General features: G+C 61.8%; 198 protein-coding genes, 6 tRNA genes, 3 rRNA genes and 2 pseudogenes (1 of these 209 running past the window's edge). 119 read left to right on the top strand and 90 right to left on the bottom strand.

From position 1 onward, the window contains the following. Window positions 1-329 precede the first annotated feature (329 nt). The 6 genes from V9T28_RS20095 (at window position 330) to V9T28_RS20070 (ending at window position 7,004) form a co-directional block, all read left to right on the top strand. Window positions 330-644 (top strand): hypothetical protein, encoded by a 315-nt coding sequence (locus V9T28_RS20095; RefSeq protein WP_245424154.1) that lies wholly within the window; start codon window positions 330-332, stop codon window positions 642-644. Window positions 645-730: 86 nt separating this feature from the next. Continuing rightward, a complete protein-coding gene (locus V9T28_RS20090; RefSeq protein ID WP_116401727.1) occupies window positions 731-2,446 on the top strand; it encodes a mucoidy inhibitor MuiA family protein in 1,716 nt (571 codons plus the stop codon). Window positions 2,447-2,526: 80 nt separating this feature from the next. After that, a complete protein-coding gene (gene yddG, locus V9T28_RS20085) occupies window positions 2,527-3,447 on the top strand; it encodes an aromatic amino acid exporter YddG (RefSeq protein WP_116401726.1) in 921 nt (306 codons plus the stop codon). Between the two features lie 152 nt (window positions 3,448-3,599). Further along, window positions 3,600-4,892 (top strand): adenylosuccinate synthase, encoded by a 1,293-nt coding sequence (locus tag V9T28_RS20080; protein WP_116401725.1) that lies wholly within the window; start codon window positions 3,600-3,602, stop codon window positions 4,890-4,892. A 32-nt stretch (window positions 4,893-4,924) separates the two neighbouring features. Further along, on the top strand, window positions 4,925-6,379 hold the full coding sequence (locus V9T28_RS20075; protein ID WP_116401724.1) for a hypothetical protein: 1,455 nt from the start codon (window positions 4,925-4,927) through the stop codon (window positions 6,377-6,379). Window positions 6,380-6,386: 7 nt separating this feature from the next. Further along, a complete protein-coding gene (locus V9T28_RS20070; protein WP_210210420.1) occupies window positions 6,387-7,004 on the top strand; it encodes a GNAT family N-acetyltransferase in 618 nt (205 codons plus the stop codon). Window positions 7,005-7,012: 8 nt separating this feature from the next. Here V9T28_RS20070 and V9T28_RS20065 read toward each other — a convergent pair whose 3' ends face one another. Continuing rightward, the gene (locus V9T28_RS20065; protein ID WP_116401722.1) at window positions 7,013-7,408 is read right to left on the bottom strand and encodes a flagellar export protein FliJ; all 396 of its coding nucleotides are present in this window, start codon (window positions 7,406-7,408) and stop codon (window positions 7,013-7,015) included. A 518-nt stretch (window positions 7,409-7,926) separates the two neighbouring features. Between V9T28_RS20065 and ctrA the strand changes: the two genes are divergently transcribed. After that, window positions 7,927-8,631, top strand: a complete 705-nt coding sequence (ctrA, locus tag V9T28_RS20060) for a response regulator transcription factor CtrA (protein WP_116401721.1) — start codon at window positions 7,927-7,929, stop codon at window positions 8,629-8,631. 63 nt (window positions 8,632-8,694) lie between these two features. On the opposite strand, the gene V9T28_RS20055 is transcribed toward ctrA, so the two are convergent. Together V9T28_RS20055 and V9T28_RS20050 are read right to left on the bottom strand one after the other, a co-directional pair. Next, the gene (locus tag V9T28_RS20055) at window positions 8,695-9,168 is read right to left on the bottom strand and encodes a hypothetical protein (protein ID WP_147306473.1); all 474 of its coding nucleotides are present in this window, start codon (window positions 9,166-9,168) and stop codon (window positions 8,695-8,697) included. Between the two features lie 93 nt (window positions 9,169-9,261). Continuing rightward, window positions 9,262-9,729, bottom strand: coding sequence for an Hsp20 family protein (locus tag V9T28_RS20050; RefSeq protein WP_116401719.1), 468 nt, complete (start codon window positions 9,727-9,729; stop codon window positions 9,262-9,264). 216 nt (window positions 9,730-9,945) lie between these two features. Here V9T28_RS20050 and V9T28_RS20045 point away from each other — a divergent pair, with 216 nt between their 5' ends. Then, window positions 9,946-10,953, top strand: a complete 1,008-nt coding sequence (locus V9T28_RS20045) for an alpha/beta fold hydrolase (RefSeq protein WP_245424153.1) — start codon at window positions 9,946-9,948, stop codon at window positions 10,951-10,953. Window positions 10,954-10,975: 22 nt separating this feature from the next. Here V9T28_RS20045 and hisN read toward each other — a convergent pair whose 3' ends face one another. Then, window positions 10,976-11,770: a histidinol-phosphatase gene (gene hisN, locus V9T28_RS20040; protein ID WP_116401718.1), complete on the bottom strand. Its 795-nt coding sequence runs from the start codon at window positions 11,768-11,770 to the stop codon at window positions 10,976-10,978. 83 nt (window positions 11,771-11,853) lie between these two features. Here hisN and V9T28_RS20035 point away from each other — a divergent pair, with 83 nt between their 5' ends. The 3 genes from V9T28_RS20035 (at window position 11,854) to V9T28_RS20025 (ending at window position 14,056) form a co-directional block, all read left to right on the top strand. Then, window positions 11,854-12,093 (top strand): hypothetical protein, encoded by a 240-nt coding sequence (locus tag V9T28_RS20035; protein WP_210210419.1) that lies wholly within the window; start codon window positions 11,854-11,856, stop codon window positions 12,091-12,093. 389 nt (window positions 12,094-12,482) lie between these two features. Continuing rightward, window positions 12,483-13,382 (top strand): metallophosphoesterase family protein, encoded by a 900-nt coding sequence (locus V9T28_RS20030; RefSeq protein WP_116401717.1) that lies wholly within the window; start codon window positions 12,483-12,485, stop codon window positions 13,380-13,382. 179 nt (window positions 13,383-13,561) lie between these two features. After that, window positions 13,562-14,056, top strand: a complete 495-nt coding sequence (locus V9T28_RS20025; protein ID WP_158554843.1) for a Spy/CpxP family protein refolding chaperone — start codon at window positions 13,562-13,564, stop codon at window positions 14,054-14,056. Between the two features lie 39 nt (window positions 14,057-14,095). On the opposite strand, the gene V9T28_RS20020 is transcribed toward V9T28_RS20025, so the two are convergent. Then, window positions 14,096-14,920 (bottom strand): DUF2189 domain-containing protein, encoded by an 825-nt coding sequence (locus tag V9T28_RS20020; RefSeq protein WP_116401715.1) that lies wholly within the window; start codon window positions 14,918-14,920, stop codon window positions 14,096-14,098. 175 nt (window positions 14,921-15,095) lie between these two features. Here V9T28_RS20020 and V9T28_RS20015 point away from each other — a divergent pair, with 175 nt between their 5' ends. The 10 genes from V9T28_RS20015 to V9T28_RS19970 all read left to right on the top strand — a co-directional run bounded on the left by V9T28_RS20015 (window position 15,096) and on the right by V9T28_RS19970 (window position 26,424). Beyond that, entirely contained in the window at window positions 15,096-15,725 is a 630-nt protein-coding gene (locus tag V9T28_RS20015; protein WP_116401714.1) for a TetR/AcrR family transcriptional regulator, read from the top strand. A 326-nt stretch (window positions 15,726-16,051) separates the two neighbouring features. Beyond that, window positions 16,052-17,014, top strand: coding sequence for a malate dehydrogenase (gene mdh, locus V9T28_RS20010; RefSeq protein ID WP_116401713.1), 963 nt, complete (start codon window positions 16,052-16,054; stop codon window positions 17,012-17,014). Window positions 17,015-17,184: 170 nt separating this feature from the next. Beyond that, window positions 17,185-18,384, top strand: a complete 1,200-nt coding sequence (sucC, locus tag V9T28_RS20005; protein WP_116401712.1) for an ADP-forming succinate--CoA ligase subunit beta — start codon at window positions 17,185-17,187, stop codon at window positions 18,382-18,384. After that, complete coding sequence (gene sucD, locus V9T28_RS20000) at window positions 18,384-19,268, top strand: succinate--CoA ligase subunit alpha (protein WP_116401711.1); 885 nt, start codon at window positions 18,384-18,386, stop codon at window positions 19,266-19,268. The genes sucC and sucD overlap by 1 nt, the downstream gene beginning before the upstream one ends. Window positions 19,269-19,272: 4 nt before the next feature. Next, window positions 19,273-19,614 carry a DHCW motif cupin fold protein gene (locus tag V9T28_RS19995; RefSeq protein ID WP_116401710.1) on the top strand — a complete coding sequence of 114 codons (342 nt, stop codon included), beginning with the start codon at window positions 19,273-19,275 and terminating at the stop codon, window positions 19,612-19,614. Between the two features lie 44 nt (window positions 19,615-19,658). Continuing rightward, entirely contained in the window at window positions 19,659-22,619 is a 2,961-nt protein-coding gene (locus V9T28_RS19990; protein ID WP_116401709.1) for a 2-oxoglutarate dehydrogenase E1 component, read from the top strand. Window positions 22,620-22,682: 63 nt separating this feature from the next. Beyond that, window positions 22,683-23,936, top strand: a complete 1,254-nt coding sequence (gene odhB, locus V9T28_RS19985; protein ID WP_199500188.1) for a 2-oxoglutarate dehydrogenase complex dihydrolipoyllysine-residue succinyltransferase — start codon at window positions 22,683-22,685, stop codon at window positions 23,934-23,936. A 109-nt stretch (window positions 23,937-24,045) separates the two neighbouring features. Continuing rightward, window positions 24,046-24,321, top strand: a complete 276-nt coding sequence (locus tag V9T28_RS19980) for a hypothetical protein (RefSeq protein ID WP_116401707.1) — start codon at window positions 24,046-24,048, stop codon at window positions 24,319-24,321. Window positions 24,322-24,368: 47 nt separating this feature from the next. Next, a complete protein-coding gene (lpdA, locus tag V9T28_RS19975; RefSeq protein ID WP_116401755.1) occupies window positions 24,369-25,784 on the top strand; it encodes a dihydrolipoyl dehydrogenase in 1,416 nt (471 codons plus the stop codon). Between the two features lie 103 nt (window positions 25,785-25,887). Beyond that, window positions 25,888-26,424, top strand: coding sequence for a hypothetical protein (locus tag V9T28_RS19970; RefSeq protein ID WP_116401706.1), 537 nt, complete (start codon window positions 25,888-25,890; stop codon window positions 26,422-26,424). Between the two features lie 7 nt (window positions 26,425-26,431). Here the strand turns inward: V9T28_RS19970 and V9T28_RS19965 are convergent, their stop codons facing one another. Then, window positions 26,432-27,379, bottom strand: coding sequence for a tyrosine recombinase XerC (locus V9T28_RS19965; protein ID WP_339071789.1), 948 nt, complete (start codon window positions 27,377-27,379; stop codon window positions 26,432-26,434). Between the two features lie 196 nt (window positions 27,380-27,575). Between V9T28_RS19965 and V9T28_RS19960 the strand changes: the two genes are divergently transcribed. The 6 genes from V9T28_RS19960 to V9T28_RS19935 all read left to right on the top strand — a co-directional run bounded on the left by V9T28_RS19960 (window position 27,576) and on the right by V9T28_RS19935 (window position 35,082). Continuing rightward, window positions 27,576-29,780 (top strand): primosomal protein N', encoded by a 2,205-nt coding sequence (locus tag V9T28_RS19960; protein WP_116401754.1) that lies wholly within the window; start codon window positions 27,576-27,578, stop codon window positions 29,778-29,780. A gap of 316 nt (window positions 29,781-30,096) precedes the next feature. Then, window positions 30,097-30,660 (top strand): F0F1 ATP synthase subunit delta, encoded by a 564-nt coding sequence (locus tag V9T28_RS19955; protein ID WP_116401704.1) that lies wholly within the window; start codon window positions 30,097-30,099, stop codon window positions 30,658-30,660. A gap of 1 nt (window position 30,661) precedes the next feature. Continuing rightward, complete coding sequence (atpA, locus tag V9T28_RS19950; RefSeq protein ID WP_116401703.1) at window positions 30,662-32,191, top strand: F0F1 ATP synthase subunit alpha; 1,530 nt, start codon at window positions 30,662-30,664, stop codon at window positions 32,189-32,191. A 38-nt stretch (window positions 32,192-32,229) separates the two neighbouring features. Continuing rightward, complete coding sequence (locus V9T28_RS19945; RefSeq protein WP_116401702.1) at window positions 32,230-33,114, top strand: F0F1 ATP synthase subunit gamma; 885 nt, start codon at window positions 32,230-32,232, stop codon at window positions 33,112-33,114. Window positions 33,115-33,137: 23 nt separating this feature from the next. Further along, on the top strand, window positions 33,138-34,580 hold the full coding sequence (atpD, locus tag V9T28_RS19940) for a F0F1 ATP synthase subunit beta (RefSeq protein WP_116401701.1): 1,443 nt from the start codon (window positions 33,138-33,140) through the stop codon (window positions 34,578-34,580). 70 nt (window positions 34,581-34,650) lie between these two features. After that, window positions 34,651-35,082 (top strand): F0F1 ATP synthase subunit epsilon, encoded by a 432-nt coding sequence (locus V9T28_RS19935; protein ID WP_116401700.1) that lies wholly within the window; start codon window positions 34,651-34,653, stop codon window positions 35,080-35,082. A 220-nt stretch (window positions 35,083-35,302) separates the two neighbouring features. Here the strand turns inward: V9T28_RS19935 and V9T28_RS19930 are convergent, their stop codons facing one another. Continuing rightward, window positions 35,303-35,836 carry an RNA pyrophosphohydrolase gene (locus tag V9T28_RS19930; protein WP_116401699.1) on the bottom strand — a complete coding sequence of 178 codons (534 nt, stop codon included), beginning with the start codon at window positions 35,834-35,836 and terminating at the stop codon, window positions 35,303-35,305. 282 nt (window positions 35,837-36,118) lie between these two features. On the opposite strand from V9T28_RS19930, the gene V9T28_RS19925 reads away from it, so the two are divergent. From V9T28_RS19925 to V9T28_RS19895, 7 genes are all read left to right on the top strand, one after another. Then, window positions 36,119-36,466, top strand: coding sequence for a hypothetical protein (locus tag V9T28_RS19925; protein WP_116401698.1), 348 nt, complete (start codon window positions 36,119-36,121; stop codon window positions 36,464-36,466). Window positions 36,467-36,581: 115 nt separating this feature from the next. Continuing rightward, complete coding sequence (locus V9T28_RS19920; protein WP_116401697.1) at window positions 36,582-37,022, top strand: DUF2946 family protein; 441 nt, start codon at window positions 36,582-36,584, stop codon at window positions 37,020-37,022. A gap of 63 nt (window positions 37,023-37,085) precedes the next feature. Then, on the top strand, window positions 37,086-37,358 hold the full coding sequence (locus V9T28_RS19915) for a hypothetical protein (protein ID WP_147306472.1): 273 nt from the start codon (window positions 37,086-37,088) through the stop codon (window positions 37,356-37,358). A gap of 10 nt (window positions 37,359-37,368) precedes the next feature. Continuing rightward, the gene (locus V9T28_RS19910; RefSeq protein WP_245424152.1) at window positions 37,369-37,857 is read left to right on the top strand and encodes a copper chaperone PCu(A)C; all 489 of its coding nucleotides are present in this window, start codon (window positions 37,369-37,371) and stop codon (window positions 37,855-37,857) included. Window positions 37,858-37,934: 77 nt separating this feature from the next. Then, the gene (copC, locus tag V9T28_RS19905) at window positions 37,935-38,303 is read left to right on the top strand and encodes a copper homeostasis periplasmic binding protein CopC (RefSeq protein ID WP_116401695.1); all 369 of its coding nucleotides are present in this window, start codon (window positions 37,935-37,937) and stop codon (window positions 38,301-38,303) included. An 18-nt stretch (window positions 38,304-38,321) separates the two neighbouring features. Then, entirely contained in the window at window positions 38,322-39,197 is an 876-nt protein-coding gene (gene copD / locus V9T28_RS19900; protein WP_116401694.1) for a copper homeostasis membrane protein CopD, read from the top strand. A gap of 36 nt (window positions 39,198-39,233) precedes the next feature. Further along, window positions 39,234-40,850, top strand: coding sequence for an acyl-CoA synthetase (locus V9T28_RS19895; protein ID WP_116401693.1), 1,617 nt, complete (start codon window positions 39,234-39,236; stop codon window positions 40,848-40,850). A gap of 41 nt (window positions 40,851-40,891) precedes the next feature. Here V9T28_RS19895 and purH read toward each other — a convergent pair whose 3' ends face one another. From purH to V9T28_RS19875, 4 genes are all read right to left on the bottom strand, one after another. Beyond that, window positions 40,892-42,484, bottom strand: a complete 1,593-nt coding sequence (purH, locus tag V9T28_RS19890) for a bifunctional phosphoribosylaminoimidazolecarboxamide formyltransferase/IMP cyclohydrolase (protein ID WP_116401692.1) — start codon at window positions 42,482-42,484, stop codon at window positions 40,892-40,894. Window positions 42,485-42,611: 127 nt separating this feature from the next. Beyond that, window positions 42,612-42,998 carry a type II toxin-antitoxin system VapC family toxin gene (locus V9T28_RS19885; protein ID WP_116401691.1) on the bottom strand — a complete coding sequence of 129 codons (387 nt, stop codon included), beginning with the start codon at window positions 42,996-42,998 and terminating at the stop codon, window positions 42,612-42,614. A 12-nt stretch (window positions 42,999-43,010) separates the two neighbouring features. Beyond that, window positions 43,011-43,265, bottom strand: coding sequence for a type II toxin-antitoxin system VapB family antitoxin (locus tag V9T28_RS19880; protein ID WP_116401690.1), 255 nt, complete (start codon window positions 43,263-43,265; stop codon window positions 43,011-43,013). A gap of 81 nt (window positions 43,266-43,346) precedes the next feature. After that, window positions 43,347-45,014, bottom strand: a complete 1,668-nt coding sequence (locus tag V9T28_RS19875) for a heparinase II/III family protein (protein WP_158554842.1) — start codon at window positions 45,012-45,014, stop codon at window positions 43,347-43,349. 216 nt (window positions 45,015-45,230) lie between these two features. Here V9T28_RS19875 and V9T28_RS19870 point away from each other — a divergent pair, with 216 nt between their 5' ends. Then, window positions 45,231-45,722 (top strand): GNAT family N-acetyltransferase, encoded by a 492-nt coding sequence (locus V9T28_RS19870; RefSeq protein WP_116401688.1) that lies wholly within the window; start codon window positions 45,231-45,233, stop codon window positions 45,720-45,722. Between the two features lie 16 nt (window positions 45,723-45,738). Here V9T28_RS19870 and V9T28_RS19865 read toward each other — a convergent pair whose 3' ends face one another. Beyond that, window positions 45,739-47,103 carry an RsmB/NOP family class I SAM-dependent RNA methyltransferase gene (locus V9T28_RS19865; RefSeq protein ID WP_116401687.1) on the bottom strand — a complete coding sequence of 455 codons (1,365 nt, stop codon included), beginning with the start codon at window positions 47,101-47,103 and terminating at the stop codon, window positions 45,739-45,741. Between the two features lie 63 nt (window positions 47,104-47,166). Between V9T28_RS19865 and V9T28_RS19860 the strand changes: the two genes are divergently transcribed. Beyond that, a complete protein-coding gene (locus tag V9T28_RS19860) occupies window positions 47,167-47,376 on the top strand; it encodes a DUF1674 domain-containing protein (RefSeq protein WP_116401753.1) in 210 nt (69 codons plus the stop codon). A gap of 19 nt (window positions 47,377-47,395) precedes the next feature. Here V9T28_RS19860 and V9T28_RS19855 read toward each other — a convergent pair whose 3' ends face one another. The 5 genes from V9T28_RS19855 to V9T28_RS19835 all read right to left on the bottom strand — a co-directional run bounded on the left by V9T28_RS19855 (window position 47,396) and on the right by V9T28_RS19835 (window position 51,083). Then, window positions 47,396-47,581 (bottom strand): hypothetical protein, encoded by a 186-nt coding sequence (locus V9T28_RS19855; RefSeq protein ID WP_116401686.1) that lies wholly within the window; start codon window positions 47,579-47,581, stop codon window positions 47,396-47,398. A 209-nt stretch (window positions 47,582-47,790) separates the two neighbouring features. After that, window positions 47,791-49,728, bottom strand: coding sequence for an acetate--CoA ligase (acs, locus tag V9T28_RS19850; protein ID WP_116401685.1), 1,938 nt, complete (start codon window positions 49,726-49,728; stop codon window positions 47,791-47,793). 128 nt (window positions 49,729-49,856) lie between these two features. Then, a complete protein-coding gene (locus tag V9T28_RS19845) occupies window positions 49,857-50,279 on the bottom strand; it encodes a DUF1761 domain-containing protein (RefSeq protein WP_158554841.1) in 423 nt (140 codons plus the stop codon). Between the two features lie 86 nt (window positions 50,280-50,365). Further along, a complete protein-coding gene (locus V9T28_RS19840; RefSeq protein WP_116401683.1) occupies window positions 50,366-50,782 on the bottom strand; it encodes an EVE domain-containing protein in 417 nt (138 codons plus the stop codon). 10 nt (window positions 50,783-50,792) lie between these two features. After that, complete coding sequence (locus tag V9T28_RS19835) at window positions 50,793-51,083, bottom strand: YciI family protein (protein WP_116401682.1); 291 nt, start codon at window positions 51,081-51,083, stop codon at window positions 50,793-50,795. A 282-nt stretch (window positions 51,084-51,365) separates the two neighbouring features. Here V9T28_RS19835 and V9T28_RS19830 point away from each other — a divergent pair, with 282 nt between their 5' ends. From V9T28_RS19830 to V9T28_RS19815, 4 genes are read left to right on the top strand one after another with little or no spacing between them, the layout of a single operon-like run. Continuing rightward, on the top strand, window positions 51,366-51,809 hold the full coding sequence (locus V9T28_RS19830; RefSeq protein WP_116401681.1) for a MarR family winged helix-turn-helix transcriptional regulator: 444 nt from the start codon (window positions 51,366-51,368) through the stop codon (window positions 51,807-51,809). 48 nt (window positions 51,810-51,857) lie between these two features. Next, window positions 51,858-52,421, top strand: a complete 564-nt coding sequence (locus V9T28_RS19825; protein ID WP_116401680.1) for an isochorismatase family protein — start codon at window positions 51,858-51,860, stop codon at window positions 52,419-52,421. Between the two features lie 2 nt (window positions 52,422-52,423). Continuing rightward, window positions 52,424-52,747 (top strand): hypothetical protein, encoded by a 324-nt coding sequence (locus V9T28_RS19820; protein ID WP_116401752.1) that lies wholly within the window; start codon window positions 52,424-52,426, stop codon window positions 52,745-52,747. Beyond that, on the top strand, window positions 52,744-54,051 hold the full coding sequence (locus V9T28_RS19815) for an MFS transporter (protein WP_116401679.1): 1,308 nt from the start codon (window positions 52,744-52,746) through the stop codon (window positions 54,049-54,051). The genes V9T28_RS19820 and V9T28_RS19815 overlap by 4 nt, the downstream gene beginning before the upstream one ends. Before the next feature lie 52 nt (window positions 54,052-54,103). Here the strand turns inward: V9T28_RS19815 and V9T28_RS19810 are convergent, their stop codons facing one another. Next, the gene (locus V9T28_RS19810; RefSeq protein ID WP_116401678.1) at window positions 54,104-55,120 is read right to left on the bottom strand and encodes a zinc-binding alcohol dehydrogenase family protein; all 1,017 of its coding nucleotides are present in this window, start codon (window positions 55,118-55,120) and stop codon (window positions 54,104-54,106) included. A gap of 111 nt (window positions 55,121-55,231) precedes the next feature. Between V9T28_RS19810 and V9T28_RS19805 the strand changes: the two genes are divergently transcribed. Further along, the gene (locus V9T28_RS19805) at window positions 55,232-55,612 is read left to right on the top strand and encodes a winged helix-turn-helix transcriptional regulator (protein ID WP_116401677.1); all 381 of its coding nucleotides are present in this window, start codon (window positions 55,232-55,234) and stop codon (window positions 55,610-55,612) included. 72 nt (window positions 55,613-55,684) lie between these two features. Here V9T28_RS19805 and V9T28_RS19800 read toward each other — a convergent pair whose 3' ends face one another. The 4 genes from V9T28_RS19800 to tsaD form a co-directional block, all read right to left on the bottom strand. Next, window positions 55,685-56,683 (bottom strand): NAD(P)H-dependent glycerol-3-phosphate dehydrogenase, encoded by a 999-nt coding sequence (locus V9T28_RS19800; RefSeq protein ID WP_116401676.1) that lies wholly within the window; start codon window positions 56,681-56,683, stop codon window positions 55,685-55,687. 50 nt (window positions 56,684-56,733) lie between these two features. Beyond that, on the bottom strand, window positions 56,734-57,291 hold the full coding sequence (locus V9T28_RS19795; protein WP_116401675.1) for a phospholipase D-like domain-containing protein: 558 nt from the start codon (window positions 57,289-57,291) through the stop codon (window positions 56,734-56,736). Window positions 57,292-57,501: 210 nt separating this feature from the next. Further along, window positions 57,502-59,532, bottom strand: coding sequence for a DUF4139 domain-containing protein (locus tag V9T28_RS19790; RefSeq protein ID WP_116401674.1), 2,031 nt, complete (start codon window positions 59,530-59,532; stop codon window positions 57,502-57,504). A gap of 114 nt (window positions 59,533-59,646) precedes the next feature. After that, window positions 59,647-60,705, bottom strand: a complete 1,059-nt coding sequence (gene tsaD, locus V9T28_RS19785; protein ID WP_116401751.1) for a tRNA (adenosine(37)-N6)-threonylcarbamoyltransferase complex transferase subunit TsaD — start codon at window positions 60,703-60,705, stop codon at window positions 59,647-59,649. 107 nt (window positions 60,706-60,812) lie between these two features. Here tsaD and hemC point away from each other — a divergent pair, with 107 nt between their 5' ends. From hemC to V9T28_RS19760, 5 genes are all read left to right on the top strand, one after another. Continuing rightward, on the top strand, window positions 60,813-61,730 hold the full coding sequence (hemC, locus tag V9T28_RS19780; RefSeq protein ID WP_116401673.1) for a hydroxymethylbilane synthase: 918 nt from the start codon (window positions 60,813-60,815) through the stop codon (window positions 61,728-61,730). After that, a complete protein-coding gene (locus V9T28_RS19775; RefSeq protein ID WP_116401672.1) occupies window positions 61,730-62,425 on the top strand; it encodes a uroporphyrinogen-III synthase in 696 nt (231 codons plus the stop codon). The genes hemC and V9T28_RS19775 overlap by 1 nt, the downstream gene beginning before the upstream one ends. A gap of 53 nt (window positions 62,426-62,478) precedes the next feature. Continuing rightward, a complete protein-coding gene (locus tag V9T28_RS19770; RefSeq protein ID WP_147306470.1) occupies window positions 62,479-63,603 on the top strand; it encodes a COG4223 family protein in 1,125 nt (374 codons plus the stop codon). Window positions 63,604-63,645: 42 nt separating this feature from the next. Continuing rightward, on the top strand, window positions 63,646-65,268 hold the full coding sequence (locus V9T28_RS19765) for a heme biosynthesis protein HemY (protein WP_116401670.1): 1,623 nt from the start codon (window positions 63,646-63,648) through the stop codon (window positions 65,266-65,268). A gap of 91 nt (window positions 65,269-65,359) precedes the next feature. Next, window positions 65,360-65,435, top strand: a tRNA-Thr gene (locus tag V9T28_RS19760). Window positions 65,436-65,612: 177 nt separating this feature from the next. On the opposite strand, the gene V9T28_RS19755 is transcribed toward V9T28_RS19760, so the two are convergent. Next, complete coding sequence (locus V9T28_RS19755; protein WP_116401669.1) at window positions 65,613-65,810, bottom strand: hypothetical protein; 198 nt, start codon at window positions 65,808-65,810, stop codon at window positions 65,613-65,615. A gap of 613 nt (window positions 65,811-66,423) precedes the next feature. Here V9T28_RS19755 and V9T28_RS23415 point away from each other — a divergent pair. Beyond that, window positions 66,424-66,720: a helix-turn-helix transcriptional regulator gene (locus tag V9T28_RS23415; RefSeq protein WP_116401668.1), complete on the top strand. Its 297-nt coding sequence runs from the start codon at window positions 66,424-66,426 to the stop codon at window positions 66,718-66,720. Here the strand turns inward: V9T28_RS23415 and V9T28_RS19750 are convergent. Genes V9T28_RS19750 through glnH form a run of 5 tightly spaced genes read right to left on the bottom strand, consistent with a single transcriptional unit; the run spans window position 66,623 to window position 70,782 of the window. Continuing rightward, window positions 66,623-67,552 (bottom strand): MurR/RpiR family transcriptional regulator, encoded by a 930-nt coding sequence (locus tag V9T28_RS19750; RefSeq protein ID WP_116401667.1) that lies wholly within the window; start codon window positions 67,550-67,552, stop codon window positions 66,623-66,625. The genes V9T28_RS23415 and V9T28_RS19750 overlap by 98 nt on opposite strands. 10 nt (window positions 67,553-67,562) lie before the next feature. Beyond that, complete coding sequence (locus tag V9T28_RS19745; protein ID WP_116401666.1) at window positions 67,563-68,606, bottom strand: C45 family autoproteolytic acyltransferase/hydolase; 1,044 nt, start codon at window positions 68,604-68,606, stop codon at window positions 67,563-67,565. Further along, complete coding sequence (gene glnQ / locus V9T28_RS19740; protein WP_116401665.1) at window positions 68,596-69,324, bottom strand: glutamine ABC transporter ATP-binding protein GlnQ; 729 nt, start codon at window positions 69,322-69,324, stop codon at window positions 68,596-68,598. Before glnQ ends, V9T28_RS19745 begins: the two co-directional genes overlap by 11 nt. Next, window positions 69,321-69,977: a glutamine ABC transporter permease GlnP gene (glnP, locus tag V9T28_RS19735; RefSeq protein ID WP_116401664.1), complete on the bottom strand. Its 657-nt coding sequence runs from the start codon at window positions 69,975-69,977 to the stop codon at window positions 69,321-69,323. The genes glnQ and glnP overlap by 4 nt, the downstream gene beginning before the upstream one ends. Before the next feature lie 58 nt (window positions 69,978-70,035). After that, window positions 70,036-70,782: a glutamine ABC transporter substrate-binding protein GlnH gene (glnH, locus tag V9T28_RS19730; protein ID WP_116401663.1), complete on the bottom strand. Its 747-nt coding sequence runs from the start codon at window positions 70,780-70,782 to the stop codon at window positions 70,036-70,038. 226 nt (window positions 70,783-71,008) lie between these two features. Here glnH and V9T28_RS19725 point away from each other — a divergent pair. After that, a pseudogene (locus V9T28_RS19725) lies at window positions 71,009-71,119 on the top strand (4-hydroxyproline epimerase); the annotation flags it as partial. A gap of 232 nt (window positions 71,120-71,351) precedes the next feature. Here V9T28_RS19725 and V9T28_RS19720 read toward each other — a convergent pair. Genes V9T28_RS19720 through V9T28_RS19710 form a run of 3 tightly spaced genes read right to left on the bottom strand, consistent with a single transcriptional unit; the run spans window position 71,352 to window position 74,915 of the window. After that, window positions 71,352-72,590, bottom strand: coding sequence for a D-arabinono-1,4-lactone oxidase (locus V9T28_RS19720; protein ID WP_116401662.1), 1,239 nt, complete (start codon window positions 72,588-72,590; stop codon window positions 71,352-71,354). A gap of 12 nt (window positions 72,591-72,602) precedes the next feature. Continuing rightward, window positions 72,603-73,370 (bottom strand): SDR family NAD(P)-dependent oxidoreductase, encoded by a 768-nt coding sequence (locus V9T28_RS19715; protein WP_116401661.1) that lies wholly within the window; start codon window positions 73,368-73,370, stop codon window positions 72,603-72,605. Continuing rightward, the gene (locus V9T28_RS19710; RefSeq protein ID WP_116401660.1) at window positions 73,371-74,915 is read right to left on the bottom strand and encodes an amino acid permease; all 1,545 of its coding nucleotides are present in this window, start codon (window positions 74,913-74,915) and stop codon (window positions 73,371-73,373) included. It lies immediately after the preceding gene. A gap of 225 nt (window positions 74,916-75,140) precedes the next feature. Between V9T28_RS19710 and V9T28_RS19705 the strand changes: the two genes are divergently transcribed. After that, a complete protein-coding gene (locus V9T28_RS19705) occupies window positions 75,141-75,941 on the top strand; it encodes a helix-turn-helix transcriptional regulator (protein WP_245424151.1) in 801 nt (266 codons plus the stop codon). Between the two features lie 186 nt (window positions 75,942-76,127). Here the strand turns inward: V9T28_RS19705 and V9T28_RS19700 are convergent, their stop codons facing one another. After that, the gene (locus V9T28_RS19700) at window positions 76,128-76,280 is read right to left on the bottom strand and encodes a hypothetical protein (protein ID WP_158554840.1); all 153 of its coding nucleotides are present in this window, start codon (window positions 76,278-76,280) and stop codon (window positions 76,128-76,130) included. A 122-nt stretch (window positions 76,281-76,402) separates the two neighbouring features. Between V9T28_RS19700 and V9T28_RS19695 the strand changes: the two genes are divergently transcribed. From V9T28_RS19695 to V9T28_RS19680, 4 genes are all read left to right on the top strand, one after another. Further along, a complete protein-coding gene (locus tag V9T28_RS19695; RefSeq protein WP_116401659.1) occupies window positions 76,403-76,747 on the top strand; it encodes a putative quinol monooxygenase in 345 nt (114 codons plus the stop codon). A gap of 168 nt (window positions 76,748-76,915) precedes the next feature. Then, on the top strand, window positions 76,916-78,385 hold the full coding sequence (locus tag V9T28_RS19690) for a hypothetical protein (protein WP_147306469.1): 1,470 nt from the start codon (window positions 76,916-76,918) through the stop codon (window positions 78,383-78,385). An 11-nt stretch (window positions 78,386-78,396) separates the two neighbouring features. Continuing rightward, window positions 78,397-79,959 carry a hypothetical protein gene (locus V9T28_RS19685; protein ID WP_147306468.1) on the top strand — a complete coding sequence of 521 codons (1,563 nt, stop codon included), beginning with the start codon at window positions 78,397-78,399 and terminating at the stop codon, window positions 79,957-79,959. A 478-nt stretch (window positions 79,960-80,437) separates the two neighbouring features. Further along, entirely contained in the window at window positions 80,438-82,240 is a 1,803-nt protein-coding gene (locus V9T28_RS19680; protein ID WP_147306467.1) for a hypothetical protein, read from the top strand. Between the two features lie 247 nt (window positions 82,241-82,487). On the opposite strand, the gene V9T28_RS19675 is transcribed toward V9T28_RS19680, so the two are convergent. From V9T28_RS19675 to V9T28_RS19660, 4 genes are all read right to left on the bottom strand, one after another. Next, complete coding sequence (locus V9T28_RS19675) at window positions 82,488-83,270, bottom strand: YoaK family protein (protein WP_116401655.1); 783 nt, start codon at window positions 83,268-83,270, stop codon at window positions 82,488-82,490. A 126-nt stretch (window positions 83,271-83,396) separates the two neighbouring features. After that, window positions 83,397-84,116 carry a carbonic anhydrase gene (locus V9T28_RS19670; RefSeq protein ID WP_245424150.1) on the bottom strand — a complete coding sequence of 240 codons (720 nt, stop codon included), beginning with the start codon at window positions 84,114-84,116 and terminating at the stop codon, window positions 83,397-83,399. A 227-nt stretch (window positions 84,117-84,343) separates the two neighbouring features. Continuing rightward, window positions 84,344-88,144 carry an autotransporter outer membrane beta-barrel domain-containing protein gene (locus tag V9T28_RS19665; protein ID WP_339071788.1) on the bottom strand — a complete coding sequence of 1,267 codons (3,801 nt, stop codon included), beginning with the start codon at window positions 88,142-88,144 and terminating at the stop codon, window positions 84,344-84,346. A gap of 405 nt (window positions 88,145-88,549) precedes the next feature. Further along, on the bottom strand, window positions 88,550-92,332 hold the full coding sequence (locus V9T28_RS19660) for an autotransporter outer membrane beta-barrel domain-containing protein (RefSeq protein WP_158554838.1): 3,783 nt from the start codon (window positions 92,330-92,332) through the stop codon (window positions 88,550-88,552). Window positions 92,333-92,590: 258 nt separating this feature from the next. Here V9T28_RS19660 and V9T28_RS19655 point away from each other — a divergent pair, with 258 nt between their 5' ends. Continuing rightward, window positions 92,591-92,785 carry a response regulator transcription factor gene (locus V9T28_RS19655; protein WP_116401653.1) on the top strand — a complete coding sequence of 65 codons (195 nt, stop codon included), beginning with the start codon at window positions 92,591-92,593 and terminating at the stop codon, window positions 92,783-92,785. A gap of 54 nt (window positions 92,786-92,839) precedes the next feature. Here V9T28_RS19655 and V9T28_RS19650 read toward each other — a convergent pair whose 3' ends face one another. From V9T28_RS19650 to minC, 4 genes are all read right to left on the bottom strand, one after another. Further along, on the bottom strand, window positions 92,840-93,046 hold the full coding sequence (locus V9T28_RS19650) for a hypothetical protein (RefSeq protein WP_116401652.1): 207 nt from the start codon (window positions 93,044-93,046) through the stop codon (window positions 92,840-92,842). 94 nt (window positions 93,047-93,140) lie between these two features. Next, complete coding sequence (minE, locus tag V9T28_RS19645; RefSeq protein ID WP_116401651.1) at window positions 93,141-93,479, bottom strand: cell division topological specificity factor MinE; 339 nt, start codon at window positions 93,477-93,479, stop codon at window positions 93,141-93,143. Continuing rightward, complete coding sequence (gene minD / locus V9T28_RS19640; protein ID WP_116401650.1) at window positions 93,476-94,291, bottom strand: septum site-determining protein MinD; 816 nt, start codon at window positions 94,289-94,291, stop codon at window positions 93,476-93,478. The genes minE and minD overlap by 4 nt, the downstream gene beginning before the upstream one ends. 34 nt (window positions 94,292-94,325) lie before the next feature. After that, complete coding sequence (gene minC, locus V9T28_RS19635) at window positions 94,326-95,114, bottom strand: septum site-determining protein MinC (RefSeq protein WP_116401649.1); 789 nt, start codon at window positions 95,112-95,114, stop codon at window positions 94,326-94,328. Window positions 95,115-95,645: 531 nt separating this feature from the next. On the opposite strand from minC, the gene V9T28_RS19630 reads away from it, so the two are divergent. The 3 genes from V9T28_RS19630 to V9T28_RS19620 all read left to right on the top strand — a co-directional run bounded on the left by V9T28_RS19630 (window position 95,646) and on the right by V9T28_RS19620 (window position 101,119). Further along, entirely contained in the window at window positions 95,646-98,102 is a 2,457-nt protein-coding gene (locus tag V9T28_RS19630) for a bifunctional diguanylate cyclase/phosphodiesterase (RefSeq protein ID WP_116401648.1), read from the top strand. Window positions 98,103-98,381: 279 nt separating this feature from the next. Continuing rightward, entirely contained in the window at window positions 98,382-100,031 is a 1,650-nt protein-coding gene (locus tag V9T28_RS19625; RefSeq protein ID WP_116401647.1) for an FAD-binding dehydrogenase, read from the top strand. Between the two features lie 32 nt (window positions 100,032-100,063). After that, window positions 100,064-101,119, top strand: coding sequence for an Ldh family oxidoreductase (locus V9T28_RS19620; protein WP_116401646.1), 1,056 nt, complete (start codon window positions 100,064-100,066; stop codon window positions 101,117-101,119). A gap of 47 nt (window positions 101,120-101,166) precedes the next feature. Here V9T28_RS19620 and V9T28_RS19615 read toward each other — a convergent pair. Further along, a pseudogene (locus V9T28_RS19615) lies at window positions 101,167-101,292 on the bottom strand (IS5/IS1182 family transposase); the annotation flags it as partial. Continuing rightward, window positions 101,277-101,861 carry a TetR/AcrR family transcriptional regulator gene (locus V9T28_RS19610; RefSeq protein WP_116401645.1) on the bottom strand — a complete coding sequence of 195 codons (585 nt, stop codon included), beginning with the start codon at window positions 101,859-101,861 and terminating at the stop codon, window positions 101,277-101,279. The gene V9T28_RS19610 and the pseudogene V9T28_RS19615, both read right to left, overlap by 16 nt. Window positions 101,862-101,989: 128 nt before the next feature. Between V9T28_RS19610 and V9T28_RS19605 the strand changes: the two genes are divergently transcribed. Continuing rightward, a complete protein-coding gene (locus V9T28_RS19605; protein WP_116401748.1) occupies window positions 101,990-102,370 on the top strand; it encodes a DUF4267 domain-containing protein in 381 nt (126 codons plus the stop codon). A gap of 1 nt (window position 102,371) precedes the next feature. Then, a complete protein-coding gene (locus tag V9T28_RS19600; protein ID WP_116401644.1) occupies window positions 102,372-102,692 on the top strand; it encodes a DoxX family protein in 321 nt (106 codons plus the stop codon). Window positions 102,693-102,803: 111 nt separating this feature from the next. Here V9T28_RS19600 and V9T28_RS19595 read toward each other — a convergent pair whose 3' ends face one another. After that, window positions 102,804-103,748, bottom strand: coding sequence for a GlxA family transcriptional regulator (locus V9T28_RS19595; protein WP_445242174.1), 945 nt, complete (start codon window positions 103,746-103,748; stop codon window positions 102,804-102,806). A gap of 242 nt (window positions 103,749-103,990) precedes the next feature. Continuing rightward, complete coding sequence (locus tag V9T28_RS19590; RefSeq protein ID WP_116401642.1) at window positions 103,991-104,662, bottom strand: alpha/beta hydrolase; 672 nt, start codon at window positions 104,660-104,662, stop codon at window positions 103,991-103,993. A gap of 298 nt (window positions 104,663-104,960) precedes the next feature. Here V9T28_RS19590 and V9T28_RS19585 point away from each other — a divergent pair, with 298 nt between their 5' ends. The 3 genes from V9T28_RS19585 to V9T28_RS19575 are packed head-to-tail and all read left to right on the top strand — an operon-like array spanning window position 104,961 to window position 107,462. After that, on the top strand, window positions 104,961-105,794 hold the full coding sequence (locus tag V9T28_RS19585) for an enoyl-CoA hydratase/isomerase family protein (protein WP_116401641.1): 834 nt from the start codon (window positions 104,961-104,963) through the stop codon (window positions 105,792-105,794). Window positions 105,795-105,822: 28 nt separating this feature from the next. After that, the gene (locus V9T28_RS19580; protein WP_116401640.1) at window positions 105,823-106,272 is read left to right on the top strand and encodes a MaoC family dehydratase; all 450 of its coding nucleotides are present in this window, start codon (window positions 105,823-105,825) and stop codon (window positions 106,270-106,272) included. A 47-nt stretch (window positions 106,273-106,319) separates the two neighbouring features. After that, window positions 106,320-107,462, top strand: coding sequence for a zinc-binding dehydrogenase (locus V9T28_RS19575; protein ID WP_199500185.1), 1,143 nt, complete (start codon window positions 106,320-106,322; stop codon window positions 107,460-107,462). Window positions 107,463-107,480: 18 nt separating this feature from the next. Here V9T28_RS19575 and V9T28_RS19570 read toward each other — a convergent pair whose 3' ends face one another. Then, window positions 107,481-108,089 (bottom strand): NADPH-dependent F420 reductase, encoded by a 609-nt coding sequence (locus V9T28_RS19570; protein WP_116401638.1) that lies wholly within the window; start codon window positions 108,087-108,089, stop codon window positions 107,481-107,483. A gap of 308 nt (window positions 108,090-108,397) precedes the next feature. On the opposite strand from V9T28_RS19570, the gene V9T28_RS19565 reads away from it, so the two are divergent. After that, entirely contained in the window at window positions 108,398-109,219 is an 822-nt protein-coding gene (locus tag V9T28_RS19565) for an enoyl-CoA hydratase/isomerase family protein (RefSeq protein WP_116401637.1), read from the top strand. A gap of 59 nt (window positions 109,220-109,278) precedes the next feature. Here the strand turns inward: V9T28_RS19565 and V9T28_RS19560 are convergent, their stop codons facing one another. The 3 genes from V9T28_RS19560 to V9T28_RS19550 all read right to left on the bottom strand — a co-directional run bounded on the left by V9T28_RS19560 (window position 109,279) and on the right by V9T28_RS19550 (window position 111,935). Then, window positions 109,279-110,457 carry a thiolase family protein gene (locus V9T28_RS19560; RefSeq protein WP_116401636.1) on the bottom strand — a complete coding sequence of 393 codons (1,179 nt, stop codon included), beginning with the start codon at window positions 110,455-110,457 and terminating at the stop codon, window positions 109,279-109,281. 1,089 nt (window positions 110,458-111,546) lie between these two features. Beyond that, complete coding sequence (locus V9T28_RS19555) at window positions 111,547-111,702, bottom strand: hypothetical protein (protein WP_210210418.1); 156 nt, start codon at window positions 111,700-111,702, stop codon at window positions 111,547-111,549. A 146-nt stretch (window positions 111,703-111,848) separates the two neighbouring features. Continuing rightward, window positions 111,849-111,935 (bottom strand) — tRNA-Leu (locus tag V9T28_RS19550). 158 nt (window positions 111,936-112,093) lie between these two features. Here V9T28_RS19550 and V9T28_RS19545 point away from each other — a divergent pair. Together V9T28_RS19545 and V9T28_RS19540 are read left to right on the top strand one after the other, a co-directional pair. Further along, window positions 112,094-112,621, top strand: coding sequence for a DUF1993 domain-containing protein (locus tag V9T28_RS19545; RefSeq protein WP_116401634.1), 528 nt, complete (start codon window positions 112,094-112,096; stop codon window positions 112,619-112,621). A 42-nt stretch (window positions 112,622-112,663) separates the two neighbouring features. Further along, window positions 112,664-113,014, top strand: a complete 351-nt coding sequence (locus V9T28_RS19540; protein ID WP_116401747.1) for a RidA family protein — start codon at window positions 112,664-112,666, stop codon at window positions 113,012-113,014. Window positions 113,015-113,144: 130 nt separating this feature from the next. Here V9T28_RS19540 and V9T28_RS19535 read toward each other — a convergent pair whose 3' ends face one another. Together V9T28_RS19535 and V9T28_RS19530 are read right to left on the bottom strand one after the other, a co-directional pair. Then, window positions 113,145-114,329, bottom strand: coding sequence for an extracellular solute-binding protein (locus V9T28_RS19535; RefSeq protein WP_158554836.1), 1,185 nt, complete (start codon window positions 114,327-114,329; stop codon window positions 113,145-113,147). 35 nt (window positions 114,330-114,364) lie between these two features. Continuing rightward, complete coding sequence (locus tag V9T28_RS19530; protein WP_116401632.1) at window positions 114,365-115,519, bottom strand: aminotransferase; 1,155 nt, start codon at window positions 115,517-115,519, stop codon at window positions 114,365-114,367. Between the two features lie 209 nt (window positions 115,520-115,728). Between V9T28_RS19530 and V9T28_RS19525 the strand changes: the two genes are divergently transcribed. Then, complete coding sequence (locus V9T28_RS19525) at window positions 115,729-116,505, top strand: class I SAM-dependent methyltransferase (protein WP_116401631.1); 777 nt, start codon at window positions 115,729-115,731, stop codon at window positions 116,503-116,505. Window positions 116,506-116,652: 147 nt separating this feature from the next. Further along, a complete protein-coding gene (pyrF, locus tag V9T28_RS19520) occupies window positions 116,653-117,372 on the top strand; it encodes an orotidine-5'-phosphate decarboxylase (protein ID WP_116401630.1) in 720 nt (239 codons plus the stop codon). 33 nt (window positions 117,373-117,405) lie between these two features. Here the strand turns inward: pyrF and V9T28_RS19515 are convergent, their stop codons facing one another. Together V9T28_RS19515 and V9T28_RS19510 are read right to left on the bottom strand one after the other, a co-directional pair. Then, complete coding sequence (locus tag V9T28_RS19515) at window positions 117,406-118,389, bottom strand: complex I NDUFA9 subunit family protein (protein WP_245424149.1); 984 nt, start codon at window positions 118,387-118,389, stop codon at window positions 117,406-117,408. A gap of 411 nt (window positions 118,390-118,800) precedes the next feature. Then, window positions 118,801-119,577, bottom strand: coding sequence for a DUF1499 domain-containing protein (locus V9T28_RS19510; RefSeq protein ID WP_116401628.1), 777 nt, complete (start codon window positions 119,575-119,577; stop codon window positions 118,801-118,803). Between the two features lie 214 nt (window positions 119,578-119,791). Between V9T28_RS19510 and V9T28_RS19505 the strand changes: the two genes are divergently transcribed. Beyond that, complete coding sequence (locus V9T28_RS19505) at window positions 119,792-120,316, top strand: MarR family winged helix-turn-helix transcriptional regulator (protein ID WP_116401627.1); 525 nt, start codon at window positions 119,792-119,794, stop codon at window positions 120,314-120,316. Here the strand turns inward: V9T28_RS19505 and V9T28_RS19500 are convergent. Next, the gene (locus tag V9T28_RS19500; RefSeq protein ID WP_116401626.1) at window positions 120,256-120,963 is read right to left on the bottom strand and encodes an HAD family hydrolase; all 708 of its coding nucleotides are present in this window, start codon (window positions 120,961-120,963) and stop codon (window positions 120,256-120,258) included. The two genes, V9T28_RS19505 and V9T28_RS19500, sit on opposite strands and share 61 nt — an antisense overlap. A gap of 145 nt (window positions 120,964-121,108) precedes the next feature. On the opposite strand from V9T28_RS19500, the gene V9T28_RS19495 reads away from it, so the two are divergent. Further along, window positions 121,109-122,566 (top strand): amidase, encoded by a 1,458-nt coding sequence (locus V9T28_RS19495; protein WP_116401625.1) that lies wholly within the window; start codon window positions 121,109-121,111, stop codon window positions 122,564-122,566. After that, the gene (locus V9T28_RS19490) at window positions 122,566-123,792 is read left to right on the top strand and encodes a cytochrome P450 (RefSeq protein WP_116401624.1); all 1,227 of its coding nucleotides are present in this window, start codon (window positions 122,566-122,568) and stop codon (window positions 123,790-123,792) included. The genes V9T28_RS19495 and V9T28_RS19490 overlap by 1 nt, the downstream gene beginning before the upstream one ends. Before the next feature lie 66 nt (window positions 123,793-123,858). Here the strand turns inward: V9T28_RS19490 and V9T28_RS19485 are convergent, their stop codons facing one another. From V9T28_RS19485 to V9T28_RS19455, 7 genes are all read right to left on the bottom strand, one after another. Then, window positions 123,859-124,641 (bottom strand): L-iditol 2-dehydrogenase, encoded by a 783-nt coding sequence (locus V9T28_RS19485; RefSeq protein ID WP_116401746.1) that lies wholly within the window; start codon window positions 124,639-124,641, stop codon window positions 123,859-123,861. Between the two features lie 62 nt (window positions 124,642-124,703). Further along, window positions 124,704-125,432: a hypothetical protein gene (locus tag V9T28_RS19480; protein ID WP_147306466.1), complete on the bottom strand. Its 729-nt coding sequence runs from the start codon at window positions 125,430-125,432 to the stop codon at window positions 124,704-124,706. 159 nt (window positions 125,433-125,591) lie between these two features. Next, complete coding sequence (locus V9T28_RS19475; RefSeq protein WP_116401622.1) at window positions 125,592-126,494, bottom strand: helix-turn-helix domain-containing protein; 903 nt, start codon at window positions 126,492-126,494, stop codon at window positions 125,592-125,594. A 93-nt stretch (window positions 126,495-126,587) separates the two neighbouring features. Further along, window positions 126,588-127,754 (bottom strand): WD40 repeat domain-containing protein, encoded by a 1,167-nt coding sequence (locus V9T28_RS19470; protein WP_158554835.1) that lies wholly within the window; start codon window positions 127,752-127,754, stop codon window positions 126,588-126,590. A gap of 121 nt (window positions 127,755-127,875) precedes the next feature. Next, complete coding sequence (locus V9T28_RS19465; protein ID WP_116401620.1) at window positions 127,876-128,823, bottom strand: Tim44 domain-containing protein; 948 nt, start codon at window positions 128,821-128,823, stop codon at window positions 127,876-127,878. Window positions 128,824-129,181: 358 nt separating this feature from the next. Continuing rightward, window positions 129,182-129,658, bottom strand: a complete 477-nt coding sequence (locus V9T28_RS19460) for a DUF2852 domain-containing protein (RefSeq protein ID WP_158554834.1) — start codon at window positions 129,656-129,658, stop codon at window positions 129,182-129,184. 252 nt (window positions 129,659-129,910) lie between these two features. Next, a complete protein-coding gene (locus V9T28_RS19455) occupies window positions 129,911-131,140 on the bottom strand; it encodes an MFS transporter (RefSeq protein WP_158554833.1) in 1,230 nt (409 codons plus the stop codon). Window positions 131,141-131,357: 217 nt separating this feature from the next. Between V9T28_RS19455 and V9T28_RS19450 the strand changes: the two genes are divergently transcribed. Continuing rightward, complete coding sequence (locus tag V9T28_RS19450) at window positions 131,358-132,227, top strand: helix-turn-helix transcriptional regulator (protein ID WP_245424148.1); 870 nt, start codon at window positions 131,358-131,360, stop codon at window positions 132,225-132,227. Window positions 132,228-132,347: 120 nt separating this feature from the next. On the opposite strand, the gene mmsB is transcribed toward V9T28_RS19450, so the two are convergent. The 5 genes from mmsB to V9T28_RS19425 form a co-directional block, all read right to left on the bottom strand. Further along, window positions 132,348-133,229 carry a 3-hydroxyisobutyrate dehydrogenase gene (gene mmsB / locus V9T28_RS19445; protein ID WP_116401616.1) on the bottom strand — a complete coding sequence of 294 codons (882 nt, stop codon included), beginning with the start codon at window positions 133,227-133,229 and terminating at the stop codon, window positions 132,348-132,350. 65 nt (window positions 133,230-133,294) lie between these two features. Continuing rightward, the gene (locus V9T28_RS19440) at window positions 133,295-133,720 is read right to left on the bottom strand and encodes a type II toxin-antitoxin system VapC family toxin (RefSeq protein ID WP_116401615.1); all 426 of its coding nucleotides are present in this window, start codon (window positions 133,718-133,720) and stop codon (window positions 133,295-133,297) included. Continuing rightward, window positions 133,717-133,947 carry a FitA-like ribbon-helix-helix domain-containing protein gene (locus V9T28_RS19435; protein ID WP_147306465.1) on the bottom strand — a complete coding sequence of 77 codons (231 nt, stop codon included), beginning with the start codon at window positions 133,945-133,947 and terminating at the stop codon, window positions 133,717-133,719. The genes V9T28_RS19440 and V9T28_RS19435 overlap by 4 nt, the downstream gene beginning before the upstream one ends. A gap of 111 nt (window positions 133,948-134,058) precedes the next feature. Then, complete coding sequence (locus V9T28_RS19430) at window positions 134,059-135,555, bottom strand: CoA-acylating methylmalonate-semialdehyde dehydrogenase (protein ID WP_116401613.1); 1,497 nt, start codon at window positions 135,553-135,555, stop codon at window positions 134,059-134,061. Between the two features lie 32 nt (window positions 135,556-135,587). After that, window positions 135,588-136,649: an NAD(P)H-dependent flavin oxidoreductase gene (locus tag V9T28_RS19425; protein WP_116401612.1), complete on the bottom strand. Its 1,062-nt coding sequence runs from the start codon at window positions 136,647-136,649 to the stop codon at window positions 135,588-135,590. A 123-nt stretch (window positions 136,650-136,772) separates the two neighbouring features. On the opposite strand from V9T28_RS19425, the gene V9T28_RS19420 reads away from it, so the two are divergent. The 3 genes from V9T28_RS19420 (at window position 136,773) to V9T28_RS19410 (ending at window position 138,954) form a co-directional block, all read left to right on the top strand. After that, window positions 136,773-137,660: a LysR family transcriptional regulator gene (locus tag V9T28_RS19420; RefSeq protein ID WP_116401611.1), complete on the top strand. Its 888-nt coding sequence runs from the start codon at window positions 136,773-136,775 to the stop codon at window positions 137,658-137,660. A 128-nt stretch (window positions 137,661-137,788) separates the two neighbouring features. Beyond that, complete coding sequence (locus tag V9T28_RS19415) at window positions 137,789-138,376, top strand: YceI family protein (protein ID WP_116401610.1); 588 nt, start codon at window positions 137,789-137,791, stop codon at window positions 138,374-138,376. Beyond that, window positions 138,373-138,954 carry a cytochrome b gene (locus V9T28_RS19410; protein WP_116401609.1) on the top strand — a complete coding sequence of 194 codons (582 nt, stop codon included), beginning with the start codon at window positions 138,373-138,375 and terminating at the stop codon, window positions 138,952-138,954. The genes V9T28_RS19415 and V9T28_RS19410 overlap by 4 nt, the downstream gene beginning before the upstream one ends. A gap of 11 nt (window positions 138,955-138,965) precedes the next feature. Here the strand turns inward: V9T28_RS19410 and V9T28_RS19405 are convergent, their stop codons facing one another. Continuing rightward, entirely contained in the window at window positions 138,966-139,406 is a 441-nt protein-coding gene (locus V9T28_RS19405; protein ID WP_116401608.1) for an RbsD/FucU family protein, read from the bottom strand. A gap of 18 nt (window positions 139,407-139,424) precedes the next feature. Beyond that, on the bottom strand, window positions 139,425-140,450 hold the full coding sequence (locus V9T28_RS19400; RefSeq protein WP_116401745.1) for an aldo/keto reductase: 1,026 nt from the start codon (window positions 140,448-140,450) through the stop codon (window positions 139,425-139,427). Window positions 140,451-141,042: 592 nt separating this feature from the next. On the opposite strand from V9T28_RS19400, the gene V9T28_RS19395 reads away from it, so the two are divergent. Continuing rightward, window positions 141,043-142,203 carry a serine hydrolase domain-containing protein gene (locus V9T28_RS19395; protein WP_116401606.1) on the top strand — a complete coding sequence of 387 codons (1,161 nt, stop codon included), beginning with the start codon at window positions 141,043-141,045 and terminating at the stop codon, window positions 142,201-142,203. Between the two features lie 2 nt (window positions 142,204-142,205). Here the strand turns inward: V9T28_RS19395 and V9T28_RS19390 are convergent, their stop codons facing one another. Then, window positions 142,206-142,976 (bottom strand): MBL fold metallo-hydrolase, encoded by a 771-nt coding sequence (locus tag V9T28_RS19390; protein ID WP_116401605.1) that lies wholly within the window; start codon window positions 142,974-142,976, stop codon window positions 142,206-142,208. Window positions 142,977-143,055: 79 nt separating this feature from the next. Beyond that, window positions 143,056-143,436, bottom strand: a complete 381-nt coding sequence (locus V9T28_RS19385; RefSeq protein ID WP_116401604.1) for a RidA family protein — start codon at window positions 143,434-143,436, stop codon at window positions 143,056-143,058. 150 nt (window positions 143,437-143,586) lie between these two features. Here V9T28_RS19385 and V9T28_RS19380 point away from each other — a divergent pair, with 150 nt between their 5' ends. The 6 genes from V9T28_RS19380 (at window position 143,587) to V9T28_RS19355 (ending at window position 150,103) form a co-directional block, all read left to right on the top strand. Next, window positions 143,587-144,537: a phosphoribosylaminoimidazolesuccinocarboxamide synthase gene (locus V9T28_RS19380; RefSeq protein WP_116401603.1), complete on the top strand. Its 951-nt coding sequence runs from the start codon at window positions 143,587-143,589 to the stop codon at window positions 144,535-144,537. Between the two features lie 156 nt (window positions 144,538-144,693). After that, window positions 144,694-145,218: a TIGR00645 family protein gene (locus tag V9T28_RS19375; RefSeq protein WP_116401602.1), complete on the top strand. Its 525-nt coding sequence runs from the start codon at window positions 144,694-144,696 to the stop codon at window positions 145,216-145,218. Window positions 145,219-145,283: 65 nt separating this feature from the next. Next, window positions 145,284-146,231, top strand: a complete 948-nt coding sequence (gene tal / locus V9T28_RS19370) for a transaldolase (RefSeq protein WP_116401601.1) — start codon at window positions 145,284-145,286, stop codon at window positions 146,229-146,231. 408 nt (window positions 146,232-146,639) lie between these two features. Further along, window positions 146,640-148,463, top strand: coding sequence for a monovalent cation:proton antiporter-2 (CPA2) family protein (locus V9T28_RS19365; RefSeq protein WP_116401600.1), 1,824 nt, complete (start codon window positions 146,640-146,642; stop codon window positions 148,461-148,463). 163 nt (window positions 148,464-148,626) lie between these two features. Beyond that, window positions 148,627-149,142 (top strand): hypothetical protein, encoded by a 516-nt coding sequence (locus tag V9T28_RS19360; protein ID WP_116401599.1) that lies wholly within the window; start codon window positions 148,627-148,629, stop codon window positions 149,140-149,142. Window positions 149,143-149,224: 82 nt separating this feature from the next. After that, the gene (locus tag V9T28_RS19355) at window positions 149,225-150,103 is read left to right on the top strand and encodes a DMT family transporter (RefSeq protein ID WP_116401598.1); all 879 of its coding nucleotides are present in this window, start codon (window positions 149,225-149,227) and stop codon (window positions 150,101-150,103) included. Between the two features lie 99 nt (window positions 150,104-150,202). On the opposite strand, the gene V9T28_RS19350 is transcribed toward V9T28_RS19355, so the two are convergent. Both V9T28_RS19350 and V9T28_RS19345 read right to left on the bottom strand, forming a co-directional pair. After that, window positions 150,203-151,885 carry a thiamine pyrophosphate-binding protein gene (locus V9T28_RS19350; protein WP_116401597.1) on the bottom strand — a complete coding sequence of 561 codons (1,683 nt, stop codon included), beginning with the start codon at window positions 151,883-151,885 and terminating at the stop codon, window positions 150,203-150,205. A 15-nt stretch (window positions 151,886-151,900) separates the two neighbouring features. Continuing rightward, a complete protein-coding gene (locus V9T28_RS19345) occupies window positions 151,901-153,091 on the bottom strand; it encodes a CaiB/BaiF CoA transferase family protein (RefSeq protein ID WP_116401596.1) in 1,191 nt (396 codons plus the stop codon). Window positions 153,092-153,413: 322 nt separating this feature from the next. Here V9T28_RS19345 and V9T28_RS19340 point away from each other — a divergent pair, with 322 nt between their 5' ends. Then, window positions 153,414-153,596: a Flp family type IVb pilin gene (locus V9T28_RS19340; protein WP_245424147.1), complete on the top strand. Its 183-nt coding sequence runs from the start codon at window positions 153,414-153,416 to the stop codon at window positions 153,594-153,596. A gap of 189 nt (window positions 153,597-153,785) precedes the next feature. Continuing rightward, a complete protein-coding gene (locus V9T28_RS19335) occupies window positions 153,786-154,793 on the top strand; it encodes a C39 family peptidase (RefSeq protein WP_158554832.1) in 1,008 nt (335 codons plus the stop codon). Here the strand turns inward: V9T28_RS19335 and V9T28_RS19330 are convergent. Then, window positions 154,783-155,022, bottom strand: a complete 240-nt coding sequence (locus tag V9T28_RS19330) for a hypothetical protein (protein WP_116401594.1) — start codon at window positions 155,020-155,022, stop codon at window positions 154,783-154,785. The two genes, V9T28_RS19335 and V9T28_RS19330, sit on opposite strands and share 11 nt — an antisense overlap. A gap of 224 nt (window positions 155,023-155,246) precedes the next feature. On the opposite strand from V9T28_RS19330, the gene V9T28_RS19325 reads away from it, so the two are divergent. Continuing rightward, window positions 155,247-155,693 (top strand): hypothetical protein, encoded by a 447-nt coding sequence (locus V9T28_RS19325; protein WP_147306463.1) that lies wholly within the window; start codon window positions 155,247-155,249, stop codon window positions 155,691-155,693. 1,423 nt (window positions 155,694-157,116) lie between these two features. Here V9T28_RS19325 and V9T28_RS19320 read toward each other — a convergent pair. Further along, entirely contained in the window at window positions 157,117-157,548 is a 432-nt protein-coding gene (locus V9T28_RS19320) for a winged helix-turn-helix transcriptional regulator (protein WP_116401590.1), read from the bottom strand. A gap of 89 nt (window positions 157,549-157,637) precedes the next feature. Here V9T28_RS19320 and V9T28_RS19315 point away from each other — a divergent pair, with 89 nt between their 5' ends. The 3 genes from V9T28_RS19315 (at window position 157,638) to V9T28_RS19305 (ending at window position 160,450) form a co-directional block, all read left to right on the top strand. Next, window positions 157,638-158,453 carry an oxidoreductase gene (locus V9T28_RS19315; protein ID WP_116401589.1) on the top strand — a complete coding sequence of 272 codons (816 nt, stop codon included), beginning with the start codon at window positions 157,638-157,640 and terminating at the stop codon, window positions 158,451-158,453. A gap of 97 nt (window positions 158,454-158,550) precedes the next feature. Further along, on the top strand, window positions 158,551-159,465 hold the full coding sequence (locus V9T28_RS19310; RefSeq protein WP_116401588.1) for an alpha/beta fold hydrolase: 915 nt from the start codon (window positions 158,551-158,553) through the stop codon (window positions 159,463-159,465). Continuing rightward, window positions 159,446-160,450 (top strand): NADP-dependent oxidoreductase, encoded by a 1,005-nt coding sequence (locus V9T28_RS19305; RefSeq protein WP_116401587.1) that lies wholly within the window; start codon window positions 159,446-159,448, stop codon window positions 160,448-160,450. The genes V9T28_RS19310 and V9T28_RS19305 overlap by 20 nt, the downstream gene beginning before the upstream one ends. Window positions 160,451-160,561: 111 nt before the next feature. Here the strand turns inward: V9T28_RS19305 and V9T28_RS19300 are convergent, their stop codons facing one another. After that, complete coding sequence (locus V9T28_RS19300; RefSeq protein WP_281024277.1) at window positions 160,562-160,690, bottom strand: hypothetical protein; 129 nt, start codon at window positions 160,688-160,690, stop codon at window positions 160,562-160,564. A gap of 177 nt (window positions 160,691-160,867) precedes the next feature. Between V9T28_RS19300 and V9T28_RS19295 the strand changes: the two genes are divergently transcribed. Both V9T28_RS19295 and V9T28_RS19290 read left to right on the top strand, forming a co-directional pair. Further along, window positions 160,868-161,335 carry a hypothetical protein gene (locus V9T28_RS19295; protein ID WP_147306462.1) on the top strand — a complete coding sequence of 156 codons (468 nt, stop codon included), beginning with the start codon at window positions 160,868-160,870 and terminating at the stop codon, window positions 161,333-161,335. Beyond that, window positions 161,319-161,540 carry a hypothetical protein gene (locus tag V9T28_RS19290; RefSeq protein ID WP_116401585.1) on the top strand — a complete coding sequence of 74 codons (222 nt, stop codon included), beginning with the start codon at window positions 161,319-161,321 and terminating at the stop codon, window positions 161,538-161,540. Before V9T28_RS19295 ends, V9T28_RS19290 begins: the two co-directional genes overlap by 17 nt. Window positions 161,541-161,649: 109 nt before the next feature. Here the strand turns inward: V9T28_RS19290 and V9T28_RS19285 are convergent, their stop codons facing one another. After that, the gene (locus tag V9T28_RS19285; RefSeq protein ID WP_116401584.1) at window positions 161,650-162,408 is read right to left on the bottom strand and encodes an SDR family oxidoreductase; all 759 of its coding nucleotides are present in this window, start codon (window positions 162,406-162,408) and stop codon (window positions 161,650-161,652) included. A 43-nt stretch (window positions 162,409-162,451) separates the two neighbouring features. Further along, window positions 162,452-163,258 carry a DNA-3-methyladenine glycosylase family protein gene (locus V9T28_RS19280; protein ID WP_245424146.1) on the bottom strand — a complete coding sequence of 269 codons (807 nt, stop codon included), beginning with the start codon at window positions 163,256-163,258 and terminating at the stop codon, window positions 162,452-162,454. A gap of 28 nt (window positions 163,259-163,286) precedes the next feature. On the opposite strand from V9T28_RS19280, the gene gluQRS reads away from it, so the two are divergent. Together gluQRS and V9T28_RS19270 are read left to right on the top strand one after the other, a co-directional pair. After that, window positions 163,287-164,147 carry a tRNA glutamyl-Q(34) synthetase GluQRS gene (gluQRS, locus tag V9T28_RS19275; RefSeq protein WP_116401583.1) on the top strand — a complete coding sequence of 287 codons (861 nt, stop codon included), beginning with the start codon at window positions 163,287-163,289 and terminating at the stop codon, window positions 164,145-164,147. A 118-nt stretch (window positions 164,148-164,265) separates the two neighbouring features. Next, on the top strand, window positions 164,266-166,062 hold the full coding sequence (locus V9T28_RS19270) for a chloride channel protein (RefSeq protein ID WP_116401582.1): 1,797 nt from the start codon (window positions 164,266-164,268) through the stop codon (window positions 166,060-166,062). A gap of 104 nt (window positions 166,063-166,166) precedes the next feature. On the opposite strand, the gene V9T28_RS19265 is transcribed toward V9T28_RS19270, so the two are convergent. After that, a complete protein-coding gene (locus V9T28_RS19265; protein WP_245424145.1) occupies window positions 166,167-168,302 on the bottom strand; it encodes a M23 family metallopeptidase in 2,136 nt (711 codons plus the stop codon). 716 nt (window positions 168,303-169,018) lie between these two features. Between V9T28_RS19265 and V9T28_RS19260 the strand changes: the two genes are divergently transcribed. The 13 genes from V9T28_RS19260 (at window position 169,019) to V9T28_RS19200 (ending at window position 187,762) form a co-directional block, all read left to right on the top strand. Then, window positions 169,019-170,505, top strand: a 16S ribosomal RNA gene (locus V9T28_RS19260). A 196-nt stretch (window positions 170,506-170,701) separates the two neighbouring features. Then, window positions 170,702-170,778 (top strand) — tRNA-Ile (locus V9T28_RS19255). 10 nt (window positions 170,779-170,788) lie between these two features. Next, window positions 170,789-170,864 (top strand) — tRNA-Ala (locus V9T28_RS19250). 41 nt (window positions 170,865-170,905) lie between these two features. Next, window positions 170,906-170,981 (top strand) — tRNA-Ala (locus V9T28_RS19245). A 338-nt stretch (window positions 170,982-171,319) separates the two neighbouring features. Continuing rightward, window positions 171,320-174,167 (top strand): 23S ribosomal RNA (locus V9T28_RS19240). A gap of 148 nt (window positions 174,168-174,315) precedes the next feature. After that, window positions 174,316-174,431, top strand: a 5S ribosomal RNA gene (gene rrf / locus V9T28_RS19235). The 16S, 23S and 5S rRNA genes sit together here with 4 tRNA genes alongside, the layout of an rRNA operon. Window positions 174,432-174,505: 74 nt before the next feature. Then, a tRNA-Met gene (locus tag V9T28_RS19230) sits at window positions 174,506-174,582 on the top strand. A gap of 590 nt (window positions 174,583-175,172) precedes the next feature. After that, window positions 175,173-176,198 (top strand): AraC family transcriptional regulator, encoded by a 1,026-nt coding sequence (locus tag V9T28_RS19225; RefSeq protein WP_116402821.1) that lies wholly within the window; start codon window positions 175,173-175,175, stop codon window positions 176,196-176,198. A 424-nt stretch (window positions 176,199-176,622) separates the two neighbouring features. After that, entirely contained in the window at window positions 176,623-184,980 is an 8,358-nt protein-coding gene (locus V9T28_RS19220; protein ID WP_339071786.1) for a beta strand repeat-containing protein, read from the top strand. 12 nt (window positions 184,981-184,992) lie between these two features. Further along, complete coding sequence (locus tag V9T28_RS19215; RefSeq protein ID WP_116402632.1) at window positions 184,993-185,556, top strand: invasion associated locus B family protein; 564 nt, start codon at window positions 184,993-184,995, stop codon at window positions 185,554-185,556. Between the two features lie 81 nt (window positions 185,557-185,637). Beyond that, window positions 185,638-186,333, top strand: coding sequence for a hypothetical protein (locus tag V9T28_RS19210; protein ID WP_116402631.1), 696 nt, complete (start codon window positions 185,638-185,640; stop codon window positions 186,331-186,333). A 153-nt stretch (window positions 186,334-186,486) separates the two neighbouring features. Further along, window positions 186,487-186,837, top strand: a complete 351-nt coding sequence (locus V9T28_RS19205) for a DUF4189 domain-containing protein (protein WP_245424232.1) — start codon at window positions 186,487-186,489, stop codon at window positions 186,835-186,837. 139 nt (window positions 186,838-186,976) lie between these two features. Beyond that, window positions 186,977-187,762 (top strand): hypothetical protein, encoded by a 786-nt coding sequence (locus V9T28_RS19200; protein ID WP_116402629.1) that lies wholly within the window; start codon window positions 186,977-186,979, stop codon window positions 187,760-187,762. A gap of 545 nt (window positions 187,763-188,307) precedes the next feature. Here V9T28_RS19200 and V9T28_RS19195 read toward each other — a convergent pair. Continuing rightward, window positions 188,308-189,258, bottom strand: a complete 951-nt coding sequence (locus V9T28_RS19195; RefSeq protein ID WP_116402627.1) for a LysR family transcriptional regulator — start codon at window positions 189,256-189,258, stop codon at window positions 188,308-188,310. 92 nt (window positions 189,259-189,350) lie between these two features. Here V9T28_RS19195 and V9T28_RS19190 point away from each other — a divergent pair, with 92 nt between their 5' ends. From V9T28_RS19190 to V9T28_RS19165, 6 genes are all read left to right on the top strand, one after another. Next, the gene (locus tag V9T28_RS19190) at window positions 189,351-190,226 is read left to right on the top strand and encodes a dioxygenase family protein (protein ID WP_116402626.1); all 876 of its coding nucleotides are present in this window, start codon (window positions 189,351-189,353) and stop codon (window positions 190,224-190,226) included. Between the two features lies 1 nt (window position 190,227). After that, complete coding sequence (locus tag V9T28_RS19185; RefSeq protein WP_245424231.1) at window positions 190,228-191,295, top strand: maleylacetate reductase; 1,068 nt, start codon at window positions 190,228-190,230, stop codon at window positions 191,293-191,295. A gap of 75 nt (window positions 191,296-191,370) precedes the next feature. Further along, a complete protein-coding gene (locus V9T28_RS19180) occupies window positions 191,371-193,125 on the top strand; it encodes an FAD-dependent oxidoreductase (protein WP_116402625.1) in 1,755 nt (584 codons plus the stop codon). An 8-nt stretch (window positions 193,126-193,133) separates the two neighbouring features. Then, a complete protein-coding gene (locus V9T28_RS19175; protein WP_116402624.1) occupies window positions 193,134-194,033 on the top strand; it encodes an intradiol ring-cleavage dioxygenase in 900 nt (299 codons plus the stop codon). A 315-nt stretch (window positions 194,034-194,348) separates the two neighbouring features. Continuing rightward, window positions 194,349-194,921, top strand: a complete 573-nt coding sequence (locus V9T28_RS19170) for an invasion associated locus B family protein (protein WP_158554897.1) — start codon at window positions 194,349-194,351, stop codon at window positions 194,919-194,921. Between the two features lie 278 nt (window positions 194,922-195,199). Then, window positions 195,200-211,966 carry a hypothetical protein gene (locus tag V9T28_RS19165; RefSeq protein ID WP_147306518.1) on the top strand — a complete coding sequence of 5,589 codons (16,767 nt, stop codon included), beginning with the start codon at window positions 195,200-195,202 and terminating at the stop codon, window positions 211,964-211,966. Between the two features lie 198 nt (window positions 211,967-212,164). Here the strand turns inward: V9T28_RS19165 and V9T28_RS19160 are convergent, their stop codons facing one another. Genes V9T28_RS19160 through V9T28_RS19145 form a run of 4 tightly spaced genes read right to left on the bottom strand, consistent with a single transcriptional unit; the run spans window position 212,165 to window position 214,756 of the window. Then, a complete protein-coding gene (locus tag V9T28_RS19160) occupies window positions 212,165-212,689 on the bottom strand; it encodes a DoxX family protein (protein ID WP_116402620.1) in 525 nt (174 codons plus the stop codon). Beyond that, window positions 212,686-213,462, bottom strand: a complete 777-nt coding sequence (locus tag V9T28_RS19155; RefSeq protein ID WP_116402619.1) for an HvfC/BufC N-terminal domain-containing protein — start codon at window positions 213,460-213,462, stop codon at window positions 212,686-212,688. Before V9T28_RS19155 ends, V9T28_RS19160 begins: the two co-directional genes overlap by 4 nt. A gap of 19 nt (window positions 213,463-213,481) precedes the next feature. Further along, complete coding sequence (bufB, locus tag V9T28_RS19150; protein WP_116402618.1) at window positions 213,482-214,402, bottom strand: MNIO family bufferin maturase; 921 nt, start codon at window positions 214,400-214,402, stop codon at window positions 213,482-213,484. Window positions 214,403-214,450: 48 nt separating this feature from the next. Next, window positions 214,451-214,756 (bottom strand): BufA1 family periplasmic bufferin-type metallophore, encoded by a 306-nt coding sequence (locus tag V9T28_RS19145; protein ID WP_116402617.1) that lies wholly within the window; start codon window positions 214,754-214,756, stop codon window positions 214,451-214,453. Between the two features lie 356 nt (window positions 214,757-215,112). On the opposite strand from V9T28_RS19145, the gene V9T28_RS19140 reads away from it, so the two are divergent. From V9T28_RS19140 to V9T28_RS19130, 3 genes are all read left to right on the top strand, one after another. Beyond that, complete coding sequence (locus V9T28_RS19140) at window positions 215,113-215,637, top strand: sigma-70 family RNA polymerase sigma factor (protein WP_245424230.1); 525 nt, start codon at window positions 215,113-215,115, stop codon at window positions 215,635-215,637. Next, window positions 215,627-216,262 (top strand): NrsF family protein, encoded by a 636-nt coding sequence (locus V9T28_RS19135; protein ID WP_116402615.1) that lies wholly within the window; start codon window positions 215,627-215,629, stop codon window positions 216,260-216,262. The genes V9T28_RS19140 and V9T28_RS19135 overlap by 11 nt, the downstream gene beginning before the upstream one ends. A 508-nt stretch (window positions 216,263-216,770) precedes the next feature. After that, on the top strand, window positions 216,771-217,793 hold the full coding sequence (locus tag V9T28_RS19130; protein WP_158554896.1) for an AraC family transcriptional regulator: 1,023 nt from the start codon (window positions 216,771-216,773) through the stop codon (window positions 217,791-217,793). Here V9T28_RS19130 and V9T28_RS19125 read toward each other — a convergent pair. Further along, window positions 217,758-219,296 (bottom strand): winged helix-turn-helix domain-containing tetratricopeptide repeat protein, encoded by a 1,539-nt coding sequence (locus V9T28_RS19125; RefSeq protein ID WP_158554895.1) that lies wholly within the window; start codon window positions 219,294-219,296, stop codon window positions 217,758-217,760. The genes V9T28_RS19130 and V9T28_RS19125 overlap by 36 nt on opposite strands. Before the next feature lie 368 nt (window positions 219,297-219,664). Here V9T28_RS19125 and V9T28_RS19120 point away from each other — a divergent pair, with 368 nt between their 5' ends. The 4 genes from V9T28_RS19120 to V9T28_RS19105 all read left to right on the top strand — a co-directional run bounded on the left by V9T28_RS19120 (window position 219,665) and on the right by V9T28_RS19105 (window position 222,888). Continuing rightward, window positions 219,665-220,327 carry a peroxiredoxin gene (locus V9T28_RS19120; protein ID WP_116402612.1) on the top strand — a complete coding sequence of 221 codons (663 nt, stop codon included), beginning with the start codon at window positions 219,665-219,667 and terminating at the stop codon, window positions 220,325-220,327. Window positions 220,328-220,402: 75 nt separating this feature from the next. Continuing rightward, the gene (locus V9T28_RS19115; RefSeq protein WP_116402611.1) at window positions 220,403-220,972 is read left to right on the top strand and encodes a cysteine dioxygenase family protein; all 570 of its coding nucleotides are present in this window, start codon (window positions 220,403-220,405) and stop codon (window positions 220,970-220,972) included. 181 nt (window positions 220,973-221,153) lie between these two features. Further along, window positions 221,154-221,813: a peroxiredoxin gene (locus tag V9T28_RS19110; RefSeq protein WP_116402610.1), complete on the top strand. Its 660-nt coding sequence runs from the start codon at window positions 221,154-221,156 to the stop codon at window positions 221,811-221,813. A gap of 37 nt (window positions 221,814-221,850) precedes the next feature. Further along, on the top strand, window positions 221,851-222,888 hold the full coding sequence (locus tag V9T28_RS19105) for an MBL fold metallo-hydrolase (protein WP_116402609.1): 1,038 nt from the start codon (window positions 221,851-221,853) through the stop codon (window positions 222,886-222,888). Window positions 222,889-222,903: 15 nt separating this feature from the next. On the opposite strand, the gene ctlX is transcribed toward V9T28_RS19105, so the two are convergent. Both ctlX and V9T28_RS19095 read right to left on the bottom strand, forming a co-directional pair. Continuing rightward, complete coding sequence (gene ctlX / locus V9T28_RS19100; protein WP_116402608.1) at window positions 222,904-223,830, bottom strand: citrulline utilization hydrolase CtlX; 927 nt, start codon at window positions 223,828-223,830, stop codon at window positions 222,904-222,906. Window positions 223,831-223,842: 12 nt separating this feature from the next. Then, window positions 223,843-224,892: an ornithine cyclodeaminase gene (locus V9T28_RS19095; protein WP_116402607.1), complete on the bottom strand. Its 1,050-nt coding sequence runs from the start codon at window positions 224,890-224,892 to the stop codon at window positions 223,843-223,845. Between the two features lie 128 nt (window positions 224,893-225,020). On the opposite strand from V9T28_RS19095, the gene V9T28_RS19090 reads away from it, so the two are divergent. Beyond that, window positions 225,021-225,458 (top strand): Lrp/AsnC family transcriptional regulator, encoded by a 438-nt coding sequence (locus V9T28_RS19090; RefSeq protein WP_116402606.1) that lies wholly within the window; start codon window positions 225,021-225,023, stop codon window positions 225,456-225,458. A gap of 121 nt (window positions 225,459-225,579) precedes the next feature. Here V9T28_RS19090 and V9T28_RS19085 read toward each other — a convergent pair whose 3' ends face one another. The 3 genes from V9T28_RS19085 to V9T28_RS19075 form a co-directional block, all read right to left on the bottom strand. Continuing rightward, window positions 225,580-226,563 carry a substrate-binding domain-containing protein gene (locus V9T28_RS19085; RefSeq protein ID WP_116402605.1) on the bottom strand — a complete coding sequence of 328 codons (984 nt, stop codon included), beginning with the start codon at window positions 226,561-226,563 and terminating at the stop codon, window positions 225,580-225,582. Between the two features lie 354 nt (window positions 226,564-226,917). Then, window positions 226,918-227,715 carry a molybdate ABC transporter substrate-binding protein gene (gene modA, locus V9T28_RS19080; RefSeq protein ID WP_116402604.1) on the bottom strand — a complete coding sequence of 266 codons (798 nt, stop codon included), beginning with the start codon at window positions 227,713-227,715 and terminating at the stop codon, window positions 226,918-226,920. Between the two features lie 183 nt (window positions 227,716-227,898). Next, window positions 227,899-228,804: a LysR family transcriptional regulator gene (locus V9T28_RS19075; protein WP_116402603.1), complete on the bottom strand. Its 906-nt coding sequence runs from the start codon at window positions 228,802-228,804 to the stop codon at window positions 227,899-227,901. Window positions 228,805-228,918: 114 nt separating this feature from the next. Here V9T28_RS19075 and V9T28_RS19070 point away from each other — a divergent pair, with 114 nt between their 5' ends. Then, complete coding sequence (locus V9T28_RS19070; protein ID WP_116402602.1) at window positions 228,919-229,944, top strand: zinc-dependent alcohol dehydrogenase family protein; 1,026 nt, start codon at window positions 228,919-228,921, stop codon at window positions 229,942-229,944. 12 nt (window positions 229,945-229,956) lie between these two features. On the opposite strand, the gene V9T28_RS19065 is transcribed toward V9T28_RS19070, so the two are convergent. Together V9T28_RS19065 and V9T28_RS19060 are read right to left on the bottom strand one after the other, a co-directional pair. Beyond that, window positions 229,957-230,355, bottom strand: coding sequence for a DUF302 domain-containing protein (locus V9T28_RS19065; RefSeq protein ID WP_199500278.1), 399 nt, complete (start codon window positions 230,353-230,355; stop codon window positions 229,957-229,959). Between the two features lie 11 nt (window positions 230,356-230,366). Beyond that, a protein-coding gene (locus tag V9T28_RS19060) for a carboxymuconolactone decarboxylase family protein (protein ID WP_199500276.1) crosses the window boundary here: on the bottom strand, window positions 230,367-230,686 show its 3' portion. 28 nt of this gene lie beyond the right edge of the window; 320 of the gene's 348 nt are visible here — the last part of the coding sequence; its start codon lies beyond the right edge, outside the window; its stop codon occupies window positions 230,367-230,369.

Below are 230,686 nucleotides of genomic sequence, written 5' to 3'. Positions count from 1 at the left end.
GCAGCATGTGCGCGGTAGGGCATTATGCGGCGCACAAGCTTTAATCACTTTGTCTTAATTATGCAAAATTCGCATAAAATTGTTACAGTATGAACGATATAAATGCATGATTTAGGGTGATTTTCGCCAATTTCCCAGAAGTTCACTCAAGATCGCTCAAAAAGTTAATTTAAAATGACTCATGCTATGCGTCAAACGCATATCACAAGCGCGGCAGTATGCTTGCATAACGTTCGAGTGAGTCCTATCTTTTGTGCGTTGCAACAGAGCGGAGGAGAAAACGTCCCCAAGCCAATGAGGCTGGGGCAAGTGAACTGAAGGAGACTATGATGATGGCTACTATCCAATACCTTTTCGACAAGGCGACCAAGAAGGACGCCAAGACCGTTAACACCAACGCAAGCGAGCCGACGATGCTGCTCTTCAATCTGTTCCACCTGATCGAACGCAAGATCGTTGCCCGTGCAGCCGCAGCTCGCGTGGTCCGTGAGCTGAACACGTATAACGATCGCGAGCTGGCCGATCTCGGTATCGATTACCTCGACATCAAGCGGATCGCCGCAGAAACCGCCGCTGAGACCGAGCAGACGATGCTCGCCGACATGAAGCGTCGTCGGGATCTGATCCTCACGCTCGCGTCGTAAAGAAGCCTTAAACTTCCGCGCAAGGTAATGGGGCAGGGCGGGGCTTTAAAGCCCCACCCCCAGTCCTGATCGTGCGGGGATGAAAAATGCGATCGTTTTTTTGCTGCGTTTCCGTTTCGTGCTTTTCTGTTGTTGCCGCACCTGTTTTCGCGGCCGATCTGCAAGTCCAATCCAAGATCGATGCGGTCACCGTGTCGCCCGACGCGGCACAGGTGACGCGCCTTGCCGACATCGATGTTCCGGCCGGCGCGACCACCCTCGTCTTCAAGGGGCTGCCGGCCATGATCGATCCAACTTCGCTGCGGGTGAGCGGCGTTTCCGGCGCCAAGATCCTGATCGGGGCGGTCGACAGCAGATTGGCCATTCCCGAGGTCAAGCCCGCCGACGCCTCGTTTGACGTGAAGCTCAAGACCCTGCGCTCCGAGCGCGAATCGGTGCAGGTGACGCTGGATGCGCTCGAAACCAAACGGGCGATGATCGCCAAGTTCGCGCAATCCGATTCGGCGAAATCGCCCGCCGACATCAATAGTTTCGACGCGGACAAATGGAACGAGGCCTGGGACGCGGTCGGCGTCGCCATGGCGAAAGTCGGCGAAGACCTGCACAATGCGAAAGTCAAGGCGCGCGACCTCGACGAAGAGATCGGCACTGTCGAATTCAACCGGCAAAAGCCCACTCAACAGGGCGAACCGGCCCGCGACGTGAGCGTCGCCATCGAAGCGGACGCGCCCACCAAAGGCCAAATCACCCTGTCCTATCGGATCGCCAGTGCCGGCTGGCGGCCGGTCTACGATGCGCGGCTCGACACCGGCGACCAGACAAAGCCGCCGGCGCTCGAACTCGTGCGCCGCGCCGCGGTCAACCAAAGCACCCATGAGGATTGGACCGACGTGGCCCTCACGGTTTCGACGGTGCGGACCAATCGCGGTACGGACGCGCCGGACGTGCAGCCGACGAAGCTCGATTTCCTGGCTGTGCCGGAGGTTATGTCCGATACGGCAGCGGCGAAGGCTGCGCCGTCCGCCGCGCAGGCTCCAGCACCGATGCCCGGCGTCCCAGCCCGTGTGCCGGGCGCCGGGGCCGTCAATGCGGGTGCGCGCGTGCAATTGCCCATGGTCGAAGTCGGCTCTTCGCTCGATTCGAACGCCTATCAAGCCGTCTTCCACATTCCAGGCCGCGTGACGGTTCCCGCCGATGGCACGCTGAAGAGTTTCATGACTGGCACGCTGACGCTGTCGCCGGGGCTCATGCTGGTCACCTCGCCGGCGTTCGATCAAACCGCGTATCTGCAAGCGCAATTCAAGAACGACGAGAGCGTGCCGCTGCTGGCCGGGCCAGTCGCGATTTACCGCGACAACGGCTTTGTCGGCACCGGGCAATTCACCGCGACCGCGCCGGGCGACGATGTGACATTGGGCTTTGGCGCCGACGACCGGGTGAAGATCGTGCGCATCACGCTCAAGCGTAAGGAAAACGACGCGGGCTGGTCGTCGAACGCGCAGAACAAAGTCGATTCGCGCGAGTTCAAGACTACGTTGAAGAACCTGCACGAATTCCCGGTGCGCGTACTGGTGACCGATCAAATGCCCTTTGCCGAAAACGCCGCGATCAAGATCGAGCAGGTCGCGACGACGCCGCCGCCCAACGCCAAGGACGTGAACGACAAGCGCGGCGTGATGAATTGGCAGATCGATCTTGCGCCCGGCGAGCAAAAGGAGATTCACCTCGCCTATCGCATGAAATGGCCGGCCGACCGGGACGTCGTTTTTGAGCCAGTGCCGCAGGCCGGATCAGTGCAATGATGCGATATGACTCGCGCTCCCGCAGGTGCGCCTGCGGGTGAGGCGATCGTGCATCGGAACGGTTTATCTGCAGGTCTTCTTTGAAACCCTCGGCGCATTTTGCCACGCTTCTCGGGCTTACCAGCATTCTGCAATGGAGTGCGCAGGTGCTGCTGTCGACCTATGTGCTCATCTTTCCGCCGTTCCAAATCATCGCGATGACCTTCTTCATCGCGTTCGGCCTCATGGCAGCCAAATGGCTCTGGCGCGGCGAGAATGGCTGGCGCTATGCGCGACTTCCTCCCGTCGTCTGGATCTTCGCGCTGCTCGGCCTGTTCGGCTATTCTTTTCTCCTCTATCTCGCGCTCGATTACGCGCCTGCGGTCGAAGTGTCGTTGCTCGTCAATCTCTGGCCTTTGCTGATGGTGCTGTTCTGCGGTCTGCTGCCGGGCGAGCATCTGCGCTGGTATCACGTGCTTGGCTGCTGCATCGGTTTTGCCGGTTCGCTCGTTCTCGTCGGACCGGCGGTCATGGGTCTCTTCGACACGGGCCATTTGACCGGCCAATTGCTGGCTTTGGCGTCGGGTGCGATCTGGGCGGCCTTCTGCGTCTCGTGCCGCGCGGCCGGCGACGTGCCGACGGATTCCGTCGGCTGGTTCTGCCTGGCGACGGCGTTGCTTGGTCTGCTTTGTCATTTTGCCGGCGAAAGTTCGGTGCTGAGCGCGCCGCCTTCGGCCTGGTGGGCCATCGTCATCCTCGGCCTCGGACCGATCGGCCTTGCTTTCTTTGCCTGGGATGTCGGCCTGAAGCACGGCCATATTCGCCTGCTCGGCGTGATGGCGTTTTTCATTCCGATGCTGTCGGCCGTGTTGCTGATTCTCGCTGGCGAGGGCGATTGGACATGGCAGATCGTTTTCGCGACTCTGTTGATCACCGGTGGCGCCTGCGTCGCCGCACAAGATGAACTGCTTACGCTGGTCCGCGGCAGGGCGCTCGTCGCAGTCGAGGATGAGCCCTCCTGATCCTTGCCGGCGCGGCAAACACACAAATTCCCTCGCCTTTTTGACTTCGCTCGCGGTTTTGGCTAAAGCATCGGGGCAACGAACCCTGGTCGGGATCTTTGCGTGCAAAGGTCGGCCGGGGTTTTGTTTTTATAGCTTTCGCGGAGTCCGTTATGGCCAATGTGGTGGTCGTCGGCGCCCAATGGGGCGACGAAGGGAAGGGCAAGATCGTCGACTGGATGTCGATCGAAGCCGATGTCGTGGTTCGGTTTCAGGGCGGCCACAATGCCGGCCACACACTGGTCATCGGCGGCAAGGTCTACAAATTGTCGCTGCTGCCTTCGGGCATCGTGCGGCCGGGCAAATTGTCGGTCATCGGCAATGGCGTCGTGATCGATCCGCACCATCTCGTGAACGAAATCGCCAAATTGCGCGGGCAGGGCGTCGAGATCTCGCGCGAGAATCTGCGCATCGCCGAAAACGCTCCGCTCATTCTGTCGTTGCACCGCGAGCTCGACGCCTTGCGCGAGAATGCCTCCGAGGGCACGAAAATCGGCACCACCAAGCGCGGCATTGGCCCGGCTTATGAGGACAAGGTCGGCCGCCGCGCCATCCGCGTCATGGACCTTGCCGACCTGCCGGCGCTCGGCGACAAGATCGACCGCTTGCTCAACCATCACAATGCGCTGCGGCGCGGCTTCGGCCTGACGGAATTTACCCGCGACGAAGTCTATGGCGAACTTGCTTCGGTGGCCGATCAGGTCCTGCCCTATATGGACAATACCTGGATGCTACTCGACGATTTGCGCCGCGCCGGCAAGCGCATCCTGTTCGAAGGCGCGCAGGGCGCGCTGCTCGATATCGATCACGGCACCTACCCGTACGTGACCTCCTCCAACACGGTGGCGTCGAATGCGGCGACGGGGTCCGGGCTTGGTCCGAAAGCGGTCGGCTATGTGCTCGGCATCGTCAAGGCCTACACGACCCGTGTCGGCGAAGGACCTTTCCCGTGCGAACTGCATGACGAGACCGGCCGCCTGATCGGCGAGCGCGGCCATGAATTCGGCACCGTGACGGGGCGTCCGCGCCGCTGCGGCTGGTTCGACGCCGTGTTGGTGCGCCAGACAGTGAAAAACTCCGGCATCGATGGCATTGCGCTCACCAAGCTCGATATCCTCGACGGTTTCAGCGAGATCAAAGTCTGCACCGCCTATGAACTCGACGGCGAAAAGATCGACTATCTGCCGGCCTCTCAAGCGGCGCAGGCACGGGTCAAGCCGATCTACGAGGTGATCGAGGGTTGGTCCGGCGCGACGGGCGGCGCACGGTCCTGGGCGGCGCTGCCGGCGCAGGCGATCAAATACGTTCGACGGATCGAGGAGCTGATCGGTGCGCCCGTTGCCTTACTTTCGACAAGTCCTGAGCGCGATGACACTATTTTGGTCCATAATCCGTTCCAGGATTGACGGACGCATCGAGCAATGGTCTTAAACATCGTATGGCTGACTATTATCCGCTGCTAGCCCGGGCGATCGCCGGGCTGCCCAATCAGACGCCTGAGGCACGTCGCGCTGTGTTTGAGCGGGCGCGAAAAGCGCTGCTCGGCCAACTGGAAAATATGCAGCCGCCGATTCCAAAAGAGGATATCGATCGGGAAGCGGAGGCGCTCGATCAAGCGATTGCGCGGTTGGAGGCCGAATACGATCCGCTGATCAAGGAAATCGAAGAGGCGATTGCTCCATCGCCGCCGCCGGCCGAAACCGAAGCGCCATCGCCGTCGATCGAGGGGCCGCCTGCTGCTGCAGCGCCGCCGGATGTCGTCGCAAGCCGGCATGCGCCGGAGCCGGCCGGCAGTTCCGCGCCGCAGATTCAGATTCTCGCAGGCGGCGAGTCGGCGGCATCGAGTGCGCCGCCGATCGTGGTCGAAGCGCCGCGCCCGCCGTTGCGTCCCGTCGATGCGCCGGAAGAGGAAGTCCTTCGCAAAACGCCCCCCGAAGCACCCACGCGCCCCGCTGCGCCGGTGCCGCGCCAGGAGAAGAAGAGCCGCGTCGGCTATTGGGTGACGGCCGCCGTCCTGGCCGCGGTTCTGGTTGGCGCAGGCATTCTCGCCATGCGCTGGCGGGACAATCCGGATGAACTCGCCGCAGCGCATAAAGCCGCAATGCCCGCGCCGCCGGCGGACACCGGCAGCGGCAAGGTGCCGGCCCGAATCAGTGCTGCGCCGCTGAGCCCGCCGGTTTCGACCGTGACGGCACCGAGCGTCGCCATTCATTCCGATACGCCGCCAGAGACGGACACCGCGCCACAAGCTCCGGCCGCCGATACGAGCCAGCCGAACCAGAATCAGGCAAGCCAGACGCCGACGAGTCCGGCGGGTCAGGCGAGCCAGACTGGCGGGCCGACGGTTGCGGCCGCCGCGCCGCAGCGGGCAGAGTTTACGATTCCGACCAACGAGCATCCGGATGGGCAGGCCTTTCCGGGCACCGTTCAATGGCGCGTTGAGAATACCGTCCAGGTGAACGGCCAGACGCTTCCCGATATCGTGGCGGATGCGGATATTCCGGATCTGAAATTCCACGTCACGCTGCGCATGAAAAAGAACGTCGATCCGACGCCCATCGCCAATCAGATCGAACTCTATTTCCAGCCTCAGTCCACCAGTCCGATCACCAGTGTTTCGGGCATCGGCTCCGTCTCGGCCTTCAACGACAATGCGTCGCCGGACAATGTCAATATAGCTGGTGTGATGGCCTTGCCGCGTGTGCCGAACGTGTTCCTGGTCTTCCTGCCGGCGGCGGACGCGGAGCGGGACCAGAACACCCAATTGCTTGAAAAGCGCGATTGGCTCCGCTTGACCATGACCATCAACGGCAATATCCGCGCCACGCTCAACCTGCTGAAAGGCCCATCCGGCACGCAGGCGATCAATGACGCCTTTGCAGCCTGGAAATAGCCGCAAGATGATCGAGAGCCAGACCGTCGCGCCCATCGCGAACGGCTACACCGTCCTGCCGCCCGGCAAATTGGCCAATGCGGTGACGTGGCTCGAAATGCGTGGCAAGCCGGAGGGTCATACCGTGCCGGCGCGCCCCGATCTCGCCTTGCAGCCATTGCGCGGCGGCGATGTCGACCGCTATTTGCGTATCTTCCGCGCCGTGGGCGATGCGTGGCTGTGGTCGGGCCGTTTGGCGCTGCAACACAGTGAAATCGCCGCCGTTCTCGACGCGCCGCAGACCCGCGCTTTCGCGCTGGTCGAGCGGAATGCCGATGTCGGCTTGCTGGAAATCTCGTTCAAGGAGAATGCGGCGGAACTCGATTATTTCGGCGTGGTCGAACAGGCCATCGGCCGTGGGATCGGCCGTTGGCTGATGGCGCAGGCGATCGCGCTGGCCTGGTCGCAGCCGATCGAACGCTTCTGGCTGCACACCTGCAGTTTCGATTCGCCGGCCGCCATCGGCTTCTACCGGCAAAGCGGCTTCACGCCGTATCAGGTTGGATTCGAGATCATGGACGACCCGCGTTTGAACGGTCAGCTCCCCCGCACCGCAGGGGCGCATGTGCCAATGATTGAAGGCTGAGTTTTAATTTAGAGGCGCATGGCGCTGTTGGACATGCCGAGGGCGCCGCTCAAGTCGATCACCCGCTCGCTGCCCTTTTCGCGGCCGTCCAAGGCTTCGGCTTTCTTCATTTCATCCATCGCCAACGCGTGGGCGGTGCGCGCGTCCGCGAGCTGGGCTTTCAAATCCTCCGCCGATTGCAGCAGATTGTCGCGCCGGGTCTTAGCGGCGCGGGCGTAGGTCGGATAGGCGAAATGACTCGGATCGGAGATCCCCGCGCGTTTCTCCTCCCCCACGATTTCGCGGTCGAGATCGCCGGCCATCCGGTCAAAATCGGCGATCATCGCCTCGATCTGCAGGACGCGGCGGCGCTTTTCCTCGGCCTGGAAACGCTTCAGACGGATCAATGTGTCCCGTGATTTCATCACGTGAGAACTCCAACGCAAATGACAAAAGACGCACCCGCCGATCGAAGGAACGGAGGATGGCCGCGAGACTGCGTGAGTATTGCGTAAGGAAGTTGCTCGTTCCTTACCAAATGTGATTTTTTTGTGATGCGGGGAAGCTGGAGGCGGTTCGAATTTGTGGCGGCGGATACGAAGCGGCGGCGCTGCTGCGCCGCCATTAACGATTGGCCATGGCTGCCGCGCCGCCGGCCTGGACTCAGCGTCAAATCAGCCTGCCCACAAACACACTTGCAAGATTTTTTTAAGTTTCTAGTTTAACGGAGTTAATAAAAATATTCTGATAAATCAAAGGGCTGCCGAATTTTGCTGTTAACATTGGCTTATTTCTTGCCAGATTGAATCATATTTTGTTAACCATTCCTTGTTTACCTTTGAGTCGAAGAGTTGGGCGCGAGCCTTAGTTTAGCCGGGTGGGCCTGATCGGCTGCACCTGACCACGAATTTTTTGAGGCCTTCGGGCACGGCGGGGATATCAAATGCGCGTACTTCTCATCGAAGACGATAGCGCAACGGCGCAGAGCATCGAACTGATGCTCAAATCGGAAGCCTTCAACGTGTATACGACCGATCTTGGCGAAGAAGGTATCGATCTCGGCAAGCTCTACGACTACGATATTATTTTGCTTGATTTGAACCTGCCGGACATGTCCGGCTACGAAGTGCTGCGCACCTTGCGGGTCGCGAAAGTCAAGACGCCGATTCTGATTCTCTCCGGCCTTGCCGGCATCGAGGACAAGGTGAAAGGGCTCGGCTTCGGCGCCGACGATTATCTCACCAAGCCCTTCCACAAGGACGAATTGGTGGCACGCATTCACGCGATCGTGCGCCGCTCGAAGGGCCATGCGCAATCGGTCATCGTCACCGGCGATCTCACCGTCAACCTCGATCAGAAGACTGTCGAAGTGAACGACGCGCGCGTGCATCTGACCGGCAAGGAATATCAGATGCTGGAGCTCCTGTCCTTGCGCAAGGGCACGACGCTGACCAAGGAGATGTTCCTCAACCATCTCTATGGTGGCATGGACGAACCTGAATTGAAGATCATCGACGTCTTCATCTGCAAGTTGCGCAAGAAGCTCGCGAATGCGTCGGAAGGCAAAAACTACATCGAGACCGTCTGGGGTCGCGGCTACGTGCTGCGCGAGCCGACCGAGAACGACGAACGCATTCCGGCGGAATAGAATCACGAATTTCAGATTGCGCAAAACCCCGCTCTGGCGGGGTTTTTTGTGCCTCGGTCAATTCTATTGCGTTGGCTTGATGAGCTGAGCGGGACAAGAAGATAAGAGCGCTCGTCCCGGCGCGCCGGTCAGATCGATCCGTCCCAGATCATTGGCGAGCATAATGCTCGCAAAATTCTTCCACAGAAAACGTTCCGAGCGGATCGAGTCCACGGCCGACCACGGAATGAAGATGGGACGCATGAAAATCGAAAACGGAAAGAAGACGCCCAGTCCGAAACCCCTGCCGTTCAGCGTCACCTTGAGAATGTTGTTGAAGCCGATGCCACCAGCAGGAAACCACAACGAAGCATTTTTCCAACGCGATATGCGGCCGGATGAAAAGCGAAAGCGCCGACCATCAATTTCGTCAAAAGCGCGAAACTGGTCGGCCAATCGGAACCATCCGGAAAGGATCGCAACAAGGATGCTGCTCACCAGCAATATGCCGACAAAGAAAATCGGAAAGGCTGACCATCGCAACATATCGGGAGACATCAATCGCTCGTTTTGGAAGCTGCCATCGCTAAAAAATAATCCCCTTTTCCGAGGTGGAAAAGGGGATCGAAGATCGCTTCAAAACTTCAGGATTTAAGCAGCCTGCTTCGCTTCGATCGTCTTGGCGCTGCCGGACGCAATTTCAATGCGGCGGGGCTTTTGCGCTTCGGGGATCTCGCGCACGAGGTCGACATGGAGCAAGCCGTTCACGAGGCTCGCGCCCGACACGTGGACGTGGTCGGCAAGCTGGAAGCGGCGTTCGAAGGCGCGGGCGGCAATGCCCTGATAGAGGACTTCGCTCTTCGGCTCGGCCTCGCCCGCAACCTCTTTGGTGCCCTTGATGGTGAGGGTGTTTTCCTTGGTCTCGAGGGTGAGTTCGTTCTCGGCGAAGCCGGCGACGGCGACGGTGATGCGGTAGGCATTTTCACCGGTGCGCTCGATATTGTAGGGCGGGTAGGTCGGCGCCGATTGATCGGCAGCGCTCACTTGGCCGAGCAGCGAAAACAAACGGTCGAAGCCGACGGTGGAGCGATAAAGCGGAGCAAAATCAGTGTGACGCATGGAACATATCCTTCATTAAGCGACATGATCGATGAGGCTCTCGCCTCACCTCGCACCGGTCGCAGTGACCCGGTGCCTTGGGGTTTGCACGTCCGATTGGCCCGTGCAGAGAATTAATTGGGGAGCGGTTCCGGCCTTTGCAAGGCCCCCCGCCGCCGGTTTTTCGGCTGTGCGAAATCCGATGCGGGAACCCGTCAAAATGCGTATAAGGCGCTCATGAGCTTAACCCGCACCGTTCTCAAACTCTTCGAGATGCCGGACAATCCTGCCCCGCCGGGCGGCGAGATCTGCGTGATCGAGGCAAGTGACGGCGTCATCCTGCGCGGCGCCCGCTGGCAGCCGTCCGAGGGCAAGGCAGCGCGCGGAACGGTCGTCATCTGTCCCGGTCGCAGCGAATGGATCGAGAAATATTTCGAAGTGGTCGGCGACTTGCGCGACCGCGGCTTTCATGTCGTCGCCTTCGATTGGCGCGGGCAGGGCGGCTCGGTGCGGCAGCTCAAGAATCCGCGCAAAGGCCATGTGGAGGATTTCGCTGAATATGGCCTCGACATGGATGCGGTCGTGCAGCAGGTACTGATCCCGCATTGTCCGAAGCCCTGGTTCGGCCTCGCGCATTCCATGGGCGGCGCAATTCTCTTGATGCTGGCACGGCGCGGCCACGACGCCTTCGAGCGCGTGGTCCTGAGCGCGCCGATGCTGGATATTCACGGCCTGAAATATCCGCGCTTCCTGCGCCTCCTCGCGCGCGGTCTCAACGCTATCGGCCTCGGCCGCGCCTTCGTGCCGGGGGGGAGTTCAAGCAACGGCCATCTGCATCCCTTTGCTGGCAATGTCCTGACCTCGGACGAGCGGCGCTACAAGCGGTCGCTGAATATGATGGCGCACCATCCGCAGCTCGGCCTCGGTTCGCCGACCGTCGCCTGGATCCATGCCGCGTTCCGGCGGATGGATGGGCTGATGGATCCGGAGGTGCCGCGCCACATTATCACGCCCATTCTCATCATCGCCTGCGGCGCCGACAAAGTCGTCGACACGCCGACCACCGAACGCTTCGCCGCCCGCCTGAAAGCCGGCCGCTTCATCACCATTCCCTATGCGCAGCACGAGATCATGATGGAGCGCGATGCTTTGCGCGATCAGTTCTGGGCGGCGTTCGACGCCTTCATTCCGGGCAAGCGGCAGGAGCTCGAGCAATTCCGCACGGAACACGCCGACAAGGTGTGACACCCGAAAGTTCGGGAGGCCCTTATCCCGCCAGCAATTTGAGCGCGGCCTTATGGATGCGGCGGTCACCGGCGGCGATGATCGTACCGCCGTGCGACGCATCGCCGCCATCCCAGGTTGTCACGATTCCGCCGGCGCCTTCGATCACCGGAATGAGCGCGACGATGTCATAGGGCTTGAGGCCAGCCTCGATGACAAGATCGACATGGCCGCTGGCGAGCAGGCAATAGGCGTAACAATCCGCGCCATAGCGCGCGAGGCGCACCTGCGCCTCGACCCGGTCATAGGCCGCGAGCCGCTCCGGCGTAAAAATCCGCGGGCTGGTGGTCATCAGCGTCGCCTGCGCCAGCGTGGCGCAACCGCGCGCGCGCAGGTTGCGCTCGGTTCTGCGGCCCGCGACCTCATGGCTCCACGTCGCCGCGCTGCCATCGCCGACGAAGCGCTCGCGGGTGAAAGGCTGATGCATCATGCCATAGACCGGCTTGCCCTTATGAGTGAGGCCGATCAGCGTGCCCCATAGCGGCACGCCGGAGATGAAGCTGCGGGTTCCGTCGATCGGATCGAGCACCCAGCAATATTCCGCATCCGGATTGATGATGCCGAACTCCTCGCCCAAAATGCCGTGATGCGGAAACGTCTTCTGGATGAGATGACGCATGGCGAGTTCGGAGGCTTTGTCCGCCTCCGTCACCGGATCGAAGGCTCCGCCGACATTCTTGTCCTCGGCGCCGATGGCGGTGCGGAAAAACGGCATGATCGCCTCGCCGGAGACACGGGCGAGCTCTTGCACGAAGGCGGAAAAATCGACGGCGGTCATGGAGCCCCTGCGCTTTGGGAACGGAAGAGTGTCGCCTCTGATGTAGCCGAAACGCTGGCCGAAGGGAATCCGGATACAGGCGTGTGGCAGGGCAATCGCATTTGGATGCATTGACCATGCGGGCAAGCAACCGGAAGGCAAAGTGGGCGAAATCGGGAAATTCAGCTGCTTTCGACGCCGTTCCGTTCGTGGTCTCGTTTCGTCCGAGAAATCCCGATCTTCACGGCTTTGCCGCTCTGGAACCGAAGCTGCGAAAATTTGACAAATCCAAAAAAGGAACATATAATGAACAAGCGTTTTATCCAGGGATTACAAACGCATGAGTCAGGGAACGGACAGGCGAGGGAGCAAAAAACTCTCCTCGGCTTCAATTTCAAAACCATCGAATGCCGGCTGGTGACGGGGAACGATGGGGAGGCATATGAAAATTTTTTGGGATCAAACTAGTAGAGCGAATATTCTATATTGTTCAATATGTTAGATGCGTATCTGGACAAAAATTGAGCGATTCGACGTGGTTTTGGACCGCCGGCAGACCGTCTTTGATCATAAGAATACTCAACGATCGCCTCGTTTCAATTGACCTTCGGTGGCCTAGCGCCGACTGCCAACTTTGGACCGCACCATTTTCAAATGCGATTGCCTTGGGGCGCGTGGGAGGCAAGATTGCATCCCGCTTGACGCCTGCCGTGTGGTGCGCAACACAAATCGCATGGCTTTTGTTCTCGCCCATCTTTCGGATGCCCATATCGGCCCGTTGCCGCGGCCGCGCCTGCATGAATTGTTCAGCAAGCGTCTGACCGGCTACATGAATTGGCAGCGCGGCCGCCGCCGGGCACACAATATGGATGTGCTGGCGCGGATCGTCGCCGATCTGAAAGCGCAGAATCCCGACCATATCGCCATGACCGGCGACATTCTGAACATCGGCCTGCCGGCGGAATTCCCGCTGGCCCGTGCCTGGATCGAAACGCTCGGGTCCCCGCACGACGTGAGCTTCGTGCCGGGCAATCACGATGCCTATGTCCGCGGCGCGGTGCCGCATCTCATCAGCACGTTCGCGCCTTACGCCTCGAGCGACGGCAGGAACAATACCGCCTTTCCCTATCTGCGCCTGCGCGGCGAGGTGGCGTTGATCGGCCTGTGCTCGGGCGTGCCGACGGCGCCGTTCCTCGCGTCGGGACATTTGGGCGATATGCAAATGCGGAAGTTCGCCGAGGTGCTGGCCGAGACCGGCGCCAAGGGGTTGGCACGCGTCGTCATGATCCATCATCCGCCGCACCGGGTCGGCGCCGCGCGCGGGCGCGGGCTCGACGATGCGCCGGCTTTCGAACGCGTGATCGCGCAACATGGCGCGGAACTGGTGCTCTACGGCCACAATCATCGCGCCGCCGTGGCATGGCTGGGGTCCGCGCGCCGGCCGGTGCCGGTCGTCGGCGTGCCGTCGGCAAGCGCCGTCTCGAGCAATCATCATCATCGCGCCGCCTATCATCTCTTTCGCCTCGAGCACACTGGCGCGGGCTGGTCGGTGAGCGGCGAAGCGCGCGGCATCGGCGGCGATCTGCGCTCGGTCGAGCCGCTCGGGGCGCTCGCGCTCAACGCGCCGAAGTAGCGGCGGAACGCGCAACCTAAAATTTTTGTCACGTTCGGCTGCGGCAAGATTGCATAAATTTAATGAGCAATTGCAAGGCGTTGGCCACTTCATTCATCCATCGTTCACCGGTCCGGCGCGAATTTTCTTGCCTCACCTGGCGCCGGTGTACGGCGACCGATCATGTGTTGGAGATTGATGTGTTGAAATTCAAAACCGTTGCACTCACCGGCGCCGCTCTCGCGCTTTCCCTTGGGCTCGCCTATGCGGAGGCTCCCAAAGATCATCAGCAGAAGGGTGCGGCGATGATCGAGCGCCTGTGCAGCGATCAGTCGCAGATGCGCCATGACGGGGCGAAGGAAGGATCCTTCATTGACAAGCTCTCGCTCACCGATGCGCAGAAGTCGCTGTGGAAGGACCTGACCGACGCCCGTCAGCAGACGCGCGCCGATCTGAAGACCAGCTTGTGCTCGCAGAAGCCGGACCTCAGCACCTTGACCGGCCGTCTCGACCTTCGCGAGAAGATGATGGAAGCGCGTCTCGCGGCGTTCAAGTCGACCCGTCCGAAGCTGGAGGCTTTCTACAACAGCCTCGACGACAAGCAGAAGACGGCGTTCGACGCGATGCGCGACCATGGGCATGAGCACCATGGCGAGCCTCGTCACGATCATAACGGCGATCAGCAGGAAGAGTAATGCTGATGCGGCCGGAGCCTTGACCGGCTCCGGCTGCGGTCACGGACGGACCGGATGTTCTTCCGCCTGATTGCGCGGCACCAGCTTGCGATAGAGGTGCCAGGTGGCATGGCCGAGCACCGGCAGCGCGACGGCGAGGCCGATGAAGAACGGGATCGAGCCGAGGAACAGCAGGACCGCGACCAGGAGGCCCCAGAAAGCGACCATCACCGGATTGGCTCTCGTCGCCCGCAGCGATGTCATGACCGCCGTTGCGGCGCCGACATCGCGGTCGAGCAGCATCGGGAACGAGATCACGCTGATGCAGAGCGTTACGAGGGCGAAACAGAAGCCGATGAAGCAGCCCCAAAACAGCAGCATCATGCCGTTATAGGTCGAGAAAATCTCGCTCAGGAAGACCGGATAGGACTCCGGTGCGAAGGGGCCGTAATAATGTTCATAGAGGGATTGGGCGACGCCCAGCCAAAGCAGAAAGATCGCAAAGAGCCCGATGCCCAAGGCGATGATGGCGGGCAGGGACGGCGAGTGGATGATATTGATCGCATGTTTCCACGACGTCTCGAGGCCGAGTTCGCGGCGGCGGCTCATCTCATAGAGGCCAATTGCCGCCAAAGGCCCGATCAGGGCAAAGCCGGATGCGAGCGGAAACAGCAGTTGCAGGGCGTTTTCCTGCGACGTCAATATGGCGAGAACAATGCCGCAGAACGGGTAGATGAGGATCAGAAACGCGAGATGGGACGGCATGGTGCGAAAATCGTCCACGCCTTGGTCGAACGCGTCCTTGAGATCCTGCGCGCTGATTTTGTTGACGCTCGGCGTCTCGCTGAGGGACTCGGTACCGGTAAAGACATGGAATTTGGCCATAGGCTCCCCCTCCTGTCTCAACAATTGAGCGAACCTGCGGTCAGGCTGTCAGAAAGGGTCGGTCTGGCGGCGCAGGGCGCGATGGTTGCGACAATACGCCTCTCCTAACGCTTTGTCATGGGCCATTTCCCGTGGCGGCGGTGACTTTCGCGCGAGCTTTCGCCATGATGCCATCATGGTCTTGCCCGCCCGCGCCGCGCCGTCCTCTCCCCCGCTCGACTCGACCGATGCCCGCATCCTCGACATGGCGGCGGCCCACTTGCGGCGCTTCGGCCTGAGCCGCACCACGGTTTCGGCGATTGCCGAGGAAGCGGGCATGACCCATGCCAATGTCTACCGCTATTTTCCCTCCAAGCAGGCTCTGATCGATGCGGTGACGGCCGCTTGGCTGAAAGTGCTGGAAGCGGATTTGCATGCGGTGATGGAGAGTTCCGACCCGCCGCAGGACAAGCTGGAGCGTATTCTCGCCGCCACCCACCGCGCCTACCGCGACAAGCTCGACACCGACCCCAATCTCTTCGATCTGTTCGCCGATGCCATGGAGGCGGGGCGCGGGGTCGGACGCAAACATCGCAACCGCCTGCAGGCCGACGTGCAGACGGTCGTGGACGAGGGTATCGCCGTCGGGACCTTCCCCAAGGCCGACGTGCGGCGCTCGATGGCGCTGATTTTCGACACCACGCACCGTTTCCTGCATCCGGTCGCCTTGAGACTCGACCGCGACGTGCCGGCCAGCACTATGACGGCGCGTTTCGACCGGGTGGTGAAAATTCTGATTCTCGGTCTCGTCACCGGCCGCGGCTGACCTTCGTCGGGTTCGGCACGGTAATCCTATCGAAAAATTTAGTTACAAATTACATCATCTGAAATTTGTAATATTCAATATCGGCCATATATGAAATTTGATCGCCCGCCGATATTTTAAGTCAAACTATTGTTTCACATATATAATCAACTTTATCCCGATTTCACATTTCCTGCTGTGTATCCCAAAATTACCAAACTCAGCGGCCTTTCAACACCCTTGCTTCGTGCTCCATATGGAGTCATGGAGGTTTGGGTTTGCGTGATCGCACGGCGAAATCGCCCTGCGGCGCGTGTGTTAGAACTTCAATTCGAGGACGTCACCCAATGGCGCGTAAGAAGATTGCACTGATCGGAGCCGGCCAGATCGGCGGAACTTTGGCCCATCTCGCCGGCCTGAAAGAGCTTGGCGATATCGTTCTTTTCGATATTGCCGAAGGCACGCCCCAGGGAAAAGCGCTTGATCTTGCCGAATCTTCGCCCGTTGAGGGCTTCGACGCCAAATTGAGCGGCGCCAATACTTATGCCGATATCGCCGGCGCCGACGTCATCATCGTGACCGCGGGCGTGCCGCGTAAGCCGGGCATGAGCCGCGACGATCTGCTTGGCATCAATTTGAAGGTCATGGAATCGGTCGGCGCGGGTATCAAGCAGCACGCGCCGAATGCTTTTGTGATCTGCATCACAAATCCGCTCGATGCGATGGTCTGGGCGCTGCAAAAGGCCTCCGGCCTGCCGACCAACAAAGTCATCGGCATGGCGGGCGTGCTCGATTCGGCCCGCTTCCGCTATTTCCTCGCCGAGGAGCTGAACGTGTCGGTGCAGGACGTGCATGCGATGACGCTCGGCGGCCATGGCGACGACATGGTGCCGCTGATCCGCCATTCGACGGTCGGCGGCGTGCCGCTGCCCGATCTCGTGGAGATGGGTTGGCTCACCCAAGACAAACTCGACTCCATCGTCGAGCGCACCCGCAAGGGCGGCGGCGAAATCGTCGCGCTGCTCAAGACCGGCTCGGCCTTCTACGCGCCCGCATCGTCCGCCATCGCAATGGCCGAAAGCTATCTCAAGGATCAAAAGCGCATCCTGCCCTGCGCCGCCCATCTCACCGGTCAATACGGCGTCAATGACATGTATGTCGGTGTGCCGGCGGTGATCGGCGCGAACGGCATCGAGCGCGTGGTCGAAATTGCCTTCAACGATGCCGAAAAGGCGATGTTCGCGAAATCGATCGCCGCGGTGAAGACCCTGGTCGACGCCTGCAAGACGATCAATCCGGCGTTTGCGTAACTAAGTTGCCGCAAAGCGCCGGGTGAGGGGCAGCGCCAGCGGCCCCAAAGCTGGCGCCAATCATTTCATTGCTCATCTTTAACGAGAATTTTGCTGCCTCTCATCCACCCTTCAGGCCCTTCTCTTCCGCAAGCGGGAAGAAGTGCAGCCTCCAAAGTCAGAGGAACCGCATGAACATCCACGAATATCAGGCGAAAGCCGTGCTCAAGGAATTTGGCGTGCCCGTCTCGCGCGGCGTGCCGATCTTCAAGGCCAGCGAGGCGGAAGCTGCCGCCAAGGAGCTTGGCGGCCCGCTTTGGGTGGTGAAAAGCCAGATCCACGCCGGCGGCCGCGGCAAGGGCAAGTTCAAGGAAGCGTCGGCCGGCGACAAAGGCGGCGTGCGCCTCGCGAAAAGCGTCGATGAGGTCAAGACTTTCGCCAGCGAGATGCTCGGCTCCACGCTCGTGACCGTGCAGACGGGTCCGGCGGGCAAGCAGGTCAACCGCCTTTATATCGAAGACGGCTCCGACATCGAGAAGGAATTCTATCTCTCCATTCTCGTCGACCGCGCCACCTCGCGCGTCGCGTTCGTCGTCTCCACCGAAGGCGGCATGGATATCGAGGAAGTTGCCCATCACCATCCGGAAAAGATCGTGACCTTCTCGGTCGATCCCGCGACCGGCATCATGCCTCATCACGGCCGTCTGGCCGCCAAGGCGCTCGGCCTCTCCGGTGATCTTGCCAAGCAGGCCGACAAGCTCGTGGCGCAACTCTATACCGCCTTCGTCGCCAAGGATATGGCGATGCTCGAGATCAACCCGCTGATCATCACCAAGCAGGGGCAATTGCGCTGCCTCGACGCGAAAGTGTCGTTCGACTCCAACGCGCTCTACCGGCACCCCGACGTCGTCGCGCTGCGCGACGAGACGGAGGAAGATGCCAAAGAGATCGAAGCCTCCAAGCACGACCTGAATTACATCACCCTCGACGGCACGATCGGCTGCATGGTCAACGGCGCCGGCCTTGCCATGGCGACCATGGACATCATCAAGCTCTATGGCGAAGCGCCGGCCAACTTCCTCGACGTCGGCGGCGGCGCCAGCAAGGAGAAAGTGACGGCGGCCTTCAAGATCATCACCGCCGATCCGAATGTGCAGGGCATTCTGATCAACATCTTCGGCGGCATCATGCGCTGCGACGTGATCGCGGAAGGCGTGATTGCGGCGGTCAAGGAAGTCGGCCTGCAAGTGCCGCTGGTCGTGCGGCTCGAGGGCACGAATGTCGAATTGGGTAAGAAAATCATTGCGGACTCCGGCCTCAATGTCATTCCGGCAGACGATCTCGACGATGCCGCGCAGAAGATTGTGAAAGCCGTGAAGGAGGTTCGCTAATGTCCGTTCTGATCGACGCAAATACCAAAGTCATCACCCAAGGTTTCACCGGCAAGAACGGCACGTTCCATTCCGAACAGGCGATTGCATACGGCACCAAGATCGTTGGCGGCACGTCGCCCGGCAAGGGTGGTTCGCGGCATCTCGGCCTGCCGGTGTTCGACACGGTGATGGAAGCCAAAGACGCGACTGGCGCCGATGCGTCCGTCATCTACGTACCGCCGCCGGGGGCGGCGGATGCGATCTGCGAAGCGATCCAGGCGGAAATTCCGCTCATCGTCTGCATCACCGAAGGCATCCCGGTCGAGGACATGGTGAAGGTGAAGCGGGCGCTGTCCGGCTCCAAGTCGCGGCTGATCGGCCCGAATTGCCCTGGCGTCATGACGGCCGGCGAATGCAAGATCGGCATCATGCCGGGCAATATTTTCAAGCCCGGCAATGTCGGCATCGTCTCGCGCTCCGGCACGCTGACCTACGAAGCCGTGTTCCAGACGACGCAGGAAGGCCTCGGCCAGACGACGGCGGTGGGCATCGGCGGCGACCCGGTCAAGGGCACCGAATTCATCGACGTGCTGGAGATGTTCCTCGCCGACGAAAAGACCGATTCGATCATCATGATCGGTGAAATCGGCGGCTCCGCCGAAGAGGACGCGGCGCAGTTCCTCGCCGACGAGGCGAAGCGCGGCCGGAAGAAACCGGTCGTCGGCTTCATCGCCGGCCGCACCGCGCCTCCCGGACGCCGTATGGGCCATGCCGGGGCGATCATCGCCGGCGGCAAAGGCGGCGCCGAGGACAAGATCGCGGCGATGGAAGCCGCCGGCATCCGCGTCTCGCCGTCGCCCGCAAGGCTCGGCAAGACCTTGGTGGATGTGTTGAAGGGATAATGAGATGCGAATGACCGACATCGCCTTCAACGTGGTCGACTGGGAGCAAGTTGGTGCAACCCGGCACGCGGGCGATGCCGGTCATGCTGTGTGGCGTACGCGGGTGTTTGGTCCGGAAGGCAACCAGATCCGCGTGCGGATGGTCGAATATACGGCAGGGTATGAAGCCGATCACTGGTGTTCGAAAGGTCACGTCCTGTTCTGCCTCGAGGGCGAATTGGACACGGTGCTGGCTGACGGGCGCACATTCAAGCTGCTCCCCGGCATGTCTTACCAAGTGGCTGATGATGCTGAACCGCATCGTTCAAGCACGGCGATCGGCGCCAAGCTGTTTATCGTTGACTAAAACATATTTGCAGGTGGAAGAGCCTGCGAACAAAGGGTGTAACCATGGCACGCCAGGATCAAAACGAAGCGCTGCTTTCGACATCATTTCTTTACGGTGCCAACGCGGCTTATATTGAAAATTTGCAGGCCCGCTATGAGGCCGACCCGAATGCGGTCGAGCCGGCGTGGCGCGAATTTTTCGACGCACTGAACGATGACCGCACCGCGGTCGAGAAATCCGCCAAGGGCGCGTCGTGGACGAAGCCCAACTGGCCGATTCATGCCAATGGCGAATTGGTGTCCGCGCTCGACGGCAATTGGCCGCAGGTCGAGAAGATGCTGACCGACAAGGTCAAGGCGAAAGCGGCTGCGAAGGGCGCGGACATATCCGCCGCCGATGTGCTGCAGGCAACGCGCGATTCGGTACGCGCCGTGATGATGGTGCGCGCCTATCGTATGCGCGGCCATCTCTACGCGAACCTCGATCCTTTGGGCCTCGAGCCACAGAAGGATCATGAGGAATTGCATCCCTCGTCTTATGGCTTCTCCGAGGCCGATTGGGACCGCAAGATCTTCATCGATAACGTGCTCGGTCTGGAATATGCGACGATCCGCGAAATGCTCGGCATTTTGCGCCGCACCTATTGCAGCACGATCGGCTTCGAGTTCATGCACATCAGCGACCCTGCGGCCAAGGACTGGCTGCAGCGCCGCATCGAGGGGCCGGATAAGGAGATCTCCTTCACCCGCGAGGGCAAGCGTGCGATTCTCTCGAAGCTCGTCGAGGCCGAAGGCTTCGAGAAATATCTCGACGTGAAATTCACCGGGACCAAGCGCTTTGGCCTCGACGGCGCGGAATCGCTGATTCCGGCGCTGGAGCAGATCATCAAGCGCGGCGGCCAATTGGGCGTGCGCGATATGGTGCTCGGCATGGCGCATCGTGGCCGGCTCAACGTGCTCACCCAGGTCATGAACAAGCCGCATCGCGCGCTGTTCCATGAGTTCCGCGGCGGTTCGTTCGCGCCCGACGATGTGGAAGGCTCGGGCGACGTGAAATATCACCTCGGCGCCTCGTCGGACCGCGAGTTCGACGGCAACAAGGTGCATCTGTCGCTCACCGCCAATCCCTCGCATCTCGAAATCGTCAATCCGGTCGTGCTCGGCAAAGTGCGTGCCAAGCAGGATCAGTTGAGCGACATCTCCGAGCGCTCGAAAGTGCTGCCGCTGCTGCTGCACGGCGATGCGGCCTTCGCCGGCCAGGGCGTCGTGGCGGAATGTTTCGGCATGTCGGCCATCAAGGGCCATCGCACCGGTGGCTCGCTGCATTTCATCATCAACAACCAGATCGGCTTCACGACCTATCCGCGCTACTCGCGCTCGACGCCCTATCCGTCGGATGTGGCCAAGATGATCGAGGCGCCGATCTTCCACGTGAACGGCGACGATCCGGAAGCGGTGGTGTTCGCGGCAAAAGTCGCGATCGAATTCCGCCAGCAGTTCCACAAGCCCGTCGTCATCGACATGTTCTGCTATCGCCGCTATGGCCATAACGAGGGCGACGAGCCGGGCTTCACCCAGCCGCTGATGTATCGCAAGATCCGCAGCCTGAAGTCGACGCTGGAGCTTTATTCCGAAAAGCTGGTTGCGGAAGGCGTGGTCACCGCCGGTGAAGTCGACAAGTTGCGCGCCGATTGGCGGCAGCGGTTGGAGGCCGAGTTCGAAGCGGGGCAAGCCTATAGGCCCAACAAGGCCGATTGGCTCGACGGCCGCTGGGTCGGCTTGAAATCGGCGAACGAACTCGTCGAAGACGACCGGCGCGGCCAGACCGGCCTCGACATCAGCAAGCTCAAGGAACTCGCGCAGAAGATCACCGAAGTTCCCCCGACCTTCCGCGTGCACAAGACCATCGGCCGCTTCCTGGAGAACCGCCGCAAGATGGTGGAGACCGGCGAGGGCATCGATTGGGCGATGGCCGAGGCCTTGGCTTTCGGGTCGCTCGTCGACGAAGGGCACCGCGTGCGCCTGTCCGGTCAGGATTGCGAGCGCGGCACGTTCTCGCAACGCCATTCGGTGCTGATCGATCAGGAGACGGAAGCGCGCTACGTGCCGCTCAACCACATCCGCGACGGCCAGGCGCGTTACGAGGTCATCAATTCGATGCTCTCGGAAGAGGCGGTGCTCGGGTTCGAATACGGCTATTCGCTGTCCGAGCCGAACGCCCTGACCTTGTGGGAAGCGCAGTTCGGCGATTTCGCCAATGGCGCGCAGGTCCTGTTCGATCAGTTCGTGTCGTCGGGCGAACGCAAATGGCTGCGCATGTCCGGTCTCGTGTGCCTGCTGCCGCACGGCTATGAGGGCCAGGGGCCGGAACATTCCTCGGCTCGGCTCGAGCGCTATCTGCAGATGTGCGCGGAAGACAATATGCAGGTGGCGAATTGCTCGACGCCGGCCAATTACTTCCACATCCTGCGCCGGCAGCTCAAGCGCGAGATCCGCAAGCCGCTGATCCTGATGACGCCGAAGAGCCTGCTGCGCCACAAGCGCGCCGTCTCGACCCTCGACGACATGACGGTCGGTTCGTCCTTCCACCGCCTGCTGTGGGATGACGCCGAATCGCACAAGGGCGAGAAGATCAAGCTCGTGAAGGACGAGAAGATCCGCCGCGTCATCCTGTGCTCGGGCAAGGTCTATTACGATCTTTACGAGGAGCGCGAGAAGCGCGGCATCGACGACGTTTATATCCTGCGCGTCGAACAGCTCTATCCGTTCCCGGCGAAAGCCCTGGTCAATGAATTGTCGCGCTTCAAGAAGGCCGAGTTCATCTGGTGCCAGGAAGAGCCCAAGAACATGGGAGCCTGGAGCTTTGTCGAACCGCTGCTCGAATGGGTGCTCAATCAGATCGGCAGCAAGGTCAAGCGCGCGCGCTATGTCGGACGTCCGGCCTCCGCCGCGACCGCGACCGGCCTGATGTCGAAGCATCTCGCCCAGCTCAAGGACTTCCTCGATCAAGCCTATGCCGAATAAAACGGCCGGCGCGCAACCCGCGCCGGTTTTTCTTCAAAGATAGACATATCGAAAGTTATCATCATGACCGAAATCCGTGTTCCAACTCTGGGCGAATCCGTCACCGAGGCGACCATCGGCCGCTGGTTCAAGAAGATCGGCGAAGCCGTGAAGGCCGACGAGCCCGTGCTCGAACTCGAGACCGACAAGGTGACGTTGGAAGTCAACGCGCCCGCCTCGGGAACGCTGGCCGAGATCGTCGCCAAGGAAGGCGAGACGGTCGGCGTCGGCGCGCTGCTCGGCCAGATCGGCGCAGGCGGCGCTGCAGCGGCCGCGGCCCCCGCCGCAAAGGCTGAGGCTCCGGCGCCGAAGGCGGAAGCCCCGGCCCCTGCCGCGAAAGCCGAAGCTGCCGTGGCCGCAACTTCGATGCCGCCCGCGCCGTCCGCGGCCAAGCTCGCCGCTGAGAGCAATATTGCGGTTGCCGATGTCGCCGGCTCCGGCAAGCGCGGCCAGGTGCTGAAGGGCGATGTGCTCGCCGCCATTGCGAGCCCAAGCGCGCCGGTCATCGGCCAAGTGACTTTGCCGCCGGCCGCTCCTGCGCCGGTGAGCGTCCGCGCGCCCTCCGCGCCCGACGATGCCTCCCGCGAAGAGCGCGTGCGCATGACGAAATTGCGCCAGACTATCGCCCGCCGCCTCAAGGACGCACAGAACACCGCCGCGATGCTGACGACCTTCAACGAGGTCGACATGACCGAAGTGATGGCCCTGCGCACCAAATACAAGGACGTGTTCGAGAAGAAGCACGGCGTGAAGCTCGGCTTCATGAGCTTCTTCGCCAAGGCCTGCACCCAGGCGCTCAAGGAAATCCCGGCGGTGAACGCCGAGATCGACGGCACGGATCTCGTCTATAAGAACTATTATCACGTCGGCATCGCGGTCGGCACCGACAAGGGCCTTGTCGTGCCGGTGGTGCGTGATGCGGATCGGCTCAGCCTGGCGCAGATCGAGAAGACGATCGGCGATTTCGGCAAGCGCGCCCGTGACGGCCAGCTCAAGCTCGAAGAGATGCAGGGCGGCACGTTCACGATCACCAATGGCGGCATCTACGGCTCGCTGATGTCGACGCCGATTCTGAACGCGCCGCAATCGGGCATTCTTGGCATGCACAAGATCCAGGAGCGGCCGATGGTGATCGGCGGCAAGCTCGAAATCCGCCCGATGATGTATCTGGCGCTCTCCTACGACCACCGCATCGTCGACGGCAAGGAAGCGGTCACCTTCCTGGTGCGCGTCAAGGAAGCATTGGAAGATCCGGCGCGGCTTGTCTTGGATCTGTGATTGTACTTTAGTCGACTGCGGGTCGTTTCGGCGCGCAGTCGACATGTGCTGTGCTGCGCGCGGATCGGCGCATTGGCCTGTCGCGAAAGAACACCCTGGGGAGACTTCCATGCGTTCGTCTTTTCTCGCTCTTGCGCTTCTGGGTCTTGGTCTCGGTCTGTCGGGGTGCGTCGCCACTGTGGAGGTGCCGCCCAATTCGGACGCCAACGATGATGCCATCTGCCGCAGCTACGGCGAGACCCCGAAGACGAAAGAATACAAGCAGTGCCGCTACGATCTGCGCCATGCGCGCATGGGCGGCGCGCCCTATTATTACGAGCCGGCCTATTTCTACCCCGGCCCCGCCTATTGCCGCGAAACCTATTGGGGCGTGCGCTGCTACTGACCCCCCGCGCCTTTCGCGCGCAGCCTTCTCGCGTTTGGAGTTGAATGATGTCTGCCTATGATCTTGTGGTAATCGGTTCCGGCCCCGGCGGCTATGTCTGCGCCATTCGCGCGGCGCAACTCGGGCTCAAAGTGGCCGTGGTCGAGAAGCGCAAGACCTTCGGCGGCACCTGCCTCAATATCGGCTGCATTCCGTCGAAAGCGTTGCTGCACGCATCCGAATTGTTCGATGAAGCGGCGCACGGCTTTGCGCCGCTCGGCATCGTCGTCGATACGCCGAAGCTCGATCTTATCGCGATGATGAAGCACAAGACCGATACGGTGAATGCGAACGTGCAGGGCGTCGCCTTCCTGTTCAAGAAGAACAAGATCGAGAGCTATATCGGCACGGGCGCCATCGCGGGCGCCGGCAAGGTGAATGTCACCGGCGAGGACGGTAAGGTGAGGGAACTCGAGACCAAGAACATCGTGATCGCGACCGGTTCCGATGTCGCCAAATTGCGCGACAGGGACGGCAATTTCATCCCGATCGACGAGAAGATCGTGATTTCATCGACCGGCGCGCTCGAACTCGACAAGGTCCCGGCCCATATCGTCGTCGTCGGTGCGGGCGTCATCGGCCTGGAGCTCGGCTCGGTCTGGCGCCGGCTTGGCGCCGAGGTGACGGTGATCGAATTCCTCGATCGCATTTTGCCCGGCATGGACGGCGAAGTCGTCAAACAGGTCCAGCGCATGCTGGAAAAGCAGGGCATCAAATTCCGCCTTGCCTCGAAAGTGACCGGGGTCACCACCTCTGCCTCCGGCGCGGATGTGACGTTCGAACCGGTCGCCGGCGGCGCGGCGGAAACGTTGCAGGCCGAGCGCGTGCTGATCGCGACCGGCCGCACTCCCTATATCGAGGGTCTCGGCCTTGAGGCGGCCGGGGTCGCCACCGAGCGCGGGCGCGTCGTGATCGACGAGCATTTCGCCACCAACGTGCCTGGCATCTATGCCATCGGCGACGTGGTGCGTGGACCGATGCTGGCCCATAAGGCCGAGGACGAGGGCGTCGCGATCGCGGAGATGCTCGCGGGCCAGCATGGCCATGTGAATTACAACGTCATTCCGGCGGTCGTTTATACCTCGCCGGAGATCGCGTCCGTCGGCAAGACCGAAGAGGACCTCAAGGCGGCGGGCATTGCCTACAAAGTCGGTAAATTCCCCTTCACGGCCAATGGCCGCGCCCGCGCGATGCGCCACACGGACGGCTTCGTGAAGATCTTGGCCGATGCTGCGACCGACGCAGTGCTCGGCGCGCATATCGTGGGCTTCGGCGCCGGCGAAATGATCCACGAGGCGGCGGTGCTGATGGAATTCGGCGGTTCGTCCGAGGACCTTGCTCGCACCTGCCACGCCCATCCGACCATGTCGGAGGCGGTGAAGGAAGCAGCCATGGGGGTCGAGAAGCGCTCGATCCATATTTGAGCGGAATGGACCGCGGCCCGCAAGGCCGCAGTCTGTTCAGACCGCCCCGTCAATCTCGCCACAATTCCTGCTATAGTGCGGGCGACCAAAATTGGGGCGATTGATGCGTGCGATTAAAAAAGCGCTGTGGCTGGCAACGGCTCTTATCTTTCTCGGCCTCTCCTGGCTGTGGGACCACCTGCATCCGATCATTGGCTGGTTCATCGCCATCCTGCCGCTGGAGGGGCTGAAGCGGCGGGTCGCCGCCTTCATGGAGACCCTGCCGCCTTATCCGACCCTGCTGATCTTTCTCATCCCGCTGCTGTTGCCGGAGATTTTCAAGATCGCTGCCATTTGGCTCGCGGCGCATCACCATTGGCTTTTTGCCGGCGGCGTTTACCTTTTTGCCGAGATCGTGCGCTACGGCCTGATCGCTTATCTGTTCACCATGTGCCGCGACAAGCTCTTGTCGATCGGGTGGTTCAAGACGCTCTACGAATGGGTCATGAAGGCCCACGCATGGGCGCATGAGCAGACCGCGCCGATCAAGGCGTGGATCAAGACCGCGCTGCAATACGAGGGGCTCACCAATAGCCACCATCATTCGCTCTGGCGGCGGCTCGTCGCGCTGTGGCGCTACACACGGACGCGCCGGGCGTGAGGCTGGATCATCGGCCGCGCGGATGGGCGGCGCGATAGGCCGCCAGCAGCCGGGCCGAATCCACCGCCGTGTAGATCTGCGTCGTCGAGAGCGACGCGTGGCCAAGCAATTCCTGAATTGTGCGCAAATCGCCGCCGTTCCCTAAGAGATGGGTCGCGAAGGAATGGCGCAGGGCGTGCGGGGTTGCGGTATCGGGCAGGCCGAGCGCACCGCGCAGCCGCTGCATGGCAAGCTGAATGATGCGCGAGCTGAGCGGTCCGCCCTTTTGCCCGACGAACAATGGCCCATCCGGCTTCAACACATAGGGGCAGAGCGCAAGATAATCCTCGACCGCCCGGCGCACCGGCGCGATGACGGGCGCTGCGCGCTGCTTGCCGCCCTTGCCGAGCACGGTGACGGCATCGATCTCCCCGACCGGCGCCGCCGCCCGCGTGATCCCCAGGGCTTCGGAAATGCGCAAGCCCGCGCCATAGAGCAGGGCGAGCACGGCGGCGTCGCGCGCCAGCACCCAGGGTTCGCGCTCTTCCCCGGCGCGCGTGTCGGTCTGCGTCACGCGCCGGGCGGCTTCGGCGGCCAGCGGCTTTGGCAGGCTGCGGGCGATTTTTGGTGTGCGGACGGCGGAGAAGGCGGACACTTTTGCCTTGCCTTCCCGCTCCAGATGCCGGGCGAAAGACCGGATGCCGGACAATATACGCATCAGCGAGCGGCTCTCGATGCCCTCATTACGGCGGCGAGCCATGAAGGCGCGGATGTCGGTCGGTTTCAGAGAGGTGAAACTGGCGCAGCCCGGCAGCGCGCCGTTATGCTCGGTCAGGAATGTCAGGAACTGCCGCAGGTCGCGTCCATAGGCTTCCACCGTCTTGGGCGACATGCGCCGCTCGACGCCGATATGCGCGAACCAGGCGCGTGCCTCGGCGGCGAGATCCGGCGCGGCGGGGAAGGCGATGGCGTCCATATCGTTCATGCCGTCAAGATGACGGGGTTTCGTGAAGGATTGGTTGCTTTGCCCGTCTTCCGAAGCACCGCTTCCTTTTCCCGCGTTTAGCCGGTACGGAGACGGCGCGATCCGTCGCTTTTTTCGGGACTATATCAGCGAATCGGTCGAAATTTATCTCAACCGCGGTTTGCCGCTCCTTACCCAGGCTGGTGCCTTGAGCTTTGTCGCCGACATTCTCGTCCCCGTCGCCGTCGATCAGGTCTATTCCTACCGCGTCCCTGCGGACATGGCTCTGCAGCCCGGCGATTTTGTGCTCGTCCCGCTTGGCACGCGCGAGGCGACGGGCATTGTCTGGGCGGTGCGGGCAGAATCAGGCGGCAATCTGCGCGAGATCAAGCAGCGCCGCGACATCGCGCCGCTGCGGCCGGCCATGCGCAAGTTGGTCGATTGGATCGCCCGCTGGACCCTGGCGCCACGCGGCATGGTGCTGCGCATGGCGGTGCGCGCGCCCGAGCATGTCGGGCCGGAGCCGCTGCGCATCGGCGTGCGTCGCGGGCTGGCGGTGCCGGAGCGCCTCACGCCGGCGCGGCGGCGGGTGCTGGAGGCGGCCGCGGAAGGATTTGCCCTGTCCAAATCGGCGCTGGCCCATGCGGCGGGCTGCTCGACCGCGGTGATCGATGCGCTCATCGATGCCGGTGCATTGGAGGCGGTTCACCTGCCGCCCGAGCCGGTTGCGGAAACGCCAAACCCTGATTTTGCCGTAACTCCGCTCGAACCCAGCCAGCGCGCCGTCGCTGACGCGCTCGGCGCGGCGGTCGGCGAGGGTAAATTTTCGGCCATTCTCCTGGAAGGCGTGACGGGGTCCGGCAAGACGGAGGTCTATTTCGAGGCGATTGCCGCGAGTTTGCGCGCGGGCGGGCAGGCGCTGATCATGCTGCCCGAAATCGCGTTGACCGCGCAATTTCTCGACCGTTTCGCTGCCCGCTTCGGCGTGCGCCCGGCCGAATGGCATTCGGGCGTCACCGCCCGCAAGCGCGCCCGCATTTGGGAGGGCGCCGCGAGCGGGGAGGTGAAAGTCGTCGCCGGCGCGCGGTCGGCGCTGTTTCTGCCTTTCTCGGCGCTCTCGTTGATCGTGGTCGATGAGGAGCACGAAGCTGCCTACAAGCAGGAGGACGGCGTCGCCTACCATGCCCGCGATATGGCGGTGGTGCGGGCGCAGCTCGAACAGGCGGCGATCGTTCTCGCGTCCGCGACGCCCTCGATCGAGACGCGGGTCAATGCCGCGCAAGGCCGCTACCAACACCTGCGCCTCGCCGCGCGCTTCGGCGGCCGGCAAATGCCCGAGCTTGCCGCGATCGACATGCGGGCCGAGGCCGGCGCGCGCGGCACGTGGATCTCGCCGCGCCTCGCCGAGGCTGTGCGTGGCGCGTTGGCCGAGGGTGCGCAATCGCTCTTGTTCCTCAACCGGCGCGGCTATGCGCCGCTCACTCTGTGCCGCCATTGCGGCCACCGCTTTCAGTGCCCGAATTGCTCGACCTGGCTGGTAGAGCACCGCTTCCGCCGCGCGCTGATGTGCCATCAATGCGGCCATGTGGAGCGCCGCCCCGAGATTTGTCCTGAATGCCAGACGCCCGACGCGCTGCAGGCGTGCGGGCCGGGCGTCGAACGGCTGGCCGAGGAAGTGGCCGAGCTCTTTCCCGGCGCGCGCGCCCTCGTGCTCTCGTCGGATTTCCCCGGCGGCACGATGCGGTTGCGGCGTGAGCTCGATGCGATCGCGAGCGGCGAATTCGATATCATCATCGGCACGCAACTCGTCGCCAAGGGCCACAATTTTCCGAAACTGGCGGTGGCGGGGGTCATCGATGCGGATGTCGGTCTCGCCAACGGCGATCCGCGCGCTGCCGAGCGCACCTTCCAGCTCCTGGCGCAGGTCACGGGCCGCGCGGGGCGGGGTGATTTTGCCGGCCGCGGCTTTGTCCAGACCTATCAGCCCGATCACCCGGTGATCCGCGCCATCCTGTCGGGCGATGCGGAGCGCTTCTATGCGGAGGAGATCGCAATGCGCGAGCGCGCCGGCCTGCCGCCCTTCGGCCGGCTCGCCGCGCTGATCGTCTCAGGTAATGACCGGGCGTCCGCCGAGGCGCATGCCCGCGCGCTGGTGCGGGCTGCCCATGGCCTGCCCCATTCCGACCGCTGGCGCCTGGCGCACGGCCTTCCCGGGCGCGACGACCTCGCGATCCTCGGCCCGGCGGAGGCGCCCATTGCCGTCGTGCGCGGCCGGCACCGCTTCCGCCTGCTCGTCAAGGCGCCGCGGCAAGCCGATCTGCAGGGCTTCCTGCGCGCCATGCTGGCGGCGGGGCCGAAGGAACGCGGCGGCGTGCGGGTGGCGGTGGATGTCGATCCGCAAAGCTTCTTATAGCGCAGGCGGAACGGTTCGCGCCTGTCTCGCCAGTAAGGGGCGGTTTTCGCGCGATGGGGCCGCAAAATCCGTTTCATTCGTACGCAGGCAAGGCATTTTTTGCGCGCACGCGACCTGTCGCCGCAATTTGGTCATTTTGGTGTCGCCGGCGGTCACAATGGGTTGCGTGCCAAAAATCCATGTGTTAGGTCCAAACCGCTTATCGCGGGGGGCGTTCGGTTTATTGAGCTTTCTTTCCGCGTGCTCACCTTGGTCGGTGTTGCAACGGGGGCGCTTCTCCGTTCTGGCGCCGCCCTTTAACCGACCGGATCTTTAAGTGACTGGCCAAGAGACGATCGTATCAGGAATGACAGGGCGCTACGCCTCTGCTTTGTTCGCCCTTGCGCAAGACCAAACGGCACTCTCGAAAGTTGCCGACGATTTGAAGGCCTTCGACAGCCTCATCGACCAATCCGCCGATTTGCAACGCCTCGTCCGCAGCCCGGTTTTCACCGCCGAGGCGCAGATCAAGGTGCTCGGCGAAATTTTGAATCGCGCCGGCATTTCCGGTCTTGCCGCCAATTTCATCAAGCTCGTCGCGTCGAAGCGCCGACTGTTCGCCATCCGCGACATGATCAAGGGCTATTGCGCGCTGACCGATCATGCCAATGGCGTGACCCGGGCGGACGTTACCGTGGCGCAGCCCCTGAATGACCAGCATCTCGCGGACATCAAGTCCGCGCTCCAGAACGTAACCGGCGGCAAATCCGTCGATGTTGCTGTTAAAGTGGACCCATCCATCATCGGAGGCCTCATCGTGAAGGTCGGCTCCCGCATGGTCGATGGTTCGCTCAAGACCAAGCTCACCGCAATCCGCACCCGTATGAAAGAGGTCGGCTGATATGGATATCCGCGCCGCAGAAATTTCTGCAATCCTGAAGAATGAGATCGCCAATTTCGGCACCGAGGCTCAAGTCACCGAAGTCGGACAGGTTCTGTCCGTCGGCGACGGTATCGCCCGCGTCTACGGCCTCGACAATGTCCAGGCCGGTGAGATGGTCGAGTTCGAAAACGGCATCCGCGGCATGGCGCTCAACCTCGAGAGCGACAACGTCGGTATCGTGATCTTCGGCTCGGACCGCGACATCAAGGAAGGCCAGACGGTCAAGCGCACCGGCGCCATCGTCGACGTGCCGGTCGGTAAAGAATTGCTGGGCCGCGTCGTCGACGCGCTCGGCAACCCGATCGACGGTAAGGGCCCGATCCATGCGGCTCGGCGCGCCCGCGTCGACGTGAAGGCGCCCGGCATCATTCCGCGTAAGTCGGTGCATGAGCCGATGGCGACCGGCCTCAAGGCCATCGACGCCCTCATCCCGGTTGGCCGCGGCCAGCGCGAGCTGATCATCGGCGACCGCCAGACCGGCAAGACCGCTGTCGCGCTCGACGCCATCCTGAACCAGAAGCCGCTGAACCAGGGCGATAACGAAAGCCAGAAGCTTTACTGCATCTATGTCGCCGTCGGCCAGAAGCGCTCGACCGTCGCGCAATTCGTGAAGGTGCTCGAAGAGCAGGGAGCCTTGGAATATTCGATCGTCATCGCGGCGACCGCGTCCGATCCGGCCCCGATGCAGTTCCTGGCGCCCTTCTCCGGCTGCGCCATGGGCGAATTCTTCCGCGACAACGGCATGCACGGCCTGATGATCTATGACGATCTCTCGAAGCAGGCTGTGGCTTACCGCCAGATGTCGCTGCTGCTGCGCCGTCCGCCGGGCCGCGAAGCCTATCCGGGTGACGTGTTCTATCTGCACTCCCGCCTGCTTGAGCGCGCTGCGAAGCTGAACGACGCCAATGGCGCTGGCTCGCTGACGGCGCTGCCGGTCATTGAGACCCAGGCCAACGACGTGTCGGCCTATATTCCGACCAACGTGATTTCGATCACCGACGGCCAGATCTTCCTCGAAACCGACCTGTTCTATCAGGGCATCCGTCCGGCGGTGAACGTCGGCCTCTCGGTGTCGCGCGTCGGCTCCTCGGCCCAGACCAAGGCGATGAAGAAGGTCGCCGGTAAGATCAAGGGCGAGCTCGCGCAGTACCGCGAAATGGCGGCCTTCGCGCAGTTCGGTTCGGACCTCGATTCTACGACCCAGGCCCTGCTGAACCGCGGCTCGCGCCTGACCGAACTCCTGAAGCAGCCGCAATTCTCGCCGCTGAAGATGGAAGAGCAGGTCTGCGTGATCTACGCCGGCGTGAACGGTTATCTCGACAAGCTGCCGCTCAACCGCGTGCGTGCCTTCGAGGACGGCCTGCTCGCGATCCTGCGCACGCAGCACGGGGCCTTGCTGACCAGCATCGCCAATTCGAAGGACCTTTCGAACGACGATGGCGCGACGCTGAAGTCGGTGGTCGACAATTTCGCCAAGTCCTTCGCTTAAAGACGCGGCCCCCTAAGACCTTAAGGGACTAAACGCTCATGGCATCCTTAAAGGATATGCGAAACCGGATCGCCTCGGTGAAGGCGACGCAGAAGATCACCAAGGCCATGCAGATGGTCGCGGCGGCGAAACTGCGTCGCGCCCAGAGCGCGGCCGAAGCCGCTCGGCCTTATGCCGCGCGGATGGAGGCGGTGCTGGCGAATCTGACCGCCGGTCTTGGCGCGATGACGCAAGGGCCGAAATTGCTGACCGGCACGGGCAAGGACGACGTGCACCTGCTCGTCGTCTGCACGGCGGAGCGCGGCCTGTGCGGCGCGTTCAATTCGTCGATCGCCCGCCTCGCACGCGACAAGGCCAATTCGCTGATGGCGCAGGGCAAGGTCGTCAAGATCCTTTGCGTCGGCAAGAAGGGCTATGACGTTCTACGCCGCCAGTTCGAAAAGCAGATCATCGACGTGATCGACCTCCGCGCGGCGCGCCAGATCGGCTATCAGCACGCTGATCCGATCGGCAAGCGTCTGCTCGCCATGTACGACAAAGGCGAGTTCGACGTCTGCACCCTGTTCTTCTCGCGATTCAAATCGGTGATCGCCCAGATCCCGACGGCGCAACAGCTGATTCCGGCGGAAATTCCCGCAGCGAAAGCGTCCGACAACGGCGGCACCAACACGCCTTACGAATATGAGCCGGATGAGGCAGGCATTTTGAATGTGCTGCTGCCGCGCAACATTTCGGTGCAGGTGTTCCGCGCGTTGCTCGAAAACGCCGCGTCCGAACAGGGCGCGCGCATGAGCGCGATGGACAACGCGACCCGCAATGCCGGTGAGATGATTCGCAAGCAGACGACGCTGTACAACCGCACCCGTCAGGCGATGATCACCAAAGAACTCATTGAAATTATTTCGGGCGCGGAAGCGCTCTGATAGATCGAGGAAAAGGGCCAGTCATGACTCAGACCGCCAACAACATCGGCCGCATCACGCAGGTCATCGGCGCCGTGGTTGACGTGCAATTCGACGGCAATCTGCCGGAAATTCTCAATGCGCTCGAAACCAAGAACCAGGGCAATCGTCTGGTTCTCGAAGTCGCGCAGCATTTGGGCGAAAATTCCGTGCGCTGCATCGCGATGGACACGTCGGAAGGTCTGGTCCGCGGTCAGGAAGTCGAAGACACCGGCGGACCGATCATGGTGCCGGTGGGCGACGAATGCCTGGGCCGCATCATCAACGTCATCGGCGAGCCGGTGGACGAAGCCGGCCCGGTGGTAACCAGCGGCAAGCGCGCCATTCATCAGCCCGCGCCGTCCTACGCAGAGCAATCGACGGAAGCGCAAATTCTCGAGACCGGCATCAAGGTCGTCGATCTGCTCGCGCCTTACGCCAAGGGCGGTAAGATCGGCCTGTTCGGCGGCGCTGGCGTCGGCAAGACCGTGCTGATCATGGAGCTGATCAACAATATCGCCAAGGCCCACGGTGGTTATTCGGTGTTCGCGGGCGTCGGCGAGCGCACCCGCGAAGGCAATGACCTCTATCACGAAATGATCGAAGGCGGCGTCAACAAGGACCCCAAGGAAACTGGCGGCTCGACCGCAGGTTCCAAATGCGCTCTCGTTTACGGCCAGATGAACGAGCCGCCGGGCGCCCGCATGCGCGTCGCACTCTCGGGTCTGACCATCGCGGAAGACTTCCGTGACAAGGGCCAGGACGTGCTGTTCTTCGTCGACAACATCTTCCGCTTCACACAGGCCGGCTCGGAAGTCTCGGCGCTCCTGGGCCGCATTCCTTCGGCCGTGGGTTACCAGCCGACGCTCGCGACCGACATGGGCGCGCTGCAGGAACGCATCACCACCACCAACAAAGGGTCGATCACCTCGGTGCAGGCGATTTACGTGCCGGCCGACGACTTGACCGACCCGGCGCCGGCGACCTCCTTCGCCCACTTGGACGCGACCACCGTGCTGTCGCGCTCGATCGCGGAAAAGGGCATCTATCCGGCCGTGGACCCGCTCGACTCGACCTCGCGCATGCTCTCGCCGCTCGTCGTCGGTGACGAACATTACGGCGTCGCCCGTCAGGTGCAGCAGGTGCTGCAGCGTTACAAGGCCCTGCAGGACATCATCGCCATTCTCGGTATGGACGAGCTCTCGGAAGAGGACAAGCTCAGCGTCGCTCGCGCCCGCAAGATCGAGCGCTTCCTGAGCCAGCCGTTCCATGTGGCCGAAGTCTTCACCGGTTCGCCGGGCAAGCTCGTGTCGCTCGCCGACACGATCAAGGGCTTCAAGGGCCTCGTCGAAGGCAAATACGACCACCTGCCGGAAGCTGCTTTCTATATGGTCGGCACGATCGAGGAAGCGGTCGAAAAGGCCCAGAAGCTCGCCGCAGCCGCCTAATATTGGAGCGCGGGCATTTCGCCCGCTGTTCCTTTGCGGGCGGAAGCCGGCAATTGCACGGATGATCTAGATGGCAACTTTTCATTTTGAACTCGTTTCGCCCGAGAAGCAGCTGTTCATCGGCGAAGTCGAGGACGTGATCGTGCCGGGCTCGGAAGGCCAGTTCACGGTTCTGGCGAACCATGCTCCGGTGATGACGACCCTGCGCCCGGGCCTCGTGATCATGAAGGGCGGCAGCAGTGGCGCAGCGAAAAGCATGTTCGTGCGCGGCGGTTTTGCCGAAGTCGCGCCGACCGGCCTGACCATTCTGGCCGAATATGCAATTCCGCTCGAAGAGCTGAACGAGCTGCATCTGGCCGCTGAGATCAAGCACCTTGAAGAAGAAGCCGCCTCGGCTTCGGAAGGCGAGGCCAAGCGCATCGCAACTGAGCGCCTGAACCAGCTCAACGAGGTCAAGGCGACGTTACGGCTCGGGTCGAGCGGCGGCGCCGAACGGCACTGAAGAAAAGACTGAAAAAAGGTCGCTCCGGCGGCCTTTTTTAGTGGGACGAATGCCGGGTCGTGCGGGGAGGCGGTCCGTGGCTTAAAGGACCGCGACCGTCCCCGTCGCACTGCAATCTTCTTTGGTGCGGCCACATGCGACCGGGACGGTCGCGATCCTTTGCGATTCCGCCAAAAAACAACATGTTCTAAGGTCAGCACGCATCAAGAGGCCGCAGGCTTTAAACTCTTCTCGTCACCGAATACCGCGACACCGCCGCGAAATGCGCGAAGGTGGCGTGCACCTTTTCGTAGACCGGCCGCTTGAATGGCACGACGCGGTGAATCAATTCGCCGAGCGGGAACCAATCCCAGGCGGAGAATTCGGCCGGCTCGCCGCCGCCCGGATTGAGCACGTTGATCTCGCCGTCATCGCCCTCGAAGCGGAGCGCCACCCAGCGTTGCGATTGGCCGCGAAATTTGTCGAGCTTGTGCGGCGGGCCGGAATAGGGGGGAAAATCGTAGGTCCAGGTGTCCGGCGCGATCGCCAGCAGCGCGACGGACGTTACGTTCGTCTCTTCGAACAATTCGCGCCGCGCCGCGGCGACGATCTCCTCGTCGGGATCGATCCCGCCTTGCGGCATCTGCCATTCATGCCCCGGCGTCACGATCTCAGGGCCGGAATTGCGCGCGCGTCCTGCCAGAACCAGTCCGGCGCGATTGAACAGAACGATTCCAACATTCGGGCGATAAGGTAAAGCTGCTGTATCAGTCATATATTCATACTTTGTGGAGCGTAACTTTGCGCTTTATGCGTGTGCAAGCAAGTCAGAAATCGACGAAACGAATGTTTCAATCTGATGCACATGTCCTAACGTGCGCCGATGGGGCAGAGCGAGGCAAGCTGCCTAAACGGATACGTTAGGGGCCTCATGCCGGTATCGCCTCTAGATCTAGCGGGAACAAATTGGCACATAGGGTCAGTCAGCGATTCGTCGCGTCTTTGTTCCCGGTCGGTCCGAAAGATTAACGGGTCCAAGCGTTCCTTCGAGGGTTCCATGCTTCGCTTGTTCTTTGTCCTTTGCGCCGCAGTGTTTTCCACGCACGCGTTCGCAGCATCTTTTGACGGCACGTGGCACGTGATCGGCAAGACGACGGTGGGGGATTGCACAAAATCGGTGTCGGGCGACGTCAGCATCCGCGACAACCGCATCTATCGCACGGATGAGAATCCCGACGACATGATCGGCGCGGTCAATGACGACGGTACGGCCTGGGCTCATCTCGAGCAGGATGGCCATGTCGTCCGCGCCTCCGGCCATCTGCATCCGCGCAATGCGACGGGCGCGTGGGCGTCGAATTCCGACGAATGCGGCGGCACCTGGACCGCCGTCAAACAGAAGTGAGTCTGCGGCGAACGCGTCCGCCATGCCGTATTTCACGAAGCCGTAGCCGCATGCTATAGGATCGGGCGAAGCTGGAGAGAGGCGAGGTTCAGGGGCTTTGTTGAGGCGCTCCACCATGCAGCGGATGCGAAGCGATTGGCGTGCGCAGATGCGCTGTGCGCCGCGGTCGATCGCCCTCGCGCTCGCGGCGCTTGCCCTGCTCGCGCAAGTCTTGCTGCCCGTCCATATCGTCACGCCGGCGCGGGCGGACGGCGTGCCGCGCGAAATCTTGGCGCTGAGCGCCGCGCTCGGTCAGGACGTGCCGCTGTGCCTGCATGTATCCGACGCGGCGCCCGATCAGCCGGGCCAGGCGCCGGGCCCCGTGCATCGTCACGACGACTGCCCGTTCTGCCAGTCGCTGACCCATCTCGCCGGAACGGTTCCGCCGGCCGGTCACATTGCCCCGCCGCGGGAGTTTGTGCGCGCCGCAGCGCCCATGCCGCCGGCCTACGATCTGCCCCGTCCGGCGCCGATCCAGCGCTCCGCTCGCTCCCGCGCGCCGCCGATCCTGATCTGAACCATAGCCCGGCCGACTCTAAGGACGGCGGCCGATCACAGTTCTCATCAAGGATCTTTTCTCATGTCGATCAGACTATCGCTCGCCGGCGCGTTCGCGCTAGGCGTGACTGTTACCGTGCAACAAGCAGACGCGCATTCAGTCGCTGGGGACCGTATTTTCCCAGCCACGCTCGGGATCGATGATCCCGGCGTTTCCGACGAGTTGGCGCTCCCGACCTTCACCTACTTGCCGTTGAGTTCCGACGGCACGCACGAATATGACTTCAGCTTCAACTATGCCAAGCGCATTACCGACAATCTTGCCCTGTCCATCGGCAAGCCGATCTTTCAGTGAGGGCAGTCCCATGCACAAACGCATTTTCCTACGCCTTCTTGCCGCCACCGCAACGTCGGCTTGCTTTTTGGCCGAACCGGCGCTCGCGGATATGTCGTCCGTCTACATGGCGGGCAAAATCAAGCTTGCCATGCCGTGGACCCGTGCGACGCCCAAGGGCGCCGACGCGGCGGTCGGCTATATCACCATCACCAATACAGGTGCCGAGCCCGACCGCTTGATCGGCGGTTCGACACCCATTGCCGATCATTTCGAGATCCACGAAATGTCGACCGCTGGCGGCGTGATGAAGATGCGCGAGCTCGAAACCGGCGTCGAGATCAAGCCCGGCCAGACGCTCGTGCTCAAGCCGAATGGCATTCACATCATGATGGTCGGCCTGAAAAACCAGGTCAAAAAGGGCGACAAGATCAGGGCGACTTTGACCTTCGAAAAGGCGGGTTCTGTCGATGTCGAATTCGACGCAGCCGGCATCGGCGGCGGCATGCCGGGCATGTAACGGCCGAGAACCCCCTTCCAAAACCAAGACCATGACGTGCCCGTTAGCGCATCCAAACAGATGAAAGGATATTCCCCATGTTCCGTAAAATTCTAATCACCAGCCTGTCCCTACTCGCGCTTATCTGGACGGCAGGCCTCGCCTGGGCCCATGCGCAACTACGAACAGCAGTTCCTGGCGCCGGTAGCAGCGTTTCGGCGCCCAGTGAAATCAAGCTCACCTACAGCGAGGGCGTCGAACCAAAATTTTCGCAAGTCACGCTGGCTACGGAGGCGGGCGATGCCGTTGCGCTCGGCAAGCCAGAGGTCGATCCGGGCAATAACAAAATCCTGATCGTCAAAGTGCCTTCGGCCCTGAAAGCGGGCACATACAAGGTAACCTGGCATGTCGTGTCGGTTGACACGCACAAGACACAAGGCAGCTTCAGCTTCACCGTCGCGCCATAAGAGAACGAGGTTCCGGCCATGGAGTTCGACCCCGAAATCTGGGCGCGCTGGATTCAGTTCGCCAGCGTCGTCGGCATGTTCGGAACCTCCCTGTTTCCCTTCTACGCGGCACCGGCGGAGCGGTTCGCCCCGTCTTTCTGGCGCATCGTGCAGGGGGCAGCCCTGTTGGCGATCGCCTCCGGCTGCGCATGGCTCACGTTCTCGGTCGCCGATGTCGGGGACACGCTCGGCGATCCGTCGCTGTGGCGGACCTATTTGCTTGAGACGTCCTTCGGTCACGCCTGGCTCGTTCGCTTAGCGCTTTATCCAGCCTTGCTGATCGTCTTGGTCTTCCAGCCGCGCCAATATAGGTTTGTTGTTGCCGCCGCTCTCGGCGGAGCGCTGCTCGTCAGCCAGGCCTTGCTCGGCCATGCTGCCGCCGCATCGGGCGGCCTCGCCTTCGTCGCGATTCTCTCCTATGCGGTCCATGTGCTCGCGGCGGGCCTGTGGCTTGGCGGCCTGTTGCCTTTGCTGCTCGTCTTGCGCGCGCCGACGGACGGTCTCTCCGCCGAACAGCATGTGCCGGTGCTGCAGCGCTTTTCGCGCGCCGGCTATTTTGCCGTGGTCGCCATCGCGCTCAGCGCGGCGGTGAATGTGTGGCTGCATGTCGGCGATTGGCAGAACCTGCGTGGAAACGCTTATGGCTGGCTGCTTCTCGACAAGCTGATCCTGTTCGCGGTGCTCATCGTGCTCGCCTCGCTCAACCGCTTCGCGTTGCTGCCGCGCTTGATGGCGCACGGGTCCGACACGGCGCAGGTGACGCGGCTTCTCGCCAGCAATGTCCTGTTCGAAATTCTGCTCGGCCTCGGCATTCTGGCCGTCGCCGCGCTGCTCGGCACGACGGCGCCGCCATGATTGGCTTTCCCCACGCGAGTCCGTAAGAACGAAATCATGCTTCAGTTTCACTCCGATTACGCGCAGCTCTACGCGTCGTTCCGCTGGGCGATTCCGCCGCGCTACAATATGGGCGTCGATGTCTGCGACCGTTGGGCTGCTGCCGCGCCCGAGCGGCCGGCGATTCTCGACGTGTCCGCCGCCGGCGCGGTAAAGGCGCTCACCTTTGGCGTCTTTCGCGACCAATCCAACCGGCTCGCCAACGCTTTGCGACATTTCGGCGTGTGGCGCGGCGACCGGGTGGCGATTCTGCTGCCGCAGATGGCGGAGGTGGCGATCGGTCATGTCGCCACCTACAAGCTTGGCGCCATCGCGCTGCCCCTGGCGGTGGTGTTCGGGCCGGATGCGCTGCTCTACCGTCTGCAGGACGCGGGCGTGAGCGCGCTGATCACCAATGCCGCGAGCCTCGCCAAGATCGCGCAGATCCGCGCGCAATTGCCCGAGCTGAAACTGGTCGTGTCGGTCGATGGCGCCGGTGAGTCCGCGCTTGGCTGGCAGGACCTCTTAAGCAAGGCGAGCGCCAATTTCATAGCGGAAGACACGAGCGCCGACGATCCGGCCTTGATGATCTACACGTCCGGCACGACGGGGCCGCCGAAAGGCGCGCTGCATGCGCATCGTGTGCTGCTCGGTCATTTGCCTGGGGTGCAATTCAGCCACGAGTTTCTGCCGCAACCTGGCGATCTTGCCTGGACGCCGGCCGATTGGGCCTGGGCCGGCGGGCTTTTGAACATGCTGCTGCCGAGTCTGCATTTTGGCCTGACGGTTGTTGCGCGCAAATTCGAGAAATTCGATCCGGAGGCTGCATTGCGCCTGATGGCTGATCACGCCATCCGCAACATTTTCGTGCCGCCGACTGCGCTGCGGATGATGCGCGCCGTGCCGGACATTCGGCAGCGCTATGATCTCAAATTGCGCACGCTCGCGGCGGCGGGCGAGTCCTTGGGCGCGGAGACCTACGCCTGGGGCCGCACGGCATTCGGCCTGACCATCAACGAGGCTTACGGCCAGACCGAGTGCAATCTCGTGCTTGGCTCCTGCGCCGTGATCGGCGTCAGCAAGCCAGGCGCGATCGGCAAGCCGGTGCCGGGCCATGACGCGGCTGTCATCCGCAAGGATGGAACGCGCTGCGCGCCGGGCGAAGCCGGCGAAATCGCGATCCGCGCGCCCAATCCTGTGATGTTCCTCTCCTATTGGAACAATCCGCAAGCGACGCACGCGAAGTATCGTGGCGATTGGCTCCTAACCGGCGACCAGGGCGTGATGGACGAGGAGGGCTATGTGACCTTCTTTGGCCGCGACGACGATGTCATCACCTCGTCGGGCTATCGCATCGGCCCGGGCGAGATCGAGGATTGCCTGCTGCGCCATCCGGCCGTTGCCCTAGCGGCGGCGGTCGGCAAGCCAGATCCATTGCGCGGCGAATTGGTGAAGGCCTTCGTGGTGCTGAAGCCGAATGTTCCGGAATCGGCCGAGCTTGCCGCCGAGATCCAATCCTTCGTGCGGAAGCATCTCTCGGCGCACGAATATCCGCGTGAGATCGCCTTCGTGACCGAACTGCCGTTGACGACGACGGGGAAGATCATCCGCAGGTTGCTGCGGGAGCAAGTGTGAATGGAGCGCAGCCCCGAAGGCCACGCTCCGTTCATGCACGATCAGTGCCGGAAGTGCCTGACCCCGGTGAACACCATCGCTAGTCCGGCGTCATCCGCGGCCTTGATCACGTCCTCGTCGCGCATGGAGCCGCCGGGCTGAATGACCGCGGTTGCGCCGGCTTCGGCGGCGGCGAGCAGGCCGTCCGCGAATGGGAAGAAGGCGTCGGACGCGACCACCGCGCCTTTCGCGAGAGTCTCGGCGAGGCCGGCGGCCTTCGCCGCTTCCTGCGCTTTCCACGCCGCGATGCGCGATGAATCGACACGGCTCATCTGGCCGGCGCCGATGCCGACCGTTGCGAGATTTTTCGCATAGACGATCGCATTCGATTTCACGTGCTTGGCGACCCGGAAGGCGAATTTCATATCCGTCCATTCCTGCTCGCTCGGTGCGCGCTTGGTGACGATGCGCAATTGCATGTCGTCGACGACCGCATTGTCGCGCGACTGTACGAGCAGACCGCCAGCGACATTGCGCACCGCGAGCCCCTTGGCGCGCGGATCGGGGAGGCCGCCGGTCACGAGCAGACGTAGGTTCTTCTTGGCTGCGATCAGGGCGATGGCGTCCTCATCCGCGTCCGGCGCGATGATCACTTCGGTGAAGATTTTCACGATCTCCTGCGCCGCAGCGGCATCGAGCTTGCGGTTGAGTGCGACGATGCCGCCGAAGGCCGAGACCGGATCGCAGGCGAGCGCTTTCTGGTAGGCTTCCGCCAAGGTCGATGCCGCTGCAACGCCGCACGGGTTGGAGTGCTTGATGATGGCGACGGCCGCGGTCTCGTGCGCATCGAATTCGGCGACGCATTCGAAAGCTGCATCCGTATCGTTCACATTGTTGAACGAGAGCTGCTTGCCCTGCAATTGTTTCGCCGTGGCCACGCCGAAACGGGTCTCCGCCGTCCGGTAGAAGCCCGCGCTCTGATGCGGGTTTTCGCCGTAGCGCATTTGCTCAGCGAGTTTGCCGCCGATGGCGCGGAACGCCGGCACGGGTTCGTCGACCACTTCCGCGAGCCAGTTGGAAATGGCGGCATCGTACGCGGCGGTGCGCGCATAGGCCTTCTGGGCGAGGCGCTTGCGCAGTTTCAGCGTCGTCGCGCCGGCATTCTGTTCGAGTTCGGCGAGGATCGCGGCGTAGTCGGCGGTATCGACGATCACCGCCACATCATTGTGGTTCTTGGCCGCGCCGCGGATCATTGCCGGGCCGCCGATATCGATATTCTCGACGCAATCCTCTTCGGAGGCGCCTTTCGCCAGCGTCGCCTCGAACGGGTAGAGGTTGACGACGAGCAGGTCGATGGCCGGAATATTATGGGCCAGCATCGCCGCTTCGTGCTCGGGGTTCTCGCGGATGGCCAGGAGGCCGCCATGCACTTTCGGATGCAGCGTCTTCACTCTGCCGTCCATCATTTCGGGAAAGCCCGTGAGATCGGCCACATCGCGCACCGGCAGACCGGCGTCGCTGATCGCCTTGCTCGTGCCCCCTGTCGAGACCAGTTCGATGCCACGCGCATGCAGGGCGTGGGCAAAATCGATAAGACCGGTCTTGTCGGACACGGAGAGAAGGGCGCGGGTGACGTGGCGCAAATCGCTGGCCATGGGGGCTCCAGTTGGTTGAATGGAGCGCGGCCCTCCAGGCCACTGCGGGCTGGAAGCCCGCGGTCCATTCGACAGAGGTTAAAGACTGGAGCGGCGGATAGCACAGATCAACGCGCCCGTGCACCCCTCATGCCGCCACGATATCAGTTTGCGCAAAATCATTGCCCTTGAACAGCAAAGGCTCACCCGTAAGCGATGCAAGCGCGTAGGAAAAACAATCGCCAAAGTTCAGCGCAGCGGCGTGGCGTCCTTTGCCATACCGGCGCCAAGCGCGGCGGGCCTGATCAGCATGGTCAGCAGTCACGGCAACAATCTCAACCTTCGCCTTATGCAGCCAAAGATCGAGTTCCCCACCGCCAGCTTCGCCCTGCCGCGTCTCAATCACCATCGCCGCTTCCAAAATTGTTGCTGCCGAGATGAGCCGAACGGGATCGTCTGCAATCCGTTCGCGGAAACTCTTTGCCTCAGGTTCATTGAAGGCAATCGCAACGATTGCGGATGTGTCGATGACCATGAGGTCCTGACCCTAGTTTGGAATGCCGTTTTCGTCGTAGCTGACAATCTCGTCGGGCGGGCGGTTATCCAGCACCGGCAGCGCATTCCAACGGCGCTGGATCGCTTCCAGATCCTCCAGAAGGGCCGCCTTGCGCGTGTCGGACCCCATTCGCCGCAGCCGCTCTTCGAGGGCTCGCCGCGTCGCCGTGGTAATCGATTCGCCCGTGCGCGCGGCAAGGGTGCGGGCGAGCTGCTCCGTTTTCGGGTCTTTGATGCTCAGCGCCATGTTCCAAGGTTCCTATTTGTCTATATTCTACCTCCATAGCACAAACCACGTCCCATTGCACGATATGGCCGGGGGTACCGATTACGCTCCCTGGCCCTTGGCATCGGCGACGAGGTGCAGCATCCATTTCAGCACCGGGCGGGGGCCGGATTGGCCTTGCACGACCAGTTGGTGGGTGCGTTTCAGCCCGTCAGCGGCGCCGACGTAAATGCTTTCCTCGAACGTAATCGGGGCATCCATCGTCATGAAGCGCCAGGTCTCACCGCCCGGTAGCACCAGCAGCACCTGATCTTCGGAGGCAGCGCGCCGCACCTGGACTGACGGATGCAGATGGAACCGCACGGCATAAGGCCGATCGACCTTGCCGCCGCGCCGGCGGGGTGCAGGCAGCAGCTTATCCTCCCCGGTCAGCGTCTTGCCGTCGGCACTGAGCTTGACCTTGCGCTGGTGGATGAGCCCCATCGGCCGGGTGTAGCCGTCATGCGCAGCGGTCACTTCGGTCGCCTGCAGCGCATCCTGGCGGGCAACCGGCACGTGCCGCGGCCCGGCCAGAATTTGCCCACCGAGCCACTCGGCTTGCCCGGCAGCGGGGGCGATGCGGCAGGAGGACGTGTCGTTGACCACCAAAGTCGAATGCGCCGCCGTGGCGCGTGTCAGTTCGCGCAGCGCCTGGCGTCCCTTTTCCGGCGCGCCGCAATTGACGATGATCTGCCTTTGCCGGCTGGAGAATTCGAAGGAAAGGGCACCGGCATGGGCATCGAGCGAAAAGACCGGCGGCGGCGCACGGCCGGTATCCATGATCACGATGCTGCCGCCCGATTCGATGCGTTGGTAGCCCGAATAGCGCGCATTGGTGATCGCGACCCCTTGCGCGTCGTCATAGGCAAGGATCGTCGCGAGAATGTCCGGCGCCGTGACGCCCATGCCGTTGAACAGCGCGAGCGACCCGTCGCCGTGGCGGAACATGCGCAGCATGGGGATGATCCGGTCGATCGTGTTGAGCAGTTCGACGGGCGCCTGCTGGCCGCGCGCGCCATAGGCCTGGCGCAGGGGCAGAAGGTCGAGCATCAGGTCAATCAAAATGCGCGGGTTGCGGCTGATATGGCCGCCGTCGGGCAAGATCTGGCGCTGCAATTCCTGGGCGAGAAGCTGCGTGCCGAGTCGGGCGAGCGAGGCGAGGCCCTCGGCGCAGAGACCGAGTTCCGCAAGCGCGATGGCGCCGAACAATACGCGCTCGTCCTGGGCTTCGCTCTGCATGCGCCGGCGCAAAACGGTCGCTTGGCGCGCGAGGCTTTTCAGGAATTGCTGGTAGAAGCTGCGGTCCGCACCCTCCAGCAGCAGCGGCGATTGGCTGAGCCAGGAGAGAATGCGCCGCGCGATCACGCGCGCCTCCCAAGCATGGCCGCGCCGCGCCTTGCCGCAGATCGCGATCCAGTCGGTGACGAGCGCGCGCGCATTTTCGCGCGACAGCGCGCTGCCGGCGCCGCGCTGATGGCGCAGCCAGCCGAATTCATTGAGGCGCCGCGCCCAATCGGCCGAAGGCGGCTCGATCGCGAAGGGCGATTGGCCATGGGTGTTAACGACCCGGCCTTCGAACGAGAAATATCCGGCGTAAATGTCGCTGGCGATGGTCGGATCGCTGGTCCGAATGTCGGGCGGCGCAATGATCAGCCGGCTCGGGACGGCAGTGCTGAAACGGCCGAACGTGCGCCAGGGCGAGACAAGGCCGATGCGTTGCAGGGCATTCATAGGCTCACGCATCTCCGTTGAAGCGGTGGAATTGCTCAAAACGGCAGCCTCCTCAAGGTCGCGCCGATGTCGGCGGGCGCGGAAACGAGTCAATGGCCTGAACCCTCAAGATTCCTGACCAGGACTTATACAGTGCCGCGAGGGAGTTTAGAAATTGTTAACCGTAATGGAACGGGGATTGGACCCCCAAAGATAGCGAAGGGTAAAGGAGCTCTGATGACGCAAGAATTCACCATCAGGGCCGCGACGGCGCAGGATTTGCCCGGTCTGTTGCGGCTCTATGGGCAATTGCACCCCGGGGTGCCGGCCCCGGCGCTGGAGGACGCGGCCCGAATCATCGCTGATTTTTTCCGTTATCGCGGCAGCGCAATCTTCATCGGATATTTGGCAAACGAGCCGGTCAGCACCTGCGCGCTGATCGTGGTGCCCAATCTCACCCGAGGCGGCACGCCCTATGCCCTAATCGAAAATGTCGTCACCGACACCGCGCATCGCGGCCGCGGCTATGCCCGTCAGGTGCTGCTGCATGCCATTGCCGCTGCCTGGCGGCACGATTGCTACAAAGTGATGCTGATGACCGGCTCGAAAGATCCCGCGACCCTGCGCTTTTACGCCCAGGCCGGGTTCGAGCAGAGCAAGACCGGATTCCAGATTCGGCGTGTGCCCGCGCGAGCGCTCGAAGCCGTTGGAAACGCGGACGCGAATTGATGGTGATCGCGTCGCTCTACCCTTTCCGCCGCAGGCGGCTGGCGAAGAAACCGTCGAGGCCCGCGAAGCGCGGCTCGGGGTCGGGTAGATGGCAAGGGAGGGTGCGCAGGTCGCCGTCCGGGGTCAGGCATTGGGCCCAGCCGCCGATTTCGGCGGGGTCGATCGGCTCGCGGACCACGTCCGGATTGCGGCGCAGCAGGGCGGCGATCTGGTTTTCGCCTTCCTCGGGCTCGAGCGAGCAGGTGCAATAGACGAGCCGTCCGTTCGGCTTGAGCAGGCTGACCGCTTTGTCGAGCAGGCGACTTTGCAGGGCCGCGAGCTTGGTGATGTCGCCGATCGTGCGCACCCAGGCGACGTCGGGATGGCGGCGGATCGTGCCTGTGGCCGAACAGGGCGCGTCGAGCAGCACCGCATCGAATGGGTCCGCCTGCAGGTTTTGGGCGTCATCGACCACCACATGGGTGGTAAGGCCGAGACGTTCCAGATTGGTGGCAAGGCGTTTCAGCCGCTGGGCCGAGCGGTCGACGGCGGTGACGTCGGCGCCAAGCGCCGCCAATTGCGCCGTCTTGCCGCCCGGCGCGGCGCAAAGATCCGCCACCCGCTCGTCCGGCTGCACGTGCAGGAGCCGTGCGGGCAGGCTGGCGGCGGCATCTTGCACCCACCATTCGCCCTGGTCATAGCCGTCGAGCTCGGGGATCGGCGCATGGGTTTCGAGCCGCACCGAACCATTGGGGAGGGCGCGTCCGCTGAGGCGCTGCGCCCAAAGGTCAGGATCGGCCTTGACGGTGAGATCGATCGATGGCTCATGCCGATGGGCACTGGCGATGGCGCTGGCCCGGTCCAGGCCATAGGCTTGCGCCCAGCGCGCGGCGAGCCAGCCTGGGGTTTCGTCGCGCAAGGCATCGGCCTGGGCGAGAATATCGTCGCGGTCGCGGGCGATGCCGCGCAGCACCGCATTGGTCAGCCCGGCGAAACTCGCGGCATTCTTGTCGAGCCGCACCGCCCGCACGGCGAGATCGACCGCCGCGCGGTCCGGCACGTCAAGAAACAGGATTTGCGCCGCGCCGACGATCAAGATCCATTCGAGCATGCCGGCCCGTTTGGGCAGGCCGCGCTCCAGCCTTTGCGCGAGGGCGAGGCGGATGAGACCGAAGCGCCGCAATGCGGCGGTGGTAATCGAGCGCACCAGGGCGCGGTCGCGCGCGTCGAGGTCCTTCAAGGCGGGGTTGGGGCTCGCGCCGGTAAAGGAATCATCTAGCGACCGGCCGCCCCCGAGCACGTCGGCAAGAATGGCAGCCGCAGCCTGCCGCGCGGCAAGTCCGGGCGCGGGGGCGTTGTCTGGCGCGTGGGCGCTTGTTTTGGAACGGAAATGGGGTGTCACGGATCGCTTTGCTGGAAAAGTCGCGGGAAGAGATCTATGTGGGAAGGCATAAAGGACCGAGCGATGAACGACAATCCCCAAGCTGAGCCCGTGCCGGGCGCCGCGCCCGACAAAATGTTGAGCCCCGCCGCGCGACGGGCGCTGGCCGAAGCCGAAGAGCGTCGCGCCGCGCAAGTTGCCGCGCCGCGTCCCAAGGAAATCAACGGCCGCGAGGGTCCCGAGCCGGTGCGCTACGGTGACTGGGAGAACAAGGGCATCGCTAGCGATTTTTAAAAAGCTGCGCCAGCGCGCCTTAACGCAAGTCGATCGGCTCCATATGGGCCTTTGCTTGTATCGCGTCGGCGTTCCCCGAGACGGCGCGGGCCGGGATGCTGGCGACAATGGCGGTGACGATGAGTGTCGAGGCGAAGAGGACGAGCAGCGCGCGGTCGAGCCAGAAAATCGCTCCGCGATGGATCGCATGAAAGCCCGAAGCCATTGGCACCCCCGTCTGTCACATTGATTTTTTTCGCGAGGATGCGGTGCGGAGGTGAATGCTTGGTTAGTTTGCCGCGATGGCGCGGCAAAACTGCTATGTTACGGTAAATGCGGATTTAAGCTGCGCGATACGCCGGTCCTTCTCCAAGCACGGAACGCGGGCTTGGCCGGTCCGTGCGGGGAGAAGGGGGCTTAACGCTTTTCTTACAGCTATTTATGGGTTTGCCGGGTCTTGATCAGGTCGTCGACAACGGTTGGATCGGCGAGCGTCGAGGTATCGCCGAGCGCACCGAATTCGTTTTCCGCGATCTTGCGCAGGATGCGGCGCATGATCTTGCCCGAGCGGGTTTTCGGCAGGCCGGGCGCGAAATGGACCACGTCCGGCGAGGCGATCGGCCCGATCTCCTTGCGCACATGGGCGATCAATTCCTTGCGCAGCCCGTCGGTCGCAATGATACCGGTCATCAGCGTCACATAGGCGTAAATGCCCTGGCCCTTGATGTCGTGCGGATAGCCGACCACGGCGGCTTCCGAGACGGTTTCATGGGCGACGAGCGCACTCTCGACCTCGGCCGTCCCCATGCGGTGGCCCGAGACGTTGATCACGTCGTCGACGCGGCCGGTAATCCAATAATAGCCGTCCGCGTCGCGGCGGCAGCCGTCGCCGGTGAAATACTTGCCGGGGAAGGTCTGAAAATAAGTTTGCACGAAGCGCTCGTGATCGCCGTAAACCGTGCGCATTTGCCCCGGCCAGCTGTCGGCGATGACGAGATTGCCCTCGCAAACGCCCTCGAGCACGTGGCCTTCGCCATCGACGATCTGCGGCTCAACGCCAAAGAAGGGCTGCGTCGCCGAGCCAGGCTTCAGCTTGGTCGCGCCCGGCAGGGGCGTGATCAGGATGCCGCCGGTCTCCGTCTGCCACCACGTATCGACGATCGGGCAGCGGTGATCGCCGACGACGCGGTGATACCATTCCCAGGCCTCCGGATTGATCGGTTCGCCGACGGAGCCGAGCAGGCGTAAGGAAGCACGGGAGGTCTTCTTCACCGGCTCTTCGCCGGCGCCCATCAGGGCGCGGATGGCGGTCGGCGCGGTGTAGAAAATATTCACCTTGTGCTTGTCGACGACGTCCCAGAAGCGCGACACGGTGGGGTAATTCGGCACGCCTTCAAACATCAGGGTGGTCGCGCCATTGGCGAGCGGGCCATAGACGATATAGCTATGCCCGGTGACCCAGCCGACGTCCGCCGTGCACCAGTAAATATCGCCGTCGTGATAATCGAAGACATATTGATGGGTCATCGCGGCATAGACGAGATAGCCGCCAGTCGTGTGCACCACGCCTTTCGGCGCGCCGGTCGAGCCGGACGTGTAGAGAATGAACAGCGGGTCCTCGGCATTCATCTCTTCGACCGCGCAATCAGCGGAAGCCTGCGCCATCGCCTCGTCATAGGCGACGTCGCGCGCGTTCCAGGCCACTTGGCCGCCGGTGCGCTTCACCACGATCATATGTTTGACGCAGCCCGCCTTCTCGGCGGCAATATCGGCATTGGCCTTCAGCGGCACTTTCCTGCCGCCGCGCAGGCCTTCGTCCGCCGTGATCAACACCGCAGATTTCGCGCCTTCAATGCGGCCCGCCAAAGCGTCGGGCGAGAAGCCGCCAAAAACGACCGAATGAATCGCACCGATGCGGGCGCAGGCGAGCATCGCGTAAGCCGCTTCCGGAATCATCGGCAGGTAGATCGTGACCGGGTCACCCTTCTTCACGCCGTGCTGTTTCAGCACGTTGGCGAGCCTGTTCACTTGCTCGTAGACTTCGCGATAGGTGATGTGCCTCGATTCGCTTGGGTCGTCGCCTTCCCAGATGATGGCGGTTTGCTCGCCGCGCTTGGCGAGATGCCGATCGAGGCAATTGTAGGCGATGTTGGTGGTGCCATCCTCGAACCATTTGATCGAAACGTTCGGCGCCTCGAAGGAGACGTTTTTGACCTTCGTGTAAGGTTTGATCCAATCGATGCGCCGGCCTTCGCGGGCCCAGAACCCTTCCGCGTCGTTGATTGATTCGGCATACATCGCCTGATATTTGGCATCGTCCGCATAGGCGCGCGCCGCCCACTCGGCAGGTACGTCGTAGATCTTGTCGTGCATTCTCTCCTCCCGAATTGCGCGCGCAGCCGGCGCCGCAGCGATTTTACGAAACATTATGCGCTGCCGAAGCGTCGGCACAAGCCCTGGCGCCCATCGACACCAGCTATGAGTGTCGCAAATCTGAGACGCTATGCGCCGCCAAAGCCGCCGAGCACGGCGCCGGCGACGAGAAAGGCAAGCAGCCAATGGCCGGAGTCGATCACGGTCAAGGCAAAGCTGCGCTGGCCGAAAGCGTTGTTGGTCGCCATGGTGGTGACGGCAAAGCCGAACCACAAAATGGCAGCGGAGATCAGGCCGTTCTTCAATGTCACATTGCCGGGGCCAAGATGGCCGATGGCGCCCGCCATGACGAAGGCGATGATCAGATCGGCAACAAACGAGATGAGCATGGGCAGAATCGGCATCTTGCCGCCCGGGCGTAATTCGTCCTTGGTCTTGCCGAGCGCCGCCATCCAGGGCTTGCCGAGCACGCCATAGTAGATGCCGCCAACGAGCCAGGCGGCGATGCCGGCGGCAAGGATGATCAGATGGGAGATGGGAGCAAAGGCCATGCAGGATCTCTTAATACCAATGATCGGAGGCTTTGAATGAAGCGTGGCCTTTCGGGCCGCAGGTGGGCGGGAAGCCCACGTTCCATTCACAATCCGCCCATCTTTAAGACGATCTTCCATTCCTTTTCGGTGACCGGCTGCACCGAGAGGCGCGACAGGGTGACGAGCGCCATGTTCGACAGGTCGGGGGTTGCCTTCACGTCCGCGAGCGTCACCGGCTTTGGCAGGGGCTTCACCGCCTTCACGTCGACCAGCACCCAGGGTTCGCCCGGGTTGGCGGCCGGATCGGGATAGGCCTCCTTGATCACTTCGGTGATGCCGACGATCTCCTTGCCCTCGTTGGAATGGTAGAAGAAGAGTTGGTCGCCCTTTTTCATCTTCATCATGTTGAGCTTGGCGGCGTGGTTGCGCACCCCGTCCCAATGAGTGCCCTTGGCGCCGGCTTTGACCTGCATGTCCCAGGACCATTTATCGGGTTCGCTCTTGATCAACCAATGGGCCATCAATGCCTCCTCACACTGCCGGCACGCCGATCGTCCAGCGCCAGGGCTTCACCTCCACCGAGGCGAAGAGACCGGCCTGCGCATAAGGATCCTGCGCGAGCAGCGCCTTGGCGGCCTCCGCATCGGCGCATTCGAGCACAAGCATCGATCCGTTGGGCGTTTCGCCGTCCGCCGCCAGCAGCGGCCCGGCGATCTTGATCGCGGCGCTGTGGCTTTTCAGGAAGTCGAGATGGGCGGGGCGGGTGTCGAGGCGGGTTTGCAGATGGTCCGGCTTGTCGGTGCACAGGGCGACGAAATACATAGAGTGGCTCCAATTTGCCGTGACGCTAGCGGAATTTGCGGGAAAGGCAAACGAAGTTGGGAGAAATTATATAAGAGTTTGATATTATTGAATAATGCGCTCTATCAGTTCGTTCCCAAAATTCGTATCGCTCTTAACTATTCGTGGGGCATGCCAAATTGTCATTTTTGCCCGCGAGACCCTATTGTTCACTATACGTTCTTTTCGCCGACAGGTCAATCCTTGCTGAAATTTTAGAAAGCAAAACTTGCAAGTTTAACTGTCTATACCTATAAAGATCACATGACCGACACAGCCATCTCTCCCGAGCACCGCGACGCCGCGGTGGATGAACTTTTGCGCTCGATGGGGCAGCTCATCCGCCGCTTGCGCGCCGAGGCCAATGCCACCGAACTCAACCTGTCGCAAATGAGCGCCCTGGGGCGGCTCTCCCAGCACGGCCCGCTGACGACGGCGGAACTCGCCCGCTATGAGGCGATGAAGCCGCAATCCATGGGCGCGATCGTCACCAGCCTGGAGGACGAAGGCCTGGTGCAGCGCCAGCCACATCCGACCGATGGGCGGCAAATGCTGCTCTCGGTGACTGAAGCGGGCGAGGCGATGCGTCAGACCAGCCGGTTACGCAAGCGCGAATGGCTCAATGCCGCGCTCAGCCGGCTCGATCCGGAGGATCAGCGCGTCGTCATCGCGGCCGCCTCCGTCCTCAAACGCTTGAGCGAAGCGTGACCCGCTGCGCCCCATCTTTTTCGCCTTCCCAACCAAAGGAAAATATCCATGCCTGTGACCACGCTTGACCCCAAAGCCGCGCTTGTCGTCGTCGATCTGCAAAAAGGCATCGTCGCGCTGCCGACCGCTCATCCGGCCGAGGGCGTGGTGCAACAGGCGCGTCTGCTGCTCGATGCGTTCCGCCGTCACGGCCTGCCGGTGGTGCTGGTCAATGTCGCGGGCGGCGCGCCCGGGCGCGTCGAGCAATCGCGGAGCCTTGCCAGTCTGCCCGCCGATTGGACGGAACTCGTGCCGGCGCTCGACCGGCAACCGCAGGACCATGTCGTCACCAAGCGCACCTGGGGCGCTTTCACCAACACCGATCTCAAAGATCATCTGACGCGCCTGGGTGTGACGCAGATCGTTCTGACCGGCGTCGCGACCAGCATCGGCGTCGAATCGACGGCGCGTTTTGCCTATGAGCTTGGGTTCAATGTCACGCTCGCCGTCGATGCGATGACCGACATGAATGCCGACGCGCATCACAACAGCATCACACGAATCTTTCCGCGCCTGGGCGAGACCGGCACGGTCGCCGAGATCATCGCGAAGCTCGATCAACGGAGTGCATGATCATGGACTGGCTCTCTCTCGTCGCGCATTTTTTCGGCGGCGCGTTTCTCGCCAATGCTGTGCCGCATGGCGTGAGCGGCGTGATGGGGCGCTCCTTTCAATCGCCTTTCGCCGATCCGCCGGGGCAGGGCCATTCGTCTTCGGTGGTCAACGTGCTGTGGGGCTTCTTGAACGCGGCCATCGGCTACATGCTCATTTGCCGCGTCGGCGATTTTGATCTGCACGCGACCGCTGATGTCGCCGTCGCGGGGACTGGCGCATTGCTTTTAAGCCTTGCGATGGCCCGTCACTTCGGACGCTTCAACGGCGGGAATTTATCGTCATGAGCGACAAGGCTTCAGGCACGTTCCGCGCGTTCTCCAACCGCAATTATCGCATCTGGCAGGCGGGCGCAGCGGTCTCCAATATCGGCACGTGGATGCAGCGCACCGCGCAGGATTGGATCGTCCTCACCGAACTCAGCCATCACAATGCGACCGCCGTCGGCATCGTGATGGGCTTGCAGTTCGGTCCGCAGCTCGTGCTGCTGCCCTTCACCGGTTTTGCCGCCGACCGTTGCAACCGCCGCACGTTGCTTTTCGTCACCCAGAGCGTGATGGGGCTGCTGGCGCTGGGGCTCAGCGTGCTGACGCTCACCGGGCTTGTGCAGCTTTGGCACGTCTATGTGTTCGCCTTGCTGCTCGGTTGCGCCGCCGCGTTCGACGCGCCGGTGCGGCAGACCTTCGTCGGCGATCTTGTCGAGAAGGCCGATCTTGCGAATGCGGTGGCGCTGAATTCGACGTCGTTCAACGCCGCGCGGATGATCGGGCCGGCCATCGCCGGCGCTCTCATCGCGGCGGTGGGTTCGGGCTGGGTTTTTCTGATCAATGCCGCATCCTATGTCGCGGTTCTCACTTCCATTGCGGCGCTGCGCATCGATCGCCCGGCCGCGGTGGGCGCAAAGCGGGAGCGCGTGCGGCTGGCGGATGGGTTTCGCTATATAAGGCAGCGCCCCGATCTCATGCATGTGTTGCTCATGATGTTCCTGATCGGGACGTTCGGCATCAATTTCCCGATTTTCATTTCGACGATGGCGGTCGGCGTGTTTCACGTGGGCGCCGGCCAATTTGGCGCGCTGACCTCGATGATGGCCGCAGGATCGGTGACGGGCGCTTTGCTCGCCGCACGGCGTGAGAGACCGCGCATCCGCCTGCTGTTCGTCGCCGTCGCCATTTTCGGCGCCACCTGCGCCTTGGCCGCGCTGATGCCGGACTATTGGCTCTTTGCCGCGTCGCTCGTGCCGATCGGCATTGCGGCGCAGACCTTTACGACATCGACCAATGGCTGGATCCAGCTCACGACGGAAGCTTCCATGCGCGGCCGCGTCATGGCGATCTTCCTGGCGCTGGCGCTGGGCGGTACGCCCATCGGCGCGCCGATCGTCGGCTGGGTCGCCGACACGTTCGGCCCACGCTGGGGTTTGGGTGTCGGCGCGGCTTCCGGCTTTGCGGCCGTTCTGGTCGCGGCGCATTATCTGATGCGGCATCGCCGCTTGCACATGTCCTTCGACAGATGGCGGCCGCGCTTCACCTTCGATGCGGCGGTCGCTGCGAGCGACGCGAGCGTTCCCGCGCCGCATGCTGTGGAGTAGATTGCTTCGTATTTGTTTGTGTTTGCCGCAAAGAGATTTGCGCTGTGAATCGTTAGAACCCCTCCAACGCAATCTTGCCGCGCGCCCGTCCGCTTTCGATCAGCGCATGCGCGCGCCGGATATTCGCCGCATTGATCGCGCCGAAATTGTCGGCGAGAGTCGTGCGGATCGTGCCCGCGTCCACAAGGCGGGAAACATGGTTCAGCAAGCGGCCCTGTTCCTCGATGTCGGCCGTGGCGAACATGGTCCGTGTGAACATGAATTCCCAATGCACCGACACGCTCTTGCGCTTGAACGGGTTGATGTCGAGCGTGGCGGGATCGTCGATCAGCGCGAAGCGACCTTGCGGTGCAATCAGTTCGGCGATCTCGGCAAGGTGCTGGCTCGTGTTCGTGGTGGAGAAAACAAAGGTCGGGTCTCCGATGTTGAGAGCAGCGATCTCGCGCGCCAGCGGTTTGGAATGATCGACGACATGATGCGCGCCGAGATCCGAGACCCAGGCCTTCGTCTCTGGTCGCGAGGCTGTGGCGATGACCGTCAGGTTGGTCAATTTGCGGGCAAGCTGGACAGCGATCGAACCGACGCCTCCGGCCCCGCCAACGATGAGGATCGCGGGAGCCGCGCCCGGCACGGGTCGTCCTTTGACGTCCAGCCGATCGAACAGCGCCTCCCAAGCGGTGATGGCGGTGAGCGGCATTGCCGCAGCTTCCGCCCAGCCAAGCGTGCGCGGCTTTCTACCGACAATGCGCTCGTCCACCAGATGCAATTGCGCATTGGCGCCAGGTCGCGTGATCGAGCCGGCGTAGAACACCTCGTCGCCGGGCTTAAAGAGGCTTGCATGCGGACCCGTCTTTACGACGGTGCCGGCGGCATCCCACCCTAACACCTTCCACGCATCCTCTTCGGGGCGCACATTGGCGCGGACTTTGGTGTCGACTGGATTGACTGAGATCGCCTTGACCTCGACCAGCAGATCGCGGTTCGAGGGCACCGGATCCGGCAAGTGGATATCGACCAGCGAATGATCGTCTTCGATCGGAAGCGGGGTCTTGTAGCCAATGGCACGCATCAATGTCTCCTGCCTATGCGGCGTTTCGTATCTGGCACCAAGTGGCGCGCTGGCGTATTTTGCGCAAGAATGCACATAAATTGCACATAGTGTCGAAAAGGATACTGTCTGATGCCGCGTCCGCGTCATGATCGTTTCGATTGCAGTCCAGGGTGCCCGGTGGAAGCCACGCTTGCTCTCATCGGCGGCAAGTGGAAGGGCGTTGTGCTTTGGCATCTGCTTCAGGGCACGCTGCGCTTCAATGAAATCCGCCGCCGCTTGCCCGACGTCACCCAACGGATGCTGACCAATCAGCTTCGGGAACTGGAGCGCGATGGCTTCGTGATCCGTACCGTCTATCCGGAAGTTCCACCGAAGGTGGAATATCGGTTGTCCGAGCGCGGACGCAGTCTTGAGCCGGTCATTCTGGCTCTCAGGGCATGGGGCGAGGCCAATGTTCTAGGCCTCAGTGGCACGTCGACGCATCGGGTCTTATCCGGTGCCCATTGCTAACTCAAAGGGTTCGCGGACTGCAGGTATCCGACGGTCTCTGTCTTGCCGCTCGAGCAGGAGGGCGACGGACGCTCACGCTTCCGCCCGCTGCGGCCGCGCGAGCAGCGCTTCCATCGCCGCATCGATGCTCAAGCGTCCGGCGAGTACCGCATCGACGCTGGCCGCGATCGGCATTTCGATCTTATGCGCATGCGCAAGTTCAACGAGCACCGAGGCGGTATAGGCGCCCTCCGCCAATTTCGCGCCGGCCGCCTGCGCCACGTCGGCGCCGCGCCCAAGCGCGAGGCCGAGGGAATAATTGCGCGATTGTGCCGTGCCGCAGGTGAGAATGAGATCGCCGAGGCCGGACAGGCCCATCAAGGTTTCGGTCCGGCCGCCGAGCGCCCGGCCAAGGCGCGCAAGTTCGGCAAAGCCGCGGGTGATCAGCGCGGCTTTCGCGCTTTCGCCAAGCTGCCGCCCGGCGACGATGCCGGCGGCGATTGCCAGCACGTTTTTGGCCGCACCGCCGATTTCGACGCCGATGACGTCAACGGAATGATAGAGGCGAAAGCCTGGCGCGGAGAGGGTTGCGGCGAGCGCCTTGGCGCGCCCTGCATCCTTTGCGGCGAGCGTCACGGCGGTCGGCAGACCGCGCGCCACGTCGTTGGCAAAGCTGGGGCCGGACAGGACGGCGGGCGGATTGGCGCCGAGGCATTGCGCCAGCACTTCGTTCATCATCAGGCCGGAGCCGCGCTCGATGCCCTTGGCGCAGGAGACGACAGGGACGCCGGCACGCAGCACCGGCGCGAGCTTGAGCGCGACCTCGCGCAAATTCTGCGCTGGAACGACGATCAGCACCGTGCCGGCTTCAGCCAGCGCGCCAAGCTCTGGCGTCGGCGTCACGGTCTCGTGCAGGATCACGCCGGGTAAATGAGCGCTCGCGCGTGTCTTCTGCATCGCCGCGATAGCTTGCGGATCGCGTCCCCACAACAGCACGCGCCGTCCGCCACGCGCCAGCGCATTGGCCAGCGCGATCCCCCAGGCTCCCGGGCCGGCGATGGCGATACAATTGGAATCGGCGGTTGCGGCCATGCGGTAAGGCTCTTTCGAAATGACAGGCCCTAACGCGGCCAAGTCCCCAGTCACGGCGAGGCATATATCGCATTATCGGAGCGCGCCCAAAGGGTTTCGAACTGCTGCAGGAAGGCGAGGGCGGCTTGCGGATTTTCGATGATCACGAGGTCGTTGTCCTGAAATTTCTCGCCCGAACTTGAGAAATTGGCCGAGCCGGTGCGCAAAAGCCGCCCGTCGATCGCGTAGGATTTCAAATGCATCAGATCCCGCCGCGGCGATTTGAAGCGTGCCTCGACGCCGGGCGCCTCGATCAGCGACCAGATCGGACTGCCCGCCGCCGGGCGGCGGCCGGAGGCGCCCGGATCGAGATAAAGCCGCACATGGACCCCGCGCCGTGCCGCCATGATCAGCGCTTCGATCACCCGCCGCTCGGTCAGCACATAGGCGGTCATGTCGATGCGGCTGCGCGCGCTGGCGATCAGCGCCGGATCGATCGGGGTGAGATCGGTCTGCGGCCCGTAAAAGATCCGCACCCCCGCGACCATCGGTTCGCCCGTCGCCGGCAAAAGACCGGGATGCGGCACGAGGCCGAGGAAAAAGAGGATCAGTAGCAGGCGCTTGAGCATGAAGGCGGCGGCACGAGAGGAACACTGCCATTGTGGTTTGTTCTTGTTATGTTTTCAAGTGAAATGAACGGACCGCGGCCTTTCAGGCCGCATCGAGCCGTGCATCTACATGCGGCCTGGAAGGCCGCGCTGCCAAATGACGGCAGGGTCGCTGGGGCGTCTTCGCGTCGAGCCGGCGGGTATGTCCCCCGCCGCCCGTACTCCATTATTTCAGTTTAGCGCCGAAATGTAATCGTTCAGCGCCTGCTTGGCATTGACATCCATCTGCAGCGCCTGCTTGCGTTGCTCGCTCAGATCGTCGAGCAATGTCTCCTGATCGTTGAGCTTGGCAAGGTAGCGCTTCTGCAAATCGGAGCCGGCGGGCGTGCTTTGCAGGTTTTGACGAATCCGCGCTTGTTCCTGACCAATGCCGTTCACGCTTGCTTCGATATCCCGCACGCGCTGGTCCGCCTTCGCAACATCCGTGCGCAGGTCGACGATATGTCTCAATTCCTCGCGAGTCTTGTTATCGAATTCTTGATTCTCGGCATAGGCCAAGAGATCGGAATCCATCGTTTGCGTGAGCGCCTCCCGCTGTGTGACAACGAGCTCTTGAGTGATGGAAAATTGCTGCCCATCCTCCGCCTTCAGGTTGAACGGCAGGCGATATTTGCCCTGGATTTCGCTTGCGTCGCTGGTTTTCGGATCTGTGAGCGTCCAGCCAGGAAATTTCGGTGTCTCGACGAGCAGCAAGCGCGGCTCGGTTGATTTGACTTTGTAAACTACGCTCTTCCTATTGATGAGATTGTAACGCATCACGCCATTGGCAATCGCTGCGCGTACGGATTTGCTCGACGCTTCATCGTTCTGCGCGATCGTCACTGTCTGATCGAGCGCGTAGCTCAACAGGCGATAATCGTTGACGGGTAGATCGGACAAGCGCGAGTCGCCGACATAGGCGATACCATTATCGCCATTTTCGTAAATCGTGACGATACCTGGCGGCAGGCCGGTTTTGCCATCATTGGTCAATTTGACCGTGCTCAGCGGGTGAATCGCGTTGACGTCCGGTTGATAGAGCGCCAGGCGTTCGACCGGCATTTGGTTGTTGATGATCGGCGCGGACAATGTGCGGCCGTTCTCGACGCTTACACTTGCCGGCAGATGAAAGACGACTTGCGTCAGACCCTCCTGCGCGGTGATCGTGCCTTCGGGGCCGGCCAGAGCGCTTGATCGGTACAGTTTCGCGATGTCGGCGCCGCCGTACGCTTGGTTGACGGCGAGAGCGGGGACTGTCGGTAGTGCAGCGCGAACGCCCCCGTTCACACCCCAGCCAGCGTCTGCCTTGTGTTGCGCCACCGCGCCTTGGTCGATGCCAGGCAGCAGCCGCCCGACGACCTCCACCGGCGCTTCGGGGCGATCGACCAAATAGGTGCGATACAATCCCTGCCGGAACGTCACCGGCTGGCCGGAAATCAGCGTCAGGTCGACACCCTTCCAATCCTGGCCCGACAGGTTTTCCACCGTCGCCCAGCCCTGTACCGTGGCCTGTTTGGCCGAAGGGTCGGCTGGCAAGACGATGCGATAGGAGGCCTTCCACAAAGGCGTCTGCACAATGTAAGCCACGCGCACTTTGCGCTTCTCATGCCCTGTCGTCGTCAAGTCCAGCGTGCGCGAATCGCGCATATGATTGGCGGCGAGGGCCCCGAGCGCGTGATCGATTTGCGACTGCAATGCCGGATCGGAAAATTGGATATTCTCGGCATCTTCGAGAATGAAGCTCTGAAGGCCCTTATCGCTCATCACAGAGACGCGATGGCGATCCTTCGTCACTTGGCCGTCGGCACCTGTTTCCTGCTCCTGCACGACGCCAATAATGCGTCCGTTCAGAGTGTGTGGGCCGCCGACACTGATCTCAGCCCCACGCAGCGCGAGCAGCAGACCTTCGCTTGATCCCAAATCGCTTTCGACGAAAGGCAGGTTCCGAAAAGTCTGGGCAAGCGGCTCGCGGCTTGGCAGGTCGAGACCGCCAACCCCGCCCTTGTCGTCGTAAACGACAATGCTCTTCAACACATCGTCGACTTGATCGAGGACAACGGTGAGTTTCAGATGGGCGTCACCCTCCACGTCGGCTTCATATTCGAAATAGCCCATGCCGCCGGAGGAGAGCATCACTCGTTTGAGCGCGAGGTCCTGAGCATAGAGGGAGGTGGAGGAAAGTAGGGTAACGGCGAAAACAACGAGAGAAAATCGTTTGGGCATCGGCAGACCTCGAAGACGCGGATACGGCGATGAGCCGCCGCCGAAACATCCCGGGACATTGCGACTTTATTTCGATCCGATTCCGCCGCGGCGAACTGCGCGGCTCGCCTTTTCTTACGCCTTCCCGGTCGGCGAAGGTGCCGCGTTGGCGTCGAGCGGCCAGCGGGGACGGGCGGCGAAGGTCATGTCGTCGGTCAGGCCGAGGCCGAGGCGTTCGATGCCGGCCCAGGCGATCATCGCACCATTGTCGGTGCAGAGCGCCGGCGGCGGGACGACCAATTTCAAGCCCATTTCATTGGCGGTGCGGGTCAGGGTGCGCCGGATCGCGCCATTCGCCGCGACGCCGCCGGCGACCACCAGGGCGGTCGGCGTGCCGCAGGTGGCGCGGAACAATTTGAGCGCGGCCCGGATGCGGTCGGCGATCGTGTCGACCACCGCCGCCTGGAACGAGGCGCACAGGTCGGAAATGTCGGTCGCCGTGAGGGGTGCGATGCGCTCCGCCTCGAGCCGCACGGCGGTCTTGAGGCCGGAGAGCGAGAAATCGGCGCCCGGCCGGCCGGCCATCGGCCGCGGGAAGGAAAACCGCATCGGGTCGCCCTTCAGCGCCTCCTTTTCCACATGCGGGCCGCCGGGATAGGGCAGGCCGAGCATTTTCGCCGTTTTGTCAAAGGCTTCTCCGACCGCGTCGTCGATCGTCGTGCCAAGGCGGACATAATCGCCGATGCCGCGCACCGCGATGAGCTGGGTGTGGCCGCCCGACACCAGCAGGAGCAGGTAGGGGAAGGAAATATTGTCGGTCATCCGCGCCGTGAGCGCGTGGGCTTCGAGATGGTTGATCGCGATGAAGGGCTTGCGCGAGGCGAGCGCCAGGGCTTTGCCGGTGGTCAGGCCGACGATCACGCCGCCGATCAGGCCCGGGCCGGCCGCGGCGGCCACGCCATCGATGTCCTTGAGCGTGACGCCGGCGTCTTTCAGCGCGCGCACCACCAGCCGGTCGAGCACGTCCACATGGGCGCGGGCGGCGATTTCCGGCACGACGCCGCCGAAAGCGGCATGTTCCGCGATCTGGCTCATCACTTCATTGGAAAGGATCGTTCCGCCGCCGCCGACCTTCAGCTTGACGACTGAGGCCGCCGTTTCGTCACAGGTCGTTTCAATTCCAAGCACACGCATCAAATAATCCGTTGGGAAATTGCTCATTTCCCGCTATGAGGCCGCCAAAGATGAGCGCGACACTACATTTATGTGTCTCAATGAACAACAATCGAGGTTAACTTTCCATGTCGGCATGGCTGAGGATCGGAACGCGCGGATCGGCGCTGGCTTTGGCGCAGGCGAGCGAGACGCGCCGGCTCATCGCCGTCGCGCACGGCCGGTCCGAGGACGAGATCGAGCTTGTCGTCATCAAGACCACCGGCGATCTGATCCAGGACCGCGCCCTGGCCGAGGCTGGCGGCAAGGGCCTTTTCACCAAGGAACTCGACAGCGCGCTGCTCGAGGGCAAGATCGATCTGGCCGTTCATTCCGCCAAGGATCTGCCGACGGAATTGCCCGATGGGCTGACGATTTCCGGCTATCTGCCGCGCGAGGACGTGCGCGACGCCTTCATCTCGGCCAAGGCCAAGACCCTCGCCGATCTGCCGCCGGGCGCGAGCGTCGGCACCGCGTCCTTGCGCCGCCAGGCGCAATTGAAGCGGCTGCGCCCGGATCTGAACGTCACCCTGCTGCGCGGCAATGTCGATACGCGCCTGCGCCGGGTCGAAGCGGGCGAGATTGACGCGACCTTGCTTGCGCTCGCTGGCTTGAAACGCCTCGGCTTCGACCATCGCGCAACCGCCGTGCTCGATCTGGCCTATTTCCTGCCCGCCGTCGGCCAGGGCGCCATCGCCCTTGTGACGCGCGAGGCCCAGGCGATCCAAGACACGCTCCAGCCGGTCACCGACCGCGGCACCGGCCTCGCGGTCACCGCCGAGCGAGCCTTTTTGCGCGTCCTCGACGGCTCGTGCCGCACGCCGATCGCCGGCTATGCGCAACTGAGCCAGGGCCGTATCCAGATGCGCGGCCAGCTCTTGAAACCTGACGGTTCCGACCTCCTGGAAGCGAGCTTCATCGGCCGGGAGGCGGATGCCGAGCGCATCGGCACCGATACCGGCCTTGAGATCCGCCGCCGCATGCCGGCCGATTACCTGACCGCCTGATGCGCATCCTCGTGACCCGAGCGCAGGAAGACGCCGCCCGCACCGCGGAGCGGCTCAACGCTCTGGGGCAAGAAGTTTTGCTGGCCCCCGTCCTTGATATCGTGCCGACCGGGGAGGCTTGTCCGCGCGGCGCGTTCGACGCGCTGGCGCTCACGAGCGCGCATGCGCTGGGCGCGGTCGATCCGGCGGATGTGCACGATTTTTTCGCCGCCGACCTGTTCGTCGTCGGCGATCGCGGCGCTCAAATGGCGCGCAAGATCGGGTTTACGGGTCCGATCGAGGTGGCGGTCGACGCGGCGGCTTTGGCGGCGGATATCTTGCGCGCTGCACCGCGCCGGGTGCTTTATCTCGCCGGGCGGGAGCGCAAGCCGGGGTTTGAGGCCGCTTTGGCGCAGGCCGGCATATCCCTGCAGGTCTGGGAGACCTACGACGCCCGCGCGGCGCTGATGGTGCCACCCGCCGTTCTCAACGCCCTGGCGCAGGGACAGATTGACGCGGTGCTGCACTATTCGCGCCGCAGCGCCGAGATTTTCCGGGACCTGATTCTGGCGGCCAACCTGCGCGCGCCGCTGAACGAATTGCACCATCATTGCCTTTCCGCCGATGTGGCTGATGCCTTGGCGCAGGTTCCGGCGATTCGCATGCATATTGCCGCTGCGGCGACCGAAGAGGCGCTGTTCGCCACACTCTTGTGAAAATCTTCCGAACAGGAGATGGTGTGGCCGGCAAAGCCAAAGAGGGATGATCGATGACCGATGACACAAGCACCAATTCCCGCCGCGACGAGCGGCGCGAACCGCCTGTGATCGACGGGACCGCTCCAGCCTCCGAGGCTGCCGCGCCTGAAGAGTCTGCCGTCGAATCCGCCGCCGAAGTCGAAAAGTCAGTCGCCGGCGAACCGGATGTGCCGGTGCATGCGAGCGAGGCTTCGGCCCCGGTGAGCGAGATTGAAGCGCCGGCCGCGCAAAGTGAGCCAGCTTCCGCCGCACCGGAGCCGCAAGCCCCGCCGCCCCCGCCACAGCGCTCGTCTTTCACTGGCCATCTTGTCAGCGGCGTCATCGGTGGCGTCATCGTGGCGGGAGCAGCCTGGTTCCTGCTGCCGAAGGGGGCGAATCTCGACGATCTCAACACCCGCATCGTATCGCTCGAACAGCAGTCCAGCGATTTGGCGGCGGCCACCAAAAACGCCGCCGGCGTCGCGCAGGCGGCGAAGGACGATTCGGCCAAGGCGCTGGCCGCGCCAAAGCAGGTGGTGCAGCAAGCGCCGCCGCTTGATCTGCGCCCGATGGTCGACCGGATCAGCAAATTGGAAACGGCGGTGGCCGCGCCCCACCCCGAACTCGTTCAAGGCAATGCCGCCGCCACCGCCGTGGTCGCGCAGTCGCTCGCCCAGGCGATCGCCGGCGGGCACAGCTTCGCCACCGAGCTGAGCGCGTTGCAGGGCCTTGGCGCCGATACGGCGGCGATCGCCAAGCTCAAGCCCTATGCCGACCGCGGCGCGCCGACGCTGAGCGACCTGTCGGAGCAATTCGCCGGCCTTGAAAGCACGATGCTCGATGCCGCCAACGGCATCACGCCGGAGGACGGTTTCTTCGACCGGATCCGGAAGACCGCCGCCAATCTCGTGCAGATCCGGCCCATCGGCGCGACCCAGGGCGACGATCCCGCCGCGCTCGTCTCGCGGATCGAAGCGGCGCTGCAACATGGCGACGCGGCCGAAGCGCTCGACGCCTACGGCAAATTGCCGGATGCGGCCAAAGCCCCCGCGCACGCCTGGAGCGAGTTGCTCAAGGCCCATGTGGAGTGCGATCAGGCCGGCCGGACCATTCTGACAACCGCCATTTCGACCCTCGCCCAGAGCAAACAGCCATAAACGGTCAGCATCGCCGCCATAAGATGACGTTCAGGGGAAGTTATGATTAGAATATTGTTCTATCTCGTCATTCTCGGCCTCCTGGCCTGGTGCGGCGCGTGGCTTTTCGCCCATGATGGCCGCGTCCATATCGAATGGCTCGGCCTTCAGGCCGATCCGAAAATGACGACGGTGATCGGCTTCCTCATCGTTCTCTTCGTGGCGCTGATGCTGGTGTGGCGCCTGCTGCGGCTGATTTTGAGCCTGCCGGCCTTCGTCGGCCTGTGGTCGAAGAAGCGCCGCCACGCCAAGGGTCAGACGGCGCTGGCGCGCGGCATGATCGCGGTTGGCGCGGGCGACGCCAAGGCGGCGCAGCGCCACGCGGCGGAGGCCGAAAAACATCTCGGCAAGCAGCCGCTGCCGCTCTTGCTGAAGGCGCAAGCCGCCCAGCTCACCGGCAACCGCGACGCGGCCGAAGCGGCCTTTGCCGACATGCTGAACCAGCACGAAACCCGCGTGCTCGGGCTGCGCGGCCTGCATGTGGAGGCACGGCGGCGCGGCGATCTGGTGGCCGCCCATACCCATGCGGCCGAAGCGCACCGGATTGCGAACCTGCCCTGGGCTGGCCAGGCGGTGTTGGAGCATCACACCAATTCCAGCAATTGGGAGGCGGCGCTCAAGGCGGTGGATGCCAATGTCGCCGCGCGCCATTTGGATAAGGCGACGGCGGCGCGGCAGAAGGCCGTGCTGCAGACCGCGCTGGCGCTCGAGACCGAGGAGCGCGACCCCGCCGGCGCGTTGCGTCTGGCGCGCGAGGCGCTGAAGAGCGAGCCCGGCCTCGTGCCGGCCGCCGCGCTCGCGGGCAAGCTGCTCGCCCGCCAGGGCGACCTGCGCCGCGCCTCCAAAGTGCTGGAGGCGGCCTGGAAAATGGGTCCGCATCCCGATCTTGCCGAGGCCTATCTGCGGGTGCGGCACGGCGATTCCGCTAGCGACCGGTTGAAGCGCGCCGAAACCCTCTCACGGCTCCTGCCCAACGATCCGGAAGGCCGCCTGACAGTGGCCCACGCGGCGCTCGATGCGCGCGATCTGAACAAGGCGCGCCTGGTCATGGCGCCGCTGCTGGCCGATCGGCCGACGGTGCGCGCCTGCCTGATGATGGCCGACCTGGAAGAAATCGACGGCACCGGACCCGGCAAGGTGCGCGAATGGCTCGCCCGTGCCGCCCGCGCGCCGCGCGACCCGGCCTGGATCGCCGATGGCGTCGCCTATGATGCCTGGGCGCCGGTCTCGCCGACGACGGGGACCCTCGATGCGTTCGTCTGGCGCGCGCCGATCGAGCAGCTGGCCGGCCCGACGGAGGGCCTCATCGCCATGAAAGGCCACAAGGCGCCGGAAGTCGACGACCGGCCCCTGTTCGCCAAGCCGGCGGAAGAGCCGAAATTGATCGAAGCCGGGCCGCCCGAACCGGCCGCGCCCGCCGAGCCGGAACCTGCGCCGGAGCCCGCTCCGCCCCCGCCGCCCGCGCCCGAACCCGAGCCGGCGGCTGTGGCCGTGGCCGTCGCGGAAGCCCCGGCGCCCAAACCGGCGCCGGTGATTTTCTCGCGCCCCGCCCCGGACGATCCGGGCCCGCAGCCCGAGGAGGCAGTGGAAGGCCGCGGGAAAAAGAGCCGCGGATTTCTCTACTGAAATTTCGCGTCGGCGCTTGCAATGCACGCCCGATGTGATTAAGAGAACCCCACTTCGCGGGGACACCCCCGCAAGCGACGGTTCACGTCACGCCGCAGTAGCTCAGTTGGTAGAGCACGTCATTCGTAATGATGGGGTCGGGAGTTCGATTCTCTTCTGCGGCACCAATAATTTCAAAGACTTAGATGCAAAAAGCCGGGCCTGTTGGTTCGGCTTTTGCGTTTCGGTCAGCGCTCGGTAAGCAGCCGGAGTTGCGTCGAAAGCTCGCAGATCTGGTGGTAGCGCTTAGGTGATAAAGCCGTGAAGAAGAGGCGCAGGTTGCCCCGCGCCTCCCTGATTTGCCACTAGGCGGCGGCGGGAATTTCAGGGAATGCCTTCCCCGTGTTGATCTCGCTGATCCGGCCAGGATTTACATCGTAATCCGCGGCGATCCGGTTCTGATGCTCACCTCTTAAAAGGCGCTTCTTGATTTCCGGAACGTCTTTGCGTTGGATGCGATATGATGGACGGCGAACGCCGCCGGGCGGCTGTGTGTCTGCCATGGTGTTCTCCATTTATTGGCAGATGGATACGAGGCCGCCTTGACGAGGAGGGCAAATCAGCACATGGTGCCCTTGTTCTCCCGGGAGGTGCGACGGCCTCAATCGGTGCAGTTCTCGTCCAACAATGGCGACTCAGATTGCAGTCTGAGTCGCCATATCTTTATGAACGATCAACAGAGAGAATTCGTGGATTCGTCGCAAAGAGTCAATGGTTAGATTGACGCTTGTAGGACACCTACAAAATGTAGTGTCCGTCAATTTCGGTCGACGCCGGGTCGGAAAGCAATTCATACGCGATAACAACACATTAGATGCCCGCTTTTGGTGTGTCGGAACTAAGGGGCTTCGTGAATGTCTTGCTCGATCCGTTGAAGGCGAGGAGGATATTCCCGTTATCCCCAGCGGCCTCGCCCAAAACATGAAGCCCTAGCCCCCTAAAACACAGTCGAGGGCGTGCGGCAAAACGACTCGCTCCGGCATATGGCCCGGCGTTGGTGATCAGGCGTCGACGCGACGATGCAAAAGGGGAAATCACCTCCTTTATTTCCCCTCTCGAACGGATGTTTCCTGCGCATATCGGACGCGTCGTCCGGTTTTCACAGGAGTTCCGGATATGCATGACCCACTTTTGACGCCGGAAGACGCGGCGGAAGCTCTCAAAATCGGCCGATCGACCTTGGCTAAGTTGCGCATTTACGGCGGCGGTCCAGCCTACGTGAAGCTAGGCGCAAGCATCCGCTACCGGCGCCAGGATCTCGACGCCTTCCTGCAAGAGAATTCGCGCCGCAGCACGAGTGAAGGAATCGCGACCGTTACGTGGCGGTTTCGATGTCCATATCGCCAATCAATTTTTCGCGCCGCGCCAGCGCCTCGATCGCGTGCGGGCCGAGCTCTCGGGCCACGAGATTGAGGAGACCCTCGCCGAAGACCGTGTAGGCGCCCATGCTATTGCTAAAAAAACTGCTGGCATGCGGAACGAGGAAGGCGTGGCGCGATGGCGGCACGAGGGGCGAAGACCGTGTATCGGTGATGGCGATCACGTGTAGTCCCGCCCGTGCGGCGGTGGCCGCAACCTCCGCGACATTGCGCGTATAAGGCGCGCAACTCGCCACAATCAGGACGTCGCCGCGCGCTAGCTGGGCCAATGCCTCCGCTTCTCCCAGCCGCAGCGGATCGAGGAGCGCAGCATCTCCCCGGATCATGGTCAGTCCGTAAATGAAAAAACTGACGAAGGAATGGAACTGCCGAACCCCGTAGGCGCGCACGCGCTTGGCCGTGGCTATGGTCGAGGCCGCCTCGCGCAGCGCCTGCCCATTCAATTGCGCCAAAAACCGATCCACATTCGCTTGCGTCTCTGCCGCCAATCGTTCGAAAATATGGATCTCGGCATCATTCTCGTCCTTGACCGACATGAGCCGGCCCGCTTGGCGGCTGTAAAAATAGAGCCCGTCGTCGGCAATCGCCTGGCGGAAAATACCTTGAAAATGGCCGAAGCCATCATAACCGAGCCCTTTGGCAAGCCGCGTGAGCGTCGAGGCATTGACCCCGAATCCATCGGCCAATTCGGAAATGGTGCGAACCGCGCTCAGTTCAGGGCTATCGACAAGTCGCGAAAGAACATCGAGAGCCTTGCCGCCGAGCGATATATCGCTTTCTCCGCGGCCAATCCTGATCGCCAGCTCCCGCAATTCCTCAAGGCTCTGCGGGGGCATGACACTTATAAGCGGGCTGTCGGAGCCCATGGAGAAACCCTCACGAGACGCCCACCTGCTGAACGAAGCTCAACCGTGGCTCAATACTGCTGCCATCATAGATCGAACACGCTACGCTATCTTGCCGTATTTGAAAATGCGCCGTGGCCAAGGTGTTCTCGTTGTCGGGATCGTCAGGTTGCTGCCGGTAGATTGGCAGAACCTGATTCGTTTCGTCGCGCAATATTGCAAGCGGATCGGCGGTGCCGCTGGACGCGCGTAGCACCGCGTCGCCGCGCTCTTGCCGCGCGCGCGACGAGCCAGTGACAATCTGCGGTTCGTTGCGCATCCCGGCGTGAATCAAATGGTTCGCATGACTGGATTGTTGCTCGATGGGCAGGATCGAACAATTTTCATGCGTGAATTCCACGCTCACGATATCCTTTTTGCCGGCCTGTCCCAGCGTCAAATGAAAAGCGCCCCCACGCGGCGCTTTTGACACAAAGCCCTGCGCGTCTTCCAGGCTGATGCAATCCAGAATGCCCCTTGTGACGATCATGCGCGGCAGGCCCGGACCGACCTTCCGCGAGCGAATGTTGTTAACCGTCATGACCAGCCCGCGATCGCTGACTGCAAAGGTGTGCCCCGGCAGGGATGCGGGATAGACGAAGCTGGCGAACGCGCGGCCGGAGCTTGGCCGCACACGCGCAATGGCGCATCCGGCACGAAGACCGGGATCGCCATCCTCGTTATGCGAGATCGTTGGCGTTACGCCGGGAGATTGCACGGTGGTGCATCCATCCGGGCTCATCGCCCAAATATCGCCACGGCAATTCCAAGCAAAAACATCGTCGAAAGCAAGGTCAAGCCCTTTCGCCAAGCCTTGCAATTCGGCGAAATAATGAGGAAACCGCTCGGCCACCAACGTCTTCGCGGCGGTCACGTAAGGCGCATCCCGCGCCGCAACGACGGTGGCCCAGGCATGAGTTCGTATCAGATGCGCATGTGCGGTCTCAGCGCCTTGCCTGCCCAGCGCAACGCCAACCTCGAAGGGCGTTCCTTGAATGTCGATAATGGCAAGCGGATCGCGAATATTAGTGGACATGTTTGAGAAACTCGCGCAGACGCGGATTTTCGGAATTGTTGATGAGCGACGTGGGATCGCCATCCACGGTGATTTTCCCGCCCTCCATGAAGATCAGCCTTGAGCCGACCTGCCGTGCAAAGCCAATTTCGTGCGTGACCACGATCATCGTCATGCCTTCTTCCGCCAGCGATTGCATCACGCGCAGAACCTCTTGCCGCAGCTCGGGATCGAGCGCGGACGTCGGCTCATCAAAGAGCATGAGTTTGGGCTTTACCGCAAGCGCCCGAGCAATCGCCACGCGCTGCTGCTGACCTCCCGATAGTTCAGATGGGTAGTGATCACTGCGATCCGCGAGCCCCACCTTTCGCAGCAATTCCGTTGCGAGAGCATTCGCCTCGGCCCGGCCTAAGCCGCGAACCCGGCGCGGTCCGAAAGCAACATTTTCGAGTGCAGTCATCTGCGGAAAAAGGTTGAACTGCTGGAAGACCATGCCCGCCTCCTGACGGATCATGCGCACTTTCGAGCGGCCATCCCGGACGCTGATCCCGTCGACCACGAGATCGCCGCTATCGATGGCCTCGAGCGCATTGATACAGCGCAACAGGGTTGATTTGCCAGAGCCGGACGGCCCGATCAACACAACCACCTGGCCCGCTTCAATATTGAGGTCCACATCCTTCAGCACAGTGATCTTGCCGAAGGTTTTCGTGACGTTCCTGAATTCCACGATGCTCATAGGATGCGCATCCTCTTTTCGATAAGGCGGAGGACGATGGTGAGAATACTGGTCATCCCAAGATAAATGATCGCAACCGCCGACCAGATCTCGACCGCATGGAAGTTCGCGGCCATGATTTCCTGTCCCTGCCGCGTCAACTCGCCGACACCGATGACGATGAACAGCGACGTGTCTTTCAAACTCACGATGAACTGATTGCCAAGCGGAGGAATCATCCGGCGGAATGCGATCGGGCCGATGACGTAAAGCAGGACTTTCCACATCGGCAGCCCGAGCGCCAAGCCAGCCTCCTTCAACCCTTTATTGACGGAGAGAAGCGTGCCGCGCACGACTTCGGCGATGTAGGCGCCGGCATTGACGACAATTGCCGTGATCGCTGCCGTCATGGGATTGACGCGTATATCCGCCAGCAATGGCAGGGCGAAATAGATGAACATGACTTGCACGACGATCGGCGTGCCGCGGATGATTTCGATGTAACAAAATGCAATGGCGTTCAGGATCGCATGCCCGTAAGCCCGCATGAAGCCGGCGATCGTCCCGACGATAACCCCGCCGATCAAGCCGACAACGGCAATGAAGACGGTGAGCCGCGCACCACCAAGTAGGTCGGGCACTGCCGCCGCGACCACCGACCAATCGAACTGCATGGCAATAGCTCCCCCAAGACGCGCCGGATGTCCGGCGCGTGGGTGATGACGATCAAGCTTAGAGTTTGGGCTCGGTTCCAAACCATTTCTTGTAAATGGCCGTGTAAGTCCCGTTCTGCTTGAGCTTGGCGAGCGACGCATTCACCTTGGCAACAAGCGGGCTACCCTTCGGGAAGCCGATGCCATATTGCTGCGCCATCATTTGCGCGCCGACGGCTTTCACTTTGCCGTCGCCAGCCGTGGCAATGTAATACAGAACATTCGGCGTATCGTGCATCGCGGCATCGACACGGCCCGCACGCAACTCAAGATAGGCATTGTCGACATTCGGGAACTCGCGCAGCTCGGTGCCCTTGAAGTGTTCCTTGGCATAGTCGGTGGCTGACGTGCCTGTCTTCACCGCGAGGGTCTTGCCCTTGAGATCGTCGGGACCGGTAATTTTGCTGTCGACGGGAACCATAAGCGTGAAACCGCTGTCGTAATACCCGTCCGAAAAATCGATAACTTTCTTGCGCTCATCCTTGATGGTAATTCCCGCGAGGGCCACGTCGATCTGCTTGGTCTGGAGCGCGGGCAGGATGCCGCTAAAATCCATCGGCTGCAGTTTGTAGGTTATGCCGATGTCCTTGGCGACGGCGTCCCAAAGGTCGATGTCGAAACCGACATATTTGTCGCCTTGCTTGAATTCGAACGGAACAAAGGCAGTGTCGGTGGCAACGACCAGGTCCTCGGCCCGAGCGACACCCAATAGCGCGGCACCAGCGACAATGGCGCCAATAAGGGCGCGGTGAAGTTTGAATCTCATGTGAACCCTCCCGGATATGATACACTGGAATTTTGCATTCTAGCACAAGATGCAAATATACAATGCATTTTCTAATCTGTCGCCAATTTTTTTGCGAGGGAGCGTTCGTAGGGCGTTCGTGGGGCGCGCGCGTCAATGACGCTCAACGACCTCAAAGGGTCGTTTCATGCTAATATATTGATATAGAATAGATTTTTTCCGTTTTGCAGTTTTCTTCAATCATTTTGCGGCTTTGACTGATGTATGCAATCCGATCCATCCTGAGGACAGGCGAATTCGCGGCGTCCATCACGCAATCTGGTGCGATGGCCCATTGAATGCCACAACGGACCGGCGCGGCTACATGGCAAGGCCGCCTGACGCTGAGGGACAGTTTTCGAAAACGTTTCAAAGAGACCTTTGGCATGTCGCCAACGGAATATCGCGCTATGCATCGGCAGAGTGTCGAACTGGGCGCTGGAAAACCTCGGTGCCGTCACACCAAAGGGACTGCGCTCATTCCGACCTGCGAAATCGGGCCGAAACCTTTCACTCCCAGTGCCCCAGCTCCGAGGAAGCAGACCCGTCCCTTAGCCCAACAGCATTCGTATATGGTCGTTTAGAAAACGCCCCTTCGGATCGAGTTCCCTGCGTAGTTTGCGAAAATCATTCGCACGCGGGTAGAGGTCCGTCACATCCTGGGTGTCGAGGAAGTGCATCTTGCCCCAATGCGGTCGCGAATTGTAGCGCCGAAGGATCTCGTCGGTGTCTTTCAGGAATGGCCAATAGTCGATACCCGGACCGCCTGAAACGGAAAGTGTGATACTATCTTGATGATAGAAAGGGCTCATCCACGCGGGGTCACCCGCGGTAAAGCGATACTCGATCGGGTAGATGCAGTTCGTGTGCTTCGTGAGCATCAATTCGCGCACCGCCCGAACGGCTTCCTTGCCATGCTCGAGCGGCACTGCGTATTCCAGCTCGACGAAATTCGGGACATACTCGATCGGATAGACTTCCGAACTATAGGCGATCTTCTCGAATTCGCTCTCCATCGGCGCGGCGTCGGTGACGTCCATCACCTTCATCTCGCAGACATCGGCAAGCTTGTCCGTTGAGGAGACCGCCGCCGTATCGGGCAGGCAGTAGAGATGGCGGCTCTCAGGTGTCGGGCACCAGAAGAACCCAAAGTGCCGATGCTGAGCCGCCAGTTCGTCATGGCGCTCCATACAGGTCTCGAAATCGTCCCGCCAGAGTTTTTCGTGCAGATTGTAGGCGTCCATGACGTTGAGTGTCATGGCGGAGATGACGCCAAGCGATCCGACGGACACCTGAGCCGCATGCAGGAGATCTTTGTCGGACCCGTCGATGTCGAGCACGTCACCATTCGCCGTGACGATCCGCATGCCCGCAATTGAGGAGGCCATATTGCCGAGTTTCAGACCCGTTCCGTGCGTGCCTGTGGTGAAAGCGCCGGCGACGGCCTGACTATCGATATCGCCCTGATTGATCAGCGAGAGGCCGTGCTGCTTCAATGTTTTGCCGACCTCATTGATGCGTGTTCCTCCCGCGACGGTGATTTGCTTGCGGTCACGATCGATCTTCTGCACCCCGCGCAGATTGGCAAGCGACAGGAGCGCGCCGCTCGTTCCGACCACGGGCGTGAACGAGTGGCCCGACCCTGAAACGCGCACGCCGATGTCGCGCTTGTCGGCCTCGCGCACGAGTTCGCGCAGCTCTTCCTCCGTCTCGGGTGCGGCCTTGAATTGCGAGACGCAATATTGATTGCCGACCCAGTTGCGCCACATGCCGCCCTTTTGGAGATTCATCTCTTTCCTCCTTCATATGGCCGTGAAGCAATTGTCGACGAAAAGATGCGCGCCGCTCACGAAGCTTGCGTCATCGCTGGCGAGATAGAGCGCCGCCTTGGCGACTTCGTCGGGGCGGCACATTCTGCCCTGTTGCGCTGCAATTGCCGCTTCCGACACGTCGACACCGTATTTGGTCAGTTCAGCCACCTCGCGCTGTCCGTGCGGGGTCTGAATGAAACCGGGGCAAACCGCATTGCAGCGGATGTTGCGGTCGCGAAACTCGACCGCAATTGCGCGCGCGAACATGTGGCACGCCCCTTTTGTCGTATTGTAGAGGACCTCCATCGGCGTCGCCGCGACGGCTGAGATCGAGGAGGTGCAGACCACGCTGCCGCCTCCGGCTTCGATCATCTGCGGCAGGACCGCCCGGGTCATCAGGAACATGCTGCGCACGTTGATGGCCATGAGGCGCTCCCAATCCTCAAGAGTTGTCTCGAGGAATGGGCGAATCACGATGGTGCCAGCGTGGTTGAAGAGAACAGTCACGGCACCGAGCGCGGTCGATACGCTCCCGACCGCAGCTTTGACTTGAGCCTCGTCGGACACATCCGCCGCGGCAAAGATGGCTTTATGTCCCTCGGCACGCAAGCGCGCCGCGACCCCTTCGCCATCGCTGTGCGGTAGATCGACGATTCCGACTGCGGCCCCTTCCCGAGCGAACAATTCTGAGGCGGCAAGTCCACAGCCGCCCGCACCACCGCTGATGAGAGCAACCTTCCCATTCAGACGACCACTCATTTACGCCTCCCCGACCGCGTGTTCGGCCGCAAGAATTTGATTGTCCTTGTCGCGATTGCGGATCATCGGCGGCCCCTGGAAGCGACGACGCTCAAATGCGAACCAGATGATAGTCGACACCACGAATACGGCAAGCGTCACGATCAGCGCCTGGTCATTCGGGGGCTGCACGCCGGCATAGATCAGAACGCCGCAGGCGACGAGACAGAGAAACGCAATTGGACGGTACCAAATGCCGATGTCGAATGGCCCCATGCGGGTCCAGGAACGGCGGTAGGCGACAAGTCCAGCCGCAAGCGGCATGGCATAGGAGATGTACAGGAAGATCACGCAGACCGCAGCGATCGTCGTGTAGACGGGCGTGTAGAGCGTGAAGAGGGTCGCGAGCACGACCGAAGTCCAAATGGCTGGCACAGGCGTGCGATGTTTCGGATCGACCTTGCGAAGCGTACCCGAGGCGGGAAGACCGCCATCGCGCGAGAACGCGAAGATCATGCGGCTGGCCGACGTCACCGTCGCGAGGCCGCAGGCATATTGCGCGATGCCGATGATAATCCAAAGCACGACCCGCCAGGACGTCGGAATAACAGCGCGGACGATCGCAAAGAAGCTGCTGCCACCTTGCGCGGCGGCATCCTTGAGATCCGGCGCTGCGACGATCACCGCGCACAGCATCAGCCAACCGAAGAGGCCCGACCAGACAACGGAATGAATCATGCCCCGAGGCACGGCGCGCTCGGCATTGACCGTCTCTTCGGCCGTATGGGCCGACGCGTCAAAGCCGGTGATCGTGTAGGCCGGAAGCATGAGGCACAATACAAAAAGATACGCCAGGTTGCCGCTTTGCGGCCAGACATTCGCACCCGCCTCGCCGCTGAAGTTCTGGAAGGACCAAAGCCGCTCGAAGGATATGTGCGGTGCGAAGAAGACAAGGCACGCAGTCAACAGGATCGCACCGATGAAGATCAGGTATCCGGATAGATCCGTGCATTTGGTGGTCAGCTTGATGCCGAAGTGATTGAGCAGACCCTGGCTGACCGTGATGGCGCCCACGATGCCCGCCTGGACGAGCCAAGAATAGGTCGTCGGTGTGTCGGGCGTTAGTGGCGCGACATCGATGCCAAATTCAGGCAGCAGAGAATTTACGAGGAATAAGTACGTTCCGACGTTGATCGCCGCCAGCACGGCGACCAACCCGATAAGGTTGAACCAAGCTGTGACCCAGCCGTAGCCCCGCCCGCCAAGAATAGACGACCAGTGATAGAGACCGCCGGCTGTCGGATAGGCAGAACCGATCTGCGCCATTGCAATTGCAAAGAGCAGGGAGCACAGCGCACCAACCGGCCAGCCGATCCCGATGGCCGCACCGCCAATGCTTCCCAAGCCCTGACTGAACGAATTGATACAACCCGACAGAATGCAGATGATCGAAAACGAAATCGCAAAATTTTGGAAGGTCTTCATGCCGCGCAAGAGTTCTTGTGCGTAACCAAATTCGTGTAGCGTATTTTTGTCATCGACCGCTGTATCGGATTGTTTTGACATGGATAAAATTCTCCCCATTGCACCCTCCTCACCTCAAGAGCGCCAAGCCATGCCAAGTTTTCTGCCGTGACGAGGCTCCCCGGAAGAGAGCTTGCAAAAGCCGTAAAGCTCGGTCCATATGGTGAAAGTAATAGATTTTAGGCATGCCTATTCATTTGGCAGAGCTGCATCATGGTACGCCAGATGGAGAGGTTTTCCGCGCCGTCATTGCACACGATAGCTTCCTTGATCGAGCAGATCGGAAAGCCCTCAATGCCCCTCGCGCTCGACCAGATGCTTCAACAGACAGCCGTTTTTGATCTCTCTGTGGTATTTGGATATCCGTTCGATACGAGGCCATTGCTTTTGTACGACGGCTATCGCGATTACGCCGCGCCGATCGCGCTGCAAAACTATCTCAACGGCGCCTACCTTCTCGACCCATTTTACACTGCGGCTGTTCAGGGGCGTGAGCCGGGCGTTTGGCGCATGCGCGAACTGGCGCCGGATAGTTTCTTTGACTCTGAGTTTTTCAGTTCGACGGAAGTGCACCCGTGTATATCGCTTCAGCCCGGGTCTCTTGTTGAAGAAATCGGATTTTTGGTTCCGCTGGAAGGCGGCTTTAACGCCGTCTATTCCCTGATGAGATCGAAAGGATCACCCTTCACAAACGACGAAATGGCTAAACTCAGCGAACTGGAGCCGGTGGTTCGCCAAACGATAAGGGCGCATTGGCGCCACGTTGGCCCGGTTGAGCGGCAGCCCAAACTTGACGATCTCATGGAGACCGCATTCGAATCGTTTTGCCGTGATCGTCTGACCTATCAGCAACGACGGATTGTGCAGCTGATTCTGCGTGGACACAGCAATCTATCAATAGGCCAAATAATTTCTGTCACCGAGGGTACAGTAAAAATTCATCGTCAAAATATATACAAAAGATTGGAAATCTCGAGTCAGCAGGAACTATTTGTGATGTTCGTTCAAAGTATATTGTCTAAGTCCAGTGGTAATTCCGATATTTATATATCTAAATCGTCGAAATAGGTATGGGCGCTGATGCTCTCTGATCCGAACCACAAGACCTTGTGGTAATCGGAGCGAGGGGCACAGAGAACACCTTCCAAGTGGCCGCACCGCGCGGGTTGTCCACCAAATCGGCTTCGAATAAGGCCCAATAAAGGACATCGCGATAAATGCGCCATAGCGGCATTTGCCAAGACAGAGCGCTCGTCATGAAGGTCGGTTATTTCCATTCTGTTCGAGATCAACAACATCGAGGCGCTGCTTGTCCCAGTAGCGGGAATCTCCTTGTTTGATCCCGGGTTTTGATGGTGCATTCTTATCGTCCGAATCAAAGGATGCGCCATGGGCCAGGTTCTTCATGGGAGCGCCACGATAGCAGGAGTGGTCCGTGCAGCGAAAATGCGACAAAACAAAAACTTAGAGCATTTTCCGATTCTGAAAGAACGGAAAATGCTCTAGCCACGTGCCAAGGGGAACCATTGATGAATGAGCGCCATCCACAAACAACGAGCCTCCAACCATTTGCGCTCACTGCAGAGTTCACCGCTCGATCCGGCAAGGCGGAGGACGTCGCGGCGCTGCTGAGCGACTTTGCTGGCGTGGTCCGGCAGGAAGAGGGCAACGTCCTATTCGATTGTTACCGTCGTACCGACGATTCGTCGCGGTTCTTCGTCTACGAAGTCTATCGCGACGAACACGCATTCAGGCAGCATATAGCTGCCGAGTATGGGGCGGAGTTCAACGCCCGCCTCGTGACGATGATTGTCGAGCCGCAATCGGTTCTGACGTTCCTGACGCCCTTGTCGGTCAACCTTACTTCGCCTTGACATGGTGACATGCCGCCATCCGCGGTCGAGATGCAACAAGTTGCTCGGCACCGCTTCCATTGCGTCCGGGCCCGCAACATGAGCTAGCCTCTTCCGGTTTCGCGCCCGTCACCGGCTAGCCACAACCGGCCGGATATTGGTATTGCTAGGCAAAAGATGGGGTGGCATGTGGGCGAAACGGGGCGCTCGGCAATATTGACCAACACAGAACCGGCCGTTCGTTCCTACGGCATGCTCTGGCCGTGGGCCGCGACCGCGCTTCTGTTCGCCGTCCTCTGGGGGCTCGGCGTACATACGTACACGCTCGATGATGCATACATCACCCTCCACAACGCCCAGGTCATCTGGTCGGGAGTCGATCCGAACTATGGGGTTCCCGCGCTGACCGGAGCGACAAGCCTTGTCCATCTCGCGCTTGTCACTGTGCTTTTTCCAGTCTTCGGCGGCTTTGCTCCGGCCATTGTCGGCTTCCTTGGCACGTTGCTTTACCTTTGCGGCGTCAGGCATCTCTGTCAGGCTAACGCCCTTTCGCCGGGAGCCGAGCTTTGCGTGGCAGCGTGTGCCCTCGGATCAGGCCTTGTCCTCTTCCAGATCGCAAACGGCCTTGAAACCGTTCTCGCGATGGCTGCCGTTATGTGGGCCTTCGACCTCGCAGATGGGAGGCCCAAACGCTGCCTCGTCCTGCTATGTGGGACACTGCCCTTCATACGCCCGGAATTGGCAGCCCTATCCGGTCTGTTGATGGTGCGGCAAATCTATCTTCGGTATCTGGCGGGCGACCTCTTTTCGATCATCGTCGTTGATCTCCTAATTGCCGCGGCCGCTGTCATACCCTGGCTGTTGTGGCTGAAGATCGACACGGGATCATTCGTCACCAATACGATACAGGCGAAGTCAGCATTTTTCGCCGGGCCGAGGCCAGACGACGGGAACCCAGTTCTGATCGCGGCAATCGGTCTTGCAAGCGCTCTTGGCCCCCTTGTCACGGTCGTTTTGGCGACGCGCTATTTGTCACTCTCTGCAGTCGCGTGGCTATTTGGCATGACCTTATTCTCGGCGTATGCCATTTTCTTGCCGCTGGGCTTTATGCAAAATTGTGGGCGATACGCGGATCCCTTGATCCCGCTATGCCTGTGGGCGCTCTGTTCTAACTATCGGGACAGAAGACTCATCTTCCGATTCTGTGTGGGTCTTGCTTTGATAGCAATGCCCTTCCAGGTTGCCGTAGCACTCAACAATGCCTTACAGGCAGAAGCGATTGTGCAGGATTCCTTCGATGCGGCGGCTTGGGTCAACGCAAACGTTTCCCCCCAAGATCGCATCTTAGTTCATGACGCTGGCGTCATCTCTTATATGACCAAACTCCCGCTGATCGATATGATCGGGTTAAAAACTCCCAGTTCCGTGTCTGCCCATTTGAAGTGGACATTACCGAGCCACGGGACAGGACGAGCAAACGCCATCGACGAAATCGCCAAAAACAGCTCGGCTCAGTATGTCGTCCTGTTGCATGACGGAAGTAAGTTCTGGTCAACAATTGAGCAGGATCTAGCATTTCGCGGCTGGAGACTTGATCTTGTAAGACCCACCGGTGCAACGCCCGATTATGCGGTATTCAGGCTTACGCCGCCACCGTAGAAGGCCATCGTGTGATCGTCTTCCGTGCTGCTCTCACGCCCGTTCTGCCGACTAGCCGCAACCAGCGGGATATTGGTATTCCTACACAAAAGATGGGGTGGCATGTGGTCGAAACGGGGCGCTCGGCAATATTGACCAACACAGAACAAGCTGTTCGTTCCTACGGCATGCTCTGGCCGTGGGCCGTGACGGCGCTTCTCTTCGCCGCCCTCTGGGGCCTCGGCGTGCATGCGTACACGCTCGACGATGCATATATCACCCTCCATAATGCTCAGGTTATCTGGTCGGGGGTCGATCCGAACTATGGAGTTCCCGCACTGACCGGAGCGACAAGCCTTGTCCATCTCGCGCTTGTCACGGTCCTTTTTCCATTCTTCGGTGGCTTTGCTCCGGCCATTGTCGGCTTCCTTGGCACGCTGCTCTATCTTTGCGGCGTCAGGCATCTCTGCCAGGCCAACTCCCTTTCGCCGGGAGCCGAACTATGCGTGGCAGCGTGCGCTCTCGGATCGGGCCTTGTCCTCTTTCAGATCGTCAACGGCCTTGAGACCGTTCTCGGGATGGCTGCCGTCATGTGGGCCTTCAACCTCGCCGACGGGAGGCCCAAACGCCGCCTCGCACTGCTATGCGGTACATTGCCTTTCATACGCCCGGAATTCGCAGCTCTATCCGGTCTGCTGATGGCGCGGCAAATCTATCTTCGGTACCTGGCGGCCGACTGCTTTTCGATTATCGTCGTTGATCTGGTGATTGCCAGCGCTGCTGCCGTACCCTGGCTGTTGTGGCTGAAGATCGACACGGGAGCATTCGTCACCAATACGATACAGGCGAAGTCGGCATTTTTCGCCGGGCCGGGGCCGGATTATGGACCCCCAGTTCTGATCGCGGCAATCGGTTTGGTAGGTTCTCTCGGCCCCCTTGTCGCGGCCCTTCTAGCGACGCGCTATTCATCGCTCTCTGCGGTCGCGTGGCTATTTAGTATTACCTTATTCTCGGCGTTCGCCATTTTTTTGCCATTGGGCTTTATGCACAATTTTGGGCGATATGCTGATCCTTTGATCCCGCTGTGCCTGTGGGTGCTCTGTTCTAACTACCGGGATAGAAGATTTGTTTTCCGATTCTGCGCGGGCTTTGTTCTGGTAGCAATGCCCTACCGCGTTGGCGTAGCACTCAACAATGCCATAGAGGCGGACGCCCTTGTGCAGGATTATTTCGACGCGGCAGCCTGGGCCAACGTAAACATTCCACCCCAAGCGCGAATTTTAATCCATGACGCTGGCGTCATCTCTTATGTGACCAAGTTCCCGTTGATCGATATGGTCGGATTAAAAACGCCCAGTTCAGTGACGGCTCATGTGAAGTGGACATTGCCAACCGATGGGGCAGGACGAGCAACCGCCATCGACGAAATCGCCAAAAACAGTTCAGCCCAATATGCCGTCTTGTTGCGTGATGGAGGTAAAGTCGCGTCAACAATTGAGCAGGGTCTAGCATTTCATGGAAGGAGACTTGATCTTGTAAGACCCGCAGGGGCAACGCCGGGTTATGCCGTATTCAGGCTTACGTCACCACCGTAGAAGCCCATCATGTGATAGTCTTCGGTGCTGCTCTCACGCCCTTTTTTGCCGACTAGCCGCAATTGGTATTCCTACGCAAAAGATGGGGCGCATATGGGCGAAACGGGGGGCGCTCGGCAATATTGACCGACACGGAACCAGTTATTCGTTCGTACGGATGCTCTGACGATGGGCCGCGACTGTTGGACTCCCGTCGAAAGCTGCGACTTCCAGCGTGCTTATGCGGAAACTTGGCTGCGGTTCATCGGAGTGATCGACATTCGCGGCATCGTCGTGGAGCGGGCCTATCCCGAAACAATCCGATTGATCAAAGCATATCAATACCCCATAATTCGCAACGATCCATGCGCTGACCCTCTTGCACTCGTGATCCATGCTTTTTGGGGTACACTGAATAGTCGCAGTTAGCCCAAAAATATTCTGGCAGGTGGGAAATTAATCCTCGTCGAGTTTTTGGCGAGAGAAAGGATTCGTTGTAGTGAAAACGAACACACTGTTGCGGTTCGTTTGTATTTTTTTGACGTATATTGCGATTTTTCTTATTTATATGTCGAACGGCGTGCCGATATGGTCTGGCGATACATATGATTCCTCAATATTTTCTGCAAATATAATCCAGAACGGAACGATATTTTTTGATGCTGCAACTCATGGTTCGTACTATCCGGTAGACTATTATTTTTTTGCTCCTACAACATCGGGCCATATCGGCTCAACATATCCTTTGCTGCCCCAATTATTTTTTTTCCCATTCAATTTTCTTTACTATTTCCTCGATGGGAGCTGCAAGGCGCCGGTTTTTTCGGAAATGTTTGAGAATTGTCGGTTGCATAGTGATAAATTTTCCAGCGCGGCTCTGGCTTCTCTTACCGTATTGATTTATTTTTTTACTGTATCTGGAATTTTAAAAAGAACTGCCTGGGCCGTTTTGGCTTCGGTTTTTTTTGCCTTTGGTACAAATCACTTTGTTACGGCCTCCCAATCGAATTGGCAGCACGATCCGATAGAGCTTCTTTGTATCATCTTGATATATATTACTACGACTCAACCTATTAAAGCCGATACAAATCGGTTTTTTCTGTTTAGAATTTACGCGCTATTTCTAATTATTGGCCTGTTGATTTGGATCAGGCTCAGCAATGTAATATGGATATTGCCAATATTGACATGGTCGTGGACGGAAAGACGTGGCTTCATGACAAAATCTGCTTACATTACAGCGACAGCAGGTTTGGTGGCTGGACTTTCAGGGTTCTTCTGGAATTATTCCCTATTTGGCAGTTTTCTAGGTGGATACGCTAGGCTTCGCGAGCTGGGAATGGTCAGCTTCACCCTAAGCCTCGAACAGTTTGAGACCAGTTTCTCTGGTCTAATGTGGAGTGCCAGTCGTGGACTTCTGATAATAACCCCGGTTGCTGCATTGGGTATTATAGGATGGCCGCTTTTAGAGCGTGTTCCAGCAAAGTTGCGCAACGTTTGGGTTAAGAAAACGCGACAAAACAAAAACTTTGAGCAATTCTCCGAGTCTGAAAGAATGGAAAATGCCCTGGGTAGGCGATCGACCTCGCATGTTATACTTGTTCTGTGGGGGTGGTATATTTCGGTTGCCGCGCTGATTGTTCTATATTCATTTTATCAAATGTGGTGGGCAGGCTGGGCGCATGGTGCCCGGTTCATGACGGATGCCATGCCCGTTTTCATCTTGCTGGCAGCGATCGTGAGCGAACGCACGCATTATCGAATTGTCAAAATCGCGTTCGTCCTATTGGGCCTCATAGGCGTCTGCAATCAATTCGCTATGGTTTACGGCGCGTCCGGTCCTGCCGGGCATCAATTTGACGTGTTCAATATCAGCGGAGATGATGTGATAAATGTCAGAGGAAATGAATTGATATATCGAAATTGGCATGATTCAGATCTAACACGCTCCTATATTTCAATTTACAGCAAGATATTTCGTGCGCCGCAGTTTTGGGCGACGCCCGCGGCCACACAGAATTCGGCTGCCTGCATCGTGTCGATTTCGGGTTCGAACCAGACGTTTGATGTGAGAAACGCTGGTTCAGTCGATTGGATTGGTTATGAGGGAGGATCGCCGAATCCTCCCCGCATTGAGTTTGAGTCCGGTCATGGTCGGAGAGTATTTTTACTACGGGATCGAATCATTCGCCCTGGCCATGTCGGAAGATTTATTGATTTGAAACAGGGGCCTGCCGAGACCAGTTTGCCCTCACACGTCTTATGGGGAGAAAGCGTGCTGCCGTCCCTTTGCCAAGGATAATATGCAACTGGACGGCTCGATCTCGCTTCCAATCGTTTGCCATTCATCGATGAAACATGCACGGGCAAACAAAATGACCCGTCGCCATGGCCGCTGCCCCCGAGGAGCAACGGCTACGCATGGGCCTTCCGGCACGGACATCGTAAAGCTTACAACGCGCGTCGCGGGGGCAACGCCGGATCAAGCGATATTCAAGCTTACGCCGCCGGCCTAGAAGGTCGTCATGAAATGGTCTTCGACGCCGCTCTCACGCCCGTTTTGCCATGAGATCGTCCCACACCGGGGCGAGGGCGATTGCGACAAGCAGCGCGGCGAGAATCAGCATGACGGTAAAGCCGATGAGGTCGAAACCGAATGCTCCGCAGACGCCGCCAATAAAGAACATGCCGATCAAGGAACCGACCAATTTGAGCTTCTCGGCATCGGCGCGGATGAAATCAGGGTCGGACGGCCCGATCTTACCGTTGGGATAGAGCGCTTTCCCGCATTCGATCCCGAGATCGGTGACAAGGCCGGTAATGTGGGTCGCGCGGAAGCGCGCTCTTGACAGCGTGGTGATAATGCCGTTCTGCAATCCCATATTGAAGCTCAGGAACATGATGGCGAAAATGGCGTAAACTTCGCCTTCGTCCGCCAAATACTCTCCCACGAAACTAAACCCTACGAGCAGCGCCGCCTCGATCAGAAGGGGAAGCGCATATTCGCTTTGCCAGGCCCGGCGTCGCGCCCACAGGACGACAATCGCGGACGCTCCGGCACCGCCGACGAAGGCGGCAAAGGCCAGAGAGGCTGTCAGCAGCAGCATAAAATCTCCGGCGACGAGACGGCCGGCGATGGACGACACCACCCCGGACATGTGTGACGTGTATTGTTCGAGCGCCAGAAAGCCGCTCGTATTCGCGGCGCCGGCAACGAGAGTGAGCAGAAGCGCCAAAGCGCGATCGGCGGAGTCGCTGCGCTGGCGGCCGGCGAGCTGGCGAAAATAATCGCCCAACTGGGTCCGGAGCGACGGGGAGTTGTCGTTGGTCATACGTCTCGCTCATTCATTCACGAGGTTGCCGATGTGACACATGCGATCGCCTCTCGAGCGGGCCGTCACAATGCGCCAAGTTCTCACGGCCTTTGGTTCGGAAAATCGCTCGGGCCAAGACTCCGTTTAAAAACGGGGGTCCTGCAGGGCGGCAGAATGCTGCTGTTCTCCGATCGGGACGAATTTCCGATGCACTTCGTCCAGCGCCAGCAATTTGCCGTTCGCAATACTGAAATAGGCGCCGTGCAGCCGCAGGAGTCCGCGCTGCTCCAGATTTTCGATCCAGGGGAACGTGCGCAGATTGGCAAGACTTTGGATGATCGATTCCAGCGACAACCGTTCGGTATAGTCGCTGAAAGGTTCGCTCGGCGGCCCGAGACGTTCCGCCGCGGGGGCGATCAGGCGGATCCAGCTGCCGATGAAGTCGCCAGCCGAAAGCGGAGGCTTGTAAGGGTCTTTTTCGCCTTCGGCATAGGTCTTGACCCCGCCGCATTGGGCGTGGCCCAAAACGACGATATGCGCGACCCGCAAGCCCATCACCGCAAATTCCAGCGCCGACGAGGTCCCATGATAATCGTTGTTGGGCCGATAGGGCGGGACGAGATTGGCGACGTTGCGCAACACGAAAATCTCGCCGGGCTTCGTGTCGAAAATCACCTCGGGCGACACGCGGCTGTCGGAACAGCCAATGACGAGAACTTCGGGTTTTTGGCCGTGCACCGATAGGTCGTGGTAACGCTTCTGCTCGGTCGGCAGATGGGCTCCTAGGAAGACTTGGTAGCCTTCGACCAATCGGCCCGGCAAGATGTGCGGTGGTACACTCATCTGGCTGTAACTCTCGCTCATGATCCGCATTCCCCACTATGCATTATGTTCACTCGAACTGCTTGCGGCGCAGCCTACGCCCAATCGTCACCCGCGGCCGCTACGGGTAGCTTAGCAAAGGTTTTTGATCTTGGGCTTCAAAATATCTTTGCATGGCAACAAAATTCTTACATGACAAAGTCAAAAAAATGCCCGCCAATCGGCGGGCATATTGTTTAGAATCTGTGCAGCGGATCACGCGATACCCGTTACCACACCCATTTGAACCCGGCCTTGCCGCCCAGGCTGTGGCCCTTGGCGCCGTCGTTGAGGGCGAAATTGTAATCGCCCACCGCGAAGGCCGACAGCGTTTCCGTCAATTGGCCCTCAATGCCCAGATTGAGCCCACCCCAGGTCTTGCCCAGATCGCTCTTCAGCGAGACGGGATCCGCGCCCGTCAGCGTCGCGAACGTCGTCTTGCCCTGACCGCCGAGTTCCTGCCACACATTCACCCGCGCCCAGGTCGTGAAGCTCGCCGGACGGTTCGAGCCCGGCATGTGCCAGTCTGTCGTCCAATCCTTGCTCACCTTTACCCCGAGCCGGCCGTAGCCGTTGTTCACGTCCTGGTAGCTGATCAGGCCGAAGGCGTCGCGCCCGCCATCGAAGCTCAGGCGCTGGTAGATCACCTGCGCCTGCGGGGTGATCGCCCAGCCGTTGCCGAGCGCGAATTTGTAGCCGCCTTCGAGCGAGGCCAAGAGGCCCCAGCCTTGCGTCTTGAACGCCTGGTTCTGGATCGTGCCCATCGAATCCGCATGCACGTCGGTGTAGCGCGTGCCCTGCAGCACCGCATCGGCGTACCAGCCCTGCGGCGCGTAATGGGTCCAATAGGTGCCAAGCGTATAGCCGTTCATGTTGGTATGGCCGGCGAGCCCGTTCGGGATCGTGACGCTGCGGATGTCGCTCTCGATCCGCCCGGCGCCAAGATAGAAGCCGGCCACATCACGCCCGCCGTCGAGGAAGGATTTGTCGTCGCGGTAGAGATCGAGGCCGGCCTGGAAGCCGCCGAGACCGTACGTGTAGGACGATGGGAAGCCCTTGTCCTTCACCGAACCCCATTCGCCGAAGGTGCGGCCCCAGCCGGCAAAATGCGCGAAGGCGTCGGCCCCCGCGATCACCGGTCCGGGTTTCTGTGTGACCGGCGCCGGGCAGCGATAGGGATGGCCTTGCGGGTCATGCGCCTTTTTGTCCTTGCAGGCGATGTAATGCGTCGCGGCCGCCGCGGGATGGATGACGATCGCGTCGCTTGGCTGATCGCTGGCGGTCGCGGTGCGGTCGTCGAGCGTGCCGAGCGTCGCAAGGCCGAGCCGGCTCGCAACGCCCTGAACCGCCATATCGACGGGGACTTCGGGACGCGTTGCCTGGCTCGCCAGGTACCAGCTCGAATTGACGTCGTGCAGCGTATATTCATATGCGCCCGCCGCCACGCGGCTGCCGAGCGCGAAGGCATTGCTTGCCGTCGTCGCGCCATTGATCGCCGAGACGAGCAGAATGCCGTTGCCGCTTGTCTGCGCGCCGAGGCCGCCGGTGTTGGTGACGTAGATGTTGGTATTGCCGCTGGCCGTACCGCCGTTGATGATCAATTGATCGCTCAAGCTGCTCGTGCCGCCGAGATAGGTGTTCATCAGCAGCCTGCCGCCCTGGCCGATATAATTGTCGACCGTGATGGTGTGATAGGTCGAGGCGTCGAGCGGGTTGGAGGGGGCCGCATAGGCGACCGTGCCGGCATTGGTCAGCGTGGTGAGCGAGGAATTGCCGGTGACGTTCCATTGACTGGTGCTGTCAATCGTCAACGCCACCGGATCGATCGCGCCGGTATAGGTTGAGCCGGCGCTCAGATCGATGAGGCCGGTGCTGGACGCATCCGCCACGATGTCGCCGCTCAATGTCGCGCCTTGCGCGGTGAGGGTGACGTCGCTGCCATTGGTCAATTGCAGCAGGTCGCCGTTGCTGAAGCTGAAGGCCGGCGCGCCGGTCAGGGTGATATTGGCATTGCCGCTATTGGCGAGAATGGCCGGACCGGCCGTCGACTTGAACGCGCCGCCGGAGATGGTGATCGTGCTGGCCGTGCCGCCGCTGGCGAGCGTCAACGCGACCGGGGCCGCGATCGATCCGCCGGTGACATTGACCGTGCTCCCGCCGTTCGCCGTCACCGGACCGCTGCTGCCGCTCACTTGTGTGAACGTGCCGCCGCTATTGACGGTGACGCCCTGCACCGTCCCCGCATTCAAGAGGCTGCCGCCGTTGACCACCGCAGACCCCGCAAGTGCGCCGCTGCTCGCCACTTGCAGCGTGCCGGCATCGACCGTGGTTTGGCCGGTAAACGTGTTGGTGCCGGTCAGGGTCGTCGTGCCGGAACCGGCTTGCGTCAGGCCACCCGTACCGGAGATGACACCGTTGACTGTGAGAGTTGTTCCAGCATCTGGCGCGAGCGTGCCGCCTGTGCCGCTCAGCACGATATTGCGATTGGTCGTGACATTCGCCGTCGTCTCCAACGTCGGTGCGGCGCTGCCGGACGGTGCACTGGTATTGTCGAAGGTGAGCGTCTCGTTATTGGTTCCCAAGTTGCTGTCGGACGAAATCGCCAAAGTGCCTGCGACGATGGTCCACAAGGTGGATTGGCCGGAGCCGGGAGCCCCGGTCAGAGTCCATGTGCTGTTGCCGGTCTTCTGGAACGACGCGAAATTCTGAAATTCTCCGGTCGAGCCGATCTGGGAGACGTTGAAACTCGCATTGGCATTCCCGCCGAGCGCCAGAACGTCCGAGCCCCCCGACACGGCAACGACATTGCCGTTGAAGGCATAGCCGGCGTCCAAAGTCAGATTATTGGAGCCACCCGTAAACGTAATGGCATTCGCCCGAGTGGCTCCATCGCCCCCGATGCCGCCGCTGATCGTGCCGGAATTCGTGACGGTGAGGTTCGAGCCGGTGATTCCAACGCCGCCAGCCCCATCGGCGCCGTTTGCACCACCTCGATTGTTGGCCCCGCCGGTGCCGCCGCCTCCGCCGGCGATCACGCCGCTGTTGGTGATCGCGGCTCCTGCACCGGAGGAGGACAGACCGATACCGCCGTCGCCGCCTCCGCCAGGAGCGCCCGTGCCGCCCGCGCCGCCGCCGCCCGCACCGCCGGTTCCACCTGCGCCGCCCGAGATCTGGCCGGTGTTGGTCACGGTCGCAACGCCGCCGGCCAGCGTAAGGCCGTCGCCGCCGCCGCCACCGCCGCCGCCCGAGGCGTTGCTGCGAGCCGGATCGAAAAGAGGAGGAATGCCGCCGGAACCGCCATTGCCGCCGGCGCCCCCCGAGATGCTACCAGCATTGTTCATCGTGCCGTTGCCGGCGCTGAAGCTCACATAGGCGCCGTTACCGCCGCTGCCGCCGCCGCCGCCCTGTGAGTCAGCGTTACCGCCATTGCCGCCCTTACCACCGGTGACATTGCCGCCGCTTTGATTTGCAAATCCAGAACTCACGACGGCCCCGTAGCCGCCCGCACCGCCACCACCGGCGGCCCAGTATCCATCGCCGCCGTCACCACCGCTGCCGCCAGTGATCGCGGCGTTGTTGGACACGTTGGGGGTGGCTGACGAGAAACCAGGCGCACCGCCGCCACCGCCGCCGCCGTAACCATTGCCAGGGGAGGCTCCGGGCGTGCCGGTCTCGCTCTGACCCGCTGCTCCGTTACCGCCAGCGCCGACCCCCGCCGCACCGCCGGCTCCGGCCGTGCCAGGGGTGCCGCCGAAGCCCGGTGTGCTCGCGCTGGTCGTGCCTGTGCTGGCGCTGGACCCCCTCGTAGCGCCCGCGGCGTTCGACGACCCGCCGTTGCCACCGCCAGCGTTGCCGAGAGTACTGTCGTTGAGCGCGCCGTTGCCGCCGTTGCCGTCACTGCCACCGGCGCCGCCGTGCAGTACCGGGTTGGTCGGCTGCCCCCCAGCACCGCCGGCTGCCAGCACCGGCGCCGCCTCCAGGCAAAGCGCAGCCGCCGCTGCCGCCAACGAGGCGGTCCGGAACATCTTCATATTGTTCTTGAGCATAATCGTTGCTACCCCAGATGGAGAGACGTTGCTCCCCAGACAAATCAAATGCGTTAAAATCTCACGCGTTTGAACCACAATAATCGGACGATGTATTGTGCCTCTATCATTGAATATATTAGTGCTGCGATTTCGTCACTGCGCGTGGCTTCTGCGATACATCAGCAGAATGGCTTAATGCTTGACACATCTGTATGCTTGACGCTGCTGTTGACATCAGTGATTGCAGGCCTCCGCAACCAGTTCCAACACAAGTCTCTCATCGGGATCCGGCCATCGACATGATGCTCTAATCCTTGAGCTTGTATGCAAATGATCCGATATGAAAAAATGCCCGCCAATCGGCGGGCATATTGTTTAGAATCTGTGCAGCGGATCAAGCGATACCCATTACCACACCCATTTGAACCCGGCCTTGCCGCCGAGGCTGTGGCCCTTGGCGCCGTCGTTGAGGGCGAAATTGTAATCGCCCACCGCGAAGGCCGACAGCGTTTCCGTCAGTTGGCCCGAGATGCCGAGGTTGATGCCACCCCAGGTCTTGCCCAGATCGCTCTTCAGCGACACCGGATCCGCGCCCGTCAGCGTCGCGAACGTCGTCTTGCCCTGGCCGCCCAACTCTTGCCACACATTCACCCGCGCCCAGGTCGTGAAGCTCGCCGGGCGGTTCGAGCCCGGCATGTGCCAGTCTGTCGTCCAATCCTTGCTCACCTTTACCCCGAGCCGGCCGTAGCCGTTGTTCACGTCCTGGTAGCTGATCAGGCCGAAGGCGTCGCGCCCGCCATCGAAGCTCAGGCGCTGGTAGCTCACCTGCGCCTGCGGTGTGATCGCCCAGCCGTTGCCGAGCGCGAACTTATAGCCGCCTTCGAGCGAGGCCAAGAGGCCCCAGCCTTGCGTCTTGAACGCCTGGTTCTGGATCGTGCCCATCGAGTCCGCATGCACGTCGGTGTAGCGCGTGCCCTGCAGCACCGCATCGGCGTACCAGCCCTGCGGCGCGTAATGGGTCCAATAGGTGCCAAGCGTATAGCCGTTCATATTGGTATGGCCGGCGAGCCCGTTCGGGATCGTGACGCTGCGGATGTCGCTCTCGATCCGCCCGGCGCCGAGATAGAAGCCGGCGACATCACGCCCGCCATCGAGGAACGACTTGTCGGTGCGATAGAGGTCGAGGCCGGCCTGGAAGCCGCCGAGGCCGTATGTGTAGGACGATGGGAAGCCCTTGTCCTTCACCGAACCCCATTCGCCGAAGGTGCGGCCCCAGCCGGCAAAATGCGCGAAGGCGTCGGCCCCCGCGATCACCGGTCCGGGTTTCTGTGTGACCGGCGCCGGGCAGCGATAGGGATGCCCTTGCGGGTCATGCGCCTTTTTGTCCTTGCAGGCGACATAGCGCGTCGCGGCCGCCGCGGGCTGGATGACGATCGCGTCGCTTGGCTGATCGCTGGCGACCGCGGTGCGGTCGTCGAGCGTGCCGAGGGTGGCGAGGCCCAAGCGGCTCGCAATCCCTTGCACCGCCATGTCAACCGGGACTTCGGGACGATAGCCGCTGTTCAGATACCAGCTCGAATTGACGTCGTGCAGCGTATAGGCATAGGCGCCCGCCGCGACGTAATTGCCGAGCGCGAAGGCATTGCCCGTCGTCGTCGCGCCATTGGTCGCCGAGACGAGCAGAATGCCGTTTCCGGTGGTCTGCGCGCCGAGGCCGCCGGTGTTGTTGATGATGATGCTGGTGTTGCCGCTCGCCGTGCCGCCATTGAGGATCAACTGATCGGTCGGCGAATTCGAGCCGCCGAGATAGGTGTTCATCAACAGCCTGCCGCCCTGGCCGATATAATTGCCCGTCACAGTGAGGATGGTGCCGGCCGAAGTGCCGGCGGCGTTTGTCGCAACGGTACCGGCATTGGTGAGGCCCGCCACCGTCTGGTTGAACCCATTGGCATCGAGCGTCGCGCCGCTCGCAACGGTAAAGCTTGAATTCGGACTGAACGTGCCCGTGGCGCCGGCTTGCAGGGTGCCCGCGGCAACCGTGGTGGCACCGGTATAGGTATTCGCCCCCGTGGTGATCAGCGTGCCCGAGCCGGTCTTGGTGAGATCGCCCGTGCCACTGATCACGCCGCTGAGGGTCTCGGTGAAGCTGCCGGTGTTGATGGTCGGATCGCCCGTGCCGGAGAGGACGATGTTGTTCGCGACATTCAACCCGTTCACCGTGAAGCCGAGCGTGGTGCCAGCCGCCATGTCCAGCGTTCCGGTGCTCAACCCCATGTTATTGCCAAGATCGATCTCGCCCGACAGGAGCTTGGTGCCGCCCGTATAGGTGTTGGCGCCGCTCAGCACCTCGGTGCCGCCGCCGACCACGAGCGAACCACCCGTGCCGCCGCCAATGCCGCCATCGGTGATGGCACCTGAGAACGTGCCGCTCGCATTGGTCAGCGTCAGCGTCCGGCCACCGAGCGCCACTGTCGTGCCACGCTTGCTATCGTCCGACAGGCTCTGGATACTCGCGCCCTGCGTCGTTTGCGAAATGTCGAGGATCCCATTATTCGCAAGTGCCACGCCGCTTGAACTGGCGATCGAGCCCGCTCCCGACAAAGCCAACGTGCCGCCGGTGATGGTCGTTGCACCCGTGAAGGTATTGCTTGCGGTCAGCACTGTCGTGCCGCCACCGGCTTGGGTGAGGCTGCCCGCCCCCGATATGACGCCGTTGACCGTGAAGGTCGTGCCAGTATCCGGCGAGAGAGTACCTCCCGCTCCGTTCAGCACGATGTTCCGGTTCGTTGTGATCGTCGCCGTTGTCTCCAATGTGGGCGCGGCGCTTCCCGCCGGGGCGGTACTGTTATCGAAGGTGAGCGTTTCGTTGCTGGTCCCCAAATTGCTGTCGGACGAAATCGCCAAAGTGCCGGCAACGATCGTCCATGGCGTGACTTGTCCGGCAGTGCCGGTCAGGGTCCAGGTGCTGTTGCCGGTTTTCTGGAACGATGCGAAATTCTGAAACTCGCCGCTCGGCCCGATCTGCGAGAGATCGAAACTCGCGCTTGGCGTCGTGTCGCCGCCAAGCGCCAGAACGTCCGAACCGCCGGCCACCGCCACCACCTTGCCCGTGAAGGAATATCCGGCGCCCAGCGTCAGGCTGTTGGTGCCACCGGTGAATTCCACGGCAGCCGCTTGTGAACCGCCGCTGACCGTGCCCGAATTCGTGATCGTCAGGTTCGAGCCAATAATTCCCGCGCCACCGGTGCCGACGCCCGAGATCGAACCGCTGTTGACGACAGTAAAACCTACACCCGCGACGCCGGCTCCGTCGGTGCCCGCGGCACCGGCGCCATAGCCGCCAGCACTGCCGCGGCCGCCGCCTGCGCCGCCGGAAATCGAGCCGGAATTGAGAAGCGTGCCGCCGGAAGCGAAATAGACGCCGATACCGCCATCGCCGCCGCCGCCGCCGCGGCCATATACGCCACCATTGCCGCCATTGCCGCCTGCGCCGGCCGTCACAGATCCAGTAGAAAGAATGGTGACGGTGCCCCTGCTGGTGAAATAGAGGCCAAAGCCGCCAGCACCACCGCCGCCGCCGCCGCCGTCGATGGGGCTGCCGCCCTGCCCGCCGGCACCTCCGGAAAGCGCACCGGAAACGGTGAGCCCCGAAACGCCGCTAGTCAAGCCAGTCCCGCCGCCACCGCCGCCACCACCGCCGCCGCCGTAGGTGTCTCTGTCGCCGCTGCTGCCACCAGCGCCTCCGGCCAGGCCAGGGGCACCGGCCGCTCCTCCCGCGCCTCCTGGCTCAGACCCGGCCGGAGCGCCACCAGTGCCGCCGGCCCCGCCGGCCGCCCCCACGCCGCCGCCGCCGCCGCCGGTGCCGTCGAAGATGCTCGTCGTTGAACCGATGCCATTCGTGCCCGCGGTGCCATAAGTGCCTCCCGGACTCTGCGTAGTGCCGGTGTCCGTGCGGCCACCGGCGCCGCCGGCGGTCTGTGCTGCGGCCGGGAGTGAAACCAAGCACCCAAGCACCATCACCGGGGCAGTCCAGGCGGCGGTCCATGAATGCGCGCAGCCCGCGTGGCCGAGCTGCCCCAGCGCCAATTTGCGCCGTTTCATACCCAGCACCCGATGCGCCAGGCGCAGGATCGCCAAAATCCGGCCACGCGTCGACGCGAGCCGGCGCATCTTCTGACTGCTCTTTACCATGAATTTTTATCCCCACCCCGCAGGGAATCGTTGTTCCCCACGCCAAGCCAACACACTAAAAGCACAATAATTCAGTGGCGTATCACGCTATTCGCGTTGAAAACTGTGCTGTCGCCGTTTCGTCATACGGCGTGACTTTCGTGATACATTGGCCAAAAGGTGTAGGACCCGTGGACCGTTCGCTTAGCTCTGAAAAACAGCATTCGATCAGGAGGGTCATGTCCTTGATCGCGTGACGGCGCAGAGGGCAGATCTTGGATGAAATTAAGTCCGCGCGAAGTCGAAATCCTCGCGCTCGTGAACAAGGGCCACTCAAATCGGGAAATCGGGGCTTTCCTCGCCATTTCCAAGCCGACGGTGGAATGCCACATCCGCAATATCTACAAGAAGCTCGCCGTCAGCTCGCGCACGCAGGCGGTTTATGAGGCGCGCGCGAGCGGCGTGTTGCCGTGATGCTTGGTGCGGCGGAGCATTTGGTTTTAATTGCGCCGCCGTCGAACTATCATCTCATGCCCTGCCGGCGTGCGCCTGGTTCGGCTCGCTTGCCTGTCCAGCAAAACGCGGCGTGGCGCCGGCGGCCTTCTCACAGATTTCCACATGCTTCGCCAGCGCTTGGTTGGACAGCGCCGAACTGATGGTCGTGATGTCGCGGCCCTGGTATTTGGGCATCTGCTGGACTTCCTTCAACCGATTCAAAAGTTCGAGTCGGGTCACGCTATCTCTCCTTTACTGATCACGAACTTGTAGTTTTGAGGATCGAAACGCATCGCGGGGCACATCCGCCGATGGATGCGCGAAAAAGCGGCCGTCAGGCCGCTTTCTTGCCTGTATCTTTCTTGTCGACGTCTTTCTTATCGACGTCCTTCTTGTCGATATCCTTTTTGTCCGCATCCTTCTTGGCGGGATCGAACGGGATCTCGATGTCGACGGCGAGCGTCGACATCTGGGCGCCGCGCTCCATCTTGACGGAGACTTTATCGTCGTTGATCTGCATATGTTTGGCGATGACGCGCAGGATCTCGTCGCGCAGTTTGCTCACGAGATCCGAATCACCTGCCAGGGCACGCTCGTGCGCGAGCAGGACCTGCAAGCGCTCGCGTGCGGCGGGAGCGGATTGGGGTCGGGAGAAGAAGCGTAGGAAATTCATGCCGCTTTCCTCCCGAAAAGCTTGCCGAAGAAGCCGCGCCGTTCGCCGGGGATGGTGATCGGCAGGTTTTCGCCCTTGAGCCGGCGCACGGCGTCGAAATAGGCGACCGCCGGGGCGCAGCGGCCATCCGCCAGGGTGACTGGCGATCCGAGGTTGGAGGCGCGCAGCACATCCGTGCTTTCCGGGATGATGCCGAGCAGCGGGATCGACAGGATTTCGAGAACGTCGTCCACCTTGAGCATGTCGCCGCGTTCGGCGCGGGCCTGATCGTAACGGGTGAGCAGCAGGTGCTTCTCGATCCGATCGCCATTTTCGGCTCTGGCTGTCTTGGAATCGAGCAGTCCGATGATGCGGTCTGAATCGCGCACCGAGGAAACTTCCGGATTGGTCACGACAATGGCGATGTCAGCATGGCGCATGGCGAGGGTCGCGCCGCGCTCGATGCCCGCAGGGCTGTCGCAGATGACCCAGTCGAACTGCTGCTTCAGAGCAGTGATGACTTTCTCGACGCCTTCCGGCGTGAGATTGTCCTTGTCGCGGGTCTGCGAGGCCGGCAACAAGTGGAGCGTGTCCACCCGTTTGTCGCGGATCAGCGCCTGCGCCAGTTTGGCCTCGCCCTGGATCACATTGACGATGTCATAGACGACGCGTCGTTCGGCGCCCATGACGAGGTCGAGATTGCGCAGCCCGACGTCGAAATCCACGACAGCGACCTTGTCGCCGCCTTGCGCAAGGGCTGCGCCCAGCGCGGCGGAAGACGTGGTCTTGCCGACGCCGCCTTTGCCCGATGTGACCACGATGACCTTACCCATAGACCTCTCCTCTTTAGTCTGGACCTGCATCGGCTCAGCCGAGTGCGCCCGCCTTGATCGCTTCGTCTTCGAGCCAGATTTGAACGGCCTTGCCGCGCAGATTGGGCTCCATGTCCTCAGCCGTGTGATAGAAACCGTCGATGGCGATCAGCTCCGCCTCGAGCTTGCGGCAGAAGATACGCGCGGCGGCGTTGCCGGTCGTGCCGGCCATCGCCCGGCCGCGCAATGTGCCGTAAACGTGGATCGAGCCGCCCGCGACGATTTCCGCGCCAGATGCCACCGAGCCGACGATGGTCACATCGCCTTCGGGGAAGTAGAGCGACTGCCCGGAGCGCACGGGCTGCGACACAACGAGCGACGGCGTGGCCTTTGGCGGCTGCGGATCGGCGGGTGCGACGCCTTTGATCGCCTCCGCTTCTTCGGCCTTCTCGGCGGCAGGTGCGTCCTTATCCGTTGCTTCCTTCTTGTCCGCCGCGTCCTTCTCCGCGACCGGTGCTTCGAAGTCCGCGGCTGGGCGGCCGTCGGTCATTGCGGGCGGCAGGTCCGAGCCGAGCAAGGAAGGGCGCGCCCCTTCGATGCCCATGATTCGCACGTTGCGTTTGCCGAGCTGGTCGATGAGTTCGCGGATCTGGGCACGATCGATGTCGAGGCCAGCGACGTCGAGCACCACCGGCCGCCGCAGGAAAAATCCCGCGGAACGGGCCGCGAGATCGTCGAGCCGCGCCAGCCAGTCCTCGAAGGGGAGTTCTGGGGTCAGCGCGAGTGCAAGGAAGGATCGCCCCTTGAGGCGGATGGGCCGGGGTTGAGTTAACACGTCAGTCATCTTGGTAAATTTTCGGTTGCTTCGATTTATCGGTGAAATGGTTAACAAATCATAAATGTCTCACGCGCGCGTATCGGACTACGGCCCACCGAAATCTCATCGCGCGAGAAAAAGCATTTTTTATCAAGCTGTTATGATAAATTAACGGTTGCGATGAAAGTTTATCGCATCACGGATGCCGAGGCGTGCTGGCAAAGCCGTCCGCGCCCGTTTTGAGCGGTGCTGATTCAGTGCGCTTTGCCGGTGGCAGCCGAAGTCCCGGAAACTCCGCCTGACTGCGCGAGGCGCCATCTGGCAGCAGCGCTGAAGGGGCCGGCCCGTGCCGCGTTTTTGGTGCTTCTGGCGGCCATTCGGCGTTGCAGGCCGCACTTGATTCCGCGTCGTTTTCGGGCGCCAGATAGGCACGCGCTTATCATACCCCAAAGGGATGCTAGACAACGCCAAGGGGATGGTGGACAAGCGGCGAAACATTAACCATTCTGCTCGTCCGCCGTCGCACGAAAAATGAATTGATATGTCCAAAGGCGCTTAATGTTCACCGTTTACACCTACTTGGTTGGAGAACATGATCTTCGGCTTGTCGGCCTCGCCGGAATTATTTGCGCGATAGCTTCGTTCACGGCCTTCAATATCCTCCACCACATCGTCAATTCGCGTGGCGCCGTGCATTGGATTTGGCTGTGCATCGCCGCTACGGCTTCGGGTTTTGGCGTCTGGGCGACACATTTCATCGCGCTGCTCGCCTACTCGCCGGGCGTTCAAAGCGGCTACAACCTCGTCCCGACCGTCGCCTCGTTGATCTCTGCCGTCATCCTGACGGGCATGGGGCTCGCCGTGGCCGTTGCACCCGACTTCTACGGCCGCAGATTGCTCGGCGGCGCCATCGTCGGCGGTGGCATCGCCGTGACGCATTATACGGGCATGGCGGCCTTCGAAGTCGCCGGACGCATCGAGTGGAATCCGACGCTCGTCGCGGCTTCCGTCGCTTTGGCCGTCGCGCTCGGCGCCATCGCAATGTCCGTCGGCCTTCGCAACAGATCTTTCAAGTCCATGATGTTGGGTTCCCTGATCCTGACACTAGCGATCTGTAGCCATCATTTCACGGCCATGGCAGCGGCGGCTCTCGTTCCCGATCCAACAATCGTCGTTCCCCCGACAGCTGCTCCGATAAGCTGGCTGGTGACACTTGTTGCGGGGGCTGCGTTCACGATCCTTTTGCTCACGATCGCTGGCCTTGCACTCGACATTCGTGATCGCCGGCAAGCCGAACGCGAGTCTTTGCGGATGCGCAACCTTGCCGACGCGGCTTTCGAAGGATTGCTGGTCTGCGAGGGAAACACGATCGCCACCGCCAACGCCACCCTCTCAGAAATCGTCCAAAGCTCGGCGGAGTGGCTTGCCGGGCGTGATCTCGCGACCATCCTGCCCGAAGAAGCCGCGCGCCGGCACCTGGAAGAAAAGCCCAATGTCGCGATCGAAACGACCCTTCATCCGAGCGCGGGAAAGCCCATCCCGGTCGAGGCGATCTCCCGCCCGATCGCCTTTGCCGACAAGCCGCACAGAGCGATCGCTGTTCGTGACCTCAGAGATCGAAAGAAGGCGGAGAGCGATATCTATTATCTCGCCCATCACGATGCGCTAACGGGGCTCGTCAATCGCAATAAATTCAATACCGAGCTTGACCAGTTGATCCAAGCGCATCGGCCGAAGGGAAGTCATGGCGGTGCATATCTTGCCGTTCTGTGTCTCGACCTCGACCGCTTCAAGGAGGTCAATGATCTCTTCGGTCACGCCGCTGGCGATATGCTTCTTCAGAAAACAGCACAACGCACACAAAAAGCGCTCAGGAAGGGCCAGACGATGGGACGCCTTGGCGGGGATGAATTCGCCATCATCGCGCCCGGGTTGAGCGATCCGGTGCATGCAAGCAGGATCGCCGAAAGCGTGATCGAAGCGCTGCGCGCGGAAAGCGAGAACGCCTCGACAGCCGACGGGCTCATCTCGGCCAGCATCGGCATCGCCATTTTCCCCGCCGACGCCGACGATCGCATGTCCCTGCTGAGCCATGCGGACACAGCCCTTTATCGCGCCAAGGCCGAAGGCCGGGGAACGTATCGCTTCTACGAATCGTCCATGGGGGAACAGATTCGCTCCCGCCGCCTCATCGAGCATGATTTGCGCTTCGCGATCGCCCGTCGTGAGCTTTCGCTGGTCTATCAGCCGCAAGCACGCACGCACGACCGGCAGATCATCGGTTTCGAGGCGCTCTTGCGTTGGCACAATCCGGTGCGGGGCGAGATCCCTCCGAGCGTCTTCGTCCCCATTGCGGAAGAAAGCGGCGCGATCATCCCAATCGGCGAATGGGTCTTGCGCGAAGCCTGCCGCGAGGCGGCGAAATGGAAGCGCTCTTTGACCATCGCAGTCAATGTTTCGGCCACGCAACTCCACAGTTCCTACTTCTCCCAGGTCGTCCACGAGGTTCTGCTTGAGACGGGCTTGGAGCCGAGCCGGTTGGAACTGGAGATCACCGAAACGGCCTTGATCCGCGACCTCAATCGCGGGCTTGCCACATTGGACCAGCTCAAGGCCCTTGGCGTGCGGATCGTGATGGACGATTTCGGCGCCGGCTATTCCTCGCTTTCCAATCTGCGCGCCTTTGCCTTCGACAAGATCAAGATCGACAGGTCGTTCATCAAGCTCGTCAACACGAACGAACAGGCCGCAACGATTGTGCGGGCCGTCCTGGGGCTCGGACGAGGCCTCAAGCTGCCCGTGATCGCCGAAGGGGTCGAGACCGAAGCGGAACTGGCCTTCTTGGATTCCGAAGCATGCCTCGAGGTCCAAGGCTTCCTTCTTGGTCGGCCGCAATCGATCAAAGCGTTCCAGCAAGTGACGGGCAGCGGCATTGCGAAAACGTCGCCAGCCGAGCCGTCATCTGATGCGGCACGGCAAAAGCGGACCGCTTCGCTCCCGAGCGCGGCCAGATGACGAGAAAGTTGCGAAAGGCTCGAAGCCTGTCGCGCGGCCAGTATCGCGGAAATTTCTGAGCTGCCCCGATGAAGTCGTCCGGGATGAGGCGTGCTTTCGCCGATCTCACCGCCACGACAGGGCATCGACCTCAAATCGCGCGATAGCCAGCCTGCTCCTCACCCTTCCTCGCGAAGCGGTCGCTTTCGGTCGTTTCGTTCAAGCAATATTGTGCCAGCGCCATAGAACGTGTCGCGCAACGAACGGCGTCACGATAAATCTGACTTTGGAGGCAACGATATGGCGGATGCGGACGTGATCATTGTCGGCGGCGGGCTTGCCGGACTGGTGGCAGCCGCTGAGCTGATCGAAGCCGGGCGAAAAGTCATCATCGTCGATCAGGAGCCGGAACAGTCGTTGGGTGGTCAGGCATTCTGGTCCTTGGGCGGCATCTTCCTCGTCGACTCGCCGGAACAACGGCGCATGCGCATCCGCGACTCATACGATCTTGCGCTTCAAGACTGGATGGGGACGGCGGCCTTTCACCGCGATGAGGATGACTGGCCCCGTCGTTGGGCTGAAGCCTATGTCGCCTTCGCGGCGGGCGAGAAGGGGCCATGGCTGAAACAGCGCGGCATCAAGTTCTTTCCCATCGTCGGGTGGGCGGAGCGCGGGGGCGGCAATGCGATCGGCCACGGCAATTCGGTGCCGCGCTTCCATGTGACTTGGGGCACGGGGCCGGGCATCATCCAGCCGTTCGTCGCCCGCGTGCTCCAAGGCGTGAAGGATGGCCTCGTCACACTCAAGTTTCGTCACCGCGTCAACGAACTGTCCCGAAGCAACGGGACGATTGACGGCGTGAGCGGCGACATACTCGCCGCCAGCAGCGTCGAGCGCGGACGCCCGAGTTCGCGCGATGTCGTCGGCAGCTTTGCGCTCAAAGCCCAGGCGGTGATCGTTGCTTCCGGCGGCATCGGAGCCAATCACGACCTCGTCCGCAAGAACTGGCCGGCGTCGCTGGGGCGCCCGCCCGAGCGCATGATCTCGGGCGTGCCTGATCACGTGGACGGCCGTATGCTGGCGATCACCGAGGCTGCGGGCGGCACCATCATCAACCTCGACCGAATGTGGCATTACGTCGAGGGCATCAAGAACTGGAACCCGATTTGGACAAATCACGCCATTCGCATCCTGCCAGGACCGTCATCTCTTTGGCTCGATGCGCGTGGAAAGCGCCTACCAGGCCCGCTCTATCCGGGTTTCGATACGTTGGCGACGCTGCGCCACATTATGCAAACCGGCCATGACTATTCGTGGTTCATCTTGAACCGCAGGATCATCGCGAAGGAGTTTGCATTGTCGGGGTCGGAGCAGAACCCCGATTTGACGAATAAGAGCTGGCGTCAGGTCATCAACCGCGTGCGGGGCGGCGTGCCGGCGCCTGTCCAAGCGTTCATGGACAAGGGCGAAGACTTTATCGTCGAGCCCGAACTTTCGTCCCTTGTTGCCCGCATGAACAAGCTCGCCGGCGACAATCTTTTGACTTTGGAGGGGATCGAGCGGGAGATCCGCGCGCGGGATGGCGAAGTGGACAATCCATTCTGCAAAGACATGCAGGTGATGGCGATCCGAAATGCGCGGAATTATCTTGGCGACAAACTGAGCCGGACCGTGCCCCCACACAAGCTGCTCGATCCGCGCGCGGGCCCCCTGATCGCCGTGCGCTTGAATATCCTCACGCGCAAGACGCTTGGGGGGCTTCGGACCGATCTCGACAGCCGCGCATTGGGCGCGGACGGTGCTCCGGTTCTCGGCCTCTATGCTGCGGGTGAGGTCGCGGGTTTCGGGGGCGGCGGCGTGCATGGCCGGAGCGCGCTCGAGGGCACGTTTCTCGGCGGATGTATTTTCTCCGGTCGCGCGGCGGGTCGTCACGCGGCCAAAGCTGTCTAATGATTCTAGGTGTGTAGGGCCGGAGGATTCGCATGTCCGCCAAAGACCGAATAGATCCAGATCGACTCCTTGATTTCGCTGCCGCAGTCTTCGTTGCCGCCGGGATGTCCGAGGTTGATGCGCGCCTGTGTGCGGACACGCTCGTTCAGGCCGACCTTTGGGGGCATCAATCCCATGGCGTGATGCGGCTCTCGTGGTACGCCGCGCGGTTGAAGGCCGGTGTGTGCGATCCGAAAGCCCAGCCCGACCTGGTTATCGATGCGGGCGGGCTGGCGCTGATCGACGGGCATGACGGCATGGGACAGGTCATCGCGGCGCGCGCGGCGCAGGAAGCCGTGCGCCGCGCCGAGGTTCACGGCATTGCGGCGGTGGGCGTGCGAAATTCGAACCACTTTGGCACCGCGCTTTACTTCACGCTGATGGCTGCGCGGGCGGGCTGCGTCGGGTTCCTCTCGACAAATGCAAGCCCGGCGATGGCGCCCTGGGGCGGTCGAAGGAAGATCATCGGCACGAATCCGTGGTCGTGGGCGTTTCCGGCAGGGGCCCGTCCGCCGATGGTTCTCGATATCGCCAATACCGGCGTCGCCCGCGGAAAGATCTACCTTGCCAAGCAGAAGGGGCAACGGATTCCAGAAGGTTGGGCGATCAACGCGGCGGGTGCGCCGACGACCGATCCCGCCGAAGCCATCGACGGGATCATCCTGCCCATGGCGCAGCACAAGGGATACGCGATTGCATTGATGATGGATATGTTGTCGGGCGTCTTGACCGGCAGCGGCTTCGGCGCCGACGTCGCAGGCCCGTATCAGTCCGAGTGGCGCAGCCGGGCTGGCCACATGATGATCGCCCTCAACATCGAGGCCATGGAGCCACTGACCGAGTTCAACGCCCGTGTGGAAACGCTCATCGCGCAGATCAAGTCCGTGCCTCTCGCGCAAGGCTTCGAAGAGATTTTCTATCCGGGAGAAATCGAGGCGCGAAACGACGCCCGTAACAGAATGGAGGGCCTTTCCCTTCCGGCGGACACGCAAATCGATCTCAGGAAGGTGGCGAGCGAATACGGCCTTCACAATCTCCTGCCGTTCTGAAACGGCGAACAGCGATACGGTTAGGCCGTAGACTCATAAGCGCGCAGCTACAGCCGCATTGAGGCGAGTTGAACCTTGGCAAGGAAGTTGGCGGCCAGCCTGTCGTAGCGTGTGGCGATATGGCGAAAGGGCTTCAACCTGGAGACGAAGCGCTCGATCAGGTTGCGCTCTCTCTAGAGCTGCATATCGTCCGAACAACAAGTGCGATGCGCTCGTCGCGCATGCCGGGCCTAATTCGGCCTGAACGTTCGAGTTCGGCGAGCCCATGAAGAGCTGCCCAAAAAGTCTCGGTCACGTCATCTACATCGACGCAAAACGGCGCTACGACTGCCGCAAGTGCTGCGAAAGCAGCCCGAAGTTCCGGTCTGGTTCCAGATTCGGCGAACCGCAAATTCGTTGGAAGGATAAACATGGCCGCGTAGAGTGCAGGATGACGGAATGCAAAGGCGAGATAGGCCATGGCGACATTCTTGAGGGCATTTCGTCGTCCGGTCGATCCGCTTGCCGCTTCCCGAAGAGCTCCTGTGAGCTCCTGAAAACCCTCGACTGCAACAGCTGCTACAATCGCATCCCTGTTCTTGAAATGTGAATAGAGGACTGGCTGACTATATTCGATCTCTTCGGCCAGGCGGCGGATTGTAACGGCATCCCATCCTTCGCGCTCTGCGATCAAGCGCGCTGCCGCGACAATGCGATATTCGCGCTCAGCCCGTTCCCTACCTTTCCGCTCGGCGATACCCAATCTTCCATCTCCCACACCCGGAAGGCTCACATATCGCAAGATCATACCAACACTTGACGATCTAGCAATGCTAGATTATATGCGTAGCAACGATAGAATATCATCCATCGCTAGAATAGGACTGTATGATGCATTGGCTTGCGCCTGGAGCGGCGCTGCTGCTCGCCATCGCGATTATCGCGATCGGCACCCTCTATATTGTGAGCCCGACGAGTGCGACACGCAGTTTCGGCCTGCCGCTTCCCGGAAACAGCACAGAGATCGCTTGGTGGCTTCGCCTCAAGGGTGTCCGTGACATCGCATCGGGATTGACCGTACTGGCGTTCATGGCGTGGGGTGCGCCCTTCGGCGTCGGGCTCATCCTGTTTGTTGAAGCCATCATCCCGGTCGGCGACATGCTGCTCATTCTTGCAGCGAAAGGCTCCACGAAAAGCGCCTTCGGCATGCACGGCCTCACGGCGGTGCTTATGATCTTGACAGCCATCCCCTTGATGATCGGAGAGGCCTGAGATGGTCCATGCTCTTTCAATCTGGCTACTCGTTGCCGCATTCTTTGGCGCAGGCGTCTTCAACGCAATCGGCACGGCCGGGACGCAAAGCGATTTCGCGCGGTGGGGTTACCCGCGCTGGTGGAACATTTTTACTGGTGGAGTGGAGATCATAAGCGCCGTTCTGATTGTGTTTCCTGCCAGTCGCGTTGTTGGCCTGGCGCTTGGGGCGATGATCATTGCGGCTGCGGTTTTGACCGTTCTCCGCCACCGCGATTTTTCGCACCTCGCGCCACTGAGTGTCTTTGTCGCCTTGATTGCTCTTGCAGGGACCCTGTCTTGAGGGCCGACATCGTCAATCAGACTTCGTGGCCGCTGTTCTGCCGACTCGCCAGGAAACCAGACATTCTGCTTTCCCCCCCAATTGGGTCGTTACCGTTTATAGGTTCAGGCTCTAGATAGCCGCCAAGGGATACCCCGCGTTGCGAAGGGCTTGCGGCGTAGCGCCGAAGGTACGCAGGAAGCTGCGCCGCATGCGCTCGCGATCGCCGAACCCCGTTTCGCGGGCAATTTCCTCGATCGGCAGCCGGCCTTGCTCGAGCATGAACCTGGCGGCCTCGATGCGCAGGTTTTCAATGGCCTTGGCCGGCGAAAGTCCGGTCTCCGCCCGGAACACACGACTGAATTGCCGCGGGCTTAGTCGGGCAGCGTCGGCCAACAGTTCCACCGTCAGTGGTTCGTGAAGGTTCTGCTTGGCGAAGGCCAGCGCAATTTGAACGCGATCGGATTTGGCATCGAGCTGCAGCATAGCGGAATGCTGCGACTGACCGCCAGCGCGGCGATGATGGACGACAAGCACGCGCGCGGTGCGTTTCGCGATCTGTTGGCCTAGGTCGCGTTCAATCAGACCGAGCGCGAGATCAATCCCGGCGGTCATCCCGGCGGACGTCCACACGGGCCCGTCGGCAATGAAGATCCGATCCATTTCGACTTTTATCTTGGGGTATCGCCTGCCAAGTTCCTCGGCATATGCCCAATGCTTGGTCGCGCGCCGGCCATCCAGAATTCCCGCTTCCGCCAGCGTGAACGCGGCGACGCAGATCGAGGTGATGCGCCTCGTCGTCGATACCGCGTCGCGCAAATACGCGACCATGCGCGGGGACGGCGCGGCCAGATCCGGCCCCGCACCCACCATGAGCGTGTCAAAACGGCCTTCGCCCAGCGGTTCGGTATTCATCGTCCAGCCGAGCGAGTTGGTGAGTGGCTCACCCGTCTCCGATAGAATTCGCAGGTCATAGAAACGCTCGCCGGCGACGAGATTGGCCGCTTCAAATGCCGCGCTGGGCGCGAAACTCATGACGCTGAAGCCAGCCGGCAAGAAGAGCCCGAGTCGCAGAATGATAGCCTCCCAATTGGCGGACGAACTAGCTTCAGACACCATTTAAGACATGGAGCCAATCGCCCTGAAATTCAACCTAAGGGAGAGACCTTCCGCGTATCCGAGCATTGGCGCAGGGCATATTTGCCTCCGCTCGGGAGGCGTGCGTTGCCGGGAGCATGTTGTCGAGAGCCCGAAAGCATGGGCATGGCGAAACCGTTGCAGCTAGGGTCTATCGGATCAGCGCGACCGGGCTTCCCGCCTTATCCGGCGATCAGCGACGCCACCTCCTGCGGATGCGACAGCATCGCGACATGGCTGGCCGCAACCTCGACAACCGCGGCGTTGAGGCGCTTGGCCATGCTCCGCTGCAGCGTGGGCTGGATGGCGCGATCGTTGGTTGCGACCAGATAGCGGCATGTTTTGCCGCGCCATGCCGGCGTGGACACCGTTCCACCCAGCGCAGCGCCTGCTGTCGGCGACTGGGCGGCGTAGAGGACCAGCTTTTCCGCGTCGGTCAGATCCTGCGCGAACGAGCCGCTCACGCCCGATTGGGTGAGCTTGAGATACCCTTCCGCGTCGGGTCGGATTTCCGCGCCCAGCGGCGTCGGCTCGACGCTCGCACCGAGAGATCCCGCCGACTCGCCCGCGTCCGGGGCGAAGGCCGCGATATACACGAGCGCCTCGACCTTCGGGTCGTTTCCGGCTTCCGAGATAACAACGCCGCCGTAGGAGTGACCCGCCAGGATGATGGGACCCGACGCAAGCGCGATCGCCCGCTTAACCGTCGCCACGTCGTCGCCGAGCGACGTCAGGGGAAGCTGCACGGCGGTGACTGCGTGACCTCTGGCGGCAAGGAGCGGGATGACCTTCGCCCAGCTCGACCCGTCCGCCCAAGCGCCATGCACGAGAATGACATCTGATGATTTCGCCATATCGCTCTCACCTCGGTGTGTTCGATTGCCTCGCCTTAGGGACTGCTTGGCTGCGGAGCGTAATGGTTTTCAGCACCCGGCCATATGTCAGAATTGCCGCTTATTCGGCCATGCGCGGCACGCCGACGGAGGGTTGCAGCGTGTTCACCGCGAGGCATGCGGGGGCTGAAAAAGTGGCATCAATGACATGGCGCGATGAACTCAGCGATGCTGGACTTGTGGGGATGCGGTCTTAACGCGGCGGCGAACATCGCAGCGCCCGGACGCTCGATCGAGGTCGACGAGACGGAGGTGAACCGTGGCTGAGGATGCTGCACCGCTGCGGGTTATCGAGGAATCGCCCGCCTATTGGCGCATCGTGTTCGACTCCCCGCCTTTCAACATTGTCGACGCCACATTGTACCAAGCCTTACAAAGCTTGCTGGCGCGCATGGACGCGAGCCCCGGCCTGCGCGTCGTCGTCTTCGAAAGCGCGAGTCCTGATTTCTTCCTCGCCCACTTCGACCTGACCGGCAAGACCGGCAATATCACGACCGCGGTCGGACCTTCCGGCCTGCCGATCCTGATCGACACATTCGTGCGCATCACCAGATCCCCGGTGGTCGGCATCGCGAAGATTCGCGGCTGCGTCCGTGGAGTCAGCAGCGAATTCGTGCTCGCCTGCGATATGCGTTTTGCGTCGCGCGAGAACACGTTGCTGGGCCAACCGGAGGTCGGGGTAGGGGTGCATCCCGGCGGCGGCGGCACCGAGCGCTTGCCGCATCTGGTCGGCCGCGGCCGCGCGCTCGAAATCGTGCTCGGCGCCAATGACTTCGACGGCGATACCGCGGCGCAATATGGATATGTCAACCGCGCGCTGCCGGATGCGGAGCTGGACGGCTTTGTCGATGCGCTCGCACGACGGATCGCGACCTTCGATGGGCGCGCGATCGCGGCGGCAAAGCGCTTGATCAACCAAGTGTCGTTGCCGTCCGCCGACAATCTTCTCAGCGCTCTCAACTCGTTCCAAATTGCGTTATCATGGCCTGAAACGCTGCAAAGAGTCGAAGCTTTGCTTAAGCGGGGTCTCCAACAAGACAGAGATTTCGAGCGCCAATGGCCTGCCATGCTCGACTCGCTCGTTGAGAAATAATTGGGACGGAAGCGCCAGTGGGGTCGTCATGATCATGTGGTTCGAGGACTTGAGCGTTGGGACGCGATACAAGAGCGCCGAACTCAAAGTGACGCGGGACGATATAAAGCGGTTTGCCGCTGAGTTCGATCCGCAGCCTTTTCACCTCGATGAAGCCGAAGCCGAGAAGACGATCTTCAAGGGGCTTGCGGCGTCAGGCTGGCACACGGCCGCGCTGGCGATGCGACTTGTCGTATCGCTGCGTCCGTTCGGGTCGTATCCAGTGGTCGGCCTTGGCGTCGACGATCTGCGATGGGTCGCTCCCGTTCGACCCGGTGACGTGCTTCGCGTCGAAGGGGAGGTGATCGAGCTCACGCCGTCGCGAACGAAACCGCAAGGGACAGTGCGCGTCAATTGGGTCGTTTATAATCAGAACGGCGAGGCGGTGATGAAATTCAGCCCCATCGTCGTCGTTCCGCGGCGCCCCGCATCTCAGTGACGGGCAAGGCTGACGCGTGCCGATCGTAACAACCAGGGAGGATGGCATTGGTCGATCAAACAAGTCTAGGGCTGTGTTCGCTGGTGAAGCAGGACGGAACACTCGAACTATCGCTCGCTGAGGTGAGCGTGTCGCCGCCGAAGGACGATGAGGTGATCGTTCGCGTCGAAGCCACGCCGATCAATCCATCCGACCTCGGGCTCTTGCTTGCCGGCGGCGATGTACGTTTGGCGAATGCGTCGGGAAGAGGCAGCCAGACGGTGGTCACGGCGCCGATTGCGCCCGCGGCGATGCGCGCGCTCGCCGCTCGGATCGGGAAGCCGATGCTGGTCGGTTTGGAAGGCGCGGGCGTCGTGACAAACGCAGGCGCCTCGCCCGAAGCCCAGGCGCTGCTCGGGAAGACCGTGTCGATTTTGGCCGGCTCGATGTATGGACAATTGCGAAAAGTCAGGGCGGCCGACTGCCTGATTTTGCCAGCCGGCATCAGGTCGGAAGAAGCGGCATCCGCCTTTGTCAATCCGCTCACTGCGCTTGGCATGCTGGAGACCGCGAGGCGGGAGGGACACAAAGGTCTGGTGCATACGGCAGCGGCGTCGAACCTTGGCCAAATGCTCAACCGACTCTGCCAAGCGGATGGGGTTCCCCTGGTGAACATCGTGCGCAGCGAAGAGCAGGTGCAAACTTTGAAGGGCCTTGGGGCGGAGCATATCGTCAACTCGGCGCAGGCAAGCTTCAGAGACGATTTGGTCTCGGCGCTCAAGGCGACGGGAGCGACACTTGCCTTTGACGCCATCGGCGGAGGCAAGCTTGCCGGTCAGATCCTCAGCGCCATGGAGGCCGTCGCGGCTGGCGCGTCCCCAGAGGTGTACAACATGTACGGTTCGTCCGTGCACAAGCAGGTCTACATCTATGGCCGCCTCGATCCGGGACCGATAGAACTCACGCGGGACTTCGGCATGACATGGGGTATCGGCGGCTGGCTGCTCTTTCAGTTCTTGGCCAAGGTGGGTCCAGAGGTCGAGGCGCGATTGAAAGCACGGGTTGCAAGTGAAATCAGGACCACTTTCGTCAGCCACTACACCCGCACCATCTCCTTGGCTGAGGCGCTCGATCCCAATGTCATCGCGGCCTACAGCCGCCGAGCGACGGGCGAGAAATTCCTGATCAACCCGAGCCTGGCCATCGAGTAAGCGGCTTCCTTCCTCAGATCAGTGATAACCGAAGTCGACAAGGTCGCGCCCGGCGAGCGGGCCGCCCGCCTGCTGCAGGCGGCCGCCGACCGCGAGGCCGCCCAGATGAATGGGTGCGAAGCCAAAGCTTGCAATCAGGCTTTTCACAAATTCGACCGGCTCCGCGTGATCCCCGGAAACGAAGATGACGCGGCGGCCGCCGTCCTTTGCTGGTCCCTGATTGAAGCGTTCAACGACGATCGAATTGAACGCTTTCACGACCCGCGCGCCAGGCGCCAATTCAGCGACGATTTCGCTCGCGCCCCTGTCGCCAAGATCAGCCAGCACGAACTTCGGGCTGTACGCGCTGAATGGGTTCGTTGCATCGATGAGAACCCGTCCGTTCCATGCCGGCAAGCCGCGCAGAGCGTCCTCGACATTCGGCCAGGGGACCGCAAGCAGGACATAATCAAGGCTCGCCGCCTCTGCCACGCTGGCAGCCGCCGCGCCGTTCCCGAGTTCGGCGACGACGTCCGCAAGAGAGTCCAGGCCGCGTCGGCTGCTCAACACCACTTTGTGGCCCGCCCTCAGGGCTTCCCGCGCGAACCCAAGTGCGACCGCGCCGGCGCCGATCGTTCCGAATTTCATGAGGGCTCTCCTTCGCATGCGAACCTCCGGCGGCCTCGCACCGGAAAAAGTACGTGCCTCGAGGGCAACAAATAACGTCCGCTCGGCAAGGCCTTCCAGGTCATTGTTGCCTCCATTTCGGCCATGGCGCCGCAAGCCGAAGCAGATAACCCATCGGGCCGCGCTTAGCGGCGGTTGCGCGCGATTGAGGCCCGGCTTTGCTTTAAAAAGCGCGTCCCGAAACGAGGCATCTATGTCCTCGCCCAACGATCGCCATGGGGCCTATGCCTGACCTCGGCATCCACTTCAATCTAGCGAGGAGCGCGCGCATGAGCACCAGCCAGTCCCAGTTCAAACTGACCAAGGTGAGCCCAGCCTATTGGCGTCTGACATTCGATAACCCGCCCATCAACATGCTCGGCCCGGAAGCCATGATCGAGCTCCAGGGTCTCGTCGGCCAGTTCGAAACTGACCCTGACCTCAAGGTGGTCGCGTTCGATAGCGCCGATCCGGATTTCTTCATCGCGCATTTCGATATTGCGCGCGCGGCCGATGTGCCGAAGGAGCCTGGTCCGACCGGCTATTCGCCGTGGATCGATTTCACCGTACGGTTGGCGCGGGCTCCCGTGATCAGCATTGCCGCGGTCCGTGGCCGCGCCCGCGGTGTCGGCAGCGAATTTGCCCTGGCCTGTGATTTACGCTTCGCCAGCCTTGAGAAGGCGATTTTCGGTCAGCCAGAGGTCGGCTCCGGCCTGATCCCGGGAGGTGGCGGGTTGGAGAGGCTGCCGCTGGTCATGGGGCGTGCACGGGCGCTGGAGGTCATCGCCGGCTCATCCGATTTTGATGCCGCTACGGCCGAGCGCTACGGATGGATCAACCGCGCGATTCCGGATGCCGCGTTCGAGGCCTGGGTGGATGGTTTCGCCCGGCGGTTGGCCTCCTTCGACAAACAGGCACTCGCCAGCTCCAAGGAATTGGTGAATCGCCATACATTGCCCGAGCCCAAGGATCAGCTCGACAGCGGCAGGGTCTTTCTCTCGGCGTTCGCCTGGGAGGGATTCCAGCAGCGCCGCCCGAGACTGGCCGCCAACGGCATCGGCCAGCGCGGTGACTTCGAGCTCAATTTCGGCGAGCGCCTCGGCCATCTCTGATCCGCGGGCGTGGACAATGGCCCCTGTCGGAGTCGGCGCTCGCGCCGGCTTTCTGCTTCTCAGAGCGCTTCAAGAAGCAGTGCGATCCCCTGGCCGCCGCCGATGCAGAGCGTCACCAGTCCGCGCCGGATGCCGTCTCGCTGCATCGAGTGGATCAAACGGGTCGTGAGAATAGCGCCCGTCGCGCCAATCGGATGGCCATGCGCGATGGCCCCACCTTCCACATTGACGATGTCGAGAGGAAGATCGAGTTCGCGCGCAACGGCCAGCGGGACCGCGGCGAAGGCCTCATTGATCTCGGCCCGCTCAATATCGCCAATCTTCCAGCCGGCCCGCTCCACCGCCCTACGGACAGCCGGAATTGGCCCCAGGCCGAAGAGCCCGGGCTCGACCGCGCCGATGCCCCATGCGACCAGGCGGGCGGCGGGCTCGATCGCGTGCGCCTCGGCATGCTTACGCTCGGCAACGATCATGGCCGCGGCGCCGCTGTTCAGCCCAGGCGCATTCCCCGCCGTAATCGTGCCGTCAGGCCGAAACGCCGGCTTGAGTTTGGCAAGCGACTCTGCCGTCGTCTCGGGGCGAGGGGCTTCGTCCTTGGCAAAGACGAACGGCTCTTTCCTATCCTTGACGGTGACCCCGACGATCTCGGCAGCAAATTTGCCTGACGCCTGAGCTTTCCCAAACCGCTGCTGACTGCGTGCCGCAAACTCGTCCTGCTCGGCGCGGGTGAGCGAACACCGCGCCACCAGATCTTCCGTATGCCAGCCGGAATGTTTTTCGGAGAACGCGTCAAGGAGGCCATCCCACAGCATGGCGTCCAGCATCTGCGCGTGGCCCATACGATGCCCCCAACGCCCGCCAGTGACGAGGTATGGAGCGCGATCCATGTTTTCGAGACCGCCCGCGATCATCGCCTTTTCGTGCCCGAGCGAAATGTCCTGCGCTGCGCTGACGATCGCCTGGGCGCCCGAGCCGCAGACCCGGTTCACGGTCAGTGCCGGTACGGACACCGGCACGCCAGCGCCCACCGACGCCTGGCGCGCCGGATTCATCTTATTTCCGGCCTGAATGACATTGCCCATGGCAACCGCCGAAATGCCGTCGCCGGTCAACCCGGCGCGTTTCAGCGTCTCGGCAATCACCGCCGCCCCTAAATCGGCGGCCGCGATCGATTTCAATGAACCGCCGTAGGCTCCGATGGCGGTGCGGACGGGATGGGCAAGGATGACTTCATTCATCGCGGGGACCTTTGGCAAAAAATGCGTGAGACCGGCCCCAATGGCGCTCGCCCCGACACGCTTGCCGAAAGCGCCGCAACCGTTTCTGGAAACGCAGCCTCATCGGCGCGTCCACATAGCCCAACACATGGCCGACCTGCTCCGCAGGTCAAGGAAGGCTACACGCCCGGCAGGATCGCCGGGAGGTCATTTTAGCCACCTTTTCGGCCATCCATCCCGGACCACGCCGCACGGAATTGGGGATGCTTCGCCTTTGCCTCCATGTGCAATCGCTATACAGTGCATTGGCCGGTGTTGGTATAGACTACGGGGCCGGCCCTCCGGTCACGAGACCGGCTTTTGCGCAAGCCCGCTGGCCCTGTGCGCGGTCGCCAATCAGAGCAGTCTTAGTTTGATCGACGACATTCTGAGGGATCGCGCACTTTCTCTGATTTGTCGCCATAAAACGGACCAAGTCACTATCAACTCCGGCCAACTGGCGCAAAAGAACGCAGCCCGCCCCTGCGTCGATGATATTTGTGCCCGGCAGTTGTATCTCAGCAAGCGCGTTGAGCGCATCTTGCCGGCGCTGCACGAGCGGCTGAAACTCTGTAAAACAATCCGGTGGGAAGGGACCGGTTGGTGCCTGCATAGCACTTTGGTCACGCGTGGCGGAACAACTTCCAAGTCCAATCCCGCCGAGAAGGCTCGTCGCGATAAGGATCAACGACAACATATGTGCTGGCTTTTTCCCCATCTGATCGCCCCCACCCAAATCAGAAGACCCCTACGACGAAACTCCCAGATGGAGGCCTCGACGTGCTCGAGATTGTCGCCATTGTCCGCCCTCTTTCAAGCGGCGTGACATTGGGCTTGGCAGTCAAATAAAAAGGGGGCCACCAGCGGGGAACTGGCGGCCCCGAGGGTCCGATGCGGTTGGCCCGGAAGGAACATAACGTATAGGGGGATGCTGTACATTCCTGGCCGCGCCGACACTTGCACGGCCGAGTAATGGTGTCTGTGAACTAAACCACAGCGTAGGGCCGTTGCATTCCTGGGTTGCGCAACCGGGATACGTGCCTTCGGGTGCTTTGTTATTGACCACCGCCCTTACGGCGTGACGTTTGCGAACGGGGTGTCCTGGGCATGCTGTATCACCTGGTTCATCAGGTCGTCGTCGTTGATCTTGCCCTTAAGACGGCTGTGCTGCCAAACGCTGTTGGGATTGGCCAGATCGCGGACATTGAAGGACCGCATTAGGGACATCGAACGGGGCATCCAGGCCCGGTTAGGATGTTTGTGTCGACGACTCATGCCGACCACCATTGTAGCCCCCTTCTGTATCGCCTGAGGGGACCTTAAGCTCTTGAATGGCCTGAAAAAGGAGCACAATCAATGTGCTATTTGCAGATTGGTGCCCAGAAGAGGACTCGAACCTCCACGACTGTTACATCACTGGTACCTGAAACCAGCGCGTCTACCAATTCCGCCATCTGGGCAGTGGGGCGCTGTTTAGGGGGTAGTGCGGGGGCTTGTCAAGCGAGGAACGCGAGGGCCTCGCGGAAATCCTTCGTGGCCGGACTTGCGCCAGTCGCCATTTGCCCGCAAAAGCCGTAAAGAAGACCCGAAAAACCGCACGATTCGTGAGGGGAAAGATATGTCCACAAGTTTATCCGCGGCCAGCCTCCCGGTGTTCATCCGCGGTTTGCAGGCGCTCGACGCCATCCTGGTCAAGGCTGCGGCGCACAGCGAGGCGAAGAAGATCGATTCGGCGGTGCTGTGCAGCACCCGCCTTTACCCGGATATGTTCGCGTTTTCGCGGCAGGTGCAGCTCGCCTGCGATTTTGCCAAGAACACCACGGCGCGTCTCCTCGGCGTCGATCCGCCGCGCTTCGAGGACAATGAAAAGACCCTGGCCGAATTGCAGGCGCGTATCCGCCGGACGCTGGATTATGTCGAACAGGTCGACCCCAAGGCGCTCGACGCCCGCGCTGGCAGCGAAATAGTCTTTCCGCTTGGGCCCAACGCCAAGGGCAAGATGGCGGCCGAAGGCTATCTGCAGCACTATGCGATGCCGAATTTCTACTTCCATCTCACCACGGCCTATGCGGTGCTGCGCCATTGCGGTGTCGAGATCGGCAAGCGCGATTTCATCGGCACGCCGCCCGGCCTGACCGTTCTTTAACGCAGATTGAGAGATTGGATTCTTCCCATGAAAGAGACGAGCATGACGATCAAGCGCATCGGCACCGGCCCCCGCATGAGCAAGGCGGTGGTGCATGGCAATACGGTCTACCTCGCCGGCCAGGTCGCCGATACGACCGCCGGCCAGGGCGTGATGCAGCAGACGACAGAGATCTTGGGCATCATCGACGCGCTCCTGAAGGAGGCCGGCACCGATAAGACCAAGCTCCTGTCGGCCAACATCTGGCTCGCCGACATGAAGACGTTTCCCGAGCTGAACGCGGTGTGGGATTCGTGGGTCTCGCCGGGCAACACGCCCGCACGCGCCACGGTCGAGGCCAAGCTCGCGGCGCCGCAATATACGGTCGAGATCGCGGTGATCGCGGCGCTCTAAGAGCATTTTCCAGAAAAGCTGTTCGACTTTTCGGTTAAGAAAATGCGACAAAGATAAAAGCTTAGAGTGATTTTCCATTCTTTCAGAATCGGAAAATCACTCTAAGCGACGGGCGCAGCTGCGACACCAGTCAATGCTGCGTCTTATCCGGCTTGCGTAAGACTTTCTGGCCGGCGGGCGTTGCTGCGGGCACGCCCACCTTCATCTTCGCCCATTCATGCGCAAGATAATCCTGCGCTGCAGGCTCGATGACCGGCATCAGCGGCAATTTGCGCAAGACCTCGGCGGATGGCGTAAGGCTTGCGTCGTTGCTGCCCTGCGCGGCAACAAGCGCGCTCGCAAGGCCGCTGGCGGCGCTGTTTTTCGCCGCGACATCGCCTCTCAGCAAAAAGTTCAGCAGCGCATAGGCTTCGGCGCGGTGCGGTGCGCTCCGCGCGATCGCGAGGCTGTCGATCGAGACGGGTGCAGTGCCGGGCGGGATGAGAAACCGGATATGCTCGTCCGCGCCGGCTTCCGCCTCATGGGCGCGCGCGAGCGCCACATCCGTGCCGTTGGCGAGCGCCAGGCACACGTCGCCATTGGCGAGATTGACGGCAAGATCGGATGACGACACATATTTGGCCAGGCTGCGCACATGGTGCAACTCGGGCATGAGCCGCGTCACATTCGCCAATGTGCCGGCCGTCGCGGCGCCCTTTTGGTTCAACAGCAACACGCTCATCACCTCGTCCGGCGCATCGGGAATTTGTATGCCGCAGCCGATGTAGCGGCCCACGAGATCGAACCGGGTCAATGCGTCGAACGAGATCGGTGCGGGCGCGCGCAGGCCTTTCGCGTCGGCATCGTCGCGGTAGGCGAGGCCGGTGACGAACCATTGGTAGGGTAGCCCATATTGATGGCCGGGGTCGATGCCGGCGAGCTTCTGTGCAAGCTCGGGCAGCGCGGCATTTGTCGCGGTGATCTCGCCGGATGCGAGCGGCTGCAATTGCTTCGAGCTCAAGGCATGGGCGAGTTGCGGCGCACCGAGCACGATGACGTCGTAAGTCGCATCCTTCGCGAGCAGGGTGTCGAGCGCTTCGCCGGAGGAATAGGTATCGTACACCGGCTGGATTTGCGTCTCGCGCTCGAAACGCGCGAGCATGGCGGGATCGAAATAGTCCGCCCAGGCGAGGATATGCACGGTGCGGCGCGGCAGCAGCGTCGGCTTGGGCGCGAAGTCCTGCGCCGATGCGAGAAGCGGAGCCGAGGCAAGTATCGCCGCGCCGATGTTGCGGAAAGCCCTGCGCCACAGCGCGAAGCCGCGGCGCGGCAGCATTCGCGTCTCCGCGTGCGTGCCGTTCGCCGCTTGTCTCATGCGGCGTCGCGCGTCACGCGCTGCAATTTCTCGAGTGCCGCATCGAGCGTCGCATCCTTCTTGGCAAAGCAGAAGCGTACGATATGGCGTACCGCATCCTGCGCATAGAAGGCCGAGACGGGAATAGCCACGACGCCAAACTGGCGCGCCAACGTTTCGCAAAACGCGACGTCATCATTGTGTCCGAGCGGCGCGATGTCGACCGTGACGAAATAGGTGCCTTCGCTCGGCAGAACGGTGAAACCATTGGTGCGCAGGCCTTCCGTCAATCGGTCGCGGCTGCGCGCGAAGTCGCGACGCATGTCGGTGAAATAGCTCGTCTCTTTGCCAAGCCCGTAAGCGACCGCGCTTTGCAGATTCGGTGGCGTGGTGAAGGTGAGGAATTGATGCGCCTTGCCCAGCGCCCGCATCAGCGCCGGACAGGCTGCAACGAGGCCGACCTTCCATCCCGTCAGCGAGAAGATCTTGCCGGCCGAGCCGATCTTGACGGTGCGCTCGCGCATGCCGGGCTGCGCCATCATCGTACGATGGCTGCGGCCGTCGAACACCAGATGCTCCCACACTTCGTCGCAGATCGCGACGGCATCATATTGCACGCAGAATTTGGCGAGCAGCGCGAGATCGGCCTCATCGTAAACGACGCCGCACGGGTTGAGCGGCGTGTTGAAGACCACTGCCTTGGTGCGCGGCGAGAATGCGGCGGCAAGATCTTCTTCCGTGAAGCGCCAGCGCGGCGGCTGCAAAGTCACGAATTTCGCCGTGCCGCCGGCGAGTTGCACCAGCGGCAGATAGGCATCATACATGGGTTGGAACAGCACCACTTCGTCGCCGGGTTTCAGTAACGCGAGGAGGGCGCCGGCCAGCGCTTCGGTCGCGCCCGAAGTCACCATCACTTCCGTGTCGGGATTAAGATCGAGCCCCTGGAATCTTTTGTAATGCGCCGCGATCGCCTGGCGCAGCTCCGGGATGCCCATCATCGGCGGATATTGATTGTAGCCGTGCAGAGTTGCCTCTGCTGCCTTTTGCCGCACGTCTTCCGGGCCCGGATCATCGGGAAAGCCTTGGCCCAGATTGATCGCGCCGGTTTCACGCGCGATCCGCGACATGGCTTCGAAAATCGTGACGGGCAAATCGGCAAAGACTGGATTCATCGATGGAGTCCGCGTGTGCAAAGAGGAACATTTCTTACATCAGTTTAGGGCCAGGACTCAAATTGGAGGGGATGCATCAAAGAATGCCCAACGTCGGCAATCGAAGTTGCGGGCGCGGTGAAATGGGCAACCACGACCGAGCAGGACTTAATTTTTGCCACATCCCTTTCTTTGCGCTAAGCTTGTCACATTCTTGTTAAGGAGTCCGCGTGCCGTTGCGTTTTGACTCGTCTCAGTCGCAACCTTTGTCCCGTCGTCAAAAGGGCAAGGAATGGGTTGCAAAATGGGCCGACGAGGCCCGCTTCATCCGCACATTGCTGGAAAATCCGCGCCTGACCGGCGCGGTGTCGCCCTCGAGCGCGGTCTTGGCCGACGCTATCGCCGCGCGGGTGGATCCGGCGCTGGCGGGCCCCATCATCGAGCTTGGTCCCGGTACGGGCCCGATCACCGAGGCGTTGCTGCGGCGCGGTATTGCGCCGGAGCGGCTCATTCTCGTCGAATATGACGCGACCTTTTGCGAGCTTTTGCGAACGCGCTTTCCGCAGGCGCAAGTGATCCGCGGCGATGCCTATAATCTCGCCCAAACCCTCGACGGCCTTGTCGACGCGCCGGCCGCCGCCGTCGTGTCGGGCCTGCCGCTGCTCAACACGCCGGAGCGGGCGCGCCTGGCGCTGCTTGCCGACGCTTTCGCGTTGATGCAGGCGGATGGCGCGTTCGTGCAATTCACCTATGGCCTGCATTCGCCGATGCCGCGCCGCTTCAACGGCCGCCCCGTCACCGGCATGCTGGCGGAGGGGTCGAAGCCGGTGTGGATGAACCTGCCGCCGGCGCGGGTCTGGACCTATCGCCAGGGCGACGGGCCGCTCGGTTTCGCGAACGACGACGAAACGCCGCTGGTGGACAGGCTGCGCGGCCATCGCGAGCGCCTGCGCGCCGAATGGCATGAATGCACGCAAAAGTTGCGGGAGCGGCGCATCAGGCGGTGACAAATCCGCCGCCAGCATTTAGGGAAAGCGGGATTTCATCTGTCAGAAGCTGCGCGGTTCGTGCGCCACCGGCGGTTCACGCGAGATGCGTCACGTGCCGCCGGGTTTTATTGCAGCCGCCTTCTGCCTTCGTTCCGGGAGACCGCCATGCTCGCTGAAACCGCCCTCGCCAATCTGCCGCGCGACCGCATGATCGTGGCGCTCGATTTTTCGAGCGTGGGCCAGGCCGAGAAGATGGTCGAGACGCTGGGCGACAGCGTGGTGTTCTACAAGATCGGCCTCGAACTCGCCTATGGCGGCGGGCTTGGCCTCGCCGAGCGGCTGATCGCGGCCGGCAAGCAGGTGTTTCTCGACCTGAAATTGCACGACATTCCCAATACGGTGGAGCGGGCCGCTGCCCAGGTCGGACAGATCGGCGCGTCGCTTCTCACCGTGCACGCCTATCCGCAGACGATGCGGGCGGCGCGCAAGGCGCTTCTCGGCTCGAACACCAAGATCCTCGCCGTGACGGTCATGACCTCCTATGACGACGCGGACTTGAGCGAAGCGGGTTATGCCCTCGGCGTCAGTGATCTCGTCGCGCGCCGGGCGCTCCAGGCGCGCGAGATCGGCATCGAAGGGCTCATTCTCTCCGCCGAGGAAGTGGCGGCGATGCGCGCCCTCGTCGGGCCGGAGATGCTGCTGGTTACGCCAGGGATCCGGCCGGCCGGCGATGCGGTCGGTGATCAAAAGCGGGTCGTGACTCCAGCGGCTGCCATTCGCGCCGGCGCCGACCATCTGGTCATCGGCCGCCCGGTGACGCAAAGCGCCGACCCATGGCGCGCCGCCCAGGCGATCACCGAGGAGATCGCCGGCGCGCTGCGTTGAGCTGGGACGGAGAGGCGGCCGTCGGGCCGCCGCTTACGCGATCCTGGTGTGATCGAATTGTCCGGTCTTGCGGAAGCGGACGAGGTAGGACGGCACGATCGATTCGATCGACGATGGTTGCAGGCTCAGGCCCTCGAGGGTGCGGCCTTCCGCCGCCGCTGTCGCCGACACGAGATTGTCGCGCTGCAGCATCTTTACCTGATCGCCGGTGACATAGAACGTATCGGGCAGCAGGCCGAGCGAGGCCGTTTTGCCGATTTCGGTCACGCGCGCGAGGAGGCTGGCGGCAGTGGGCGACAGGGGCAGGAGCACCCGCTTGCGGCCGGTGGCCGCGCAAACGAATTCCACGATCTCGCGGCCGGTCTTCACTTCCGGCCCGCCGAGTTCGTAGGTCACGCCGGTTTTCGCCTCGCCGCTGACCGCCTTGGCGATCGCTTCGGCGACATCGCCGGCAAAGACCGGCTGAGAGCGGCTCTCGGCGCCGATAAGGGGCAGCACCGGCATCAATCGCGCCATGGCGGCATGGCGATTGAAGAACGTGTCCTCGGGGCCGAAAATGAAGCTCGGGCGGACGATCGTCGCCTGCGGCACGGCTTCCTTGACGGCCTCTTCGCCGCGCGCCTTGCTGGCGGCGTAAGCGGAGTCGGAGGCGGCATCGGCACCCAAGGCCGACATATGGACGAAATGGCTGATCCCGGCCGCCGCGACGGCGCGCGCCACGGCGCGGGCGCCGAAGACGTGCACGGCCTCGAAATTCTGTCGCCCGCGCGAAGCCCCGATGCCGACGAGATTGATGGCCGCATCGGCGCCCTGCAGGGCCGCCGCCACCGATGCCGGATAACGCAAATTGGATTGGACCGCCTGGATCTGGCCGACCCGGCCGATCGGCTGCAAATGAAAGGCGAGATCCGGGCGCCGGACGGCGACACGCACGCGCCAGCCGCGTTTGATCAATGCCCGCACCACATGACGGCCGACGAATCCGGAGCCGCCAAAGACCGTGACCAGTTGATTCATCCGCCTCATCCCGTCGTGGTTGTTTCAAGCCAACCCATAGCCAAAAGGACCTTGTCGAGCAATGGGGATTAGGGTCGAAGCTCAATCATGGACGATATCTGGACGCGGCCAAATTGACCGAATGCCAGGAGACGGGCCGACGCGGGACGTCTGTCCCGCTAGGACCGTCGACGTCGCAGTCGGTCAAATTCGCCGCGCCGCAGTTCAACTTGGGCTTGCCCAAGTTGAACCATCTAAAGACGCCCAAACCGGGTATACCCGGTTTGGGTGCGGTGAGGTGAAAAATGGTCATCTGCCGCGTCGCAATGCTTGCCGGTACGGACGTACCGGCCGCGCAATGCTCCTTGCATATGACCATTTTTGACCTCATCCAGACACCGTCCATGATTGAGCTTCGACCCTAGCACGATTCTATCGCGCTTCGAGCTGCGTTTGCAATTGATCGACGAATTTGCGGATCAGCCCGGCGCCCGCCCCTGCGTCATAGGGGCCAAGCCGCGAAACCGCCCGCAAATCGATGCGTGTGCCGGTGCCGAGCGGGCGAATGCGGATCGCGAGATCCTGCGGAAAATTCATGATCAGCGAGTGCGCCAGGGCGTCGATCCGCGTCGTGTCCGAGCGCGCGCTCGGCAATTCCTGGTCGATCACCCGCCATTTCAGCGCCATCAGGCTCTTGATCACCAAGGGCAGCGTCTCTTTCGGTTCGAGATCGAGTACGATCGGCTGGATGAGTGGGTAGGCGGTAGCCTGCGCGCTGCGCGCTTCGGGAGCAATTTCCGGCGGCACATAGTCGTTGCGGGCTTTCAGCGCCTTGCTGGTGCGCAAAAAGGCCGGCGGATTGGCCAGATCGGTGGAAATGTCATCGAGCTTCGGCGATCGGTAGGCGGCAAGGCCGAGATAGGCTGGGTAGCCGCAGATGATGAGGGCGAGCAGGGCGCCGCTCACAGCGGCGCCGATGCCGCCGTGGCCCGTCCGCCAGATCACGACCGCCGCGATCATGGCCGCACCGATGGCGGCTCCGGCGATCGCGAGCCCAGCACCCAAAACCGCCAGCGCCGCCGGCGGTTCGGCCCAATTGAGCCGGCTCAAGACGATGGCGGCAAGCATCAGTCCGAGCGCGAAAACCGCAAGGCGACGGCTCCAAAGGGCGGCGCGGGAGACGGGTTCTTCCAGGATGACGCGCCGCATCACGCCTCATCCGGCGTCGCGTTTGCCGTCGTGCCGCCAGGGCTCAGGCTTATGTTGTCGCTGCGTCGCATCCGCCTCACGTCACCTGCCGTCAATCTTCTGCCACGCGCGGCGCGGCGTCGCAGCCTAGCGTGTCAGCCGCCGAACCGCCATAGCGTGAGTTGCGCTAAGGCCTTCGCATGATTAAGGTTCACCTAAAATTGCCGAGGGCCTAATGAATTCTGATTTGACTTCCGCCGATGCATTGCGGGTTTGGTTTCGCCTTTTGCGTTTGCAGGCACGCCTGACCGGGCTTGTAGCGGAACGGCTCAAGGTGATCGGCATATCGGTGCCGCAGTGCGACGTTCTGACCACCCTGACGGAACAGGAAGGCATCAGCCAGCAGCATCTCGCTGAGCGGCTCTATGTCACCAAGGGCAATATTTCCGGTCTTGTCGATCGGCTCGCTGCCGCGGGGTTGGTCGAGCGGCGCAACATCGCCTCGGACCGGCGCTCCTACGCCATCTATCTCACCGAGGCGGGCCGCCGCATGGCGGAGCAAGGCATTGATGTGCAAAGGCAATTCATTGCCGAAACCCTCGGGCGGATGAGCTCGCAGCAATTGCTCGATTTCGAACGGCTAATCATCGGGGCGCGCGATTTCGCCCGCGCGGCAAAGGATACCGACCTCGAGGATGCTCAGCGCGCCGCCAAACTGTCGATCAGGGCCGGCAAGGCGCCGATATTGTCCAAGACATAATCGGCATGGGGCGCGAGTTCGTCGCGGCTCGCCGGGCCGGTGAGGACAGCGATCGCGACGCCGCCGGCGGCCCTAGCGGCATGGAGGTCGTGCAAGGAATCCCCCACAAGCCCCACTTGCTGAGGCGGGACGCCGAATTTTTCGGCGAAGGCCAGCACCATGCCGGGTTCCGGCTTGCCGCCATGGCCCGAATCGTAGCCGGCGATAAAGTCGATATGCGCCATCAGGCCGAGAGCCGCAGCCTGCGCCCGGGCGGATTTTTCCGCGTCGTTGGTGGCGATGCCGACCCGGATGCCGCGCGTCTTGAGCGCATCAATCACCTCGGCCGGGATGCCGATCGGCGCGATGGAGGCCAGGCTTTCCTGGTGGAACAGGCCGTCAAGCTCATTGAAGAATTGCGCCAAATCGTCGCGCCCCAGGATGGCGGCGAGCGGCGGCCCGAAGCTGTCCGTCGTTCCGGCGACGAAGGCCGCGTCCGGCAGAAAGCGCTGCGTCTCGCGATCGTAACCGAGGGAAGCTGCCAGCCTGTCCTGGATCGCCGGGTCGGCGCTGAGCCGTTCGATCACGCGCTCGCCTGCCGGGCCGAAGGTCTTGTGAAAGTCGATCAAGGTACCGTCTTTGTCGAACAGAATAGCGGCGAGGGACAAACTTGGACTCCTGAAAGGCTGAAGATCGGGGGCAAGCGCCTCAACCGACGCGGCATTGTGCGAAGACAAACGGCATGAATTGCATTTTATTCCCGCCCGCGCCAGCCTGCGCCAGACATTTCAACGCTTCGAATCATAGGCTGTCATGACCGATCTTTTGACCCTGCCTGCGTCGGTGCTGCGGCAAAAGCTGCTGGCGCGCGACATCGGCGCGCGCGAGTTGCTCGACCTGACGCTGGCGCGAATGGCCACGATCAATCCGCAGCTCAATGCCATCGTGCAGACCGATCTCACCGGCGCCAAGGCCGCCGCCGATGAATCGGACGCACGCCTCGCGCGCGGCGAGGCCCGGGCGCTCGAAGGGCTGCCGATGACGATCAAGGATGCCTATGATGTGGCCGGCATGATCGCGACAGCCGGTGCACCAGCGCTGCAGCACCGCGTGCCCGAGCACGATGCGAGCGCCGTGGCGCGGTTGCGGCAAGCGGGCGCGGTCATTTTCGGCAAGACCAATGTCCCCCTCTATTCCGGGGATTTTCAGGCCTACAACGCGATTTACGGCACTACCAACAATCCGTGGGATTTGGCACGCTCGCCTGGCGGTTCGTCCGGCGGTGCGGTGGCGGCCGTCGCCACCGGCATGAGCGCCTTGGAACTTGGCTCCGATCTTGGCGGCTCGATCCGTTGGCCCGCCCATGCCTGCGGCTTGTTCGGCCTCAAGACCACCTGGGATCTCGTCTCAACCTTCGGCCATGTGCCGCCGCCGCCCGGTTACCGCTCGCCGCGCAATCCCGAGCTGACGGTTGCCGGACCGATCGCCCGTTCCGCTGCCGATCTCGGCCTGATGCTCGATGTGATCGCCGGCCCGCGCGATCCGCATGTGCCGGCCGAGCCCTTCGCGCCGGCGCGCACGAGCTCGGCAAAGGGCCTGCGCGTCGCCCTCTGGCTCGATGAGCCCTTGGCGCCGGTGGATCGCTTGGTCGCGGAGGCGGTGCGCGACGCGGCCGGGCTGCTCGAAGGGGCGGGGGCCATCGTCGATCCCGCCGCGCGGCCGGCCTTTTCCTTCGCGGAAGCCTATGAGGTCTATGCGGTCCTCAATCACGCGCTCGTGGCGTTCGGCCTTCCCGACAAGGTGCGCGACAAGCTGGCGGAGAAGGCGAAGAGCTTTGCGAAGGGCGATTTGTCGCATCCCGCGCTGCAATCGCGCGGCGCGCGGCTGGCGGCGGAGGACTATGCCGATCTCGTCACGCGTCGCGCGACGATCAGGCGCGGCTGGGCGGATTTCTTCAAACATTACGATGCGGTGCTGTGCCCGCCGGCGCCGGTCGGCGCGATCCCGCACGACCAATCCGACTATCGCACGCGCCGCTTGAACATTGACGGCGAACCGGCGCCCTATCTCGATTTTCTCAAATGGTCTTCGCTCGCGACGGGCGGCGATCTGCCCGCGGCCGTGGCCCCCGTGATGCTGGGGCCGGATGGCTTGCCGCGCGGCGTGCAGATCATCGCCGGTGCGTTCGAGGACCGCACGGCGATTTCCGTTGTGGGCCTATTGGAAGAGCTGACCGGCGGCTATCGTCGCCCACCTATCTTGGGGATGTGATGCAGTACGATCCGGCGATACGCCATTTCGATCTAGATCCGACGACACCGGGTTTCGTGCAGGATCCTTACAAAGTTTACGCCACGCTGCAGGCGCAGACGCGCGCCTTCTTCTGGGAGCAATATGGCTTCTGGTGTTTTCCGCATTTCGACGAAGTCAATGCGCTGTTGCGCGACAAACGATTTGGCCGCCAAATCCTGCATGTGGCGAGCCGCGCGGAACTCGGCTGGCCGCCGCTGCCCGATCACGTGAAGCCGTTCTACGATGTCGAGCAGCATTCTTTGCTGGAACTCGAACCGCCAGCGCATACGCGGCTGCGCTTGCTGGTCAATCGCGCCTTCGTGTCGCGCCAGGTCGAACGTTTGCGCCCGCGGATCGCGGCGCTGGCGCAAGCCTTGATCGATGGCTTTGCGCCGCAAGGCGAAGCCGATCTGCTCGCGGCTTTCGCGACGCCGATTCCGGTGATCGTGATTGCGCAAATGCTCGGCGTGCCGGTTGATATGACGACGCAGCTTCTGGACTGGTCGCACAAAATGGTCGCGATGTATCAGTTCCGCCGCGATCGCGCGATCGAGGATGCGGCCGTGGCCGCAACCGAAGAGTTCGCGGATTTTCTGCGCCGTTACGCGCGGGCGCGGCGGCAGGAGCCGGGCGACGATCTCATCACGTTGCTGTTGCAGGCCGAAGCGTCGGGCGATGCGTTGAGCGAGGACGAGCTGATCACCACCTGCATGCTGTTGCTCAACGCTGGACACGAGGCGACCGTGCATGGGCTCGGTAACGGTATCAAACTTATCCTTGAATCGCAGCGCGATCCGCGCGCGCTCTTTGCCGACGGCGCGGCGACCCAAGCGACCGTCGAGGAGATCCTGCGCGCCGATCCGCCGCTGCATATGTTCACGCGCTATGCGCTCGACGACATCGACTTGAACGGCGTGACGCTGAAACGCGGCGACAAAATCGGCCTTCTACTCGGCGCGGCCAATCATGATCCCGTCCGTTTCGCCGAGCCGCAACATTTCGATCCGCAGCGTCCGCTGCAAGCGCATGCGGCGTTCGGCGCGGGCATTCATTTCTGCATCGGCGCGCCTTTGGCGCGGCTCGAAATGCAGGTGGCGCTGCCGATTCTGTTCGAACGTCTGCCGGGATTGCGCCTGAGTGAACAGCCGCTCTATCGTGACACCTACCACTTTCACGGGCTGGAGCGGCTGATGTGCCGCTGGTGAGCTTGCGACCCCGCAGGATTATCCTGCGGGGGAGAGGATTTAGGGGCGTACATCGTGCGGCCGTCCTCAGCTCATCCATTGTCCTCCGTCAACATTGTAGCACTGCGCAACGATGTACCGCGCTTCGTCACTGGCAAGGAAAACAGCCATGCCGGTAAGATCTTCCGCGACGCCCATCCGCCCGAATGGGACAGCTTCACCGACCTCGCGCTTCTTTTGGCCAGGTTTCTTACCCTCATATTTGGCAAAGAAGGCATCGACACCATCCCAATGTTCTCCGTCAACCACGCCGGGCGCAATCGCATTCACATTGATCCCGTGCTTGATGAGATTGAGTCCGGCGGATTGTGTCAGGCTGATTACCGCGGCCTTGGACGCGCAATAGACGGCGACCAAGGGCTCGCCGCGGCGGCCCGCCTGGGAGGCCATATTGATGATCTTCCCGCCACCGCCACGCTCGATCATGTGCCGAGCGACTGCTTGCATCGTGAAGAGCGGCCCTGAAACGTTGACGTTGAAGATCCGTTCATAGTCGGCCCGTTCGATCTCGACGATGGGGGCTGCAGTGAAGAGCGCGGCATTGTTGATGAGAACATCGATACGGCCGAGGCGGCGCACCGTTTCGGCTACGGCAGCGTCAATACTCTCTTGGCTCGTGACATTCATTTGGACCGCGATGGCTGCTTCGCCAATCTCGGTCGCCGCTCGCGTGGCGCGATCAATATCGATGTCTCCGATCGCCACTTTGGCGCCCTCGGCCACATATGCCTTGGCGAATGCAAAACCGATTCCGCGCGCTGCACCCGTGATGAGTGCACATTTATCCTGAAGTCGTTTCGTGTTGTTCATCGTCATTTCTCATTGGGTTGGAACGTCTGTTGATTTGCACTGGGAAAGAGCCGATGGATTGGCTAGCGCATTTTCGGGAAATCTGCCGCCAGATGTGCGTCGAAGAACGCGTCGACCTCGGAGACAAATTCTGAGATCGTCGCATCGGTCAAGTCTTCCGCCGGCGAATTAGAGAACGGATCAACGATCTCAAGTCGTATTGGAACGTTGGCCGCTCGCAATTTGCGACAAGCGCGGGCGCATTCTGCTATGGATGGATCATCCGCCTCAATAAAGATCGCCAATGGTGGCCATTCGAATGCGACTGGATCGGTCAGGCCAACTTTGGTCATGCGCGTATGATTTTGGCTCTGTCCTTGCGATTGAGACCATGTGCAAATTGTGAGGCACGTTGAGACGATCTGTTGATCGTAACCGATCAAGGCGATCGCTCCGGGTAAAGCGCCACCCTTCCAACCATCGGCGAGAATGCAGGAAACTGCCGCGGCCGCCATCCCAGGCTCAGCGATCAAGCCAAGACACACCGAATTAGCTGTTGCTTCGATTTCACGCCACGCAGCCAGCGCCGAGCTCACCGACATTCGCCGTCGATTTCCTCGACGTGAGATGGCACCGCCGCTGACGATGGAAAATGCGCTCGTCTGTTGGATGTGGCGCGCGATTCGAGATAGTCGGCTTGTCTCCCAGGAGGGCTCGCGAAGATGCAAGATTTGTTGTTTTCGCTTGCTGGCGAATGCATCTGATGTGCGCGCATCTGATGCCAAACTGCGACCATTCGCGTGAATGTCCATGTCGATGCCTCCCCTTGTTGGGGCGGACCATGTCATCGCCGTGGACTTGCTTCTAGCGCCTGAGTTGCGTTGAACTGATGATATTTTGTCCCAACTGGCCCAACTATGCGGCTGGAACACATCGTCTTGGGACAAGTTTTATCAAGTATCGCACGTGATTCAGGGTCTGGCCAAGCGTCTGTAACGGCTTGGCGACATTCCGCGTAAGGCCCTGAAAGCACGATTGAAATTTGAAAGATTGAAATATCCTACGTCGTAGCAGATATCGGTGATGGGCCTGCTTGTCTCAGCCAACAATTCGCAGGCCTTGGCAGTCCTTATTTCGGTCAAGTGACGCGAGAACGTATTTCCAGTGTTTTTCGCGAAAAACCGGGAAAATGAGGTTTCCGTCATACCGGCAAGCCGAGCCAAGTCCGACAGTTTGACGTCTTCGTGAAAATGAGCGGCAAGGTATTGGATAGCACTTCGCAAGACCTGGTTGACTGCCTGATCCGGATTGGGTTTGAAGTCGACGGACGAGAGAAGACGGTATTCCTTGGTCGTCGAAAGGAGATGAAGGAGGCTCAGAAAGACCGACAAACGCTCCAAGCCTTGCGCTCTCCCAACCATCGTCATCAAAGCTGCGCCTTCCTGTCGGGCTTGCCCGTAAAAGGATAGCCCCCGCCTTCCTAGTCGCGTCAGTTTTTTGAGAGAGCCCAGTTCAGGCAGAACTTCGGCCGCCACAAGCAACTTGTCCTCGTCAAACTGGATCAAGGTGTCGCGTTGCCCGATCGTCTCTCCGGGTGAAAGAGGGGTGACCCAATCGTGCGGCAAATCTCGTCCGACGAACAGGAGATCTCCAGGTTTGAAAGTACCGATATGATCTCCGACGTAACAGATCCCCTCAGCATTGTTGATCAGATGGATCTCGCATTCGGGGTGGGTGTTCCACACGGCCCAAGGCAATGGATAGTCATCGCAACGCCAAATGAAGCACTCCGACGGCAAGGGAACGATTGGCTCCAGGACGGGTTGGCGCGCTTTCCGCCCAACGTCTTCGATCTTGTTGTTGGATTGGGTCATCTTGCGGATTTCATGGCCACTTATCGCTCGCAACGATATCAAATTGGCGGCACGATTCCATCGCCGAACCAGTACGCCACGGCTGCCGTGCGCCTAAGGCTGGACGACCGCCTCGCCGAACCGGCGGGTCAGTGTCCCGGTGGCTATGTCCCAAACGCGGATATCCGATCCCATGTGGCTGGTCACCGCGAACTTACCGTCCTTGGTGATTGCCACGGAGTGGCAATTGTCAGTCATCTCGCCGAAAACCTTCAACAGCTTTCCAGACTTCGCGTCGAAAGCGGCGGGCGCGTCGGTGCAAGTAATCACGATCGAATTGTCCGGAGTCATCGCCAGGTCGAAGATTTTCGGCAGCTCCTTGGTCGGAAAAGACGTCTCCAATTTGCCAGACCCGAGATCCCAAATCTCGACGGTCTCCTCGCCGCCCAGAATGAGTTTTGAACCGTCGGGCGAAAAAGCCAGTGCGGCGACTTCCTCCGGGATCGGGATCTGGGAGGGGTCGCCGTCGAGCGGGTTCCAGATGGTGAGATACTTTTCGCCGGCAGCGACCAGGGCGCTGCTGGTCGGAGAAAAGACAATCCGGCTAATATACTCGTTGTCTGCCAAGCGGCGGTCAGGCGCCCATTTGTCCACGTCCCAGAGCTGCACGCCTCGTTCAAGGCTCGTCAGCGCGAGAAAACGGCCATCGGGCGAAAGCCTCATGTCGAACCATTCCTTGTTTGCACCGGGCGGTAGCGGCGCCGTACGCAGGGTCTTACCAGTGTCGACGTCGAGTTCACTCAACCCCTCGTTGTCGGCAATGGCGTAAACTGCTTTGCCGTCCTTGCGGAACGCGACGCGCCGGACCCAACCGTCATGTTTGCCGAGATTGCGGATGAATTTGCCGGAGGCGAAATCCCACAGCTTAACGGTCTGGTCCTTACCCGCGCTAGCGAGTAGCGATCCATCCGGCGATGGCGCGGCCCAATAGACCCAACTGATGTGGGTCGCACCAGCCTCGGCGCGGGCAATGTCCTCGGGAATGTTGCGGCTGGTCCCCGTCGCCCGGCACCGGGCTTTCGCAATCTCGCTCGGTTGCTGGTCGCAATAATCCGCCGCGAGGCCCTGGCCCATGCTCAAAAAGGCGCAGAGCGCACCAACGAACACATAGGTCCCTGCTCGCATAGCAACCCCCCGAACCTGCTGGCGCAAGACGAAGAAGCTTTTGCCGACATTCGTCGGATGAAGCCCAGCACGGTCGAAAATGTCGCACGTGGTCAAGCGCGCCACAAGTCGCGGCGGCGGGTTCCGTTGCAAAATTGGCAGACCCCTTGCCCAAGACCTTTCAAGAAGCGCGCTCGCTCTCGCCCCATCCCCACGACGGGGCACTGGGCAAGGTGGTCTAGGCTTGCTGCACCGCCGAGAGCGTCCAGGCGCTTGGGCCTGCATTGGCGGGGCGGCGGAACGTCCACACCTCGGTCGATTCCGCCGGCATGCGCGGGTCGCCCGAGAGGACGCGGCCGGTGGCGCGGTCGACCATCACATCGATATTGGCAAAGCGCATGGCGACGCTTGCGTAGTCGACCGGACCTTCGCGCCAGGCTTCGGCAAGATCGCCTTGCAGCAGTTGCACGCCGGTCAAGCGGTTGGTCTGGCCGTGCGACGCATTGGCATCGATCTCCGCGCCGAGATAGCCGGCGACTTCCGGCGTCGTCAGGCGGAACAGCCGGGTCTTGTCCTCATCGGTATAGGCGGCCTGCACATCATGCAGCAGGCGCTCGAAGGTCTGGTAATCCGCCGGCTGAATGGCGAGCGGCGTGATCGTCGGCGGCGACTGGCCGAAGCTTGGCGCCATGCTGGGCGGTGGCTGAAAACCAGATCCGCCGCCATAGGCCGCCGATGCGGGCGCCAACACGCCCATCCGCCGCAAGAGCCAACGCCCGACCAGGAAGATCAGACCGATTTGCAGCATGAGGCCGATGAGGGACATCAGCGAGCCGATGCCACCGAAAAAGCCGTTGCCGGTCAACAATCCGAACAGCCCGGCGCCGATCAGACCGCCGAGCAGGCCGCGCCCGAAAGCGCCGCCAAACAATCCGCGGTTGCCTGTCGTGCTAACATTCGGCCGTAGAAGCGACTGATTGGGTGAGGGCGTGATGGAGCGGTCGAACGGCGAGGCCGTGCGCGGCGCCGTATTGGTGACCGGCGGCGGGCGGTAGGTGAACGAGCCGCGGCTGCCAAAGCTGCCGCCGCCGCCCATCTTGGCATCCGCCAATTGCGGCGCGAGTGCCAACGCGCCTGCGAGCGCGATCGCGGCCAGTTTGCGGCGAGACAGCAACGACGAGACCATGACAAATCTCCGAAACCCGGCTGAAAACCGGACCTACAATGTAAGTATGGCACCAGCGTGTTGAAAGGGGAGGGCCGGCACGCCGGCGGCGCGCGCATCGTGCGGACTTTAAGATGGAAGCCCAGCGGCGATGTCCGGGAGACGGGCTGTGCTTAAAAGACCGTGACCGTCCCGGTCGCAATGCAATCTTCTGTGCTGCCGCCACATGCGACCGGGACGGTCGCGGTCCAGTGGACTCCGCCCAAAAACGGCATGCTCTAGGTCCGCGGCGGTCGCGCCGACGTCAAAAAGAGGCCAAACCGCGTTTGGCCTCTTTTTCGGTCCAGTCGGGCGCGCGCCCCGCGCCCGCCCGGTCCTGTTATTGTTTCGGCGGTTCGTTGCCCTGCTGCTCGGCCGCGCGGCGGGCGGCCATGAAGCGGTCGAATTCCTCGCGGTCCTTGGCCCGGCGCAATTGGTCGAGGAAGAAGGCGAAATCGCGCTCGGCCTCTGCCAATTTGCGGCGTTCCGCCTCGAGGCGCTCGACTTCGGCGGCTTTCCATTCGTCGAAAATGGTATTGCCGGTGCGGCTCCAATGTTGGCGCCAAGTATCGGGGCCGAAGCCGCGGCCGCGCCAATTCTGGGTGCCGGCAAACTCGCTGATCTCGCTGCCATGGTGGCGCCAGATCTTGTATCCGAGGAAGGCGACCAGCGCGATCCACCAATGGGTCAGAAAACCGAGCGCGATGAACGCCAGGCCAAACGGGAAGAATCCACCACGGCCGCAAATGCGGTTGCGCTCCGAGGCGCGAGCCGGACCAGCTTGGTCATCAGCGGATGCGGAAGAACCAAAAGTCATGTGCATGCTCCATTACCATCCGCTCTTTCAGGCGAGCGAATGTGAATGTTATATACATTAACATTGAGATTTGAGAAGGGGGGCCGGCAAGAATTTGTCGTCTTGCGGGAGCAGAGGCGTGCTGAGGGCTCTATTAACCTGTCGTGACGACACACAAAAAAGCGGGCGTCCCACAAGGGGAGCCCGCTAAATCTCGGCATTTTTTGCCGGTCAGCGGGGCCGGATGCGGCCCCGCTTTGAGTTATACCCGCTTCAGGCGCCTTTCGCCGGCGCCTCGACCGGCGTCCCAGCCCAGCGCCGGGCCATGATCATGCGTCCCATCATCCAGGCCGCGGCGATCAGCGCGGCGAAGATGAGATAGGCGAGGGCGAGCTGCCCCTGGCCGCGCACGTCGATTGCCGCAACCACACCGTAGCTGGCCACCGACGTGAGCAGGAAGGCGCAGCCTCCGGCCAGGCCGCTAGCGAGGCCGGCGTTTTTCGGGAACATGGTCAGGCATTCGGTGAAGTAGATGTTGTACAGGGCGCCCGCCGCCACATGCACGAGGAAGCAGCAGAGGAGCAGGGTAACGAGATTGCTCGTCCCGACCGAAATCAGCAGCATGACGATCGCCACGCCCAGCATTTCGGCGGCAATGACGGCGTGTTTCTGGATCAAGCCGCGATGCAACTGCGATTTGGCGATCAAGCCGCCGACCATCCAGGCAAAACCCATCAGGAGCGCGGCATAGCCGGTGACGACCGGACTTTGCTGCAATGTGTGCTCGATGATGAAGGGTGCGCTGAGGCTGAAGACGAAAATCGCCGAATAGGCCAGGACCAGATTGAGCACCGAGAGCATGAAGCCGCTGTGGGTCAGCATGGTCCTGTAGCGCTCGGCGATGGCGGGCAGGTGAAACCGCTGCCGGTGCCGCAGACTTTCGCCGCCGAACAACAGTTCGAGCACCAGAATCGCGCCGGCATAAAAGGCCAGAAACACGAAATTGGCCTGCCAGCCGAAGCCCTCTTGCAGATAACCGCCAAGGAACGGCGCCAGAATCGGGCCCGCCGACCAGACGATGGTGAACCAGCTCAGGAAACCCTTCAGCCGGTCGCCTTGAAACACGTCGACGAAGAAGGCCCGTTTGCCCACGACGACCGATCCGACGCACACGCCCTGCAGCAGGCGCAGGACATTCACGACCCAGATATTCGGGCTATAGATGAGTGCGACATTGGACAGAACGAACAAAAAGAGTGCGACGACGCCGGTGCGGTAGCGACCGAAACTGTCAAGCACGTTGCCGATGAAGAATTGCGTCACGCCGATGCCGATCATGAAGAAGGTCAGGCTCAATTGCGTGACGGAAGGCGACGTGTGGAAGGCGCTGCTCATGGCGGGCAGCGAGGGCAGATAGACGTCGGTGGTCATGCCGGACAAGGGCAGGCAGGAAAAGGCGATGAACGTGCCAAATCCGGCATTTTCTTCAGTAATCTTGCGCATGCTTGCTCCTTGCGAACCCGGACAAGTTCGGATTCGCGACATTTTAAAATGCTCAACTCAAGGCAGGCCCCGAGTTGCGTGCGGGCAGAAATGGTTTCGGTGATGGAAATAGGGCGCTATGCTAGCCGCGTACAAGATTTTGCTTAGCCTAGGCTTGGTACAGCCTGTCAGCTTGCTAAGTCTACCCTGGCGCGATCAAAACAGCGGAGCGTTTCGCTTGGCCCAATTCCTTCCTACCCAGCCCAAAACCACCATTTCGCTCGACAATGCCCAGCAATTGGGTGCCTTTCTGCGCGCGCGGCGCGAGAGCCTAAGCTACCAGCGCGTGGGCCTGCCGCGCTATGGCCGCACGCGCACGCCAGGGCTGCGCCGGGAGGAGGTCGCCCAGCTCGCGCAGATCGGCGTCACCTGGTACACGAAATTGGAACAGGGTCGCCCGATCCAAGTATCGGCCCGCACGTTGGAGGCGATCGCCGACGCCCTGCAATGCACGCCGGCGGAAAAGCAGCATCTGTTCATTCTCGCCGGGCTTTATCGGCCAAAGGCTCCTGCGGACGCGGAGCTGACGCCCGACATGCAATTCATGCTGGATCAGATGAATCCGTTCCCGGCGTATATCGTGACGGCGTCCTACGACATTCTTGGCTTCAACGAGTCCTATGGCCGAGTCACGAACGTGAATCTGGCGGCCCTGGCGCCGGAAGATCGCAATTGCATCTATCTCGCGTTCGTTGACCCGAACTGGCGGCGTTCCATGCCCGATTACGAGGACTCGCTCGCGCGCATGGTCGCCGTGCTGCGCTCGGCGATGACCGGCCGCATGGATGAGCCCCATTGGCGCAAATTGTTCGCGCGCTACACCAGCCTGTCGCCTGTGTTCACGGAGCTTTGGGAGCGCAATCAGGTGTGCAATGTCGAAAATCTGATCAAGCGTTTCTATCATCCGAAATGCGGCGAGTATCGATTGCAGCAAAGGAACTGGTGGTCGGCCCCGCGCGATGGCTTGCGCATGAGCATCTATGTGCCCCTCGATGACGAGGGGCGCGCGGCGCTGAACAAGATTGCGGCCGGAATCGGCTGGGATTGAGCCACTGATCTGGACTGTGACTTAGAGGACCGCGACCGTCCCGGTCGCATGTGGCCAAAACACAGAAGATTGCATTGCGACCGAGACGGTCGCGGTCCTCTAAGTCGCGGGCCAGTATCTTCATCCCTCGCCGCGCAGGAATCGGATGATGCCGGAAAAATCGTCGTCCGCGTGGCCCGCCGCATTGAACAGCGCATAGAGCTGCGCGGCGGTGGCGCCCATCGGCGTCGCGGCGCCGCTGCTGGCGGCGGCTTGCTGCGAGAGTTTCAAATCCTTCAGCATCAGCGCTGCGGCAAAGCCCGGTTTGTAATCATTGTTGGCGGGCGAGGCTGGGACCGGTCCGGGCACCGGGCAATAGTTGGTGAGCGACCACGATTGGCCCGAGGAGGTGGAGGCAACGTCGAACAATGCCTGATGCGACAGGCCAAGTTTTTCCGCTAGCACGAAGGCTTCGGCGGTTGCGATCATGGTCGCACCCAGGATCATGTTGTTGCAGATCTTCGCCGCCTGACCGGCGCCCGCGCCGCCGCAGTGAACGATTTTTTTGCCCATGTGCTCGAGCACCGGCCGCGCCGACGCAAACGCGGCATCCGCACCACCGCACATGAAAGTCAGCGTGCCCGCCTTCGCGCCGCCCGTGCCGCCCGAGACCGGCGCGTCGACACTGGCGACGCCCGCTTGCTGCGCGAGTTCGTGCGCCTTGTGCGCGCTTTCCACATCGATGGTGGAGGAATCGATGAACAGCGCGCCTGTCTTGGCGAGCGATAAAATCTCCTGCCACACGCTCAACACATGCTTGCCGGCCGGCAGCATGGTGATGACGATGTCGGCGTCGCGCACCGCATCCGCGGCGGTCGGCGCGATCTTGACGGCATCCGCGGCAGCGGCATCGCGCAGCGCCGGCACGAGATCGAAGCCGTGCACGTCCCGTCCCGCCTTCACCAAATTGGCCGCCATCGGGCCACCCATATGGCCAAGACCGATGAATGCGATTTTGCTCATGGAGGTGCTCCGAAATTGTCCTAGTGCCGGAAGATTGTATGCAGCTCTACCGGATTGCGCGCCATCTATGGCTTCCAATCAGATAGATGAAGAATCGAAATCTTGACTCTTGCCCGCGTAACTTTTGCAATGAGTGCTTCGTCAAGTGTGACGAAGGGGTCATTCCTTTGGCGTGCGAGTTCAAGATACAGGCAATCATAGACTGAGTGATTCAGTGAGCAGGCAAGCGCGAAGGCCGGCCGGATAATTTGTGCCACCGGGACAAGCTCGGAGACAAACCGACGCAATTCGACGACCGCATCCTCTGCCTGATCGTCCGTGATTTCGCCACGGCGTAGCTTTTTCCAAACTACGTTGGCGATCTCGGCGAGTATGAGATCGGGCGCGGCAATGTCGGGCTTCGCGCGCAGCAGGTTGTTCGCCTCATCGGACCAGGCCTCTTTTGCAAACCAGTGATAGGCGACCGAGGCATCAACAACGAGCGACGTCAACGGTCACGATCCTCACGCAAAAGCTGCACGACATCCGTCTTTGGACCTGGAGGCGTCATAGCTTGTATCCGTAGAGCGATCGCAAGCTTTTCCTCCGGCAACAAATCAGCATTCTGCTCAATCAGCTCGCGAATCTCCTGTTCGAGCGACGTGCCTTTCATTTTGGCTCGGCGCTTGAAACTGGCGATCGTATCGTCTGAGAGATTGCGAACGAGGATCTGGCCCATCTTCCTCTCCATTGCTATCAAAAATGATAGCAATGTTTTCGTCGGCCGTCGACCTTTTCCTCATTTCGGGCGTTAAAAAAAGCCCGGCTGTTTTCAGCCGGGCTTCGTTGATCACGACATGGTCGGGATCGAGAAGTTCGCGCCTTCCTTGATGCCGGACGGCCAGCGCGCCGTTACCGTTTTCGTCTTGGTATAGAACCGGATCGAATCGGGACCGTGCTGGTTGAGATCGCCGAAGCCCGAACGCTTCCAGCCGCCGAACGTGTAATAGGCGAGCGGCACCGGGATCGGCAGGTTCACGCCCACCATGCCGACCTGCACCTTGCTGGCAAAGTCGCGTGCCGTGTCGCCGTCGCGCGTGAAGATCGCGACGCCGTTGCCGTATTCGTGGTCGTTGCACAGGCTCAGGGCTTCGTTATAGGTCTTGGCGCGCAGGACCGAGAGGACGGGGCCGAAGATCTCTTCCTTGTAGATGCGCATGTCTTTCGTGACATTGTCGAACAGGCAGCCGCCGAGATAGAAGCCGTTCTCGTAGCCCTGCATTTTGAAGCCGCGGCCGTCGACGACGAGCTTCGCGCCTTCGTTGATGCCGATATCGACATAGCCCTTGATCTTCTCGAGCGCGGCCTTGGTCACCACCGGACCATAATCGGCGGCCAAGTCGGTACTCGGGCCGATCTTGAGGCTTTCAACGCGCGGGATCAGATGTTTGATCAATTCGTTGGCCGTGTCTTCGCCGACTGGCACGGCGACCGAAATCGCCATGCAGCGCTCGCCGGCAGAGCCGTAGCCGGCGCCGATCAGCGCATCGACCGTCTGCTTCATATCGGCATCGGGCATCACCACCATGTGGTTCTTGGCGCCGCCGAAACATTGCACGCGCTTGCCGTTGGCGCAGCCGCGGGTGTAAATATATTCGGCGATTGGCGTTGAGCCGACGAAGCCGACGGCCTTGATGTCGGCATCGTCGAGAATCGCATCGACCGCTTCCTTGTCGCCGTTCACCACATTGAAGATGCCCGGCGGCAGGCCGGCTTCGAGGAAGAGTTCGGCAAGGCGCAGCGGCACCGAGGCATCGCGCTCCGACGGCTTCAGAATGAAGGCATTGCCGCAGGCGATGGCCGGTCCGGCCTTCCACAGCGGGATCATCGCCGGGAAGTTGAAGGGTGTGATGCCGGCGACGACGCCGAGCGGCTGGCGCATCGAGTAAATGTCGATGTTGGAGCCGGCGGAGTCGGTGAATTCGCCCTTCAGCAGATGCGGAATGCCGAGGCAGAATTCGATCACTTCAATGCCGCGCTGAATGTCGCCCTTGGCATCGGGGATGGTCTTGCCGTGTTCGCGCGCCAACATCTCTGCGAGTTCGTCATTGTGCTTGGCGGCGAGTTCCAGGAATTTCATGAACACGCGGGCGCGGCGCTGCGGGTTGACCGCCGCCCAGCCCGGCTGGGCCGCCTTGGCATTTTCCACCGCCGCGCGGACTTCTTCTTTCGACGCGAGCGGCACTTTCGAAACCGTGTCGCCGGTCATCGGCTCATAGGCGTCCGTGAAGCGGCCCGACGTGCCCTTCACATGTTTGCCGCCGATGAAATGGGTGAGTTCCTTCATGTCGTTTTCCTCTCCGTTAAGATGTGATCAGTTCAGGCCTGGGCCCATTTCTGTGCGGTCGCCGACAGAGTCTCCTGCGCCTCGCGCCAAAGGTCGTGCGTAATGTCGGCAGCTTTGCCGCGCTTGATGAATTTTACACTTTGTCCGGCCCAGAGCGACAGCACATCGGGTGAGCCGGCCTTCGCCGCTGCGGCGCGCAGCTCTTGGGTGAGAGCATTCTGCACCGGATAGGCGGGGATTTCCCACTCGATCGGTTTCAGCTTACGCATGAATTCGTTGGTGATGCCGCGCGCATAGCGGCCCGAAATCACGCGGGTAAGCTCGGTCGGGTCATCGCCCGCCTCTTCGAGCGCCTTTTGCCACGGCGCACTCACCGACGCTTCGTCGCTGAGCAGATAGGCCGTGCCGATTTGCACCGCATTGGCACCAAGATTCAGCGCGGCGGCGATCGCCCGACCGTCGGTGATGCCGCCCGCCGCGATCACCGGCACATCGACAGCGGCGCGGATGGTGCGGGTGAGCGAAATCGTGCCGATGAGGCTGTCTTCCTGTGGCGCGAGAAACGACCCGCGGTGGCCACCCGATTCAAAGCCCGAGGCGCAGATCGCGTCAGCGCCGACCGCTAGCCAGGCACGCGCTTCGGCCACCGTCGTTGCCGTGCCGATGAGATAGGTGCCTTTGGCGCGCAAGGCCTGTGCCTGTTCGCGCGTCAGGCAGCCGAAGGTGAAGCTCGCGGCAGGCGGGGCTTCTTCGACCAAAACTGCGAACTGCGCCGCGAAATCCTGAGCCCATTGCGCAGGCGCATTTTGCGGCGCGAGGCCGTAGCGCGCGCGCCAGGGGGCCAGCCGCTCGATCGCCCGCTTCACGTCCTCCGGCTCTGGATGGGCCGGATTCTGTGCGAAGAGGTTGACGAGGAAGGGCTTTTTCGTGCCAGCACGCATGGCGGCGATGGCTTCGCGCAATTTCGCGCCGTCAAGGCCGGAGGCGGCGAGCGATCCGAGACCGCCGGCATTGGAGACGGCAACGGCGAGGGCAGGCGTTGAGGCGCCGAGCATCGGGCCTTGAACGATCGGAATGGTCAGCTCGTTCAGCATGTCGCACTCCCTTGATCCGCGGCCAGGACGGTCGCTTTCCTTTGCTGCTCCATCGATAAAACTTGTCTTCTTACACAGCAACCGCCAAAATCACGCTTCCGTTGTGCAAAAATGCGAGTGCCTATGGACTGGGACAATGCCCGCGTGTTTCTGGCCGTCGCCCGCGCCGGGCAATTTCTGGCGGCCGCGCGCCAGTTGCGGGTCGATCATGCGACGGTCAGCCGCCGCGTCGGCGCGTTCGAGCAGCAATTGGGGGCAAAACTCTTCGACCGGCGGCCGATGGGCTGTTTCCTCACCCCTGCCGGCGAGCAGCTTCTGGCCGCCGCCGAGCGGATGGAAGCGGAGATGCTGCGCATTCAGGCCGACCTATCGGCCTCCGACGTCAGCATCTCCGGCACGGTGCGCATCGGCGCGCCGGACGGCTTCGGCACGCTGTTTCTGACCAGGCAGATCGCCAAATTGATGGCCCGGCACCCGAGCCTTACTCTGCAACTCGTGCCGGTGCCGCGCACCTTCTCCCTGTCGAAACGCGAGGCGGATATCGCCATCGTGATCGACCGGCCCGAGGAAGGCCGGCTCGCGGTGCGTAAACTTGCCGATTACACGTTGCATTTTTACGCCGCCAAATCCTATCTCGCGAACCATGCGCCGCCGCGCACTCTTGACGACTTGAGCGCCCATACGCTCGTCACCTATGTCCAGGACATTCTGTTCTCGCCGGCGCTCAACTTCATGCCGCAATTGTTCGCGCCGCAATATCGCCGCTTCGAATGCGCCTCCGCGCTCGGCCAGGCCTCGGCGGTCGCGGCCGGCGCCGGGCTCGGCGTGTTGCACGATTACGCCTCCTGGCGCGATCCCGCGCTGCAGGTGGTCCTGCCCGATGTCGTCTTCGGCCGCACCTATTGGCTGGTGAGCCATGCCGACACGCGCGATCTCATGCGCGTGAAAACCGTTTCGGATTTCATCGTGCAGGAGGTGCGGGCAGCGCGCGCGCTCTTCACACCTGCGTGAGGTGTGCATTTTTGCCATGAAAACATGCGGATTCTGTGCGCAACCTGCAGGGAGTCGAGTCTCAATCGTCGATAGCCTTTGACCTCATTCGTCCTCTCGGTTCGGCTTTGGTATATAGGGAGCCTGTCATGTTCGTTCTCTTGCCGGTTCGGCATCGCGCGAAGTTGCTCACATGTCTCGTTTGCGTCGGGTTCGTGACGCCCGCTTATCCGAGCGGAGCGCGCAACTGGCGGATCGATCCCGCGCATACCAACATCGGCTTCGTCGTCGACGGCGTCGGCTGGCCGCGGACGAAGGGGCAGTTCAAGGACTTCAACGGTAAGATCGCGATCGATTTCGACCATCCCGCCGCGAGCCATGTGGCGTTTCAGGTCGCGGCCAAATCGGTCGATGTCGGTTCGTCCTCGTTCAACGATTATCTGCGCACCGATGCGTTTTTCGATGTAGCGCGTTATCCGGTCATCACCTTCACCTCGACCCATGTGGAAAAGGTCAACGAACACCATGCGCAAGTGACGGGCGATCTGACCTTGCGCGGCGTCACCCATCCGGTCGTCATCGAAGTCGATGTGAATCGGAACGGCAATTCGGACTCGAAAGTCGATTTCCGCGCGACCGGCATCGTGCACCGGCTGGAGTTCAACATGAGTGCCGGCTTCCCGGCGATCAGTAATGATGTCGATCTTGTTGTCACGACCGAGGCGCTGGCGGAGTGAATTATGATCGTCAAATTCTGCCGGCGAACGAAGCATCATTGATGCAGCAGCGCTGGCCGCTTGTCATGCGCGGGTTGCACTGGCTGCTCGCCGCGCTCATTCTGTTCATGCTGGGCCTTGGTCTTTATATGGTGCAGATTGAACAGGAGCCGGGGCGCAAGTTCGAACTCTACCAATGGCATAAAACGATCGGCGCTTTCGTCTTCGCGCTCACGGCCCTGCGCGCCTTGTGCCGCATCTTCACGCACGCGCCAGCCCATCCAGCGACAATGAGCGCCTTCGAGCATCATGCGAGCCGCATCGCGCATGTTCTGATCTATGGCCTGTCGTTTGCGATGGGTGTCACCGGCTATGTGATGATTTCATCCTCGCCGCTGCCCTTGCCGATCGAGCTTTTCGACGGCGTTCATGTGCCCAATCTCGTCGCGCCCGATTACGCGTTGTCGGAGGCGATGAAGGCGCTCCACCATCGCCTCGCCTATCTTTTCATCGGGCTGCTCGTCGTCCATGTGCTCGCGGCGCTCAAACACCATTTCTGGGACCGCGACGACATCTTGCGGCAAATGCTGCCCTTTTAGGGGGCCAGCCTTCAGGCTTCCTCCGACCTTATGACGCCTTTCTTCAGGATGACATTGCCATACAGCCGGCGCTCGCTGGTCGAGACGATGGCATAGGCATCGCTGGCGCGCTCGTAAAAGGCGAAACGCTCCAGCGGTATGAGTTCGAAGGAATCGCCCTCGCGGGCGGCGATGATATTGCGGAACTCGGCGAAGATCGGCTGCTCCTGATGCGGCGCGCCGACGACTTCCATGCGCCAGGCCGCTTCCGGCACGAAATCGTCGAGCGGCATCAGCGAAAGAATCGCGTCCAGCGCCTCGGTCGCCGCGACGCCGTCGAGGCGGACCACGGTCGGGCCGGCGCTGGCCGCGGGATAATTCGCGTCGACGATGGCGATCTCATCGCCGTGACCCATCTCCCGCAAAACGGCCAGAAGCTCGGGCGAGAGAATCGGGTCAATTCCTTTCAGCATTTTTCTCTCCTACTGTTCCTACTTCGGTGTCGGCGCATCGGCGCGCATCAGCCCTTCACGTTTCAAATCACGCCATAGAGCAGCAGGAATACGCTTTTGTAACATGGCGGCATTGCGTTTGACTTCCAAGGGCTTTTGTCCGCCGGGAATGACGCAAACGACCTGTTTGTGCCCAAGCGGAAAGCGAATCGCCGCTTCCGCGAGCTTCACGCCATGCGCCTTGCACACTTGCGCAATGCGCGCGACGCGCTCCAGGATTTCAGGCGGCGCGGGATCGTAATTGTAAAAGGCGCCCGGTTTCGGGCCCGTCGCGAGGATCCCGGAATTGTAAGGCCCGCCGAGCAGAATGCCGATGTTCTTTTCCTCGCAATAGGGCAGGAAGGAGGTCAGCGCCTCCTGTTCCAAAAGCGTGTAGCGCCCGGCCAGCAGGAAGAGGTCGAAATCGCCGGCGCGCGCCAGGGTCTCGGCCACCTGCCATTCGTTGATGCCGGCGCCGAAGGCCTTGATGACCTTTTCGTCCCGCAATTTGTGCAGCGCCTTGTAGCCGCCGGCCATGAACTCGCCGATGCGCCGGTCCGACTCGGCCTTCGAGCCATGGGTGAAAATATCGACATCGTGGCAGAGCAGAATGTCGATCTGATCGACGCCGAGGCGTTCGAGCGAGAACTCGATCGAGCGCATCACGCCGTCATAGGAATAATCGTAGACCTCTTGGCGCGCGGGTGTGTCGAAAAACTTGCCGATGCCGGTGCGCCGGTCCGGCTGCGTGAGCGTGAGCAGCCGCCCGACCTTGGTCGACAGGATATAATCCTTGCGCGCGTGCTCGCGCAAAAAGCCGTTGAGCCGCGTCTCCGCAAGGCCGAGGCCGTAGAGCGGCGCGGTGTCGAACACCCGGCACCCGACATCCCAGGCGGCATTGAGCGTCGTGCGCGCATCCTTTTCGGTCAGCGGCCGGTAGAGATTGCCGAGCGGCGCAGTGCCAAAGCCAAGTTCGGTGAAATTGAGGACGGCGCCGTTCCTGGTCGTGAATTTGCGCGTTTTCATGCGTGCCTTGGTCGCCGCCATCTCCTGCTCCCGATGATTTGTCTTCTAGCATGGCAGCTTAAGCGCGGCATGAATTTGGTCAACACGCGAAACGCGGATGGGCGACCTGCGGCACGAACGCAGATCGTCACACTATCGGATGCCCGAAGCACGTGCTTTTTTGGCTTCGCATAGGTTAGAATTGTTTGAATAAAAATAAACTGATTCAATACAAATATAAACCGGAGGGGGATAGCCTGTCATTATTATAATATATTCGATGAGACCTGACTTGATCGCATTCGACGCGACTGCTGCAGCATTCAAGCGAGCCCTGCGGCGAAGCGGACCCGATGCGGCGCCGCGACCGAACAAACATTGGTGGCCACGTCGCTGAGGCGGCGGCGAGCGCCGTGACTTTGGCTGGCTTCTCCGATTTTCCGACCTCTCGGATTGATCTTTGTTTTTCGGTCAAGCGCATTGATTCTATGGTGCGGTTCGGCGGAAATTTCTTGTTTGTGCCGCGGTATTTTGACTAACATATCCAGCAGCATTTTTTGGCCCTCGTGCTGCCGCGAGCCCTATTGCGCATTACAGCGTTGAGAGTTGTGTCATGCGTGCCAAGCTGATCCGCACCGCCGCTGCTTTGGTCCTTGGCGTGATTGCACTTAGCACGATGACGGGTGGCATGGCGGCCGCACAGCCCACTTGCGGCGTGCCCGGCAATCAGAAGGACGGATGGGAGATTGCGACGCCGGCGAGCGTCGGCATCGACGCGGCCATCCTGTGCGATCTCGCGCACCGGATCGGCGACTGGAAAGAGGCGAATATCCACGCGATTCTGATCGCGCGGCATGGCAAGCTGGTCTTTGAGCAATATTATGCCGGACCCGACGAGAAATGGGGTGAGCCAATCCCCAAAGCCGTCTTCGGACCAACCATGCCGCATGACCTGCGCTCGATCACCAGGAGCGTGCTCGCCTTGCTGCTCGGGATCGCCATCGACAAGGGTTGGGTCCACGACGTCGATCTGCCGGTCTTCACATTGCTGCCTAACTACACCGATCTGCGCACGCCGGAAAAGGACAAGATCGTGCTGCGCGATCTCCTCACCATGTCATCGGGCCTCGCATGGAACGAAAGAGCGCCTTACGGCAATCCGGCCAATAGCGACACGCGCATGGATCAGGCGGACGATCCCTGCCATTACGCGCTCGAGCAGCCCATCGATCATCAGCCGGGCAAGGTCTGGGCCCATAGCGGCGGATCGGCGGCCGTCATCGCCTGCATTCTGCATCAGGCGACGGGCAAAACCATCGATACGCTCGCCGAGGAGGTTCTGTTCAAGCCGCTCAACATTTCCAATGTCGAGTGGGCGCGCTATCCCAAAACGGGTGAACCCATCGCCGCGTCGGGCTTGCGTCTCTTGCCGCGCGACACGCTCAAGATCGGCCAGCTCGTCCTCGCGAAGGGTGTATGGCGCGGTTCGCAAATCATATCTGCCAATTGGATCGACGACGCCACGGCGCCGCATATCAATGGCCCGGGCCCCTATTTCTTCGGCTATCAATTCTGGCTCGGGCGCTCGCTCGTCAATCTGCACGAGGTCGATTGGGCGGCGGGATTTGGTTCCGGCGGCCAAAGATTGTTCATCGTCCCTGCGCTCGATCTCGTGGTGCTGGTGCATGCCGGCATGTATAGCGGCCCTATGGACGACGGTACGCCGGGCACAGTCGTGCTGAATCGTTTCGTCCTGCCCGCAACGACGCCCTGAGCCTAAACTTTCAACGTCGCCGCGACACCTTTTTGCAGCATGTGCAGCCGCTCGCCGAGGCCGACGACGGCAAAAGCGTTGCGCAAATCGTCCTGGCTCTGGACGAAATGTTCCCAGCCTTCGTTGTGCACGGCGACGATCGTCGCCGTGCCGAACGCATGCGCCGCCTCGATCGCGTCGTTGCTGTCCATCGTCATGTGAAATGCGCCGCGCGGCTGCGCCGATCCTGTGAACAGGATGGCGACGGCGATATCGAATCGCTTCGCCACCTCGGCCACGCCTTCGTACCAAACCGTATCGCCGGAAATATAGACGGCCGGACCGCCGCTCCCTTGCACGACGAAGCCGACCACATCGCCGCTGATCGGTTCGATCCCGACCGGCCCGTGCCGCGCGGGCACCGCCGTCACCTGCAGCACTCGGCCGTCCGCTCCCGGCAGCGTGATGCTTTCCCACGGGGCGAGGCCCGTTGCATTGCCGCCAAGGCGCGCCGCACCGGCTTGCGTCGTCAGCACATGGCGCGCCTGAGGCAGCATCGCGCGGCCGGCATGATCGAGATTGTCGAAATGTTGATCGTGGCTCAACAAAACCGCGTCGATGGGCTGCAGCGCCTCGACACGCAGCGCGGGTTCGGTGAGCTTCGTCAGCACGATGCCCGTTCCCTGATACGAGCCCGGCGCGTCGAAGGTCGGATCCGTCAGCAAACGCAGGCCGGCAATTTCCACGAGCAGCGTCGGGCCGCCGATCAAGGTGAGTGTGACGGCATCGGACATGTCGGTTCCCTTCCCACAAAACCGCGGACAGGCTTAGATAGAAGCGGAGCCGTCATTGTCCATGTGTGGACCAATGGGATTATTTCGCGGCCGCAATATGGGCGTAGGCCATGATCTCGATCCGTACATGCGGGATGATCAGTTTCGTGACCAGGGTCGCGCGTTGCGGATAAGGCTGGGAGAAATACCGCCCATAGACTTCGTTCATGCCGGTAAAATCGTCCGGATGCGGCAAATGCACAACGACTTGCGTCACGTCTTCCATGGTGCCGCCCGCAGCGGTCACGGCCCGTTTGAGATGGTCGAGGGTGAGCTCGGTCTGCTTGCGAATATCGCCCGTTTCAAAAGTGCCGTCGGCAAAGATCGGCAGCAAGGTCGTATAGAGGATTCCATCGGCAAGAATGGCCCATTCCATGGGGCGGCCGACGTTGGGCAGCCCGAAATCGACGACCTTTTTCATAGGGTCCTCCCTTTCGCCGCGCCGACTGCAGCCGGCGGCGCGTGCGGCGGGGAACTATAGCACCGATCGTCGTGGCGCTCGGCTCCCCTTTTGTCTAAAAGAAAGGGCAGGCGTTTTGCCCGTCAGGTTTTTTGCAAGGCTAGGTTCTTCATGTCCGAATATGCCGCCGTCCGCGAAGTGGTGATCCCCGAACTGCCGAATTATTATCGCGGCAAGGTGCGCGAGAATTACGATCTTGCCGACGGCCGGCGGATCATTATCGCAACCGACCGTTTGAGTGCCTTCGACCGCGCCATCGCCTGCATTCCGCTGAAAGGTCAGGTCCTAACGCAAATGGCGCGATTCTGGTTCGAACGGACGGCGGACATTTGCCCGAACCATGTGCTCGCCTATCCCGATCCCAATGTGGTCGTCGGGCAGAAGCTCGATATTCTCCCCGTGGAAGTCGTAGTGCGCGGCTATCTGGCCGGCACGACGGCGACATCGGTGCTCACCATGTACAAGCGGGGCCAACGCGACATTTACGGTGTGCATTTCCCCGACGGTTTGCGCGACAATGAAATTCTACCGCAGGCCATTCTCACCCCGACCACCAAAGCCTTCGACGGCGGCCATGACGAGCCCCTGTCGCCGCAGGAGATCGTGGAGAAGGGCATTCTTGCCAAAAGCCAATGGGACAAGGTGGCGGACTATGCGCTGGCGCTGTTTGCGCGCGGCCAGGCGCTGGCGCGCGAGCGCGGGCTCATTCTGGTCGACACCAAATACGAATTCGGCACCGATCCGCAGGGCCGCATCCTGCTTGCCGACGAGATCCACACGCCCGACAGCAGCCGCTATTGGTTTGCGAAGAGCTATCCCGAGCGGTTCGAAAAGGGCGAAAAGCCGGAGAGTTTCGACAAGGATTTCGTGCGCAACTGGGTGGCGGCGCGCTGCGACCCCTACAAGGAGCCGATCCCCGCGATCCCCGACACGTTGATCGAGCAGACGACGCAGGTCTACGTCCATGCTTTTGAGACGGTGACCGGCCAGGCTTTCCAGCCGCCGGCCGTGGGCGAGGACCCGGTGGCGCGCATCCGCGGGAATCTGGCGCAGTTTTTCTGAGCGGCGGTCGTGGAAGGGCGGGAACAGCCTATATAATCAATTGGCTATACCTGTTTGAGCCGTTCCGTCCGGCCGCCAGTGTCGCACCGCGGCAGGAGGGCCTTGAGCCGGCCCCATTTCCGTTTATAGGTAGCTACCGGCGGAAGGAGACGCGGAATGAAGTCAGTCGTCGGAGGGATGGAGCGGGCGATCTTTGCCAGCCGCTGGCTGCAGGCGCCGCTCTATCTGGGACTGATCGCCGCGCAAGGCGTCTATATCTACAAATTCTTCCGCGAACTCATCCATCTCGTCGTCGATGCCAATACGTTCAACGACACCCAGATCATGCTGATCGTGCTCGACCTGATCGATGTGGTGCTGGTCGCCAATCTGATCGTCATGGTCGTGGTCGGCGGTTATGAGACCTTCGTCTCGCGCCTGTCGGTGCTCGACGAGCATCCGGACCGGCCCGAATGGATCTCCCACGTGGATGCGAGCGGGATCAAGACCAAGCTGCTGATGGCGTTGGTCAGCATTTCGTCCATCCATCTCTTGCGCACGTTCATGGGGCTTGGCGGCATGGCGACCGGCGAAGCGGCGATCGATGCCACGGCGGTCGCCGGGCAGGTCGCCATCCAGATCACGTTCCTCATATCGGTACTCGCCATGGCCTGGATCGATAGGATGGGCAAAAGCCATTAAACCAACGTCTCACGGGGTTTCCGCCAACGCGCGCCGCGCGCTACAATGATGCCAAGGAGAACAACATGTCCGCCTCGAAACTCGATCAATTGAAATCCATGACCGTCGTCGTGTCCGACACAGGCGACATCGATTCGATCCGCGCTTACAGCCCGCAGGATTGCACCACCAATCCGACCCTCATTCTCAAGGCGGCGCAAATGCCCGCCTATGCCTATCTCGTCGACGAAGCCGTCGATTGGGGCCGCAAGCATGCGCGCACCGCCGGCGAAGTGACCGACCGGCTCGCCGTCAATGTCGGCGTCGAGCTCTCCAAAATCGTTCCCGGCCGTGTCTCGACCGAAGTCGATGCCGATCTGTCCTTCGACACCCAGGCCATGATCGTCAAGGCGCGAGCGCTGATCGCCGATTATCAGTCGCGCGGCGTCGGGCGCGAGCGCATTCTGATCAAGCTCGCCTCGACCTGGGAAGGCATTCGCGCCGCCGAGGTCCTGCAGAAAGAGGGCATCGACTGCAATCTGACGCTGCAGTTCTCGCTGGCCCAGGCGGTTGCCTGCGGCGCCGCCGGCGTCTTCCTGATCTCGCCCTTCGTCGGCCGTATCCTCGATTGGCATGTGAAGGCCGAGGGCAAGACCTTTACCGCCGAGGATGATCCGGGCGTGCAATCGGTCCGCAAGATCTATGCCTATTACAAGACCCATGGCATCAGGACCGTGGTGATGGGCGCCTCGTTCCGCAACACCGGCGAGATCGAAGCGCTCGCCGGCTGCGATCGCCTCACCATCGCGCCCGCTCTGCTCGATGCTCTGTCGAAGGACACGGGCACGTTGGAGCGTCGCCTGTCGCCGGACAGCGTGAGCGACTCGCAGCCCAAACTCATCTTCGACGAGAAAGCCTTCCGCTGGGCCCTGAACGAGGACCAGATGGCGACCGAAAAGCTCGCCGAAGGTATCCGCGCTTTCGCCAAGGATCTGCGTACCTTGCGCGAAATGGTCGCGAAACGTTTGGGGTAGAATCGCGCGCGTTCGGCTGCGTTTCAATGTCGCACTTCTCCGCCGCACATGGGGCAGGGGGTGAGGAAACCTTTGTAGAGCGATGACGCGCGACCCCTTCTCCCAGAGGGAGAAGGTGGCCGACGAAGTCGGTCGGATGAGGGGACACCCTTGCGAGATTAGCCGCAGCAAGAGTTGAGCCAATGATGATTCCGCGTCCCCTCATCCGTCTTGCTTTGCAAGCCACCTTCTCCCAATGGGAGAAGGGCGCGCACAATCATCGCGTACATTTAACTGCACACCCGTGCGCCGCGCGGGCATAAGAGCGCACGTCTCGCTTGGAAAAGACGGCGACACGGTGAATTGACCGGGTGACACATCTCTCCGCGTCGGGCATTCTGGTGCGAATGCTTCGCAGGAAGGATCGATTTGGCGCCGGCTCACCCGTTAGAGACCTATAAGGAACTGCTGCTGTTCCTGTGTACGGCGGGCCTTGTCGCACCGGTGTTCCGGCGACTGCGCATCAGTCCGGTGATCGGGTATATCGGGGCAGGCGTGTTGCTTGGGCCGCACGGCCTCGGCGCTCTCGCCGATCGCTGGCCGATCCTCGATTATGTCAGCTTTTCGAGCGTCGAGCAGATCGCCCAATTCGCCGAGTTCGGCGTGGTGTTCCTCTTGTTCATGATCGGGCTCGAATTGTCGTTCGAGCGCTTAAAGCGCATGCGCAAATTGGTGTTCGGGCTTGGCGCGCTGCAGGTTCTCGTCACCATTCTCGTCATCGCGACGCTGGGCGTCGTTCTTGGGGAGAAGACCGGGACGTCGCTGGTGATCGGCGCGGCGCTCGCTTTGTCCTCCACCGCCATCGTCATGCCGATCCTGGTCGAGACGAAACGGCTCGCGACCGATGCCGGCCGCGCGAGTTTTGCGATCCTGTTGTTTCAGGATCTGATGATCGCGCCGCTCTTGTTCATGGTCTCGGTGCTGGGCACGCGGGCCGAATCGGGTTTTGGAGTGGGCCTGTTCTACGCGCTGGCACCGGCCGTGATCGCCTTGGCGCTGCTGGTCGGTATAGGCCGCCTGGTATTGCGTCCGCTGTTCCACCATGTGGCGCTGTCGCGTTCGACCGAATTTTTCATGGCGGCGGCGCTGCTCGTCGTGCTCGGCACCGGCATGGTGACGGAGGCGAGCGGCTTGTCCATGGCGCTCGGCGCCTTCATCGCCGGCCTGCTGCTGGCGGAGACCGAATATCGGCGCGAACTCGAAGTCACGATCGAACCGTTCAAAGGCCTGCTTCTCGGGCTCTTCTTCGTGTCAGTCGGCGCGGGGCTCGACCTGTCTCACGTGATCGCGGCGCCTTATCTGACCCTCGGCATCGCCATCGCCTTCGTCGTGATCAAGGCAATTATCGTTTATGGGCTCGCCCGGCTGCTCGGCAAATCCCATGCCGCTGCCTTTGAAACGGCGCTGCTGATCGGACCCGGCGGCGAATTTGCCTTCGTGATGATCGGCGCCGCGGCCGCCAACAATCTGTTGTCATCCTCCGCCGCGGGCAATGTCATGCTGGCGGTCACGCTATCGATGCTCGCGATTCCGTTCCTCGCGCCGCTCTCCACGCGGGCGCCGCGCAAGGCCCCGACGATCGATCCGGCGCTGCTCGTTCCGCCGAGCGCCGAGGAAACGAGGGCCCGCGTTCTCATCATCGGCTATGGCCGCGTCGGGCGGCTGGTGAGCGATATGTTGACGCGGCACAATTTGGAATTTCTCGCCGTCGATGGCGATGCCAAGCTCGTGGCCGCGGCGCGCGACGCGGGCGTGCCGATCTATTGGGGCGACGCGACGCGGCCGGATTTTCTGTTCGCCATGGGCATCGCCCATGCGCGCGCGCTGGTCGTGACCATGGATGCGCCGCGGGCCGCAGAACTCATTGTCGAGGAAGCGCGCAAGATGCGGCCAGATCTGACCATCGTCGCCCGTGCACGCGATGCCACGCATGCCACCCATCTCTACCAATTGGGCGCGAGCGACGCGATTCCCGAAACCATCGAAGCCAGTCTGCAATTGTCCGAGGCGGTGCTGGTCGATATCGGCATTCCGATGGGCTATGTGATCGCCTCGATCCATGAGAAGCGCGACGAGTACCGGCAATTGCTGCAAAAGGCGTCGCCGAGCGAAAAACCGCGCCACGCGATTCGCATGTCGACCCGCGTGAAGGACATGAACAAGCCGAAAAAATCCGTCGAGGGCGAAGCTTAGGGGCGAAACTCAATTTGGCCGCGTCCAGATGCCATCCATGATTGAGTTTCGACCCTAACCACAGCAATAACGTGGGATCGCCGCAAAGCCGGTCGAAGCGCGCCGCAATCGCGCCGTAAAGCGCCGCGAATGATGGTGTCTCAAATGATTCAGGAGATTGCTTATGGACGCGCTGGTGCATCGGCCTGCTTTTGCTCTTAGCCCGGTGGCTCCGGCCTTTTTGGCCGGACTGGTGATCCTTGGCGGCGTCGGTGGCATTGCTGCGCTCTCGATGAGCGCGTTGACCGCTCCGACGGGGCAACTTGAAGCGTCATCCTTCACGCCGAAGTTCAGCGAGCGCGTGCAGAGTGACGAAGCGGCGGTCGCCAGCTTCATCAACCAGGTCGCGCTGTCGCATGTGACGGTGAGCAAATTGCCGGACGTAACCTATATGCCGCCGGCGTCGAAACTGGTTGCCGCCGTCAAGAAAGCGCACCCACGCCCGATCCTCCACACGGTCGCGCAATTGCCGCCGCCGCGCCCGCTCTTCGCGCCTGCTCCCTCGGAGCGGCAGTCCATCCCCGCCGCCTCGGAGGGCTTTTCTTTGCGGCACTATATTCCGGCGGTCGATTATCTGCCGTCACCCGGTCAGGTGGCCGACGGCGTGGCGCAGCAGGCGGGCCGTCTGCGGTTCTGGTGACGATTTAGAATCGCTCAGCCGCTTTATTCCTGACGCATCTTGACACGGACGTGGCATTCTCTCCTGACAAAGGGGAGCGCCCATGTCCGTTCTGACTCTGCCTAAAGCCGGTTCCGCGCGTCAACGTCGCATCGGCCTCGCGCTGGTGGTGCTGGCGACGATCGTCTGGAGCACGGCCGGACTTTTTGCCCGCGTCGTCGAGCTTGATTCCTGGACGATTCTGTTCTGGCGCGGGATCTTCGGCGCAACGACCGGTCTTAGCTACCTCCTCTGGCAGAAGGGCGGCGAGACGTTGCCGTCGTTCCGGCGCATGGGTTGGCCCGACATGGCCTTCAGCCTCAGCGCGGCGCTCGCCATGCTCGCCTTTTTTGCTGCTTTGAAACATACATCGGTCGCGCATGTGTCCATCATCTATGCGACGGTGCCCTTCGTGACCGCCTTGCTCGCCTGGGCCGTCGTGCGCGAAGCCGCAAGCGCCGCGACGATGGCCGCGAGCTTCATCGCCCTTGCCGGCGTGACCTTGATGCTTGGTTGGGGCGCTGGCGAGGGCCATCTCTCGGGCGACATCCTCTCCTTTCTCATGACGGCGCTGATGGGCGTGATGATCGTGATCGGCCGCGCCTATATCTCGGCCTTCATCGTCGAGCGCTGCGTCTTGGCTGCCCTCTTTAGCTCGCTGCTCAGCTTGCCCTTCGCGACGCCGCTGGCGGCGAGCAGCTTCGATGTCACCGCGATCGCGCTGTTCGGGGCGGCCCATATGGGGCTCGGCATGATCGTCTTCGGCTATGGCGCGCAGATGATCCCGGCGAGCGAATCGGCGCTCCTCGGCGCGCTGGAAACGCCGCTCGCCCCCTTCTGGGTCTGGGCGGTGTTCGGCGATATTCCGGGCATTGCAACGATCGTCGGCGGCACCATCGTCCTGTGCGCCGTCTGCGGCCACGTGCTGTGGGAGAGCCGCTAGAACGCGGTGTGCTTTGCGGAATTGTACAGGACCGCGAGCGTCCCGGTCGCAAGCGCCGGGACGGCGCTATCGTGTTATTTGCTCGCGGTCCTGCTCCTCTCACGACTTGACCTGCCGCTCTTCCGCCGCCTTGCGGATCGCGCTCAGCGTCGTCGTCGGCGTGATCGCTTCCGGACTGACTTTCACGTGAAGGATCGCCGGCTTGCCGCTTGCCTCAGCACGCTCGAACGCGGCGGCAAAATCCTGCGTGCGCTCCACGGTCTCGCCATGGCCGCAGAAAGCGCGTGCATAAGCGGCGAAATCGGGGTTCTTGAGCTCGGTGCCCGACACCCGGCCCGGATATTCGCGCTCCTGGTGCATGCGGATCGTGCCGTACATGCCATTGTCGACGACGATGACGATCACGGCGAGGTCGTACTGCGCCATGGTCGCAAATTCCTGGCCGTTCATCAGGAAGCAGCCGTCACCGGCAAAGCACACGACGGTACGCTCGGGGCAAACCCGTTTCGCGCCCATCGCCGCCGGCATGCCGTAGCCCATGGAGCCGGAGGTCGGCGCAAGCTGCGTGATCCAGCCATGACGCAGAAACCGTCCGGGCCAGATCGCGTAATTGCCGGCGCCATTGGTGTAGATCGTGTCGGCCGGCAAATGGTCGCGCAGCCACAGCGAGACTTCGCCCATGTTCACCGCGCCCGGCACCGGCGGCGCTGCATTCGTCCAGGCCTCGTACTCTGCGCGCGCCTCAGCTTGCGTCTGCACCCACGCAATGGCCTTGGGCGGCTGTACGCTTTCGAGCGCTGCCGCAAAGGCGGTGGGGCTCGCATGAATGGCAAGCGTCGGATGATAGACGCGGCCAAGCTCTTCGGCGTCCGCATACACATGCACGAGCTTTTGCCGCGGCACGGGAATGTCGAAGAGAGAATAGGATTGCGAGGGCATTTCCGACATGCGCCCGCCGACGAGCAACACGAGGTCGGCGGTCTCGATCCGCGCCCGCAATTTCGGATTGGGCCCGATACCGATTTCGCCGGCGTAATTTTGATGCGCGCCGGGGAACAGAGCGGCGCGGCGGAAGGATGTCGCGACCGGCAGCGCGAACCGTTCGGCGAAACGCTGGAAGCTCTGCGAAGCCTTTTCGCTCCAGCCCGAACCGCCGAGAATCGCGATCGGCCGCTCCGCCGCCCACAACAGCTTCTGCAATTGCGCCATCTGCGTCAGCCCCGGCCAGGTCACGGCCGGTTCGATATAAGGCGCGTCGGCGACGCTCGCGTGCTCGGTCAGCATGTCCTCGGGCAGCGCGATCACGACGGGACCGGGCCGGCCCTGGCAGGCGACGTGAAAGGCGCGCGCAACGATTTCAGGAATGCGGGCCGGATCGTCGATCTCCGTCACCCATTTGGCGAAGGAGCCGAAAACGGCGCGGTAATCCATTTCTTGAAAGGCGCCGCGCTCCCGGATGCCGCGCTCGATCTGGCCGATGAACAGGATGAGCGGCACTGCATCGTGTTCGGCAATGTGAATGCCGGGCGACGCGTTGGTCGCGCCGGGGCCGCGCGTGACGAAACAGATGCCGGGCCGGCCGGTCAGCCGCGCGCTCGCGTCCGCCGCCATGCAGGCGCCGCCCTCCTGGCGGCAGATGGTGATCTTGATCGCGGCATCATGCAGCGCGTCGAGCACGGCGAGATAGGATTCGCCCGGCACGCAGAACACATCGCTCACGCCCTGAATGGCGAGCTGGTCAACGAGAATCTGGCCGCCGGTGCGGGAGTTGGCTTTGGTCATGCGCGGGTCTCTTGATTAAGCTTTTGCAGAAAGGGCGCCCCAGGCGGGATCGCTCAAAATCTCGTCGGTGTGTTCGCCGAGCGCTGGCGCGGGCCGGTCGCTCGCCATGCCTTGACCATCCATGACGATGGCCGAGCGCAGGCCCGGCGTCGCACCGGATTTCGCGTTCGGATTGGCGAGCGAGAGTTGCATGCCGCGCGCGATCACTTGTGGATCTTTGAGCACATCCTTCACGCCGTTGATCGGCCCTGCCGGCACGGCGGCCGCGTCGAGCCGCGGCAGCAGGTCGGCGCGGGTGAAACGGCGCGTCAAGGCCTGCAGCTTTTCGGTCAGCGCGACGCGGTTGATCACGCGGTCCTTGCTCAAGGCGAAATTCGGATCGAGCCCAAGCGCGCTGTCGCCCAGAATCTCGCAGAGCTTGCGATATTGTCCGTCATTGCCGGTGGCGATGATGATATGGCCGTCGGCGACCGGGAAGACGTCATAGGGTACGATATTCGGGTGGCCGTTGCCCATCCGACGCGGCTCCTTGCCCGAAACCATATAATTGAGCGCCTGATAGCCGAGCACCGCGACCTGCGCGTCGAGCAGGGCGCAATCGATATAGGCGCCCTCACCGGTGCGCTCGCGCCGCAACAAGGCCGCCTGAATGCCGTTGGCGGCATAAAGGCCAGTGAAAATGTCGGCGATCGCCACGCCCGTCTTGCTCGGCGGGCCGTCGGGCTGGCCGGTCAGGTCCATCACGCCGCCCATGCCCTGCACCAGAAAGTCGTAACCGGCGCGCGGCGCGTAAGGGCCATCCTGGCCGAAGCCGGTGATCGAGCAATAGACGAGGCGTGGATTGATCGCGCTGAGGGAAGCGTAATCGAGCCCGTATTTCTTCAAGCCGCCGACCTTGAAATTCTCGATCACCACATCCGCATGCGCGGCCAGCTTCCGCACCAGTTCCTGGCCTTCGGGCGTCTCGAAATCGGCGGTGATGCAGCGCTTGCCCCGGTTGCACGAATGATAATAGGCGGCGCCGAGATTCTCGCCGTCCACGCCCTCGACAAAGGGCGGCCCCCAATGGCGCGTATCGTCGCCGGCGCCGGCGCGTTCCACCTTCACCACATCGGCGCCAAGGTCGGCCAGCAATTGCCCGACCCAGGGGCCGGCGAGAATGCGTGCGAGTTCGAGGACTTTGATACCGGAGAGGGGAGCTTGCATGAAATGTTCTTCGGTTGGAAACGGTCTGAAGCCATTGCGGGCTGAACCTTAGAGCAAATATCCGATTCTGAAAGAGCGCAAAATGCTCCAGCTCGTGGCGACGATTTAACGATCTGGGCCATCGGCACGCGGCCGCGATGCGGACAAAGCCGCGGAAGCTGGCGAGCAGTCTATCGTACCGGGTCGCGACGCGGCCTTTCACGCGACAACTTTCAGATTTGCAAAAGATATTTGATCGATATGTGAACTACCTCATAATCAAATCGAACCAGACCGTGCTATATTGAATAGGGGCCTGGTGGTTGATGGGGTAGGGGGCAATATGTTGAAAGCGTTGGTCATTCTGAATCGACTGGCAAAAGACGAAGATGGTGCGTCACTGGTCGAATACACCGTGCTGCTCGGCATTCTTCTGGTCGCCGTCATCACCACGATCGTGACGGTTGGCGGGTGGGTTTCCGCGCAGTGGGCGGCGCTCAGTTCGGGGATCTCGTCGACGAACTAACACCCGGTCTATACGCTGTGCGAAGGCATTGATTGACGGCGGATCAAAAAGGTCCGCCAGCAGACGCATGCCGCAATCGCGCGTATTCCGCGCCAAGACCGATTGCAATCGCTCGGATTTCTTGCAACCGAGCCGAGATCCGATATTCTGATCTCCTTCACGTGAACACCGCGCATGGGAGTTCACGCCATGGCGACATTCGAAGTTCCCGGATCCGGCGGCCAATTCTTCGCGAAGAACACGGCGGGGGAGCCGATGGTGTGGCTTCCCACCGGCGTGCAATTGACGCTGGATTTCATCGCGCCGACAGGTCCCGGCGCCGACAGCCGCAGCGTCGTCGGTTTCAAGCCCACCCTCACCGTGACCGTGCTCGATCGCACGCCGCGCAAGCTCGGCTTTTCCATCAAGGCCAGCACCGCCGACTCGTTCTACGTGCAAGGCCAGGACGCCCAGGGACATCAGACGAACATCGCCGTTTTCGCCGGCGAGTTCAAAAATCATCCCGGCATGGACATTGATCTCTTGGCGAACCTCTGCCGGGCCGGCGACGCGCTGAAACTCTTGCGCGTGCAGCAGCTCCTGTACGATCAGGAGGGCAACATCTTCGACCAGAACAGCAAGCCGAACCTGCACAAGTTCGGCTACATGATGTGCGGCGCCGTCGCGAAGGGACGCGCGATCGAATTGTTCGGCGACGTCAATGTCCTCGATTACACGCATCCCTACCACGAGCCGCTCGGCGCGAGCCGGGTGTCCAGCCGTTTCGACGTGAAATACCGCTCGGAGATCATCACTAGGGTGCGCAACAAGATCGTGGCGCTGCTCACCAAAGGCACGCCGGTGCGGGTCGGCGTGCTGGATTCGCCGGTGGGGATGATGCCGCACCAGCACAAGCTCATCGCCTGGGACGCAGGCGGCCACACCGTCGTCATCGTCGGCTGCGACAAGGGCGGCATGAACTTCATGTATGTCGATCCCTGGTTCGGCGGCTCGAAATTGACCTATGCCGGCGGCATGATGCCGCCCTTCGAATGCAATTCGATGGGGATCTTCAACGCGCAACTACATGGGGAGCGCAAAGTCGGCGACGATCCGGTGAGCGTGCCAAACCTGATCGTGCAGAGGTGGGACACCTATGGCACGTTCAGTTGGGCCGCCGGGAACTACCTCGAGGTGGTCGCCGGACCTACGATTTGAGCGACGCGCTCGAGGCGGCGTCCGCTTTCCGATCGCTGGCATGATTGATCAGATCGCCGCGCACGTAGCCAAAGGACACGGCGGCCTCTGTGCGTCCCTGCACTGCGATCAGCTCGGCCAGAACCGCCCGTAGTGCTTCGTCGTAATCACCTTTGAATGCGTGCAAAATGGTGTCCATTTTCACGCGCAACTCGTCCTTCGGGACGAGCTGTAGCGCTGCCTCGGCCATCGTCTTTCTCTCAATCTTGAACGTGAACATATTAAGAACGAAATGCCGGGGAGAGTCAATTCCAACTGTGGGAGACAGCGCGGGCGAAGCAGGTCCGCACGGGCTAACGTCCTTGTATGCGCATGATAGGCATCTGAAAAAAATGCTGCGCATAAAATGGAAAATGAAATTGCGATGCGCATGGTCCTGATAATATGCATTTGACCATGAGGAAAGGTCTAGGCATGGCAAGGATGAGCATATCGGTTCCCGAAACCTTGAAAGAGGAAATGGATGCGATCGGGGACAAAGAAAACTGGTCGGGGCTGGCGCAAAGCGCTTTTCAGTCCGTGGTTTTTTCCCACAAATCCAGAAAGAATCAGGACATGGAAGCTGTTATCGAGCGCCTCCGGGCTTCGAAGGCCCAAGCAATCGCTGACGACATTGCAGAGGGAAAGCAAGATGGGCGAAATTGGGCGGCACATACCGCCAGCTATCGCGAGATAAAGCGGACCATCAAATTCCTGGAAGAGAACCGCGAACATTCGCCGACCGTGAGCCAATATTGCGAGGAAATGGAACTGACCTTGGAGGAGTTCTTCGACGGCGAGCCGAACCTTTCTGAACCCTATTTCGAAGGTTGGCTTGCGGGCGTCGAAGAGCTTTGGAAGGAAGTCGAAGACAAGCTCTAACCTTTGCATGGCGGCGCCGTTAAAGGGGGTGCCCCCGCCTTGAAGAGCGCGTCAAGGGCAACACCCGAGTATTCTGTTGCCGCGCCCGCTTTTAAGAGCGGCGCGGCTCCGTGGTTTTGCTCGCAAATCCCGGTCGATCGGATTGCTGCGGTTGGCGCAGAATTCACGGAATTAGGGTGACAGTGCACTTAATTGCCGCACCTGCTTTTTCGTTTTGAATTAAATGCACTGCCACCCCAATTCCGGGGGGCAAAGTAGGTTCGCCCGTGTATCTGGTGCCTCTTCGGATTTTTCCACTGAATTAGCCGGGGCTGTAGCCGAGTGCTTCCAAGCTTAGTTGACGTGCTTGTAGATGACCCAACCAATGATTCCGACAGTCAGAATAAGCGATGACGAATGCCGAATTGGCTCGATCTTTTCAGGCTCGTTGGGATCATAAAATATGTCCAGCTTACCTCCGGCCGAATGTTTGCGATGCGTCTCGATCTCGTTGACAATCGTTCTACCATTCACGTCAAATGTTACGCGGGTACGCCACCTTGGCGCGTCGTCGCCCACGTCAATTCGTTCAGCAGACACAACACCTGCGCTAATCCTTTGCCAGTGCGTCGTCCTGTACCAATGGCGGCTCCAAAAGAACACGCACCAGCAGACAATTCCCGCTTCAATGACATTGCCAAACGTGAACCAAGAGGGCATCAATCCTTCACCTTCCACGCGGCACTAACAGCCCCGACACACGCCGCCTTGTCTTCTGGTCCCTCGTCGTCGGGATTGCGGCTCGTTGTCATTTCAAGCCCGACCGTTTCGCCATTACGGTGCGCGTGATGGCAGGTACAGCGATACAAATTATAATTGTCGAAAGCGCTCCAAGCTCCCGCCAAAGCCAAAAGATAATCAATGTGCCGACAATGAAACCCGATACTTTTCCGAGCCATTGCATGACCGTGCTCTTCACCTTGCCGATAGTGCCCAGGATGAATACCCGACTGCACATGCGTAGAGACTATGATCCGATCACCGCCGTTCGGCAATGTCGAACAGCTTCATTCAAATAGGTCAGGCGTCGCCGATGCACTTGTGAAAGAACTCTCTGCGCGGCTTTGAGTTTGCATCGTCGAGTATCCCCGTATTTCCCCTCGGAATGTAATGGGTCGGCCAAGCCTTCCTGGCCTTCAAATTACAGGAACGTTTTAGCGGCGTGTCATACCTATACTCGTGCGCCCACGCCGGGCATGAGCACAGAGCGATGACGCATATTGGCAATAGGAACTGTGGAAACTTCATTCGTTAGATTCCTCGGCCGTTTGTGCCGCGGCCACGCTCTACACGGGAATTACGGTGGCAGCGTACTTAATTGCCGCACCTGCTCGTTCGTTTTGAATTAAACGCACTGTCGTCGTAATTCCCTGCGGCGGGCTGCTCATTCCGCTGCGGCGATACGAATGGGACGTGTTCCGACCGGAGCGCCGGTCGCGCGATCAATGGTGACGGGATCGATCTCCGTTCCGATCTCCGCGTCGAAGAAACGGGTCACCTTACCCCCGCCGCGATGCTTGCGTCCCCACGCGCCGATCGCAAACAGAACCGGCAGAAAGTCGCGGCCGGCTTCCGTCAGCACATATTCGTCCCGTGGCGGACGGTCGGAGTAGCGGCGTTTCTCCAGCAGCCCCTCGTCAGTCAGGGCTGCAAGCCGCCCCGTCAGCATCGTCGGCGCGATGCCGAGGCTCTTGCGGAAATCATCGAAGCGGGTCAGCCCCGCATGGGCGTCGCGCATGATCAGCATGCTCCATGCGTCCCCCACAAGCGCCAGGCTCCTGGCGATCAGGCATGGCTGGTCAGAAAGATTTTTCATGTCAGTATCTTTTTGGTAGTGACTTAGTATTGAAATGATAGTAACTCGTTGCTCACCGATGGTCCACGACAAAATGAAGGTCGAAACCCATGAGCAAGACAGAACGCGGCGTCGCCCTCATCACGGGCGCTTCCTCCGGCATCGGGCTGGCGACGGCGCAAGCGCTGCGGCGCGCCGGCTACCACGTCTTCGGCACGAGCCGAAAGCCGACGCCTGACACCGCGGGTGCGATCACGATGCTGATCTGCGACGTGACCGACGACGCGTCCGTGCAGAGCGCTGTCGACGGGGTTTTAGGCCGCGCGGGACGGATCGATCTTCTCGTCAACAATGCCGGATTCGGGGTCACTGGCGCGGCTGAGGAGAGCTCGATCGCGCAAGTTCGCGCGCTGTTCGAGACCAATTTTCACGGCGTCGTCCGGGTGACGAACATGGTCCTGCCGATCATGCGAAGGCAGGGCGGCGGGCGCATTCTGAATGTTGGTTCCGGGTTGGGGTTCATTCCAGCGCCTTATAACGCTTATTATTGCGCGACCAAGCATGCGCTCGAGGGCTATTCCGAATCTCTCGATCATGAGGTGCGGGAATTTGGCGTGCGCGTTGCGGTCATCGAGCCTGCCGCCACGCGAACCGCGTTTGAGACGAGCACTGTGGTCGCCGATACGCGGCTCGCCGCCTACGACGCGAGCCGCGCGAAGTATCTCGTGGCGTATGAGCGCGCCATGGCCGTGGCGGATACCGCGGAAAGCGTCGCCGAAACCATCGTGCTGGCGGCGCGCGATAAAACGCCGCGTCTGCGCTACCCCTCAGGCAAGGCTGCGCGGCAGGGCGCATTCGCCCGGCGTTTTCTCCCCCGGTCTCTCTTCGACAAGATCCTGCATGCGCAATTCGGGTTGGCGTCGTGAGCCGAAGTTTCTCGGGCGCGCAGACCGCGACAAATCCTCCAACCTGATGTCCTTCCATCGCAAGATTTCCGGTCCGAGCCGGAGAATGGAGCAAACAATGACAAGTCCTCTGAGCCTGGTCGGGTCGGGCGCGAGTTACATCGAGGCGCCCAATCTCTTCATCAATGTCGGGGGAACTGTTTTTGCCTATCGAGACCTGGGCCCCCAGGGCGGCGTGCCGCTCATTCTCGTCAACCATTGGGGCGCGGTGTTGGACAATTTCGATCCGCGGATCGTCGACGGCCTCGCCAGCAAGCATCGCGTCATCGCGACCGACTACCGGGGTATCGGCTTGTCGGGCGGAACCGCGCCGGTGACGGTCGACGAAATGGCGCGCGACACGATCGCTCTTATCGGAGCGTTGGGCTTCGAGAAGGTCGATCTGCTCGGTTTTTCCCTCGGCGGATTTGTGGCGCAGGATGTCGCACTGAAGGCCCCTGGTCTTGTGCGGAAACTTATCCTGGCCGGCACCGGTCCGGCGGGTGGCATCGGCATCGAGAAGGTGGGAGCGGTCTCCTGGCCGCTTATGATCAAAGGCCTGCTGACGCTGCGCGACCCCAAGTTCTATCTGTTTTTCACATCCACGGCCGATGGTCGGCGGGCCGCGAAAGCTTTTCTGAACCGGCTGAGGGAACGCAAGGCGGGTCGGGACAAGGGTCCCACTCCAGGCGCGTTCCTGCGGCAGCTCAAGGCAATCAAAGCCTGGGGCCGTCAGGCGGCTCAGGACCTCGGCAGGATCAATATCCCGGTCCTGATCGCGAATGGCGACAACGATATCATGGTCCCGACCGTGAACAGCGCCGACATGGCGCAACGCATCCCCGGGGCGGACCTGGTGATCTACCAAGACGCGGGGCATGGCGGGATATTCCAACACCACGCCTATTTCGTGCCGAAGGCTCTTTCCTTCCTGGCGGCTGACGCCGCCGCAACCTCAAGATTGGAGAAAGCCTATGAAGGCGTTCGTCGTTGACAAATATAAAAAGAAAGGCGCCCTGCGCCTGGCCAACGTGCCCGAGCCGGAAGTGCAGGACAATGATATCCTGGTCCGGATTCACGCCGCGGCTGTGAACCTTCTGGATTCCAAGATCCGGGATGGGGAGTTCAAGCTTATTCTTCCCTATCGTCCGCCCTTCGTCCTGGGGCATGACGTCGCCGGAACAATTGTCAGGACAGGGTCCAAGGTCAGGCGGTTCAAGGCGGGCGACGAGGTCTATGCGCGGCCGCGCGATCATCGGGTCGGCACATTCGCCGAATTCATCGCCGTCGATGAAGCCGACGTGGCGCTGAAACCCAAAAACCTCAACATGGCGGAAGCAGCATCCATCCCGCTGGTGGGGCTGACGGCATGGCAGGCGCTGGTCGAGGTGGGCAAGGTGAAGCCCGGCCAGAAGGTCTTCATTCAGGCCGGTTCTGGCGGTGTCGGGACTTTCGCCATCCAACTCGCCAAGCATCTCGGCGCCACAGTTGCGACGACGACGAGCGCGAAGAATGCCGAGCTGGCCAGAAGTCTCGGGGCGGATGTGGTCATCGACTATAAGACGCAGGATTTCGAGAAGGTCCTGTCGGGCTACGATCTCGTTCTGAACAGTCAGGATGCAAAGACGCTCGATAAATCTCTGCGTGTGCTGAAGCCTGGCGGCCAGCTCATTTCTATTTCCGGTCCGCCCGATCCGGCATTCGCGAGGGAACACGGTATGAACCTTTTCCTGAAACTGGCTATGCGCCTGCTGAGCCGAGTGGTCCGGAAAAAGGCCAAGAATTTCGGCATACGCTATTCATTCCTGTTCATGCGCGCGCACGGGCGACATTTGCATGAGATTGCGTCGCTGATCGAATCAGGAGCGATCCGACCGGTGGTCGATAAGGCGTTCCCGTTTGAGAAGACCGCGGATGCGGTGGCCTATGTCGAGAGCGGGCGCGCGAAGGGCAAGGTCGTCATCACAGTCACAGGCTAGGCTTACTTGAGCCAGAGCGTAAACTGCCAACTTACGCCTGCCCCAGTGGCTCTGCGCCTATCGGTGAATATCCCTCGGCGCAAAGTCTATTTACCGAGAGCTCAATCAGGCTCAGACCTTGTCGCAGGGTCTGAGCACGAGCTTGCCAGTGGTCAGCCGGTTCTCAAGCCGGCGATGCACCTCCGCGCGCGCCGCTGGCACGCGTTTGCCCGATGCCTTGCCAAGCCGCCGGTCCAACAAGCCGGTCTCGCCTTGCGTTGCAAAGCGCCAGCGCCAACGGCGGAACGTCCGCTACCCCGTTCCTAAAGGACACGACTTACCGGACAGATCGTGTGCTACCGACACGATCGAACACGAATCTTGACAATTCAGCGAAAAGAACATATCATGAACATTGTTTTTCTTAAGAGGTTGCGCATGGATGATGATGTATGGCCGACGGCCGATGAGGAGTTGCCGATTGACGAATTGCGACGCAGGCTCGGCCACAAGCCGGCCGAGCCGCGGCTGCGGCGCGAGGCGGGCAAACAGGAAGTGGCCGAACTTTTGGAAAATCTGGCGGCGGCCTCCCGGTCGCTGCCGCGGCCGACCCATCCGCCCTATCATTTCAGTTTCGATTCCATCGAATATCGGTTGGCGGCGCAGGTCGGGGGTCTCGATGCGCTGTTTTGGTCGATGGCCTTCCGGGGCGCCGAGTGCGGCAGCGCCGACGTTGGCGTCATGACGCTCAAGGTCGCGCTGGCGGCGCAGAATCAGTGCCGGAGCACGTATCTTGCCCTCAGCCGGCGCCATGGCGCGCCGGCGGCGGCCATCTCGGACCCTTCGCCGCATGGCGACGCGCCCGCGGACGCGCCGGACGAGCCGCCGCATGAAAGCGTGGAGTGAAGCACGGCGCGCGCGGCAAGTCGCGCGCATCCGACGGCAGAAACCTTGGCTGCATTCCACCGGGCCGAAGAGCGCGGGCGGCAAGGGGCAATCCGCGCTCAACGCCAGGAAACACGACATGTATTCCGCCGAAATGAACGCCATTCGCGCGCATTTGCGTGCCTGGCGGCGCGAGTTGAAAGATTTGACGGCCGATGATCGGTAAACATGTGAACCAATTTTGGGAACGAACTGATAGGCGAGATTTTCCTATTATTTCAAAGGCCTGACGGACCTGCGGCGGCGGGCGCGGGGGAGAGCGTCGAAACGGCGCATCACCCGCGTCCGACCAGGGGCATTTTCGTCGCCATGATGGTCATGAACAGCACGTTCGATTCGAGCGGCAGGTTCGCCATATTCACGATTGCCTGGCCGACATGGGCCACATCCATTTGCGGCTCGGCCTTGATGCTGCCGTCCGCCTGCGGCACGCCGGTGGCCATGCGCTCGGTCATGTCGGTCGCCGCATTGCCGATGTCGATCTGGCCGCAGGCGATATCGTATTTGCGGCCGTCCAGCGCCGTCGTCTTGGTGAGGCCGGTGATCGCGTGCTTGGTCGCCGTGTAGGCGACGGAATTGGGGCGCGGCGCGGTCGCGGAAATCGAGCCGTTGTTGATGATGCGGCCGCCGCGCGGGCTCTGGTCCTTCATCAGGCGGAAGGCGGCCTGCGTGCACAGGAACGGCCCGGTGAGATTGGTGTCGACCACCTTCTTCCATTCCTCATAAGGCAGGTCTTCCAGCAGCGCGGGGGAGGCGTTCACGCCGGCATTGTTGAACAGCAGGTCGAGACGGCCATAGGTTTCCTTGATGGTGGCGAACAGCGCGGCGACCGATTGCGGATCGGTGACGTCGCTCGGCACGGCAAGGCCGGTGCCGCCGCGCGCCTTGCCCTCGTTCAGCACCGCCTCCAGCGCCTCGCGCCGGCGCCCGGTCAGCACAACCGTATGGCCGGCGGCCATCAGCGCCAGCGCGGCGGCTTTGCCGATGCCGGAACCGGCGCCGGTGACAAGAGCGATCTTTTGCGAAGCAGACATGGTTTCCTCGTTGAGATGATGCCGAGTGTGAGGGGTTCGGGCGTCAGTCGACCTTCACGCCTTCGCGGGCTTTGACGGCGCGGTAATAGGTCCACAGCAGCCGTGCGGCGACGCCGCGCCAGGGCCGCCAGCGCTCGCCGATCTTGTGCAGCGCCTTGGCGTCGGGCCGCTTCTTTAAGTTCAGCGCCAGCTTGGCCGCTTCCTGCAGGGCGATGTCGCCCACCGGCCAGGCGTCCGGATGGCCGAGGCAGAACAAGAGATAGATGTCGGCGGTCCAGGGTCCGATGCCGTGCACCGCGACCAAAGTCGCATGCGCCTCTTCCGGCGGCATGGTGCCGAGCTGCTCGAGTGGCAAGGCGCCGGTGTGGATGGCCTCCGCCAAGGCATTGATCGTGCGCATTTTCGGCCGCGACAGGCCGCAGGCCTTCAGATCGTCGTCGCTCGCCGCGAGAATGGCTTGCGGTTCGAGCTCGCGGAACGCCGCCTTCAGCCGGCCGAAGATGGCGTCGGCGCTGGCGACCGAGACCTGTTGCGACACCACGATCGAGACGAGCCCGTCAAACCCGCGCCGCCCATGCCGCAAGGGCGGATGGCCCGCCCGCTCCAGCATGTGGCCGACGGCGTCCGGGTCGAGCTTGTGCAGCTCGGCCACGGCATGGGCAAGAATGGCATCGTCGACAATGAGCGGGCCGGGATGGTAGGCTGGCCCGGCGGCGAGGGGCGTGGCGGCCCGCCGCGTGCGGGCCTTGCTCGCGGCGCGCTTCTTGGCTGGCTTTTTGACCGCCGCCTTGGGCTTTGCCGCCGGCTTTTTAGCCTTTGCCTTCACGGCCGCTTTCGCGGATCTTGCCACCACAATCCTCCTGATTCTGCGCCATTGGATGACGGCTGACGTGCCAACACAACCGGTTTTTCGCTTCGCCCCCTCGCCAAACGGGCATTTGCATCTCGGCCATGCGTATTCGGCATTGTTGAACCATGCGATGGCGCGGGCCAGTGGCGGCCGGTTTCTGCTGCGGATCGAGGACATCGATCTTGGCCGCAGCCGGCCGGATTTCGAGGCGGCGATTTACGAGGATCTCGCCTGGCTCGGCCTCACCTGGGAGGCGCCGGTGCGACGGCAGTCGCAGCATTTCGCCGATTATGCCGCGGCGCTTCGTCAGCTTGTGGCAAGAGATCTCATCTATCCGTGCTTCTGCTCGCGCAAGGAGATTGCCCGCGCCGCCTCGGGCCAGACCGATCCCGATGGCGCGCCGCTTTATCCCGGCACCTGCCGCCACCTCTCAGTGCAGGAGCGGCAGAAGCGCCTCAGCAAAGGGCAGCCCGCGGCACAGCGGCTCGACATGGCGGCGGCACTTAGCCGATGCGGCGAAAGGCTGCACTGGGCCGAATATGATTTAGGCACCGAGCCGCGCGATGTCGTGGCCGACCCGGGCGCCTGGGGCGATGTCGTGCTCGCGCGTAAGGATATTCCCACCTCCTATCACATGGCCGTCGTCGTGGACGATGCTCTGCAAGGGGTGAGCGACGTGGTGCGCGGCGCCGATCTCTTTCACGCCACGAGCATTCACCGGCTGTTGCAGGCACTGCTGCATCTGCCGCAGCCGCGCTATCACCACCACCCGCTCATTCTCGACGAGGCGCAGCGCAAATTGTCGAAGAGTCTGATGTCGAAAAGCCTGCGCGATCTCAGGGCCGAAGGGATCACGCCCGCCGAAATCAAGGCGCGCCTCGGGTTTTAAGGTCGGGCGACAGATTCGTAGGTCTTGCCTATTTGTATCGTATTGCGATATAGCTCCGCCCGCGCGACGGTTCGACGGAACGCGGGCGCCATGCGTTTCTCAAAGAAAGAACATCATCATGAAGCCCAGCCAGGTCTGGCACCGCCATCTTGGCGATTTCACCACGGATGCTCGCGTCCTCGTCATCGCCGCCATCGCTGTGGTGGTGGCGACGGTGGCGCTGATGGGCGGAATCGTGCTGCTGAAGCTCATCCAGCTTGCGACCAACATCGCCTATTTTGGCCGGTTCGACTTCGAAATGCTGAAGCCGGGTGACGCGTCGCTCGGCTATGCCGCTATCCTCATTCCGGTGCTCGGCGCCCTGATCATCGGCCTGATGGCGCGTTTTGGCAGCGAGAAGATCCGCGGCCACGGGATTCCTGAGGCCATCGAGGCCATCCTGCTCGGCCGCTCGCGGCTCGATGCGAAAGTGGCCGTGCTCAAGCCTTTGTCTTCCGCGATCTCGATCGGCAGCGGCGGACCCTTCGGCGCCGAAGGCCCCATCATCATGACCGGCGGCGCCATCGGCTCGCTGATCGCGCAGATGCTGCCGGTGAGCGACAACGAGCGCAAGACGCTGCTGGTCGCCGGCGCCGCGGCTGGCATGACCACGGTGTTCGGCACGCCGATCGCCGCGATCATGCTGGCGGTCGAGCTTTTGCTGTTCGAATGGACCCCGCGCAGCTTCATTCCGGTCGCCGTGGCGGCGATCGTCGCGGACGTCGAGCGCAGCCTGCTCCACATGCCGATGCCGTTGTTTCCGTTCCAGGGCACGATGGACATTTCTCTCGCGGCGCTCGGCGGCTGGGTGCTCGTCGGTATCGCCTCGGCGCTTTTGGCGACCCTGCTGACCCAGATGGTCTATGCCTGCGAGGACGCTTTCGAGAAGCTGCCGATCCACTGGATGTGGTGGCCGATGATCGGCGGGATGGTCGTCGGCTTGGGCGGCCTGATCGAGCCGGACGCGCTCGGCGTCGGCTACGACAATATCGCCCGGATGCTGGACGGGCATGTGCTCGCTTCGGCCGCGCTAGCGCTGCTGGTCGTCAAGGCGATCATCTGGGCGGTCGCGCTGGGATCGGGCACGTCGGGCGGCGTGCTCGCGCCGCTGCTCATCATGGGCGGCGCGATGGGGGCGATGCTCGCCGGCTTCCTGCCGGCGGCCGATCCGGGCCTGTGGGCGCTGCTGGCAATGTCTGCCACCATGGGCGGCACCATGCGCGCGCCTTTGACCGCGACATTTTTCGCCGTCGAACTCACCGGCAACACCCATATCCTGGTGCCGCTGATCGCGACCTGCGCCGCCGCCCATGCCGGGACGGTGCTGTTGATGAAGCGATCGATCCTGACGGAAAAGATCGCCCGGCGCGGCCATCATCTGGTGCGCGAGTACCGGGTCGATCCCTTCGCACTCACCCGCGTGAGCGAAGTCATGACCACGAAGGTGGATACCGTGGCCGACAAAATGACCTTGCATGGCGCGGCTGCGTTCCTGACCGCACCGGAGACGCGCCATCCGAGTTTCCCGGTCGTCGATGCGGACGGGCATGTGCTCGGCGTCATCGATCCGCCGACGATTCTGCGCTGGCGGCGCAGGGGCGTGCATCGCCACACGACGCTCGGCGCGCTGCTGGCGAACCGCAAGATCACGCTCGCCTATCCAGATGAATATCTCGAATCGCTGTCCGACAAGCTCCTCGCTGCCAATATCTCGCACCTTCCGGTGGTCTCGCGCACCGACGCCAAGCTGGTGGGCTATATCGGCTGGAAGGATCTGATGCGGGTGCGCTCCAAACAGCAGGCTGCCGAGCGGGAGCGTTCCGCGCTGCTTGGTTTTACCGCGGTGGACAGGAAACCAAAGTCACTGGCCGAATAGCGGCTTCGGCAGCAGAGCGGTGCTGCTCGATAACCTGTCGTTCCGGACCCGATTTCACGATCGGGTCCGATACCGTTGCGATGGTTGCGGCTCCGGCTGAAACCCTAGCCCGGCGGCTTCTGCGCCACTTTCTGCGCGACGAGATTGGCGTTGGGTGCCTGTGCGATCAAAGCGTCGATCCGGTCGCGCTCGCGCTTGAACTCGGCAAGCATCCTGCCGTCGAACTCGCGCGTCCGCGGCAGGCGGATCTGCAGCGGGTCGACGAAACTGCCGTTCACCAGCACTTCGTAATGGAGATGCGGGCCGGTCACCTGGCCCGTGGCGCCGATATAGCCGATCAATTGGCCCTGCTTGACCTTCATGCCCTCGGTGATGCCACGGGCAAAGGCGCTCTGGTGGTTGTAGGTCGTGACATAGCCGTTGGCATGCTGGATTTCGATGCGGCGGCCGTAGCCGGAATCCCAGCCCGCCTTGATGATCGTGCCGTTGCCGGCCGCATAGATCGGCGTGCCGACCGGTGCCGCCCAGTCGACGCCGGTGTGCATTTTCGAAACGTGCAGGATCGGATGGTAGCGCATGCCGAAGCCCGAACGCAATTCGCCGGCGGCGACCGGCTTCCGGATCAGGAATTTGCGCACCGACCGGCCGTTGGGATCGTAATAATCGACGAGGCCGTCATCGGCCGTCTGATACCGGTAATAGTGGAAGGTTTCGCCGCGCGTGGTGATGGCGGCATAGAGCAGGTCCGGCTCCTGGCCAGGGTCCTCGTTATTCTCGTAAAACGCCTCGAAATTGTCGCCCGGCTGGACGGAGCGCTGGAAGTCAACGTCATTGGCGAAGATATGCACCAGGTCGTCGATGACGGATTTCGGCAGATCTTGCTTCAGCGCGGTCTGGTAGAGGCTGTCGTAGAGCCGGACGCCGCTCGAATCGTCGGATTGATCTTCCTCGTCGTCGCTGCCGTCGTCACTGCCCTTCGCTGCGGCAACGGTCTTCTTCGCTGCCGGCTTGATCGGCCCCTGGGCGTCTGCAGTCGGGGCCGGCGCTTCCGCCGGCACCTGGACATAGTCGCCGGTGTCGCGAATGGCGACCGAGGCGGTCAGCGTATCGTCCCGGTAGATCGAGACGCGGCAGATCTGCTTGTTCTGGCCCGACCCATCGAGATCGGCGAGCAGCAGTTTGACCTTTTCGCCCTCTTGGACCGGCGTTGCGGCAAAGGCCTTGACGATCGATTTGACCTGGTCGTCGGTTGCGCCGTTGGCGCGGACGATGCTCCCCAGCGTGTCGCCCTTGCCAACAATCGTCACCCGCTGGTCGATCGTGGTGATCGGCGCGGAATCGCCGAGCGGCGCTGAGGTTTTCGGGATCGAGGTGACGTTTTCCGGCACCAGGCGCACTTCGATGCTCGAGAGGGGCGAGGAAATCGTGCCCGCGGTGAGCGGCGCATAGGCGAGGCTGCCCGGCAGGTTCAGCGCGGCGCGGCTCGTGTGCATCAGCAGCAATTGCGGCGGGATGGGCAGGGCCGGTTTCTTGCCGGCGGCGAGCAGGTTCCCCAGGAATTCGTTGACCTGGTCGTGAATTTCGTCCTGGCTGAGTGTGCCATTGGTCGGCACGACCCGTTTGCCCGACAGATCGGTGATGTTGAGCGAGATTTCGGTCTCGTCCAGCGGCGGCTGAGTGGCAGCGATGTCGGCTTCGGGCGGCTGCTCGATCGGGTTGCGGGCGTCCGCCATCACCTTTTGCGCGTTGAAGGGCGGGACGTCATCGGCAAAACCGGTGTCGACCAGGGTCAGCGTCGTCACAAGGTGGGTGAACGTCTTCAGCCGGACAACTTCCTTGCCGCCGACCTTCACATTGGTCGGAGCCTGGTAGCTTTGCTTGGCGGCGACAATGTCGACCGATTGGACCAGCCGGTCGCCCTTCTTCGGGTTGATCGTCGCGGTGGCGCTCGATTCCTTGTGGACCGGATTGGCGAATTCGGGATCGTCGGCGAAATTGGAATCGAAATCGAGGGCGGAATAGATTGCCGCGCCCATGAGGGCGGCGCCCGACATGCCGGTCAGCACGGTCCCGAACAGCCAGCGCAGCGAGATCTTGCGCCGCTCGATGGCGCTCTGCCGGCGGCTCGCCGCCTCGATCGGCGGCTCGAATCCGATGTCTGCCGCAGCATTCAGGCGCGTTTGCCGGTGCTCGCTCAGGGCGTCATCAAGATTCTTACGCTGAACCCGATTGTCGGACACTTAATTTCTCGAAAGGCGCTGAATAGGCCGGTCGGCCGGTTCTTGGTTGGTCGTGTTTACGCCAAAGGACGGGGAAAGCAAATGTGGCAACCGCGCGGAGGCCTGGCCGCATCTTCTTCCCCCAGCCTAGCTTAGGAACAATGGGTCACGGATGTGAGCGCCGAAAATGGCTCTAGTGGGGCGATGTTGCGCTTTTTTTGACCGAAATTTTCGAAATTTGACCTTTTCTTGAAGCAGGAGGCCTCTGAATTGCCTGGATTTCCGGGCGTCAGCGATTTTTTTCAAGATTTTTGCAAATTGTCCTTGACGGTGCGAAGTGGGCGGGTCTATAAGCCCCCCACTGACGGCGCGGCGCTGATGCGTTTGACGCGGTGATGACGTTTCTCGATTTAGTTCGGGCGTAGGATCACCTAGCCAGTTCGGCTAGGTGGTTGTTGTTGTCTCCGGTCGACGGCTTTGACGGTGCTGTTGCTGGTTATTCGCTGTATGACAATTGAATCGGAAGAAAGAGAAACGCAGGCGGCGTAGTCCTTGCGGATCGGTCGGAAGATCGGTCGTACGAGACTATGACAGTCGCGTTTACTCAAGACATCGTAGGCATGAGCCTTGGATTTAGGTCTGGGGCTGTGATTGCCAAAGATGTGCTTGGGAACTCGTCAGAGTAATAAACAAAGTGACTAGTCAGATCAAATCTCTGGTGGATTGAATTCCACCTTTAACTTGAGAGTTTGATCCTGGCTCAGAACGAACGCTGGCGGCAGGCTTAACACATGCAAGTCGAACGGGCATAGCAATATGTCAGTGGCAGACGGGTGCGTAACACGTGGGAACATACCTTTTGGTTCGGAATAACTTGGGGAAACTTAAGCTAATACCGGATAAGCCCTTCGGGGGAAAGATTTATTGCCGAAAGATTGGCCCGCGTCTGATTAGCTAGTTGGTGAGGTAATGGCTCACCAAGGCGACGATCAGTAGCTGGTCTGAGAGGATGATCAGCCACACTGGGACTGAGACACGGCCCAGACTCCTACGGGAGGCAGCAGTGGGGAATATTGGACAATGGGCGCAAGCCTGATCCAGCCATGCCGCGTGAGTGATGACGGCCTTAGGGTTGTAAAGCTCTTTTACCTGGGAAGATAATGACTGTACCAGGAGAATAAGCCCCGGCTAACTTCGTGCCAGCAGCCGCGGTAATACGAAGGGGGCTAGCGTTGTTCGGAATCACTGGGCGTAAAGCGCACGTAGGCGGACTTTTAAGTCAGGGGTGAAATCCTGAGGCTCAACCTCAGAACTGCCTTTGATACTGGGAGTCTTGAATTCGAGAGAGGTAAGTGGAATTGGTAGTGTAGAGGTGAAATTCGTAGATATTACCAGGAACACCAGTGGCGAAGGCGGCTTACTGGCTCGATATTGACGCTGAGGTGCGAAAGCGTGGGGATCAAACAGGATTAGATACCCTGGTAGTCCACGCTGTAAACGATGAATGCTAGCCGTTGGGGAGCTTGCTCTTCAGTGGCGCCGTTAACACATTAAGCATTCCGCCTGGGGAGTACGGTCGCAAGATTAAAACTCAAAGGAATTGACGGGGGCCCGCACAAGCGGTGGAGCATGTGGTTTAATTCGAAGCAACGCGCAGAACCTTACCAGCTTTTGACATGCCTTGGACGGATACTGGAGACAGTTTCTTCTCTTCGGAGCCAGGGACACAGGTGCTGCATGGCTGTCGTCAGCTCGTGTCGTGAGATGTTGGGTTAAGTCCCGCAACGAGCGCAACCCTCGCCCTTAGTTGCCATCATTCAGTTGGGCACTCTAGGGGGACTGCCGGTGATAAGCCGCGAGGAAGGTGGGGATGACGTCAAGTCCTCATGGCCCTTACAGGCTGGGCTACACACGTGCTACAATGGCGGTAACAATGGGACGCGAAAGGGTGACCTCTAGCAAATCTCAAAAAGCCGTCTCAGTTCGGATTGTACTCTGCAATTCGAGTACATGAAGTTGGAATCGCTAGTAATCGTAGATCAGAACGCTACGGTGAATACGTTCCCGGGCCTTGTACACACCGCCCGTCACACCATGGGAGTTGGTTTTACCCGAAGGCGTTTCGCTAACCGCAAGGAGGCAGACGACCACGGTAGGGTCAGCGACTGGGGTGAAGTCGTAACAAGGTAGCCGTAGGGGAACCTGCGGCTGGATCACCTCCTTTCTAAGGATTGCTTCTTATGATGAGGGTCATTTTGATCTTCACTATCGAGCGATTTTAGAACAACAGCATCCAGTCAGGATGCAATTGCGGGACGACGCCGTCTACGCTTCTCTTTCTTCTTTTACGGACATCAGACGTCGAGCGGCGGGTGGGAACATTCGTCTGGATCGATCGTCATCCTTTTGTCCTCCGGCAAGGGCTTGTAGCTCAGTTGGTTAGAGCGCGCGCTTGATAAGCGTGAGGTCGGAGGTTCAAGTCCTCCCAGGCCCACCATTGGTTGTGAGGGGCAGTAGCTCAGCTGGGAGAGCGCCTGAATCGCATTCAGGAGGTCATCGGTTCGATCCCGTTCTGCTCCACCATTTTTAACGAGTTGGTGTCGAGGGAAGTGGGTGCTGACTAAGGGGCTGTAGCTCAGCTGGGAGAGCGCGTGCTTTGCAAGCATGAGGTCATCGGTTCGATCCCGTTCAGCTCCACCATCAGCTTGAGATTGCTGGAATGATATCCGTAAAATTTAAGTTTCGCGAAGCATGGAAGATTTAGATCTTCGGCGTCGCGGGTTATCTGACATCGTGAAGAGGAAATGCATCTGGTTAGCGCCAGTAAAGAGTGAGCTTGCGAGCTTGCGCTTTATGGGCTGTCTAAGCACCAGTCGTGAGTGAGCCTTGACCGCACACTCCCGGATGCATTTGAAGTAAACTGGTCTAAGTCGAGAGATTGCAACATATCTCTCGCAAATGAAGATCGTGTCCAAGATGGTCCGTTCGCAAGAATGGCCGTCGACCACGCCGAGTGGTTGGGCATTGATAATGAGATCGATCAAGTGTCATAAGGGTATTCGATGGATGCCTTGGCGCTGAGAGGCGATGAAGGACGTGGTACGCTGCGATAAGCCTTGGGGAGCTGCGAACAAGCTTTGATCCGAGGATCTCCGAATGGGGAAACCCACCTTCGATCTTTGTAATTCCGAGGATGCCTGCCGGGCACGATCGGAATACGCGTGTGAGGCCTGCCTCATTCGCGTGAAAAGAAGTCCATCTTCGGACTTACAAAGATCATCAAGAAGGTATTTGTACCTGAATACATAGGGTACAAAAGCAAACCTGGGGAACTGAAACATCTAAGTACCCAGAGGAAAGGACATCAACGAGACTCCGTTAGTAGTGGCGAGCGAACGCGGATGAGGCCAGTGCCTTTGTTTTTCTAAGTGGAAAAGGTTGGAAAACCTTGCCGCAGTGGGTGATAGCCCCGTACGCGTTTCGAAGAATGAAGGACATGAGTAAGGCGGAACACGTGCAATTCTGTCTGAAAACGGGGGGACCACCCTCCAAGCCTAAGTACTCCTCAGCGACCGATAGCGAACAAGTACCGTGAGGGAAAGGTGAAAAGCACCCCGACGAGGGGAGTGAAATAGTTCCTGAAATCGGATACCTACAAACAGTCGGAGCCCGCAAGGGTGACGGCGTACCTTTTGTATTATGGGTCAGCGACTTAATTTAACGAGCAAGCTTAAGCCGATAGGTGTAGGCGCAGCGAAAGCGAGTCTGAATAGGGCGTGAAGTTCGTTGGATTAGACCCGAAACCTAGTGATCTAGCCATGAGCAGGTTGAAGGTGCGGTAACACGCACTGGAGGACCGAACGGGTACCTGTTGAAAAAGGTTCCGATGACTTGTGGTTAGGGGTGAAAGGCCAATCAAACTAGGAAATAGCTGGTTCTCCGCGAAAACTATTTAGGTAGTTCCTTGCGTGAATACTCCAGGGGGTAGAGCACTGGATGGGCTAGGGGGACTCACCGTCTTACCAAACCTAACCAAACTCCGAATACCTGGAAGTAGTGCGCAGGAGACACACAGTGGGTGCTAACGTCCATTGTGGAGAGGGAAACAACCCAGACCAACAGCTAAGGCCCCTAATTCGTGGCTAAGTGGGAAAGGATGTGGAAATCCCAAAACAACCAGGAGGTTGGCTTAGAAGCAGCCATCCTTTAAAGAAAGCGTAACAGCTCACTGGTCTAAACAAGGGTTTCTGCGCCGAAGATGTACCGGGGCTCAAGCCACGAGCCGAAGCTTTGGGTTTGCACTATGTGCAAGCGGTAGCGGAGCGTTCCATAAGCCGCTGAAGGGACAGCCGTGAGGCATCCTGGAGGTATTGGAAGTGCGAATGCTGACATGAGTAACGACAAACACTGTGAAAGACAGTGTCGCCGAAAGTCCAAGGGTTCCTGCGTAAAGTTAATCTTCGCAGGGTTAGCCGGTCCCTAAGGTGAGGCCGAAAGGCGTAATCGATGGGAACCACGTTAATATTCGTGGGCCAGTGGGTGGTGACGGATTGCGAAAGCTGTACGGGATTATTGGATTTCCCCTGCAGCCTGGCGGTTCCAGGAAATAGCCCCCACATCAGACCGTACCCGAAACCGACACAGGTGGACTGGTAGAGTATACCAAGGCGCTTGAGAGAATGATGTTGAAGGAACTCGGCAATTTACCTCCGTAACTTCGGAATAAGGAGGCCTTCCGTTCGGGCAACCGGGCGGGAGGGGCACAGACCAGGGGGTGGCAACTGTTTAGCAAAAACACAGGGCTCTGCGAAATCGCAAGATGACGTATAGGGTCTGACGCCTGCCCGGTGCCGGAAGGTTAAGAGGAGGTGTGCAAGCACTGAATTGAAGCCCCGGTAAACGGCGGCCGTAACTATAACGGTCCTAAGGTAGCGAAATTCCTTGTCGGGTAAGTTCCGACCTGCACGAATGGCGTAATGACTTCCCCGCTGTCTCCAACATCAGCTCAGTGAAATTGAATTCCCCGTGAAGATGCGGGGTTCCTGCGGTCAGACGGAAAGACCCCGTGCACCTTTACTGTAACTTTGCACTGGCATTCGTGTCGGCATGTGTAGGATAGGTGGTAGTCTTTGAAGCGTGGGCGCCAGCTCGCGTGGAGACACCCTTGAAATACCACCCTTATCTATATGGATGTCTAACCGTGACCCGTCATCCGGGTCCGGGACAGTGCATGGTAGGCAGTTTGACTGGGGCGGTCGCCTCCCAAAGAGTAACGGAGGCGCGCAATGGTGGGCTCAGAGCGGTCGGAAATCGCTCGTTGAGTGCAATGGCATAAGCCTGCCTGACTGCGAGACTGACAAGTCGAGCAGAGTCGAAAGACGGTCATAGTGATCCGGTGGTTCCTCGTGGAAGGGCCATCGCTCAACGGATAAAAGGTACGCCGGGGATAACAGGCTGATACTTCCCAAGAGTCCATATCGACGGAAGTGTTTGGCACCTCGATGTCGGCTCATCACATCCTGGGGCTGGAGAAGGTCCCAAGGGTTCGGCTGTTCGCCGATTAAAGTGGTACGTGAGCTGGGTTCAAAACGTCGTGAGACAGTTTGGTCCCTATCTGCCGTGGGCGTAGGAGTATTGAGAGGATTTGACCCTAGTACGAGAGGACCGGGTTGAACACACCTCTGGTGGACCTGTTGTGGCGCCAGCCGCAGTGCAGGGTAGCTATGTGTGGACGGGATAACCGCTGAAGGCATCTAAGCGGGAAACCCACCTCAAGACGAGTGCTCCCTTAAGAACCGTGGAAGACGACCACGTTGATAGGCCGGGTGTGGAAGTGCGGCAACGCATGCAGCTTACCGGTACTAATAGTTCTTCAGTCTTGATCGTCTCATTAATCAATGTCCAACAGACAACACGATCTTCAGCCCAAACCTGGCCTGCCAGGGTTTGCGCCAACCAAGACCGTAAACTTGGTGTTCCAAGGTTTACGGTAAACAAAAAAGACCCAGTTTACTTCAGCTTTGTCCTTCGCCGGCCTGGTGGCTCTCAGCAAGGTGACAAGACGCGATCCCATCCCGAACTCGAATGTCAAACGCCTTCGCGCTGATGGTACTATGTCTCAAGACATGGGAGAGTAGGTCGCTGCCAGGCCTGCAAAGCACAAAGCTAAATCCTCTTAACGATCAGATAACCAATACAGACATCCCCGGATCTCACCACACCGGCGCGGGGTGGAGCAGCCCGGTAGCTCGTCAGGCTCATAACCTGAAGGCCGCAGGTTCAAATCCTGCCCCCGCAACCAAAGCAACAAAATCAAAAAGCCCGCTCCAAACAGCGGGCTTTTTCGTGTCCACCACCGCGCATCCCCCACATCATAGCCAAAGCCCGACGTCCTGCGATATATTGCTGCGATCGTTCGACAGAGGAATTGCTCAGGTGCGATCAGGATCCGGCTTCGCCAAAATCATTGGTGTTCTCACCTCAGCCTTCGTCCTTGTCGCATTATTGGGTGCGTGGAACGCTTTTGCTGAAGCGTCGCTCCTGCGGAGGCGAGATCAGTGAGCTTGACGAGGCCAGGATCCAGTGCATGACGCAGAACGCGCACAATGAGGCCTGGCGGTTAACCGATCTCATTCCCGAACAATAATGGACAACGCCGAAACAACGGCAAAGTGAATGCAAGAGCCGCTGCCTAAGGGCCGCGTAATACTTATGGCTGACCCCATTTGTGCGCATCCCAAACCAACTGGAAACCAAAACAACTGGAAATATAACCCGTATTGGGTAGTTTGCGGCTCGATTGTGTTAGGGGGTATACAAATGAGTCGGAAACCTTCACTCGACGAGTGTCCATCGGAAACATCGCATCGGCGGGTATAGAAGGATTGTCGCTTGAATTCCCCATTGCGCCCGGCCCTAGCACCGGTTCCGATTCCAAAGGCACCGAGAAACCTCAAAGATAAAAGCCCGACCGGCCTGCAACTCCTGACCACGGCCTCCTATGCCCCTCAGGATCAGTTCGAGGTCTGGCGGACGCGCGTGAGCTCCATATTTGATGTCAAACCTCAGCCAGGCGCACGCGGACGCGGCTTCGACGTCGAATATCTTGTCAGCAACCTGTCGCAGCTCATCTTCACGTCTGGGCATTTCTCAGCTCAGAGCCTGTCCCGCCTTCCTGACCATGCGCGTCGATCATCTGTCGATCACTGGATGCTTGTTCGAACGATATCCGGCGAGGCCTGGTTCGCGACCGGCGAGCGGCAAATTCACGCGAAGGCCGGAGACACTTATCTGATCTCGCTCGACCAGGATTTTCGCGGCCGGATGACGGACTACCAGGCGCAAATTCTGTATCTTCCACGCGATGCGTTCCGCTCCGTCGCGGCCGATTTCGATAAATTATGCAATATGATCCTGCCTGGCAGCCTCATCGGCCTCCTCGGGGACCATTTGGGCAGCCTCGAGAACAGGCTTGTCGACATGGGCCCTGAGGAGCTCGCCCAAGCGGGGCGGGCCACGGTCGATTTGATCGCCGCCAGCATCCAGCCACTCCATAAGCGGTTGCAAGAGGCACTGGGTGCGATCGATACCGTGCTGTTTGAGCGCGCAAATGTCTATATTCAAAGCCACCTCGCCAATCCGGACCTCGCGCCGGAGGACCTGATGCAGGCTATCGGCGTGTCACGCTCCAATCTCTACCGTGCATTCGAGCATGTCGGCGGCGTTTCTCGTCATATCCAGAGTTGCCGCCTCCTGGCCGCACGCAGCGCTCTGCGCAGGGGCGGACGCATTCAGGACATCGCCTACAATCACGGGTTCAGCTCTGGGACCGTCTTTGCGAGGGCATTCCGCCGCGAGTTCGGCTACAGCCCCAGCAAAGCGCGCGATCGTTCCGACCCGGAAACCGGCGAAACCTAATGTGCATGCTAATATTATCCGTCGGGACGTACGGCTCATCTTTTGGGACGGGCGGTTAATGACTGTGGCTATTATGTGGATATCATCTGTCCGTTTGCATCTCTGGAGAGTCAGACGGGCATGTGGCACCGCAGAGGTATTAAGAAGGCTGCCGCGCGCGGCCCCTCGCGTTTTCCAATTGCCTGTGACCGATGGGGCGATCTGAGCCTCTGGGGATTCCATTCCGGTATTTCGTCTCGCCAACCTTCACGCGTGAGGGTCACGGGCAGGATTGCGATCACTTAGCGATACGACCAGTATTTAGGGGCTTCCAATGCATCGGATTTCGGGGGTAAGGGGCAACGGTGATCGTCAATCTGGACGCTTCGCTGGGAATTGGGTCGCGGGAAGCGCCGGGACGGACCGCAGCTTCCGGCGCAGACTCATGGCGATCCTGCGTCAGGCGCATCGTGCCCTCGGGATGAAACGCGATCGGTTGGGGCTCGGGACGCTCGGCGTCGGCGGAGCGGTTTCGGCGATCCTGAGCAGGCTGTCTGTAGGTCCCGGCCAAGAGGCCGCGACATCGTTGCCGGAGGAGCCGACCTGCCCCCATTGCGGCCAAATTCTGGTCCAATTTGCGAGCGAGACGACCAAGCGCCAATGGCTGAAGCTCGGCTGGAAGCCGCCGGCGACTTTGGCGCTCCTTGCCGTCATGGGGATCATGGCGCCGCAAGCGGCATCCGCACAGCTCGCCATTGGAAATGGGACCTTTACCAACAGCGCCAATTGTACCAATCCTTCCGCAGTGCTCGACAGCACTGCTATTGGTTGTGGCAGCAGCTCCACTGGCACCAGCTCGACGGCCGTGGGGACGGGCGTGACAGTGAGCGGCAATAATTCCGTTGGTCTTGGCACCAGTCTCACCGTAACCAGCGATGGTTCGATAGGGATAGGCTATACGCTCGTCTCCAATGGCCTTAACGCGATAGCGCTCGGCGTCTTTTCGAATGCGACCGGCGTCAATGCCCTCGCCGTCGGCGCAAACGCCCATGCCATCGTCAGTGGTGCATCGGCCTTTGGTGTCAACACCACTGCATCCGCGGCAAATGCTACCGCCATCGGCAATGGGTCCGCTGCGACGGGCTCTGGCGCAGTCGCGCTCGGCGTCACTGCCGTTGCGTCGGGCACAAACGCCATCTCACTCGGTGACACTGCCAATGCGTCAGGCGCACAGAGTATTGCTGTGGGCCTTCAAGCCAACGCTGCGAGCGGCAACGCTGTTGCGATCGGCACGAGCACCATTTCAAATGGCGGCACCGGGGGCTTGAGCATCGCGATCGGTGGCACCGCCCATGCAATTGTGACGAGCGGCGCCGGTTCTCCGATCGCCATTGGCTCGAACGCCACAGCGAGCGGCGCCGCACCGACCGGCTTTTCTTTTGAAGCGATCGCGATCGGTACCTCTGCGAACGCCACCGGAGCGTGGTCGACAAGCATTGGCGACGTCGCTGTAGCGAGCGGGACTGGCGCCAGCGCCTTCGGCACATCCGCCAATGCAGCGGGAAATCAAGCCACGGCCATCGGAAATGGGGCAACCGCCGCCGGCCAAGGGGGGGTGGCTATGGGCTACACGGCCAACGCCAGCGCCCTCGGCACCATCGCCATCGGCTCGAGCGCGGCGGCCAATTCCGCCAATGCCGTCGCCATAGGCACCAGTGCGGTAGCGACGGGCGGCCAGGCGGTCTCCGTCGGCAAGGGCAACGTCGCCAACGGCAATGGCGCGGTCGCGATCGGCGACCCCAACACCGCGACCGGCAACGGCACCATCGCAAGTGGCTTGAACAATACGGCGACCGGCGACGGCAGCGTCGCGATGGGCAACACCAATCTGGTGGGCGGTGGCGGCCAGGCCGTGGGAGTGGCCGGCACGGCGGCCCAAGGCGCGGTCGGCATCGGCTTTGCGAACACGGTCACCGGCCAAGGCGCCGTCGCCATCGGCAACACCAACGTTGCCAATGGCCTCGGCGCCGTGGCGCTGGGCAATGCGGCGAATGCCACCGGCACGAGCGCGTTCGCGGCAGGCGTGAGCGCCAATGCGTCCAGCACGAATAGTGTTGCCATCGGCTCCTTGGCGAATGCGGGCGCGGCGGCCCAGGACGGAGCCTTAGTCGACAACTGGGCTGCGGACAGCACCCAGCGGATTGCGCAACTTGCCGCGGGCAACACAGCCCTCGGGGCCGGCTCGTCAGCCAATAATGACGGCACAGCCGTCGGCGCTTCCGCACAAGCGACCGGCTCTGAGTCATTTTCCGGAGGCTCGGGCGCGGTGGCGAGCGGACGCGTAGGCGTCGCGCTCGGCGGCGGCAGCCTGGCGACCGGCGATTCGGCGGTCGCCGTTGGCAATACGTCGACCGCCTCGGGCGCCCAGGCCGTCGCGGTCGGCGCCGGCGCGGAGGCCGCCGGGGCTCAGGGCGCATCGCTCGGCGCCACGGCCTTCGCCACAGGCGCGCAATCGGTCGCCGTCGGCAATTCAACCCGCGCCAACGGGACGAGTTCGGTCGCCATCGGCAATGGGGCGGCGGCGAGCCAGACGAACGCCCTCGCCTTCGGCGCAGGCGCAACAGCTAACATTGCAAATTCCGTGGCTCTGGGCTCGGGCAGCGTGACGGCGGCGGCCAATCCGACGGCGAGTGTCGTGCTCGGTGGCACCACCTATAATTTCGCCGGCACCGCGCCGACGAGCGTGGTGAGCGTTGGGGCGCCAGGCGCCGAACGCCAGATCACCAATGTTGCCGCGGGCCGGATCAGTTCCACGAGCACCGATGCCATCAACGGTTCGGAGCTCTATGCCTCCAACCAGGCATTGCAATCGGCGATTTCCACCGGAGCGATCCACTACTACAGCAACAACGATGGCGGTGTTCCGCAGGCGAACTACAACAACACCGGCGCCACCGGCACATTTGCCTTAGCAGCGGGCGTTGCCGCCACGGCTGCCGGCTCCAGCTCCGTCGCCGTTGGCTACAGCTCCAATGCGTCGAACCTCGACGCAGTGGCGCTAGGATACATATCTAAGGCGACGGGCCAGTACAGCACCGCGGTCGGACCCAATGCCAATGCCTCGGCCACGTCCAGCACAGCGATCGGTCAGAACGCCGCAGCCTCGGGCCTTCAGTCGGCCGTGCTTGGCGTAAACGCAGCGGCGAGCCAAACCAACGCCCTCGCACTCGGCTTCGGCGCAACGGCCAGCAATGCAAATTCCGTGGCTCTGGGCTCGGGCAGCGTGACAGCGGCCGCCAATCCGACGGCGAGCGTCGTGCTCGGCGGCGCCACCTATAATTTCGCCGGCACCGCGCCGATAGGCGTGGTGAGCGTCGGTGCGCCAGGCGCCGAACGCCAGATCACCAATGTCGCCGCGGGCCAGATCAGCGCGACGAGCACCGATGCCATCAACGGTTCGGAGCTGTATGCCTCCAACCAGGCATTGCAGTCGGCGATTGCCACCGGAGCGGTCCACTACTTCAGCAACAACGATGGTGGTGTTCCGCAGGCGAACTACAACAACGCCGGCGCTACCGGCTTGTTTGGCTTGGCAGCGGGCGTTGCGGCCCAGGCCGCCGGCTCCAGCTCCGTCGCCGTTGGCTACAGCTCGAATGCGAGCGCCCTCAACACCATCGCCATCGGTTCGAGCGCGGCGGCCAGTTCCGCCAATGCTGTCGCCATCGGCACGGGCTCGGTGGCGAAGGGTGGACAGGCGGTCTCTGTCGGCGCCGGCAACGTCGCCAACGGCAATGGCGCGGTCGCGATCGGCGACCCCAATACCGCGACCGGCAATGGCACCATCGCAAGCGGCCTGAACAACACCGCGACCGGCGATGGGACGATTGCCATGGGCAACACCAATATGGTGGGCGGTGGCGGCCAGGCAGTGGGAGTGGCCGGCACGGCGGCCCAAGGCGCGGTCGGCATCGGCTTTGCGAACACGGTCACCGGCCAAGGCGCCGTCGCCATCGGCAACACCAACGTTGCCAATGGCCTCGGCGCCGTGGCGCTGGGCAATGCGGCGAATGCCACCGGCACGAGCGCGTTCGCGGCAGGGGTGAGCGCCAATGCGTCCAGCACGAACGGTGTTGCCATCGGCTCCTCGGCGAATGCGGGCGCGGCGTCCGCGAACGGAGCCTTAGTCGACAGCTGGGCTGCGGACAGCACCCAGCGGGTGGCGGGATTTACCGGGGGCAACACAGCCCTCGGGGTTGGCGCGTCAGCCAATAATGACGGCACAGCCGTCGGCAATTCCGCACAAGCGACCGGCGCTCAGTCATTTTCCGGAGGCTCGGGCGCGGTGGCGAGCGGACGCGTGGGCGTCGCGCTCGGCGGCGGCAGCCTGGCGACCGGCGATTCGGCGGTCGCCGTTGGCAATACGTCGACCGCCTCGGGCGCCCAGGCCGTCGCGGTCGGTGCCGGCGCGGAGGCCGCCGGGGCTCAGGGCGCATCGCTCGGCGCCACGGCCTTCGCCACAGGCGCGCAATCGGTCGCCGTCGGCAATTCAACCCGCGCCAACGGGACGAGTTCGGTCGCCATCGGCAATGGGGCGGCGGCGAGCCAGACGAACGCCCTCGCCTTCGGCGCAGGCGCAACAGCTAACATTGCAAATTCCGTGGCTCTGGGCTCGGGCAGCGTGACGGCGGCGGCCAATCCGACGGCGAGTGTCGTGCTCGATGGCACCACCTATAATTTCGCCGGCACCGCGCCGACGAGCGTGGTGAGCGTTGGGGCGCCAGGTGCCGAACGCCAGATCACCAATGTTGCCGCGGGCCGGATCAGTTCCACGAGCACCGACGCCATCAACGGTTCGCAGCTCTTTGCCACCAACACGGCATTGGGGTCGCTCAACAACACCGTGACCAACATCAATAACGGTGGCGGCATCAAATATTTCCACGCCAACTCGACGCTTCCGGATTCGAGTGCGGTGGGCACGGACTCCGTGGCGATCGGGCCGCTCTCGACAGCAACGGGCGCCAATTCCGTGTCGCTCGGCAACAGCGCCGTTGCATCGGGCCTCGACAGCATGGCGTTTGGATTCATATCTAAGGCGGCGGGCCAGTTCGGCACCGCGGTCGGACCCAATGCCAATGCTTCAGCTGGGTCCAGCACGGCAATCGGTCAGAACGCGGCGACCTCTGGCTTTCAAGCGACCGCGCTCGGCGTAAACTCAGCGGCGAGCCAGGCCAATGCCATCGCGATTGGCGCCGGTGCAACGGCCAACAATGCAGGCTCTGTCGCTCTCGGTGCCGGCAGCGTGACGGCGGCGGCCAATCCGACGCCGAATATCGTGCTCAACGGCACCACCTATAATTTCGCCGGCAGCGCGCCGACGAGCGTGGTGAGCGTTGGTGCGCCTGGTGCCGAACGCCAGATCACCAATGTCGCCGCGGGCCAGATCAGCGCGACCAGCACCGATGCCATCAACGGTTCGCAGCTCTTTGCCACCAACACGGCATTGGGGTCGCTCAACAACACTGTGACCAACATCAATAACGGTGGCGGCATCAAATATTTCCACGCCAACTCGACGCTTCCGGATTCGAGCGCGGTGGGCACGGACTCCGTGGCGATCGGGCCGCTCTCGACGGCAACGGGCGCCAATTCCGTGTCGCTCGGCAACAGCGCCGTTGCATCGGGCCTCGACAGCATGGCATTTGGATTCATATCTAAGGCGGCGGGCCAGTTCGGCACCGCGGTCGGACCCAATGCCAATGCTTCAGCTGGGTCCAGCACGGCAATCGGTCAGAACGCGGCGACCTCTGGCTTTCAAGCGACCGCGCTCGGCGTAAACTCAGCGGCGAGCCAGGCCAATGCCATCGCGATTGGCGCCGGTGCAACGGCCAACAATGCAGGCTCTGTCGCTCTCGGTGCCGGCAGCGTGACGGCGGCGGCCAATCCGACGCCGAATATCGTGCTCAACGGCACCACCTATAATTTCGCCGGCAGCGCGCCGACGAGCGTGGTGAGCGTTGGTGCGCCTGGTGCCGAACGCCAGATCACCAATGTCGCCGCGGGCCAGATCAGCGCGACCAGCACCGATGCCATCAACGGCTCGCAGCTCTTTGCCACCAACACGGCGTTGGGTTCGCTCAACAACACTGTGACCAGCATCAATAACGGTGGCGGCATCAAATATTTCCACGCCAATTCGACGCTCGCAGATTCGAATCCGGTGGGCACGAACTCTGTGGCGATCGGACCGGTCTCGACAGCGACGGGCGCCAATTCCGTGTCGCTCGGCAATGGCGCGACGGCGACCAATGCGGGCGATGTGGCTCTGGGCTCGGGCAGTATGACGGCGACGGCCAATCCGACGCCGAACGTCTTGCTCGACGGCACCATCTACAATTTTGCCGGCAGCGCGCCGACGAGCGTGGTGAGTGTTGGTGCGCCAGGCGCCGAACGCCAGATCACCAATGTTGCCGCGGGCCAGATCAGCGCGACCAGCACCGATGCCATCAACGGTTCGCAGCTCTTCGCCACCAACACGGCATTGGGATCGCTCAACAACACCGTGACCAATATCAACAACGGTGGCGGCATCAAATATTTCCACGCCAACTCGACGCTCGCGGATTCAAGTGCAACGGGACCGAATTCCGTAGCGATCGGTCCGGCTTCGACTGCCACCGCGGCCAATGCGATCTCGATCGGCAATGGCGCGAGCGCCAGCACGGCGAACAGCGTTGCGCTGGGGTCGGGCTCTGCCACAGGCACGGTGACGGGTACACCGTCCACAGTCATTGCCGGCACGACCTACGCCTTCGCCGGTACGGCGCCGATCGGCACGATATCCGTCGGGACGGCGGGCAATGAGCGCACGATCACCAATGTTGCAGCCGGGCAAATCTCCGCGACCTCGACCGATGCCATCAACGGCTCGCAGCTTTTTGCCGCCGACACGGCGATCACCGCCGTCGCCAATCAGGTGACGACCGTCACCGGTCAGTTGACGCACTATTACAGCGTCAATGACGGTGGCACGCAGCAAGCCAATTACGCGAACAATGGCGCGACGGGTGCCGATTCATTGGCGGCCGGTGTCGCGGCTTCGGCGACCGCGACCAACGCCTCCGCCTTGGGCTTCAACGCCCAATCGACGGTAGCGGACGGCGTGGCGCTTGGTTCGAACTCGGTGTCGAATCGTGCGCTCGCGCCCGCATCCGGCACGATCGGTGGAACCTTCATTCCCTATAACACCGCGGATCGCGCGCTGCTTGGCGCGATCTCGGTTGGCAGCGCGACAACCTACCGTCAGATCACGAATGTGGCCGACGGCACGCAACCGAGCGACGCGGTCACCATCCGGCAGTTGATCGGTTCCCTCAGTTCATTCGCGACGACGACGACGAAATATTTCCACGCAAATTCCACCGCGCCGGATTCGCTCGCTGTCGGAACTGATTCGATCGCAGTTGGGCCCAATACAGTCGTCAACGGCAATAACGGCGTCGGCATAGGCAATGGCGCGCTCGTCCAGCAGAACGCACCGGGCGGTGTCGCCATCGGCCAAAACGCCACCGTGAACTTCCAAGATTCGCTCGCGCTCGGTACGAATGCGACGGCCAGCGGTATCCAGTCGGTGTCTATCGGCGCGGGTGCGACAACCGCTAATCCCACCTCCGTCGCACTCGGTGCCGGAGCGAAGGCAACGGCAAATGCTGGCGATGTGGCGCTCGGCGCGAATTCGAAAACCTCGGCTGCGGTCGGCACCACGAGCGCAAGCTTCGCCAACTTCACATTGTCGGGTTTTGCCGGTACGAACCCGACCTCGACGGTGAGTGTCGGCGATGTCGGCAGCGAGCGCACCATCACCAATGTCGCGGCGGGCCGAATTACATCGACCTCGACCGACGCGATCAACGGTTCGCAGCTCTTTGCGCTGGCAAACGTCGTCGACAATAATTACAATTCGATCAGCGGAGCCATCAACGGCGGCGGCATCAAATATTTCCACACGAATTCGAGCGCGGTCGATTCCGCTGCGACTGGCGCCGAAAGCGTCGCGGTTGGGCCGCAATCCACGGCATCGGCGTCGAACGCCATCGCGATGGGCAACGGCGCCGGAGCTTCGGCGGCAAACTCTGTCGCCATCGGCGCCGGAGCCAAAGCGACACAGGCCAATTCGCTGGCGCTCGGCGCCAATTCGACGACCACCGCCAATCTGAGTGACGCGGCCTATACGCCCGTTGTCGGGGCGACCACGGCGGGCGTTGCGACAGGCGAGGTCTCGGTTGGCTCGGCGGGCGCCGAGCGGCGCATCACCAATGTCGCGGCGGGTTCGGCCGCGACCGATGCCGTGAATGTCAGCCAGCTCCAAAGCTTGGCGAACGTTGCCGTGAAATACGACACGGATGGCGCCGGCAATATCACGAACCGCGTCACACTGAGCGGCGGGAATCCCAATGCGCCGGTCACGATCGGCAATGTCGCGCCGGGCGTAAACGGAACCGACGCCGTCAACGTCAATCAGTTGAACCAGGCCTTCAATCAGCTTAACAGCAGTATCGGCAGCGCGCAGAAGGATGCCTGGCGCGGTGCCGCGATCGGCATGGCGGCGGCGTCGCTGCGCTACGACGATCGCCCGGGCAAATGGAGCTCCGCGATCGGTAGCGGTGTCTGGCATGGGGAGGGCGCGCTCTCCTTCGGTGTTGGCTACACGAGCGAGGATGGCCGCGTCCGCATCAATGCTTCGGGGACCACGAGCGGCGGGCGTTGGGGGGCGGGCGCGGGGCTGAGCTTGACGCTGAATTGATGTTGCATCGTCATGCGATTGGTGGTCTTTCTCGCGATCTTCTCGCTGTTATGTCTGGATGCCTGCGCTGCTGAGGCGCAGGTTCCGGCGGGTCCCTATACGGTCAAATCGTCGGAGGTTGCAGTCCCGCCAGGCGAGAAGCTTGGCGAGTTCAGGCGCGTGATTCAGCCCTTCAAAAACTGGACCCTCATCTGCGACGAGAGCCTCAAATCGAAACGACGCGTCTGCAACGTCACGCAATCGATCGTCGACGCGCAGGGCGGGCTCGCCTTCAATTGGTCGCTCATTGCCACGGCCAATGGCAAACCGCTGATGATGATGCGCATTCCCGCCACGGCTGGGGTCGGTCAGCCGATCGAGGTTGCCCTCGGCAATGGACCGGATCGGATCGTCGCCCAGACTGACCGTTGCGATGCAAACTTCTGCTCCGCCATGATCGCGATCGGCGACATGCTGAAGCGGCATATTCATGCCGCGACGGACTGCACGGTTTCCTATCAGCTCCCGCAGGTCGGAACGATCGCTCTGCACGCTCCGCTCGATGGGCTGTATTCCGCCCTTACCGAACTGAAATGACTTCGATGGGAGAAAAACGTGGCCCATCCCTCAACGAACATGAACCTGCGGCGCACGCCCTGAAATAAGGAAGAATCGTCGATGCGACTGAACCGAAATACCTTGCTGGGCGCCTTGGGCGGCACTTTCATTCTCGCGGCTTTGGGAATAAGCGTCGCCGTCTATGCGCAGCAGACGTCGGCCTCCCCTCAACCGGCGGAGACACAGGAGACCACGAAAAAAGCGGTGCGGCGGACCGTCAAACCCGCCCCGAAGCCGCAACCTCAGCAAGAGGCGCAGCAGCAGCAGAAACCGAGCGACGCAAGTACGCAAGCCGCACCGCAGCCCCAGGCAGCCCCACAGCAGCCGAGTGTTTTCGATGAGCATGTTCGACAAGCCAAAATCACCACTTGTGCAAATGTCTTCAGTGCTCTCGGTCATAAAGTGGCGAACAATTCGGTCTTCACGGCCGAGACGCAATGGGACGCCAAGGCGAGCGATGCCCATTCGATCCAGTCAGTCCTTGCGCTCGCCGGCGATGCGGCAAACCCGACGCTGCATGCCGCAGGTGTGGTCTTTGCCGCGCCCATCGGGCAATCCTGCGAAGGAACCTTGGTTCGAGTCACGCCGACAAGCACGAATTGCCCCGACCTCAGCGCCGAATTGACGAAGCAGAACGGTCGCAGCAGCCCGCTCGGCGATCTATCGCTGATCACGTTGCCCAATGGAGCACAGGTCGTACTTATTCCCTTCGGCAATGCCTGCATCGCCATGAGCACGCTCAGGGCTGCCGGCTGACCAGGCGGTCCTGCAGATAGATAGGAGAAAACCATGCTACGCCTCCTCACCGTACTTCTTGCGTGCTGGACATGTCTCGGTCCGGCTGGCGCTGCAGATCTATGCTCTTCCCGCAAGGGGCCATGTCCCAAGGTGAATGAGAAATTCTTGGAGATGAAAGGAATCTGGGGCGCGATCGCATATTCGCCTGACGATGCGCAGCAAGGATTTACGTGGGGGGCCGACAAAGCGGACGACGCCAAACGCGAGGCGATCGATCATTGCAAAGATGCCGGCGGCAAATCTTGCGGGGTTGTGACCCTGTTTCGCAATCATCGGCACTGGGACGACGACGATCATTCGGGATTTCCCTACTTTCATTGCTCGGCGCTGACGCGCAATAGTTCCAACGGTTCCTGGGGCGCTGCATCGGCGGAGACGCGCGCCAAGGCCGAGGAGAAAGCATTACAAAGCTGCAATAAGGCCGGCAACGATTGCAAAGTTGTGCAATGGGTTTGTACATAGAACCCAGTCTGGAGGAACTTGTGTTTCCCTGATGCGCTGCGGCTTGTGGATAATCTCTAATAGAGACCGTTGCAGATGGAGATCGTGATACATCGGGAGCCACCGTCGTCCGCAATCGTCGTACACTTGAAAGTTTCCGATGCTCCCCACTTCCGCCCTTCAGTCGATGAACGTGCTCTGGGCCACGCCCTGCTACATCTCGGCCGTCTCGATGAACTACGTGACCAGCATGTTCGAGCTGACACATGAAGCGGTGCGCTTGGGGTTGCGATCCACCCTGCATCTCCGAGCCGAAAGTCTCGTCACCCGTGGGCGGAACGAGATCGTCAAGTTCTTCCTCATGAACGAACAGTATACACATCTATTCTGGATCGACTCGGATCTCTCGTTCCATTCTTCAGCCGTGACACGCCTCCTATTATCCGACCATGACGTCGCTGCCGGCATCTACCCGATCAAACGATTCAATTGGCCGCAGCAAGGCCTTCCGGCCGGCATTACGAAGGAAGCGTTCGAAGCGCTCTATACCGATTACCCTCTCAATCTCATTGGGCATGGTGCCAAGCCTCTTGCCGACTTCGTCACCCAAGACGATTTCGTCGAAGTCGCGGAGGCACCGACGGGTTTCATGGTCATCAAGCGTGGGGTGTTCACAAAGCTGATGGCCCATTACCCCGAACTCAATTACGTCCCCGACGGTCCGCCCAACAATCCGGAAGCCCCCTATTATTGGCTCTTCTTCGACTGCATGGTGGATCCCGATACGAAGCGCTACCTCTCGGAAGATTATGCCTTCTGCCGACGCTGGCGCGATATCGGCGGCAGGGTCTATGCCGATCTCCGTTCCGACCTCGGGCATCTTGGACAGCACATGTTCCGCGGCAATCTGGCTGAGAGCGTGAAATTGCGCGCGGGAACCCCTTAGCAGACGCCCTCTTCATTATGGATTGCCCCCTATGGACGCAAATAGCTCCCCTGCAGGCGCGAGCAGAAAACTGTCGCATTGCTGCGCAGTTGGAAATCTTATTTTGAGTATCAAAGATTACCGGCCTACCAGCGTACCGCTGTCGGTACGCCCCGTTCTCTTCGCGGCAACGTCGATCATCATCGACCGGGGCTAGATTCCCGCCGGGGGCAACCATCGACGGCTATCGGCGCGAATTGGACACAATCGTCGCAAGTCAATGACCGAACGTCGTAGCCGCGATGCCATCTCACAACTATGCGCAATAAAATTTTCGATTCTCCAAAAATCTCCTCATAAAGCACAGCGCGACTACCGTGGCAGTGCGATCGAACGCATCACGAATCTGGCTGTCATCATTTCGGCATCGGTGTTCGGCGGAATGTCCTCGCCGATGCAGGTCTTCTTGACATCGGAACCGGTCCGATAGCTATCGTACCAGTAACTGCGACCTTTTGGCGTTCAGGCCCGTTCGCCGTGGTCGAATGGCAAGCTGACAATCAAAGTCAAGCGCGCCAGATCACGGCTTGCGCATGGCGCGCGATCAAGAGCCGGAGCTTTTCGAAACTGATCGAGATATGTGACGCGAAGGCATCGACCGCCGGTGCGCGTGGCGTATCCACGCGCCGAAACAGTCCGAGCGCGCGCTTGGGGTGTGGCACCTCCACCGGAAGCGCGGTGATCGCCTTTTCGTTGCGAAATGCGAAGATCACGCTGTGCGGGAGGATGGTCAGCGCATCCGTATGTTTCATGTAATTGATGGCGCTGAGCAACGATCCGCCGGCATAGCGGCTTTTGATCTCGGTGACGCCCAGCGAGATCATCAGGCTGCGCAGATCCGCCATCAGCGGACTGCCGGGCGGCGGCATGATCCACGAATAATCGAGCATCTCCTTCGGCTTCAATCGCCGCTTGCCGAGCAGGGGATGCGTCGCGCCGCAAGCGACCACATTGCGGCCGGGCAGGAGCTCCTTAAACTCCAGGTTCGAGCCCTCGTCGAGAATGCCGATGGGAGAGATGGCAAGATCAATGCGGTCGCTATTGAGCGCGTCGCGCAGGTCGGGCAGGTAGCCATAGCTCTGATCGACCCGCACCTCCGGGTGCGTGTTCTGAAATTCAGCGATCATGGTGGAGATGAGGGCATCGGTGAAGAACGGCGTGCCGCCAACGCGCACCACGCCCGCGCGCCCATGCCGGAAATCGGCGACGAGTTCGGACGCTTTGCGCGATGTCGCCAGCACGACTTGACCGTGCGCGGCCAGGGCCCGCCCGAGTGCCGTCGGCTGTAGCGGACGGCGTCCCTTCTCAAACAGCGGTTCGCCGATCCGCTTTTCCAGCATGGCCAGCGTGCGCGACAAGGCCGACTGGGTCATACCGATCAGCGCCGCGCCCTCGGTGACACCGCCGGCCTGCACCACGGCCGCCAATTGGGCCAGATGACGCTCGTCGAGTTTCATAGCAAAATGCTATATTATTCTTCCCAAAAATCATCAAGTTCCGTGACCAGCGCTGCTAATGTGTTCCCAAGATAAAACCTTTGGAAACGCCCATGCAGCCCCGCATCGCCCATGCATCCGGCCAGTCACCGTCATCGGCGGAGATCGTCATCGGGCGCCTCTTGAAGGACGCGAAGGGACCGCTGCCGGATTTGCTCGCGCGGGTTGTGACCTCGCTTCATGCGCTGGTGCGTGAGACGCGACCGACGCGCGCGGAATGGTGCGATGTCATCGCCTTTCTGACCGACGTCGGTCAGGCAAGTGACGAGTTGCGGCAGGAGTGGGTGCTGCTGTCGGATTTGCTGGGCGTGACGGCCCTGGTCGAGGAGATCAATTCGCAGCATTCCCGCGGCGTGACGCCGAATACCGCGCGCGGCGCGTTCTATCGCGCCGATGCGCCATGGCTCCCGCTTGGCGCCAACCTTTCCCTTGATGGCGTCGGCGAACCTTTGTCGGTGCGGGTCCGTATCCACGATCTCGACGGCCGTCCGGTCTCTGGTGCCACGGTCGCAACCTGGCAGGCAAATGGCCAAGGCTTCTATGAGAACCAGTTCCCGGACCTGCAGCCCGATCGCAATCTTCGCGGCATCTTTTCCGCCGACCAAGCCGGGCAGGTCCATTATCTGACGGTAAAGCCCGCGGGCTACGCGGTTCCCAATGATGGGCCGGTCGGTCAGTTGCTCGGCCGCATCGGATACGTCCCGCGGCGCCCCGCGCATCTGCACTTCATTGTTGCCGCCGATGGTTTCGAGACCATCACCACGCAGATATTCGATGGCGCCGATCCGCTGCTCGCGGAGGACGCGCTGTTCAACGCCAAACCGGATCTGGCCGGCGATTTCCGCAAGGAGGTTGCCCAGGACGGTCGCGTCCGATGGTCGCTTGATTTCACGTTCGTCATGGCTCGTGCCGCAGCCCGGAGACAATAGAATGATGAAGATCGAACCGTTCGCATTTGCTGGCCTGCCCGCGCGGGTGATCTTCGGGTCCGGCACTCTGGCTCAGACCGGTGCGGAGATCGCGCGGCTGGGGCACAAGCGCGCGCTGGTCCTGTCCACGCCGAACCAGAAAGCCGAGGCGGAAGCGCTCGCGTTGCGACTGGAGGGTCTCGCCGGAGGGATCTTTGCCGAAGCGACCATGCATACGCCCTTGGAGGTGACAGAACGGGCCCTCGCTGCCTTCAAGGCAAGCGGCGCCGATTGTGTCGTTGCACTGGGTGGCGGGTCGACCATCGGGCTTGGCAAGGCGATCGCGACGCGCACTGGCGCCGACCAAGTCGTGATCCCGACGACCTATGCGGGCTCAGAAATGACGGACATCCTTGGCGAGACCGCGCACGGTGAAAAGGTGACGCGGCGCGATCCCTCGATCCTTCCGGAGACGGTGATCTACGACGTCGATCTCACGCTGACCTTGCCTGCAAAGCTCGCCGTCACGTCAGGCTTGAACGCGATCGCGCATGCGGCCGAAGCGCTCTATGCACGCGACCGCAATCCGATCATCACGCTGCTGGCGAGCGAGGCGATCCGAGCGCTCGCGAATGCGCTGCCGGCGATCGTGCGGGATGGCGGCGATCGGACCGCACGTGGAACGGCGCTTTACGGCGCGTGGCTCTGCGGTGCGTCGCTCGGCGGTGCGTCGATGGCGCTGCATCACAAGCTTTGCCACACGCTCGGCGGCAGTTTCGATATGCCCCATGCCGAGACGCATGCCATCCTCCTGCCGCATACGATTGGCTTCAACGCGGTCGAAGTGCCCGACCTCTTGCAGCCTGTGACGTCGGCGCTGGGCGGAACGCCAGGTGCCGCGTTGTTCGACTTTGCCGCCTCGCTCGGCGCACCAACCCGATTGCAAGACTTCGGCCTGAGCGAGAGCGATCTCGACCGCGCCGCCGCCATCGCCGTGGCCAATCCCTATTGGAATCCGCGGCCGTTCGACCAAAGCGCCATTCGCAACCTGTTGCAGGCGGCATGGGAAGGACGACGACCAGCTCTTTAGGCGGCAGTTCAATTTTCTGCGTCCGCCGCATGTGGCGCGGCGACCCAATTTTTACAAAATACAAGGGAGGACCGCATGGCTGACATCAGCACCGACGTTCTGATCATTGGTACTGGACCCGCCGGTTCGGCGAGTGCCGCACTGCTCTCGACCTATGGCGTCGACAACATGGTGATCAATCGCTACCGCTGGCTGGCAAACACGCCGCGCGCGCACATCACCAATCAGCGCACCATGGAAGTGCTGCGCGATCTCGGTCGCGAGGTCGAGGACGAGGCCTATCTGTTTGCCGCCGAGCAGGATCTGATGGGCGAGAACGTCTTCTGCACCTCGCTCGCCGGCGAGGAGATCGGGCGCATGAAGAGCTGGGGCAAGCATCCGCTGTCACGCGCCGAACATCAACTTTCCTCGCCGACGTTGATGAACGACCTGCCGCAGACGTTCATGGAGCCGCTTCTGTTCAAGACGGCGTGTTCGCGCGGGACGCAGGCACGCATGTCGACAGAGTATCTCTCGCATGTGCAGGACGCTGACGGGGTGACGACAACATGTCTCGATCGGCTGACCGGCAAGGAATTTACCGTCCGCTCGAAATATCTGATCGGTGCGGACGGCGGCAATTCCAAGGTTGTCGAACATGCCGGCTTGCCGTTTGACGGCAAGATGGGAGTTGGCGGTTCGATGAACATCCTGTTCAAGGCCGACCTGTCCAAATATGTCGCCCACCGACCGTCGGTTCTTTACTGGGTCGTGCAGCCCGGCGCGGACGTCGGCGGCATCGGCATGGGTCTCGTGCGGATGGTGCGACCGTGGAACGAATGGCTGATCGTCTGGGGCTACGATATCAATCAGCCTGCGCCGAATGTCGATACCGAATTCGCGACTAAGGTCGTGCGCGAACTGGTCGGCGATCCGGATCTCGAGGTCGAGATCGAGCAGGTGTCCACATGGACCGTGAACAACATGTACGCGACTGAGATGTCGAACGGCCGCGTCCTCTGCATGGGGGATGCCACGCACCGGCATCCGCCGTCCAACGGACTTGGGTCCAACACGTCGATCCAGGATGCCTTCAATCTTGCCTGGAAGCTCGCCTATGTCCTCAAGGGCAAGGCCGGTGCAAAACTGCTCGACAGCTATTCGCAGGAGCGGGCGCCTGTCGCAAAGCAGATCGTGACCCGCGCGAACAAGTCGATCGATGAGTTCGGCCCTATCTTCAAGGCGCTCGGTCTGCTCGAGTCGATCGATCCGGTGAAGATGCAGCAGAACATGGACGCCCGCTGCGACAACACGCCGGAAGCGGAGGAGCAGCGCAAGAAGATCCGTGAGAGCATCGCCTTCAAGGTCTACGAGTTCGATGCGCACGGCGTCGAGATGAACCAGCGTTACCGGTCCGAGGCCATCGTGTCTGACGGGCAGCCCGAGCCGCTGTTCGAGAAGGATGCCGAGTTGCACTTTCAGCCAACGACTTGGCCCGGCGCGCGCTTGCCGCATGTGTGGCTGTTCGACGGCCATGGCGGCCGGGTCTCTACGCTGGACCTCGCCGGCCACGGTCGGTTCGCGCTGTTGACGGGTATTGGCGGGCAGGGCTGGATTGACGCCGCGGCGATAGTCGGACGGGAATTCGGCGTGGACATTGTACCTTATTCCATCGGGCCACGGCAGCATTGGCAGGATTTTACCGGAGATTGGGCCCGTGGGCGCGAAGTGCGCGACAGCGGCATCGTTCTGGTGCGGCCGGATCAGCACGTCTGCTGGCGGCACGAGACGGTCGCAAGCGATCCTGTCGCCGAGTTGCGCCGTGTTTTCAAGACCATTCTCGACAGATGAGGCAGATCATGCAAGCGCACGAAAGAGGCTTCTTCACGGAAGAGAATTCAGTGGAGGTTGTCACCGGTCGCAACATCAACGCCAAGGATGCGCGGTTGCGGGCTGTGATGGATGTCATTATCCGCAAGCTTCATGAGGCGGTGAAGGAAATCGAGCCGACACAGGACGAGTGGTTCCAGGCGATTCAGTTTCTGACGGCGGTCGGCCATAAGTGCGACGATTGGCGGCAGGAGTTCATCCTGCTGTCCGACGTGCTCGGCGTATCGATGCTGGTCGACGCGATCAACAACCGCAAGCCGTCTGGAGCTTCCGAGAGCACCGTGCTCGGGCCATTTCACGTCGCCGACGCGCCGGAACTGCCGATGGGCGCCAATATCTGCCTCGACCAGAAGGGCGAGGACATGGTGATCCATGGCCACATCCGCGACGTCGATGGTAGGCCGATCGCGGGTGCCACGCTTGATGTCTGGCAGGCCAACGACGAGGGATTCTACGACGTTCAGCAGAAGGGCATCCAGCCCGACTTCAACCTGCGCGGCCTCTTTCGCACGGGGCCTGACGGCAGCTACTGGTTCCGCGCGGTGAAGCCAAAATACTATCCCATTCCCCATGATGGACCGGTCGGACAATTGCTCGCCGCGCTGGGCCGACATCCCAATCGCCCTGCGCATCTCCATTTCATTCTGAGGGCGGACGGCTGTCAGCCGCTGATCACGCATATCTTCGATCCTGACGATCCCTACATCAGCTCCGATGCGGTGTTCGGCGTCAAAAAGAGCCTGCTTGCCAACTTCAAACGCACGAACGATCCGGAACGGGCCTATGAACTCGGCTTTGGCGGCGAATTCTGGGACGTCGAATACGACTTTGTACTGGCGCCCGCTCGGGCCGGGAAGGGGCTCGCCTAAGATCGGGCCGGCCAATTCGGATGACAGTGGTGGTCGCTGTGGACACGGAGGACCTACGGGCGAGCAGGCCCGCGCTCGCGACCATGTGCCTCGGTGTCGGCCATGGTGTCGATTGCGGTCACATTGTGTGAAGACAAGGATGTTTCCGGTCGCCGTGGAGCAGCCCCAAAAGTGATGGAGACATTGCTAAAATGCATCGTGACATGTGTTTAATGTGTGAGGTATTTAACATTATGTATACCGTTGGTCGGCTAAAGTAATTTTGGGGCTATTGGGGGGGATTATCCAATGTTTTGTGGGCGAAGGCTCTGCCTTTTGGCAGCGCTGTGCATCGGCTTAACGTCGTCCTTCGCCTTTGCGCAGTCTTCAAGCTCCGCGCCTATAGCTCTTCCGGCAACAACGGGATTGAGCGCAAGCAATACCGATAATAAAGGCGAGCAATGGGCGACGACCGCTTACGGCGATTGGATCTTACGTTGCAAGGCTTCTCCCACGGCGGGGGGCAAGAAGACTTGTGAGATTGTTCAGCAACTGCTCTCGAACAACGTCATCATCGCGGAAATCGCTTTCGGTTCGGTTGCCGCATCCTCCAAGCCGTCCGCCGAAGTGAACATGGTCGTTGTGCTCCCAAACAATGTTTTGGTCACCGAACCGGTGCAAGCGTCGCCAGATGAGAATGACAAGACGCCGCTGAAGCTGCCGTTCAAAAGGTGTCTGCCGTCGGGCTGTTTTGCCAGCCTACCCCTTTCGCCTGAATTGTTGAGCCGGTGGAAGCAAAGCAACCATCGCGGCCGAATCGCCTTTATGAACGGCAGCAATCAGGACGTTGCCTTGCCGTTCTCCTGTCGTGGCCTAAGCGATGCGCTTGAAGCCATGGCTAAGTCGTGACCTCCCAGAATGGGAGTTCGAAGCCTTTTCCTAAAGTATTTGTGGAATGTAAAAGTAAAAATTGAATTCAGAAAGACAGATATAACAATATAAATAGAAAGGATGTTCAATCTTTTGATTTTTTTCTGCGGAATGATTAAGTATTATTGCGTATTTTTCTGCTCAAAAATTGATTAAAATATAAGTGGCATGGGGCAGAGAGAATGATAAAGACGTCTTTTTCTCTATTGGGGGGCTTCCAGTTAGAGAAGGTCCGCTCATTTTTAAGCGTCAGAAGCGTGCTTCTGCTGCTGATGATGATATTGGCGAGCACTTGGCTGTTCGTACCGTCCGCCCGGGCCCAGAATTGTTCGCTGAACGGCAGTTCAGCAGCGTGCAACGGCGATGCCAATGCCACCATGAATGTCAATGGCGGCAATTATTCGCAAATCGAACTGACAGGGTCAGGGGCAACGCCCGGGCCGCCTCCCTACACACCCTTCAGCTGCACCGGAACCGCAGGCGGATGCACGATCTCGTCGGGAAGCACAGCCTGTACGAGTAGCGACAGTGGGTGCCAGGCTCAGACGAGCAATTACGATTGTACGGCGGGAACGGGAGCGTGTTCGATCACCTACTACACATGCGCGTCGGGTAAAACCTGCACGTTATCCAACACGGTCGCGTCCTGCTCCGCCGCATCAGGTTCGGCCTGTTTTCTCAATCCCGCGCCGCAAGGCGCCGCGGGCCAAAACGGCCCGAACCTCACCTTGACCGCCAAGCCAACCACGATCGTCACAAATACGAGCAACAGCAATGTCGGCGTTCTCGTGCAGTCCAACGGGTCGAATGGAGGCGGTGGCTCCTCTCCTTGCTGCGTCGGCAACGGCGGCGACGGCTCTCAAGGCGCAAACGGCGGCACCGCAACGCTGAACTATAGCGGCAACGTCACAACGATCGGCGGCGGATTGACTGCGGTCAGCCAAGGCGGCAACGGCGGCGATGGCGGCAGCGGCGGCGCACTCGGTGGGTCCGGTGGCTCGGGCGGCCCCGGCGGCATTGGCGGGACGGCAACGCTCAATTTCAACACCGGTCAAATCAACGTCTCGGGATCGGGCTCAAACGGCATTACCGCCATCAGCCAGGGTGGCAATGGCGGTAGCGGGGCCGGCGGTGGCTTCTTCTATTCCGGCGGGGGCAGCGGCTCTTCGGCAGGACAGGGCGGACAGGCTTTTGTAACAACCGCAAGCGGGACAACGATCACCACATCCAACACCTACGCCAACGGCATAGCGGCTTACAGTTTTGGCGGCGGCGGCGGCAGCGGTGCGGGCGGGTTCGGGCTGTTCTACAGCGGCGGCGGCAGCGGCAGCACCGGCGGCAATGGCGATTTGGTTCAGGTCACGTCCGCCAGCAACATCACGACAACGAACGATTATTCCCAAGGTATTCTCGCGCAATCGATTGGCGGTGGCGGCGGAACGGCCGGCAATACGTCGGGTATCGTGGCTCTTGGCGGCAATGGCGCGGGCGGTGGAACGGGCGGCACGGTCATCGTGAATAATTCCGGCACGATCTCGACCGGAAACATATCGAATGGGGTTACGACCGGAAAAAGTTCCAACGCGATCGAGGCGCAGTCGATCGGCGGCGGCGGCGGCAATGGCGCGAGCGCGTCAGGCCTCGGTGCCAGCGCCGGCGGCGGCGGCAACACCACCGATGGCGGCGCGGTGATCGTTACCAATACGGGGACGCTTTCGACACTGGGCTCCGCTGCGAACGGCATTCTGGCGCAATCGATCGGCGGCGGCGGCGGCAACGGCGGATTTTCGGGCGGTGCCTTCTATTCGGTTGGCGGCACCGGCGGCAATGGCGGTAATGGCGGCACCGTTACGGTCACGAATTCCGGCTCGATTACAACGCAAGGAACGAATGCGAACGGCGTTTTTGCTCAGTCGATTGGCGGCGGCGGCGGCAATGGCGGTGGCGCTTTCGCCGCCGGCGTCGGCTTAAGCGTTGCCTTGGGCGGCTCTGGTGGTGCTGGCGGAACCGCCAATACGGTCGAGATCCTTCGCGGCCAGAATACCGATTACACGATTCAGACCTCAGGGGACGAATCATCTGCCGTCGTTGCGCAATCGATCGGCGGCGGCGGCGGTAACGGCGGCTTTGCAGTCTCGTTGCAAGGCGGTTCCGGCGCTTCCCTCGCCATGGGCGGCAATGGCGGCCTGGGCAATAGTGCAGGTAATGTCGTCGTCCAGACGGCCGGGACGCTCATAACGTCTGGCATCAATTCTTACGGTATCTTGGCGCAATCGATCGGCGGCGGTGGCGGCAATGGTGGCGGCTCGGTCTCGGTCTCTGCCGGCGCAACCGGATCTGCCGCTCTTTCGTTCGGGGGAACTGGCGGATCTGGTGGCAGTGCGGGCACGGTCAACGTTTCGAGCGAAAGCAACATCCTTACTTTCAATAGCAATTCCTCTGCGATTGTCGCGCAATCGATTGGCGGCAGCGGCGGCAATGGCGGTTATGCACTCTCCGGCAGCGTCGGCGTGCTTGGCAGCGCGTCCGTTTCTTTCGGCGGACAGGGTGGAGGTGGTGGAACGGCCAACGCGGTCAGCGTTTCGAGTTCGAACTTTATCTATACCGGCGGCAGCAATTCGTCCGGCATTCTCGCCCAGTCGATCGGCGGCGCCGGCGGCAACGGCGGCTATGCGATCTCGGCAAGTTTGGGGGGGCTCGCGAGCGCTTCCCTGGCCTTCGGAGGAAAAGCCGGAGCGGGCGGCAATGCTGGCACCGTTAACGTCGCGAGCCTGAGCAATATCTATACCGCCAAGGACAATTCGGCGGCGATTGTCGCGCAGTCGATCGGTGGCGCCGGGGGCAATGGCGGTTTTGCGATTTCGGGCAGTTTGGGCGGAGGCGCGAGTGCTGCCCTTTCTTTCGGCGGAAGCGGTGGGACCGGTGGTGCTGCAACCGACGTCGAGGTCGACAGTTCCGGTTCGGTTCAAACTGCAGGCAACAACTCCGACGGCATCATTGCTCAATCCATTTCCGGAAATGGCGGCAATGGCGGAATCTCGGCGTCGCTGTCGGGGAGCGGAATCGCGTCCGTTGGCTTGGCGATCGGCGGGGCAGGCGGGACCGGCCAGAGCGCGGGCAATGTGAGCGTCTATGCGAATGGCCGTGGACAGTCGACCACGGATCCCGGCTGGAACCTGGAGACGTCAAACAACAATTCCACCGGCATCCTTGCGCAATCGATCGGTGGTAGCGGCGGCAATGGCGGCTTTGCAGGCGGCGCTTCCTTAGGCGGAACGGCCAGCGCAGCCGTGACTCTGGGAGGCACAGGTGCCGCGGGTGGCAGCGGCGGTGTCGTGCTCGTCGAAAATGGAACGGCCAACGGCAGCAGCACCGATTCCACCAATACTTACGCCAACAACATCTTAACGCATGGCGATTTCTCGAGCGGCATCGTTGCGCAATCTGTTGGCGGCAGCGGCGGCAATGGCGGCATCAGCGGCGCTATTTCTGTCGCCGGCGATGCGTCCGCGTCGGTCGCCTTGGGCGGATTGGGCGGCGGCGGCGGCGCCGGCGAAGAAGTGACCGTGAACAATGGTATGACGGGTAATGGCTCGAATATCAAAACGGTAGGCAATTTCTCGAACGGCATCCTGGCGCAATCGGTCGGCGGCGGCGGCGGCAACGGCGGCTTCAGCATCGCCCTCAGCGGTTCGCAATTTCTCAGCGGCTCGTTGGCGCTCGGTGGCAACGGCGGCGCCGGCAATAACGGCGGCATCGTGAACCTGAACAGTAACGGCAATATCGTTACGCAGGGCGGCAGTTCAAACGGCTTGATCGCGCAATCGATTGGCGGCGGCGGCGGCAATGGCGGTTTTGCCGGGTCCGGATCCATGGCACTGACGGGGAGCATTGCCGTCGGCGTTGGCGGCCAAGGCGCGACTGGCGGCAATGCGAACGACGTGACGCTCTACAACACCGGCGACATCACCACGTCCGGCAGCAACTCAAACGCGATTGTCGCCCAGTCCTTGGGCGGCTCAGGCGGCAATGGCGGCTCGTCGATCGGTTTAAGTCTTGCCGCGGGCGGGAGCGGCAGCGTTGCTGTTGGCGGCGGTGGCGGCGATGGCGGTTTTGCGACCGCCGTCAAAGTTGTCTCCACCGGCAATCTGGCGACGGGCCAAGGCGGCACGTCGAGCGAACTCGCCGGCAATTCGAATGGCATTCTGGCGCAATCGATCGGCGGCGGCGGCGGTAACGGCGGCTTTGCAGGGAGCGTATCGCTCGCCGGTGCCGCGGCCATTGGCGTGTCGGTCGGCGGCGGCGGTGGCACGGGCGCCAATGGGGGAAAGGTCAACGTCACCAGCACCGGCAACATTTCGACCGTTTTTGCCAATTCGAGCGGTATCCTCGCGCAGTCCGTCGGTGGCGGCGGCGGTAACGGTGGATTTAGCTTCTCGCTCGCCGGTTCGAGCGGCATCGAGGACATTGGCGGATCGGCCGCAGTCTCCGTTGGCGGCACCGGCAATGGCGGCGGCTCGGGTCACGACGTCACTGTTTCAAGCAATGGTCTCGTCTGGACGCAGGGCAATGAATCGAACGGCATCCAAGCGCAATCGATCGGCGGTGGCGGCGGCAATGGCGGGTTGAGCGCGGATGCCGCGTTGACCATGGCGAATGCGGGCCTTGGAATTGCGATTGGCGGCAAAGGCGGGGCAGGCGGCAGTGCCGGCAAGGTCACGGTCGATAGTTACAGCAATGGCGTGAATGTGCTGCCTTCGGCCGGCGTCACCACGTTGGAAACGGATGGCGCGCAAGCCAACGGTATTTTGGCGCAATCGATCGGCGGTGCCGGCGGCAATGGCGGCCTCGCTGCGAGCTTGGGGTTTGCCGCGAGCGGCGGCGCCGTCAGTGTCGGCATTGGCGGCTCGGGCAGCGGGGGCGGAAGCTCGGATAACGTCTCGGTCACGAGCTACAATAACATCCTCACGAAGGGTAAGCTCTCCAACGGTATCGAAGCCCAGTCGATTGGCGGCGGCGGCGGCAACGGCGGCTTCGCCGTGGCGGTCTCCGCGGGATCCGAATTTTCCGGCTCTGTCTCGGTCGGCGGTAAAGGCGGGCCTGGCGGAACAACCGGAACGGTCACCGTCAACAGTTACGGCACGATCTCCACTCAAGAAGATCAATCGAACGGCATCGAAGCGCAATCGATTGGCGGCGGCGGCGGCAATGGTGGTTTTGCTGCGTCGGGGAGTTTCAGCGCGGGTGCCGCTGCACTTGGTCTCAGTGTTGGCGGCAGCGGCGGCAAGGGCAATTTCGGCAATACCGTGACGGTTAATTCCTATGGCAGCGGGACGGATGGGACCGGCGCCGGGATCGTGCCCGCGTCAAACGCCGTGACTCTTTTCACCAAAGGCGCGGATGCGAATGGCATTCTGGCGCAGTCGATTGGCGGTGGTGGCGGCAATGGCGGCTTTGCCGTCACCGGCACGATCGCCATGAATGGTGGCGCATTGGGCGGTGCGCTGGGCGGCAGCGGCGGCGGCTGCGACAACACCGGAACATGCAACAGTGGCGGCGAAGTTGACGTCACCAGTTACAACAATATTTTGACAGAGGGCTTTCAGTCGAACGGTATTCAGGCTCAGTCGATCGGCGGCGGCGGCGGCAATGGCGGCTTTGCGGGCGCTCTGTCCGGCAGCACGGATCTTTCAGGCGCGGCAGCGATCGGCGGCAACGGCAACAAGGGCGGTGACGGCGGCTTGGTAAGCGTCATCGAGGCTGGAAACATCCAAACCGGCAATGATTATGCCAACGGCATTCTGGCGCAATCGGTCGGCGGCGGCGGCGGCAACGGCGGATTTTCCATCGCCGGCACGGTGACGCTGAGTCAATCGCAGAGCGCATCGGCTGGAGCGTCGCTCGGCGGCATCGGCGAAACAGGCGGTGCAGGTGGCGAAGTCAAAGTTCAGACGCTGACCGGGCTCATTCAAACGCAAGGAAATTTTGCCTCCGGTATCGTCGCGCAATCGATTGGCGGCGGTGGCGGCAATGGCGGCTTTGCGGTCGGGGCATCGTTCGGGCTGAATTCCATCACGGCTTCCTTTGCGGCAGGAGGGAACGCGGGGGTTGGCGGGGACGCCGGCAAGGTAACGGTGACCAATGCCGATAATATCGTCACGCAAGGTCAAAACTCTGCGGGCATTCTCGCGCAGTCTGTCGGTGGCGGCGGCGGCAACGGCGGCTTTGCCGTCAGCGCAGCGATCAGCGTCTCGACCGGCAGCGGCTCACCCTCAGCAACGAACGAGACGCTCGGCGGCGATGGCGGCACGGGCGGCCTTGGCCGGGATGTCACCGTTACAAGCAACGCCACATACATTCAGACAAACGGCGACAACAGCGCCGGCATCGTGGCGCAGTCGGTCGGTGGCGGTGGCGGCAATGGTGGATTTGCCGTCGGTGTTTCGGGCGCAGGGTCCAAGGGCGGTTCCGGAGGCAGCACGGCACAATCCGTCATGGCAAAGGCAAGCAACTTGCTTGGCGGCTCGAAGAACACGACAACTGCGGGATCAGGCGGCACGGGCGCCGATAGCGGTGCGGTGTCGGTGACAACGACGCTTGATGCAAACGGCAAAGGTTACATCCTCACCAGCGGGAATTTCTCGAGCGGCATCGTTGCGCAATCGGTCGGCGGCGGCGGCGGCAACGGCGGGTTCTCTGTCGGCGGCTCGGTTGGCGTGAACACGTCGGCGGATTCGACCGTCGGCGGCGGGGCCGGTGGTGCCGGTGGCAAGGCCGGAACGGTCACCGTGACGAATGCGGATACAATCGTGGCGCTTGGCCAGAATTCATCGGGCATCGTTGCGCAATCGATTGGCGGCGGCGGCGGTAACGGTGGCTTTGCGGTTGGTCTTACGGTGGGCGCCAGCACCGGCGGCGGCGGCGCGCCGAAAGCAACAAACTCAGTTGGCGGTGGCACCGGTGGCGGTGGCGGCAATGCCGATACAGTCACCGTCACCAACACGGCGGCGGTGATTGAGACAAGCGGCGACCACAGCGCAGGCATTGTGGCGCAGTCGGTTGGCGGCGGCGGCGGCAATGGCGGTTTCGCCGTCGGCCTGTCGGTTGCGGCAAGCAAAGGCGGTTCGGGATCGTCAGGAAGCGGCGGATCGTCGAGCTTTGACAGCGCCGCCGATGCAGTTGGCGGCAACACGGATTCGTCCAGCGGTTCGAGCGGCACGACGAGCGGGGGAACCGGCGGATCTGGCGGCAACGGCGGCGCGGTTACAGTCACGACGGCGCTTGATGCGAATGGGCTGGGCGAAATTCTCACGGGCGGGAATTTCTCGAGCGGCATCCTCGCGCAATCCGTTGGCGGCGGTGGCGGCAATGGCGGCTTCTCGGTCGGCGGTTCGGTCGGCGTCAATTCAACGGCGAGTTCGACGGTCGGCGGCGGCGCCGGCGGGGTCGGCGGCACGGCCGGGATAGTGGGCGTAACCAATGCGGATACGATCATTGCGACCGGCCAGAATTCATCGGGCATCATCGCGCAATCGATTGGTGGCGGTGGTGGCAACGGCGGCTTTGCGGTTGGTCTTGCGGTGGGCGCCAACACCGGCGGCGCGGCGCCGAAAGCGACGAGTTCGGTCGGCGGCGGTGCCGGCGGTGGCGGCGGCAATGCCGATATTGTGAATGTCACCAATACGGCAGCGGCGATCGCGTCGAGCGGCGATTACAGCGCGGGCATTGTGGCGCAATCGGTTGGCGGCGGCGGCGGCAACGGTGGTTTCTCCGTCGGTCTGTCGGTCGCGGCAAGCAAGGGCAGCTCAGGATCGGGGACAGGCGGATCGTCGAGTTCGAGCTTCGACAGTGTCGGCGACGCGGTTGGCGGAAATTCGGATGCCTCATCGGGCGGCAGTAGCGGCGGCACGAGCGGTGGAAGTGGCGGCTCGGCGGGTAATGGCGGCGCGGTGACCGTGACGACGCAGCTTAACGCGAGCGGGCAAGGTCAGATCGTGACGAGCGGGAATTTCTCGAGCGGCATCGTTGCGCAATCGGTCGGCGGTGGCGGCGGCAACGGCGGTTTCTCGGTCGGCGGTTCGGTCGGTGTGAATGCATCGGCGGACTCGACCATCGGTGGCGGCGCGGGCGGGACCGGCGGCACGGCCAGTACGGTGGGCGTGACCAATGCGGATACGATCGTTGCGACCGGCCAGAACTCCTCCGGCATCATCGCGCAATCGATCGGCGGCGGCGGCGGTAACGGCGGTTTTGCCGTCGGCGCCTCTATCGGCGCCAACACCGGCGGCAGTGCTCCGAAAGCGACAAGTTCGGTCGGTGGCGGCGCCGGCGGTGGCGGCGGCACAGCCGATAAGGTGAGCGTCACCAACACCGCAGCAGCGATCGAGACGAGCGGCGATTACAGCGCAGGCATTATTGCGCAATCGCTTGGCGGCGGCGGCGGCAACGGCGGGTTCTCTGTCGGTTTGTCGGTGGCGGCGAGCAAAGGCAGCTCGGGATCTTCCGGGAAGAGCTCGAGCCTCGACAGTGCCGGCGACGCCGTTGGCGGCAATGCCGGTGTTTCCTCTTCGGGCGGAAGCGGCGGCTCGGCGGGCAATGGTGGCGCGGTGACCGTGACGACACAGCTTGATGCGAGCGGGCAAGGCCAGATCGTGACGGGCGGGAATTTCTCGAGCGGCATCGTGGCGCAATCGGTTGGCGGCGGCGGCGGCAATGGCGGTTTCTCCGTCGGCGGTTCGGTCGGCGTGAATGCCTCGGCGGACTCGACCATCGGTGGCGGCGCGGGCGGGACCGGTGGCACGGCCAGTACAGTGGACGTGACCAATGAGGATACGATCGTCGCGACCGGCCAGAACTCGTCCGGCATTGTCGCGCAATCGATTGGTGGTGGCGGTGGCAACGGCGGCTTTGCCGTCGGTGCGACGCTGGGCGCCAATACGGCTAGCAGCGCGCCAAAAGCGACAAGCTCGGTCGGTGGTGGTGCCGGCGGCGGTGGCGGGACTGCCGGTGCGGTCACCGTGACCAATAGCGCCTTTGGGATTCAGACGACAGGCGATCACAGCGCGGGCATCGTGGCGCAATCGCTTGGCGGCGGCGGCGGCAATGGCGGCTTCTCCGTCGGCCTCTCGGTTGCGGCCAGCAAGGGCAGCTCGGGATCGTCCGGGAAGAGCTCGAGCCTTGACAGCGCCGGCGACGCAGTTGGCGGCAATGCCGGCGCTTCCTCCTCGGGTGGCAGCGGCGGTTCCGCCGGCAATGGCGGTGCCGTGCTCGTGACAACCACGCTTGATGCCAATGGCAAGGGCGAAATCCTCACCGGTGGGGACTATTCGAGCGGCATCGTGGCACAATCGGTCGGCGGCGGCGGCGGCAACGGCGGTTTCTCAGTCGGCGGTTCGATCGGCGTGAATGCATCGGCGAGTTCGACGATCGGCGGCGGCGCGGGCGGAAAGGGCGGCACGGCTGGCACGGTGGGCGTGACCAATGCGGATACGATCACGGCGCTCGGTCAGAACTCGTCCGGTATCATCGCGCAATCGATTGGTGGCGGCGGCGGCAACGGTGGCTTTGCGGTTGGCGGCGCGCTGGGCGCCAATACCACGAGCAGCGCGCCGACAGCGACGAGCTCGGTGGGCGGCGGTGCCGGTGGCGGCGGCGGCAGTGCCGATGCGGTGACCGTGAGCAATACGGCAACGGAGATCCAGACGAGCGGCGATCACAGCGCCGGCATTATCGCCCAATCGCTTGGCGGCGGCGGCGGCAATGGTGGCTTCTCGGTCGGTCTGTCGGTCGCAGCGAGCAAGGGCAGTTCGGGATCGTCCGGGACGGGCGGATCCTCGAGCTCGACCCTTGATAGCGCTGGCGACGCGGTGGGCGGCAATGCGGGCTCGACCTCTTCGGGTGGCAGCGGCGGTTCGGCGGGCAATGGCGGCGCGGTGACTGTGGCGACGGCGCTTGATGCGAATGGGCAAGGGGAAATTCTCACGGGTGGGAATTATTCGAGCGGCATCGTTGCGCAATCGGTCGGTGGCGGCGGCGGCAACGGCGGTTTCTCGGTCGGCGGCTCGGTCGGCGTGAATGCATCGGCGAGTTCGACGATCGGCGGCGGTGCCGGCGGCGCTGGCGGCACGGCGGGCGCTGTGGGCGTGACCAATGCGGATATGATCGTCGCGTCGGGCCAGAACTCGTTCGGCATCATCGCGCAATCGATTGGTGGCGGTGGCGGCAACGGCGGCTTTGCGGTTGGCGGTGCGCTGGGCGTCAATACCGGTAGCAGTGCGCCGACAGCGACAAGCTCGGTCGGTGGCGGTGCCGGCGGTGCTGGCGGCAGTGCTGCCGACGTGAGTGTGTCGAACACGGCGGCGGCGATCGAGACGAGCGGGGATCATAGCGCAGGCATCGAGGCGCAATCGGTTGGCGGCGGTGGCGGCAACGGTGGTTTCTCTGTTGGTTTGTCGGTCGCAGCAAGCAAGGGCAGTTCGAGTTCGTCGAGTTCGAGCGTTGACAGTGCCGGTGACGCGGTGGGCGGCAATGCGGGTTCTTCGTCTTCGGGTGGCAGCGCTGGCTCGGCAGGCGGCGGCGGCGCGGTGAGCGTGACAACGACGCTTGATGCGAATGGGCAAGGCGCGATCCTCACGGGCGGGAATTTCTCCAGCGGCATCGTGGCGCAATCGATTGGCGGTGGCGGCGGCAACGGCGGCTTCTCGGCCGGCGGTTCGCTCGGCGTGAACGCGTCGGCAAGCTCGACGATCGGCGGCGGCGCGGGCGGTGCCGGCGGCATTGCCGGCGCGGTGGACGTGACCAATGCGGATGCGATCATCGCGCTCGGCCAGAACTCGTCCGGCATCATCGCGCAATCTCTGGGCGGCGGTGGCGGCAACGGCGGCTTCGCGGTTGGTGGCGCATTGGCCGGCAATACGAGTGGCAGCGCGCCGACAGCGACAAGCTCGGTCGGTGGCGGTGCCGGCGGCGGTGGCGGGAATGCCGATACGGTGAGCGTGACCAACAGCTCCCTTGGGATCCAGACAACCGGCGATCACAGCGCGGGCATTGTCGCGCAATCGGTTGGCGGTGGCGGCGGCAACGGCGGCTTCTCCGTCGCCCTGTCGGTCGCGGCGAGCAAGGGCAGTTCGAGTTCCTCGAGTTCGAGCGTTGACAGCGCCGGCGACGCCGTTGGCGGCAATGCGGGTTCTTCCTCTTCGGGCGGCAGCGCCGGCTCGGCGGGCAATGGTGCGGCCGTTTCTGTCACAACCACGCTTGATGCGAACGGGAAGGGCGAAATCCTTACGGGCGGGAATTTCTCGAGTGGCATCGTTGCGCAATCGGTCGGTGGCGGCGGCGGTAACGGCGGCTTCTCGGCTGGCGGTTCGCTCGGCGTGAATGCGTCGGCGAGTTCGACGATCGGCGGCGGTGCGGGCGGTGCCGGCGGCACGGCCGGCACGGTGGGCGTGACCAATGCGGATACGATCATAGCGCTCGGCCAGAATTCGTCCGGCATCATCGCGCAGTCGATTGGTGGCGGTGGCGGCAATGGCGGCTTTGCGGTCGGCGCTGCGTTGGCCGGCAGCTCCGGCGGCAGCGCACCGACCGCGTCGAGTTCGGTCGGTGGCGGTGCCGGCGGCGGTGGCGGTAGTGCCGATGCGGTGACCGTGAACAATAGCGCGACGGAGATCCTGACGAGCGGCGATCACAGCGTCGGCATTGTTGCGCAATCGGTTGGCGGTGGCGGCGGCAATGGGGGCTTCTCCGTCGGTTTGTCGGTCGCTGCCGGCAAGAGCAGTTCGGGATCGTCGGGGACGAGCGGATCGTCGAATTCGAGCTTCGATAGCGCCGGAGATGCGGTTGGCGGGAACACGGGTGTCACGTCCGGCAGCGGTGGTTCGGCGGGCAATGGCGCCGCGGTGACGGTCACGACCACGCTCGATCCGAACGGAAAAGGCGAAATTCTCACGGCCGGGAACTTCTCGAGCGGCATCGTGGCGCAATCGGTTGGCGGCGGCGGCGGCAATGGCGGCTTCTCGGTCGGCGGCTCGGTGGGCGTGAACACGTCGGCGAGTTCGACGGTCGGCGGCGGTGCGGGCGGCGCAGGCGGCGCGGCCGGCGCAGTGGCTGTGACCAACGCGGATACGATCGGTGTGGCCGGCCAGAATTCGATGGGTATTGTTGCGCAATCGGTTGGCGGTGGTGGCGGCAATGGCGGCTTTGCCGTGGACGGGGCCTTGTCCGCAAACGGTGCGTCCGTTGCATCCTCGACCGGCGGCACCGGCGGTCTCGGCGGTGCGAGCGGTCGTGTCGACGTCGCCAATGCCGGTACGATCGAGACGCAAGGGGCGAGCGCGATCGGCATCTTGGCGCAGTCGGTCGGCGGTGGTGGCGGTAACGGCGGCTTCGCTTTGGGTATTGGCGTCAGCAAAGCACAATCGGCCGCCTCGACCGTGGGCGGCGACGGCGGCAGCGGCGGCGCGTCCGGGCAAGTCAATGTCACGAATTCCGCGACGGGCGTGATCCTCACCAATGGCGCGATGGCCTATGGCGTTCAGGCGCAGTCGATCGGCGGCGGCGGCGGCAATGGCGGCTTTGCCGTCGGCGGCTCGCTCAACCTGGGCGGCGATGCGACCTCCAAGGTCGGGGCCGGCGCGGGCGGCGGTGGCGGTTCGGCCAGCCAGGTCAATGTACAGAATAACGGCCAGATCATCACCAATGGTGCGGTCTCGATCGGTGTCTTCGCACAGTCGATTGGCGGTGGCGGCGGTGCCGGTGGGTTCGCGGGTGGCTTGAATGTCGGCAAAGGTGGCACGACCTCCAATGTGGTCGGCGGCGCGGGTGCCGGCGCCGGCAATGGCGATCAGGTCACGGTCGGCAACGCAGGCCTCATTCACACCTATGGCGCATCCTCCATCGGTGTCCTGGCGCAATCGGTCGGCGGCGGCGGCGGTAACGGCGGCTTCGCCCTGTCGGGCTCGGGCGCCAGCGGCAGCGGCTCGACGACCGCGATCGGCGGCAGTGGTGGGGGCGGCGGCTCGGCCGGCCTGGTCCAGGTGACGAATTCGGGCGTCATCGCCACCGAAGGCGCTTTGTCCTATGGCATCTATGCGCAGTCGGTGGGCGGCGGCGGCGGCAATGGCGGCTTCTCCGTGGCTGGCACGCTGGCCGGCGGGTCGGGCGGCATGGTCTCCAATGTCGGCGGCAGCGGCGGTGCGGGCGGCAGCGGCGGCGACGTGAAGGTGAGCAACACCGGGGCGATCATCGTCAATGGCGCCGGCTCCGTGGGCGTCCTGGCGCAATCGGTCGGCGGCGGCGGCGGTGCGGGCGGTTTCGCGGGCGCGCTCAGCTTCTCCGGCGGCGGCTCGATGAACAACAATGTCGGCGGCAATGGCGGCAACGGCGGCAGCGGCGGCAATGTCAGCGTCATCAGCACCGGCTCCATTCAAACCCTCGGCGCCGATTCCGTCGGCGTGCTCGCACAGTCGATCGGTGGCGGCGGCGGCAATGCCGCTTTCGCGGTTTCGGCACAGAGCGGCGCGGTGGACGGCTCGGCCGTGAATGTCGGCGGATCGTCGGCCGGCACGGGTGGCGCCATGGGAACGGTCACGGTCCAGGTCAGCGGCGGCACGACGAGCACGTCCGGCGCACTGTCCTACGGCCTGCTCGCGCAGTCTATCGGCGCGGGCGGCGGCAACGGCGCGATCTCCGGCACGGGTCCGATCACGACCCTGGGCGGCGGACTCGCGGCCATCGTCGGTGCCAGCGGCGGGATCAGCGGCAACGGCAACAGCCTCACCGCTGGCAACAACAATTCGACCCTGACCGTGGGCGAGGGGGCGATCGGGCTCATCGCGCAGAGTATCGGCGGCGGCGGCGGCACCGACGGCGCCAGCGGCGATCTTTCGGTCGGCAACAGTCTCGGCGTGCTGCAGGCCATCGCCGGCGGCACGAGCAGCAACGGCGGCTCCGGCAACGCGGTTCAGTTCAGCAATATCGGGGCCGTCGTGACGACAGGCAACCAGGCCATCGGCGTTCTGGCCCAGGCGATCGGCGGCGGTGGCGGCACTTCCGTTCTGTCCGTGGGCAATGTTACGGGCACGCCGCTCGGTATCGCGCTGCAAGCGGGCGGCTCCCAAGGCACGGTCGGCAATGGCGGAGCTCTGACCATCAACACGTTCTCCGGCGCCGTGAACACGACGGGCGCGCTGGCGTCCGGCCTGCTGGCGCAATCGGTCGGCGGTGGCGGCGGTTATGTCGGCTTCTCGACGCCGAGCGGCACCAATGTCGGGACCAATGGCGTGACCCTCGATTTGGGCAGCACGGGCGGGGCCGGCGGCGCGGGCGAGGCGGTCGCGGTGACCGCGACCGGCGCGGTGACGACCTCCGGCACAGGCGCCATGGGCCTGGTCGCCCAATCGATCGGCGGTGGCGGCGGCGTCGCGGACTTCTATAGCGGCGGCGGCCAAGATCCGGCGATTGCTTCGACCAACCTCGGCGATCCCGGCGCGGGCGGCAACAGCGGCGCGGTCAATCTGACCGTCCAGGCGCCGGTGAGCACCTCCGGCACGGGAGCGCTGGGCGTGCTGGCGCAATCGGTCGGCGGCGGCGGCGGTGTCGTCGAGGCGTTTGGCGTCGGTGCGAGCAGCAATTTGACCCTTGGTGCCGCAGGCGGCGCGAAGGGCGATGCCGGCGCCGTCACGCTCAATGTCGCGGCGCCGGTCGCGACCACCGGCAACGGCGCGCCCGCGGTCATCGCGCAATCGGTGGGCGGCGGCGGCGGCATCGATCTCGCTTTCTCGTCGAGCAATACGCTCGTCGCGGCGGCGGTTCAGGCTGGTTCCGGCGGCGCGGGCGGCAATGGCGGCGCGGTGAACGTGTCCATCACTGCTCCGGTGACCACCACCGGCGTCGGCGCGGACGCGATCATCGCACAATCGGTCGGCGGCGGCGGCGGCATTGCCGGCACGGGGGACTATAGCGCCACGCTCAGCTCGGCGGCCTTTGCCGGAACGGTCGGCGGCACCGGCACGGGCGGCGCCGTGACTGTGAATGTCACGGCCAATGTGCTGGCCCTCGGGCAAAACGCGACGGCGATCTTTGCCGACAGCGATGGCGGCTCGGGCGCCAGCAATATCAATGTCACGGTCGGCAATGCGCTTGTGGTCGGCGGCTCGGGAAGCGGCCATGCGGTGAGCTTCCTCGGCGGGGTCAACAATACACTGACCAACAACGGTACATTGATCACGGTTGACGGCCTTTCCGGCTTCGTGATCACCGGCGGCATCGCCAACGACAATGTCGTCAACAATGGCTTCGTCACCGGTTCCGTCGACCTGGGTGGCGGAGTCAACACATTCAATAACACCCAGACGGGCACGTTCATCTCGGGCTCGACCGTCAATCTCAACACGTCCGGCTTGTTGACCAACCAGGGCGTGTTGACCCCGGGCAATTGGTTCAATCCGTTCACCACCAATGTGACGGGCAGCATGGTGCAGACCTCGACCGGCATCTACGGCGTCGATCTTGTACTGGCCAATCAGGCGACCGATCTGATCAATGTGACCGGAACGGCGAATTTGACCGGCACGGTCGCGGTCAATGTGCTCGACCCGGGCAACGCACAGACCGGCACCCATGACGATCTCATCCTGCGTGCTGCCGGCGGCGTCACCAATCACAATGGCTTGGCGATAGCTGCGGAATCGAGCGCGGTTGCAACCTATTCGCTCGTCTATCCCAACGCGACCGATGTCGTGTTGCAGGATGTCATCAATTATTCGCCGCTCGGCCTCACGCGCAACGAGCAGTCGGTGGGCAATGCGATCAATGCCATTCAGGCTGCGCGCCTGTCGCCGAAATTCGCCGGCATCGCTTCGGCGCTGTTCTACATCCCCGATGTGAAAACCCTTGGGCAGGTCTATGATTCCCTGTCGGGCGAAGGCGTGAGCGGCGCGATTCAAAGCGCCTTCTCGGCCAACGACCAATTCCTGACAGGCATCGGCCGGCAGATGGGATTCTGGCTCAATGACGAGCCTGATGACGGCAATAGCCTCGAGTTCCGCCCTATGAGCTACGCACCCGTCAGGAAAGAGTCTGGGCCTTTGGCGAAATTCGCGCAACCGCCGCTGCCGCAACCGCGCACCTGGCGCATCTGGGCGAGTTACACTGCCGGCGCCGTGCTGAACGGCAGCAATCCGACCATCGGCACCTCGACCATGAAGGCGCATGGTTTGACCTATATGGCGGGCGCGGACTACCAGGTCGATCCGACCATGCTGTTCGGCATGGCGGTCGGCGGCGGAACGTCGGGATTCGGCGTGAATGGCCGTCAAACCTATGGCGATATGGATGTTGGCCATATCGCCGCCTACGGCGCCTTGCGCCGCGACGACAATTATCTGACCGGCATCCTCTCCTATGACGTCTTAAGCAACAGCGAGCAACGTTATGCGGCGATTCCCGGCTTCACCCCGGCAACGCTGCCTGGCACTGGCGCGCAACCCGCGAGCGTTGCCGGATTCAGCGAACATCTCAACGGCGACTTCCAAAGCCGCTCGCTCAGCGGGCGGCTCGAAGTCGGGCACAAATTCCAATATGGCGGCTTCGGCCTCACGCCTTTCGCCGCGATGCAATTTTCCGCGCTGCGCATGGATGGCTTTACCGAGACAACCGAGCGCGGGCCGAGCCAGATCGGCCTCACATTCCACGGCCGCACGGACTATTCGCTGCCGAGCTTCCTTGGCATGCAAGTCGACCGTCAGATCGATATCGGCTCAGACATGAGCTTGGCCGGCTGGGTGCGGGGGGCATGGGTGCACGAATTCAGAAATACCCGCACGACCGAGAATTCCTTCATTGCCGCGCCCGGCTATGACTTCATCATCAACGGCGCGCTGGCGCCGCGCGATTCGGCCCGCGTGAGTGTCGGCGCCAAATTGACATTGAGCAGGAATGTGGAATTCTTCGGCAGCTTCGACGGCGATTTCTCCGGTCAGGGCCATACCTATGCGGGCTCCGGCGGCGTGCGCGTGATCTGGTGATCCGCAGGTCGGTGCATGTCAAGACCGGAAACTGCTGCTGGACGCGTCAGCTTCCGAGCCGGCGGCGCGGTGTCTGTCATCGGATCAGCTCTCGCTCTGCTTCGGTGTGCTGCTCGGATCGAGCGCATCGAACGTTCGCGCAGAGTAGATGAGTGAAGCTCCAGCTCCGACATTCCCGTTCTCAATGCGTCGTTGATTCTATGCCCGATCTACGATTCGGATTCGCCAGATTTTGTTTATGAGCGCGTCGAGCGACGCCATTCCCGGTCCCCATCCCATAATCCCAAGAGCCATGGCTGCCCACGTCAAATGGATCGGCCATCCGTCGGGCACGGTGAGTTCGACGATCGCGGTCATGAGCAGAAGACCGAATGCGGCAAAGCGCGTCCCGATCCCGAGGATCAGGAGAATAGGGAAAATGATCTCGCCCAAGCCTGAGAGAAACGCCATGGTAGCTGGTGCCGGGAAAGGATAAGGGCCGCCTGGCAGATGCAGCATGAACTCGTCGCTGAAGAGCGTGACCGCCGTGTCGTTGAGTTGTAGAAACCCGTCCCATTTGAGAATGCCGGAACGCCAGAAGGGCACGGCGAGTGCGCAGCGCAAGACGAGCTGGACGAGAGAAGGCTGCGCGGCCATTTGGATCAGGTGGCTTGCCCTCTCGACACCATCGGCGATCGCGTTCGTTGTCCTTCCGACTGCCCCATGTCGTTCCGTTGTCATCATGATGCGTCACCGAATTTGAGAGCTGTGAAGGCGCCGGCCTCGACCATTCCTGCAAGGTTGGCGCCAAGGTCAAAGGCAGGCACGGCTTCAAGCGCGGCCGCCGCGGCCTCGCCGAGCGGTCGTCCGGTGAAGAGCGCATCTATAAATATCGCTCCGCCCCGCGGCAGGTGGCGCACAAAGACATTGAAATCGGGTCGGGTGATCAACGCGTCTTCCGGGTTCGAGGCATCAATGGAGCGTACCGGTTCCGCATCGCGATTGGCTGCGAAGATGGTTGCCGCCGCATAGGGCGAGCGAACAATGCGTGTCGCTGGATGAGGCACGAAGGTTATGTCCGCCAACCGATCTGGCGGCACCGCGGCCAATGTGCCTGCCGCGAGCGGCGCGGTATCCGCTGCATGATAGGCATCAAGCCAGGCCCTTTCGATTCTGGCGGTGTCCGCAAGCCAGGGCATGGACTTTGCATACTCATATCGTTCGATGAAGGAAGGAAAGTCCCGGCCGTATTCAAATAGCAGCGGCGATGTCGGCGGCGTTTCGCGAATATGGAAACGCGCCATGGCGCGGAAAAAATCAATACCGGTGATGCGCTGGACGGCTGGATAAATCGCCGCCAACGCGTCGATCAAGCTGACCGTGACATTGTTGCGATAGACATTGTACCGTTTGAGGGCCGCCTTGCCGTTTGGGCCGACGACATTCGACGGCGTCTCCCGCTCGGGGTTGGTCAGCGCCGATGAAAAATTCGCGGCATACGACTTTTCATGCAGCATCCGATCGTGGGGTACGAAGTCATGCAACACGGATTTGGTCCTGTAATGGTTGGTCCGCATAGCGATCGAGGATCGTTTGTGCGGCGAGAGCTTCCGCTTTAAGAATTGGCCAATCTGGAATTTTGCCGTCCCATTCGATCAACGTGGCAATGGGCCCACATCTGCCAATGACGCTTTCGAATAGGTCCCAAACAGGGTCGGCGACAGGGCCGTCATGGCTGTCGATCAACAAGAGATCGCCCTCGTCGTCGGTCTGCTCCGAATGACCCGCGAGATGGACCTCACCGACTTTCGCGAGCGGGAATTCAGCCAGATAGTCGCGTGCCGAGAAGCCGTGATTGATCGCGGAGACGAAGACGTTGTTGATGTCGAGCAAAAGGCCGCATCCGGTGCGCCGGGCGATGGCGCGGATAAAATCCGTCTCGCTCATCGTCGACTCGCAGAACGCGACATAGGTTGAGGGGTTCTCGAGCAGCATCGGCCGTCCGATCGCCTCCTGAACCTGGTCGATATGGGCGCATACCCGATCCAACGTCGTCTCCGTGTAGGGGAGCGGCAAGAGGTCGTTGAAGTAGGTCGTGCCGTGCGTCGACCAGGCGAGGTGCTCGGACACGAGTGCTGGCTCGTAGCGCGTGATGAGCTCTTTGAACCTGTGCAAATGTGCGATATCGAGCGGCTGCGGACCGCCGATCGACATGCACACGCCATGCAGGGAGATGGGATTGTCGCGCCGGATCGTTTCGAGTGCCTGATGGGGCGGGCCGCCTGCGCCCATATAGTTTTCGGCGTGAACCTCGAAGAAGCCCCTCGGCTTCCGGTCAGCAAGGATCGCCGGAAGATGCTCGTGCTTGAAGCTGGTCCCAGCTTGCCCCGCGATTGCAAACACCGGAAAGCGGCGGGGATAGGCCGATGTGACGGAGACGTCGGCTTTGGCATTCATGATGAGCTTCCTTTTTCCGGCGATCCTGATGGTCGCGGCAGCGTACGATCAAATCGGCTTCAGGGAGCCATGCCCACCGTTTGGCAGAACGATCGAGGTGCAGGTCCCGCCTTGGACAAATTTCCAAGAATTACCCTGAAAATCGACGGTCGAAGTGCCCTGGCACGAGGTGCCGGGGCCGGCGGCGCAATCATTCTGGCCTTTCAAAGCCACACCGAAACACTTCTCCTTGTGAGCGGCGATGGCGGCTGCGGCCTCCGCCTTGGTAAGGGGAGCGGCATTCGCCATCGAGGCGAAGGCTGAGGTAAGGGCGCCGGCCAGGACGGCCGAGCTCACGACTTTGTTTATGGACATGCGGTCACTCCAAGATGAATTTTGGGTCGTGCCCAAACAGGACACGACAGCAATACGGACCGCGAAGGAGACTTGTTACAGCACGGGCGATTAAAATTTTTGCCATCGCTGGACGAGGCGACTCGCAACAGGGAAATCGGAGACTCCCGCCGAGGCACGAGCGCCGGCGCTCATTCGTGCGCGTCCCGAAAATGCGATGCGGTTCAGTTTAAGAGAGGTTTCGGTTATATGAAATCAGGCGGAACGGGGCAGGTAAGATGGGGCTTAATCGCACCCAGCTGTAACAATCTGGACGGAAACTGCGTAATAGGTGCCAGGTGACCGTATCGTGCCGAGAGAGAGACTGGGCGACGTGGATGCGCGAAGCGATGGCCGGAAACGCTGCCGCATATCGGCGCTTTCTCGTGTCAGTTGCGCCACATATACGCGCTGTGGCCCGTTCGCGCTGTCGGACACTCGGCGCATCGGAGAATGAGGTCGAAGATATCGTGCAAGAGGTATTGCTTTCAATCCACCTCAAGCAGGCAACCTGGGACGACACGCGCCCGGTTGGTCCCTGGGTCGCGGCAATCACACGAAACAAGCTGATCGACATTCTGCGCCGGCGCGGACACTACGTCAGCGTTCCGATTGAGGACATTATAGACACATTGCCAGCCGAGAATTATGCTCCGGATCTCACGGGCCGCGACGTTGATACGCTCCTTGAGCATTTGAGGCTGCAGCAGAGGGAGATTGTGCGATCGATATCGATCAACGGAGATAGTATCCGAGCGACGGCGCGCCGTCTCCAGATGACGGAAGGAGCCGTTCGGGTTGCCCTTCATCGCGCACTGCGGACCTTAGGTAATCTCTATCGGGGGCAGGCTCGTGAAGACTGAAGAGTTCATAAATCTGCTCGCGGCGGATTCCTCCCGGCAATGGCGCTTTCGCTCGATCCTCGCGACGGCGGTGGGCGGCGGCATTGTTCTCGCAGGCGCCTTGTTCTTTGCAGGAATTGGATTTCGACAGGACATTGCTCAAGCCCTGAAGAGCGCACACTTCCTATACAAGTTCGTCGTCACCATCGCGTTGGCCATCACGGCGACTCTTGCCATGGCTCAGCTGAGCCGTCCGGGCGCGCTGGTCGCAGGCCGGATGCGCTCGCTTGCGATCGTACCCGCCTTGCTCCTTGGCGGTGTCATCTTCGAGCTTGTCACGGTGCCAGAAGATCAGTGGACGGTTCGTTTGATGGGCCACAACGCGCGGCTCTGCCTGAGCTTGCTGCCACTGCTCGCAATCGGGCCCTTGGGCTGCCTTTTGGTGGCTCTTCGCCAGGGCGCTCCGACGAACCCAGGCTTAGCGGGTGCGGTCGCGGGTTTAGCCGCAAGCGGGATTGGTGCGACCTTCTATGCCGCGCATTGCGACGACGACAGTCCCCTTTTTGTTATCACGTGGTATTCCATCGCAGTCCTGATTGTGACCCTCGCCGGCTATGTTATCGGCAAGAAGGCGCTGCGCTGGTGACTGCGATCTTAACATTGAGGCGCGACATCGCTGAATGCCAACTAGGATCCGGATCGTCTTCGCTCGTCGCACACTCGGCAACCAACCTTTTCGAAAAAGCCCTGCACCGACCCCAATAGGACTTTTTTGCGTTTGGGAAATCGCCGCTCACGGCGGCTTATGAGTATCCTTTTGTCCACGTAGCCCCGCTCTTGGTCCCTGAATAGAGTGCCTTGACTCCATTGGAAAGGCTGTCGCCCTGATGGCCTTAAACCGGTGGCATCGCTTTCAAACCGAATCTGGGAGCCGCTTCGCTGGCGAATGACATGATCTGTGGCACGGACCACATGCTTGTTCGCCGGAGGCCGATATTAATCCTCCTGCGGAGAGCTGCGTCGCGCTTTCCAGACCGATTGGCCGTCTGTCGCCGGCGGCGGCATATCCGGGTACCCGCATCATCATGACGTCCGCACGGCGAGCCGAAATCCCTTCCTCAAGCTCTTTCGGCACCTTCTCACATCCGGAGGCGATGGCACAGGCGATCCGTGGCACGATGTCGTGGACGAACGGTCCCCATCCGCTGGGGCGAGCGGCTAAGAACTTTCATGCGAGCCTGGCGGGTGCGGTTTTCGACGGCCTCAGCATCGCCATCGGCAAATTCACCGTGGCGATTTCCCAATCCGGCGTGACAGCAAACGGACATACATTCATGTTTGCCATCGAACCCGGCACCGTCCGTCGCGTTTCAGGCAGGGATCTCTTCGGCGACCATATCTTCCACTTGCGACCGAACGCGCGCATGGTGACGAGTTCGCCGACGGGCTGGCCTTGGGCCTCCGGCGTCATCTCGATGTCCTTCGATCTGCTTGCCGCGCGTGGGTTGGAATTGGCGGGTGTGGAGCATGTTGCGTCGCTCGACGATGATCGGATGTTTCTGGTGCCCGAGACCGCCATGGCGAAGCTTGTCGGGTTGACGCACGACATATCGCGCATCATTCGGGAGACGCCGTGGATCATCGCTGCGCCCCAGTCGGCCAAGGCGCTGTCCGGCGCCCTCCTCGATACGCTCCTCTTCTGCCTCCTCCACAGCCGGCTGAAACTCGACCGGGCCGCGCTCGGCCGCCATCGCCAGATCGTCGCGCGCTTCGAACGGGCTTTGGAAGAGCGTCCGGAGGACATGTTGTCGGTGGGCGACATCTGCGCCGCGGTCGGCGTGGCGGAGCGAACGCTCAATCTTGCGTGTCAGGAATTTCTCGGCGAGAGCGCGATGCAATATGCCCGCAAGCGCCGCCTCGACCGGGTTCGCGAAAGGTTGCTGGCGTCCGATCCGGCCGCGACGTTGGTGACTGGTGTCGCCATGCAATACGGCTTCTGGGAGCTCGGTCGTTTTGCCCAGGCCTATCGCGTTCGTTTCGGAGAACGCCCTTCGGAAACTTTGCAGCGAAAGACGCCGTCGCAGTTGTCCACGAAAGTTCCTCTTCGCGCCGGAATGGCATCGTCCGCATCGCAACGACGATCAGCCGGTCTCGCCGGTAGCGATCTGGAGGCCTGACAGATAAAGCGCACGCTGCCCGGGATCGCGCCACATCGCGGCGTCCGGAATCACGACGCTGCAAACATCACGAAGCCGTCTGACGATCTCCTTCGCGTCGTCAATCCGACCCATGTGAGCATAGCACGCCGCCAAAAATCGGTACGGTTCCGGATAATATGCATCCTCTTGGATCGCCAGCCGGAACTTTGGCGCGGCTTCATCGAAGCGCCGCCGGAAGAAATGGGCGGCACCGACGGAGAACCACGACGTACCGACACGGGCACGGGGGCTGAGGCGGATGGCTGTCTCCATATGCGCGATCGCGATGTCCGGTTGACCCGACCAGTTCCGGAGAACGCCGCTGAGGAGCCAGCCGCGGGCGAAATTCGAGTTAAGCACCAAGGCATGGTCGACCAGGGCGATCATCGCATCGATATCTTCTCCGAAGCCCGCCAAGGCCAAGGCGGCGTTGGTGATGATGGCCGGGTCGTCACCGGCCACTTCCAGGGCTCGCCGGGCATAGGCGATGCCCTTGTGCGCGTCGGCGGTCGGGTCGTCGCTGCGGCTGTCGAAGATCAGCCGCATGATGCACACGGCTGCCCACGCGAGCGCCGGTCCGTAGTGGGGATCGCGCGCGATCGCCTGCTCCATCAGACGGCGCGCTTCGGCGATCTGCCGCGCCGACGACCAGACCAATGCGTAGGCGCGCAAATAGAGATCATAGGTGGTGAGATCGGCGGTCGGGCGGTTGGCCGAACGGGCCGCCTCGGCCACCTGCAAGGTCGGTTCGATGACCCCGGCGACGCTCGATGCGATTTTGTCCTGCAGGCCGAAGACGTCTTCGAGCGTCGCATCGAAGCGATCGGCCCAGAGATGCGCATCGGTGACCGCGTCGATGAGCTGCGCCGTGATGCGAACGCGATCACCGGCTTTGCGGATCGAGCCTTCCAGCACGTAGCGCACGCCGAGCGCGCGCCCGACCCGCTTCACGTCGACGGCTGATCCCTTGTAGACGAAACTTGAATTGCGCGCGGCGACGAACAGCCAGCGGATGCGCGCGAGCGCGGTGGTGATCTCCTCCACCATGCCGTCGACGAAATATTCCTGCTCCTGATCGCCCGACATGTTTTGGAACGGCAGGACCGCCAGGGACGGTCTGTCCGGAAACGCCGAGCCATCGTCGGCATTGCCGGCAACATCGGTGGCGCGGTGTTGCGGCATTGGCATGGGGGCCGGCGCTGCATCTGCTCGCGGCGCGGAAGCCAACTCGCCCACACGCTCTTCCGCGCCGATGGGGCCCACGAACCGGTAGCCGCGGCGAGGCCTGGTCTCGACCCAGAGCTCGCCGCCGGGTACGGCGCCCAACACGCGCCGCAAGGCCGCGATCTGCACCGTAAGATTGCTGTCCTCGACCGCTTGGCCGGGCCAGGCTGCTTCGATCAGCGCGTCTTTCAGCACCAGTGCGCCGCGCTGTTCAATCAACACGCGCAACACCGCGACTGCGCGCCGGCCGAGCGCCATCGGCTCGTCTCCCAGCAACAGCAGCTCGCCCCGCGTGTCCAGCCGAAAGGGTCCGAGAACGTATGTCGTCATCAGCAACGAGCTTATCTTTCATTTTTGTAAATTTCTCCGAAATTCTTCCGCCCGCGTTCACGACATGCGACGACGGCCGGGGCATAGTCTGATTCGCCGTCACCGGCATCCGTGAAAGTTCCTCCGTTCGTGCCGGAATTGCATAGTCCGCCCTCGTCCCCGCCGCGTATGGAGACGAGGCGCGGTGAATTCCGGTCCGCCACCTTTACCCGGATGCATAGTCACGCGGATGCTCAGTGAGGCCGATCGCCGGTGCTGCGTGAACCGGTTTACAAAAACGCCAGGGGAACAACGACATGACACTTCGCATCAACGAAATGGCGCCGGATTTTGCGGCGGACACGACCCATGGACCGATCGCGTTCCATGACTGGATCGGCGACGGCTGGGCCGTCCTGTTTTCGCACCCCAAGGACTTTACGCCGGTCTGCACGACGGAGCTCGGCTACATGGCGGGCCTGAAGCCGGAATTCGACAAGCGCAACGCCAAGATCATCGGCCTCAGCGTCGATCCGGTGGAGAATCACTCCAAGTGGGCGCAAGACATCGAGGAGACCCAGGGGCATGCGGTCAATTATCCGATGATCGGCGACACCGAGCTGAAGGTGGCGATGGCCTATGGCATGCTCCCCGAAGGCGCCGGCACCACCTCGGAAGGCCGCACCGCGGCCGACAATGCCACCGTGCGTTCGGTTTTCGTCATCGGGCCGGACAAGAAGGTCAAGGCGATGCTGATCTATCCGATGACCACCGGCCGCAATTTCGACGAGGTGCTACGACTGCTCGATTCGCTGCAGTTGACGGCCAAGCATACGGTGGCGACGCCGGTCAACTGGCAGCCCGGCGAGGATGTGATCATCCCGCCCTCAGTGTCCAACGAAGCGGCCGCGGCGAAGTATCCCGACGGGTGGAAGACGTTGAAGCCGTATCTGCGCGTGGTTGCCCAGCCGCGCGACTGAGACTTCGGTGAAATGACCTGGCCGGCAACTTCGTCATCGGGCCGGCCAGATCGACGACCATGATCGGGGGATATCATGACCAAGGCGCTTGATCGTTTCATTGATGACGCCCATGCCGTCATCGGGCAAACGGAGGACGCAGCCGAACGCGTGACCATGATCGCGCCGCTGATGCGGCGCCTTCTCGACTCCGACAGATCCTTCCTCCAGCCTGCGCATTTCCGCTCCAACCCGGAGCACTATGAGCGCAATGCGATTCATATTTCCGACGACGGAAACCTGTCGCTGTTCGCGCTGGTGTGGCTGCCGGGGCAATGGACGCCGGTACACGATCACGGCAGCTGGGGCGTGGTCGGCATCGTCCAGGGCCTGCTTGAGGAGCGGTCCTATATGGCGGCCGACGGCGAGATCACGCGGGATACCGGCATCCGCTTGCGCCGCGGCGGGGTGATCCTGCTCAATCCCGGCTCCGTCACCAGTTTCGTGCCGAATCCGGATCATATCCATATGACCGGCGTCGCAGCGGAGCGGGAGATGTGTGTCAGCCTTCATGTGTATGGACGGAACATGAATTCGTTCCATATTTACGATGTGGCGGCCGGCACGCGGCGCATGATCGAGGTGGCCCATCAAGAAAGCCGATAGCGCTCGGATTCGTGGTATAATTCTCCGGTCTTCAAAAGAGGCAACTGATGATTTTATGCCAGCGCTTTGAACCGGTTTGGTACGCCCAATCGTGTCGGATCGCCAACCGCCGTGTCTCGGGGATGAGGTTTATGATGAATGCCTCGTCGCCAAACCGAATCCACCAAAGGAGAGTAGGGATATGAGTCTTCGCATCAATGACATCGCACCGGATTTCACCGCCGACACCACTGATGGACCGATCGTGTTCCATGAATGGCTGGGCGACGGCTGGGCGGTGCTTTTCTCGCATCCCAAGGATTTCACACCGGTCTGCACGACCGAGCTTGGCGCCATGGCTGGCCTGAAAGGCGAGTTCGACAAGCGCAACGCCAAGATCATCGGCATCTCCGTCGATCCGGTGGAGAGCCACGACAAGTGGAAAGGCGACATCCACAAGGCCACGGGCCATGCGGTCAATTATCCGATGATCGGCGACCGGGATCTCAAGATCGCCAAACTCTATGACATGCTGCCGGCTTCCGCCGGCGATACGTCGGAAGGGCGCACGCCGGCCGACAATCAGACGGTACGGTCGGTGTTCGTCATCGGCCCCGACAAGAAGATCAAGCTGATCCTGACCTATCCGATGACGACGGGCCGCAATTTCGCGGAGATCCTGCGCGCCATCGATTCGCTTCAGCTCACCGCCAAGTTCCCGGTTTCGACCCCGGTGGACTGGGTGCCGGGGGAAGACGTCGTGATCGCGGGTTCGGTCTCGGACGCCGACGCCACCGCGCGTTTCGGCACCTTTGACGCGATCCTGCCCTATCTGCGCAAGACGAAGCCGCCGACGGTCTAACGGCGCGCGCGCATGTGTTCGTGATGAGGAGGGAAAGATGATCTTCCGTCAGCTCTTCGATCAGGTTTCCAGCACCTACTCCTATTTGTTGGCGAGCCGGCGCGGAGGCGAAGCGTTGATCATCGATCCGGTCCTGGAGAAGGTCGATCGCTATTTGCAGCTTGTGCGCGAGCTCGATCTCAAGCTCGTCAAGGCGGTCGACACGCATCTGCATGCCGACCACATCACCGGTCTTGGCGCCCTGCGCGACAAGACCCATTGCATCACGGTGATGGGCGAGCAGACCAAGGCCGATGTCGTCTCGATGCGCCTTGCCGATAACGACAGGCTCACCATCGAGGGGCTCTCCCTCGACGTGATCTATACGCCCGGCCACACGGATGATTCGTACAGTTTCGCGATGGCAGATCGCGTCTTTACCGGCGACACGCTGCTGATCCGCGGCACCGGCCGCACCGACTTTCAAAACGGCGATCCGCGGGCGCAGTTCGAATCTTTGTTCGGGCGATTGCTGAAATTGCCCGACTCGACGCTGGTCTATCCGGCGCACGATTACAAAGGGGACACCGTTTCGACCATCGGCGAGGAGCGGGCCTATAACCCGCGGCTGCAGGTCAAGTCCGTCGAGGAATATGCCGATCTCATGAACAATCTGAAGCTCGCCGACCCGAAGATGATGGATGTCGCGGTGCCGGCCAATATGCATGTCGGCTTAAACCAGGACGAGATCGCGCATCGCGGCTGGGCCGTGACCGCCGAGCAGGCGCTGCGCCTTGTCGGTCAGCCTGACGTCATGCTGATCGATCTGCGCGAAGACACCGAGCGCGCGCGCTACGGCGTCATCCTTGGCTCGCTGCACGTCCCCTATCCAAGCCTCCATGAAAGCGTCAGTGTCGGCGGCATGCTGCACGAGCTGGCGAAATTGCCCCATAAGCGGCTGCTCTTCTATTGCGCCTTCGGCGAGCGCTCGGCCATGGCGGTGCAGGAGGCGCGGGATGCAGGACTTAATTCCGCGTACCACATCCAGGGCGGCATCAACGCCTGGAAAAAGGCGAGCGGCCCGCTTGCCCACTGACCGGGGCGATGCCGGCTATCTCGGCAGAAGATGAATCCCCGCCAGCGTGCAACGCACGGAGCCGCCGGCCTTCTCGATGGTTGGGATGTCGAGCGCCACCGGCTCGGCGCTTTGTGCGATGATGGCAAGCTGATCCTGATCGAGCGCGCGAAACGCGGTCGTGGACAGCGCCAGAATGCGGCGGTCGCGTCCTTGCAGCTCCAGCGCATTGCCCGCAAAGAGGCCGATCTGCCGGTTGGTCAAACCAATGACGCGCCGGCCGGAGCGCTCCAATCTTGCGATGATTTCATCGCGCCGCTTGCCGTTCGCAATCATGTCGAGGCCGATCAGCGCGAAGTCCGTCGCCACGCACATCAGCACATTGGTGTGATAGATCGGGGCGCCGGTCTCGTCGCGCGCGTCGAACACCATCGGCTCGAAATTGAAATGGGTGCAGAAGCGCTCGAGCGCGATCGGATCCGTGCGGTCGGAGCGCACCGCATAGGCGACTCGGTCGATATGGTCGAGCACCATGGCGCCGGTGCCTTCCAGGAACAATCCGTCCGGCTCGAGGCCCGAATAGTCGATGACATCCTGCACGCGGTAGCGTTGCTTGAGCATTTCGATCACGTCGGAGCGGCGCTCGCGCCGGCGGCTCTCGGCCTTCATCGGATAGATCGCCACATGCCCGCCCGCGTGGGTGGAAAACCAATTGTTCGGAAACACGGAATCCGGCGTTGCCGTGCCTTCATCCTCGAAGAGATGAACCGTGATGCCGTGCTCTTCCAGCCGATTTTCCGCCTTGGTGATTTCGTCATGGGCGATCGCCGACAGATCGTCGCGCGCATCGACGGCAGCCTGGAAATGGTTGTCTGCGGCGGTTTCGGTATTCACGGTGAAATGATGCGGCCGCACCATCACCACGGCGGCCGGTGCTTGGACCGAATAGGCGTGATGTCGCATGAGGCCGCTTTCTTATGTCTTGCTGCGCTGGAGCATGCCGAACAGGTCGCGCGGATCGTCCGGGTCGGCGAGGATGTCGATGTCCTGGTAAAAGTTCGTGCCCGCCAGCCGCTCGCGGACATAGCGAAGTGCCGAGAAATCCTCGATGGCGAATCCGACGCTGTCGAACAGCGTGATCTGGCGGTCGTTGCGGCGGCCTGCGGCCTGGCCGAGGATGACACGCCAAAGTTCGGTCACCGGATAATCCGCCGCCATCTGCTGGATCTCCCCTTCAATGCGCGTCTGGGGCGTATATTCCACGAACGTGTCGGCGCGCAGCAGGATCTCGCGGGCGAGTTCCGTCTTGCCGGGGCAATCGCCGCCAATCGCGTTGATGTGGACGCCAGTCCCGACCATGTTATCGGTGAGAATGGTGGCGAATTGCTTGTCGGCAGTGCAGGTGGTAATGATCCGCGTCCCTTCCATCGCCTGCTGCGCCGACGTGCAGGGCGTGACTTTCAATCCGGTTCCGGTGAGATTGTTCGCGGTCTTCGCAGTGGCGCGCGGATCGATGTCGTAGAGCCGCACCTCTTCGAGGCCGATGACGGCCTTCATCGCGAGGGCTTGAAACTCGGCCTGCGCGCCATTGCCGATCATCGCCATCACTTTCGCGCTGTTCGGCGCGAGATGGCGCGCCGCCATGGCGGAGGTTGCGGCGGTGCGTAAGGCCGTGAGCAGCGTCATTTCCGTCAGCAGCACGGGATAGCCGTTGGAGACCTGCGCCAGCAGGCCGAATGCGGTGACGGTCTGCAGCCCTTTGGCCATATTCTTGGGGTGGCCGTTCACATATTTGAAGCCGTACATCTCTCCGTCGGAGGTCGGCATCAGTTCGATCACGCCTTCCCGCGAGTGCGACGCGACGCGCGGTGTCTTGTCGAACGTTTCCCATCGTTTGAAATCGGCTTCGATCGCGTCGGTCAGTTCGACCAACATGCGCTCGATGCCGACATGATGGATCAGTCGCATCATGTTCTCGACGCTGACGAAGGGGATGAGCGCTTTTTCTGACGGTGCTTGCGGCATTGAAGTCTCCCTGGGTTCCAAGAGACAATCAGGCTTGCGTGTTAGCCGAAATAGCAAAAGACGGTTGTAATCGTCATGAGATTGAGCAAATCTTACAGTCGAGTTGCAATTTTTGACAGACAATATCCATGACAATCGCAAAATACGTTCCGGACGAATTGGACAGGCGCATCATCGCGCATCTGCGCGTCGATGGGCGGGCCTCCTTCGCCAAACTCTCCGAGGCGCTCGGCGTGGCGCGCGGTACGGTGCAGAACCGGCTCGACCGGCTCGTCGAAACCGGGACCCTGCTTGGCTTCACGGTGCGCGTGCGCGAGGATTATGACGATCGGACCATTCACGCCGTGATGTTGGTCGAAGTGGTCGGCAAATCGACCACGCATGTGATCCGCAAGCTGCGCGGCATTCCGGAGATTTCGTCGCTGCACACGACCAACGGCAATTGGGACCTGATCGCCAATGTTCGGGCCGGGAGCCTGTCCGACTTCGATCGCGTGCTGCGCGAAGTCCGCATGATCGATGGCGTCTCGAACAGCGAAACCAGTCTGATGCTGAGCAGCGTGTGAGTGCAGCGGAGGGCTTGCGGGAGGTCAGGGTATCTCGGCTAGCTAGGCCATACGCTGGATAAAGCGTTGAGTGGGCAGCAGAACTGCCCGCCAACGATTTGTGTGAGTGTGCCAGACGGGGCTATTCCACCGGCGGATTGAGCAGCTTTTTCTCTCGTTCGCTGTTCATCGTGTCGCGCGTGATCACGGTCGCACCGGTATCGATATATTGCAGTACACCGTGCCCCTGCGCCGCGTTATATGCGGTCTTGACCCCTTCGTAGCCCATCTGGAATGGATCCTGCACGACAAGCCCGCTGATCGAGCCGTCTGCGAGCAGTGCGGTGAGATCGGGGCTCGAGTCGAATCCGACCAACTTGATCGTCTCCGCGAGTTTTCCAGCCTTGACCGCAGCGCCAGCCGCTTCAGCGACAATTTGATTGGAGGCGAAGATGCCCCGCAAATTCGGGTGATTCTTGAGAACTGCCGCAACGTCGGCGTCCGAGTGCTCCTTGCTGCCGTCGCCGTTGCGCTCGTCTACAACCGTGAGCTGCGGATAGTGCCGAAACAATTCGTCCTTAAAACCCTTTGAGCGTTCGATGACAGATCCGGCTCCGGGCAGATAGTTGACGATGGCGACCTCTCCGGATGCGGAACCATATTTGGCGCTGATAGCTTTCGCCAGCGCGTCCGCGGCCAAGGCGCCGGCGTGCACATTGTCGGTGGCTATGAAGGATTTCATATTGAGGCTGGCGACATTGGAGTCGATGACGATAACCGCCGTTTGTTTCGCGGCATTATCGACCGCTGGACCAAGAGCACTGTATTGCGTCGGCGCGATCACGATTGCGCCCGGTTTCGTTGCGACCGCCTGATTGAGAAGCTTGATTTGCCCGTCGACATCCTGCTCGCTCTCGGCGCCTTCGCCAAGAATCTTGACGCCAAGGTCGCGGCTGGCAGCATTGGCGCCCGCAAGCACAACCTTCCAGAAGAAGAAGTTTTGTGCCTTCACGATGACCGGAATGGCGGGAGCCTCTTGCGCTCGCGGTGCCGGACCAATGGAAAACGCTGACAACGCCAGTGCGGCGATGAGACTTGCCTTTGACACTATCGCGTATTTTCTCATTTGATCCTCCCAATTTTTGTTATCTGCATGTCGGCGCCGGGACCGTTTTTGTCGCGCTCTCGCCCTGTGGGATGCTTGAACCACCAAAAGGAAGGTGAGATCGACGATGGATTTTGTGCCGCAAAACGCAAATGCACAAGTATAAATGGTCGAGTTACTTTTCGTCGAAGCTTATGAGAATGGTTCTGACGCAAACCAATTCTTAAGCTTGTATGCTAACGATCCAGTAGTGGCTGGCTCAAGACTTTTATCAGGCATCGCCGGTGACAGAATTCTTGTGTAATTCTTCGGATCGCCGCTAAAATCATCTTTTCTGCGCGGCCGGCCTTTTTCGCATGCCGCGGAGAGTGGGGATCACGGCTTCGCCATGACCCCGACCGGCGCGAAACCGTAGCGTGCGAGTGTCTCCTGGCCTTCAGGCGAGAGGATCGCGAGCATCAAGGCGACGGCATTGCGGTTTTCCGTGCTTGCGAGTGCGAGGCCATATTCCGGTCCCATGTCATAGGCCTGCGGCACGGCGACCACATTGACGCCGGGCGTCGCCTCGCGGCGCTGGTCTGCACCGCTGCAATAGCCGATCATCACGTTGATCTGGCTGCTCTGGAACGCTGCGGCGATCGGGTCCGGCCCGCCGCTCGCTGTCGTCGTGCCGCCGACGATCTTCTGTGCCTTGGCGTCGAGCGTCGCGAAAGCGCCCGGCTCGTCCTTGTCGATCGCATGGAACATGGCCCAGGTATAGTCCCCGCCCGGATCGGCCTTCGGGGTGGAGGTTCCGATCTTGACGGCCGGATCGACGATCCGCCGACGAAAATTATCCGTCGTCAGGCCGGCGTCGGGGCCAGCGAAGGCGCAGAGCTTGTTGCGCGTGAACATCACGACGCCGGCGGCCTTACCCTCCTCGCGCAGCTTCAAGGGGCTGGCCATGTCCGCCGAGGCGAAAATATCGGCCTTGTCGCCGCTTTCGATCTTCTCGCGCAGCAGGCCGGACGGACCGAACGTGGTCTGCACATGAACGCCGGTTTTCGCCGTGAAATCCGCCACGACCGCGCTCAACGCGTCACGTAGACTGCCCGCCGCATAAAGCGCGACCTCGTCGGCCCGCGCCGACGAAGCCGTCAAAACGAGACAGGCGGCAAAGAGAGTTCTGAACATAATAATGCGCTCCCGGCAGAAGGGGCCGAATGAGGAAGGACGCGGTAAACGACCGGCAGAGCTGCGTCGGTGTCTATCGCGGGTTCGCCCATACGGCGATCAGGAGACTTCCGCTTGGAAGAGAGCGCTTACCCATGCCGCTCGCCGGCAAGATATAGCATCGGATGCGATTCTGGAATCGGATCAAATCTCCGCGCTCGCCGGCAATTCGGCGGCCAGCGCATCGACCGCGAGGCGCACCCGCAGCGGCAGGTGCGGCGATTGCGGCCAGAGGGCGTGGCTTTCGATCAGGAGGCGCGGAAGTTCGGGAAGCACCAGCACGAGTTCGCCTTTGTGCACGCGTTCGCGGATGAGCCAGCACGGCAGCCAGGCAAGGCCATAACCGGCGGCGACGGCATCGCTCATCGCGGCGAGATCGTCGAGGCGCAGACGGCTGGGCGGCAGCACCTCCAAGGGCTTGCCGTGGTCTTGCGGGAACAGCCACGGGCGGATTTGCCCCGGACGCGCATAGAGGATCGCCTCGTGCCGTTGCAGATCGTCGAGCGCCATCGGTGTGCCGTGCCGCTGGAGATAGTTTGGCGCGGCGCAAACGGCCATGCGCTGCAGTCCGATGCGCCGCTGCATCAGTCCGCCGGCGTCGCCGATCGGGCCGTTGCGGATGGCAAGATCGAAGCCGTCCTCCACAACGTCGGCCAGCCGGTCGCTGAAATTGAGTTCGAGCTCGAGCTTGGGATGTTGCTGCGCCAGCCGCGCCAGGACCGGGGCGACGCAGCGGCGCCCGAACAGCACCGGCATGGTCACGCGCAGGCGGCCGACCGCCTCGCGGCGGCCCGACTCGAGGATCGCCGCGCCGGTGCGCACCTCCTCCAGCGCCCGCTGGCAGCGCTCGTAAAAGATCTGGCCGTCCTCGGTCAGGTTCTGAGTGCGGGTGGTGCGGTGAAACAGCCGCACGCCGAGGCGCGCCTCCATCCGTGCAATGGTCTTGCCGACCGCCGAGCGCGACAGGTTGAGCCGGGCGGCCGCGGCGGCGAAGCTGCGCGCATCGACCGCCGCGACGAACACATCGATGCCGTTCAACATGTCGGTCATATTTGCCTCATTGTAGATAAAATAGCGCGAATCTGACGAAAAACCATCGCTACTGGTGCCTCAAGGGCAACGCTATTTCAACGACACGAACGAAATAGCGTTTGAGAGGCACATATGAGCAGCACTATGAAACGTTGGCAGATGAGCGGCATCGGCAAGGACAAGCTCGGTCTCGCCGAGGTTCCGGTTCCGACGCCGGGGCCGGGCGAACTCCTGGTCAAGGTCGCGGCGGTCTCGCTCAATTACCGCGACAAGCTGATGACCGAGACCGGCATGGGCCTGCCGCTGCAATTTCCCTTCACGCCCGCGTCGGATCTCGCCGGGACGGTCGTCGCGGTTGGCGCGGGCGCGACACGGTTCAAGGCGGGCGACCGGGTGATTTCGACCTTCACGCCCGGCTGGATCGACGGCAAGCCGCCCGGCGATGCCCGCGTGCCGCCCTATCGCTCCCTCGGCGGCTTCCATCCCGGCGTTCTCGCCGAATTCGTCGCCTTTCCCGAGGATTGGTTCGTCGCTGCGCCCGCCAGCCTGAACGATGCCGAGGCCAGCACCTTGCCCTGCGCCGGCTTGACCGCGTGGTTCGCCCTCGTCGAGCGCGGGCCGGTGGCGGCGGGCGAGACCGTGCTGGTGCAGGGCACCGGCGGTGTTGCGTTGTTCGGATTGCAGCTCGCGAAGGCCCATGGCGCCGAGGTGATCGTGACGTCGAGCAGCGACGAGAAGCTCGCCGGCGCCAAGGCACTGGGCGCCGATCATGGGATCAACCGGGCCAAGGAGGATTGGGTCGAGGCACTCTACCGCCTGACAAAGGATCGCGGTGCCGATCACATCTTGGAAATCGCCGGCGGCCCCGGCCTCGGCCGGTCGCTCGCGGCGGTGGCGGTGCATGGCCGCATCTCGGTCATCGGCGTGCTCGAAGGCTTCGACATTTCCGGCCCAGCCGGGCCATTGCTGCTCAAATCGCCGATTGTGCAAGGCATCAGCGTCGGCCACCGCCGTGCGCTCGAGGATCTCGTCGCTGCGGTCGACCGGATCGGCCTCAAGCCGGTGATCGACAGAAGCTACGCGCTCGCCGATTTGCCGGCCGCGCTTGATCATCTCGACCGAGGCGCGTTCGGCAAGATCGTCGTGGACGTTGGCTAGAGCCCGCCTTGCTCACCCGGTCGCGGCGGCGGCGAGTTTGGCCAGAGCGTCACGCATCGCGGCAAGGCGCGGGCCGTTGGCCTCCTTGGCGCCATGCCGCGCGGCGAGCCAGTCAGGATCGGCAAAGGCCAAGCGGGTCGTGCCGTCATCGCTTTGCCAGACGAGCGCGCGCAACGGCAAGTCGATGCCCATCGTCTCGGAGGCCTGCATCAATCCGGTGCCGGCCTTCGGATTGCCGAAGAGCACGACTTCGGTCGGCCGCAGGTCGAGCCCGACATCTTTCGCCGCTTTTGCATGATCGATCCGCGCCATCACGTCCATGCCATGCGCGGTGATCGCGCCGATCAGGCGCGCCATCGCTTCCGCCGCCGTGTGCGGGCTCTCGTAGACCAGCAAACCATCGGGGATCATTGCCATCCCCTTCAGGTTTCACCGGCCGCATCGAAGGCGTCGAGCGCGCGGGTCGAATAGACCAGAGCCGCGCCGGCATTGACGCTGATCGCAACGCCCAAAGCCTCGGCAATCTCTTCCTTCGTCGCGCCGTGCTTGCGCGCCTCATTGGCGTGCACGGTGATGCAGCCGTCGCAGCGCAGGCTGATCGCGACGCCGAGCGCGATGAGCTCGCGGGTCTTGGCGTCGAGATGATTGGTTTTGGCGCCCGCTTGCCCAAGCTGCGCGTAGCCTCTGACCGTATCGGGGCTGAGCTTGCCGAGCCCGCTCACGCCGGCTGCAAGCTGCTGGC

Source organism: Methylovirgula sp. 4M-Z18 (genome assembly GCF_037890675.1).
Taxonomy (GTDB): domain Bacteria; phylum Pseudomonadota; class Alphaproteobacteria; order Rhizobiales; family Beijerinckiaceae; genus 4M-Z18.
This window is presented reverse-complemented; position numbering and strand designations above follow the sequence as displayed.

Bases quoted from the DNA above. Each gene is read 5' to 3' on its own strand.
- V9T28_RS20095 (WP_245424154.1), top strand. From the start codon at position 330: ATGATGGCTACTATCCAATACCTTTTCGACAAGGCGACCAAGAAGGAC.
- V9T28_RS20090 (WP_116401727.1), top strand. From the start codon at position 731: ATGCGATCGTTTTTTTGCTGCGTTTCCGTTTCGTGCTTTTCTGTTGTT.
- V9T28_RS20080 (WP_116401725.1), top strand. From the start codon at position 3,600: ATGGCCAATGTGGTGGTCGTCGGCGCCCAATGGGGCGACGAAGGGAAG.
- V9T28_RS20075 (WP_116401724.1), top strand. From the start codon at position 4,925: ATGGCTGACTATTATCCGCTGCTAGCCCGGGCGATCGCCGGGCTGCCC.
- V9T28_RS20070 (WP_210210420.1), top strand. From the start codon at position 6,387: ATGATCGAGAGCCAGACCGTCGCGCCCATCGCGAACGGCTACACCGTC.
- V9T28_RS20065 (WP_116401722.1), bottom strand. From the start codon at position 7,408: ATGAAATCACGGGACACATTGATCCGTCTGAAGCGTTTCCAGGCCGAG.
- ctrA (WP_116401721.1), top strand. From the start codon at position 7,927: ATGCGCGTACTTCTCATCGAAGACGATAGCGCAACGGCGCAGAGCATC.
- V9T28_RS20055 (WP_147306473.1), bottom strand. From the start codon at position 9,168: ATGTCTCCCGATATGTTGCGATGGTCAGCCTTTCCGATTTTCTTTGTC.
- V9T28_RS20050 (WP_116401719.1), bottom strand. From the start codon at position 9,729: ATGCGTCACACTGATTTTGCTCCGCTTTATCGCTCCACCGTCGGCTTC.
- V9T28_RS20045 (WP_245424153.1), top strand. From the start codon at position 9,946: ATGAGCTTAACCCGCACCGTTCTCAAACTCTTCGAGATGCCGGACAAT.
- hisN (WP_116401718.1), bottom strand. From the start codon at position 11,770: ATGACCGCCGTCGATTTTTCCGCCTTCGTGCAAGAGCTCGCCCGTGTC.
- V9T28_RS20030 (WP_116401717.1), top strand. From the start codon at position 12,483: ATGGCTTTTGTTCTCGCCCATCTTTCGGATGCCCATATCGGCCCGTTG.
- V9T28_RS20020 (WP_116401715.1), bottom strand. From the start codon at position 14,920: ATGGCCAAATTCCATGTCTTTACCGGTACCGAGTCCCTCAGCGAGACG.
- V9T28_RS20015 (WP_116401714.1), top strand. From the start codon at position 15,096: ATGGTCTTGCCCGCCCGCGCCGCGCCGTCCTCTCCCCCGCTCGACTCG.
- mdh (WP_116401713.1), top strand. From the start codon at position 16,052: ATGGCGCGTAAGAAGATTGCACTGATCGGAGCCGGCCAGATCGGCGGA.
- sucC (WP_116401712.1), top strand. From the start codon at position 17,185: ATGAACATCCACGAATATCAGGCGAAAGCCGTGCTCAAGGAATTTGGC.
- sucD (WP_116401711.1), top strand. From the start codon at position 18,384: ATGTCCGTTCTGATCGACGCAAATACCAAAGTCATCACCCAAGGTTTC.
- V9T28_RS19995 (WP_116401710.1), top strand. From the start codon at position 19,273: ATGCGAATGACCGACATCGCCTTCAACGTGGTCGACTGGGAGCAAGTT.
- V9T28_RS19990 (WP_116401709.1), top strand. From the start codon at position 19,659: ATGGCACGCCAGGATCAAAACGAAGCGCTGCTTTCGACATCATTTCTT.
- odhB (WP_199500188.1), top strand. From the start codon at position 22,683: ATGACCGAAATCCGTGTTCCAACTCTGGGCGAATCCGTCACCGAGGCG.
- V9T28_RS19980 (WP_116401707.1), top strand. From the start codon at position 24,046: ATGCGTTCGTCTTTTCTCGCTCTTGCGCTTCTGGGTCTTGGTCTCGGT.
- lpdA (WP_116401755.1), top strand. From the start codon at position 24,369: ATGTCTGCCTATGATCTTGTGGTAATCGGTTCCGGCCCCGGCGGCTAT.
- V9T28_RS19970 (WP_116401706.1), top strand. From the start codon at position 25,888: ATGCGTGCGATTAAAAAAGCGCTGTGGCTGGCAACGGCTCTTATCTTT.
- V9T28_RS19965 (WP_339071789.1), bottom strand. From the start codon at position 27,379: ATGGACGCCATCGCCTTCCCCGCCGCGCCGGATCTCGCCGCCGAGGCA.
- atpA (WP_116401703.1), top strand. From the start codon at position 30,662: ATGGATATCCGCGCCGCAGAAATTTCTGCAATCCTGAAGAATGAGATC.
- V9T28_RS19945 (WP_116401702.1), top strand. From the start codon at position 32,230: ATGGCATCCTTAAAGGATATGCGAAACCGGATCGCCTCGGTGAAGGCG.
- atpD (WP_116401701.1), top strand. From the start codon at position 33,138: ATGACTCAGACCGCCAACAACATCGGCCGCATCACGCAGGTCATCGGC.
- V9T28_RS19935 (WP_116401700.1), top strand. From the start codon at position 34,651: ATGGCAACTTTTCATTTTGAACTCGTTTCGCCCGAGAAGCAGCTGTTC.
- V9T28_RS19930 (WP_116401699.1), bottom strand. From the start codon at position 35,836: ATGACTGATACAGCAGCTTTACCTTATCGCCCGAATGTTGGAATCGTT.
- V9T28_RS19925 (WP_116401698.1), top strand. From the start codon at position 36,119: ATGCTTCGCTTGTTCTTTGTCCTTTGCGCCGCAGTGTTTTCCACGCAC.
- V9T28_RS19920 (WP_116401697.1), top strand. From the start codon at position 36,582: ATGCAGCGGATGCGAAGCGATTGGCGTGCGCAGATGCGCTGTGCGCCG.
- V9T28_RS19915 (WP_147306472.1), top strand. From the start codon at position 37,086: ATGTCGATCAGACTATCGCTCGCCGGCGCGTTCGCGCTAGGCGTGACT.
- V9T28_RS19910 (WP_245424152.1), top strand. From the start codon at position 37,369: ATGCACAAACGCATTTTCCTACGCCTTCTTGCCGCCACCGCAACGTCG.
- copC (WP_116401695.1), top strand. From the start codon at position 37,935: ATGTTCCGTAAAATTCTAATCACCAGCCTGTCCCTACTCGCGCTTATC.
- copD (WP_116401694.1), top strand. From the start codon at position 38,322: ATGGAGTTCGACCCCGAAATCTGGGCGCGCTGGATTCAGTTCGCCAGC.
- V9T28_RS19895 (WP_116401693.1), top strand. From the start codon at position 39,234: ATGCTTCAGTTTCACTCCGATTACGCGCAGCTCTACGCGTCGTTCCGC.
- purH (WP_116401692.1), bottom strand. From the start codon at position 42,484: ATGGCCAGCGATTTGCGCCACGTCACCCGCGCCCTTCTCTCCGTGTCC.
- V9T28_RS19885 (WP_116401691.1), bottom strand. From the start codon at position 42,998: ATGGTCATCGACACATCCGCAATCGTTGCGATTGCCTTCAATGAACCT.
- V9T28_RS19880 (WP_116401690.1), bottom strand. From the start codon at position 43,265: ATGGCGCTGAGCATCAAAGACCCGAAAACGGAGCAGCTCGCCCGCACC.
- V9T28_RS19875 (WP_158554842.1), bottom strand. From the start codon at position 45,014: ATGAATGCCCTGCAACGCATCGGCCTTGTCTCGCCCTGGCGCACGTTC.
- V9T28_RS19870 (WP_116401688.1), top strand. From the start codon at position 45,231: ATGACGCAAGAATTCACCATCAGGGCCGCGACGGCGCAGGATTTGCCC.
- V9T28_RS19860 (WP_116401753.1), top strand. From the start codon at position 47,167: ATGAACGACAATCCCCAAGCTGAGCCCGTGCCGGGCGCCGCGCCCGAC.
- V9T28_RS19855 (WP_116401686.1), bottom strand. From the start codon at position 47,581: ATGGCTTCGGGCTTTCATGCGATCCATCGCGGAGCGATTTTCTGGCTC.
- acs (WP_116401685.1), bottom strand. From the start codon at position 49,728: ATGCACGACAAGATCTACGACGTACCTGCCGAGTGGGCGGCGCGCGCC.
- V9T28_RS19845 (WP_158554841.1), bottom strand. From the start codon at position 50,279: ATGGCCTTTGCTCCCATCTCCCATCTGATCATCCTTGCCGCCGGCATC.
- V9T28_RS19840 (WP_116401683.1), bottom strand. From the start codon at position 50,782: ATGGCCCATTGGTTGATCAAGAGCGAACCCGATAAATGGTCCTGGGAC.
- V9T28_RS19835 (WP_116401682.1), bottom strand. From the start codon at position 51,083: ATGTATTTCGTCGCCCTGTGCACCGACAAGCCGGACCATCTGCAAACC.
- V9T28_RS19830 (WP_116401681.1), top strand. From the start codon at position 51,366: ATGACCGACACAGCCATCTCTCCCGAGCACCGCGACGCCGCGGTGGAT.
- V9T28_RS19825 (WP_116401680.1), top strand. From the start codon at position 51,858: ATGCCTGTGACCACGCTTGACCCCAAAGCCGCGCTTGTCGTCGTCGAT.
- V9T28_RS19820 (WP_116401752.1), top strand. From the start codon at position 52,424: ATGGACTGGCTCTCTCTCGTCGCGCATTTTTTCGGCGGCGCGTTTCTC.
- V9T28_RS19815 (WP_116401679.1), top strand. From the start codon at position 52,744: ATGAGCGACAAGGCTTCAGGCACGTTCCGCGCGTTCTCCAACCGCAAT.
- V9T28_RS19810 (WP_116401678.1), bottom strand. From the start codon at position 55,120: ATGCGTGCCATTGGCTACAAGACCCCGCTTCCGATCGAAGACGATCAT.
- V9T28_RS19805 (WP_116401677.1), top strand. From the start codon at position 55,232: ATGCCGCGTCCGCGTCATGATCGTTTCGATTGCAGTCCAGGGTGCCCG.
- V9T28_RS19800 (WP_116401676.1), bottom strand. From the start codon at position 56,683: ATGGCCGCAACCGCCGATTCCAATTGTATCGCCATCGCCGGCCCGGGA.
- V9T28_RS19795 (WP_116401675.1), bottom strand. From the start codon at position 57,291: ATGCTCAAGCGCCTGCTACTGATCCTCTTTTTCCTCGGCCTCGTGCCG.
- V9T28_RS19790 (WP_116401674.1), bottom strand. From the start codon at position 59,532: ATGCCCAAACGATTTTCTCTCGTTGTTTTCGCCGTTACCCTACTTTCC.
- tsaD (WP_116401751.1), bottom strand. From the start codon at position 60,705: ATGCGTGTGCTTGGAATTGAAACGACCTGTGACGAAACGGCGGCCTCA.
- hemC (WP_116401673.1), top strand. From the start codon at position 60,813: ATGTCGGCATGGCTGAGGATCGGAACGCGCGGATCGGCGCTGGCTTTG.
- V9T28_RS19775 (WP_116401672.1), top strand. From the start codon at position 61,730: ATGCGCATCCTCGTGACCCGAGCGCAGGAAGACGCCGCCCGCACCGCG.
- V9T28_RS19770 (WP_147306470.1), top strand. From the start codon at position 62,479: ATGACCGATGACACAAGCACCAATTCCCGCCGCGACGAGCGGCGCGAA.
- V9T28_RS19765 (WP_116401670.1), top strand. From the start codon at position 63,646: ATGATTAGAATATTGTTCTATCTCGTCATTCTCGGCCTCCTGGCCTGG.
- V9T28_RS19755 (WP_116401669.1), bottom strand. From the start codon at position 65,810: ATGGCAGACACACAGCCGCCCGGCGGCGTTCGCCGTCCATCATATCGC.
- V9T28_RS23415 (WP_116401668.1), top strand. From the start codon at position 66,424: ATGCATGACCCACTTTTGACGCCGGAAGACGCGGCGGAAGCTCTCAAA.
- V9T28_RS19750 (WP_116401667.1), bottom strand. From the start codon at position 67,552: ATGGGCTCCGACAGCCCGCTTATAAGTGTCATGCCCCCGCAGAGCCTT.
- V9T28_RS19745 (WP_116401666.1), bottom strand. From the start codon at position 68,606: ATGTCCACTAATATTCGCGATCCGCTTGCCATTATCGACATTCAAGGA.
- glnQ (WP_116401665.1), bottom strand. From the start codon at position 69,324: ATGAGCATCGTGGAATTCAGGAACGTCACGAAAACCTTCGGCAAGATC.
- glnP (WP_116401664.1), bottom strand. From the start codon at position 69,977: ATGCAGTTCGATTGGTCGGTGGTCGCGGCGGCAGTGCCCGACCTACTT.
- glnH (WP_116401663.1), bottom strand. From the start codon at position 70,782: ATGAGATTCAAACTTCACCGCGCCCTTATTGGCGCCATTGTCGCTGGT.
- V9T28_RS19720 (WP_116401662.1), bottom strand. From the start codon at position 72,590: ATGAATCTCCAAAAGGGCGGCATGTGGCGCAACTGGGTCGGCAATCAA.
- V9T28_RS19715 (WP_116401661.1), bottom strand. From the start codon at position 73,370: ATGAGTGGTCGTCTGAATGGGAAGGTTGCTCTCATCAGCGGTGGTGCG.
- V9T28_RS19710 (WP_116401660.1), bottom strand. From the start codon at position 74,915: ATGTCAAAACAATCCGATACAGCGGTCGATGACAAAAATACGCTACAC.
- V9T28_RS19700 (WP_158554840.1), bottom strand. From the start codon at position 76,280: ATGAAGAACCTGGCCCATGGCGCATCCTTTGATTCGGACGATAAGAAT.
- V9T28_RS19695 (WP_116401659.1), top strand. From the start codon at position 76,403: ATGAATGAGCGCCATCCACAAACAACGAGCCTCCAACCATTTGCGCTC.
- V9T28_RS19675 (WP_116401655.1), bottom strand. From the start codon at position 83,270: ATGACCAACGACAACTCCCCGTCGCTCCGGACCCAGTTGGGCGATTAT.
- V9T28_RS19670 (WP_245424150.1), bottom strand. From the start codon at position 84,116: ATGAGCGAGAGTTACAGCCAGATGAGTGTACCACCGCACATCTTGCCG.
- V9T28_RS19665 (WP_339071788.1), bottom strand. From the start codon at position 88,144: ATGAAGATGTTCCGGACCGCCTCGTTGGCGGCAGCGGCGGCTGCGCTT.
- V9T28_RS19660 (WP_158554838.1), bottom strand. From the start codon at position 92,332: ATGGTAAAGAGCAGTCAGAAGATGCGCCGGCTCGCGTCGACGCGTGGC.
- V9T28_RS19655 (WP_116401653.1), top strand. From the start codon at position 92,591: ATGAAATTAAGTCCGCGCGAAGTCGAAATCCTCGCGCTCGTGAACAAG.
- minE (WP_116401651.1), bottom strand. From the start codon at position 93,479: ATGAATTTCCTACGCTTCTTCTCCCGACCCCAATCCGCTCCCGCCGCA.
- minD (WP_116401650.1), bottom strand. From the start codon at position 94,291: ATGGGTAAGGTCATCGTGGTCACATCGGGCAAAGGCGGCGTCGGCAAG.
- minC (WP_116401649.1), bottom strand. From the start codon at position 95,114: ATGACTGACGTGTTAACTCAACCCCGGCCCATCCGCCTCAAGGGGCGA.
- V9T28_RS19630 (WP_116401648.1), top strand. From the start codon at position 95,646: ATGTTCACCGTTTACACCTACTTGGTTGGAGAACATGATCTTCGGCTT.
- V9T28_RS19625 (WP_116401647.1), top strand. From the start codon at position 98,382: ATGGCGGATGCGGACGTGATCATTGTCGGCGGCGGGCTTGCCGGACTG.
- V9T28_RS19620 (WP_116401646.1), top strand. From the start codon at position 100,064: ATGTCCGCCAAAGACCGAATAGATCCAGATCGACTCCTTGATTTCGCT.
- V9T28_RS19605 (WP_116401748.1), top strand. From the start codon at position 101,990: ATGCATTGGCTTGCGCCTGGAGCGGCGCTGCTGCTCGCCATCGCGATT.
- V9T28_RS19600 (WP_116401644.1), top strand. From the start codon at position 102,372: ATGGTCCATGCTCTTTCAATCTGGCTACTCGTTGCCGCATTCTTTGGC.
- V9T28_RS19590 (WP_116401642.1), bottom strand. From the start codon at position 104,662: ATGGCGAAATCATCAGATGTCATTCTCGTGCATGGCGCTTGGGCGGAC.
- V9T28_RS19580 (WP_116401640.1), top strand. From the start codon at position 105,823: ATGATCATGTGGTTCGAGGACTTGAGCGTTGGGACGCGATACAAGAGC.
- V9T28_RS19570 (WP_116401638.1), bottom strand. From the start codon at position 108,089: ATGAAATTCGGAACGATCGGCGCCGGCGCGGTCGCACTTGGGTTCGCG.
- V9T28_RS19565 (WP_116401637.1), top strand. From the start codon at position 108,398: ATGAGCACCAGCCAGTCCCAGTTCAAACTGACCAAGGTGAGCCCAGCC.
- V9T28_RS19560 (WP_116401636.1), bottom strand. From the start codon at position 110,457: ATGAATGAAGTCATCCTTGCCCATCCCGTCCGCACCGCCATCGGAGCC.
- V9T28_RS19555 (WP_210210418.1), bottom strand. From the start codon at position 111,702: ATGTCCCTAATGCGGTCCTTCAATGTCCGCGATCTGGCCAATCCCAAC.
- V9T28_RS19545 (WP_116401634.1), top strand. From the start codon at position 112,094: ATGTCCACAAGTTTATCCGCGGCCAGCCTCCCGGTGTTCATCCGCGGT.
- V9T28_RS19540 (WP_116401747.1), top strand. From the start codon at position 112,664: ATGACGATCAAGCGCATCGGCACCGGCCCCCGCATGAGCAAGGCGGTG.
- V9T28_RS19535 (WP_158554836.1), bottom strand. From the start codon at position 114,329: ATGCTGCCGCGCCGCGGCTTCGCGCTGTGGCGCAGGGCTTTCCGCAAC.
- V9T28_RS19530 (WP_116401632.1), bottom strand. From the start codon at position 115,519: ATGAATCCAGTCTTTGCCGATTTGCCCGTCACGATTTTCGAAGCCATG.
- pyrF (WP_116401630.1), top strand. From the start codon at position 116,653: ATGCTCGCTGAAACCGCCCTCGCCAATCTGCCGCGCGACCGCATGATC.
- V9T28_RS19515 (WP_245424149.1), bottom strand. From the start codon at position 118,389: ATGAATCAACTGGTCACGGTCTTTGGCGGCTCCGGATTCGTCGGCCGT.
- V9T28_RS19510 (WP_116401628.1), bottom strand. From the start codon at position 119,577: ATGCGGCGCGTCATCCTGGAAGAACCCGTCTCCCGCGCCGCCCTTTGG.
- V9T28_RS19505 (WP_116401627.1), top strand. From the start codon at position 119,792: ATGAATTCTGATTTGACTTCCGCCGATGCATTGCGGGTTTGGTTTCGC.
- V9T28_RS19495 (WP_116401625.1), top strand. From the start codon at position 121,109: ATGACCGATCTTTTGACCCTGCCTGCGTCGGTGCTGCGGCAAAAGCTG.
- V9T28_RS19490 (WP_116401624.1), top strand. From the start codon at position 122,566: ATGCAGTACGATCCGGCGATACGCCATTTCGATCTAGATCCGACGACA.
- V9T28_RS19485 (WP_116401746.1), bottom strand. From the start codon at position 124,641: ATGAACAACACGAAACGACTTCAGGATAAATGTGCACTCATCACGGGT.
- V9T28_RS19480 (WP_147306466.1), bottom strand. From the start codon at position 125,432: ATGGACATTCACGCGAATGGTCGCAGTTTGGCATCAGATGCGCGCACA.
- V9T28_RS19475 (WP_116401622.1), bottom strand. From the start codon at position 126,494: ATGACCCAATCCAACAACAAGATCGAAGACGTTGGGCGGAAAGCGCGC.
- V9T28_RS19465 (WP_116401620.1), bottom strand. From the start codon at position 128,823: ATGGTCTCGTCGTTGCTGTCTCGCCGCAAACTGGCCGCGATCGCGCTC.
- V9T28_RS19460 (WP_158554834.1), bottom strand. From the start codon at position 129,658: ATGACTTTTGGTTCTTCCGCATCCGCTGATGACCAAGCTGGTCCGGCT.
- V9T28_RS19455 (WP_158554833.1), bottom strand. From the start codon at position 131,140: ATGCGCAAGATTACTGAAGAAAATGCCGGATTTGGCACGTTCATCGCC.
- mmsB (WP_116401616.1), bottom strand. From the start codon at position 133,229: ATGAGCAAAATCGCATTCATCGGTCTTGGCCATATGGGTGGCCCGATG.
- V9T28_RS19435 (WP_147306465.1), bottom strand. From the start codon at position 133,947: ATGGGCCAGATCCTCGTTCGCAATCTCTCAGACGATACGATCGCCAGT.
- V9T28_RS19430 (WP_116401613.1), bottom strand. From the start codon at position 135,555: ATGAAGGAACTCACCCATTTCATCGGCGGCAAACATGTGAAGGGCACG.
- V9T28_RS19425 (WP_116401612.1), bottom strand. From the start codon at position 136,649: ATGCTGAACGAGCTGACCATTCCGATCGTTCAAGGCCCGATGCTCGGC.
- V9T28_RS19420 (WP_116401611.1), top strand. From the start codon at position 136,773: ATGGACTGGGACAATGCCCGCGTGTTTCTGGCCGTCGCCCGCGCCGGG.
- V9T28_RS19415 (WP_116401610.1), top strand. From the start codon at position 137,789: ATGTTCGTTCTCTTGCCGGTTCGGCATCGCGCGAAGTTGCTCACATGT.
- V9T28_RS19405 (WP_116401608.1), bottom strand. From the start codon at position 139,406: ATGCTGAAAGGAATTGACCCGATTCTCTCGCCCGAGCTTCTGGCCGTT.
- V9T28_RS19400 (WP_116401745.1), bottom strand. From the start codon at position 140,450: ATGAAAACGCGCAAATTCACGACCAGGAACGGCGCCGTCCTCAATTTC.
- V9T28_RS19395 (WP_116401606.1), top strand. From the start codon at position 141,043: ATGCGTGCCAAGCTGATCCGCACCGCCGCTGCTTTGGTCCTTGGCGTG.
- V9T28_RS19390 (WP_116401605.1), bottom strand. From the start codon at position 142,976: ATGTCCGATGCCGTCACACTCACCTTGATCGGCGGCCCGACGCTGCTC.
- V9T28_RS19385 (WP_116401604.1), bottom strand. From the start codon at position 143,436: ATGAAAAAGGTCGTCGATTTCGGGCTGCCCAACGTCGGCCGCCCCATG.
- V9T28_RS19380 (WP_116401603.1), top strand. From the start codon at position 143,587: ATGTCCGAATATGCCGCCGTCCGCGAAGTGGTGATCCCCGAACTGCCG.
- V9T28_RS19375 (WP_116401602.1), top strand. From the start codon at position 144,694: ATGAAGTCAGTCGTCGGAGGGATGGAGCGGGCGATCTTTGCCAGCCGC.
- tal (WP_116401601.1), top strand. From the start codon at position 145,284: ATGTCCGCCTCGAAACTCGATCAATTGAAATCCATGACCGTCGTCGTG.
- V9T28_RS19360 (WP_116401599.1), top strand. From the start codon at position 148,627: ATGGACGCGCTGGTGCATCGGCCTGCTTTTGCTCTTAGCCCGGTGGCT.
- V9T28_RS19355 (WP_116401598.1), top strand. From the start codon at position 149,225: ATGTCCGTTCTGACTCTGCCTAAAGCCGGTTCCGCGCGTCAACGTCGC.
- V9T28_RS19350 (WP_116401597.1), bottom strand. From the start codon at position 151,885: ATGACCAAAGCCAACTCCCGCACCGGCGGCCAGATTCTCGTTGACCAG.
- V9T28_RS19345 (WP_116401596.1), bottom strand. From the start codon at position 153,091: ATGCAAGCTCCCCTCTCCGGTATCAAAGTCCTCGAACTCGCACGCATT.
- V9T28_RS19340 (WP_245424147.1), top strand. From the start codon at position 153,414: ATGTTGAAAGCGTTGGTCATTCTGAATCGACTGGCAAAAGACGAAGAT.
- V9T28_RS19335 (WP_158554832.1), top strand. From the start codon at position 153,786: ATGGCGACATTCGAAGTTCCCGGATCCGGCGGCCAATTCTTCGCGAAG.
- V9T28_RS19330 (WP_116401594.1), bottom strand. From the start codon at position 155,022: ATGGCCGAGGCAGCGCTACAGCTCGTCCCGAAGGACGAGTTGCGCGTG.
- V9T28_RS19325 (WP_147306463.1), top strand. From the start codon at position 155,247: ATGGCAAGGATGAGCATATCGGTTCCCGAAACCTTGAAAGAGGAAATG.
- V9T28_RS19320 (WP_116401590.1), bottom strand. From the start codon at position 157,548: ATGAAAAATCTTTCTGACCAGCCATGCCTGATCGCCAGGAGCCTGGCG.
- V9T28_RS19315 (WP_116401589.1), top strand. From the start codon at position 157,638: ATGAGCAAGACAGAACGCGGCGTCGCCCTCATCACGGGCGCTTCCTCC.
- V9T28_RS19310 (WP_116401588.1), top strand. From the start codon at position 158,551: ATGACAAGTCCTCTGAGCCTGGTCGGGTCGGGCGCGAGTTACATCGAG.
- V9T28_RS19305 (WP_116401587.1), top strand. From the start codon at position 159,446: ATGAAGGCGTTCGTCGTTGACAAATATAAAAAGAAAGGCGCCCTGCGC.
- V9T28_RS19295 (WP_147306462.1), top strand. From the start codon at position 160,868: ATGGATGATGATGTATGGCCGACGGCCGATGAGGAGTTGCCGATTGAC.
- V9T28_RS19290 (WP_116401585.1), top strand. From the start codon at position 161,319: ATGAAAGCGTGGAGTGAAGCACGGCGCGCGCGGCAAGTCGCGCGCATC.
- V9T28_RS19285 (WP_116401584.1), bottom strand. From the start codon at position 162,408: ATGTCTGCTTCGCAAAAGATCGCTCTTGTCACCGGCGCCGGTTCCGGC.
- gluQRS (WP_116401583.1), top strand. From the start codon at position 163,287: ATGACGGCTGACGTGCCAACACAACCGGTTTTTCGCTTCGCCCCCTCG.
- V9T28_RS19270 (WP_116401582.1), top strand. From the start codon at position 164,266: ATGAAGCCCAGCCAGGTCTGGCACCGCCATCTTGGCGATTTCACCACG.
- V9T28_RS19220 (WP_339071786.1), top strand. From the start codon at position 176,623: ATGGCGATCCTGCGTCAGGCGCATCGTGCCCTCGGGATGAAACGCGAT.
- V9T28_RS19215 (WP_116402632.1), top strand. From the start codon at position 184,993: ATGCGATTGGTGGTCTTTCTCGCGATCTTCTCGCTGTTATGTCTGGAT.
- V9T28_RS19210 (WP_116402631.1), top strand. From the start codon at position 185,638: ATGCGACTGAACCGAAATACCTTGCTGGGCGCCTTGGGCGGCACTTTC.
- V9T28_RS19205 (WP_245424232.1), top strand. From the start codon at position 186,487: ATGAAAGGAATCTGGGGCGCGATCGCATATTCGCCTGACGATGCGCAG.
- V9T28_RS19200 (WP_116402629.1), top strand. From the start codon at position 186,977: ATGCTCCCCACTTCCGCCCTTCAGTCGATGAACGTGCTCTGGGCCACG.
- V9T28_RS19195 (WP_116402627.1), bottom strand. From the start codon at position 189,258: ATGAAACTCGACGAGCGTCATCTGGCCCAATTGGCGGCCGTGGTGCAG.
- V9T28_RS19190 (WP_116402626.1), top strand. From the start codon at position 189,351: ATGCAGCCCCGCATCGCCCATGCATCCGGCCAGTCACCGTCATCGGCG.
- V9T28_RS19185 (WP_245424231.1), top strand. From the start codon at position 190,228: ATGATGAAGATCGAACCGTTCGCATTTGCTGGCCTGCCCGCGCGGGTG.
- V9T28_RS19180 (WP_116402625.1), top strand. From the start codon at position 191,371: ATGGCTGACATCAGCACCGACGTTCTGATCATTGGTACTGGACCCGCC.
- V9T28_RS19175 (WP_116402624.1), top strand. From the start codon at position 193,134: ATGCAAGCGCACGAAAGAGGCTTCTTCACGGAAGAGAATTCAGTGGAG.
- V9T28_RS19160 (WP_116402620.1), bottom strand. From the start codon at position 212,689: ATGATGACAACGGAACGACATGGGGCAGTCGGAAGGACAACGAACGCG.
- V9T28_RS19155 (WP_116402619.1), bottom strand. From the start codon at position 213,462: ATGCTGCATGAAAAGTCGTATGCCGCGAATTTTTCATCGGCGCTGACC.
- bufB (WP_116402618.1), bottom strand. From the start codon at position 214,402: ATGAATGCCAAAGCCGACGTCTCCGTCACATCGGCCTATCCCCGCCGC.
- V9T28_RS19145 (WP_116402617.1), bottom strand. From the start codon at position 214,756: ATGTCCATAAACAAAGTCGTGAGCTCGGCCGTCCTGGCCGGCGCCCTT.
- V9T28_RS19140 (WP_245424230.1), top strand. From the start codon at position 215,113: ATGCGCGAAGCGATGGCCGGAAACGCTGCCGCATATCGGCGCTTTCTC.
- V9T28_RS19130 (WP_158554896.1), top strand. From the start codon at position 216,771: ATGGCACAGGCGATCCGTGGCACGATGTCGTGGACGAACGGTCCCCAT.
- V9T28_RS19125 (WP_158554895.1), bottom strand. From the start codon at position 219,296: ATGGCGCTCGGCCGGCGCGCAGTCGCGGTGTTGCGCGTGTTGATTGAA.
- V9T28_RS19120 (WP_116402612.1), top strand. From the start codon at position 219,665: ATGACACTTCGCATCAACGAAATGGCGCCGGATTTTGCGGCGGACACG.
- V9T28_RS19115 (WP_116402611.1), top strand. From the start codon at position 220,403: ATGACCAAGGCGCTTGATCGTTTCATTGATGACGCCCATGCCGTCATC.
- V9T28_RS19110 (WP_116402610.1), top strand. From the start codon at position 221,154: ATGAGTCTTCGCATCAATGACATCGCACCGGATTTCACCGCCGACACC.
- V9T28_RS19105 (WP_116402609.1), top strand. From the start codon at position 221,851: ATGATCTTCCGTCAGCTCTTCGATCAGGTTTCCAGCACCTACTCCTAT.
- ctlX (WP_116402608.1), bottom strand. From the start codon at position 223,830: ATGCGACATCACGCCTATTCGGTCCAAGCACCGGCCGCCGTGGTGATG.
- V9T28_RS19095 (WP_116402607.1), bottom strand. From the start codon at position 224,892: ATGCCGCAAGCACCGTCAGAAAAAGCGCTCATCCCCTTCGTCAGCGTC.
- V9T28_RS19090 (WP_116402606.1), top strand. From the start codon at position 225,021: ATGACAATCGCAAAATACGTTCCGGACGAATTGGACAGGCGCATCATC.
- V9T28_RS19085 (WP_116402605.1), bottom strand. From the start codon at position 226,563: ATGAGAAAATACGCGATAGTGTCAAAGGCAAGTCTCATCGCCGCACTG.
- modA (WP_116402604.1), bottom strand. From the start codon at position 227,715: ATGTTCAGAACTCTCTTTGCCGCCTGTCTCGTTTTGACGGCTTCGTCG.
- V9T28_RS19075 (WP_116402603.1), bottom strand. From the start codon at position 228,804: ATGACCGACATGTTGAACGGCATCGATGTGTTCGTCGCGGCGGTCGAT.
- V9T28_RS19070 (WP_116402602.1), top strand. From the start codon at position 228,919: ATGAGCAGCACTATGAAACGTTGGCAGATGAGCGGCATCGGCAAGGAC.
- V9T28_RS19065 (WP_199500278.1), bottom strand. From the start codon at position 230,355: ATGATCCCCGATGGTTTGCTGGTCTACGAGAGCCCGCACACGGCGGCG.